The 230,686-nt window shown below is 50.9% G+C and carries 213 protein-coding genes, 3 tRNA genes, 2 pseudogenes, 2 riboswitches and 1 other annotated feature (1 of these 221 cut by a window edge); of the genes and pseudogenes, 134 read left to right on the forward strand and 84 right to left on the reverse strand.

Annotated elements, in window-relative coordinates:
- Positions 1 to 985 (reverse strand): IS1182 family transposase (locus AB1500_03100; protein MEW6182150.1); only part of this gene is annotated, 985 nt, incomplete at its 3' end.
- 924 nt (positions 986 to 1,909) lie between these two features.
- On the opposite strand from AB1500_03100, the gene AB1500_03105 reads away from it, so the two are divergent.
- Complete coding sequence (locus AB1500_03105; GenBank protein MEW6182151.1) at positions 1,910 to 3,235, forward strand: erythromycin esterase family protein; 1,326 nt, start codon at positions 1,910 to 1,912, stop codon at positions 3,233 to 3,235.
- Positions 3,236 to 3,361: 126 nt separating this feature from the next.
- Here the strand turns inward: AB1500_03105 and AB1500_03110 are convergent, their stop codons facing one another.
- The 4 genes from AB1500_03110 to AB1500_03125 are packed head-to-tail and all read right to left on the reverse strand — an operon-like array spanning position 3,362 to position 6,831.
- Entirely contained in the window at positions 3,362 to 3,493 is a 132-nt protein-coding gene (locus tag AB1500_03110; protein ID MEW6182152.1) for a hypothetical protein, read from the reverse strand.
- A 44-nt stretch (positions 3,494 to 3,537) separates the two neighbouring features.
- Positions 3,538 to 3,672 carry a hypothetical protein gene (locus AB1500_03115; protein MEW6182153.1) on the reverse strand — a complete coding sequence of 45 codons (135 nt, stop codon included), beginning with the start codon at positions 3,670 to 3,672 and terminating at the stop codon, positions 3,538 to 3,540.
- Positions 3,673 to 3,719: 47 nt separating this feature from the next.
- Positions 3,720 to 6,068 (reverse strand): FtsX-like permease family protein, encoded by a 2,349-nt coding sequence (locus AB1500_03120; protein MEW6182154.1) that lies wholly within the window; start codon positions 6,066 to 6,068, stop codon positions 3,720 to 3,722.
- Positions 6,069 to 6,108: 40 nt separating this feature from the next.
- A complete protein-coding gene (locus AB1500_03125) occupies positions 6,109 to 6,831 on the reverse strand; it encodes an ABC transporter ATP-binding protein (GenBank protein ID MEW6182155.1) in 723 nt (240 codons plus the stop codon).
- 254 nt (positions 6,832 to 7,085) lie between these two features.
- Between AB1500_03125 and AB1500_03130 the strand changes: the two genes are divergently transcribed.
- From AB1500_03130 to AB1500_03155, 6 genes are all read left to right on the forward strand, one after another.
- Positions 7,086 to 7,721, forward strand: a complete 636-nt coding sequence (locus AB1500_03130) for a TetR/AcrR family transcriptional regulator (protein MEW6182156.1) — start codon at positions 7,086 to 7,088, stop codon at positions 7,719 to 7,721.
- A 164-nt stretch (positions 7,722 to 7,885) separates the two neighbouring features.
- The gene (locus AB1500_03135; protein ID MEW6182157.1) at positions 7,886 to 8,170 is read left to right on the forward strand and encodes a hypothetical protein; all 285 of its coding nucleotides are present in this window, start codon (positions 7,886 to 7,888) and stop codon (positions 8,168 to 8,170) included.
- 258 nt (positions 8,171 to 8,428) lie between these two features.
- Positions 8,429 to 8,632, forward strand: coding sequence for a hypothetical protein (locus AB1500_03140; protein ID MEW6182158.1), 204 nt, complete (start codon positions 8,429 to 8,431; stop codon positions 8,630 to 8,632).
- 9 nt (positions 8,633 to 8,641) lie between these two features.
- The gene (locus AB1500_03145; protein ID MEW6182159.1) at positions 8,642 to 8,962 is read left to right on the forward strand and encodes a YbjQ family protein; all 321 of its coding nucleotides are present in this window, start codon (positions 8,642 to 8,644) and stop codon (positions 8,960 to 8,962) included.
- Between the two features lie 103 nt (positions 8,963 to 9,065).
- The gene (locus AB1500_03150) at positions 9,066 to 9,362 is read left to right on the forward strand and encodes a hypothetical protein (GenBank protein MEW6182160.1); all 297 of its coding nucleotides are present in this window, start codon (positions 9,066 to 9,068) and stop codon (positions 9,360 to 9,362) included.
- 25 nt (positions 9,363 to 9,387) lie between these two features.
- The gene (locus tag AB1500_03155) at positions 9,388 to 9,627 is read left to right on the forward strand and encodes a hypothetical protein (protein ID MEW6182161.1); all 240 of its coding nucleotides are present in this window, start codon (positions 9,388 to 9,390) and stop codon (positions 9,625 to 9,627) included.
- A gap of 84 nt (positions 9,628 to 9,711) precedes the next feature.
- Here AB1500_03155 and AB1500_03160 read toward each other — a convergent pair whose 3' ends face one another.
- Complete coding sequence (locus AB1500_03160; GenBank protein ID MEW6182162.1) at positions 9,712 to 10,398, reverse strand: hypothetical protein; 687 nt, start codon at positions 10,396 to 10,398, stop codon at positions 9,712 to 9,714.
- A gap of 243 nt (positions 10,399 to 10,641) precedes the next feature.
- On the opposite strand from AB1500_03160, the gene AB1500_03165 reads away from it, so the two are divergent.
- Together AB1500_03165 and AB1500_03170 are read left to right on the forward strand one after the other, a co-directional pair.
- Positions 10,642 to 11,046 (forward strand): hypothetical protein, encoded by a 405-nt coding sequence (locus AB1500_03165; protein MEW6182163.1) that lies wholly within the window; start codon positions 10,642 to 10,644, stop codon positions 11,044 to 11,046.
- Positions 11,047 to 11,146: 100 nt separating this feature from the next.
- Positions 11,147 to 11,584, forward strand: a complete 438-nt coding sequence (locus AB1500_03170; protein ID MEW6182164.1) for a hypothetical protein — start codon at positions 11,147 to 11,149, stop codon at positions 11,582 to 11,584.
- 17 nt (positions 11,585 to 11,601) lie between these two features.
- Here the strand turns inward: AB1500_03170 and AB1500_03175 are convergent, their stop codons facing one another.
- On the reverse strand, positions 11,602 to 12,699 hold the full coding sequence (locus AB1500_03175) for a GNAT family N-acetyltransferase (protein MEW6182165.1): 1,098 nt from the start codon (positions 12,697 to 12,699) through the stop codon (positions 11,602 to 11,604).
- A gap of 185 nt (positions 12,700 to 12,884) precedes the next feature.
- Here AB1500_03175 and AB1500_03180 point away from each other — a divergent pair, with 185 nt between their 5' ends.
- The 3 genes from AB1500_03180 to AB1500_03190 all read left to right on the forward strand — a co-directional run bounded on the left by AB1500_03180 (position 12,885) and on the right by AB1500_03190 (position 18,189).
- Positions 12,885 to 13,757 carry an MBL fold metallo-hydrolase gene (locus tag AB1500_03180; GenBank protein ID MEW6182166.1) on the forward strand — a complete coding sequence of 291 codons (873 nt, stop codon included), beginning with the start codon at positions 12,885 to 12,887 and terminating at the stop codon, positions 13,755 to 13,757.
- Positions 13,758 to 14,105: 348 nt separating this feature from the next.
- Positions 14,106 to 16,688 carry an Ig-like domain-containing protein gene (locus tag AB1500_03185; GenBank protein ID MEW6182167.1) on the forward strand — a complete coding sequence of 861 codons (2,583 nt, stop codon included), beginning with the start codon at positions 14,106 to 14,108 and terminating at the stop codon, positions 16,686 to 16,688.
- A 193-nt stretch (positions 16,689 to 16,881) separates the two neighbouring features.
- Positions 16,882 to 18,189: a hypothetical protein gene (locus tag AB1500_03190; GenBank protein MEW6182168.1), complete on the forward strand. Its 1,308-nt coding sequence runs from the start codon at positions 16,882 to 16,884 to the stop codon at positions 18,187 to 18,189.
- A gap of 176 nt (positions 18,190 to 18,365) precedes the next feature.
- Here AB1500_03190 and AB1500_03195 read toward each other — a convergent pair whose 3' ends face one another.
- Positions 18,366 to 18,746 (reverse strand): LysM domain-containing protein, encoded by a 381-nt coding sequence (locus AB1500_03195; GenBank protein MEW6182169.1) that lies wholly within the window; start codon positions 18,744 to 18,746, stop codon positions 18,366 to 18,368.
- Between the two features lie 215 nt (positions 18,747 to 18,961).
- Between AB1500_03195 and AB1500_03200 the strand changes: the two genes are divergently transcribed.
- The 6 genes from AB1500_03200 (at position 18,962) to AB1500_03225 (ending at position 25,597) form a co-directional block, all read left to right on the forward strand.
- The gene (locus AB1500_03200; GenBank protein ID MEW6182170.1) at positions 18,962 to 19,150 is read left to right on the forward strand and encodes a TrmO family methyltransferase; all 189 of its coding nucleotides are present in this window, start codon (positions 18,962 to 18,964) and stop codon (positions 19,148 to 19,150) included.
- Entirely contained in the window at positions 19,128 to 19,676 is a 549-nt protein-coding gene (locus AB1500_03205) for an HDIG domain-containing metalloprotein (protein MEW6182171.1), read from the forward strand. The genes AB1500_03200 and AB1500_03205 overlap by 23 nt, the downstream gene beginning before the upstream one ends.
- Before the next feature lie 346 nt (positions 19,677 to 20,022).
- The gene (locus AB1500_03210; GenBank protein ID MEW6182172.1) at positions 20,023 to 22,368 is read left to right on the forward strand and encodes a hydrogenase iron-sulfur subunit; all 2,346 of its coding nucleotides are present in this window, start codon (positions 20,023 to 20,025) and stop codon (positions 22,366 to 22,368) included.
- A gap of 227 nt (positions 22,369 to 22,595) precedes the next feature.
- On the forward strand, positions 22,596 to 23,570 hold the full coding sequence (locus AB1500_03215; GenBank protein ID MEW6182173.1) for an oxidoreductase: 975 nt from the start codon (positions 22,596 to 22,598) through the stop codon (positions 23,568 to 23,570).
- 4 nt (positions 23,571 to 23,574) lie between these two features.
- On the forward strand, positions 23,575 to 25,026 hold the full coding sequence (locus tag AB1500_03220) for a Ni/Fe hydrogenase subunit alpha (GenBank protein MEW6182174.1): 1,452 nt from the start codon (positions 23,575 to 23,577) through the stop codon (positions 25,024 to 25,026).
- A 241-nt stretch (positions 25,027 to 25,267) separates the two neighbouring features.
- The gene (locus AB1500_03225) at positions 25,268 to 25,597 is read left to right on the forward strand and encodes a hypothetical protein (protein MEW6182175.1); all 330 of its coding nucleotides are present in this window, start codon (positions 25,268 to 25,270) and stop codon (positions 25,595 to 25,597) included.
- A 1-nt stretch (position 25,598) separates the two neighbouring features.
- Here AB1500_03225 and AB1500_03230 read toward each other — a convergent pair whose 3' ends face one another.
- Entirely contained in the window at positions 25,599 to 26,276 is a 678-nt protein-coding gene (locus AB1500_03230; protein ID MEW6182176.1) for a hypothetical protein, read from the reverse strand.
- A 324-nt stretch (positions 26,277 to 26,600) separates the two neighbouring features.
- Between AB1500_03230 and thrC the strand changes: the two genes are divergently transcribed.
- From thrC to AB1500_03245, 3 genes are all read left to right on the forward strand, one after another.
- Entirely contained in the window at positions 26,601 to 28,103 is a 1,503-nt protein-coding gene (thrC, locus tag AB1500_03235) for a threonine synthase (protein MEW6182177.1), read from the forward strand.
- A gap of 36 nt (positions 28,104 to 28,139) precedes the next feature.
- On the forward strand, positions 28,140 to 29,507 hold the full coding sequence (locus AB1500_03240; protein ID MEW6182178.1) for an FAD-dependent oxidoreductase: 1,368 nt from the start codon (positions 28,140 to 28,142) through the stop codon (positions 29,505 to 29,507).
- A 292-nt stretch (positions 29,508 to 29,799) separates the two neighbouring features.
- Positions 29,800 to 30,375 (forward strand): flavin reductase family protein, encoded by a 576-nt coding sequence (locus AB1500_03245; protein MEW6182179.1) that lies wholly within the window; start codon positions 29,800 to 29,802, stop codon positions 30,373 to 30,375.
- 56 nt (positions 30,376 to 30,431) lie between these two features.
- On the opposite strand, the gene AB1500_03250 is transcribed toward AB1500_03245, so the two are convergent.
- From AB1500_03250 to groES, 5 genes are all read right to left on the reverse strand, one after another.
- Complete coding sequence (locus AB1500_03250) at positions 30,432 to 30,746, reverse strand: hypothetical protein (protein ID MEW6182180.1); 315 nt, start codon at positions 30,744 to 30,746, stop codon at positions 30,432 to 30,434.
- 23 nt (positions 30,747 to 30,769) lie between these two features.
- Entirely contained in the window at positions 30,770 to 31,036 is a 267-nt protein-coding gene (locus AB1500_03255; GenBank protein ID MEW6182181.1) for a hypothetical protein, read from the reverse strand.
- Between the two features lie 15 nt (positions 31,037 to 31,051).
- Entirely contained in the window at positions 31,052 to 31,237 is a 186-nt protein-coding gene (locus AB1500_03260) for a hypothetical protein (GenBank protein MEW6182182.1), read from the reverse strand.
- A gap of 159 nt (positions 31,238 to 31,396) precedes the next feature.
- A complete protein-coding gene (gene groL, locus AB1500_03265; protein ID MEW6182183.1) occupies positions 31,397 to 33,028 on the reverse strand; it encodes a chaperonin GroEL in 1,632 nt (543 codons plus the stop codon).
- A gap of 47 nt (positions 33,029 to 33,075) precedes the next feature.
- Positions 33,076 to 33,357, reverse strand: a complete 282-nt coding sequence (gene groES / locus AB1500_03270) for a co-chaperone GroES (GenBank protein MEW6182184.1) — start codon at positions 33,355 to 33,357, stop codon at positions 33,076 to 33,078.
- Positions 33,358 to 33,864: 507 nt separating this feature from the next.
- On the opposite strand from groES, the gene AB1500_03275 reads away from it, so the two are divergent.
- From AB1500_03275 to fdhF, 4 genes are all read left to right on the forward strand, one after another.
- Positions 33,865 to 34,467, forward strand: coding sequence for a 5-formyltetrahydrofolate cyclo-ligase (locus AB1500_03275; GenBank protein ID MEW6182185.1), 603 nt, complete (start codon positions 33,865 to 33,867; stop codon positions 34,465 to 34,467).
- Positions 34,464 to 34,943 (forward strand): NADH-quinone oxidoreductase subunit NuoE, encoded by a 480-nt coding sequence (gene nuoE, locus AB1500_03280; GenBank protein MEW6182186.1) that lies wholly within the window; start codon positions 34,464 to 34,466, stop codon positions 34,941 to 34,943. Before AB1500_03275 ends, nuoE begins: the two co-directional genes overlap by 4 nt.
- Before the next feature lie 127 nt (positions 34,944 to 35,070).
- A complete protein-coding gene (locus AB1500_03285) occupies positions 35,071 to 37,014 on the forward strand; it encodes an NADH-quinone oxidoreductase subunit NuoF (GenBank protein MEW6182187.1) in 1,944 nt (647 codons plus the stop codon).
- A gap of 122 nt (positions 37,015 to 37,136) precedes the next feature.
- Positions 37,137 to 39,824, forward strand: coding sequence for a formate dehydrogenase subunit alpha (gene fdhF, locus AB1500_03290; GenBank protein ID MEW6182188.1), 2,688 nt, complete (start codon positions 37,137 to 37,139; stop codon positions 39,822 to 39,824).
- Positions 39,825 to 39,962: 138 nt separating this feature from the next.
- On the opposite strand, the gene AB1500_03295 is transcribed toward fdhF, so the two are convergent.
- Positions 39,963 to 40,673: a formate dehydrogenase accessory sulfurtransferase FdhD gene (locus AB1500_03295; protein ID MEW6182189.1), complete on the reverse strand. Its 711-nt coding sequence runs from the start codon at positions 40,671 to 40,673 to the stop codon at positions 39,963 to 39,965.
- A 160-nt stretch (positions 40,674 to 40,833) separates the two neighbouring features.
- Between AB1500_03295 and AB1500_03300 the strand changes: the two genes are divergently transcribed.
- From AB1500_03300 to AB1500_03350, 11 genes are all read left to right on the forward strand, one after another.
- Positions 40,834 to 41,028 (forward strand): hypothetical protein, encoded by a 195-nt coding sequence (locus tag AB1500_03300; protein MEW6182190.1) that lies wholly within the window; start codon positions 40,834 to 40,836, stop codon positions 41,026 to 41,028.
- Positions 41,029 to 41,279: 251 nt separating this feature from the next.
- Positions 41,280 to 42,626, forward strand: a complete 1,347-nt coding sequence (locus AB1500_03305) for a GHKL domain-containing protein (GenBank protein ID MEW6182191.1) — start codon at positions 41,280 to 41,282, stop codon at positions 42,624 to 42,626.
- 204 nt (positions 42,627 to 42,830) lie between these two features.
- Positions 42,831 to 43,601: a LytTR family DNA-binding domain-containing protein gene (locus AB1500_03310; protein ID MEW6182192.1), complete on the forward strand. Its 771-nt coding sequence runs from the start codon at positions 42,831 to 42,833 to the stop codon at positions 43,599 to 43,601.
- A 296-nt stretch (positions 43,602 to 43,897) separates the two neighbouring features.
- Positions 43,898 to 44,554, forward strand: a complete 657-nt coding sequence (locus tag AB1500_03315; GenBank protein MEW6182193.1) for an accessory gene regulator B family protein — start codon at positions 43,898 to 43,900, stop codon at positions 44,552 to 44,554.
- 22 nt (positions 44,555 to 44,576) lie between these two features.
- Positions 44,577 to 44,678 (forward strand): cyclic lactone autoinducer peptide, encoded by a 102-nt coding sequence (locus AB1500_03320; GenBank protein ID MEW6182194.1) that lies wholly within the window; start codon positions 44,577 to 44,579, stop codon positions 44,676 to 44,678.
- Positions 44,679 to 44,835: 157 nt separating this feature from the next.
- Positions 44,836 to 46,566, forward strand: a complete 1,731-nt coding sequence (locus tag AB1500_03325; GenBank protein ID MEW6182195.1) for an ABC transporter ATP-binding protein — start codon at positions 44,836 to 44,838, stop codon at positions 46,564 to 46,566.
- Positions 46,560 to 47,633 carry a radical SAM protein gene (locus tag AB1500_03330; protein ID MEW6182196.1) on the forward strand — a complete coding sequence of 358 codons (1,074 nt, stop codon included), beginning with the start codon at positions 46,560 to 46,562 and terminating at the stop codon, positions 47,631 to 47,633. Before AB1500_03325 ends, AB1500_03330 begins: the two co-directional genes overlap by 7 nt.
- A 255-nt stretch (positions 47,634 to 47,888) precedes the next feature.
- Positions 47,889 to 49,181 carry a radical SAM protein gene (locus tag AB1500_03335; GenBank protein ID MEW6182197.1) on the forward strand — a complete coding sequence of 431 codons (1,293 nt, stop codon included), beginning with the start codon at positions 47,889 to 47,891 and terminating at the stop codon, positions 49,179 to 49,181.
- Positions 49,182 to 50,171 carry a S8 family serine peptidase gene (locus tag AB1500_03340; protein MEW6182198.1) on the forward strand — a complete coding sequence of 330 codons (990 nt, stop codon included), beginning with the start codon at positions 49,182 to 49,184 and terminating at the stop codon, positions 50,169 to 50,171.
- Positions 50,161 to 52,662 carry an FtsX-like permease family protein gene (locus AB1500_03345; GenBank protein MEW6182199.1) on the forward strand — a complete coding sequence of 834 codons (2,502 nt, stop codon included), beginning with the start codon at positions 50,161 to 50,163 and terminating at the stop codon, positions 52,660 to 52,662. Before AB1500_03340 ends, AB1500_03345 begins: the two co-directional genes overlap by 11 nt.
- A 15-nt stretch (positions 52,663 to 52,677) precedes the next feature.
- Complete coding sequence (locus AB1500_03350) at positions 52,678 to 53,364, forward strand: ABC transporter ATP-binding protein (GenBank protein MEW6182200.1); 687 nt, start codon at positions 52,678 to 52,680, stop codon at positions 53,362 to 53,364.
- Between the two features lie 173 nt (positions 53,365 to 53,537).
- On the opposite strand, the gene tsaD is transcribed toward AB1500_03350, so the two are convergent.
- The 15 genes from tsaD to AB1500_03425 all read right to left on the reverse strand — a co-directional run bounded on the left by tsaD (position 53,538) and on the right by AB1500_03425 (position 70,849).
- Positions 53,538 to 54,563 carry a tRNA (adenosine(37)-N6)-threonylcarbamoyltransferase complex transferase subunit TsaD gene (gene tsaD, locus AB1500_03355; protein MEW6182201.1) on the reverse strand — a complete coding sequence of 342 codons (1,026 nt, stop codon included), beginning with the start codon at positions 54,561 to 54,563 and terminating at the stop codon, positions 53,538 to 53,540.
- A 183-nt stretch (positions 54,564 to 54,746) separates the two neighbouring features.
- Positions 54,747 to 55,244 carry a ribosomal protein S18-alanine N-acetyltransferase gene (gene rimI, locus AB1500_03360; protein MEW6182202.1) on the reverse strand — a complete coding sequence of 166 codons (498 nt, stop codon included), beginning with the start codon at positions 55,242 to 55,244 and terminating at the stop codon, positions 54,747 to 54,749.
- Positions 55,237 to 55,923, reverse strand: coding sequence for a tRNA (adenosine(37)-N6)-threonylcarbamoyltransferase complex dimerization subunit type 1 TsaB (tsaB, locus tag AB1500_03365; protein MEW6182203.1), 687 nt, complete (start codon positions 55,921 to 55,923; stop codon positions 55,237 to 55,239). The genes rimI and tsaB overlap by 8 nt, the downstream gene beginning before the upstream one ends.
- Positions 55,910 to 56,395, reverse strand: coding sequence for a tRNA (adenosine(37)-N6)-threonylcarbamoyltransferase complex ATPase subunit type 1 TsaE (tsaE, locus tag AB1500_03370; protein ID MEW6182204.1), 486 nt, complete (start codon positions 56,393 to 56,395; stop codon positions 55,910 to 55,912). The genes tsaB and tsaE overlap by 14 nt, the downstream gene beginning before the upstream one ends.
- Positions 56,396 to 56,458: 63 nt before the next feature.
- A complete protein-coding gene (gene thiL / locus AB1500_03375) occupies positions 56,459 to 57,460 on the reverse strand; it encodes a thiamine-phosphate kinase (protein ID MEW6182205.1) in 1,002 nt (333 codons plus the stop codon).
- A gap of 98 nt (positions 57,461 to 57,558) precedes the next feature.
- The gene (gene thiC / locus AB1500_03380) at positions 57,559 to 58,857 is read right to left on the reverse strand and encodes a phosphomethylpyrimidine synthase ThiC (GenBank protein MEW6182206.1); all 1,299 of its coding nucleotides are present in this window, start codon (positions 58,855 to 58,857) and stop codon (positions 57,559 to 57,561) included.
- Positions 58,854 to 59,897, reverse strand: coding sequence for a thiamine phosphate synthase (thiE, locus tag AB1500_03385; GenBank protein MEW6182207.1), 1,044 nt, complete (start codon positions 59,895 to 59,897; stop codon positions 58,854 to 58,856). The genes thiC and thiE overlap by 4 nt, the downstream gene beginning before the upstream one ends.
- A 304-nt stretch (positions 59,898 to 60,201) precedes the next feature.
- Positions 60,202 to 60,389, reverse strand: a riboswitch (TPP riboswitch).
- A 47-nt stretch (positions 60,390 to 60,436) separates the two neighbouring features.
- Positions 60,437 to 60,856: a response regulator gene (locus AB1500_03390; protein ID MEW6182208.1), complete on the reverse strand. Its 420-nt coding sequence runs from the start codon at positions 60,854 to 60,856 to the stop codon at positions 60,437 to 60,439.
- A gap of 237 nt (positions 60,857 to 61,093) precedes the next feature.
- Entirely contained in the window at positions 61,094 to 61,816 is a 723-nt protein-coding gene (locus AB1500_03395; protein ID MEW6182209.1) for a gamma-glutamyl-gamma-aminobutyrate hydrolase family protein, read from the reverse strand.
- A 670-nt stretch (positions 61,817 to 62,486) separates the two neighbouring features.
- The gene (ilvN, locus tag AB1500_03400) at positions 62,487 to 62,978 is read right to left on the reverse strand and encodes an acetolactate synthase small subunit (GenBank protein ID MEW6182210.1); all 492 of its coding nucleotides are present in this window, start codon (positions 62,976 to 62,978) and stop codon (positions 62,487 to 62,489) included.
- Positions 62,979 to 63,309: 331 nt separating this feature from the next.
- Positions 63,310 to 64,650 carry a type I glutamate--ammonia ligase gene (glnA, locus tag AB1500_03405; GenBank protein MEW6182211.1) on the reverse strand — a complete coding sequence of 447 codons (1,341 nt, stop codon included), beginning with the start codon at positions 64,648 to 64,650 and terminating at the stop codon, positions 63,310 to 63,312.
- A gap of 455 nt (positions 64,651 to 65,105) precedes the next feature.
- The gene (gene glnA / locus AB1500_03410) at positions 65,106 to 66,521 is read right to left on the reverse strand and encodes a type I glutamate--ammonia ligase (protein ID MEW6182212.1); all 1,416 of its coding nucleotides are present in this window, start codon (positions 66,519 to 66,521) and stop codon (positions 65,106 to 65,108) included.
- Between the two features lie 353 nt (positions 66,522 to 66,874).
- Positions 66,875 to 68,446, reverse strand: a complete 1,572-nt coding sequence (locus AB1500_03415) for an FMN-binding glutamate synthase family protein (GenBank protein MEW6182213.1) — start codon at positions 68,444 to 68,446, stop codon at positions 66,875 to 66,877.
- A 365-nt stretch (positions 68,447 to 68,811) separates the two neighbouring features.
- Positions 68,812 to 70,095, reverse strand: coding sequence for a glutamine synthetase family protein (locus tag AB1500_03420; protein ID MEW6182214.1), 1,284 nt, complete (start codon positions 70,093 to 70,095; stop codon positions 68,812 to 68,814).
- A 178-nt stretch (positions 70,096 to 70,273) separates the two neighbouring features.
- Positions 70,274 to 70,849 (reverse strand): ANTAR domain-containing protein, encoded by a 576-nt coding sequence (locus AB1500_03425; GenBank protein MEW6182215.1) that lies wholly within the window; start codon positions 70,847 to 70,849, stop codon positions 70,274 to 70,276.
- Positions 70,850 to 71,026: 177 nt separating this feature from the next.
- On the opposite strand from AB1500_03425, the gene lhgO reads away from it, so the two are divergent.
- Entirely contained in the window at positions 71,027 to 72,220 is a 1,194-nt protein-coding gene (gene lhgO, locus AB1500_03430) for an L-2-hydroxyglutarate oxidase (GenBank protein ID MEW6182216.1), read from the forward strand.
- A gap of 48 nt (positions 72,221 to 72,268) precedes the next feature.
- Here lhgO and AB1500_03435 read toward each other — a convergent pair whose 3' ends face one another.
- The 12 genes from AB1500_03435 to AB1500_03490 all read right to left on the reverse strand — a co-directional run bounded on the left by AB1500_03435 (position 72,269) and on the right by AB1500_03490 (position 87,490).
- Positions 72,269 to 74,599: an FAD-dependent oxidoreductase gene (locus AB1500_03435; protein MEW6182217.1), complete on the reverse strand. Its 2,331-nt coding sequence runs from the start codon at positions 74,597 to 74,599 to the stop codon at positions 72,269 to 72,271.
- 203 nt (positions 74,600 to 74,802) lie between these two features.
- Positions 74,803 to 76,467 carry a glutamate synthase-related protein gene (locus tag AB1500_03440; protein MEW6182218.1) on the reverse strand — a complete coding sequence of 555 codons (1,665 nt, stop codon included), beginning with the start codon at positions 76,465 to 76,467 and terminating at the stop codon, positions 74,803 to 74,805.
- A complete protein-coding gene (locus AB1500_03445) occupies positions 76,431 to 77,561 on the reverse strand; it encodes a glutamate synthase (GenBank protein ID MEW6182219.1) in 1,131 nt (376 codons plus the stop codon). Before AB1500_03445 ends, AB1500_03440 begins: the two co-directional genes overlap by 37 nt.
- Positions 77,562 to 77,788: 227 nt before the next feature.
- Positions 77,789 to 78,379, reverse strand: coding sequence for an ANTAR domain-containing protein (locus AB1500_03450; protein ID MEW6182220.1), 591 nt, complete (start codon positions 78,377 to 78,379; stop codon positions 77,789 to 77,791).
- A gap of 274 nt (positions 78,380 to 78,653) precedes the next feature.
- On the reverse strand, positions 78,654 to 80,279 hold the full coding sequence (locus tag AB1500_03455) for an NAD+ synthase (protein ID MEW6182221.1): 1,626 nt from the start codon (positions 80,277 to 80,279) through the stop codon (positions 78,654 to 78,656).
- Between the two features lie 46 nt (positions 80,280 to 80,325).
- Positions 80,326 to 81,654, reverse strand: a complete 1,329-nt coding sequence (locus tag AB1500_03460) for a nitrogenase component 1 (protein MEW6182222.1) — start codon at positions 81,652 to 81,654, stop codon at positions 80,326 to 80,328.
- 556 nt (positions 81,655 to 82,210) lie between these two features.
- Positions 82,211 to 82,549: a P-II family nitrogen regulator gene (locus tag AB1500_03465; protein MEW6182223.1), complete on the reverse strand. Its 339-nt coding sequence runs from the start codon at positions 82,547 to 82,549 to the stop codon at positions 82,211 to 82,213.
- An 84-nt stretch (positions 82,550 to 82,633) separates the two neighbouring features.
- Positions 82,634 to 83,947 carry an ammonium transporter gene (locus AB1500_03470; protein MEW6182224.1) on the reverse strand — a complete coding sequence of 438 codons (1,314 nt, stop codon included), beginning with the start codon at positions 83,945 to 83,947 and terminating at the stop codon, positions 82,634 to 82,636.
- A gap of 289 nt (positions 83,948 to 84,236) precedes the next feature.
- Complete coding sequence (locus AB1500_03475) at positions 84,237 to 85,568, reverse strand: ammonium transporter (GenBank protein MEW6182225.1); 1,332 nt, start codon at positions 85,566 to 85,568, stop codon at positions 84,237 to 84,239.
- 286 nt (positions 85,569 to 85,854) lie between these two features.
- Positions 85,855 to 86,193: a P-II family nitrogen regulator gene (locus tag AB1500_03480; protein ID MEW6182226.1), complete on the reverse strand. Its 339-nt coding sequence runs from the start codon at positions 86,191 to 86,193 to the stop codon at positions 85,855 to 85,857.
- Between the two features lie 211 nt (positions 86,194 to 86,404).
- Positions 86,405 to 86,791: an HIT family protein gene (locus tag AB1500_03485; GenBank protein ID MEW6182227.1), complete on the reverse strand. Its 387-nt coding sequence runs from the start codon at positions 86,789 to 86,791 to the stop codon at positions 86,405 to 86,407.
- 60 nt (positions 86,792 to 86,851) lie between these two features.
- Positions 86,852 to 87,490 (reverse strand): DUF1614 domain-containing protein, encoded by a 639-nt coding sequence (locus AB1500_03490; protein ID MEW6182228.1) that lies wholly within the window; start codon positions 87,488 to 87,490, stop codon positions 86,852 to 86,854.
- Positions 87,491 to 87,923: 433 nt separating this feature from the next.
- Here AB1500_03490 and asnB point away from each other — a divergent pair, with 433 nt between their 5' ends.
- From asnB to AB1500_03510, 4 genes are all read left to right on the forward strand, one after another.
- On the forward strand, positions 87,924 to 89,759 hold the full coding sequence (gene asnB, locus AB1500_03495; protein ID MEW6182229.1) for an asparagine synthase (glutamine-hydrolyzing): 1,836 nt from the start codon (positions 87,924 to 87,926) through the stop codon (positions 89,757 to 89,759).
- Between the two features lie 389 nt (positions 89,760 to 90,148).
- Positions 90,149 to 91,120, forward strand: coding sequence for a hypothetical protein (locus tag AB1500_03500; protein ID MEW6182230.1), 972 nt, complete (start codon positions 90,149 to 90,151; stop codon positions 91,118 to 91,120).
- Positions 91,121 to 91,485: 365 nt separating this feature from the next.
- On the forward strand, positions 91,486 to 92,178 hold the full coding sequence (locus tag AB1500_03505; protein ID MEW6182231.1) for a YjbE family putative metal transport protein: 693 nt from the start codon (positions 91,486 to 91,488) through the stop codon (positions 92,176 to 92,178).
- 93 nt (positions 92,179 to 92,271) lie between these two features.
- A tRNA-Pro gene (locus tag AB1500_03510) sits at positions 92,272 to 92,349 on the forward strand.
- A 119-nt stretch (positions 92,350 to 92,468) separates the two neighbouring features.
- Here the strand turns inward: AB1500_03510 and AB1500_03515 are convergent.
- Together AB1500_03515 and AB1500_03520 are read right to left on the reverse strand one after the other, a co-directional pair.
- Entirely contained in the window at positions 92,469 to 92,816 is a 348-nt protein-coding gene (locus tag AB1500_03515; GenBank protein ID MEW6182232.1) for a LysM peptidoglycan-binding domain-containing protein, read from the reverse strand.
- A gap of 95 nt (positions 92,817 to 92,911) precedes the next feature.
- Positions 92,912 to 93,577: a hypothetical protein gene (locus AB1500_03520; protein MEW6182233.1), complete on the reverse strand. Its 666-nt coding sequence runs from the start codon at positions 93,575 to 93,577 to the stop codon at positions 92,912 to 92,914.
- Between the two features lie 294 nt (positions 93,578 to 93,871).
- Positions 93,872 to 93,932 (forward strand) — a sequence feature (sodium ion sensor (DUF1646 type); this cis-regulatory element may regulate processes involved in with the transportation of sodium ions).
- Between the two features lie 74 nt (positions 93,933 to 94,006).
- On the opposite strand from AB1500_03520, the gene AB1500_03525 reads away from it, so the two are divergent.
- On the forward strand, positions 94,007 to 95,416 hold the full coding sequence (locus AB1500_03525) for an ArsB/NhaD family transporter (GenBank protein ID MEW6182234.1): 1,410 nt from the start codon (positions 94,007 to 94,009) through the stop codon (positions 95,414 to 95,416).
- A gap of 30 nt (positions 95,417 to 95,446) precedes the next feature.
- Here AB1500_03525 and AB1500_03530 read toward each other — a convergent pair whose 3' ends face one another.
- Both AB1500_03530 and AB1500_03535 read right to left on the reverse strand, forming a co-directional pair.
- A complete protein-coding gene (locus tag AB1500_03530) occupies positions 95,447 to 96,202 on the reverse strand; it encodes a copper amine oxidase N-terminal domain-containing protein (protein ID MEW6182235.1) in 756 nt (251 codons plus the stop codon).
- Positions 96,203 to 96,452: 250 nt separating this feature from the next.
- The gene (locus AB1500_03535; protein MEW6182236.1) at positions 96,453 to 97,613 is read right to left on the reverse strand and encodes a putative sulfate/molybdate transporter; all 1,161 of its coding nucleotides are present in this window, start codon (positions 97,611 to 97,613) and stop codon (positions 96,453 to 96,455) included.
- A 290-nt stretch (positions 97,614 to 97,903) separates the two neighbouring features.
- Here AB1500_03535 and AB1500_03540 point away from each other — a divergent pair, with 290 nt between their 5' ends.
- The 3 genes from AB1500_03540 (at position 97,904) to AB1500_03550 (ending at position 99,716) form a co-directional block, all read left to right on the forward strand.
- On the forward strand, positions 97,904 to 98,671 hold the full coding sequence (locus AB1500_03540; GenBank protein MEW6182237.1) for a YkgJ family cysteine cluster protein: 768 nt from the start codon (positions 97,904 to 97,906) through the stop codon (positions 98,669 to 98,671).
- 233 nt (positions 98,672 to 98,904) lie between these two features.
- On the forward strand, positions 98,905 to 99,216 hold the full coding sequence (locus AB1500_03545) for an STAS-like domain-containing protein (protein ID MEW6182238.1): 312 nt from the start codon (positions 98,905 to 98,907) through the stop codon (positions 99,214 to 99,216).
- 155 nt (positions 99,217 to 99,371) lie between these two features.
- A complete protein-coding gene (locus tag AB1500_03550) occupies positions 99,372 to 99,716 on the forward strand; it encodes a hypothetical protein (protein ID MEW6182239.1) in 345 nt (114 codons plus the stop codon).
- Positions 99,717 to 99,879: 163 nt separating this feature from the next.
- Here the strand turns inward: AB1500_03550 and AB1500_03555 are convergent, their stop codons facing one another.
- Positions 99,880 to 100,068 carry a hypothetical protein gene (locus AB1500_03555; GenBank protein ID MEW6182240.1) on the reverse strand — a complete coding sequence of 63 codons (189 nt, stop codon included), beginning with the start codon at positions 100,066 to 100,068 and terminating at the stop codon, positions 99,880 to 99,882.
- Positions 100,069 to 100,698: 630 nt separating this feature from the next.
- Between AB1500_03555 and AB1500_03560 the strand changes: the two are divergent.
- A pseudogene (locus AB1500_03560) lies at positions 100,699 to 100,830 on the forward strand (hypothetical protein).
- 123 nt (positions 100,831 to 100,953) lie between these two features.
- Here the strand turns inward: AB1500_03560 and AB1500_03565 are convergent.
- From AB1500_03565 to AB1500_03585, 5 genes are all read right to left on the reverse strand, one after another.
- On the reverse strand, positions 100,954 to 101,928 hold the full coding sequence (locus tag AB1500_03565; protein MEW6182241.1) for a DUF3231 family protein: 975 nt from the start codon (positions 101,926 to 101,928) through the stop codon (positions 100,954 to 100,956).
- Positions 101,929 to 102,293: 365 nt separating this feature from the next.
- A tRNA-Ala gene (locus AB1500_03570) sits at positions 102,294 to 102,368 on the reverse strand.
- A gap of 128 nt (positions 102,369 to 102,496) precedes the next feature.
- On the reverse strand, positions 102,497 to 102,739 hold the full coding sequence (locus AB1500_03575; GenBank protein ID MEW6182242.1) for a hypothetical protein: 243 nt from the start codon (positions 102,737 to 102,739) through the stop codon (positions 102,497 to 102,499).
- Between the two features lie 165 nt (positions 102,740 to 102,904).
- Positions 102,905 to 103,561, reverse strand: coding sequence for a hypothetical protein (locus tag AB1500_03580; GenBank protein ID MEW6182243.1), 657 nt, complete (start codon positions 103,559 to 103,561; stop codon positions 102,905 to 102,907).
- An 82-nt stretch (positions 103,562 to 103,643) separates the two neighbouring features.
- The gene (locus tag AB1500_03585; protein MEW6182244.1) at positions 103,644 to 105,155 is read right to left on the reverse strand and encodes an ABC transporter substrate-binding protein; all 1,512 of its coding nucleotides are present in this window, start codon (positions 105,153 to 105,155) and stop codon (positions 103,644 to 103,646) included.
- Between the two features lie 174 nt (positions 105,156 to 105,329).
- On the opposite strand from AB1500_03585, the gene AB1500_03590 reads away from it, so the two are divergent.
- The 5 genes from AB1500_03590 to AB1500_03610 all read left to right on the forward strand — a co-directional run bounded on the left by AB1500_03590 (position 105,330) and on the right by AB1500_03610 (position 109,461).
- Positions 105,330 to 105,788 carry an arginine decarboxylase, pyruvoyl-dependent gene (locus AB1500_03590; protein MEW6182245.1) on the forward strand — a complete coding sequence of 153 codons (459 nt, stop codon included), beginning with the start codon at positions 105,330 to 105,332 and terminating at the stop codon, positions 105,786 to 105,788.
- 27 nt (positions 105,789 to 105,815) lie between these two features.
- Positions 105,816 to 106,649 (forward strand): polyamine aminopropyltransferase, encoded by an 834-nt coding sequence (speE, locus tag AB1500_03595; GenBank protein MEW6182246.1) that lies wholly within the window; start codon positions 105,816 to 105,818, stop codon positions 106,647 to 106,649.
- 12 nt (positions 106,650 to 106,661) lie between these two features.
- Complete coding sequence (speB, locus tag AB1500_03600) at positions 106,662 to 107,522, forward strand: agmatinase (GenBank protein MEW6182247.1); 861 nt, start codon at positions 106,662 to 106,664, stop codon at positions 107,520 to 107,522.
- A gap of 100 nt (positions 107,523 to 107,622) precedes the next feature.
- On the forward strand, positions 107,623 to 109,284 hold the full coding sequence (locus AB1500_03605; GenBank protein MEW6182248.1) for a ribonuclease J: 1,662 nt from the start codon (positions 107,623 to 107,625) through the stop codon (positions 109,282 to 109,284).
- A gap of 3 nt (positions 109,285 to 109,287) precedes the next feature.
- Complete coding sequence (locus AB1500_03610) at positions 109,288 to 109,461, forward strand: hypothetical protein (GenBank protein ID MEW6182249.1); 174 nt, start codon at positions 109,288 to 109,290, stop codon at positions 109,459 to 109,461.
- Between the two features lie 96 nt (positions 109,462 to 109,557).
- On the opposite strand, the gene AB1500_03615 is transcribed toward AB1500_03610, so the two are convergent.
- Together AB1500_03615 and AB1500_03620 are read right to left on the reverse strand one after the other, a co-directional pair.
- A complete protein-coding gene (locus AB1500_03615; GenBank protein MEW6182250.1) occupies positions 109,558 to 109,998 on the reverse strand; it encodes an Hsp20/alpha crystallin family protein in 441 nt (146 codons plus the stop codon).
- Positions 109,999 to 110,076: 78 nt separating this feature from the next.
- Positions 110,077 to 110,352 carry a hypothetical protein gene (locus tag AB1500_03620; protein MEW6182251.1) on the reverse strand — a complete coding sequence of 92 codons (276 nt, stop codon included), beginning with the start codon at positions 110,350 to 110,352 and terminating at the stop codon, positions 110,077 to 110,079.
- A gap of 288 nt (positions 110,353 to 110,640) precedes the next feature.
- Between AB1500_03620 and AB1500_03625 the strand changes: the two genes are divergently transcribed.
- The 7 genes from AB1500_03625 to AB1500_03655 all read left to right on the forward strand — a co-directional run bounded on the left by AB1500_03625 (position 110,641) and on the right by AB1500_03655 (position 119,150).
- Positions 110,641 to 111,330 (forward strand): lytic transglycosylase domain-containing protein, encoded by a 690-nt coding sequence (locus AB1500_03625; GenBank protein ID MEW6182252.1) that lies wholly within the window; start codon positions 110,641 to 110,643, stop codon positions 111,328 to 111,330.
- 233 nt (positions 111,331 to 111,563) lie between these two features.
- Positions 111,564 to 113,693, forward strand: a complete 2,130-nt coding sequence (locus AB1500_03630; GenBank protein ID MEW6182253.1) for a tetratricopeptide repeat protein — start codon at positions 111,564 to 111,566, stop codon at positions 113,691 to 113,693.
- Positions 113,694 to 113,923: 230 nt separating this feature from the next.
- Positions 113,924 to 114,505, forward strand: coding sequence for a spore protease YyaC (gene yyaC, locus AB1500_03635; GenBank protein ID MEW6182254.1), 582 nt, complete (start codon positions 113,924 to 113,926; stop codon positions 114,503 to 114,505).
- Positions 114,506 to 114,632: 127 nt separating this feature from the next.
- Positions 114,633 to 116,075 (forward strand): aminodeoxychorismate synthase component I, encoded by a 1,443-nt coding sequence (pabB, locus tag AB1500_03640; protein ID MEW6182255.1) that lies wholly within the window; start codon positions 114,633 to 114,635, stop codon positions 116,073 to 116,075.
- Positions 116,059 to 116,901 carry an aminotransferase class IV gene (locus AB1500_03645; GenBank protein MEW6182256.1) on the forward strand — a complete coding sequence of 281 codons (843 nt, stop codon included), beginning with the start codon at positions 116,059 to 116,061 and terminating at the stop codon, positions 116,899 to 116,901. The genes pabB and AB1500_03645 overlap by 17 nt, the downstream gene beginning before the upstream one ends.
- Positions 116,902 to 117,166: 265 nt before the next feature.
- Complete coding sequence (locus AB1500_03650) at positions 117,167 to 117,601, forward strand: EamA family transporter (protein ID MEW6182257.1); 435 nt, start codon at positions 117,167 to 117,169, stop codon at positions 117,599 to 117,601.
- Positions 117,602 to 117,674: 73 nt separating this feature from the next.
- Positions 117,675 to 119,150, forward strand: a complete 1,476-nt coding sequence (locus tag AB1500_03655; GenBank protein ID MEW6182258.1) for an aminotransferase class I/II-fold pyridoxal phosphate-dependent enzyme — start codon at positions 117,675 to 117,677, stop codon at positions 119,148 to 119,150.
- Between the two features lie 48 nt (positions 119,151 to 119,198).
- Here AB1500_03655 and AB1500_03660 read toward each other — a convergent pair whose 3' ends face one another.
- Entirely contained in the window at positions 119,199 to 120,188 is a 990-nt protein-coding gene (locus AB1500_03660; protein ID MEW6182259.1) for a VanW family protein, read from the reverse strand.
- 958 nt (positions 120,189 to 121,146) lie between these two features.
- On the opposite strand from AB1500_03660, the gene AB1500_03665 reads away from it, so the two are divergent.
- On the forward strand, positions 121,147 to 123,753 hold the full coding sequence (locus AB1500_03665; protein MEW6182260.1) for a phosphodiester glycosidase family protein: 2,607 nt from the start codon (positions 121,147 to 121,149) through the stop codon (positions 123,751 to 123,753).
- Between the two features lie 39 nt (positions 123,754 to 123,792).
- Here AB1500_03665 and AB1500_03670 read toward each other — a convergent pair whose 3' ends face one another.
- The 3 genes from AB1500_03670 to AB1500_03680 all read right to left on the reverse strand — a co-directional run bounded on the left by AB1500_03670 (position 123,793) and on the right by AB1500_03680 (position 125,431).
- Entirely contained in the window at positions 123,793 to 124,272 is a 480-nt protein-coding gene (locus AB1500_03670) for a hypothetical protein (protein ID MEW6182261.1), read from the reverse strand.
- A 106-nt stretch (positions 124,273 to 124,378) separates the two neighbouring features.
- Positions 124,379 to 124,549: a hypothetical protein gene (locus AB1500_03675; GenBank protein ID MEW6182262.1), complete on the reverse strand. Its 171-nt coding sequence runs from the start codon at positions 124,547 to 124,549 to the stop codon at positions 124,379 to 124,381.
- Between the two features lie 30 nt (positions 124,550 to 124,579).
- Positions 124,580 to 125,431, reverse strand: coding sequence for a S1C family serine protease (locus AB1500_03680; GenBank protein ID MEW6182263.1), 852 nt, complete (start codon positions 125,429 to 125,431; stop codon positions 124,580 to 124,582).
- A gap of 83 nt (positions 125,432 to 125,514) precedes the next feature.
- Between AB1500_03680 and AB1500_03685 the strand changes: the two genes are divergently transcribed.
- Positions 125,515 to 125,697, forward strand: a complete 183-nt coding sequence (locus AB1500_03685; GenBank protein MEW6182264.1) for a diguanylate cyclase — start codon at positions 125,515 to 125,517, stop codon at positions 125,695 to 125,697.
- 147 nt (positions 125,698 to 125,844) lie between these two features.
- Positions 125,845 to 126,816, forward strand: coding sequence for a spore coat protein (locus AB1500_03690; GenBank protein ID MEW6182265.1), 972 nt, complete (start codon positions 125,845 to 125,847; stop codon positions 126,814 to 126,816).
- A 30-nt stretch (positions 126,817 to 126,846) separates the two neighbouring features.
- Here AB1500_03690 and AB1500_03695 read toward each other — a convergent pair.
- A pseudogene (locus AB1500_03695) lies at positions 126,847 to 127,011 on the reverse strand (MASE3 domain-containing protein).
- A 267-nt stretch (positions 127,012 to 127,278) separates the two neighbouring features.
- Between AB1500_03695 and AB1500_03700 the strand changes: the two are divergent.
- Entirely contained in the window at positions 127,279 to 128,007 is a 729-nt protein-coding gene (locus tag AB1500_03700) for a M15 family metallopeptidase (protein ID MEW6182266.1), read from the forward strand.
- Between the two features lie 14 nt (positions 128,008 to 128,021).
- On the opposite strand, the gene AB1500_03705 is transcribed toward AB1500_03700, so the two are convergent.
- A complete protein-coding gene (locus AB1500_03705) occupies positions 128,022 to 129,164 on the reverse strand; it encodes an FAD/NAD(P)-binding oxidoreductase (GenBank protein ID MEW6182267.1) in 1,143 nt (380 codons plus the stop codon).
- A 292-nt stretch (positions 129,165 to 129,456) separates the two neighbouring features.
- On the opposite strand from AB1500_03705, the gene AB1500_03710 reads away from it, so the two are divergent.
- Positions 129,457 to 129,909 carry a hypothetical protein gene (locus tag AB1500_03710; GenBank protein MEW6182268.1) on the forward strand — a complete coding sequence of 151 codons (453 nt, stop codon included), beginning with the start codon at positions 129,457 to 129,459 and terminating at the stop codon, positions 129,907 to 129,909.
- Positions 129,910 to 129,982: 73 nt separating this feature from the next.
- Positions 129,983 to 130,067 (forward strand) — tRNA-Leu (locus AB1500_03715).
- Here the strand turns inward: AB1500_03715 and AB1500_03720 are convergent.
- Both AB1500_03720 and AB1500_03725 read right to left on the reverse strand, forming a co-directional pair.
- Positions 130,046 to 131,713, reverse strand: coding sequence for a recombinase family protein (locus AB1500_03720; protein MEW6182269.1), 1,668 nt, complete (start codon positions 131,711 to 131,713; stop codon positions 130,046 to 130,048). The genes AB1500_03715 and AB1500_03720 overlap by 22 nt on opposite strands.
- A 1-nt stretch (position 131,714) precedes the next feature.
- The gene (locus AB1500_03725) at positions 131,715 to 132,458 is read right to left on the reverse strand and encodes a helix-turn-helix transcriptional regulator (GenBank protein ID MEW6182270.1); all 744 of its coding nucleotides are present in this window, start codon (positions 132,456 to 132,458) and stop codon (positions 131,715 to 131,717) included.
- Positions 132,459 to 132,841: 383 nt separating this feature from the next.
- On the opposite strand from AB1500_03725, the gene AB1500_03730 reads away from it, so the two are divergent.
- The 6 genes from AB1500_03730 to AB1500_03755 all read left to right on the forward strand — a co-directional run bounded on the left by AB1500_03730 (position 132,842) and on the right by AB1500_03755 (position 137,935).
- Positions 132,842 to 132,997, forward strand: coding sequence for a hypothetical protein (locus tag AB1500_03730; GenBank protein MEW6182271.1), 156 nt, complete (start codon positions 132,842 to 132,844; stop codon positions 132,995 to 132,997).
- Positions 132,998 to 133,107: 110 nt separating this feature from the next.
- Positions 133,108 to 134,259, forward strand: a complete 1,152-nt coding sequence (locus AB1500_03735) for a replication initiation factor (GenBank protein ID MEW6182272.1) — start codon at positions 133,108 to 133,110, stop codon at positions 134,257 to 134,259.
- A 103-nt stretch (positions 134,260 to 134,362) separates the two neighbouring features.
- On the forward strand, positions 134,363 to 134,896 hold the full coding sequence (locus AB1500_03740) for a hypothetical protein (protein MEW6182273.1): 534 nt from the start codon (positions 134,363 to 134,365) through the stop codon (positions 134,894 to 134,896).
- Positions 134,880 to 135,554: a hypothetical protein gene (locus tag AB1500_03745; GenBank protein ID MEW6182274.1), complete on the forward strand. Its 675-nt coding sequence runs from the start codon at positions 134,880 to 134,882 to the stop codon at positions 135,552 to 135,554. The genes AB1500_03740 and AB1500_03745 overlap by 17 nt, the downstream gene beginning before the upstream one ends.
- 200 nt (positions 135,555 to 135,754) lie before the next feature.
- Positions 135,755 to 136,984, forward strand: a complete 1,230-nt coding sequence (locus AB1500_03750) for a hypothetical protein (protein ID MEW6182275.1) — start codon at positions 135,755 to 135,757, stop codon at positions 136,982 to 136,984.
- Positions 136,985 to 137,668: 684 nt separating this feature from the next.
- A complete protein-coding gene (locus AB1500_03755; GenBank protein ID MEW6182276.1) occupies positions 137,669 to 137,935 on the forward strand; it encodes a hypothetical protein in 267 nt (88 codons plus the stop codon).
- 5 nt (positions 137,936 to 137,940) lie between these two features.
- Here AB1500_03755 and AB1500_03760 read toward each other — a convergent pair whose 3' ends face one another.
- Positions 137,941 to 138,684: an FRG domain-containing protein gene (locus AB1500_03760; GenBank protein MEW6182277.1), complete on the reverse strand. Its 744-nt coding sequence runs from the start codon at positions 138,682 to 138,684 to the stop codon at positions 137,941 to 137,943.
- Between the two features lie 138 nt (positions 138,685 to 138,822).
- On the opposite strand from AB1500_03760, the gene AB1500_03765 reads away from it, so the two are divergent.
- The 4 genes from AB1500_03765 to AB1500_03780 all read left to right on the forward strand — a co-directional run bounded on the left by AB1500_03765 (position 138,823) and on the right by AB1500_03780 (position 142,868).
- Complete coding sequence (locus tag AB1500_03765) at positions 138,823 to 139,815, forward strand: DGQHR domain-containing protein (GenBank protein MEW6182278.1); 993 nt, start codon at positions 138,823 to 138,825, stop codon at positions 139,813 to 139,815.
- Between the two features lie 270 nt (positions 139,816 to 140,085).
- Positions 140,086 to 140,373: a DUF3467 domain-containing protein gene (locus tag AB1500_03770; GenBank protein ID MEW6182279.1), complete on the forward strand. Its 288-nt coding sequence runs from the start codon at positions 140,086 to 140,088 to the stop codon at positions 140,371 to 140,373.
- Positions 140,374 to 140,751: 378 nt separating this feature from the next.
- On the forward strand, positions 140,752 to 142,041 hold the full coding sequence (locus AB1500_03775) for an IMP cyclohydrolase (GenBank protein MEW6182280.1): 1,290 nt from the start codon (positions 140,752 to 140,754) through the stop codon (positions 142,039 to 142,041).
- Positions 142,042 to 142,415: 374 nt separating this feature from the next.
- On the forward strand, positions 142,416 to 142,868 hold the full coding sequence (locus tag AB1500_03780; GenBank protein MEW6182281.1) for a ferritin-like domain-containing protein: 453 nt from the start codon (positions 142,416 to 142,418) through the stop codon (positions 142,866 to 142,868).
- Between the two features lie 69 nt (positions 142,869 to 142,937).
- Here the strand turns inward: AB1500_03780 and AB1500_03785 are convergent, their stop codons facing one another.
- On the reverse strand, positions 142,938 to 143,741 hold the full coding sequence (locus tag AB1500_03785) for an amidohydrolase family protein (protein MEW6182282.1): 804 nt from the start codon (positions 143,739 to 143,741) through the stop codon (positions 142,938 to 142,940).
- 270 nt (positions 143,742 to 144,011) lie between these two features.
- Here AB1500_03785 and AB1500_03790 point away from each other — a divergent pair, with 270 nt between their 5' ends.
- On the forward strand, positions 144,012 to 144,284 hold the full coding sequence (locus tag AB1500_03790; protein MEW6182283.1) for a hypothetical protein: 273 nt from the start codon (positions 144,012 to 144,014) through the stop codon (positions 144,282 to 144,284).
- Positions 144,285 to 144,624: 340 nt separating this feature from the next.
- On the opposite strand, the gene AB1500_03795 is transcribed toward AB1500_03790, so the two are convergent.
- The 4 genes from AB1500_03795 to AB1500_03810 form a co-directional block, all read right to left on the reverse strand.
- Positions 144,625 to 145,392: a UPF0280 family protein gene (locus AB1500_03795; protein MEW6182284.1), complete on the reverse strand. Its 768-nt coding sequence runs from the start codon at positions 145,390 to 145,392 to the stop codon at positions 144,625 to 144,627.
- Positions 145,393 to 145,396: 4 nt separating this feature from the next.
- Complete coding sequence (locus AB1500_03800) at positions 145,397 to 145,798, reverse strand: NIL domain-containing protein (GenBank protein ID MEW6182285.1); 402 nt, start codon at positions 145,796 to 145,798, stop codon at positions 145,397 to 145,399.
- Positions 145,799 to 147,016: a homocysteine biosynthesis protein gene (locus AB1500_03805; protein ID MEW6182286.1), complete on the reverse strand. Its 1,218-nt coding sequence runs from the start codon at positions 147,014 to 147,016 to the stop codon at positions 145,799 to 145,801.
- Positions 147,017 to 147,113: 97 nt separating this feature from the next.
- Positions 147,114 to 147,252, reverse strand: a riboswitch (SAM riboswitch).
- Positions 147,253 to 147,335: 83 nt separating this feature from the next.
- Positions 147,336 to 148,193 carry a DUF2889 domain-containing protein gene (locus AB1500_03810; protein ID MEW6182287.1) on the reverse strand — a complete coding sequence of 286 codons (858 nt, stop codon included), beginning with the start codon at positions 148,191 to 148,193 and terminating at the stop codon, positions 147,336 to 147,338.
- Between the two features lie 195 nt (positions 148,194 to 148,388).
- Between AB1500_03810 and AB1500_03815 the strand changes: the two genes are divergently transcribed.
- The 19 genes from AB1500_03815 (at position 148,389) to AB1500_03905 (ending at position 167,432) form a co-directional block, all read left to right on the forward strand.
- Positions 148,389 to 150,323, forward strand: a complete 1,935-nt coding sequence (locus AB1500_03815) for an aldehyde ferredoxin oxidoreductase family protein (protein ID MEW6182288.1) — start codon at positions 148,389 to 148,391, stop codon at positions 150,321 to 150,323.
- Positions 150,324 to 150,458: 135 nt separating this feature from the next.
- Positions 150,459 to 151,640, forward strand: coding sequence for a hypothetical protein (locus tag AB1500_03820; GenBank protein MEW6182289.1), 1,182 nt, complete (start codon positions 150,459 to 150,461; stop codon positions 151,638 to 151,640).
- Positions 151,641 to 151,667: 27 nt separating this feature from the next.
- On the forward strand, positions 151,668 to 152,912 hold the full coding sequence (locus tag AB1500_03825) for an AAA family ATPase (protein MEW6182290.1): 1,245 nt from the start codon (positions 151,668 to 151,670) through the stop codon (positions 152,910 to 152,912).
- Positions 152,909 to 154,144, forward strand: coding sequence for a VWA-like domain-containing protein (locus tag AB1500_03830; protein MEW6182291.1), 1,236 nt, complete (start codon positions 152,909 to 152,911; stop codon positions 154,142 to 154,144). The genes AB1500_03825 and AB1500_03830 overlap by 4 nt, the downstream gene beginning before the upstream one ends.
- Positions 154,145 to 154,412: 268 nt before the next feature.
- On the forward strand, positions 154,413 to 154,772 hold the full coding sequence (locus tag AB1500_03835; protein MEW6182292.1) for a CGGC domain-containing protein: 360 nt from the start codon (positions 154,413 to 154,415) through the stop codon (positions 154,770 to 154,772).
- 194 nt (positions 154,773 to 154,966) lie between these two features.
- Entirely contained in the window at positions 154,967 to 156,127 is a 1,161-nt protein-coding gene (locus AB1500_03840; protein MEW6182293.1) for a glycosyltransferase, read from the forward strand.
- Positions 156,128 to 156,157: 30 nt separating this feature from the next.
- Positions 156,158 to 157,297 carry a sensor histidine kinase gene (locus AB1500_03845; protein MEW6182294.1) on the forward strand — a complete coding sequence of 380 codons (1,140 nt, stop codon included), beginning with the start codon at positions 156,158 to 156,160 and terminating at the stop codon, positions 157,295 to 157,297.
- Positions 157,298 to 157,433: 136 nt separating this feature from the next.
- The gene (locus tag AB1500_03850) at positions 157,434 to 158,072 is read left to right on the forward strand and encodes a response regulator transcription factor (protein ID MEW6182295.1); all 639 of its coding nucleotides are present in this window, start codon (positions 157,434 to 157,436) and stop codon (positions 158,070 to 158,072) included.
- A 152-nt stretch (positions 158,073 to 158,224) separates the two neighbouring features.
- Entirely contained in the window at positions 158,225 to 158,389 is a 165-nt protein-coding gene (locus tag AB1500_03855; GenBank protein ID MEW6182296.1) for a Flp family type IVb pilin, read from the forward strand.
- A 227-nt stretch (positions 158,390 to 158,616) separates the two neighbouring features.
- Complete coding sequence (locus tag AB1500_03860) at positions 158,617 to 159,108, forward strand: A24 family peptidase (GenBank protein ID MEW6182297.1); 492 nt, start codon at positions 158,617 to 158,619, stop codon at positions 159,106 to 159,108.
- A gap of 5 nt (positions 159,109 to 159,113) precedes the next feature.
- The gene (locus AB1500_03865; GenBank protein MEW6182298.1) at positions 159,114 to 159,500 is read left to right on the forward strand and encodes a TadE/TadG family type IV pilus assembly protein; all 387 of its coding nucleotides are present in this window, start codon (positions 159,114 to 159,116) and stop codon (positions 159,498 to 159,500) included.
- 1 nt (position 159,501) lies between these two features.
- Positions 159,502 to 160,431, forward strand: a complete 930-nt coding sequence (locus AB1500_03870) for a TadE/TadG family type IV pilus assembly protein (protein ID MEW6182299.1) — start codon at positions 159,502 to 159,504, stop codon at positions 160,429 to 160,431.
- Positions 160,432 to 160,566: 135 nt separating this feature from the next.
- Positions 160,567 to 161,466: a pilus assembly protein TadG-related protein gene (locus tag AB1500_03875; GenBank protein ID MEW6182300.1), complete on the forward strand. Its 900-nt coding sequence runs from the start codon at positions 160,567 to 160,569 to the stop codon at positions 161,464 to 161,466.
- A gap of 13 nt (positions 161,467 to 161,479) precedes the next feature.
- On the forward strand, positions 161,480 to 162,283 hold the full coding sequence (gene cpaB, locus AB1500_03880) for a Flp pilus assembly protein CpaB (GenBank protein MEW6182301.1): 804 nt from the start codon (positions 161,480 to 161,482) through the stop codon (positions 162,281 to 162,283).
- Between the two features lie 244 nt (positions 162,284 to 162,527).
- Entirely contained in the window at positions 162,528 to 163,742 is a 1,215-nt protein-coding gene (locus AB1500_03885) for a response regulator (GenBank protein MEW6182302.1), read from the forward strand.
- A gap of 155 nt (positions 163,743 to 163,897) precedes the next feature.
- Positions 163,898 to 165,172, forward strand: coding sequence for a CpaF family protein (locus tag AB1500_03890; protein MEW6182303.1), 1,275 nt, complete (start codon positions 163,898 to 163,900; stop codon positions 165,170 to 165,172).
- A gap of 12 nt (positions 165,173 to 165,184) precedes the next feature.
- Positions 165,185 to 166,135: a type II secretion system F family protein gene (locus AB1500_03895; protein ID MEW6182304.1), complete on the forward strand. Its 951-nt coding sequence runs from the start codon at positions 165,185 to 165,187 to the stop codon at positions 166,133 to 166,135.
- Between the two features lie 9 nt (positions 166,136 to 166,144).
- Entirely contained in the window at positions 166,145 to 167,074 is a 930-nt protein-coding gene (locus AB1500_03900; GenBank protein ID MEW6182305.1) for a type II secretion system F family protein, read from the forward strand.
- A 7-nt stretch (positions 167,075 to 167,081) separates the two neighbouring features.
- The gene (locus tag AB1500_03905) at positions 167,082 to 167,432 is read left to right on the forward strand and encodes a DUF192 domain-containing protein (protein ID MEW6182306.1); all 351 of its coding nucleotides are present in this window, start codon (positions 167,082 to 167,084) and stop codon (positions 167,430 to 167,432) included.
- 161 nt (positions 167,433 to 167,593) lie between these two features.
- On the opposite strand, the gene galE is transcribed toward AB1500_03905, so the two are convergent.
- The 10 genes from galE to AB1500_03955 form a co-directional block, all read right to left on the reverse strand.
- Entirely contained in the window at positions 167,594 to 168,589 is a 996-nt protein-coding gene (gene galE, locus AB1500_03910; GenBank protein ID MEW6182307.1) for a UDP-glucose 4-epimerase GalE, read from the reverse strand.
- A 16-nt stretch (positions 168,590 to 168,605) separates the two neighbouring features.
- The gene (locus tag AB1500_03915; protein MEW6182308.1) at positions 168,606 to 169,481 is read right to left on the reverse strand and encodes a polysialyltransferase family glycosyltransferase; all 876 of its coding nucleotides are present in this window, start codon (positions 169,479 to 169,481) and stop codon (positions 168,606 to 168,608) included.
- A 248-nt stretch (positions 169,482 to 169,729) separates the two neighbouring features.
- A complete protein-coding gene (locus AB1500_03920) occupies positions 169,730 to 170,245 on the reverse strand; it encodes a glycosyltransferase (protein ID MEW6182309.1) in 516 nt (171 codons plus the stop codon).
- Positions 170,242 to 170,709 carry a PssD/Cps14F family polysaccharide biosynthesis glycosyltransferase gene (pssD, locus tag AB1500_03925; GenBank protein MEW6182310.1) on the reverse strand — a complete coding sequence of 156 codons (468 nt, stop codon included), beginning with the start codon at positions 170,707 to 170,709 and terminating at the stop codon, positions 170,242 to 170,244. The genes AB1500_03920 and pssD overlap by 4 nt, the downstream gene beginning before the upstream one ends.
- 70 nt (positions 170,710 to 170,779) lie before the next feature.
- Complete coding sequence (locus AB1500_03930) at positions 170,780 to 172,042, reverse strand: O-antigen ligase family protein (GenBank protein ID MEW6182311.1); 1,263 nt, start codon at positions 172,040 to 172,042, stop codon at positions 170,780 to 170,782.
- 49 nt (positions 172,043 to 172,091) lie between these two features.
- Complete coding sequence (locus AB1500_03935) at positions 172,092 to 173,354, reverse strand: O-antigen ligase family protein (GenBank protein MEW6182312.1); 1,263 nt, start codon at positions 173,352 to 173,354, stop codon at positions 172,092 to 172,094.
- 98 nt (positions 173,355 to 173,452) lie between these two features.
- Entirely contained in the window at positions 173,453 to 174,994 is a 1,542-nt protein-coding gene (gene wbaP / locus AB1500_03940) for an undecaprenyl-phosphate galactose phosphotransferase WbaP (protein ID MEW6182313.1), read from the reverse strand.
- Positions 174,995 to 175,094: 100 nt separating this feature from the next.
- A complete protein-coding gene (locus tag AB1500_03945; protein MEW6182314.1) occupies positions 175,095 to 176,222 on the reverse strand; it encodes a hypothetical protein in 1,128 nt (375 codons plus the stop codon).
- Positions 176,223 to 176,240: 18 nt separating this feature from the next.
- The gene (locus tag AB1500_03950) at positions 176,241 to 177,227 is read right to left on the reverse strand and encodes a glycosyltransferase family 2 protein (GenBank protein ID MEW6182315.1); all 987 of its coding nucleotides are present in this window, start codon (positions 177,225 to 177,227) and stop codon (positions 176,241 to 176,243) included.
- 124 nt (positions 177,228 to 177,351) lie between these two features.
- On the reverse strand, positions 177,352 to 178,800 hold the full coding sequence (locus AB1500_03955) for a hypothetical protein (GenBank protein ID MEW6182316.1): 1,449 nt from the start codon (positions 178,798 to 178,800) through the stop codon (positions 177,352 to 177,354).
- Between the two features lie 226 nt (positions 178,801 to 179,026).
- Between AB1500_03955 and AB1500_03960 the strand changes: the two genes are divergently transcribed.
- Positions 179,027 to 179,551: a nitroreductase family protein gene (locus AB1500_03960; protein ID MEW6182317.1), complete on the forward strand. Its 525-nt coding sequence runs from the start codon at positions 179,027 to 179,029 to the stop codon at positions 179,549 to 179,551.
- 283 nt (positions 179,552 to 179,834) lie between these two features.
- A complete protein-coding gene (locus AB1500_03965) occupies positions 179,835 to 180,983 on the forward strand; it encodes an iron-containing alcohol dehydrogenase (protein MEW6182318.1) in 1,149 nt (382 codons plus the stop codon).
- 55 nt (positions 180,984 to 181,038) lie between these two features.
- On the opposite strand, the gene AB1500_03970 is transcribed toward AB1500_03965, so the two are convergent.
- Positions 181,039 to 182,130 (reverse strand): DUF763 domain-containing protein, encoded by a 1,092-nt coding sequence (locus AB1500_03970; protein MEW6182319.1) that lies wholly within the window; start codon positions 182,128 to 182,130, stop codon positions 181,039 to 181,041.
- A 340-nt stretch (positions 182,131 to 182,470) separates the two neighbouring features.
- Positions 182,471 to 183,364, reverse strand: coding sequence for a carboxypeptidase-like regulatory domain-containing protein (locus tag AB1500_03975; protein MEW6182320.1), 894 nt, complete (start codon positions 183,362 to 183,364; stop codon positions 182,471 to 182,473).
- 276 nt (positions 183,365 to 183,640) lie between these two features.
- On the opposite strand from AB1500_03975, the gene sigI reads away from it, so the two are divergent.
- The 3 genes from sigI (at position 183,641) to AB1500_03990 (ending at position 186,345) form a co-directional block, all read left to right on the forward strand.
- Positions 183,641 to 184,345: an RNA polymerase sigma factor SigI gene (sigI, locus tag AB1500_03980; protein ID MEW6182321.1), complete on the forward strand. Its 705-nt coding sequence runs from the start codon at positions 183,641 to 183,643 to the stop codon at positions 184,343 to 184,345.
- A 48-nt stretch (positions 184,346 to 184,393) separates the two neighbouring features.
- Complete coding sequence (locus AB1500_03985) at positions 184,394 to 185,584, forward strand: hypothetical protein (GenBank protein ID MEW6182322.1); 1,191 nt, start codon at positions 184,394 to 184,396, stop codon at positions 185,582 to 185,584.
- Positions 185,585 to 185,688: 104 nt separating this feature from the next.
- A complete protein-coding gene (locus AB1500_03990; protein ID MEW6182323.1) occupies positions 185,689 to 186,345 on the forward strand; it encodes a rhomboid family intramembrane serine protease in 657 nt (218 codons plus the stop codon).
- Here the strand turns inward: AB1500_03990 and AB1500_03995 are convergent.
- The 3 genes from AB1500_03995 to AB1500_04005 all read right to left on the reverse strand — a co-directional run bounded on the left by AB1500_03995 (position 186,323) and on the right by AB1500_04005 (position 191,069).
- Positions 186,323 to 186,958, reverse strand: a complete 636-nt coding sequence (locus AB1500_03995) for a hypothetical protein (GenBank protein ID MEW6182324.1) — start codon at positions 186,956 to 186,958, stop codon at positions 186,323 to 186,325. The two genes, AB1500_03990 and AB1500_03995, sit on opposite strands and share 23 nt — an antisense overlap.
- A gap of 293 nt (positions 186,959 to 187,251) precedes the next feature.
- Entirely contained in the window at positions 187,252 to 190,497 is a 3,246-nt protein-coding gene (locus tag AB1500_04000) for an S-layer homology domain-containing protein (protein MEW6182325.1), read from the reverse strand.
- 254 nt (positions 190,498 to 190,751) lie between these two features.
- Complete coding sequence (locus tag AB1500_04005) at positions 190,752 to 191,069, reverse strand: carbohydrate-binding protein (protein ID MEW6182326.1); 318 nt, start codon at positions 191,067 to 191,069, stop codon at positions 190,752 to 190,754.
- A 317-nt stretch (positions 191,070 to 191,386) separates the two neighbouring features.
- Between AB1500_04005 and AB1500_04010 the strand changes: the two genes are divergently transcribed.
- The 7 genes from AB1500_04010 to AB1500_04040 all read left to right on the forward strand — a co-directional run bounded on the left by AB1500_04010 (position 191,387) and on the right by AB1500_04040 (position 200,340).
- A complete protein-coding gene (locus AB1500_04010) occupies positions 191,387 to 191,932 on the forward strand; it encodes a hypothetical protein (GenBank protein MEW6182327.1) in 546 nt (181 codons plus the stop codon).
- A gap of 199 nt (positions 191,933 to 192,131) precedes the next feature.
- Entirely contained in the window at positions 192,132 to 193,511 is a 1,380-nt protein-coding gene (locus AB1500_04015; protein ID MEW6182328.1) for a DUF2157 domain-containing protein, read from the forward strand.
- Positions 193,508 to 194,095 (forward strand): GDYXXLXY domain-containing protein, encoded by a 588-nt coding sequence (locus tag AB1500_04020; protein MEW6182329.1) that lies wholly within the window; start codon positions 193,508 to 193,510, stop codon positions 194,093 to 194,095. The genes AB1500_04015 and AB1500_04020 overlap by 4 nt, the downstream gene beginning before the upstream one ends.
- Positions 194,092 to 195,003 (forward strand): hypothetical protein, encoded by a 912-nt coding sequence (locus AB1500_04025; GenBank protein ID MEW6182330.1) that lies wholly within the window; start codon positions 194,092 to 194,094, stop codon positions 195,001 to 195,003. Before AB1500_04020 ends, AB1500_04025 begins: the two co-directional genes overlap by 4 nt.
- Before the next feature lie 193 nt (positions 195,004 to 195,196).
- A complete protein-coding gene (locus AB1500_04030; protein ID MEW6182331.1) occupies positions 195,197 to 195,937 on the forward strand; it encodes a hypothetical protein in 741 nt (246 codons plus the stop codon).
- A gap of 342 nt (positions 195,938 to 196,279) precedes the next feature.
- Positions 196,280 to 199,225 carry a putative Ig domain-containing protein gene (locus AB1500_04035; protein MEW6182332.1) on the forward strand — a complete coding sequence of 982 codons (2,946 nt, stop codon included), beginning with the start codon at positions 196,280 to 196,282 and terminating at the stop codon, positions 199,223 to 199,225.
- 233 nt (positions 199,226 to 199,458) lie between these two features.
- Entirely contained in the window at positions 199,459 to 200,340 is an 882-nt protein-coding gene (locus tag AB1500_04040; protein MEW6182333.1) for a diguanylate cyclase, read from the forward strand.
- Between the two features lie 73 nt (positions 200,341 to 200,413).
- Here the strand turns inward: AB1500_04040 and AB1500_04045 are convergent, their stop codons facing one another.
- Positions 200,414 to 201,628 carry a CapA family protein gene (locus AB1500_04045; protein ID MEW6182334.1) on the reverse strand — a complete coding sequence of 405 codons (1,215 nt, stop codon included), beginning with the start codon at positions 201,626 to 201,628 and terminating at the stop codon, positions 200,414 to 200,416.
- 447 nt (positions 201,629 to 202,075) lie between these two features.
- On the opposite strand from AB1500_04045, the gene AB1500_04050 reads away from it, so the two are divergent.
- From AB1500_04050 to AB1500_04185, 28 genes are all read left to right on the forward strand, one after another.
- Positions 202,076 to 202,228, forward strand: coding sequence for a hypothetical protein (locus tag AB1500_04050; GenBank protein MEW6182335.1), 153 nt, complete (start codon positions 202,076 to 202,078; stop codon positions 202,226 to 202,228).
- Positions 202,229 to 202,251: 23 nt separating this feature from the next.
- Positions 202,252 to 203,106 (forward strand): RHS repeat-associated core domain-containing protein, encoded by an 855-nt coding sequence (locus tag AB1500_04055; protein ID MEW6182336.1) that lies wholly within the window; start codon positions 202,252 to 202,254, stop codon positions 203,104 to 203,106.
- A gap of 205 nt (positions 203,107 to 203,311) precedes the next feature.
- Positions 203,312 to 203,647 carry a hypothetical protein gene (locus AB1500_04060; GenBank protein ID MEW6182337.1) on the forward strand — a complete coding sequence of 112 codons (336 nt, stop codon included), beginning with the start codon at positions 203,312 to 203,314 and terminating at the stop codon, positions 203,645 to 203,647.
- 231 nt (positions 203,648 to 203,878) lie between these two features.
- The gene (locus AB1500_04065; GenBank protein ID MEW6182338.1) at positions 203,879 to 205,477 is read left to right on the forward strand and encodes an Ig-like domain-containing protein; all 1,599 of its coding nucleotides are present in this window, start codon (positions 203,879 to 203,881) and stop codon (positions 205,475 to 205,477) included.
- 498 nt (positions 205,478 to 205,975) lie between these two features.
- On the forward strand, positions 205,976 to 206,836 hold the full coding sequence (locus AB1500_04070; protein ID MEW6182339.1) for an ABC transporter ATP-binding protein: 861 nt from the start codon (positions 205,976 to 205,978) through the stop codon (positions 206,834 to 206,836).
- 318 nt (positions 206,837 to 207,154) lie between these two features.
- Complete coding sequence (locus AB1500_04075) at positions 207,155 to 207,958, forward strand: ABC transporter permease subunit (GenBank protein MEW6182340.1); 804 nt, start codon at positions 207,155 to 207,157, stop codon at positions 207,956 to 207,958.
- Positions 207,959 to 208,195: 237 nt separating this feature from the next.
- Positions 208,196 to 210,043 carry an acetyl-CoA carboxylase biotin carboxyl carrier protein gene (accB, locus tag AB1500_04080; protein MEW6182341.1) on the forward strand — a complete coding sequence of 616 codons (1,848 nt, stop codon included), beginning with the start codon at positions 208,196 to 208,198 and terminating at the stop codon, positions 210,041 to 210,043.
- A gap of 16 nt (positions 210,044 to 210,059) precedes the next feature.
- Positions 210,060 to 211,424, forward strand: a complete 1,365-nt coding sequence (gene accC, locus AB1500_04085) for an acetyl-CoA carboxylase biotin carboxylase subunit (GenBank protein MEW6182342.1) — start codon at positions 210,060 to 210,062, stop codon at positions 211,422 to 211,424.
- A gap of 183 nt (positions 211,425 to 211,607) precedes the next feature.
- Entirely contained in the window at positions 211,608 to 212,030 is a 423-nt protein-coding gene (locus AB1500_04090) for an Asp23/Gls24 family envelope stress response protein (GenBank protein MEW6182343.1), read from the forward strand.
- A gap of 109 nt (positions 212,031 to 212,139) precedes the next feature.
- Entirely contained in the window at positions 212,140 to 212,676 is a 537-nt protein-coding gene (amaP, locus tag AB1500_04095; protein MEW6182344.1) for an alkaline shock response membrane anchor protein AmaP, read from the forward strand.
- A 14-nt stretch (positions 212,677 to 212,690) separates the two neighbouring features.
- Positions 212,691 to 212,900: a DUF2273 domain-containing protein gene (locus AB1500_04100; GenBank protein ID MEW6182345.1), complete on the forward strand. Its 210-nt coding sequence runs from the start codon at positions 212,691 to 212,693 to the stop codon at positions 212,898 to 212,900.
- Positions 212,901 to 213,320 (forward strand): transcription antitermination factor NusB, encoded by a 420-nt coding sequence (gene nusB / locus AB1500_04105; protein ID MEW6182346.1) that lies wholly within the window; start codon positions 212,901 to 212,903, stop codon positions 213,318 to 213,320. It abuts the gene before it with no gap.
- A gap of 112 nt (positions 213,321 to 213,432) precedes the next feature.
- A complete protein-coding gene (gene xseA, locus AB1500_04110) occupies positions 213,433 to 214,632 on the forward strand; it encodes an exodeoxyribonuclease VII large subunit (protein MEW6182347.1) in 1,200 nt (399 codons plus the stop codon).
- Positions 214,633 to 214,744: 112 nt separating this feature from the next.
- Positions 214,745 to 215,587, forward strand: a complete 843-nt coding sequence (locus AB1500_04115) for a bifunctional 5,10-methylenetetrahydrofolate dehydrogenase/5,10-methenyltetrahydrofolate cyclohydrolase (GenBank protein MEW6182348.1) — start codon at positions 214,745 to 214,747, stop codon at positions 215,585 to 215,587.
- Between the two features lie 416 nt (positions 215,588 to 216,003).
- Positions 216,004 to 216,642, forward strand: coding sequence for a cyclodeaminase/cyclohydrolase family protein (locus AB1500_04120; protein MEW6182349.1), 639 nt, complete (start codon positions 216,004 to 216,006; stop codon positions 216,640 to 216,642).
- Positions 216,643 to 216,795: 153 nt separating this feature from the next.
- Entirely contained in the window at positions 216,796 to 217,308 is a 513-nt protein-coding gene (locus tag AB1500_04125; protein MEW6182350.1) for a DUF4416 family protein, read from the forward strand.
- Between the two features lie 223 nt (positions 217,309 to 217,531).
- Positions 217,532 to 217,783, forward strand: coding sequence for an exodeoxyribonuclease VII small subunit (gene xseB / locus AB1500_04130; protein MEW6182351.1), 252 nt, complete (start codon positions 217,532 to 217,534; stop codon positions 217,781 to 217,783).
- Complete coding sequence (locus AB1500_04135; protein ID MEW6182352.1) at positions 217,773 to 218,663, forward strand: polyprenyl synthetase family protein; 891 nt, start codon at positions 217,773 to 217,775, stop codon at positions 218,661 to 218,663. Before xseB ends, AB1500_04135 begins: the two co-directional genes overlap by 11 nt.
- A gap of 1,108 nt (positions 218,664 to 219,771) precedes the next feature.
- On the forward strand, positions 219,772 to 220,239 hold the full coding sequence (locus AB1500_04140; protein MEW6182353.1) for a hypothetical protein: 468 nt from the start codon (positions 219,772 to 219,774) through the stop codon (positions 220,237 to 220,239).
- Positions 220,226 to 222,118, forward strand: coding sequence for a 1-deoxy-D-xylulose-5-phosphate synthase (gene dxs, locus AB1500_04145; protein ID MEW6182354.1), 1,893 nt, complete (start codon positions 220,226 to 220,228; stop codon positions 222,116 to 222,118). The genes AB1500_04140 and dxs overlap by 14 nt, the downstream gene beginning before the upstream one ends.
- Positions 222,115 to 222,936: a TlyA family RNA methyltransferase gene (locus AB1500_04150; GenBank protein ID MEW6182355.1), complete on the forward strand. Its 822-nt coding sequence runs from the start codon at positions 222,115 to 222,117 to the stop codon at positions 222,934 to 222,936. Before dxs ends, AB1500_04150 begins: the two co-directional genes overlap by 4 nt.
- Positions 222,937 to 223,009: 73 nt before the next feature.
- Positions 223,010 to 223,876 carry an NAD(+)/NADH kinase gene (locus tag AB1500_04155; GenBank protein MEW6182356.1) on the forward strand — a complete coding sequence of 289 codons (867 nt, stop codon included), beginning with the start codon at positions 223,010 to 223,012 and terminating at the stop codon, positions 223,874 to 223,876.
- 23 nt (positions 223,877 to 223,899) lie between these two features.
- A complete protein-coding gene (gene argR, locus AB1500_04160; protein ID MEW6182357.1) occupies positions 223,900 to 224,364 on the forward strand; it encodes an arginine repressor in 465 nt (154 codons plus the stop codon).
- The gene (gene recN / locus AB1500_04165; GenBank protein ID MEW6182358.1) at positions 224,351 to 226,036 is read left to right on the forward strand and encodes a DNA repair protein RecN; all 1,686 of its coding nucleotides are present in this window, start codon (positions 224,351 to 224,353) and stop codon (positions 226,034 to 226,036) included. The genes argR and recN overlap by 14 nt, the downstream gene beginning before the upstream one ends.
- A gap of 269 nt (positions 226,037 to 226,305) precedes the next feature.
- Entirely contained in the window at positions 226,306 to 227,628 is a 1,323-nt protein-coding gene (spoIVB, locus tag AB1500_04170; protein ID MEW6182359.1) for a SpoIVB peptidase, read from the forward strand.
- 149 nt (positions 227,629 to 227,777) lie between these two features.
- Positions 227,778 to 228,551 (forward strand): sporulation transcription factor Spo0A, encoded by a 774-nt coding sequence (spo0A, locus tag AB1500_04175; protein MEW6182360.1) that lies wholly within the window; start codon positions 227,778 to 227,780, stop codon positions 228,549 to 228,551.
- Between the two features lie 433 nt (positions 228,552 to 228,984).
- The gene (steA, locus tag AB1500_04180; GenBank protein MEW6182361.1) at positions 228,985 to 230,103 is read left to right on the forward strand and encodes a putative cytokinetic ring protein SteA; all 1,119 of its coding nucleotides are present in this window, start codon (positions 228,985 to 228,987) and stop codon (positions 230,101 to 230,103) included.
- Positions 230,104 to 230,153: 50 nt separating this feature from the next.
- On the forward strand, positions 230,154 to 230,686 hold the 5' portion of the coding sequence (locus AB1500_04185) for a copper transporter (protein ID MEW6182362.1). It continues 349 nt past the right edge of the window; only the first 533 of its 882 coding nucleotides appear in the window; it begins with the start codon at positions 230,154 to 230,156; its stop codon lies beyond the right edge, outside the window.

A 230,686-nucleotide genomic window follows, 5' to 3' on the forward strand; every position in this document is an offset into this window, starting at 1 on the left:
TGTCTCCGGTTCCGTTCGAGTATATTTGCTTGGTGACGTAGGGGGTTATGCCGTTTTCTACGCATGTCTTAAGGTCTTCGGCTTTGTAGTATCCTTTGTCTGCTAATACTTCAAATTCTTTGCCGCCGAAGAGCTTCTTTGCTCTGAGCGCCATGTTGTCAAGTTCGCCCAAGTCGTTCGGTTTTTGGGTGACTTTGAAATCGGCTATTAGTTTATGCTTGGAATCTACTGTTGTTTGGACATTATAGCTTACATCGACGTTATTGTTGTTGTTGCACATGAGCCGGGCATCGGGGTCGGTGGTGGATATTTCGTTTTCGCCGCTTTCTTTAAGCTGTTTTTGGTATTGTTCGTATTTTTTCTTGCGGTCGCGAAGCTCCTGAATCCTTTTCTGTATTTCTGCGGCATCGGGCTTCCGGTCGCAGGCTTCGGCGTCATCTCCCTCGTCGAGTTCCTGCAGGTATTTGTCTATCTTTTGGTCAACGTGTTTTAGGTGCCTGTTGAGTTTTTTAGCGCTGTAGTTGTTTCTTTTTGCATTGCAGGCGCGAAACTTCGAACCGTCGATCGCCACCAGTTCCTTGCCAAATAAACCCCATTCATCGCAAAGCCTGGTGAAGTCCCTGAATACCTTTTTCAGCGCCTTTTTGTTATCTTTTCTGAAATCTGCTATGGTCTTGAAGTCGGGTCTTAGTTTCTTCAGAAGCCAGATGACTTCTATGTTCCTTGATGCTTCGTGTTCAAGCCTTCGGGATGAGCGTGTCCGGTTAAGGTATCCGTACAGGTAAAGCTTCAGCATGTCTTTGGGGTTGTATGGCGGTCTTCCTATTGATGGACAGACGGCTTTGTTGAAACCGAGCTCTTCTATGTCAAGCTGATCCACATACTCATCTATTACTCGGATGGGGCTGTGGTCGCTTATGTAATCATCGATGCTTTCCGGAAAAAGTATTATCTGATTTCGGTCGTGGCCTTCTATATATCCCATAAATCCACTCTTTTCTTCTGTATTTATAGTTAAATTATATCATATTTGTGGATTTATGTTAGGTTAATCAGGGCACTTTTCACGTCTGACGGTTCCGTCGACAACAGTTAAAACAGGAAGCAAGTGGTGCCAGGCACCGAACATATTAAATTAGAAATGTCAAGGGGACAGTTCTTTTGACAACAGCTAAACGCCGGAATCCCATAGCCGCTGCCGATTGTCTGCAAGGAACGCTCTGCGGGAGGGACGCCTACGCTGACACGGTGAAGGTTCGGCTAAGCGAACAGGCGCACGCGTCGTGCCAAAGTTAAGGAATGTGTTTTTAAAGATAGACAGGAGAGTTTTTGTTACCAACCGGGCAGCGGAAAACGGCAAGCGTCAGGCTCTATAAGTGCGCCGTCGTTCGCTCCGAACCAAGCCGATGTCACGTCGTCCCGGAGCACAGCGTCTCCGGCAGTCAACCGGCAGGAAAGGCAATGTTTCTTCTCTTCATTGCCCCATGTTTTTCCCAAGTTTTCTCCCCAAACCACACAAATTAACCATCTCCGCCCTTCAACCCCCTAGCCCTTAACCCCCCAACTGGCAACTAATGTAAGGAAGGCATAATGTTCAAATCTCTCCAAAGAAGAAAGGTTTTTTGTTTCCGGTGCGAGAATATCCAAATGCAAATCTGGGGTATACACCTAACCCGGACAAGCCGGAACCAAAACTTCTCACCAAAGAGTCACAGAGTTCACAGAGAACAGAAATATCAAGATAAAATAAAAAATGAACACCCATTTTCGTGTTTTCCCCTCCGTGTGCTCTGTGTCTCTGTGGTTGTTTTGTCTTGCCATCTTGCGCAGATCTTGGCGTCAAAGGCATTAAGGAATGCGGATTATCTGGAAATTCACTATACTACGGATTACTGGGAGGTCCTGAAAAATGAAAAAAAGGGTGTATACCACCCTCGACGATTGGATTCTGCACGAAGCGATTCCGTTCTCCGTCGATTCGTCCGAAACCTTCAACGCTTCCATCGACAAGGTCATCGCCTCACTTGACGACTCGGTGGAGTTGCTTGGCTTCGGAGAAGCACTCCACGGCGGCGAGGACATTCTTATGCTCCGCAACCGGCTCTTCCAGCGCTTGGTGGAGACGCACGGCTACAGCGCCATTGCCATCGAGAGCAGTTTTCCTCGGGCGCGCGCAGTGAATGAGTACATAGCCGGTCGCGGCCCGGCATCGTATGAGGCCGTGCAGGACACCGGATTCAGCCACGGCTTCGGCCGGCTCGACGCGAATCGAGAACTCGTAGAGTGGATGCGGCGATACAATGCCGATCCTTCCCATCGCGTCAAACTCCGGTTCTACGGCTTCGATAGTCCGACCGAAATGACCGTCAGCGATAGTCCAAGGCAAGTACTGCATTTTGTTCTCGATTACCTTGCCTCGATTGACAGTGCCGGCGGGCAAGAGCATCGCGAACGCATCGACCCGCTTCTTGGCCAAGACTCTGATTGGGAAAATCCTGCTGCAGCGATGGACGCAGCGAAGTCTATAGGCCGCTCACCAGCCGCAACCGCTCTGCGGATTGAGACGGAGGATCTGATTTCAGAACTGCATATACGCCGTCCGGAATTGGTGGCTAAGAGCGACAAAAGCAGCTATTTGGAAGCCATGCAGTATGCTTCCGTGGGCAGGCAGTTACTGAACTATCATGCCGAGTTAGCGCGACAGTCGAGTGAACGGGTTGTCAGACTTCTTGGCATTCGCGACGCGTTGATGGCGGACAATCTGGCATACATGGTGTCCCGTGAGCGCGGCCGGGGGAAAGTGTTGGCTTTTGCTCACAACAGCCATCTGAAGCGCGGGAAGGCACAATGGCAACTCGGCCCTGACTTACTCATATGGTGGCCGGCGGGAGCGCACCTCAATGAGATGTTCAGCCCGCGCTATGCCGTCATTGGTTCGGCGGTGGGCGTTTCCGATGCAAACGGCATCGGCCCGCCCGAAGCCGGCACGCTTGAGGCGCGGCTGACTGCCGTGCCGGGGCCGGCGCGGTTCATTGAAACTCACAAAGGCCAAGGGCTTCCAACCTCGGAAATCGCAGCTCTTCCGACTCGCTCGGGCAGTATGAAGAACCCGACCTACTTCGCACTGACTCCTAAAAGCTTCACCGATTTCGACTGGCTGGCTGTCCTGGATTCAACGGTATACAACCGCGGTGGGCCGCCGCTGCAACAATGGGACGCTAACCCAGAGCAGTAAAACTCTTCGACGTTCCGGCAGCCGTCGGTACGGCGGGACGTTCGGGTAGATGAGAATTTATTTTAAGGATGCCCCAAACCGGTTTTGGCTGTTCGAAATTCGCTCGGCCGTCCGATTTTGTTCCGTTTAATGATAACCACCTTTATGCATCTCTATCATCGCTTTCATCAATCCGGGGGCGACCATGCCGATGAATAGCGCTGCCAGCACGATGACAGCGACCACGGCCGCAACCATAACGATTCGTTTTTTATCCACTTTACTACCTCCTTCCCTTATGACTCTACAGACAGCCTGAAAATTCACTCATAAGCCAGCGCCTCACGTACGGTAAGACGCGCGGCGCTTAAGGCCGGTAATAAACCGGCAATTACGGCGACGATAATAACAATCACCAACCATAAAATAGGCGCCCAGGGAGGGATCACGATATGCAACGGTACGCGTAAGAATATTCTTCCGGCGGCGCCGGCTATGACGGCGGTTATTCGTAAGAAAGCACTTCCCGGACGCTCATTCTTGAGGCCTTGTATGCCGGATAGAGGCTGGACAGCGCTGCAAACAGCATGGCCAGCACCAACCATATGAAAACACCTGTAGGGGATAATGCTATCTTTAAAGGCGTCTCGAAAAATATGGTCCCAAACATATAACTGATAAAAATACTTGCTGGAGTAGCTATTGCGGCCGCAAATACCCAACTCAAAAGGCCGATTAAGACTCCTTCACCGACGATTATACGGAATATTGAGTGTGTGGAGGCCCCGACGGCACGCATTATACCGATTTCACGGGTACGTTCCAGCACATTTATACTCATAGTGGTCGAAAGTCCAAGACCTCCGACTACAACGCCCAGGAACGACATCATAATCAGCATGACGGCAAGGAGCAGAAGGTGTCCGTCAATCTTCCGCCTTATGTCATCCACCTTGACAACGCTTGTGATTTCAAAACCGGCAGAATCAAGATTCTTTTCAACATCTCTTACGGCAAATTCTATATTTTTCGAATCCCTGTTTCCGGTTGTGATAACTACATTCTGACCGAAACCTTCCTGGCCTGTTAGCTGCTGAAAATACTCCTGATTTACATATGCCTTCGGTTCGGACATCATTTCCTGGACAACTCCGACAACTTTCCAGACAGAGTCCTTTCCGTTTATTCTTAATATAATGGTATCTCCAACCTTTGTATCAGGTTCCTTGTTCAACACCCGTTGGTTTAGAACGACAGCATTGGTATCCTCCTGAGCCAGCCATCTGCCTGTGTTCGGTTTGACAGATGTTACTAGTTTTGAGCCTGATGGGATTGCAAGGACTTTGAAGTTGTCGCCGCTCATACCGTCCGCATGTACAGTTACGGCTTGCGAACCTCCCCAGACTTCTACATCCTTTATACCGGGGACTTTTTTTACCGATTCCTCTATATCAGTACTCTTATAAGGGCGGGCAAGGCCTATAGAGGCATCAAAACGGTAAGACTTTATAACCCCTGCCGAACTTGTATTCATGGATGCGGAAACATTCATGGCAGTAATAAACAAAGCTCCTCCAATAGAGAGCACCCCAAGGGTGAATAACAATCTGCCCTTTTTTCGGAAAGTGTTCCTTATAGAGAGAAGAAACGGCCTGGATATTCCTCCGAATCTTGAACTGATGCTATCACGGGTATTCGGATTTTTATTATTCAAAGCAACTCCGTAATCTTGCAGCGCTTCAATTACGGTAATCCGGCTTCCTTTAACAATGAAATAAACGGCTGCCAGTAAAGGCAGCAGGAGGCCGACTGCGATTTGACTCAGGAACGTCCATAGGGGGATTCTATAGCTGAAAATCTGGAAGTTCAACATATTTGCGGCAAAAGAAGAGTATGCCCTACCGGCAAGAACTGCTGCAGGGACGGCAAGGGCAATTGCTGCAATCCCCAGTATTATGACAAAACTCAGATAAATTGCTGCAATCTGGCCGCTCTTTGCGCCGACGGCCTTCATCATTCCTATCTGGCGGATTTGCTGGGATAGAAGTGCCGAGATCACATTAGCTACAATCACGGCGCTTAAAATAAGCGCAATTATTCCAAAGGCTCCCAGCAGGAACAAAAGGGTTTGCATCTGGGTTGCATGAGGATGCTTGCCGGGTTCTGGTATTTCAATCCGCCATACTTTCTTTCCGTTTTGCTCCAGCCAGTCTTTTAATTTATATGTGACTCTTTGTACGTAAGTTTTATCCATCCGGTTTTCTGATACGACGAATTTCAATTCATTAAAGCCATTATCGCCGCCAAGCTGCTGATAGGTTTCCAGAGTTATAAAACTGAATACTTCATCTTCCATCCAGGCAGGGGGAAGAGCGGGAGCATGCACTGTGCCTGCCAGCTTCCACTCGGTGTAAGGGCCTCCCGGCAGCTTGATATCCAATTTGTCGCCTGTTTTTGCGTTTATAACCTGCATTGCGGCTCTTTCGACAAGTATGTCCCCTTTTTCAGGAGGCCGTTTTCCGTCTTCCGGCTCGAATGTACCTATACGCATGTCGCTGAAATTCTCAACAACAAACATGACGATTTTCTTTTCATCGCCATCATCTGACCGTACCCGCCCTGCGATAGTCCTTCCGGCTTCTGCATCCAGGATCCCGGGCATGCTCTTTACTTTCCTGACGGTTTCATCATCAATGCCTTCAACCCATAGAGTCGCAGACGCCGGATTTGTGCGCATATAATTGACATCCATTTCACGGCTGAGGATTGCCCTGGCGTTCAACACCGCCCCGACACCGGTGACGCCTATTATCATCGCAATCATGACGAGGATTGTTCTTGTTTTATCGGACATCAGGTCGCGTATTACTTTTTTCCAACAGAGTCTATGCATTTTACAGCACCTTCCTGTTGTTCCTGCCCGCTTCCTTATTTACCGGAATATCATCAATGATCCTACCGTCAGCCAAAGTTATGCAGCGCTTTACCCTTTTGCCTACATCCCTGTCGTGCGTTATTAATATAACGGTTTTCCCTTCATCCACCAACCCGTCGAAAATCTCAAATACCATTTCGGCTGTCCGGCTGTCAAGGTTCCCGGTGGGCTCGTCGGCTACGATTATTTGCGGGTCGTTTGCCAGAGCCCTGGCTATGGCAACTCTCTGCTGCTCCCCTCCCGATAGGCATGATGGAAACTTATCAGCCTGTTCTTCTACGCCAACCTTGTCCAATAAAAGTGCTGCCCGTCTTTTACGCTCTTTTAAAGGAAAAGTATTGCAGAAGTCCATTGGAAGCATTACATTCTCCAGTACCGTCAACGTAGGAAGGAGTTGAAAGAACTGAAACACCACTCCTATGTTTCTTCCTCTCCAAACAGCCATCTGGCTTTCGGTAAGAGACTGGACCAGCCTGTTGCCGACAATTATTTCACCTGAAGTGGGCCGGTCTATGCCGGAAATCATATTGATCAGGGTAGTTTTCCCGCTGCCGGATTTGCCGACAACGGCGACAAACTCCCCTTTTCGCACCTGCAAATCAATCCCTTTGAGTACGGTGAATATGCCGGCGGAGCCTTCGTAGGTTTTTGTCACCTGACGCAGGTCGATGATGTACATCATTTTCCCCTTTCGCGATTATTGGTAATATGCTTCTTATCCGGAACGGTGCTCCGGATTACCTGAATTGCTCCTTCACAGACGAAAATTCTCGAAAAGGTAGCCAGACCATCTTACTCCGGAACTATTAGTAACTTATTGAACATCTTGTTCAACTATAATATAATAGTCATGCCGAGTTAAAACAACAACCAAAGTCACAAGATCTGTTCGTAAAAGAACAGAATAGCGAAATTGTACGGAAAGAGGTAACAGACGTGACCAAGAACATCAAAGACAGGCGGGTGCAAAAGACCCGCAAACTCTTGCAAGACGCGCTGGTCGATTTAGTCGCGGAAAAAGGTTATGAGTCGATCACCGTTCAGGAGATTCTGGATCGGGCCAACGTCGGACGCTCCACCTTTTACGCTCACTTTCAGTACAAAGATCAACTGCTGCACAGCTGTTTTGACGATATCCATGAACTATTTGAGCAGCTTAATAAACGGGTTTCAGAGGCAAGGAAAAACTCTGAAGGCATCAACGACGTCGATATTACCCTCAGCTTGTTCCGGTTCGCCGGACGAAATCATCGTTTCTTCAAAGCCCTGCTGGGGAAGCGGAGTAACGGTGTATTCAACCAGCATTTCTACGATTATCTGTTTGCTCATATGCACGAGCATCTCAAACTGCCGCTGGCAAGCGAGAAGCATGATTCGCTTCAATCCGAAATCATGGCTCACTACCTTGCAAGCGCCTTTATGGGCATCCTGGTATGGTGGGTTGATAATGATCTGCCTTGTACGGCGGAAGAGATAGATATGTATTTCAAACGGCTGGTGATGCCTGGTTTCAGGAATGTTTCGGGGCTGAATCACGAGACCCGGTTTAAAAGGTTACATGAGACGCTATAGAGCATACCTGTTATTTTTCCCCCAAACCGGAATCTACAATTAAATGTTCCCCGGATTCGCATTTATCCAACTCTGGGTCCCCTGACTTCGGGGTAATCGGTGCAACCGGAGCACCAAAAAAGAATAGGTTCAGGTCTTAAAGTATACGGTAAAGGGGTGAGAACGTGTTTGCGATCGAGGTGCGAAGAAGGGGCGAAAAAGAGGATTTTGCGTTCGAAGACGTGGCAAAAGAGGCCCGCGTCTTACACGAGGATTGCGGCGGCGACAAAGTCAACTGGGACCCCCCGGGGGACTGCGGTTGTCCCTGGATCTTCCGTTGTATAACCTGCGGCGCGCAAACGGAGGCGCCTTCCATCCTGGACACCAAACTGAAGATTGTGGAAACGTCCATGGACGGCAGCGAGAGGGAAATCGGTAAAAGCATCCGGGTAGTCTGCCAAGCGTCGTAAGGCGCTTGACTTATTATTTGGCTTTAAATGATTCATTCAGATTCCCAAGCCGCTGCCGTTTGACTCTAAAGCAACGGAAATCCGAGGCGGATTAGAAGCTTCCGCGCGATAATACTACACAAGAACAGACGGTTTCATTATTAACGGCCGGAGATAATAATCGTTCCGAAGGATGCTGCGCTGTTTTCGGCGTGTTAATTACCGGCCGTGACGTGCGATGCGGTATAATATACACAAAAACATAAGGGAGAAAACGTGATGGAAAACGGCGGATACGTACTGCTCGGAATCGTCGCGCTCTGCTGGTTGGCGGCTATGGTCGCGGGCATGATTGCCGCGTTTCCGGCGGGGATAATAGGCTTGATTGCGATCACCGGGTTCGGTCTTCTGCTTGCGAAGGCGGTAAAGGACCGGCTGGCGAATAAAGAAGACGACTATTACGCAAAGAAGGTCAAGAAATAGGAGGGAATTATGTTAATCACGACGCAAGACGAGTTTGCGGACTACGAAATAACCGAAACGCTTAGTATGGTTAAGGGTAACACGATTAGAGCGAGGCACATCGGCAAGGACATCATGGCGGGAATACGCAACCTGGTCGGCGGGGAGATAACGGACTACACCAAGATGATGGCCGAGTCGCGGGAGCAGTCGCTCGACAGGATGATCGAAGACGCGAAAGAGAAAGGCGCCGACGGCATCGTGGGAGCGCGCTTCGTAACGGCCAGCCTGATGCAGGGAGCGGCCGAACTGCTCGCGTACGGTACCGCCGTGAAACTGAAAAAGAAATAATTGCGGGCGGGGCCTGAATAATCCGATGATTCGATGTACAAATTGCGGAGGCCGCCGGCCCCGCCGCATTGTGGCCTTTACCATACCGGTTGGAGGGCGGAAGATGATCTCATTGGACGATCTAAAGTGGGCCGGTCTGCGGAGCAACTACGGAACGGGTGAACGTGTGGCTCAACTGCTGAGGCGTGTAAAAGCAGGCGAACCTCCGGAAAAGTGGTATGAAGACCTCTTTCAGGAAGTCTGCCATCAGCACACGGTCAGCGAGGCCGCCCATACGGCGCTACCTTGCCTGGCAGCGCTTGCGGAACAGCGCCCGGAACACCAGGGTGGAGCTATTACTTCTCGGTGGTTGGTGTGTAGCCTGCACGCGGCTTTCGGGAACCCCGCCGATACCGGTTGAACTCCAGCAGCCATGGGAGGACGCGATGGCGCGGGCGATCCCCTTGATCGGGCGGGTATTAAGCCGAAAATGTCCGGATGAGGCTGAATTCCGCCACCTGCTTTCCGCCCTTGCGGCTTTTAACGGTCATCATCCGTTGGCGTTCATTCTCGCGGATTTAGATTGCGAGATCGAATGCCCGAAATGCGGAACACCCATTGACCTTATGAATTCCAACCTTAACCCGCTTGCCGAACCCAACGCCGCTGACAATACCACGGAGTAAACGTGAGGATATAAAATGCCCTCATTAGGCCGACGAACGCTGTGAAGACGTAAGCCGCAGTTTATCACTGCGCGTGCCGGAGCATTATGATCCGGGCGAGGATTTTTGGAGAAAGACCAAACTCATCGGCGCAAGCGCCAGCAAGAAAAACACACCGCCTATAAGCGAACCGTGACTGAGCCAGGCAGAACGCATTATGATCCCGGCAAACCCCGCGATACAGGCGGCGCCGTTGAGCGACAGGAGAACACCGGCAAGCCGCAATTTGGATGAAGACTGCAGCATGAGGATGCCGAAGATGATGGAAGGCACTCCCAATACGGCGTAGGCCAGGTTATTGACAACCCAGATGGTCGAACCGGGCCACTGCTGGATAACCTGCCGCAACAAGAATTCAGACTGGGCTTGAAACTCAGGTCCGGCATGCAACTCAAGCAAACGCGGGACCACGGTAATCTGTGAAAAATAGACCGCCAGGTTCATAACCCCGTATATCGGAATAAACACCGCGCCGACGGCCGACCATCCCGGCGCCGCCGGTTTATAGGAAAGATAAAGCAAGGCAAAGAGCGTGATTGCGCATACCGTGACAAGGGCGGCGTTAAGATAGGTGAGGTAGAAGGCCGTGCCCAACCTTGCGGTATGGGCCAGTACCTGGTCAAAGGTCTCCAGCGGCCCGGCGGCCGCCGTTTCCGTAATAAGAAAAACCAGCCAGATTACGGTGAATGTCAAGCAAAGCAGCGAGACAACACCGAGTATCCTGGTCTGCATGGTTGCCGTTCCCTCCTAAACCGGATCACAATACTGACGATGCGGCCCGGGTTATAATGCAATTCTGCGTTGAAGAAAACTTAAAAATACGGTGGAACTGAAGGAAAAGAGGTCAACAGGTTGAAACATAAGTCATACCGGAGCATCGGGATAACTTGACACACAAGCTCGTCACGCGGAAGATCACATCCGGGCCGTAAATGCTAAATGCGGCACGCCCGCACCTTCCGAAAGGAGAATACCATGAACCAGGACGAACAGCAACTGGACCTGCTTTCGATCTTTCATTACATAGTCGGCGGCATAAACGCCCTGTTTTCCTGTTTCCCGTTTATTCACCTGGCGTTGGGTATAGCCATGCTGTGCGGGGGATTCGGGGAGGACGAGCCGCCGGCGTTTCTGGGATGGATATTCACGGTTATCCCGGCCGTGCTTATCCTCAGCGGGTGGGCGTTGTCGGCGCTTATGATCCTGGCGGGCCGGAACCTGAAAAGGCGCGCGGCGTATACGTTCTGTCTCGTGGTTGCCGCGAGCGAGTGCATTCTGATACCGTTCGGGACGGTACTGGGGGTACTTACGCTGATTGTACTTACCAGGGAATCCGTGAAGAAGATATTCGAGGAAAAGAAGGCGCCGGCCGTTTTATAAGAAATGTGCTTTAAGCGAAAAAGAAACAAAGGTTCATCAACAAAACAGGTTATTAATAGTTTTCCTGATTAACAAGTCCGGAAAGGGTGGACTAAAAAATATGCGAAAGGGCTTTTCCGGAACGGAGAGCATACTGATTTCGGTTGTTTTTGACGCGTTCTTCCTGATGGGAGCTTACGCCCTTGTTAAATTGTCTTTAACGGCCGCGCTGGTAAGTTTGATAGTTATCGTTTATCTGTGGTATTACCTCCATAGGCCGAGGATCTGCAACTTTTGCGATCAGAATTGTCCGTTCAAGCCCAAGAGTAAATCCGAGCGGCATACGCGGGCCGGTTTCAGCAGGTTTGAAGCGGCGGTTTTCTACCCGGTGTTCTTGTTGATTCTGGGATTGTACCTTGCGGCGGTTTACAGGCTTAACCTGATTGTCGGTATAATCTTGACCGTATTTCTTGTGTACGCCCTGGTGCTTTACCGTATAAGAGTTTGCCCCAACTGCGATCTTCCTTGCCCTTTTAACAAGCATAAGACGGTTGTATAAATTATATTAGAGAAGCATTAAACTTTTTTGTAGTAACCGGCGTAGTTGGCGGTGACACTTCCGTTGAACGACTCGGCCAGTTTGCGCGAGGGAATGTTGTTGTCGGTTACGGTATGGTAGTAGCATTTAGTAAAGCCGCGCTTTTTCATGGTCAGAAGGATGGCTGCCAGCAGGGCCGAGCCGACGCCCTTACCGGCATAAGCGGGAAGCACCCCCATGCTGAAGACGCTTCCGTCCCTGATGCCCCTTCGCGTCCACAGAAACTTCAAGGCGGCGAAAAGGTCGTTTCTTCCCCCCATTGCCTGGACGGCGGCGTTGAGGTCAAGGAATGATATTATGTATCCTATCGGCCGCCCGCCGGCCTCGGCTATCAGCACGAAATCAGGGACGATAAAAGGCTTCTTTTCCATCCAGAATTCGTAACTGGTGTCGACGTCGTAACCTGCAAAGTACCATATGTTCTTAAACGCCGCGTTCCCTATTCCTATGATTGCGGCGTGGTCCCGCTGAAAGTCGGTTAAGGATACGGGCCGTATATCGACGCCCGGAATTTCGTAACGCGATAACAGATGTGCTTCGGGGATGGATTCGAGGTCGATGGAATAACACAGTTCCCGGTGCTGCTTATTGAAGCCCATGCTTTCGAGATACGCCGCGTAGTAAGGCTGCGCGTATGAATAGGGAAACACGGGCAGCTCGTCGAAACGGTCCGATTTCAAGCCGAAACCGAAGAAAAGATCGCCGTTTACCGGACCCGTTAAAGAAGACACTCCCTTTTCTTTCAACCAGGAGACGGCGGCCCGGAAGAGTTCAACGACGTCGATTTGTTTATCCGGCAGGGCTTCAAAAAGACCGAAGAAGGCGGTATTCCTTTTCCGGTTCTTGATAAACAGGCGGTTTATAAACATACAGACACGCGCCGTAACCTCTCCTTCATGTTCCGCGTAAAAAGCATTTTGTTCGATATAGGAAGAGAAAGGAGTCCGGCCGGTTATCAATCTTGAGGTGTCTTTCGCTATCGCCGGAACCCAGTAAGGGTTGTTGCGATACACGGCCGCCTCCAAATCAATAAACCGTTTTACCTGCGCTTGGGTAGTTACCTGGACAACAGCCATTTGATCTACACCTTTCCGAATTTTATGCCCCGAAGATGCCAATAAAAGGTTTGCCGAATTCATCGACACCCGCGTTTCAATATATTGCGGAAGCAGGATTTCTTGACACTTTTTAATCCGGATGGGTATAATTCCATAAATCCCGAACGTAAAGGGACTAACAATCATGAAACGAGGCTTCGGAGATGAAGGTATCCGAAAATGTTCACGCGCTGAAGGTTCCGTTTAAGATCCCGGTCGGCCCGGGGGTTGAGGTCGCGAGGTTCGTGTACGTGTTTCTGATATACGGTGAGAGCATCTGTCTTATCGACACCGGCGTGAGCGGCTCTGAAGAGGCCGTTTTCGGCTATATACGCAAAAGCGGCAGGCGGCCGGAGGAAATAAGTCTGGTCGTGCTGACACACGCCCACCCGGACCATATCGGCGCGCTGTACGCCGTAAAACGGGCTACCGGCTGCACTGTGGCGGCGCATGAGGGAGACCGACGGTGGGTTGAAGACGTCGAGCTGCAACTGCGGGAGCGGCCGATCCCAGGATTCGGCACCCTGGTGGGCGGGTCGGTGAAAATTGACGGCGTGCTTGAGGACGGGGACATCGTGGAACTGGGCGGTGGACTTTCGCTGGAGGTGTTTCATACGCCGGGACACTCGCAGGGCTCGATATCCGTTTTTCTCAAAGAGGGCGGCGCTCTCTTTTCCGGGGATGCGATTCCGACTGCCGGTGACATCCCCATTTACGACGATGTTACGGCCTCCGTCGATTCCGTCAAGAAACTAAAGGGTGCCGGCGGTGTGAAACTGCTGCTGTCTTCCTGGGACGAACCGCGGAAAGGCGAGCGGGCTTACCGGGCGATGGATGACGGACTGCGCTGCATCCAGCGCGCTCACGACGCGGTGCTGAAGGCGACCGGCGGCGATGCTTATCAGGACCCGATGGAACTGTGCCGGAGGGTTGTCGCCGAAATGGGTCTTCCGGCGGCTGCCGTCAATCCTCTGGCCGCAAGGACCTTCCAGGCGCATCTGAAACTCCGCGACCGTAAGGATTTAACAGGGGATTAACGGTTATGGTACGATAACGCGGTATTCGTTTGCCTCTGAGAATATAATGTGAATCTGTATTTATTTATAGAGAACTTAACGGCTCTTATCGTAGTGCGGGTATTGGCGATTCTGCCGAAGCAAATTCAAATATATGTGAGTATATTTAGGTAAGGGAAGGAATATTTATGGTTTTTGCCGAATTACAGAAATAGAGGAACAGGGAAAGTCCGTATAAGGCTGCATCTTCCATCACAAACAGGGGCTGTTCGAAGGAATGGTTCTACCAATTGACACGATAGATCGATGAAACGCATTGATTACTTCTTTGGAATAGTTATAAAAGAGTGATGAAGAGGAGGCAGTTCCGTGGCTTTCGCATGGACGTCTCTAGAAAAGAAACGCCGCCGCAGGATGCTTCAACAGATCTTGATCGTTGGAGCGATTCTCCTTTTACTCGCCGCAATGCTTCCTTATCAACCGGCAAAAGCGGACTTGACCTGGCAAGCGGAAACGGTGGACGATACGGGTGATGTGGGTAAATACACGTCTTTAGCCCTGGACGGTTCAAACTATCCGCATATCAGCTACTACGACGTCACCAACCATGACCTGAAGCACGCCTACAAAGACGGTTCAGGCTGGCATACCGAAACGGTGGACTCGGACGGCGACGTAGGAATGCATACGTCTTTAGCCCTGGACGGTTCAAACTACCCGCATATCAGCTACTACGACGCCACCAACCTCGACCTGAAGCACGCCTACAAAGACGGTTCAGGCTGGCACACCGAAACAGTAGACTCGGGCGGCGGCGTCGGAATGCATACCTCAATAGTCATGGACGGCTCAAACTACCCGCGTATAAGCTACTATGACGCGACCAACCTGGACCTGAAGTACGCCTATAAGGACGGCTCCGGCTGGCACGCGGAAACGGTCGACGGCGCGGACGATGTAGGCGAATTCACGTCCATGTTCCTGGGCGCTTCTGATTACCCGCATATAAGCTATTACGACGCCACGAACCTTGACCTGAAATACGCTTATAAAGACGGCTCCGGCTGGCACACGGAAACGGTCGACGGCGCGGATAACGTCGGCAAGTACGCGTCTATCGCTCTTGATGCGTCAAACTACCCGCATATCAGTTACGAGAGCGAGACCAACTGCGATTTCAAGTACGCCTACAAAGACGGCTCCGGCTGGCACATAGAAGAATGCGAGGATTTCGGATATTGGTTATACACGTCGATTGCGCTGGATGCGTCCGGTTATCCGCACATCTGCACCGCCAGCGGTCCTTCTTATTATCTCAGCTATAACTGGAAAGACGCGTCGGGGTGGAAAGAGGGAACTCCGGATATCTCGAGCGGCGTGGGATGGTACGATTCGTTAAAGCTGGATGCGTCCGGAGGCGCGCACATAAGCTACTACGACCTGACGAACGGCAGTCTGAAGTACGCCTATCAAGCGCAGACCGCGCCGACGGTGCAAAGCACCGACCCGGTGAACGGCGCAACCAGAGTATACACCGACAAGGTCATTACCGTGACCTGCGACAGGGGTATCGAGGCGGGCCCCAATTTCAACGAGATTAAGGTTAAGGATCAATCCGGAAACGAAATGAGTATTTCGAAAAGCTTTCCTGTATGGGCTACGCTCGCCATCGAGGTTGAAGGCAACATGCGCTGCGGCGTCGCCTATACGGTATACATTACCGCCGGCTCAATCCAGGACGACTCGGGGATAAGCCTGGCGAGCGACTACACCTTCAGCTTTACCACGGAGCATGCCTGGACGCACGGGCAGTTTTCCAACACCACCGATGCCTGCGCCGGGTGTCACGTGGCGCACGCCGCCCAGGCGCCGAACCTTTTGAAAGGCGGGCCGACGCAGACACACTTCTGCTTCCTCTGTCATGGCGACGGCGCCACCAGCGCCCCGTACGATGTCGAAGACGGGTATACCAGTATGACCGTCAGCGGGGATGTGTATCCTTCCACTGCGGGAGGATTCGTTAATCAGTTCGTAGACGAAAACGGAAATCGCACCATCGACGCCGGCGAACTTAAACCGGTTACCTCGCGGCACAACGTATCCGGATTCGTATACGGCGATGAGAGCGGCGCGGTCCAAAACACGGACAACGTTTACCACTGGATTCCGGGCGGCAGCAACCAGCTGACCGGGGAAGGCTTCGTCTGCGCCTCGTGCCACGACCCGCACGCCGGCGGCGCGGCGCCCCAGGTTAGCGACGGGATCGAGCACGTGCTTGGAAGCACCACTAATCCGAACCCAAGGCTGCTGCGAAAGAGCATCACCGTGCAGGATGCGACTTATACCGCACTATACGTCGGGCTCAGCGGCTCATGGGAGGATAGCGGGACGGAAGGTTCGTACGTTGTAACCGGGTACGTTTGCGGTACTTCGGAATGGTGCGGCGCCTGCCACGACAAGTTCCAGAACGACGACGCAAATTGGCAGGCCGGGGGAGGAGAAGCCGTCCAGTACTATGGAATGTGGCGGCATCCCATAGGCGCGCACATCCTGTGGAATTCCGTTACGGACGAAAGCCTCGAAACCGGCACGCCGAGTGTGTACAAAAGGGTAACGGGCTGGGCGGCCAATCAGGTGGGATGTCTCAGCTGCCACCGGGCGCACAGCAGTATGGTCGTAATGGACGATGAGAGCTGGGCGGCGGACTGGGCGCGCGACGCCACAGACCCGGCAACGGATAAAGCGAGGGGGGACACCTCGGCGCTCTTACGTATGGACAACCGTGGTATCTGCTACAACTGCCACGGCGCGGGAAATAAAAACTGCCGGAATGATTCGAATTATTTTTATTCAGGAACGCAAAACCCGTTCTGTTCGCACTGCCACCCGTTCGAGGACGATGTGTTGCCTCACCCCATGGACGTGGTTTGTCTCTGCCACTGGAAGGATTAAAAAGACAAAGCAACCCTCTCGCGGGATGGTTAGGGGTAGTCTCATTGACCGATCAATACCGATGGAAGTTCAATCCCGTAATCTACCGCATACTGCAGACCGCCGTAGAATGCCCGATAACAATATTACAAGTGACAGCCACGAGACGGTTTACGAAGCGAAGGCCTAAGTTAGCTTTTGGGAGGTAGCTTTTTTGCCGAACAGGCTTGTGGTGGCGCTCGGGCTCTTATTATTGACATTGTCCGCAGGGTGCGGCTCAACAGACATTAGTAACAAAAGTGCGGGGTCAGCGTACGAGTCGGAGTTTAAACCGGATATCAAGGGGATCTCAGGCATAATCAACATGAGCAAGGACGGCGTGGTCGGGGAACTCGGGAATAACTATGAGTTCGTTGACGCCGGGCCGGAAGGCGCCCGCGAGGGTTATTACTTCGTAGAATACGGGTTGACGTTTGTCTTTGACGATGACCATAAGATCGTTTCCATTGATTGCGATCAAATGGTCGATATAAACGGGGCAAGGGCAGGGATGGATTTCGCGCAAGTGCAAAAAAAGCTTGGCGGAAAAAAGATTGCAGAGACTTCGTACGGGATTCCTGAAAACAAAGCTTACGAACTAAGCTACTGGATAAATGAATGTAAAGTGGTATTCAGTTCGTTTGAGGAAGACGGAAGAGATTCGTGGGTAACTGTTTATAAAGAAGATAAGGCGGACAATGAGAATGGGGGTTTTAACGGCATCCCGCGTGCCGGCGATGACACCGAAAGAGTGAAAGTACTGGAAGTTACGGCGGACATCGATAAAGACGGCAAGAGTGAAAGGATATTGTTGGACCGCGAGAAGGAAAAAGCCGGGGACTCGTCATTCGTTTATTCGAGGATCCTGGTGTTTGACGAGCGGGACAACCGGGTTTTTAACTCAAAGGATTATATCACGGATTTGCGCGGGGGACGTTCCGACGGTTTTGAAAACGGGCTGGTTAAAGTTGATGACCTTGATGGAGACGGCGCCAAAGAAATATATTTCTGTGAAAGCGGCAGTAAGCCGGTTATTCAAAAGCTGGCTATTGTCGGCAAGTGTAAGGGCAGCTATAGGTTGCTGTTTTTTGAAACGTTGGGCGACTGCGGCTACCGGGATTTTGACAACGACCGGAAATTAGAACTGTACGGCCGCACGCGTAACGCGCAGTTTCTCTGTTGGTCGGGGAGGGATACCGTTTACAGCCGCTCTGAAGACAGATATATTCCGTCATATTCCTGTACCAGGCGGCTGTGGGAGGAAAAATGCAGGCAATCGGAGAAAGTGTTTCAGGATAAACCGGACATGGATTCGTTCGGAGAGCTTATAACGAGCTACGCCGTGTTGGGTTACAAAGACAAGGGGTTGGAGATTATTAATAACAGCAGGGTTTTGGGACGGTACGAATCGAAAGAAGACTGGGCATTAAGGTTCGAGGAGTGCTTGAAGTCCGAGAGCGCATGGTTAAATTCTCTGAAATAGGTAACGGCGACGACTTTCGACCGGCGGGAGAAAGTGGTAAAAACAATCGGGATAATGCCGGTTTTAAAAACAGAAAGGGAATAGAATCCGCATTCTATTCCCTTTTATAATTACCTTCCGGTCGAGTTCAACGAACGCAAGCCGATAGGGCGGAACAAGCGGCGATTGGGTCGGAATCAGTTCGGAACGCATATCATCTGGCCTGCTCTCAGGTTATAACAGTCAATTCCCGGGTTGTAGTATATGAGCATTTCCACGGTGATTCTGCGCCTTCTGCAGATGTCGTAAACCGTCTCTCCCGCTACGACCGTGTAGGATACGCAACCCGCAGGGCAAACCGGCCACTTCGGGGGCATCGGCGGCACGGGAGGGGCGTATGCGTATCCGGGAATGCAGACGACCTGGCCTATTTGGAGATTGTAAGGGTCGGCGCCGGGATTGGCGGCCTGAATCGCTTCCACGGTTGTATTGTAGCACTGGGCAAGTAACCAGAAGGTATCTCCCGACCGTATTACATAAGGAAATGTTCCCGCCGGGCAATGATGATAATAGTGCATATTTATCACCTCCCTGATAAGTCCTTTTTTTACATGATATAGATGTTATAGCTAAAAGGTTCCCCACTTTACGGAAAATAAGGTAATAATAGGCGAGGCGCCGCTTATAATCACAGCATCCGTTTTCAAGGGTGTGCGCTTAAGGCTTGAGGCAATGTGAAACGCCAGGGAGGAAAAAGGCGCCTGTTCGATGAAAGAAATTCCGTAGTAAATGAATTCGGAAGTACCGCGGGCGAAAACGCGGTTATGATAAACGGCCGGTACAACCTGAAACAATCCATACTGAAGATGTCGATATCGTAAACGCTACGCCGCTTCTGGATATAAAACCTTACGTAAACGGCGGCGCAGATTTTCGAAATAGAAGGTGCTGCACACATGATCGACCCGGAAGAGATTATTAAAAAGTACTACGACCCGGAATCGGAATTATACTTTTTTCTTGTTGAACACAGTAAAATGGTTGTTCAAAAGGCGCTTGCGACGGCGGCGAAAATACCCCATCTTAAGCCCGACAACCGGTTTATCTTTGAGGCCGCGATGCTTCATGACATCGGCATATTTCTCACCACACTGCCGGAAATCGGTTGCAACGGCGGCAGACCGTATATCTGCCACGGGCACCTGGGCAGGGAAATCCTCGAAAAAGAAGGGCTGCAAAAACACGCACTCGTTTGCGAAAGACATGTCGGTACCGGAATAACGAAAGAAGATGTGGAGATGCGAAAACTTCCGCTCCCTAAAAGGGACATGTTACCCGTATCTCTGGAAGAAAAAATAATCTGTTTCGCCGATAAATTCTTTTCTAAAGAAGGCAAAAAGACACTACAAAGAGAAAAAACAATTGACGAGATAAGAAAAAGCCTGGTTAAGTTTGGTCCCGATAAGGTTTCGCGGTTCAATGAGTGGGTCGAGCTGTTCAAGGAATAGCACGGACCGGCGAAGCCGCTTGCTGATACGAACACTGGTTGATTATGTATTAAATACGGTATATTATGAGCTTATGAAAAATAACAAAGGTGATAGTTAAGAAGTCAATATTAAGTAAACCACGTTGGTGTTTTGATGGAGCGCGGTTAGAAGCGAGCAAATGGGAAGTGAGAGGTGCGAGGTTGGAAGTAGGATTCTAAGAAGAATTCGCTATGCGAATTTTCCTCAAATTTTCTGACTTCCGACTTCTAACTTCTGACTTCTTAAACAGTCAGGCGCTGCTTATTACTGCGCCCTACGGGGTTCAGTGATTGCTTACGTTAAGAAAAGCGGGGGAGACCAGGGAATGAAGACTAAAGCTCCTGAAAGCCTCCAAATCGGTGCGGTTATTTGCGATTGCGGCGGGCAGATATCCGAAAAAGTAAATATGTCCGTAATTATTCAAAAGACTAAAGAACTGGACAGTGTCGCGCGCGTCCTGCAAACGGGAAACCTGTGCCGTAACGGGGGTCTGTCACGTGTAAAGGAAGAACTGAAGGGCTGCGACAGAATGCTTATCGCCGGATGCTCCGAGCGCTCGTCTCTTACCTTTAATGAAGACCGGATTGCGGCGTTTCTTGCGGAGATGGGCCTTAACAAGGCGATGTTTGAGGTCGCCAACCTGAGGGAGCAGTGTGTCTGGATTCACGACGGCGACGTGACGGACAAGGCAATGGACATGATCAGGATGGCGCACGCCAAACTGATATTAAACGTGCCGGTTCCGGCGCCGGTGAAGGTTTTGAAAAACAGCCTGGTGATAGGCGGCGGTCCCGCCGGCGTTCAGGCGGGCATCGATCTGGCAGCGGCGGGAATCAACGTTACCCTGACGGAAAAGAAGGCATACCTCGGCGGTCACTTCTGTCAGGTTCCGTATCTTATCCAGTGCGAAGGTTATCCGTCGATGTGCGCAAGTGACTGTGTCGCCCCGGTGCAGGCGCGGAAAGCGGTTTTCAGCCCGTTGATGCGGATTCTGACGAACACCGAGGTATTGGATATCCGGAAGGAGAACGGCAACTTTGCGGCATCAATAGCCAAAGGCGCCTCTTTTATCGATCCTGGTCGATGTGTCTCGTGCGGTAAGTGCGCCGCGGTTTGCGCGGTGGAGACGAAGAATGAGTATGAATGCGGCCTGACGAAAAGAAAGGCGATCGACAAGGAATACCGGATGGGGATTCCGGACACCTATGATCTTGTCGACGAAGCATGCACCAGATGCGGCGAGTGTTTGAAGGTGTGTCCGACCGGCGCCATAGACCTTGAAGCGAAAGCGGAGGTCTTCGAAGAAACCTTCGGTACGGTGATTCTGGCTACCGGGTTCAAAGCCTTCGACCTCGGAACCCTCGAAAAATTGAACTATTCCTCTCCCAACGTTCTCTCCTCCATGGAAATGGAGCGCTTGATAGCGGCACGGCTGGAGCGGCCCGACGGGCGGGGTCCGGCGGAACGCGTTGTGTTCATGCTGTGCGGCGGCTCGCGGTCGACGGCGAAACAGTCCTCCGAAGGCGTGCCGTACTGTTCAAAAAACTGCTGCGGTTTTGCCGTCAAACAGGCGAACCGGGTGATGTCGATCAACAACAACGCCGAGGTATCGGTGGTCTATTTCGGCGACATCAGGACGTACGGGCGGGCGTTTGAGCATTTCTACAACGAGGCCGCGGAGTTCGCGGATTTTATAAACGGAGAGGTTACCGGGGTCCAGGACGGGGAGGACGGGCTGACTGTCAGCGTCGAGAGGCCGGACGGTTCCGAGGAAAAGATTGAGGCGGACATACTCGTTTTGTCCGAGGCGCTTCTGCCCGGCGGGACCGGTTTGATTGAAAAACTAAAGCTCAGGACCGACCGTTATAACCATCCGATTGAGATACAGCCGAGAATCCTGCGACCAACGGAATCCATGGTCGACAGAGTGTACGTAGCGGGCGGCGTGAGCGGCCCGAAAATAGTTCAGGAAAGCGTGGAACAGGGAAGCGCGGCGGCGCTGAGGGTGATGCAGAGCATTTCCGGGGGCGAAAAGGAATTACCAAAATTCCTGTCATCTGTCGACAAGGAGCGCTGTTCGCGGTGCAGGATATGTGAGACCGTGTGTCCGCACGGGGCGATAAAGGTGACGGCGGAAGGGGCCGAAGTCGACCAGGCTTTCTGCCAGGGATGCGGGTTGTGCGCTTCCGCCTGTCCGAGCCGCGCGGTGGGGATACGGAACTTCGACAACGAGCAGATATTAAGTCAGGTAGAGGTCGCTTTTTCTGGATTGAAAGAGGGCGAACCGAGGATCATCGGCCTGCTGTGTTATTGGTGCTCGTACGCCTCGGCCGACCTCATGGGGATATACGGCATGAAAATACCCCATAAGAACTTCAGGAGCGTAAGGATACGCTGTTCATCGTCAGTGAACGCCGGGCTGATACTTGAGATCTTTCGAAAGGGCGTCGACGGGATTATCATCGCCGGCTGCCCGCCGAAAAACTGCCACCACGGGGCGGGCAACTACATGACCGCAAAGAGGGTCATGCTGATGAATACGGTCATGCGGCAGCTTGGTATGGATACGATCCGGCTGAAATGGGAGTTCATAGGTGTTCCGATGTGGAGAAGCCTGGCGGAAGCGATAGAAAAAATGAATAAGAACCTGGCTGCGCTTGGATCTACTTAGAAGCTCACAAGGAGTGGAAATCAGGACCCGTAAGCTTGGAACTTAGAAGCAGTATTGTAACTTATGCGGAGCGCAAAAAGAAGTGGTGCAGTGCAAGGAAGAACGTTGGAGACGAACCGGAACGTACATAAAGGTACGTGAGGATTCGGCTCCAACGGGCTGACGCAGCAATGCGTTTCTTATCGTTGCGCCCCCCGAAAGAAGAACCATTTTCTTGGGAGGTCGGTATGAGTAAGATCAGAATGATTTTAAACTGGGGGGCTTCTTGCGGCGGTTGTGACGTGTCAATCCTGGACGTCGGCAGGCCGGTACTCGATCTGCCGAATGACGCGGAGATCCTTTACTGGCCGGTTGCCCTCGATTTCAAGCGCCGTGACCTTGAGACGCTGGCAGACGGGAGCGTGGATATAGGGATTATTAACGGCGCCGTGAGGACTTCCGAGCAGGAAGAGGAAGCAAAAATCTTCCGCGCGAAGTGTAAAAGCGTCGTGGCTTACGGGTCCTGCGCATGCTTCGGCGGCATTCCCGGGCTGGCCAACCAGTTCGTTCGAGAAGACGTGATGGCGCGGGCGTACCGCGAAGCTCCTTCAAACGTAAACGAGGAAGGCGCGGTGCCGCTGACGGAATCGAAAATGAAGGGTTACAGCCTTTTGCTTCCGGAGTTTTCTGAAGAAGTGCGGCCGCTGGAAGACATAATTAAGGTGGACCGTTTTGTTCCGGGATGCCCCCCTTCGACTGAAACCATCATCGAGTTTATCGGCAGTCTGGGCCCCATCGCGCGGGGAGAGGCGGGGAAAAGGATTTTCGCCTCAGACAGGTCGCTTTGCTACGACTGCCCGCGGGAGAAGAACAAAGCGGCCAAAAGGGTCGAGAAGCTGTACCGCCCGCATGAAATAATCGCCGGAAGCGATAGATGCCTTCTCGATCAGGGGATCGTATGCCTGGGCTTCGCCACCAGGGGCGGGTGCGGCGCGCGATGTATCGGGGTGAACATGCCGTGCCGGGGGTGCTACGGCCGACTGCCGTCGATGGTCGATCCCGGAGCCGAAGCGATATCGGCCTTAGCCTCCATAGCCGGGGATTGGGAGGACAACATGCCGCCGGCGAAGATATTCGATGTTTTAGACGCGGTCAAGGACGCTGTCGGCACGTTTTACTCGTTCTCCCTGCCATCCGCGATTATTAACAGGAAAAGAGGATAGGGATATGACCAGAAAGATCTCGATCCTTCCTAACACACGGCTTGAAGGGCACGGCAAGGTGGAAATAATACTTGACGATGACGGTAATGTTATCGACGGGTTCTTCCAGGTCATCGAATTCAGGGGCTTTGAAAAGTTCTGCGAGGGAAGGCACGTAGAGGAACTGCCCAGGATAACGCCTAAGATATGCGGTGTATGCCCCGGGGCGCATCATACAGCGTCCGCCAAGGCCTGTGATGCGGTTTTCAACGCGGACCCTCCCGATACGGCAAAGAAACTGCGGGAGATGTATTACAACGCCCATATGGCCCACAGCCATATCCTTCACTTCTTTGCTCTGGGCGCGCCGGATTTCGTCCTGCTGAAAGAGGATGCCGCAAAACGAAACATATTCGGGCTGGTGGCGGCGGTCGGCAGGGATATCGGCACGGCCGTCGTGGACAACCGCGGTCACGCGCAGCGGATCCAGGAGATCATCGGCGGACATCCTATATATCCGGTGTCCTCTCTTCCCGGCGGGCTGTCGAAACCGCTCGGAGAGGCGGAGAGGGAAGAGATCGAAAAGAATGCGGTTTCTTTGATTGTTTTCAGCAGGCAGAGTCTTGAAATCTTCGAAAACCTCGTGCTGAAGAACCGGGAACTCGTGGAACTGATAGCTTCGGATTTATACCGGCACGAAACGAACTATGCGGGAATGATTGACGGAGAAGGTAAAGTAAATTTCTATGACGGAAGGATAAGGGTTGTCGGCCCCGATGGCGGTGAGGTATGTTCCTTCGAGGGTGCGGATTATCTGGAGCACATAGCGGAACACGTTGAACCGTGGAGCTATTTGAAGGTTCCATACCTGAAAAACGTAGGGTGGAAAGGTTATATAGACGGGCCGGAAAGCGGCGTATACAGGGTTAATTCGCTGGCGAGGCTGAATGTGGCCGACGGCATGGCGACACCGCTCGCACAAAAGGCTTACGAAGAAATATTTAAGTTCTTCGGGGGGAAACCGGTGCACAACACCCTTGCATACCACTGGGCAAGACTGGTGGAACTCATGTACGCGAGTGAGAGGATTCTAGAACTGGCGCGGGATCCAAGGATTACCGATGCCGATGTTCGAAATATTCCTTCGGGGAAGCCGTCCGAAGGTGTAGGGGTGGTTGAGGCGCCGCGGGGAACACTGTACCACCATTATGTTACGGACAGAAAGGGAATCGTACAAAAGGCGAATCTTATCGTCGCTACGGTGCAGAATAACGCGGCCATTAACATGTCCGTAAAGAAAGCCGCGAAAGGGCTTATAAGAAACGGCATGGTAGACGATAAACTGTTGAATATGGTGGAGATGGCCGTCAGGGCTTATGACCCGTGCCTTGCCTGCGCCAGCCACACCCTGCCCGGAGGGGCGTCGTTCGAAATAAATATTTATCGGAGCGGGAAGCTGTATAAACGGCTGCCGTAGACAGTAGACGGTAGAAAGTAGAAAGTAAGCAGTAGGTAGAAGGTAGAAGGTGGTACGGGTCACGGGTCAGGATTCGGGGATTAGGTCTCAGTCGACATGAAGTCCGAAACATGAAGAAATAAGAGTTTCAAGTTCCGGGCACTATATTCCGTATTCTATATTCTGGTTGCTGACTACTAAATGCTACTGAATTTAACTTCGGCATGTATAACCATTAAAAAGAATTGGGTGGGTGGGAATTATGGAACGGCTCCGTGAGTATGTCGGGAAAAAACTTAGCGTTGAAAGGGTCAAAGATTCGGATGCGCTGCTTACCAACGGGATAGTATGCAGGTATCTGCCCGACCCCCCGGAAGATTTTGACGAGTTTGAATTCACCTTTGATTTTGAAGATGAAACGGTTGTGCTGCTGGTTACGGTAGAATTGGGAAATATTAAAAGGCTTTATTTCAGTCTTGCCGACCATGATGACCCGGATGTGACCAGGCCTCTTACGGACGATCAGCTTAAGAGACTTCTGTCTTCAAAGGGCGACCGACTGGTGCGTTTCCTAGACCATATTACTCTGTAGTTCAGGCGTCTTGTTGGCGGGATTGCAGAGTTTTTAAAATGACCCGGCGTTCTGTTGAGCCGGGTTGGATGATTTTGTTCGTTTGGTAGGGTATCTGTCGCCCCGTTTCGGACCCGAAAAGCCAGCGGAAGTCTTCGGCGAACAGCTCTTCCGGGTCGGTGCCCGGTTTGTAATTGCGCAGGCGGAGATAATCATCGAAATCTTTTTGCGTAAAAAAGCGGAAGCGCACAAGATGCCCGATTTCGTGGGAAATGGTTGCCGCCACGGAGCAGGGTATAAGAGGTTCTTCCGGTTTGAGGATAAGCGCCCGGCCACGCGAAGGAACAAGTGCGAAAACCGGGCCCAGCATGCCCCCGCAGGGAGAGTATATGACCGCCTTTCCACGGGCGGGAAAGGAGATTCCCGTTATCATGGAACCGTCTTCCGATCGGCGGCGGGGACCGGAAAGACTTATCCGCCAATTTTCTTGAGCGACTTCCGGCAGTATTCCGGCAAGGTGGCGCATTTCAGAAACCGCAGCCTGTTCCGCTTCCGGAGACACCTGCGATGAGGACCGCAGTTTTATGTTGCCTATTTGTGTCAGAGGAAACTCCCTGGTGTAAGGTAGTATTAAGTATATCGCAAAGAGATAAACAAGAATTATCAAAGGTACAGACATAAGAAAGCAGCGTAATCGCATTGATTGTAACACCACCGTTTGTCAGCGTACGGATGGTAATATAAGTAATATTATCCATCGTTATCACCTTCATCGGTCGCCGAAGGTTTAAACTAAAGTACGTGGATTAATTTTAAGTTTAAAAATATAAGGATTATCTTCGAAAAGACGGTGCGGCCCGGATTCTGAAGGATGGTATAATTTGCAACGGCAATTTATTGATCGTCTTATGGCGGCAGCGGGTTAATGTCCGGGATAAACGTTCCCGGCATGTAGCTTTTGTGTTATACTTTGCGGGGCAAAATCGCCGGAACAGTGATATAACGGGTGTTTTAGGGGGTGAATGTGATTCTTTATGAAAGTACAAGGGGTGAAGCGCCGCGGGTCGGAGCGGCGCAGGCGATCCGTGAGGGGATTGCTCCGGACGGAGGGCTTTATGTGCCCGAAGTTTTACCGTTAATTGACGACAAGGCGATTAATGGTCTGTTGGCGCTGTCCTACCAGGACCGGGCGCAAAGGATTCTGACCCCTTTTCTTTCAGACTTTGAGGCGGAAGAAATAAGGGCCTGTATCGGGGCGGCCTATAATGCGAAGAAGTTTCAAGCCCCCGAAATAGCACCGCTGCGAACGTTAGGCGACCGATCTTATATACTTGAACTGTGGCACGGACCGACCTATGCCTTTAAAGACCTGGCCCTGCAGATTCTGCCCCACCTCCTCACCTTATCGGTTAAAAAAACACGCAGTGACGCAGAAGTGGTCATCCTGGTCGCTACCTCCGGCGATACCGGAAAGGCGGCGCTGGAAGGGTTCAGAGATGTATCTGGAACGAAAATAATAGTTTTCTTCCCGGAGGAGGGGGTAAGCGAGGTCCAAAAACGCCAGATGGTTACACAGGAGGGGCGGAACACCTTTGTAGTGGGGGTAAAGGGCAACTTTGACGACGCCCAAACCGGTGTTAAGGATATTTTCAGCGACGCTGAAATCAAAGAGCGCCTGAGAAGAGAAGGATACGAATTTTCATCCGCCAACTCCATCAACTGGGGCAGGCTTCTTCCCCAGATCGTCTACTACTTTTCGGCGTACGCGACACTGCTCTGGGAAAACGCGGTAAGGCCCGGGGAATTAATCAACTTCGTCGTTCCTACCGGTAATTTCGGTAACATACTTGCCGGGTTCTATGCGCGGGCGATGGGGCTGCCGGTAAAGCGGCTGATCCTTGCCGCTAATTCGAACAATGTACTTACCGAGTTTGTGCGCAGCGGTATCTATGACCGGCGGCGGCCTTTCTATAAAACCATTTCCCCGTCCATGGACATCCTCATATCCAGTAACCTGGAGCGTCTGCTTTACGAGGTTACAGGCAAGGATGACGCCCGGCTTCGCGGTTGGATGCGTGGGTTAAGGGAAACCGGCGCGTATGAAGTGGAGGCCGTCGTGCGCGAGCGGATAGGGGAGGCAATCTGGTCGGACTGGGCGCCGGACGAGACGGCGATAGAGACGATCAGGCGGACGTATTCGGATCATGGGTATGTCCTTGACCCGCACACCGCGGTGGCCCGTTCGGTTTATGAACGATACAAGAGTTACAGCGGGGACGACGCCACGACGGTGGTGCTTTCTACCGCAAGTCCCTTCAAGTTTAACCGGGATGTGACCCGAGCGCTCTTGGGGCCATCGGCCGTGCAGGGGAGGGACGAGTTCCAGCTTCTCGATGTCCTGGCGGAATACACCGGATGGCAGGTGCCGCCGGGGCTTGGAAAAATTGCCGAGAAACCCGTCCTCCACCGGCGAGTCGTCCGGAAGGAGGAAATGAAGAGTGCGGTGCGGGAGATCCTCGGAGTGTAGGAGGAAGACGCAAAACGTTAAGGAAGGCGGTTAAGCATGAACGATGATTTTCCGGTTCCCGAATCAGCGGATATAGTGGTCGTCGGCGGCAGCGTGGGAGGGCTTACCGCGGCTACAATGGCCAAGCGGCATTATCCCGATAAAAGTGTGGCTCTGATACGGCGGGATTCCCCTGTGCCGATCCCCTGCGGTATTCCATACCTGTTCGGTACCATAGGCGCCGTTGAGCGGAACCTTGTTCCCGATGCGGTGCTGGATTATGAAGAGATCGACCTGGTCGAGGACGAGGTCACCGCGATTGACCGGGAAGCAGCCAAGGTAAAACTGAGTGACGGAACGACGGTAGGCTACGGCAAACTGATTCTTGCCACCGGTTCTACACCGATAATACCGCCGATTCCCGGCGCGAATAAGAAAAATGTGTTCACCATCAAAAAGAACCCGGAGGCGCTCGAAGAGTTTCTTGAGGTTTTAAAGGCAGCGCAGGACGTGGTGATAGTCGGCGGCGGTTTTATCGGCGTGGAATTCGCCGAGGAAATACGAAAGTACAGCGATAAAAACGTCACCGTGGTGGAAATACTGCCCCACTGCCTGATGCTTTCTTTTGACGAGGTCTTCTGTGTTGCGGCGGAGAAAGAACTTGCCGGCGCGGGTGTGAATGTTTTGACCGGTCTTAAGGTGGAGGAAATAACGGGCGGGGATAAAGCCGCGGGTGTGCGTCTTTCAAACGGAGAAGAGATTAAGGCGGATGTGGTTCTGGTTTCGGCGGGTGTGCGGCCGAATATAGAACTCGCCCGGCAGGCCGGTCTTAAAGCGGACGGGAACGGCATATGGGTGGACCGCGCCATGCGGACGGAGGATAAAAACATTCTTGCGTGCGGTGACTGCGCCGCTAAAACGTCGTTTTTCAAAGGTAAAACAAGCCTTGTCAGGCTGGCTTCGGTGGCGACGATGGAAGCGCGGATCGCCGTGGTCAATCTGTATTCAGTCCGGCGTGAGAATGTCGGGACCATCGGAGTGGTGTCAACGGTGGTTGGAAAGTGCACGCTCGGCGCCGCGGGGCTTACGGAAGACCTAGCCCGGCGCGAAGGTTACGAAGTTATCGCGGTACAGGCGACCTCGCCCAACCGCCATCCGAAGGTGATGCCCGGAATGGTTGAAACCAAGGTCAAGCTGGTCTTTGAAAAGTTCACGGGAAGGATCCTCGGAGGTCAGGCCATGGGCGGGGAGAGCGTCGGCGAACTGGTGAACGTCATTTCGGCGTGTATACTCAACCGGATGACTTATAACGATATGGCGACCTTCCAGATGGGGACACATCCGCTGCTCACCGCCGCGCCGACGAATTATTACCTGACGGTGGCCGCCGACATGGCGGCGCAGAAGGCTTTCACCAGCCGTTAGACGGAAACCGCACTTATCAGAGGTGTTTTGATTGGGAAGTGGGAACCGTACACCTCGGTTCTCACTTCTATATAGAGAGACCGTAATCCGGGGGTGTTTCCTAATACGTACAAAGCCCACCGGCGCTGGCTCAAGAACAACACCCACATTTTGCGGAGCTGAATACGGCGGACCGGGTTGCGGCGGTCGGCGGACCTGTCGGTTGGGCGGAGACAGCTCGTAAAACTATTAAAATACCGTCCGCCGGAAGATCATAAAAGAAACAAGAGTATTTTCGAAAAGGAGTTTTACTGTGAAAAAGATAACCAGGTCTCCGTCAACCGTTCTCTTCCCGGCGCCGGTGGTGCTGGTGACCTCAGCGGCGCTCGACGGCAGACCGAACGTATTTACCGTCGCCTGGACCGCCACCGTCAACTCCATTCCCCCGATGATATCGATCAGCGCCCGGCCGGCCACGTATTCGCACGGCCTGATCAAGCAGTCCGGAGAATTTGTCGTGAACATACCAAACGTGAAACTTGTTTGGGAGGTTGACTACTGCGGAATGGTTTCCGGCCGCGACGTGGATAAATTCGCGGCCACAGGGCTGACACCGATGCCGGCAAAGCACGTGAGGGCGCCGTTGATCGAAGAGTGCCCCGTAAATATCGAATGCCGGGTTACTCAAACGCTTAAACCGGGCGGTCACGAGATGTTTCTGGGTGAAATACTTGCAGTGCATTTTAACGAGGATGCGGTCGACGAAAAAGGTCAGCCGGATATCGACAGGATAAGTCCTTATGCCTATTGCGCCTCGGGATATCGCTTGATTGGGGAGAAAATAGGTCATTACGGCTTCTCCAAGAAACAGCCGAGAAATGGAACGTGAGAAGCGGAAGGTGGCAGAAGATATAAGACCGCTAAGGCGAGGTTGAATGATTTCGGCTAAATGGGGTTGTTATTATCGAACCCTTGCCTTTCAATACGATCTCCACAACCACCGGGTGAATCTTTGAAGGTTTTGAGGGGCAGTATGCGTTCGCGCCATTCGTTCACAATGCGGTTGATAAAGTATGCAATTGAGATTATCTGCACGCCTCTCGGTTCTTTTTCAAAAAGCGCCCCTATTTTCGGGATCAGTCTGTTGGCGCGCGCGGTAAAATCTTTACGTATTTCTTCGTCCTCTTCGATTATAGATTTCAAATCTTCCGCTATGCATATCAGCGCTTCCAGCCGTGAATTAGGAGTCTGCATTTCCAATTTCCCTCCGGAAAAAAAACGGACTACCCTGCAACGATATTTAAAGGTTTTTTTACGCCCTTATCTTCGAGCAGCTGATCGATGGTCATACCGGTGACGGCTCTGAGGTCCCTTACGGTGAAGTAGGCGTCGTACGCGGCGTGATAGCCGAAGGGCTGATCCGCGCCGACCATTACGTCCTTCCAGTCGGCGTTAAAGTGTTTGCTGAAGGCTGATTGCAGCGCTTCCATAGAGTCTATGTCTTCGGGTAAGTCAAGCCAGAGCTTTCCGAGGCTGCCTACGGCAACCACCCGCCGGGGTACGATTCACCCGGTTTCATAAAAATATACGGGGTAATCCCCGGTCTGTTCCGGCGTGAATCGTTCGGAAAACAGGCGTAGAGCGGCGCCGTGCATTGTACCGTAAGCTACCAGAGGGTGACCTGCCGCTATACCAAGCGCCGACGAACACTGGCCGCAGCCCAGCGCTACCAGCAGAAATCGAGAACCCATTAAATACCTCCCAAGAGAACCGGTTACAAATCGAAGGTCTTTAGTATGGCAATCGTTAAATAATTATAGCGCAATTCTAGGTTGCCTCGAAAGAAGATTTAATAAGGACGAACATATAGAGCCGGATAAAAAAAAAGACCCCCGCAAAGGGGGTCTTTTTTACATCATGTCCGGAGGCATCCCGCCGCCCATCGGCATAGAATTCTTTTCTTTCTCTTTCTTTTCGGCAACCAGACACTCGGTGGTGACGATCATTGACGCGATGCTGGCCGCGTTCTGCAGCGCTGAGCGGGTGACCTTTACCGGGTCGATGATTCCGGCTTCGATCATGTTGCAGTACTTCTCGTTAAGCGCGTCGAAACCTACGCCTGCCGGACTGGCCTTAACCTTCTCGACTACCACGGAACCTTCGTGTCCGGCGTTGTTGGCGATTTGTCTGACCGGTTCCTCAAGCGCGCGGCGAATGATATTGACGCCCGTTTGTACATCAAGTGAATCGTGTTTCAGGGCTTCAACCGCGGGCACGCAGTTAAGCAGCGCGGTTCCGCCTCCCGCAACGATGCCCTCTTCCACCGCGGCACGTGTTGCGTTAAGAGCGTCCTCAATGCGGAGTTTTTTCTCCTTCATTTCGGTTTCGGTGGCGGCTCCCACTTCGATGACAGCCACACCGCCTGCCAATTTAGCCAGTCGTTCCTGAAGTTTTTCCTTGTCGAATTCGGAGGTGCTCTCATCTATCTGTTTCTTGATCTGGGCGATACGTTTGGTGATGTCGTCGGAACTTCCCTGCCCGCCGACAACAATGGTCTCTTCCTTCTTGACACGAACCTGGCGCGCCTTTCCAAGCATATCAAGGGTTGTCTTATCAAGTTTAAGCCCTATCTCCTCGGATACAACCTGGCCGCCGGTAAGGATGGCGAGATCCTGGAGCATGGCCTTGCGCCGGTCGCCGAAGCCGGGCGCTTTAACGCCGCAGACCGCAAGCGTACCGCGGAGTTTGTTGACCACCAGGGTGGCCAACGCTTCGCCTTCGACGTCCTCCGCGATAATCAGCAAAGGCTTGCCCGTCTGCAGAACCTTTTCAAGCAGGGGAAGAATGTCGGTTATGGCAGAAACTTTCTTGTCGGTGATGAGGATGTACGGATCGCTTAGAATGGCTTCCATGCGTTCCGGATCGGTTATCATATACGGCGAAATATAGCCGCGGTCGAAGTTCATGCCTTCCACGACTTCCAGCGAGGTGCCCATTCCTTTGGACTCTTCTACGGTTATGACGCCGTCTTTCCCGACCTTTTCCATGGCTTCGGCGATAAGCTCGCCGATGGTCGAGTCGTTGTTGGCGGCAATCGTAGCAACCTGAGTGATTGCAGATTTTGATTCAACCGGTTTAGCCGACTTCTTGAGTTCATCGACTACCTTTTCAACGGCACTCTCGATGCCGCGTTTGATAAGAATCGGATTTGCGCCCGCAGTCACGTTCCTCATGCCCTCACGTACGATCGCCTGGGCGAGGAGCGCCGCGGTAGTGGTACCGTCTCCGGCGATGTCGTTGGTCTTCGTGGCGACCTCTTTTACCAGCTGCGCGCCCATATTTTCAAGAGGGTCGGGAAGCTCCACCTCACGCGCGATGGTAACGCCGTCGTTTACGATTTGCGGTGAACCGAATTTTTTTTCAAGTACAACGTTCCGGCCGCGCGGCCCCAGGGTAACCTTAACCGCATCGGCCAGGGCGTTTACGCCCCGCTCTATCGCTGTACGGGCGTTCTCGCGGTAAACGATATCTTTACCTGGCAATTACTTTTACCTCCTTCAAAGGCTTTAAAATTTAATTATCAATCGAATTAGATTACGCCAAGGATGTCGCTCTCGCGTAAGATCAGATACTCTTCGCCGTCGAGTTTGATCTCGTTTCCGGCGTATTTGGAGTAGAGCACCTGGTCCCCCACCTTCAGGTCAATGGGTACTCGCTGCCCGTTGTCAAGAAGACGACCAGAACCCACCGCCATGACCTCTCCCTTCTGCGGCTTTTCTTTGGCGGTGTCCGGCAGCACGATGCCGCCCTTGGTCACTTCCTCCATCGGCAGAGGTTTAACCACTACCCGTTCTCCTAAAGGCCTTATCAAAGATAACCCCTCCTTTTAAGTTAAACTGTTAGCACTCGATTTAATTGAGTGCTAACAAATAATATAACGAAATCGTGCATAAAGGTAAACTGTCAAATAGCCTAAATATCAGCTTTCAGGCGGTAGCAATATTTAATTATCCTAAAAAAACGGCCCGTATTCTCTTGTTTCACCAAATTTTAAGCTCATGTGATTTCGGCACAAGATAGTTTTGCTAAATAATCTTACCGTTTCCAAGGAAAATTATTCGTAATCGGTGTATCTGTCACGTAATCAAACTAATAATCATCCTATCGCGTTACTCAAAAGAAACGTCGAAAGAACGCCGGGTTGATTGGCCCTGAAAATAGACTTTCTACGGCGGAATTATGGCTGCTCAAGACAATTATTTTGACACTTCGCGCCCGGCGGGTCTATCCTTAACTGAAACATGAATAAATGTATCAATTTTCATGTTGGCTAAATTGTTAGTTAAGCCTATACTTTCCTTAAAGGAAGGAAAGCGGTATGCAAGACACGCTTCATTGGAGAAAGGAAGAAGCACGGGCGGTCCTTCTGAAGCGGCGCGACGCGCTTATTAAGGAAACGGTTAAGGATTGGGGAGAGACAATTCAGGAGAGCGTTCGTCGGCTGCCGCTTTTCCAGGGCGCGCGGATAATAATGTTTTACGCGCCTTTCCGCAACGAGGTCGAGACAGAGGGTCTTATAAAGGAAGCGCTCGCCGCGGGGAAACGTGTCGTATTTCCCGTGGCTGACAAGGTGAACAGGGAGCTTGTTGCCCGGCAGATAATGCGTTACCCGGATGATCTTACGCCCGGAGCTTACAACATCCTTGAGCCGCTGTCGTCGTGTCCGGTAATAGCGGCGAAAGAAGTTGACCTGATCTTTGTGCCGGGCGCGGCTTTTGACCCCCAAGGCTACCGTTTGGGCTACGGGGGAGGGTATTACGACCGGTTTTTGCCGAGGACAAAAGGTATTTCCATCGGGTTGGCTTATCACTTTCAATTACTGGTCACCGTTTTCCCGGAGGAACACGACTGGCCGGTGAACTTTGTTGTAACCGAGGACGTGACGATCGAAACAAACGCGGAGGCGAGGCGGAGGAAATGAGGTATCTGTGCAGCGCACAATTGGAGGAAGACCCGGAACTTAATGCGATCGTTGACCTTTATCGGAACAGACCTGAGCAGTTAATTGCGGCGCTTCTAGCCGTCCAAAAGCTGTACGGATACCTGCCGGAGGCGGCCATGCGCTCGTTAGCGAAAGAACTAAAGGTGCCTTTCAGCAAAATATATGGTGCGGCGACGTTCTACTCACAGTTCAGGTTAAAACCGCGCGGCCGCCATCTGGCAAGCGTCTGTCTCGGAACGGCCTGCCAGGTTCGCGGCGGCGAACGGATATACCGCAGGGTAAAACGCGAACTGGGAGTGAAATTAGGGGAGACCACTCCTGACGGCCGTTTTACCCTTGAAACGGTTTCATGCGTCGGAGCGTGCGGCATGGCGCCGGTCGTTATCGTCGATGAGCATACCCACGGGAGGCAAACGCCGGAAAAGGCGGTAAAGGTTATCAATTCTTACGATTAAGGTAAAGACAAGGGATATATAACGTCTTCTTTCGTTAAAAAAGAAGTCAGAACATTTTTATTACCCTTAAGCCGTGAATAAGCAAAGAAGTGTGACGTGAGAGGTTGGGTATTCTGTGGGTTCTTTAATGGAAAAATGCTGTAACCAATGCAGGCATTCACCAGCAACTCCCTGTAAAGATTATGTTAATTGCCGGGTGGAAGGGCCGATTTGTCACGACGACCAGAAGTGTAAAGAAAAGCGCCGGGAGTTCCTGAAACATATCGTTACCGAACCGGGGGCCGAACGCAAAAAGGTTGTGCTCTGCGGGGGGCTGAACTGCGGTTCAGCCGGGGCTTTCAGCCTGGCCGATGTTTTTCGCGACGAAATTGAGAAACAGGGGCTCGGTGACTTAACCACGGTGGTGCTTTCAGGATGCAGAGGATTCTGCGAGCAGGGACCGAGCGTAATAATCGAGCCGGACCGGACTTTTTACCGGTGGGTCACCCGGGAGGATATTCCCGAAATTGTAAGTGTGCATCTAAAAGAAGGCGGGGTCGTTGAAAGACTTCTTTACCAGGACCCGCAGACCGGTTTACTCTGCCGAACCTGCGACGATATACCTTTCTATCAGCGGCAGATGAAGGTGGTTCTGAAGCATTGCGGTTTTATAGACCCGGAAGACATCAGCGAGTATATAGCGGTCGGCGGTTATCGGGCTCTCGCACAGGCCGTGAACGACATGAAACCTGACGGCGTACTCGAGGAGATAAAGAAGTCCGGTCTGCGGGGACGCGGAGGCGCCGGTTTTCCCACCGGCAAAAAGTGGGACACGGCGCGCCGGGTGCCTGCCGACAAGCGATACGTTATATGTAACGCCGACGAAGGAGACCCGGGTGCTTTTATGGACCGCGCGGTTCTTGAAGGGAACCCTCATTCCGTTCTTGAAGGGATGCTGCTGTGCGCGTACGTGGTCGGGTCGGATGAAGGATATATTTATGTGCGGGCTGAGTACCCCCTGGCGGTAAGACGCTTGCGTATCGCGATCGAGCAGGCCGAACGGTACGGACTTCTTGGAACCGACATATTGGGTTCGGGAATGAATTTCAACATTAAAATTAATGAGGGCGCAGGGGCTTTCGTGTGCGGTGAATCAACGGCGCTTATGTCTTCGATAGAAGGAAACCGGGGCATTCCGCGGATCAAGGTGCCCCGCTCAACCGAGAAGGGCCTTTTCGGCAAACCGACGGTGCTGAATAACGTTGAGACCTTCGCCAATGTCCCAAAGATAGTAGTAAACGGGGGCGGGTGGTTCGCCTCCGTGGGCACGGAAAGAAGCAAAGGAACAAAGATCTTTGCATTAAGCGGGAAGGTGCAGAACACGGGATTGGTCGAGGTCCCCATGGGAATAACCCTCCGGGATCTGATCTTCGGAATCGGCGGCGGTATTAAGGGCGGCGGTAAGTTTAAGGCCCTGCAGATAGGCGGTCCTTCCGGCGGCAGCCTTCCCGAAGACATGCTTGATCTACCGATAGATTATGAATCACTGACCGGAGCCGGGGCGATGATGGGATCGGGAAGCATCGTGGTTATGGACGATGAAAACTGCATGGTGAACATGGCCCGCTTCTTCCTGAACTTCACAGAACGCGAGTCCTGTGGAAAGTGTACTCCCTGTCGCGAGGGGACCACCAGAATGCTTGAAATATTGGAGCGAATAACCACCGGTAACGGAAATTTGAACGATATTCCGCTTCTCGAATATCTTGGTGGAGTTGTAAAGACAACCGCTTTCTGCGGTTTGGGAACGTCGGCCCCTAATCCGGTTTTAACCACGTTGAGTTATTTCCGGAACGAGTATCTTAGACATATAAGGGATAGACGCTGTCCGGCCGGGGAATGTCTTGCCCTGCGCCAGTTTATCATTATGACCGATAAATGCTCCGGCTGCGGCGCATGCGCGTTTGTGTGTCCGGCAAAGGCAATAAGCGGTGAAAAGAAGAAACCTCACCAAATAGACCTTGACGCGTGTATCAGGTGCGGGCGCTGCTACGAGATATGCAAAAAATATAAGGCCATTAAGCGGCGCTGAATAGAGCCGGGTGTTCTGCCGGGTGCTTGCCCGGGTAGACATCGGGAACTGTTCAAGGCATAGGTTTTCGGATGAAAAACGCGGCTGAATGCCGGGCAGCAGTATCATAGGGGGTAAGCCTTTTGGCAAAAGAAGTGACTCTAATAATAAACGGGCAGGAGATTACCGTCCCGGAGGGGACTACTATCCTCGAAGCGGCACGTGGAGCGGACGTAGACATTCCTACCCTCTGTCATGACCCCGAACTCGCGCTGTGGGGCGGTTGCCGTTTGTGCATAGTTGAGGTCCGCGGTATGAAAAGCATGCCCGCATCTTGTTGCACGCCTGTGCGCAGGGGTATGGTGGTGGAAACGGAAAGTCCTGCGGTACGCCATGCCCGCCGGACCCTGATCGAACTTTTTCTGGCCAACCATCCCGACGACTGTCTCGCCTGCGAAAAAACAGGGGCTTGTAAGCTACAGGACCTTGCCTACCGGTACGGGGTGAGGCAATCAAGTTTTGCAGGAAAAAAGCGGAATTATCCCATCGAAAAAGAGAATCCGTTTATCGTCAGAGATATGAACAAATGTATTCTGTGCGGTCTCTGCGTGAGGGTTTGCAGCGAAATCGCAGGCAGATCCGTAATCGATTTCACGAACCGGGGATTTTTCAGCAAGATTACACCGGCGATGGACCTGCCTCTGGAGAAGTCAGAGTGCGTTTTTTGCGGCAACTGCATCTCAGTATGTCCGGTCGGCGCCATCACAGCTAAACCGATGTGGGGCCAGGGGCGGCGCTGGGAGGTAAAAAAGGTCAGGACGGTGTGCCCTTACTGCGGAACGGGATGTTCATTCGACCTTAACGTAAAAGGAGACAGGGTTATCGGGGTCACTTCAACGCCAGAGGCGCCGGTGAACGGGCGCTGGTTATGCATTAAAGGGCGATTCGGATTCGGCTTTATTCATCACCGGGAACGTCTGCAGATGCCGCTGATCAGGAGCCCATACCTTTTCAGTAAGGTAACCTGGGAAAAGGCGGTAAGTACCGCTGCCGGGCGCCTGAAAGAGATAAAGGCAAAATACGGACCGGAGGCGATCGGGATACTGGCTTCGGCCCGGTGTACGAACGAAGAGAATTACCTGCTCAACAAGTTTGCCCGGGCGGTAGTCGGGACCAACAACATCGATCACTGCGCCCGTCTCTGACACTCTCCCACCGTCGCCGGTCTGGCGGCATCGTTTGGGAGCGGAGCGGCTACAAATACGCTCGCCGAGATACCGGATGCCGAATTCATCCTGGTGCTTGGCAGCAATACCACTGAAACACATCCGGTGGTAGCGATACAGATTCAGAAAGCCCTGAGGCGCGGGGCGGTTCTGGCGGTTGTGGACCCGCGAGCGACAGAGATATCTTCCCGGGCACGTTACCACCTGCAGATCAAACCGGGCACCGATGTGGCGCTCTTAAACGCCATGGCGAACGTTATTATTAAAGAAAAACTTCAGGATAAGGAATTCGTGTCGACGCGAACGGAGGATTTCGAAGCGTTTCATAAGGAAGTGAAACGCTGCCCGCCGGAGATGGCGGCCGAGCTCTGCGGTATTTCGGCAGATGCCGTCAGGGCGGTCGCCAGAGGTTACGCCCGGGCGGGAACAGCCGTTATATTGTACACGATGGGAATCACACAGCACACATGCGGTACCAATAACGTTATGGCCATAGCCAACCTGGCGATGCTCTGCGGGCACGTAGGGAAGGAATCAAGCGGTATATATCCTTTAAGGGGGCAGAACAACGTACAGGGCGCGTGCGACATGGGCGCACTGCCCGACTGCCTGCCTGGTTACCAGCGTTTGGACGACCCGAAGGTACACGCCAAGTTTAAAGCGGCCTGGAACGCCCCGGTACCCAAAAAACCGGGTCTTGCCGCGCCCGAGATGTTTGAGGCGGCGGCCGAGGGACGGATCAAGGCGATGTATATCGCCGGTGAAAACCCGGCGCTCACCGAAGCGGACGGCGGTATGGTAAAAAAGGCGCTGGAAAAGCTGGAGTTACTGGTTGTTCAAGACCTTTTCCTCACGGAAACAGCACGGTTTGCGCATGTGGTCCTGCCGGCCGCAAGTTTTGCCGAAAAAGAGGGTACCTTTACCAACACCGAGCGCCGGATTCAAAGGGTGCACAAAGCGGTATACCCTGTCGGTGAAGCCAAGCCGGATGGTGAAATAATCTGCCTTATGGCCAGGGCCATGGGATATCCGATGTGGTACAGTTCGCCGGCCGAGGTGATGGCGGAAATAGCCAACCTTACTCCGATTTACGGCGGGGTATCATATTCATATCTGGAAAACGACGGCCTTTTTTGGCCTTGTCCGGCGCCGGGACACCCGGGCACCAGGATACTTCACCAGAAACGTTTTATACGCGGGAAAGGACGTTTCCATCCGGTGAGTTTCTCACCCCCTGATGAACAACCGGACGACGAGTTCCCGTTGCTCTTGATCACCGGAAGATACCTTACCCATTATCATTCGGGTACGATGACAAGCCGTACCCCGCTAGGTTTCTACCAGCAGACCTGGGTGGAATTGAGCATGCAGGACGCAGAGCGTCTTGATATCGGCTGCCGGGACCGCGTAACCGTAACCTCCAGGCAGGGAAGGGTGAAAATGGTCGCCACGGTCAATGAAAACCTGCCGGAGGGGGTAATATTTGCGACCTTCCATTCGGCGGAAAGCCCGGTTAACCTTCTTGTGGGCCCGTGGCGCGACCCGATCGCTAAAATTCCGGCTTTTAAAGGGGTCGCCGTTAAGATTGAGAAGGCGGTCAAATAACAGTCACGAGTCACGAGTTGCGGGTTACGAGTCACGAGTTGCGAGTTGCGGGTTACGAGTCACGAGTTGCGGGTCACGAGTCACGAGTCACGAGTCACGAGTCACGAGTCACGAGTCAAAGATACTGACTACTAATTATCACTCCCGGACTATCCTTTCCGGGTGTGTGTAAAGGTTAAAACGCTCGCCACGGGCAAAGCCGATGGCGGTTACGCCTTCGGCGATTGCAGTTTCAATACCCCTGGAGGTCGGGGCGGCGGGGGAAACTACCACCCGGATACCCGAACGCGAAACCCTTTCCATTACCCCGCAGGTAAGACGCCCGCTGAAAAACAGGATTAGACCTGAAGGATTCAGTTTTTTTCTCAATATAAAACCGGTTAGTTTCTCAAGCACGTTGAAGCGGCCTGTGTCTTCAACCATAAAGACGACCTTGTCTGAATCGACGATCAGCCCGCAGTGCACGGCGCCGGTTTTCCGAAAGAGATGGTTCTCAGCGAGATTCTCTGCGTATTTTAAAACTATTTCCGGCGTGATGAAGGGTTCAAGGGGCAGGGAAGGGACCGGCGGGTAATCCGGCTTGCTTCTTGAAGCGCGAAGTATAACATGCGCCTCTTTTTTTGTCGAGTCCATCTCCAGCGTTTCTATATCGGAAAGTTCTGTTATAAAGCGGGATTGAAACAGGTGCCCGATGAGCAGAAGGTCGAGGTCCGCGGGGAGACAGAAAGCGGTATGGATGTGGTGCCCGTCGAGGTATATGAGAAAGACTTCTTCACGGACCACCACGTCAGACGGGTCTTCCCAGTTTCCCCTTGTATAGCGGTGTATCTGCCGTTGTGTAGTGATCAAAGGGTTTATCCTCCTTACGACTTCGTCGGGAGAGGCCGCGAAAATATTCTCCCTGACAGGATTAGGGGGTACTTAGGAACTTGTAAAAAGTACCGGGAAATAAGTGGACGTCCCACCTGGGTTAGAATTATTATAAACTTTCAGGAGGGGGTGTAAAAGGTTGAAGGAAAAAACAATCGGTGAGGTTCCGGAAAAGGTGCTTGATGCGGTGCGTGGCGCCGCTCCGGAAAAGAGAATAACCTGTGCTGCCGCGCATGCGCTTGCCAAAGAGCTTGACGTTCCGCTTAAACTAGTGGGCGCAGCCTGCGATGCGCTGGGCATTAAGATAAAAGAGTGTCAGATGGGATGTTTTTAGTGCTTTCCGAAACACATTATTTTCATAACACATTACATTTCCCAAGTAAAGCTCGAGTTTATAATTTTATGTCGTTGTTTAGTTGGTTATGGAAAACCCCGGAAGGATATAGTGGAATTATATAGAAATACTAACCAGACAGGAAGCAGGCTGATTCGGCAAAATGCTGCAAATCTTCATTAATTATTGTCGTGCAACGCTGAAGTGTTCCAGGGCGGGGGCTTTAAAAAAGGGGACTTTCCGTGGACCGTATGACCTTTATAACCGTGATTCTGATATCTTTCCCCGAAGCGATCCTGGTTGCGATGCTGGGCTTGGTATTGGTCGGGGTCCGGCCTCGGTGGCGGCAACTGGCGGCCATTGGTGCTTTGCAGGCAGGGGCGGCTTACCTGGTACGATTATCCCCGGTGCCCTTTGGCGCACACACCGTCTTCTTGGCAGCCGTTTTTGTGGGCGTAATCCGCCTGGTTGTGCGTATGGACTGGCGGGTAGCGGCGCTGGCCGGCCTGCTGGGTTTGACTATCTATGAGGCTATCGAAACCGTTACTGTACCGTTGTTAATACACCTTACAGGCTATCCCCTCACTCACGTGTTAAAGCATCCATACCTGCGGATTCCCTTTTTTATTCCGGAAGCTGCGCTTCTGGGGCTAATTACCTGGTTATGCCGGCGCTTTGGTTTCAACCTGCTCGGACCACCCCCGGGCTACCAGGTAGACAGCAGCGAATGGCATAGTTTAAATAGGTCTTATTTCTTAGTATACCTGCTCGCTATATTGCCCGTTATACTTCTCGCTATACTGAATACGGCTTTTTTGGCCTCTCGGACCGGTGCGTTTCCAACCCGCTACCTGTCCGTTTTTCTTATCGGCATGGCACTGGCCGTTTTGATTCTTACTGCCCTTACCCCTATAAAAATTCAGGCTGTCAGCCGGGCCGTAGCGGGTGCATACGCGGCCGGGAAAACCGCCGAAAGCCTTATGCATATCGGCGAACTGCTCCGATTGGTTCGCCGTCAGCACCATGACTTTCACCATGAACTCCAGACCGTTTACGGTTTGCTGGAAACCGGTTGTTGCGAAGAGGCACGGCAATACATCCGGAAAACCCACGAAACCATAAGCGCTCCCTTAGAACTAATACGTACGGACAATCTCTACGTTACGGCCCTGCTGTATACTAAGCTGGCGCTGGCTGAGGCCAAACAGATCAGACTGGAACCGGTCACCGAATGCTCGCTGGAAAAGTTACCTTTGAACTTGCTGGAGGTTGCCTCGCTGTTTGGTAACCTCCTGGATAATGCCCTGGAGGCTGTCGAAAATAATCCGTCTGAGGAAAGGATTGTCCACCTGGAGATTAAGCGCGATCAGAAAGGCTGCTTCATTAGCGTGGCCAACCGCGGCCGGCTCGATATAACGCAGCGTACACGGCTTTTTCAGGAGGGCTGTACTACAAAGGAAGGCCATGCGGGATTGGGTCTGGCAAGCGTGAGAAAGATAGTGGAGAAATACGGCGGAACCATTACGGTTACTTGTCATGGTAACGAAACCGTCTTTAGGGTATCGCTTCCCTTGGATGAGCATGCGTCTGCAGTCTAACCCTCCGACGGAGGGTTAAAAACAGCCCCGAATAATACTTGAATTGTAGAAGGAGTAACCCATGCCGCCTTAGGCGGCACAACGAGGAATGAAAATTAGCGTTAGAAATGGCATTTGCCTGTTATATCCGGTATTTATTGTTTTAATTCATGGCGTTCTTGGCGTCTTGGCGGTTGGTCTATTTTCGATAGGAGAATGTAATAAATGCCGGTTACCGTGTTGATTGCCGAAGATGACCCGGAGATGCGGCGGGTGTTGAAAAAAGTCGCCGAAGAAAGCGGCGACGTGCAGGTGGTGGGCGAAGCGGCGGACGGAGCGGAGGCTCTCGCGCTGTTTGAAACCTTGCGGCCCCGGGTGGTTTTCATAGATATCGACCTCCCGGTAAAAGACGGGGCAACGCTGGCCCGGGATATCTTCCATCGCGACCCCTCAACGTACTTTGTGTTCATCACGGCCTACGACCAATACCGGGAAGATGCCTTTGAGGTCTACGCCTGCGATTACCTCGTCAAGCCCTTTAAAATCGAGCGCCTCCGCCAGACTCTGGAACGTTTACGTTTGCATCTCAACGGCCGGGTTGTCGAACAACACGTACCTGCGCTATCCCGTCTATCGGAAGTACCCCCGGAGGATTTGCGCCTGTTTCGCACGGGTTCCAGACTGGTTATGTTACACCTGAAGGATATCATTTTCATTACCAGGGAAGGGCGCCGGACGGTAATTTACCATGTGGATGGCTGGCTGGAAACCAGCGAGAATCTCAACACCCTGGCAGAGGAAATGGGTGGGTATCCATTTTTACACACCCAAAAGGGGTTTATCGTCAACCTGAAAATGGTGCAAGAAATCATCCCGGCCGGTCGAACCTACGAACTTATCATGGCCCACACCGAAAAAAGGGCGCTGATTACTTCGGAAAAGTTCCGGGAACTGAGGGAATTACTGGAAACGAAAAAGCGTGTGAAAAGAGAATGATGGAACGATTCTGCACAGGTACGAACTAATCCTTTTTCAGTCCTGCTACATTGTGTTCACCTCTATGACTTGCTTTAACTTACCCCTGTACCCCTTTATACTTTAGAAAAGTTTTGTGCACGATTTTGTAGCTTTCAGACATGGATATGTAGTTTTCAGACATGAAATTGTAGTATTTGGACAAAGTGGGTGGACAAGGAAGAACATTTCCTCAACAATATATATTGAAGGGAATTTGGCTTAGTACTTGGTCCGGCATATGGCTGAAGCGCCTTCCATATCAGGAGGTAATTTTAATGAACCTGGCTCAGGTTGCGACAAAGTTGGCTCTATACCTTGCCAACCAAGCAGACCTGCCGAATGAACGCGTGGATTCTTTACGCTTCGGATTGGAAATCATCATCGGTACCATGATTAAAGGTGTGCTCCTGTTTGCTGTTGCGTGGGCATTAAATATCGTAGCGGAGGTTGCGGTGGCTTTGTCAGCCGGAAGTGTTTTCCGGCTGCTTGCGGGCGGGGCCCATTGCAGTGGATATGGACGCTGTCTGCTGTTGGGTATCGGCGTTTACCTTGCGATAGGTAAGGTATCTGCAATTTACGGATTTTCACTTTCATCTTGCTGGCTGTTTTATCTGATCATTATTTGTTACTTATTTTGTTGCTTTGTAGCTTTCCGGTGGGCACCGGGGAAGGTGCCGGGTGTGGAACTAACGCCGCCCAAGCAGCGGCTGTTTAAAGTTTTGTCTCTATTTTACCTGCACTTCTTGCTGATGGGTATGTTTTACTTAGTAGTAAACGGTTATAAATCACTTGCATTTGCTATCTTCTTGGCACTGCTGGCGCAAGGTTTAAGTCTTACACCTATAGGTTACAGACTCATTAAAAGATATGATATGTGGATAATTATAAATCGTCAGGGTAAGGAGGTTTACGGTGGTGCTAGTGAGGTTTAGAAAAGTGCTTTTTATTCAAATTGTGAGGTCATTTGTAATAGTTGCATTGTTCGTAGCAGCTATAGGTATCAAGCCGGCAAGTTTTATCTGGTGGTATCAGCCGGAAATACAAAAGGAACATTAGTTGGCGGAAAGCTGCTTCTGCTTTTGAACCAACTTATTTAGAATATCCAAATTAATTCGTGCAACCGATTAAAAGGTGTTACCTTTAATTACCACGGTTTTGTGTCGCTCACTTCGGTTACTTAAGGTAAGTATTTGTTCTACGAGGAGAGTATCGTATGGAGACCCAGATCAAAATAATCGATACACAGCATGCTACACGAGTGCTGTTATGGTTTGCAAAACCATATCTTCTTAGTTACTTTTTCGTTTTAGCCCTCTTCCTTATATTGAGCATTTCAAATGCTGCTTCCCCTTATTTTATGAAGCTAATCGTTGATGAAGCCATAGGCCATAAGGATGTTCGTTTACTCATGCTCCTATTGACTGCTATTTTAATAACCGAGATAGTCAGAGGGGTATCTGACTATCTCAAAGATGTGCAGTATACTTCTCTGAGTCAAAGAATTATCGGCAACATCAGGCATAAGGCTTATGCAAACTTAACCCATAAACAAGCAGAATATCTTACCAAGCAGCAGACTGGTGATACTATAGCTCGCCTTGAAGCTGACGCAGCGTTTCTTGATGCTCCTTTACGAAGTTTAGCTTCGTTGTTAGCGGAAAGTCTTACAGTGATAGTAATCAGTGTCCTTATGGTGGCGATTAATTGGCGCTTATACATAGTATTATTAATATCGTTTCTAGTTCTCTTTGTTGTTCAGCGGTATTTCGGTAAGCAAATTAGTAAGCTGGCACTGACGCTAAGAGAACAAATCGGTAAGATCAGCGCGTTTTTGCAGGAATCCGTAAGTGGCATGGCTGAGCTACAGCTGCTTGGGCAGGAGGTATTTCTTCAGAAAAAGTATCAGAAGCAAGTCTTGAAACAGATTGACTATACGATCAATTTTGCAAAAGTGATGAGCGGGTCCAAATTAAGTACCGGGTTTATTGGCGCCTTTGCGCTAGTGTTCATCTTTGGTTTTGGTAGCTTTTCAATATTTAATAATCAATTAACCATTGGTGGTTTAATGGCATTTAACGTATATTTTTTCCGTCTCTTTTCTTCTGTTAGCGTACTTGCACATGTCAATCTCGATATACAGTCAAGTCGAGCGGTGTTTAGCAGATTAAGCAATCTGCTGGAAGAGCCTGATTGCGAATCGTCTAAAGAAACCAATGGCATTCGGAATAGTAGCTGTGGATTGAAAGGTGAGCTTGAGTTTAACAATGTAAGCTTTAGCTATCCAGGACAGGAACTTCTGATTAAGGATTTGTCGTTTAAGCTTAATCCAGGGGAGTTTGCTGTTGTACAAGGTCCAAATGGTGCTGGCAAGACAACCATTGCAAATCTAGTTGTCAGGAAGCAGGATGTAAGCGTTGGCTCAATTACGCTTGGTGGGAAAGATCTACGCTTACTACCAAAAGATGCTGTAAGAAGGCATGTAAGCATAGTGCCTCAGGAGCCTTTTATCATACATGGTTCAATTTATGAAAATTTATGTCTTGGGAATGATCCTTCACCTGAACTAATTGATAGCGCCCTCAATCTTGTAGGCTTAAGAGAATTTGTTTCAAATTTATCATTGGGCATTAATACCCAAGTTGGCGAGCGAGGTTGTACGCTATCGAGTGGCCAAAGGCAAAGGCTTGCGATAGCAAGGGCGCTTTTACGGAAGCAAGAAATCTTGATCCTTGACGAATCCACGTCAGCTCTCGATTATGCCTCAGAAGAAGCACTGATAAGGCAACTCAAAACTTCTTTGGGAGACCGCATTTTAATCGTTGTAACACACCGCTTAGCGCTTGCAAAGTATGCAGATAAAGTAATAAAAATAGGCGAGTGTTCGTCGATGAAAATGAATGTGGCCGAGTGCTCAAAGACTGATAGGGGGAAAGTGATATGCTAGTAACACTTTACTTGACTGATATGTGCAACTTAGACTGCTCATATTGCTATTTCAAAAACAAAACCAAAAACCGACTTACTCATGATCAGATTGGGCGGGTTATTGATTTCGTATTTGAGCAAATCAAAAAAAGCAATGAAGGGAGTATAGGTATTGTGTTTTCCGGCGGTGAGCCTCTGTTAGAGTTTCCATTGCTAGCTAACACCGTTACCAAAGTAATAAACGAAGCTGCAAGGCTGGACGTCTCATCGAGTTTCGTAATAACAACAAACGGTACCCTGTTGAGCTGTCAAGTTATCGATTTTCTCAAGAATAAGCCGATAAGCCTTGCCATAAGCATCGATGGGCCGGAACACATACACAGTGAACATCGCCCCTTTGTGAACGGGTCACCCACATTTAGTACTGTTGAGTGTTCGCTTAAGACGGCGATATCGGAGGGGCTTTCGCCTGTGGCTCGGATTACTTTTACCCCTGCTACAGTAGGGAATCTTGCAAACAGCGTTAAGTACCTTGCTGAACTTGGATGCTCAGAGATCAAACCCGTGCCGGATTATTTCAATTCGGATTGGGATGAAAAAAGCTTTGCCGTGTGCAAAGCTGAAATAAGGGAGATTGCAAACTGGCTTAGTGAAAACCCGAATGTTACAATACCTGTCCTCACGCAAAAAAGTAAACGACCGATGAAGCCTTGCTATGCCGGTGCCGATCACTCGTATTTTGTCATCGGTCCAGATGCTAATCTTTACCCTTGTTCGTATGTTGTGAATCAGCCGGAATTTAGGATCGGTAACATCCTTGAAGGTTTTGACGACGAGAAAATAATGCGTATTTACAGTGGAGTAAGCTCTGAGGAACGGAAGAACACATGCGGGAAGTGCGCTTATTTTGAATGCTGTGAGAGTGCAAGGTGTGTACTGGTAAATTACCGGCTATCCGGTAACATAAATCTTCCTTCGGGTTTTTACTGCCAATATCAGCAGTTGCTCTTTAGTTTAACCGATAAGTTCTCGGGCAATGCACAGGGAAAGCTGAGAATCAGGGCTAGAAAAAGAGCACAATCTTAAGTGGAAGGAGGTGTTAATATGTCGTTAGAAATCAAACCCTCGTCCGAAGATGTCGAGGTATTTGGTCTTGATGTTGAGCCGTACTTGTGTTGGAGTGATTGTTACAGCTACTATCACTATTCATCTTACTATTACAACGGCGGCTGTGGTTGGCGTTGGGACTGTGCCGGCACTTGCTGGTATTAGAATAATGCAGCCCTGAGACAGCCCTGTGCATGCCCTTTAAAAGATGGGTTATCTTCAGGAGGTGTTTTTATGGATGGTAGAGTTAGGTTATCTAATAAAGTTAGGTTAATAGAGGGCCCTGAGAGAGCGTTACTAGTTAATCTGCAAAACGGTAAGTGGGCACGGCTTCCTAACGATCTAGCAAAGATGATTACTTCTGCGGCTGCATCGGAATGGGTGCATGCGAATGCTCTATCGCATGCATACCAATCATTAGGCATAGACACGTGCTCAATGGAGCGAATGTTTGATAACCTCCTCAGGGCAGGTATTTTATTACGGCAAGGCCAAGATCCCCCACCCGGGCCGCGGGAAGTTTTCGAGGCATATATTATCGTGACCGACCGCTGTAACCTTTCATGCTTGACGTGTTCGTTGTCGTCCAGGCCTATTTTTCCGAACAACGACTTGCCGACTGAAACAGTCCTGAGAATTATAGATACCATTGCACATGATCGGAATGCGGTATTCGTTATAACTGGTGGTGAGCCTTTACTGCGAAATGATATCGAACACATACTAAAACATGCTTTTCTAAAGGGCAGGGGAATTAGCCTACAAACCAATGGCGTTCTCTTAGACGAAAAGACCTGCCAGATGGTTACCAGGTATGTCGACTGGGTTGAGATCAGCCTTGACGGTGCCGACGAGGAATCGAGTGCGCCGGTTCGCGGCAAGGGTGCATTCAGCTCAGTGATAGCTGGCATTAAGCGGCTGAAAGCACTTGGTTTTAACCGGATCTCGACCTCGATGGTCATCAATAGATTTAATGCGCATAAGGTTGAAGATTACATTAAGCTGAATGAGCAACTTGGTATCGAGTATATGCTTCGGCAGTTTCATCCCATTGGAAGGGGCTTTAAAAATAGGGATAAGCTAGAGCTTGTTTCCGATGAAGTAAACAACAGCCTTCGCACTAAGGCGAAGAAAAGGATAGACGAAATAGGACTTGCAGGACACCTACAAAAAGTGCGGAACGAGATGAAGGCGTGTGAAAACTGTGGTGCCGGCATCCGGCGGATTGCGATCTTAGCTAACGGGGATGTGCGGCCATGTGCCAGCGTTCTATCGCAGAAGGCGGCGATGGGAAATATCCTCGATTACGACTCTTTAGATGATTTACTATCGCAAGATTTTAATGAAAAGCTGGTAGCTTCTTTCGGAGTAGATAACAGGGAGGATTGTAAGGAGTGTGATGTTCGCTACTTCTGCGGTTATTGTCTTGCCGATATGCCTCAATTCTCTGATAATATTGGGCCACGTATCATATCTGATTGTAAATCTCACCAATACGATTTGCAGCGAATTATATGGGGGAATTAAATGGACTTTACCAGTCTAACCGGCGAAGGAGTCAAGATCGCTATCATTGATAGTGGCTTAAGTCCTGATGCATCCGATCTTTGGTATAAAAAGGCTGGCGGTGTGTCCATCTCAGCTGCCAATAGAGATATAAGATATGGCACTGCTATTGCTGATAGTTTTGGGCATGGGACAGCATGTGCTGGTATTATCTCGCACATCGCACCCAAGGCGCTCTTGTTTCCAGTTAAGATTTTTATAAATGAGCCAAAAGCGAGCGCCCGAGTTTTATTGGAAGCAATACAATGGTGCATCGAACAGCAGATGCAGGTAGTTAATTTAAGCTTGGGCACAATAAGCGAATCTTCCCGTGAACTATTAGAGGGCGCTTGCGAACAAGCGGCTAAAAACGGTGTTTTGCTTGTTGCCGCACTAAACAGCCAAACGCTAAGCTATCCAGCACAATTTAAGACGGTTATACCGGTTGCGGGGGGTATGATGCTTCACAGGTATTCGTATGGCTTTTGCCCGCCGCGTTTGTTCCTTGGTCGCGGCGAACCGCAGCGCGTGCGATGGCTGGGGGGAGGAAGAATTTTTATGGGAGGAAGCAGCCTTGCCGCAGCACAGATCAGTGCAATTAGCGCTCTACTGATCGAGAAGTTTGACATTACTTGCTTAGATGATATATGTAAAGCACTAATAAATCATAAATCCGAATGCGGTGCAACATGCTTCCGGATTCCTAATTCACAAAATAAGGGATTTGCCGGTAAACCCAATCACGACATTATAAAGAGGGTCTCAGAGATAATAAAACGTTTCGGTATCAATTATAACGAAGGGGAGGCTCTTTTTAACCAACTCAATCCGGTGACTGCTGCACGACTGCTTGATGCTATTGAACTGGAATTTGCGATAGAGATAGATGATTGGTCTTTATCGTTGAAGACACTCGAATCGGTAGATTCTCTCGCTTTATATATTGAGGAGGGGTTGGCGGGTGTTACGTAGAGCGCTGCTGTTTGCCGACATAAAACGGCACCGGGGCCGGTTCTTAACGGCGCTTTTTGCACTGGCCTTGGCGTCGGCTACTCTATACACGGCCTTTTATTTGGAAGTAACACGACACGCGATAAGGCTGCAGGGTTCTAATGATCTTGTCTTTGGGAAAGTCAGATTCGATGTCCAGAAATATATCGCTTGGCAAGACCTGAATTCCAAGCTGAGATCGCTTGGCGTTACGGCGGTTCCGATATTGATTCCTTATACTTATTGGGTGGATAGTAGCCATAGACTTATATATGTCGGGTTAGATACGGGTACCATGCCGGGTAAACTTTTGCATAAGATAAGAGTATCATCAGGTCGTCTTCCAAAATTGAACGAAGAAATCGCGATAAGCAGGGCATTTGCGGCCCAGAATAAGCTATCTGTCGGTAAGAGAATGATCGTGCCCAGATATGATAAAGCTGTTACTAAGCGCATTGTCGGTCTTGTAGAAGATAGCTATTCTGAGGCTAGCCCTGGGTACATAGTATTTACACTTTCTGGGTTACAGCGAGACTTTAATCTAGACGGCTTGGTAAACCGGATTGAGCTAAACGATGTCCCTGATCGACTTGGAGCAATAGAGAGGATAACGGGCGTTAGAGCTAAATTTATTAGTAGCACCCTCATAGCCCCTGAAATGCGCAAGGGTGGCACCATTCCGTTAAGCACCATAACTTATGGCGCTTTTACGCTGTTTATTGCGGCGTTTGTTGTATATAATACTTTTTCATTGACAGTAACGCAGGAGCGACGCGAACTGGGACTTTTACGCCTGCAGGGAGCAACAAGGCGCTGGTTAAAGCGGTTCATGATGATGAAAGCGATCTGTTTTGCCGTGGTCGCATCGTGTGTCGGAATACTGATCGGGATGTTGTTTGTAACTACACTCCATGTACTTGGGCCTTCCTTCTTGCAGCAGAGCCCCATGTCAGCTAACGTGTCGCTATTTTCAGCTACTCCAATTGCAATAACCTTTATGCTGACGTTGGTAACAACGTTACTGGCAATGCTTCGTCCTGCTAGGAAAGCATCATCCGTACAACCCTTGGAGGCAGTCTCATATGTTCCTCAAGGCAGCAGGAGGAGGGTCCGATATAACCTCATCGCTCTTGGAATGCTCGCTATTATTTTCGGGTTCATAAGCTTTCATATGTTTGGAACGAACCCGGAAGGAAAATCGATGGCGGTCTTGGCGTTCTTTGGTATCGGTTTCTACCTTCTCGGGCTTTTGCTTCTCCTTGCGAATGTGGTGCCTATGCTAACCCGCGCATTGATCCGTGTTCAGCGAAGGCGCCCTGCGCTTGCGCTGGCTGCCCCATCATTTGCTACATCGGGAGGGGCTCATATTGGGGCAGCGTTATCGTTTTTAGCTTTTGCTATCGTATTTATCGGTCTAATTACCGGGAGCACCAGCGTATTTGAGAGTAAAGTGTTATCTCATAAACAGGAATTTCCGAGCGAGTATGGCATCGATTCCAGGTCAAAAAACTATTATGCTAGCGGCTTTATAGGGGACCTGCGTCGGGTTATTCAGGAGTTTGCTGATGTAGAGCAAGTCACCGCACTTAGGATCGAGCAGTTTGCGGCAAGGACGAGCGCGACCATGTCCGGTATTACGGTGGTCGCTGTCAATCCGGGCGCCTACTCTAATATTGCCGGCCTACACAGCAAAGACAGACGCATATTAACAGCGTTGGGTGTGCAGGAACTTGCAGTTACCAAGCAAACTGCAAAGAGGCTCGACCTACGTGCCGGAGACGAGCTTGTCTTAAGCGATCTGGCGGGAAATGACTCGTTACCGGTTCGCGTGGCGGGTGTTGTCGGCATTGACCCGGTTCAGGGAAACGATGGGGCGTTCGTTACAGATGAAACAGGTAACCGTCTGGGTATGATCTACGATCGCCGACTTCTCATCAAGGCGAGGCCTTCCTCTAAGCTCGAGAGCGATTTACGGTCATATTTGTCGAGGTTCTACCCCCAACTTCGTTTAATCAGCGATGATGGTCTAAGAAGGGATGTATGGGGAGACGTCTTAACTAACGAAGCGTTACCTCTTATCGGAACAGCAGGAATCTTGTACTTAGTAAGCTTCTTGAGCCTTTCAAATACCATGCTGGCCAGCGTGTGGCATAGAAGGAGAGAGATCGCTATGTTAAGGGCTCTTGGAGCGACTAGACGACAGATAGGCCACTCAGTTGCGCTAGAGGGCATTATCTGCGCTATTACTGGGACGTCGGCAGGTCTGATTGGTGGGATATTCATGGTTTGGGTACTAATTAAAGGGCTCGCATCAGCCGCCCAGCAAGAGGGACATGTTTTTGTGTTTAGCCTGTCCTGGTGGGCGATTGCACTGATTCTTCTGCTTGCCGTAGTTTCCGCGGTAGTTGCATCATTGGTGCCCGCCCGGTTTGTGGGTAGAATGGCTGTGATTCAGGAGGTCAGGAATGAGTAATCGAAGGAGGTCAGGATGAGTAATCGAAAAAAGGTTGTGCTTGATGCACGGCAGATTAGAAAGGTTTTTAAAATCGATGAGAAAGAGATTCCAGCCATAAAAGGCGTGGATATTCAGGTTATGAGCGGAGAATTCTTGATGATTACTGGTCCGAGCGGATCTGGTAAGAGCACACTCCTTTATATGATGGGCGGACTTGATACGCCTTCATCAGGTGAAGTTGTGATAAATGGGCAGAACCTAAATTCAATGAGTGATGAAGAGTTAACACTGTTCCGACGCGGGCATATAGGCTTTGTGTTTCAGCAGTTTCATCTCGTAAGCCCCCTGACGGCGCGAGAGAATATCGCCTTGCCGCTGCTTATTGCGGGCGTCGATATGCGCCAAAAAGAAGAGAAGATCGAAGAGCTCGGTCTGATGCTCGGCATAGAGGAACGCCTCGATCATTATCCCGATCAGCTTTCGGGTGGAGAACAACAAAGGGTTGCCATTGCGCGGGCGCTTGTAATGGACCCGGTCCTGATCATTGCCGATGAGCCGACCGGCAATTTGGATTCAGAGAGCGGAAATCAGGTTATGAAGCTGCTTAAAGACGTTCGCAATATATTTGGGAGTTCGGTCGTGATGGTAACGCATAACCAAGAGCTATTGCGATTCGGCGATCGCCAGGTCTCATTAAAAGACGGTGTTTCTTGTCAATAATAGGGCAATATTAAGCACCACGTAGTAAACGTAATAATTATTTTCTCTAATGCAGCAAAAGGGGCTATACTGGAAGCTTTATACACAGGAAATGAAAACCCATTTTGAATGGTGGTTATTCGGTATTAATATTTTTCTTATCGGCATCTTTTTTGGTTGTTTCGCTCGGAAGTTTAATCAGGCGCACTTTGCCCTAAAGGCAGGTTCGCGTCCGCGTTTAAGGACAGGGGGGCGAAATCGCTCCGCAGGAATTGAAAGTATCCGGCTGCGGCGACCATAGCCGCGTTATCCGTGCAGAGAGAAGGCGGAGGGACGATCAGCCGGATGTTTTGACGGTCTGTTTGTTCGGAAAAACGCATCCGGAGATACCCGTTGGACGACACCCCACCCGCTAAAAGAAGCGCCCTTGCATTGCGGGTTTTGGCTGCCGCACAGGCCTTACCGACCAGGACATCAACGACTGCGGCCTGGAAACTGGCGGTTAGGTCCGGCAGGTCAACCGGCGTGCCTTTTTGACGGCTTTGGTTGACATAATTAACGACGGCGGTTTTGAGACCACTGAAGCTGGTATCGAGGCTACCTTCCTCAAGAATGGCGCGCGGGAAAGGAATAGCGTCCGGTTTCCCATGCAGGGCTGATTGTTCGATTAAGGGACCGCCGGGATATCCGAGACCGAGATACCGGGCAACCTTATCGAACGTTTCACCGGCGGCGTCGTCTCTAGTCTGTCCTAAAAGGTTGAAATCGCTATGGCCGGAGGCGTAAACAATGTCGGTATGGCCGCCGGAAACCACAAGGGCTACGAAAGGGAAAGGAACTTCTAGCTCGTTTAAAAAATTGGCGTAGATATGGGCCTTCACATGGTTGACCGCGATAAGCGGGATATCGAGCGCAAAGGCAAGGCTTTTTGCCGCCATCAATCCCACCAGAAGCGAACCGAGGAGACCGGGGCCGCAGGTTACCGCAACCGCGTCAAGGTCCGGGAAGCCTACGCCGGCATCCGAAAGCGCCGCGGCAATAACCGAATTAAGCGACTCAATGTGACGCCGCGATGCCACTTCCGGGATCACACCACCGTACCGCGCGTGTATATCGACCTGTGACGCCACAATGTTGGAGATGATGGTCCGTCCGTCCGCAACGACCGCCGCCGCGGTTTCATCGCAAGAGGTTTCTATACCGAGAATCAATATGCTCAAAGTATGTCGCTCCCTGTACTGGTTCAAAGTTCAAAGTTCAAGATTAACGAATAGACCTTTTAGGTCTAAGTTGGTGGGCACAGCCCATCCTACAACTTTGCATTCCGACTTCCGACCTCCGACTTCTGAAAAGGTGGGTACAGCCTACTCTACAATTAACGCACTGACAAATAAAATCTGTGTCTATCCGTGTCCATCTGTGGTTCTATCCGCGCGTGACGGTAACTCCGGGAATTCCGTAAGATTATCAAGCCACATTATAATCGCATCCTCGTTATTATCCTGGTAGTAATGCTTACGGACTCCCCTTTGAACAAAACCAAGCTCTTCATAAAGTTTCCGGGCCGGCGAATTGGAGGGACGGACTTCTAGCGTCATCTGCTTTAAGCCGCGTCCGGAGGCACGCCTAATCAATTCCTGAAGGATTCTCCTGCCGATTCCCTTATTGCGATGAAGAGGATGGACGGCGATGTTCGTGACATGCGCCTCATCGAGGACCAGCCACATCCCGCCGTAACCAACCAGGAAGTTGTCGTGTAACGCTACAACATAGTCCGCAAGCTGATTCAGGACTACTTCAAAGAGGAAGGTTTCCCTGCTCCAGGGTTGGGGGAAAGAAACCTTTTCAATATGGAGGATTTGGTCGATGTGCTCCGGTTCCATCCGGACGATTTCAACCATCACGGTACGATCCTCCAGTGATTGCCGGTGGGCGAAAGTATTCGGGAAGTAATTCGGAGTAGCCTGAACCACCGGCGGAGGTGAGTTTTATCAGTCCCAAACCGGCTATTACCGTGCCTTGAGGGTGTGCTGTTTCCGGAGCAAACAACGACCTGCTTCCAAGCGTATCCTCAAAGGTCTTTCGGAAGGTATGGGCGCCTTCGCCGGTAAGGATCACCTTCTGGAAGGATTGAAGCCTGTGGGCGGCATCCGCCGGTGCGGCCGCAAAGGCCGGCACGACCGCAGACGGCACTTCGCCGGCGGCCTGGTATACGCCGGCGTAAACCTCGTCGCGGCGCGAGACGATTAAGGCGCAAACAGGTATTCCCCCTGTAAGAAGGGGCGCTGCCAGGGCCAGCAGCGTTGAAATTCCGACTACCGGAAGGTCTAGGACCTGGGCGAGTGTTCGAGCGGTGACCACCCCAAGCCGGATGCCGGTGAAGGAACCGGGCCCATTGGAAACGGCGATGCCGTCTAAGTCCTTTAAAGTCAATGCAGCATCGGCCAAAACATTTTTGATGAAGGGTATTAGACGCACCGAATGCAGCTTCTTCCCGGAAACGGAGCGCTCTGCAACGAATTTATTGTCCATGACTATACCGACGCTTAAGACGTCGGTAGCGGTTTCAATCCCCAGCATGCAGGGCACGTATTAATTCCTCCACGGCAGCTCGAGCGACCGGTCCGTAACCACGAAAGAGGATAATCCTTGCGTTTTCTTTTCCCGGTATCTCAGAAAGCTCAACCTCGATACGGTCCTCAGGTAAAGCTTCGGCGACACGCTCGGCCCATTCTATGACGCAGACACCCGGTCCGAAGAAGTACTCCTCTCCGCCGAGATCGGTTAATTCTTCCGGACTTCTGAGGCGGTAAGCGTCAAAATGGTAAAGGGGTAAACGACCTCGGTACTCTTTAATCAATACAAAGGTGGGGCTGGTTACCTGTTCTGCGACTTCCAGCCCCCGGGCAACGCCCTGGGTGAAACACGTTTTTCCCGCTCCGAGGTTTCCCAGTAACGCCACAACACCCGCGGGTTTAAGCAACCTCCCGAGAAGTTCTCCCAAAGCGCGCGTGAATTCGGGGGAACCACTTTCTATTTTAAAATCGAACATCTATAATACAATCCTTTTAATCCTCCGCCCCCGAATAATATACATTACCTTTTTCGGCAAATCTTAACCGCCGCTGAAATGCTCATACCCCATCTTCTCGAATTCCGATTCAACGCCATCGGGTGTAATAAGCCTTACACCGGCTCCTGCGGAAACCTTTCCCACAGGACGGCAGGCGGCGCCTGCTTCCGAAAGAGCAGCAAAAACATCGCCCATGGCCCCCGGGGCGGTTGTGAAAAGAAGCTCATAGTCCTCGCCGCCGTACAGCGCCCATTCGATGGGTTCCGTTCCGGTACGGCGCCCCAGGAACTCCGTGGCAGGATCAACCGGAACCGCGGCTTTAAAGATGTCGCAACGGACACCGCTCTCACGGGCGATGTGCTTGACGTCGGAGGCGAGACCGTCGCTGATGTCAATCAAAGAATGCACCTGGCTGATCGATGCCAAAATCAAACCTGCTTCGACTCTCGGCTTGGGACGGCGGTGCTTTCCGATAAGAAAATTCCGCAGTGGTTCCGGACATTCGACATCATTGTTTTCCAGCAGGTAAAGTCCTGCGGCGGCTCCTCCCAAAGAACCCGTCAGGCATATTATATCCCCGGGCTGCGCGCCGTTCCTGTAGCGCGTACGGCCCGGCAAAGCTTCTCCAAGCAAAGCGACGTTTATCAAAAGGACCGGTGAGCTGATGGTATCGCCGCCCACAAGAGATACGCCGAACTCTTGAGCTGCCTCCTTCATCCCCCGGTAAAGGAGAAGGGTGTCTTCTACGAAGAAATCGTCCGGAAGACCGATCGTCACAACCGCGTAAACCGGTGTGCCGCCCATAGCAGCGATATCGCTGACGCTCACCGCCAGGGCTTTATACCCTATGTCTTCGGGAGGACATTGTCCAAGGCGGAAGTGAACACCTTCGACCAGGCCGTCGGTAGTAAACAGCAGCCAGCGCTCACCGAAATCCAGGACCGCGGCATCGTCGCCGATTCCCTTAACGACACCGGTTCCGTAACCGATGTTCGCTGAAAGACGCTCGATTAATCCGAATTCGCCGATTTCCGATAACTTCATATTTGGTTATTAGACCTCCCGAAAAAGATAAGGAAATCATCCGAAGTTGATTTCTGCGAATGTCCTGTATGCGAATCTCCCGCCTCTGGACTCCCAATTCAGCAGCCGGTCTTCTTAACGCCGAGAAAGTCGGCCACCAAACGCATGGCGCAGAATTCACCACACATCGTACACTCCTTGATATCGACGGGGTTGCGCTCCTTTCGAAGCAGGCGCGCCTTTTCGGGGTCGATGGCCAGTGATAGTTGACCGTCCCAATCGAGGTTCTTACGCGCACGCGACATCGCCAGATCCCATTCCCAGGCGCCCGGAACGCCTTTAACGATATCCGCCGCATGACCTGCTATACGGGTGGCGATGACGCCTTCTTTAACATCCTCGGCGGTGGGCAACCCGAGATGTTCCGCCGGGGTCACGTAGCACAGGAAATCGGCTCCCGCCATCGCTGCCAGAGCGCCGCCGATAGCGGAAGTGATATGGTCGTAACCCGGCGCTACATCGGTAACCAGCGGTCCCAGAACGTAAAACGGCGCTTCACGGCAGAGGGACTTTTGGAGAACGATGTTCGCCGCAATCTGATTCAAAGGAACGTGTCCGGGACCTTCCACCATGACCTGCACACCGCGTTCCCTCGCCCGGTCCACCAGTTCGCCCAGTATAATCAGTTCTTCAACCTGGGCCCTGTCGGTCGCGTCAGCAAGACAGCCTGGCCTTAATCCGTCTCCAAGGCTCAAGGTAACGTCGAATTCCAGGCAGATGTCCAAAAGACGTTCGAAATCGGTGTACAGAGGATTTTCCAGATTGTTATGAAGCATCCATCCTGTAATAAAACTTCCGCCGCGGCTGACGATGTCAGTCACACGTCCCTGCGATTGAAGACGCCGCACGCTGTGCAGGGTAACACCGCAGTGTACCGTGATGAAATCCACGCCGTCCATCGCCTGCCGGTATATAACATCAAAAAGCTGTTGCGGATCAAGCTCGACGATACTGTTATTGCGTTTCTGCGCTTCCACCGCTGCCTGGTAAATGGGCACCGTACCCACAGGTACCGGGCACTCGGATATGGTTTGCCGGCGGAGTGCGTCGAGGTCTCCGCCGGTGCTGAGATCCATTACCGCATCCGTGCCCGCGGACAACGCCGTCCGCAGTTTTACGAGCTCCCGTCCGATGTCGGGAAACTGCGTCGACGTACCGATATTGGCGTTTACTTTCGTTTTCAACCCCTTGCCGATACCATGCGGTTTGAGGGTATGATGGTTTCTATTTGCCGGTATCACTATCGTTCCCGCAGCTAACCCTGCACGGATAAAATCCGGGGATAAACCTTCCCGGGCCGCCACACCGGCCATTTCCGGTGTTATAATACCCTTTTTTGCTTCCTGCAACTGAGTCAACACGACCCCCCCAATAAACTAAGTAGAAGCCTTACTCTTGCCGCAACCTCCGGCGATCCCGCAACGGCGTTTATCACAGCAACACGTTTTGCTCCGGCGGCTGTAACCTCGCCGATGTTGTCAGGCGTAATACCGCCGATGGCGACCACCGGCAAACGGACTGTCCGTAATACATCGCGCAGTATTTTCGTGCCGAGAGGCTGCAGATCGGGTTTTGTAGATGTCGCGAAAACAGGGCCGAAGCCGATGTAATCGGCACCGTCTTTTTCGGCGGCAGCGGCTTCGGCAACCGAATGCGCTGAAACGCCTATGATCGCACTCTCTCCGAGCAGCTTACGGGCGAAAATTACCGGGAGGTCGTTCTGGCCGAGGTGTACCCCGTCGGCGCCGACCGCAGCGGCAATATCCACCCGGTCGTTAATAATCAGCGGTATGCCGGCGTCCCGGGTCAGCTCGCGCAGCACCTGAGCCTCTGCCAGGAACGCCTTCGACGACAGGTTCTTCTCCCTTAACTGAACAATTCCCGCCCCGCCCAATATTGCATCACGAGTAACGTCGACAACGGCTTTTGAAACGGTATGCTCCAATCCAACGATCACATAGAGAAGCGGTTTGTGGAGTAAAGAGTTCCTCCAAACGCTTCGCGATTTCTTGGAAATATCCTGTTCGAGCTGGTATGCGGTATACCGCAGTCGCTTAAAATCTTCTACCGAATCGAAGCACAGGTTTCTCGCCGTCTCTTCCAGCACACGGGCCGCTTCCTGAACCCTCCGTGCGTTGGCGATAACGACAGAAACAAGTCCCCTGTGGTGCGGGGCGGGGTATTCACTGCCAAAATCCCTCGAGACGCTTCTTGCCTCGATAATTTGACCGTAGTCGATGCCCGGCGGAGTCCTAAGCACATGTCTGGCGTTTCTTGCGCGTTCGGCAAGATCCGCGTCCTCAAGGACAAAACGCGCGATATCTTCAAGTACTCGTAAACCTTCGCGCGCCCGGTTAAGGTTTGCGTCAAAAACGCGGTTTAATACATCTGCTCGCATACGCCTGCACCCGAATCCCTTTACGATTATTATAGCCCTTACATTTTCTCTGAGACAGGTTAAATTTACGAAGTTCACTGAATACTTAAGGAAAAACGTAACTATTCACCCTGTTGCGTTACACTGACGGAACGCGGTGAGAGGCAAGCAGAGCGCGAAGGACGACGCCGGACGGAGCAGAGCGTACTTAAAACGTACGTGAGCATCCGGCCGGTGGCGCCGACAAAGCTATGCGCAGCCTATCGCCGCGCCCAATGGGGTGGCTGAATAGTTACGGAAAAACAAATACCCCTCGGAAGGGGTGTTATTTCTTTTTCCCATTCCCTCCGCTGGCATTATCCAGTTCAGGTTCATAAGGGTAAACCGACATCCGGTCTGCAAAAAGCGAGACGGGGAGTGTCGAAGTTTTCTCAGCTCAGCACTAGGACACCGTAGTTAAGAAAAAATCCGAACCTACGTTGAATTGAGCGCTGAGCACCCCTATGGGCAAATAAGTTCACTATATAACATTTCACATGATTCCCGGCCGGCCATTGCGGCTAAGCCATCGCTGAGAATTCCTTTTCGTCCGGGGAAGGGGCGGGGTCCTTCTTTTTCAATACTCCTTGCAGTATTGCCTTTACTGCCGCCATATCAAAAGGCTTTCCCAGGAAACCAACCGCACCTTCTTTGAAGGCCCTGGTTATGAAGTCAACCTCAGGGCAGGCGGTCATCATGACAACTTCCACCTCGGGGGTAAGCTGCCTTATTTCCTTTAAGGCGCCAAAACCGTCGAGAACCGGCATCTTAACGTCTAAAAAAACAAGATCCGGTTTGGAGGCAAAGGCTATCTTAATCGCTTCACGCCCATTTTTGGCCTGATTGGTAGAATGCCCTTCCGTTAAAAAAAACATCTCCAAGATTTCACGTATTTCCGACTGGTCATCGACGATTAAAATATTCAACGCTTTTCCCGACATATCATCATTCTCCGACAAAACATGACAACTTATCGAACTATTAGAAATTACGTTAAAAGTTGTCAATAAAGTTAACTATTTTATTTCTATTAAAGGCATTGAAATCCTGCCGCTTATAAATAAATTTTAAGAGGTATATAATGGTACATTATAGTAAATAGAAAAATACCACCTGTTATTAAAATATATCTTAGAAATCGGTTGCCTGAATAAAAAGTTGGCTGGCGATGACTTTTGTCAGGTCGTAGAATTCGAACGTTTTAGTGAACAACTATCTACCAAAGCGGCAAATATATTGCGGAAAATAGAATCTTTTTCCCACATGAGTTCAGGATGGCACTGCACGCCGACAGCAAAAGGCAGACTGCCGGATTCAATCCCTTCCACGACTCCGTCCGGCGACCGCGCGGTGCATTTGAATCCCTCGGCTAACCGATTTATGGACTGGTGGTGAAAGGAATTGACCCTTATCTCCAGCCTGCCGAAAATCACGCCAAGTTTCGACCCAGGTTGGATTCGCACGGTATGTGTAGGGTACCAGCGCGGCGCATCCTGATCATGCTTCAGCGGTTGGGTTGCTCCCTGGGAAAGGTCCTGATGGATACTGCCGCCCGCCGCCACATTTAGTAATTGCATTCCCCTGCAGACCCCCAGGACCGGAAGCCGCCTGAGAACAGCGGTCCGGGCCAGCGTCAATTCAAAAACATCACGCCGTGGGCTGATTTGCCCGGTGCAGGGGAGGGGTTCTTCACCAAAATGAAAAGGATCAAGGTCTCCGCCGCCCGACAGTAATAAACCGTCAATACTGTCGAAAACCGCGTCCGCCGCATCCGGATGGAGCGGCGGGATTACAAGCGGCAGCCCTCCGACAGCCGATACCGCATCAACGTAAAATCGGCTCAGGAATAACCGCTCTTCGTCTTCATTATAAGCGGCGGTAATCCCTATGATCGGTATCAAAGGAACACCTCCGGAGATTCTGAATGCGGAATGCAGATAAGGAAACAATATTAACCACAGAGACACTGAGAACACAGAGAAAGCGAAATGCTTCTATAATTCTTTTATATCTATTCAGGGTCAAAAAGCATCCAGCACTCAACTCGGTCATATTATGACAAAGTCTCCTTCTTGAAGGTAAGGATAGAGCCAACCGATATCCTGCCGAACACCGGATTGATGCTGAATACTATTCAGTAGTCAGAACAAAGAAACTAAGATAGTCTTAGTAGATAGTCTATCATCTACTAACAAGTATCAGGTTTTTCATTCTCGGAAAGGCAGGTCTGGTTTCGTATAATCCGTCTTTTATCGTTAGTATCCAGAGGAGAAAATCGGCTAATAGTAACAATAATTCCGTATAATGACTCACTGAGTGCTGGATGAATTAGGGACCTAAAACTCGTGCCTGAATAGTTACCATTTTTGTTATCTGGTCTTGATATTTCTGTTTTCTGTTAACTCCGTGCCTCCGTGATGACCCGGCACGCAACTTGCTGATCCTATGACGCGGCGTTCTAAGTCGCATTGCGTAACGATGTAAAGCAGTTTTAACGTACAGTTGAGTGCTGGTGGGTCCGGCTTGTCTGGGTCAGTGACAGGACAAACAGCCGAACCTTAATTGGGGAAGTCAGCCGCTCTTTACCAAACGCGCTCCCCGATTTAGGGCGACCTTGCCGGTGCGCACCATCTCGAGAATGCCGTGCTCGTTCAATACCGAGCACAGGGCATCGATTTTTTCGCCGTCGCCGGTCATCTCGACCACCATTGTTTCCTTGCCCACGTCGACTATGTGCGCCCTGAAGATCTCAACGATGTCGACGATATCGGAGCGCCGCGAGGGGTCGGCCTTAACTTTGATCAAGGCCAGTTCGCGGTCGATAAGATCTGTTTCGAGGTGCTCCACTTTCAGGATGTCTATAAGCTTGGAAACCTGTTTTACCACCTGGTCAATAACCCTGTCGTCTCCCTGAACAACAAGCGTTAAACGGGAAACATTAGGTTGCTCCGTGTGGCCGGCGGTAATGCTTTCGATGTTGAACGCCCGGCGGCTCAGAAGCCCTGAGATACGCGCGAGCACCCCTGGTTTGTTAATCGCCAGCACGGCTAAGGTGTGTTTCATAATCCGCCACCCCCTCCCTTGATAATAGTACTTCTTTCTCAGGGCGCGGCGATGAGCAACGCATTACTGCCAACTTCCAACTTCCCACGTCTCAATTCCCGATTGCCCGGTTCGCCTCCCCCAGCACTCAAACTTTCCCTGGCAAAAAACAAGTGGTTTTGACGACATTTAACGTTTTTATGAAATTGCTATTATTTAGTTGAATTGAGTGCTCGGTTCCTTGCACTGCCCAAGCGATCGCCGCGTTCCGTTTATGATACTCTTTTGCATCTAAGTAAACGCATTACCGGTCTACATTTTCATCCTTTGTGAGGCCGCATACGGCGCTCGATTAAAACTTCGTGAGGTATTCCTCCAGTTCCCAAGGATGAATCATCGTCCGATAGCGGTCCCATTCGATAAGTTTTGCGGTTATAAACCGGTCGAAAACGTGTTCGCCTAGGGCGTCCCGTATTACAGGGTCCCGTTGCAACTCTTGGACAGCGGCATACAGGTTTCCGGGAAGAGTATCGATGCCGTGGTCCAGGCGTTCAGCTTCGCTCATTTCGTAAATGTTTTGGTCGCACGGGGGAGGAGGCTCAATCTGCTTTTCGATCCCTTCCAGTCCCGCGTGGAGGCATACAGCGAGAGAAAGGTAAGGATTGCACGAAGGATCTGGGCTTCGCAGCTCTATCCTCGTGGACATCCCGCGCTTGGCCGGAACACGGATTAGCGGACTGCGGTTGCGGCAGGACCATGCGATGTAAACAGGGGCTTCGTACCCCGGAACAAGCCGCTTGTAAGAGTTAACCGTCGGGTTGGCTATAGCGGTAATCGCCTTGATGTGTTTCATTATTCCGCCCATGAAGTGGTATGCCTCAGGGCTCAACTGCAGGGGGCCTTCGGGATCAAAAAAGGCGTTTTCCCCGTCTCTTGCAAGTGAAAGGTTGGTATGCATTCCGGAGCCGTTAATCCCGAAAACCGGTTTGGGCATAAAAGAAGCGTGGAGACCGTGCTTTTGAGCGATCACCCTGACGACGAACTTAAAGGTGACTATTTTATCTGCGGTATCCAAAGCGTCGGAGTATTTAAAGTCGATTTCATGCTGTCCGGGAGCAACCTCGTGGTGCGATGCTTCAATCTCAAAACCCAGTTTTTGCAGAGCTATTATAATGTCACGGCGCGCCTCTTCACCCAGATCAACGGGAGCGAGGTCAAAGTAACCGGCGCGGTCATGGGTGCTTGTGGTCGGTCGGCCGTCGGAATCAATGTGAAAAAGGAAAAATTCCGCTTCCGGTCCAGCGAACATCGAATAGCCCTGCCGACTGGCGCGCTCAACCGCACGGCGCAGTATATAACGCGGGTCGCCCGCGAAGGGTGTGCCGTCAGGGTTGTAGATATCGCAGATTAGCCGGGCCACAGCGCCGTTTTCCGAGGACCTCCAGGGAAAAACGACAAAAGTCTTCGGATCCGGACGGAGGTACATGTCCGATTCTTCGATCCTTACAAACCCTTCAATAGAAGAACCGTCGAACATTAGTTCATTGGCAAGGGCTTTTTCAAGCTGGTCCACGGGAATTGCCACGTTCTTTAAAATACCGAAGATGTCGGTAAATTGAAGGCGTATGAATTTTACGCCCTCATCGCGGGCGGCAAGAAGCACATCTTCCGTTAGAACTCTGTCTGTCACCAAGCATTCACCTTCCTGTGATGAAATAGTAAGCGGATCGTTTCTAAAGGGTTTGTTGTACCACATGATCTTATAATGATACCATGCCGCACGGCCCGGCATACCACGCTGTATGCCGCACCGGAGCAACTTAATGTTAATGCCGCTTGCCGGGGGCATCCCAGATTGCTGCCTGGGATAAAGAGCCGCACAGACAAGGATATGGAGTTCGGCGTTTCAATCGTTTTTGAGGCGAACAGTCGAGAAAAATATAACATGTGATGAAACCACAACACAATAGCTTTCTTGGAAAGGCCCGCAAAAAGTATGCGTTATTCTTGCGCGGTCTCAACTCGTTTTTCGGCACATCCCGGTCCGCAGTTGTAAATAAGGGATTTGCAGCTTCTGCAATAAAGGAAAGTAGAGGTTACAGACCTCTACTTATAAATCGAGACTTATTTTGTTTTAGGGAAAATCGACTAGATATCGAAGTACAAGGCAAATTCGTACGGGTGCGGACGAAGGCGTATCGCGTCCACTTCCCGCTGGCGCTTGTAATCGATCCAGGTTTGGATCAAGTCTTCCGTGAAGACACCGCCCTGAAGCAGGAACCGGTGATCGATCTCGAGAGCATTGAGAGCATCCTCCAAGGAAGCGGGAAGGGCCGGGATGCTGCCGATTTCCTCGGGCGAAAGCTCGTATATATCTTGTTCGAGAGGTTCACCGGGGTGAATTTTGTTCTTTATCCCGTCGATTCCCGCAAGCAGCATCGCGGAAAACGCCAGGTAAGGGTTACAGGATGGATCCGGCGGGCGGTACTCGATCCGCTTCGCCTTAGGGCTGCTGGAATACATGGGAATACGCGCGGCGGCGCTGCGATTGCGTTGCGAGTACGCGAGGTATACCGGCGCTTCGTAGCCTGGCACCAGGCGCTTGAAGGAATTGGTCGTGGGACTGCAGAAAGCGGCCAGCGCCGGGCCGTGCTTCAGAAGGCCGCCGATGTAATAAAGTGCGTCTTCGCTTAATTGCGCGTAGCCTTTGGCATCATAGAAGACCGGGGCGCCGTTCTTCCACAAACTCTGGTGAACATGCATTCCCGAACCGTTGTCCTGAAATATGGGCTTAGGCATGAAGGTAACCGTCTTGCCGTATTTCCGGGCGACGTTTTTGATAATGTACTTGAACATAAGCAGTTGATCGGCCATCTGGGTCAATGGAGCGAAGCGCATGTCGATCTCGGCCTGACCGGCGGTGGCTACCTCGTGGTGATGGCATTCCACATAGATGCCGCATTTAATCATTATCTGCACCATTTCGCTGCGAATGTCCTGAAAGGTGTCAGTGGGGGGTACGGGGAAATACCCCTCTTTGTAGCGGGGCTTGTAGCCTAGATTAGGCTTCTCGTTACGGCCGGCGTTCCAGAAACCTTCGGCCGAGTCCACGTAATAATAGCCGGAATACTGATTCTGGTCGAATCGTACGTCGTCAAGGATGAAGAACTCCGCTTCGGGACCCCAGAAGCTTTGGTCCGCAATGCCGGTTTCCTGAAGAAAAGTTTCCGCCTTTTTAGCGATGAAGCGCGGGTCGCGTTCGTAGTTCTTGCCGGTCAATGGATCGAAAACACTGCAGATAAGACTTAAGGTCGGAGCACTGCAAAAGGGGTCCATGACAGCGGTTGCGGGATCCGGAAGCAGCAGCATGTCGCTCTCGTGAATGTTTTTAAAGCCCCTGATGCTCGAACCGTCAAATCCGAAACCTTCCTTAAAGCCGTCCTCGTTCAACTCGTCGACCGGAACGGTAAAGTGCTGCCATAGACCGGGCAGGTCCATAAATTTCAGGTCAACAAACTCAACCTGATGCTTTTTGGCGAATTCCAAAGCCTCTTTAGAATTCATTATCGTTACCTCCTGAATTATAATCCCAGCTTGTTTACTGTTCATGTTGCGTATACGGCAATCCGTTTGCGAAAGCCTGAACTCTCAAAACCCTTTTTCCGGTGTTACACCTCCTTATAGGCAGGTTGTTCTCAAGAGTGCCTTAGAAATCTTCAATTGATGAAACAAAGAAAAAGCCCCCGCAGTATAAACTGCCAGGGGCATCTTTGCCGCCAGGATAGAGCACCGCTTTGTGCTCCGACATTATGAGCCGTTTTTTAACTCAGCAGGTCTTGCTGTAAAAGTAACTTTTAGAATCCCGCTTCGTTCAAGAACGGTTTATTTAAAATCTATGCCGATTTCTGCTTATGCCCTTAACCAAGGATCGATTCGACTTCTTCCGCGTCGACGTCCATTATGTAACGTATGCCGCTTATTTCCGCCGCTTCTTTGGTCAGCGCGGCGATGTCATCGCGATCAATCAAATCGAGACTGAACTTGCGGGCGCCGCACATAAGCTGCCGCAAGCCCTGAGCCAGACGCTGGAAATAGGTGTATACACCGACGGCGCCTATGGGCAGCCGCTTGATATCTTCGCCCAGAAGCTTTTTCAGTTCGGTGGCGCCGATGAACACCTGCTCCACGGTATCCCCGTATTTCTGATACTCCGATGAAACCTTGCCCTCGCGCAACGCTTCTCCCACGGTCTTGCCGACCATGGCCGCCGCCAGCGGCGCCCGCGCCAATCCGACGGCTTTCATGTACGGCGCGCCGATGGCAATCGCCTTGAAAACGTGATCCTCGAGGCTGAAACCACCGGCCATCGCCACGGGTGGGAGGTACCTGTTCTTTTTCGCGAGCGTGTCCATGTAGTTGGCCAAAAGAGCATGCAGATAAAGCGTGGGCACGCCCCACTCATTCATCATCCTCCAGGGGCTCATTCCCGTGCCGCCGCCGGCGCCGTCAACCGTAAGCAGATCCAGTTTGGCGTCCGACGCATATTTGATCGCCCGCGCCAGGTCAGCCGGACGGTAGGCGCCGGTTTTCAGGAATATGTACTTAGCTCCCGCCTTCCGAAGGTCTTCGACGCGCTGCATGAATGATTCCTGTTCGACCATACCGATGCGGGAATGGCGCTCGAATTCCTTAAACGCGCCCGCCTCGAAAGCCGCCTGGACCGCCGGATCCTCGGGATCGGGGAGTACGATGTAACCGCGGCTCTTGAGCTGCAGCGCACGTTTTAAGGTGTTAAGCTTGACCTCCCCGCCGATATCCTTGGCGCCCTGACCCCATTTGAGTTCGACCGCGGTGACGCCGAATTTCTCAATAACCCATTCCTGAACTCCGAGACGGGTGTCTTCGACGTTTGCCTGAACCGCGATAAAACCTTCTTTCCCGGCCCAATCGGTAAAGGCCTTTATGCGGGTCTCCATGGCCGGTGATTTTACCAACTTACCGTTCTTGATTTCCGCGTTCGGGTCCATAGCGCATACGTTCTCACCTACGATGATACCGCACCCGGAGATGGCCGCTCCGGCGGCAAGGTGCGACCAGTTGTTCGCGGCAACGTTGGTCGACCCCATCGCGGCAACTATAAAAGGCAGGCGCAGTTTCAAGCTCTTATCGGAGGCGACGGCGGTACGCAGATCAACCGCCGGGAAAATGGCTTTATCCGAGTCGGGATCGATACCATGCGCGCCCACCGCTGTTCCCATGATGCTGAAATGAGAGTAATCCACAGGGTATTTCTTTTGGGATGCGGAGGTCGTCTTACCGAACGGCTGCGGATAAAGAACCTCTTTACCGCGTATAGCCGAACGTCCTACTTCACAATGCCCGGGACAACCGTCGAGACAGGTCACGCACATTCCGCTCGAAGAACTCTGAGTCTGAGTACGTAATTTGGTAAGCGTAGCCGCGGAAGCATTCATGCCAGCACTTAACATTTTCTATCATCCTCCAAAACATTAAAAAGATTAAAATAGGTATCCTCTTTCTTTAGTTAACAAAAAAATTAACCAAAAACGTTTTTTATTTCCTCGAAACCCACCTCACTTTTAAGTCAAGATTTTGAACGACTTTTATGATACCGGTGCTGTTTCCGCCTAAGATAGAACGACCTTATTGGTGGCTTGCATCCGGCGGAAGGGTTACTTCGTAATTATCGGATTTCATCAAAACTTCATCCGAAGGTGGGCGAAGCCCACCCTACCGGATTTGCAGGCGGGAAAGTAAGAATGTTAAAAATGGCAATTTCCGTGCAAAATACCTGTAATATTCGCACCTCCAACCTCCCGCCTCTCACCTCTACTTAAGGAAGGTAACGCTCGATCTCCCAGGGGTGAATCTCTTCCAAGAAGTCGTTCCATTCCTTTTCCTTACGCTGTAGATAAAGCTTAAAAGTATATTCGCCCATAGCTTCCCGGACGCATGCATCTGCCTTTAAAGCTTCTAATGCGGCGCCAAGGTGGAGGGGGAGCGTTTCCCCGGTTCCAAGATTGTTACCGGCAAATGCCGGGCGCTCCGCGGTCCCTGATATGCCCTGCATGCCGGTATCGAGAATCGTAGATATAGCCAGATAGGGGTTGCAGGTGGCGTCGGGGATCCAGCATTCAAGAATCGGCTCATCTCCGGAGGGCGCGGTGTTGAGCATCGTTGCATGTGTTTCCATCGACAACCCGGCGAGAACCGGACGGCGCGCATCAGAAGAAAGTCTCTTGTACGACATTACCGAAGGGCAGCATACAGCCGTAAGTGCTCCGGCATGTTCCAAAAGGCCGGCGACAAAACCGTAAGCGGTGTTGCTGAGTCCCAGGGCGTCGCCATCCCCGGAAAAGACATTCCGGCGGTCTTCCATAAGCGCGAGGTAAAGCGACATTCCCGAACCAGGGTATTCCTTAAAGGGTTTCGGGATAAATGACGCATAAAGGCCGTGTCGCTGAGCGACTGCGCCTATTACGAACTTAAAGGTGACAATTTTATCCGCCATCGCCGCCGCGTTGTCTGATTTTAGATAGATACGGTTTTGCCCCGGCGCACCGCCGTGGTGTGAAAAGGCTACTTCAATACCCATTTCATCGAGCGTGTTCACCATGTCGCGACGGGCGTTTTCACCCAAATCCAGCGGCGAAAGGTCGCACAAACCGGCGCAATCCTGCGGCTTGAGCAGAGGTTTGCCCCTTTCGTCGACATGAAAAAGGAAAAAGTCTATCGCCGCCCCTACCGAAAGGCAGGATTCACGGGAATCGCTGTTTGACGTTTTTTCTTCCAAAACTCCACGCGTGCAGCCATCAAAGCGTTCGCCGGACTTTCTGTAACCGTTGCAGATCATTCTGGCGACAGCGCCGTCGCGCGGACGCCAGGGAAACAAGATAAAGGTGTTGCCGTCGGGATGCAAATAAACGGTTTCCTGATTCTCCGTCTGACCCGTAAATACGGAACCTTCAACGGAGACCTGATTGGCGAGAACCCTTTCCAATTCCGTCACAGGTACGGCGATGTTTTTGAAACGTCCGAAGATGTCGGTGAACTGTAACCGAAGAAACCTTACGTGATGTTCCTGTACAAGTTCGCGAATATCGTTACCCTTATACACATATTTCACTCCTAACTACAAAAAAATCCCTTCCAAGCTACAGAAAATCTGTAACCTGAAGGGACGTCATTGCCCCGGACACTATTACTGCTGAAAAAACCTTAATCCACTATCAATATTATAATCGTAAATTCGCCGAAATCAAGTCATCAACCGAAAAACTTTTTCCATATGCGGCCTAATTCTTTCCGAGCAACGATATTATTTCCTTGGCGACCTTCACCATCGGCAGTCTTTTGTTCATGCTCAGGTTCCTTAGGTAATGATAGGCTTCCTGCTCGGTCATGCCTTTTTTCTCTGCGAGCAGACCTCTGGCCTGCTCCACCAAACGACGTTCTTTAAGGTTCTTCTGTAATCTGGAATTCTCCTGCTCGAGTGCCGAAAGACGCTGGAAATTGGCGGCGGCAACCTCAACGGTTACAGCGACAATGACGTCATCCAGCGGCGGCATTAAATAGGCGAGGACCCAACCTTTTTTCGCTTGTTCAATGATTGTTTTTTCTTCACGCGAATAAATAATTACCGCCGCAATTCGATGCTCCTCCAGGATGTTAAGCGCTCCGGCGCCTCCGTGGTCGGGCAGGGCGGGATCATAAACCATGACGTCCGGGTTGACTTCGAACCCGAGCCTCAGTGCGGCGCGTGCTTCTGCGGCAGCGGCTATTACATTGTGTCCGAGCCGCGTAAGAATCTCGCGCAACTGGTTACGGTCAGAGGTCTCCGCAATCGCAAGAAGCACACGGTAACCGTACATCGGCACACACTACCTCTCCGTCATCTATTGTAACATAAAGCTCGAATATGTGACACAGACGCGGCGCGTACCTTTTCAAAGACTGCTCTTTATGTTATTCTCACCTTTATGAGGCTGCATCCCTCGGGGAGGAAGTCCTTTTTTAAAAAAGAAAAGAAGCAGGGGCAGGATCGAGTTATGCGGGATGGCTGCGAAATCCTGATAATAGGCGGAGGCATAGTAGGGCTTTCCATCGCCGGAGAATTACTCCGGCGGGGGGCGGAAGAGGTATTGCTCATCGAGAAGGAAGATGCTCCGGGAAAGCACGCCAGCGGCAGGAACAGCGGGGTGCTGCACGCCGGTGTTTATTACGCGCCTGAAACCTTTAAGGCGAGGTTTTGCGTGGAAGGAAACCGTTTTCTAAAAGAGTATTGCCGGGAGAGGGATTTGCCTTTAATGGAAACGGGGAAGGTTATTGTGGCCGGAAACGAGGCGGAAATAGGTGTTTTGCATGAACTGGAAAGAAGAGCGCGGGCCAACGGCATAAATGTGAGGATGATAAATGCGGCGGAACTCAAGGAAATCGAACCTCACGCGTTTACCTGCGAATGGGCGTTGTATTCTCCCGACACAGCTGTGGTAGACCCCAAGAAGATACTTGAGTCGCTTGAGTACGAGATAGTATCTTCGGGGAAGGCGGCGATTTCGTACAATACGGCGTTCCGCGGTTTATTAAAAGACGGGAGCGTCCTTTCGAGTAAGGGGAGTATTGAGTTCAAGAAGATTATCAACGCTGCGGGAGCCTACAGCGACACGGTGGCGCACGCCTTCGGCCTGGGCCGCGGGTACCGCATCCTTCCTTTTAAGGGCACCTATAGAAAACTTCACCCGGAAGCCGGGCATCTCGTAAAGGGAAGTATTTACCCGGTTCCCGATCTGAGAAATCCCTTTTTAGGAGTACATTTCACCAGGGGGGTTTACGGCGAAGTCGGCATCGGCCCTACGGCCATACCTGCGCTGGGGCGGGAGAATTACGGTATTCTCCGGGGCATGGACCTGGAATCCTTCAATATACTGTATCGCGATGCCGTTCTTTTCTTAACTAATCCTTCCTTTCGCTCCGCGGCGCTCGCGGAAGTCCGAAGGTATTGCGGGAACACATTTTACAGGGAAGCGAAAAGGCTTGTGCCGGAAGTAAAAGAAACGCAAATAATCGCGAGCGGCAAGGTAGGGATAAGACCCCAACTTGTTAACTGGGTAGAAAAAAAGTTGGTGATGGACTTCGTCGTCATCGGAGACGGGGATGCCGTCCATGTCTTGAACGCGATATCGCCCGCGTTTACCTGCTCAATGCCCTTTGCAAAATATGTGGTTGATAAACTGCTGTCGTAAGTATTAAATGAATTGTGACTCGCGACTCGTAAATTTTTTAGTGTTATGCTATTCCAAAGGTTCGTTTTCCACAAGGTTCCAAACGCCGCAGGGACACGCTCCCGCACAAAAACCACACCCGATGCATCTATCGGGATCCGACACCATTTCAAAACCGCCGTCGCTCTTTTCATTCCGGGAGATGGCCGCCTGCGGGCAGACGTTGACACAAATTCCGCAGTCCCGGCATGTTCCGCAGGAAGAGCACTGTGCGGCACACTGTTCAATATCGTTAAAGCTCAATATCCGGGGGTCGAAGTACTCCAGTTTAACCCGGGAGTAGTCTACCCTCTGCTGCGTGGTTCCCTCGGCCACCTTCCCCGTTGCGCTGTCACTAATCGCACGGGCCGCCTTCCGGCCGGCGCCGATGGCATCGGTTATCAGCCCCAGTCTTACGCTGTCACCGACGGCAAAGACCTGAGGATCAGTGGACTGATATATTTCATTCACCTTAATATAGCCGCGCTCCACGGACACGGTTTCCGGCAGAAAGTCAAGGTCCGGCAGGTCGCCGATGGAAATTATGACCGTATCCGCCGGGATTACTTCACCGGTCGTCAACTCAAGGCCTTCTTCCGTAACCGCCTTGCTGAAGCACGGCCAGCGGAATTTAGCTCCCGCGGCCTCGGCGGCTTTTCGCTCTTTTCCGAAAGAAAGAGGCTGCTGAACGTCAATCAGGGTTACAGATTCGGCTCCTAGTCGGTAAGCCTCCGTAGCGGCGTCGCAGCCTACGTTTCCGGCGCCGATAATGACGACACGTTTGCCCACTTTCGCCGTATCTTGCTTGCTTTCCTGAAGGAAGTCAAGAGCGGGGATAAGCCGCTCCTTACCAGGTATGGGTATTATACGCGGTTTGTGGGTTCCAACCGCGACCACGATATAATCATAATCCACCTTCAACCGCTCAAAATCATCGCGGTTCAAACGCTGCCGGAAATATACATGGGGGATCATCTTTTCAATCCTTCCCACTTCGGCGCTTACCACCTCCGAGGGAATGCGCGAACCGGGGATATGGAAAGCTATTTTCCCTCCGAGAGAATCCCGCAAGTCGTAGATGACCGCATCATGGCCCTCCCGGCGAAGCTGCCAGGCAACGCTGATACCCGCGGGGCCGCCGCCGATCACGGCGATACGCTTTCCGTCAAGCGGCGGGAGGTCGGGAAGTTTTGCGTTAATACTCGCCCTACCCAACTGACTGATATCGGGAGCAACCATATCCGCCGCGCGGCGGGTGCAGCCCTGCATACAAAGATTGGGACACAGGTAACCGCATACCGTCGCCGGAAAAGGCGTATATCTCAGCGCAAGGTCGACCGCTTCGTCGATACGGCCCTCGCGGATCAACCGCCACCGTTCGTGCACAGGAATACCGGTGGGGCAGCTGTCCTGGCAGGGAGCCGTGTACTTGCGGTTTTCCCATACGGGTATAAACCGGCGCAAGGCTCCGGTGACGATGACAGGAACCTGATTGCGGTCGCCACTTAAGAGATCGCCGAGAAGACCGCCCCGTCCTAATTCCGTGTCCCAGACCTCCTGGCGGAAGGCCTTCATAGAGCGCCTGGGCTTGCTGCGCTTTTCCTGTGGTGTGCGCGCCAGAAGCATCTGCCATTGTTCCGGGTCGGCGAGCTGTTCGAACAATCCGGCAAAACCGATGGCTTCGAGATATTTCTTCAGGTTATCGGCGAGCCACAGCCAGTCCTCATCGGAGAGGGGCGACAATCTTGCGTCCATATGGCTGTAACCCTTATGAGGACCGCGGAAGTATATCTTTCCGCCAACCATCCCGACACAGGGACGGTACCCGAGGACGTTTTCCGGATTCTGCGCGTTATGACCGCATATAACCGCGATACCACCCGCCATAAATTCAGCGAAGTAGTCTCCCGCCGACCCTAACACCCATAGTTCAGGCGGGTCGAAACGGGGGTTGTGCTTTGTCATGGTCATGCCGCGCGCGCCGATGTTGCCCGACACGTATATCTTTCCCTGGGCCATCGCGTTGGCGGTGCCGTTGGCGGCGTTTCCGTGGACGACAATTTCGGCGCCGGCGTTCAACCAGCCGACATCATCCGAAGCGGGCCCCATGATCTCGATGCGCGTGTTGGAGAAACCCATTGATCCCACACGTTGTCCGGGGGGCCCCTGAATTTTTACGTAAACCGGCTCCCGGCCGGCCTTCCAAAGCCGTCCGCCGATTCCGTGGTGGCCGTAAGCATGAACCTCCAGAAACCTGTGACCGTCGGCCACCGCTTTCTGAATCCTTTCCTCGAGGATTCGCGATTCCAGGCGGTAACCGTTTTCGATTCCCGAAATGCGGTGGAATTGTTCGTTATTCATGGCAAGTCTCCTCGTTTTTAAGTCCTGAGTCCTCAGTCCTAGTCCTCAGTCCTTGGTCCTTGGTCACGAGTCCTGGATTGCGGGTAACAAAGAGCTTTAAACACAGACAGACGAAATATTATAATTTATTTCATTCGCAATTTTTGTTATTCCGTGGTTCTTAACCCGAAACACGAAACTCGTAACACGTGACTCGCGACTTTTTAAACTACATATTGTATTTGAAGCCGCTCCGCCGCGTTGTAATCGTTAATCGCCAGCGCGTCGGACATTCCGATGGGCAGGGAAGTGGACCGTCCAAGCGGGGCCACGATCTTCTTAAGCTCGGTATCGAAGCAGAGGAAAACGTCAACGACGCGTTCCGCCACTTTTTCGGGATCCAGGCGCCGGTAAAGGCGCGGGTCCTGCGAGGTGATGCCTTTCGGGCAGAGACCGATGTTGCAGATGTTGCAGCGGTCGGATTCGGAACCTACGCAACCTGCGGCCGACTGCATTATGTATTTGCCGATCTGGACGCCGCTCGCACCCAGCATGATTAAGGCGGCCGCGTTGGCGGCAAGGTTGCCGTTTTTACCGACGCCGCCGGCGGCAAAGAGAGGAATCTCGTTTTGCTGGCCAAGCTTTACCAGGTTGAGGTAGCAGTCGCGCAGGTTGCTCGCGATGGGATGACCCATGTGGTCCATGGATACGTTATAAGCCGCGCCTGTTCCTCCGTCTTCACCGTCTATCGCCAAACCTGCGGCGTAAGGGTTCCGAGTCAGGTTGTTAAGAACCGCCAGAGCGGTGGAGGTCCCGGATATCTTCGGATAGACCGGAACCCTGAACCCCCATGCCATGTACATGGACTGGATCATCTTGGCCACGGCTTCCTCAATGGAGTACTTGGTCTGATGAGTGGGCGGGCTCGGAAGGCTCACCCCTTGAGGAACGCCGCGAATGGCGGCGATCAGCTTGTTCACCTTGTACCACATCAAAAGGCCGCCGTCGCCGGGCTTGGCCCCCTGACCGTACTTGATTTCCACGGCGCAGGGGTCCTCCTTCATTTCCGGAAGGGCGTGGATTATTTCGTCCCAGCCAAAGTATCCGCTGGCGATTTGCAGGATAACGTACTTTAAAAAGCGGGAACGCAGCAGCCGCGGCGGGCAGCCGCCCTCACCGGTGCAGATGCGGACCGGCATGCCGAGTTCCTCATTAAGGTAAGAGACTCCCATCTGCAACCCCTCCCATATGGTGGGGGACAGGGCGCCGAAGGACATCGAACCGATAATCAGCGGGTAAATCTCCCGCACGGGAGGGATCCATCCTTCTTCGCGGAAGAGCTTCAGATTTTCTTCGGGAGGCAGAATCCTTCCCAAGAGAGTGCGTAGTTCGAACTCATGCCGGCCCGCGTCGAGAGCCGGATCGGTCAGCATCGAAATGCGTACGAACTTAATACGGTCCAGTATGCCGCCCTGTATAGGGTCCGGCGAGTTTCTGCGGCCGCCGCGCCGGCGCGCCTGGCCGCCCGTATTGATGTGGAATTTAAGCTTATTCGCTTCGTCACTGCGCAGGGGAACAATACTGCCGTTCGGGCACACCAGGTTGCACATAGCGCATCCCATGCAGGCATAAGCCGGATCGCTTTTTTGACGGATACCGTAGTAAATCTGGTAAAGGTTCGAATCCGGCGAAGCCTTGGTTAACCCCAACTCTCCCACAGACGGTGTTTGGACAAGCCTTTTCCTGTGGACACCGAGTTCAATGGCCTGGACCGGGCATACGGACGTACAACGGCCGCACAGGGTGCACCTTTCCTTATCCCACTTTATCTGCCAGAGAAGATCCTTTAAGCTTAATGTGTTTGGGGTAATGATTCCATTTGCGAACATATCTTCACCTCCTGACGGTCGGGTCCTACGACGGCGGTGTCCAGATGCATGGGTTGAAAGTCAAGGCTTTTGTCCCGTTCGGGGATGGCGGATTCGAGGCCGCACACCTCAGAAGAGAAGGCGTACATGCCCGGCCTGCCGCCCACCACACCGGGACGCAGCTTTTTACGGTCCTGGACCATGAATAAGGTCTTATCCGGAAGGCATCCCATAACGCAGTTAGGACCGTCGATGATCAACCGGCGGCATGCGTGCTTGAGCTGCTTTAGGAAGGCGCCGTCCGGATGGCCGGCCAGATCCTGGTCCTGAAGCGGGGTGATTATATGTTTGTAGAACTGGATCCCGAGACCCAATCGGTTAATCATAAAATGAAGTATATGCGTGAAGACCTCCGAGTCCGAATTGTAACCGATGTAACCGGAAAACCCCCGCGACATCAAGAATTCCTTAATAGGAACGAACGCCGTGTTTTCGCCGTTCGTCATGGTTGCCACGCCTTGAATAAAGAAAGGATGACAGGCATAAAGATTGATGGCGTAATTGGTATTTTGGCGTCCCTGGGCCAGAATGACACGCGCCCATAGTTCCTCACGGTCAAGACGGAGATAATCCGCGACACTCAGCGGGTTCCCGATCTCTTTGATCATAATCACGTCCGGCCAGAAGCTGTAAACGATCATGTCTTCCTTCTCTTCGCCCATGTGGCGCAACTGAAGGCGAATTTGCAGCAGCCGGAAACGTATCTCGCTTTCAGGCAGCCCTTCCCAGTCGTCGGGATACTCGTAGGCTCGAATCAGGTAAATATCACGTTTGGGCACACCCGGCGGCGGATTTTTAGGCACCTTGATGGAACTGCGGTATTTTGCCGTGAACCCTATGCTCATCATGTAGTGGTCCAGGCGCCGCCATCCCTCGTTGGTGAATATGCCGGAAAGGATGGGCGCTCCCTTCATCTCCTCAAAAGGCCCTGCAAGATCGGTCAAAAACAGCCCTACTCCCGAGCCGTCATGTCCCTCCCGCATAACATCAAGAGCCCGTACGGCAACCATCGGTGACTGGGGTTGGTCGCTGGTCATGCAGAATAATCGGCACATCGCGTTTTCTCCTTCTCGTGGGACCGTGATATATATTCCGGTTAGGCCGGAGGATAACCGCTAATAAATTAGAAAAAATTCTCCTTACTGGGCTTTCCCGGTAAGGAGATAGAGGATGATAACACGCCTCTTTGGCAGAAAAAACGCCGATTTACCCATCATGCAGGCGCCTTTGCCTACCATACCGTCCGGTACAGCCTTTGTACCTAAACCTTATTAAATAAAAACTATTTCTTAAACCTGCCGGTTACACTATGCGAAAGAATGATTGCGTCGGCAACCTCCCTCATCGGCAGGCGCTTATCCATGCTAAGCTTCTGAATCCGCCGGAAAGCTTCGCTCTCCGATATACTAAAGTTCTCCATTAGAAGTCCTTTTGCTTTCTCAATCGCCTTGCGGTTCTCCAGTGAGGTTTTGAGTTTCCATGCCTGTTGCTCTAAAGAAATGATCTCTCGGTAATTGGTTAGTGCAAATGCAGCCGATGGAATCAAGACCGTTTCGTCGAAAGGTTTCACAAGCAGGCCGAAAACGCGAGATTCTTTTGCCTTATAGAGCACATCTTCCCACAGCAGGGAACAGGTCAGGATCACCGGTGCCAGTTTGTCTTCGTGAATAATCGAAGAGATTTCAAGGCCGGTTACCCCCGTTAAATGCGCTGATATAACGGCTAAATCGACCTGACGCATCCGGACGATGTTTAAAGCGGTTGACCCGTCCGCAGCTTCTCCAACAACCTGGTAGCCGAACGTCCCAAGCCATGTAACGATGTTTTTGCGCCATACAGCGTCCTCGTCGGCAACGAACACTCGCTCCTTCACCAAGACAGCCCCCTGATGAACAAAAAACGCCCAGCAGTAATACTGCTCAGGGCGCCTTTGCCACTAACACAGGATACACCATCGTATCCCTTATTTTCAGTTGTGGAACAACTCAGACCTTATGTTTCCAACGGCAGCCTTATTTTCCGGCAAGCGAGGAGACCGTCCTTGGTTCTCTTCGTCCTGAAAGGCATTCAGGCTACCGTGTATTATATTATACTCTACCTGTGTCGAAAATCAATAACCTGACTAAGAAAATACAAAACATACGTTTTTACCATCCGGGGGACCAGGCGATCGGCAATCGGCGACCGGTGCCGAAGGCCTTGGTGGTAACTTTCAGTCCTGGTGCCGCCTGCCGTCGTTTAAACTCCGCTCTGTCGACCTGACGGATAACCTGACGCACAAGTTCAAGACTAAAACCTAGACCGGCAATTTCTTCCGCCGAAAGGTTTTCTTCAATGTATCCGTTGAGAATGGGGTCGAGAACCTTATAAGGCGGCAGGGAGTCCTCGTCGCGTTGTTCGGGGCGAAGCTCGGCGGAAGGTGCTTTTAACAGTATGTTTTCCGGGATGATTTCGTCTTTCCGGTTAATGTGTCGCGCAATATCATAAACCATCGTCTTCGGAACGTCGGCCAATACCGATAGGCCGCCGGACATGTCTCCATACAGCGTGCAGTAGCCCATCGCCATTTCGGATTTGTTCCCGGTGCTCAATAAAAGATGGCCTTCCCGATTTGATATGAACATCAGGATGTTTCCCCGGATGCGGGCCTGAAGGTTTTCTTCGGCTAAATCCAGCAGCGGTTTGCCGTTCGCATTAAGCGTATGCAAATAGGCCGAAAAGGCCTTTTCCACCGCTATCACACGCCAGCTGATGCCGAGATTGCGTGCCAGTGTTTCGGCGTCCCGAATGCTGCCGGGGGATGAATACCGGGAAGGCATTCCTACACCCAGAACATTTTCCGGACCAAGCGCTTCCGCGGCTATTGCGGCAACCACCGAGGAATCCACCCCGCCGCTGAGACCTACCAACGCGCTTTTGAAACCGGTCTTGCGGAGGTAATCGCGGACCCCGAGAACCAAGGCCGCATGAACACAGGATATATCCTCTGTCAGCTCGATCGGCTTTGCCGCATCGGGCGAATCGATATCCACGAGCGCCAGGTCTTCTTCAAAGAGACGTCCTTCCCACAGGACCCCGCCGCAAGCGTCGAGAATCACGCTTGAGCCGTCGAATATGAGTTCGTCATCGGCCCCGACCTGGTTTAAATAAATCAAAGGGAGACGGTGCTTCAGCGCTATATGAACAAGCATGTTTCCGCGAAGGCGCCGTTTTCCGTAATGGTAGGGGGAGGCGGAGATGTTTACTATTACCGATGCGCCTTGAGACGCCAGTTCTTCCACAGGGTCTATGCTGTAAAGCGGACGGCTCCAGTACCCCTTATCGTTCCAAACGTCTTCGCAGACCGTCAGTCCCAAAGAAATTCCGCGGAAGTTGATCGGTCGACGTTCCGATGCGGGTGAGAAATACCGCGTTTCGTCAAAAACGTCGTAACTCGGCAAGAGGGTTTTGTCCTGACGACCCAATAAGGCGCCGTTGTCAAACAACAGTGCTGCATTATAAAGGCGCTCATTTTCCAGTACCGGGGCGCCGAGGAGGATTCCCGTCTTACGGCTTGCCGGTATGAATTGTTCAGTCAGAACCGATTTCGAGGCTTCGACAAGCTCCCGCCGCCAGAGCAAGTCGCGCGGCGGGTAACCGACCAAGGACAGCTCGGGAAAAACGACTAAATGAGCTCCGGCGGCTTCGGCCCGATCTATCGCTTGAAGCATCCGGGTAGCGTTCCCCGAAAGGTCGCCGATTATAGGATTGAACTGAAATAAAGCCAAACGCAACTGTTCCGACACTCCCGTCAGTATAGAAACATAGTCCTTTAAAATTTTATAATTCCACGGTATTCCCGTGGTGAAAAGCCGTACCGTTTTGCGCCAGGGAGTCAAGGATTCGCATCGCACCGCGATAACCCAAAACAGGCCACTGGTGGCAGCTCGGACGGTCGTAGACCGGAAAACCGACCCTGATTAAGGGCACCTCGGCGTCTCTGGCGATCCTGCTTATATAAGAAGGCCCGAAAATCATCTCCACCTTATTTTGAATAACAGCCGTACCAAAACTGGAAAGATCGCCGTCGGAGACAATGCCCTGTGTTTTGCCATACTCCCTGGTGATCTCCTCGACCTCTTTACAGAAGACGGTACTTGGCATGTTACTCATGACCAGAGCCGGTTCCATCCCCAGTTCGCATATGAAACGGGTGAGGGAGGAAACAAGGTCGGGGTCACCGGTCAAGGCAACCCTTTTACCTGAAAGATACGGCCTTGAATCCGTTATTGCGTCGAGAAGCACCCGGCGCTCGCGTTCCAGCGCGGGACGTGTTTTTACGCCGGAAATCCTTTTTACGTTTTCAAGAAACATATCAGTTCCGGATACGCCGATGGGGAGGGGTCCATATAGGGCAGGGATGTTAAATGTGCGCTGGAGGTATTCCGCTCCCGCTCCACCTGCGTGCCGGCAAAGGGCGATTGTTCCGGAGCAATTTGCGGCGTCTGCCAGAAGCTCCAGTGAAGTGCCGCCGGCAGAAACGTCAAATGCGGTTGCCTCCAAAGCGCCGGTCAAACTGCCGGCGACGTTGAAAATCAGATTAAAAGAAACTCCCAGAATGTTTAAAATTCTGTCCAATTCCTGAATATCTCCCGTGTTTAACATACCGGGAATCACGTTCAGCTTGCCATTAGGAAGACCAACAGATTTGACAAGTTGATTCATTACGGCTTCACAGGCGGCATCGTAACCTTTGGCGTAACTGCCGGCGGGCGCCGCCGCATCGATAGGAACGATCCCAATGCCTTCCGGTAGTCTTTCCCGGGATTCGCCGATCAGGCTGTTAATATCACCGGGATAATCGCTGAAGCAGGTTCCGACGACACCGATTAAACGTGGGCTGTTATTCCGTGCCAGGTTGTAAATCGAATCAAGCAGGTTAAGTTCGCTGAAAAAGAATTCCGGGTCGCTTTTAGGAGCTTTCCCGGTCCGCGACGGTTCCCGGAAATGGCGCAGCAAAATATACCGCATATAGCCGCAGCAGCTTTGTGGACCGTGCACCAGTGGGATACCTCCGGTAATGCTCGCCACCAAATAAATCGCGCCGAGCGGCTGGCAAGAATGGCAGACGTTTTTTGCCGCCGTTTTTGTGCCGGAAGTCGGTTCCATAAGGCACCCCCGCTTTCTTAAAATATTATTGACACTTTTATAACGGTCTTGATAGAGTTTTAAAAAAAACAAAAGCCCACCTCATTACGATTCAGTAGGGCTTCGTTGCCCTGCGTAATTCGTTATTATGTGGACTTAAAGCGCTTTAGATTTTTTAGGTTCGAACAGGGTTGCGGCTGGTTGTAAAAAAATAAATGCCCGGAGAAACATAAGTTCCTCCGGGCGTCATCGCCCTGCTTCACAACGTCGTAAAGCGCTTACAACTTTAGATTACCGGAAACTTAAAGCGGTGTCAACAGTCTAACGATATTTTAAAATAACATTCAAAAATATTAATATTAAATCCCTCTTCCTTCAAGGACATAAAAAGGCTGCATGGGAAACGATTCCGCCGGTCATAACCCGCATCACAGAGATACCGGGATTCAATCGCAAGCGGTTCGGTTGCGCACGGGTCCGAAAGACGCTGCGAGCTTATCACGAAATCAAGTCGGAGTTGTTCCGAAATAAAGTTTTACGTACGAAGTCACCCGCCGCGCTGTCTTTGGGAACATTACTAAATGGCTTCATCGTTCGTTTCTCCAGTTCTGACGCGGATAGCGTTTTCGGTTGGATATACAAATATCTTGCCGTCACCAACCTGGCCGGTATGGGCGGCCGTTGCGATAACGTCGACGACCTTCACGGCGTCCTGGTCGCCGAGGACGAGTTCGATCTTGACCTTGGGCAGGAGATTGATGCTATATTCGTGGCCGCGATAAACCTCCGTGCGGCCGCGCTGCAGTCCGCAGCCCATTACCTGGGACACGGTCATGCCGTGAATGCCGAATTTACCGAGGGCCTCCTTTACGGCTTCGAGTTTTTCCGGCCTTATAATCGCCTCGATCTTTTTCATTAAAATCATCTCCTTTATAAAGTTCAACGTTCAACGTTCAACGTTTAAGGTTACTAAGGAAAAAGAATTGATTATTATTAGCCATTACAAAATCAAACCGCGGTAAGCATCCTCACCGTGCTGGGCGACATCGAGGCCTAGCGTCTCTTCCTCTTCGGAAGCTCTCAGAGGAGTGAACAGACCGACGACCTTAAGGATTATAAAGGTGCCGACCGCCGCGAAAACCCATGCCGTCAAAACACCGATCAGTTGCTTGCCCATCTGGCCGGGATTGCCGTAAAAAAGCCCGTTAAATCCGGCGGAATTTACCGCCGTGGAAGCGAAGAGTCCGGTTGCCAGGGCGCCCCAGGTCCCGCCGATCCCGTGCACGCCGAAGGCATCAAGGGCGTCGTCATAACCCAGCCTGGGCTTCAGTACTGCTACCGCAAGATAGCAGAGGATACCGGCGAACAAACCGATAACTATGGAGGGCAGGGGGCCGACGAATCCCGAAGCCGGTGTAACGGCTACCAGTCCCGCTACGCAACCGCTGGCAGCGCCCAGGACGGTCGGCTTACCGTGGTGTATCCATTCCGCGAGAACCCAGGAGAAAGCCGCTGCCGCCGCCGCCGTGTTCGTTACCACGAAGGCGCTTACTGCAAGGCCGTTGGCGGCGAGGGAGCTTCCGGCGTTAAAACCGAACCAGCCGAACCAGAGCAGTCCCGCACCGAGTACCGTTAGTGGAAGGTTGTGCGGCAGCATCGGTTCCGTGCCGTGCCCCCGCCGCCGTCCAAGGACCAGTGCGGCCACGAGACCCGAAACACCGGAACTGATGTGCACCACCGTGCCGCCCGCGAAGTCCAGCGCCCCGAGATTTCTCAACCATCCGCCCACGCCCCAGACCCAGTGACAGAGCGGGTCATAAATCAGCGTCGACCAGAGAAGAGCGAAAACCAGAAAAGCGGGAAAACGCATCCTGCCGACAATAGAACCGGTGATCAACGCGACGGTGATGACTGCGAACATCAACTGAAAAACCATGAATAATTGGTGCGGAATGGTCGCGGCGTAATCCGGATTAGGATCAAGGCCGACACTATGGAGCCCTAACCAGGAAAAGCTTCCTATAAGATGAGCCTTATCCGGTCCGAACGCAACAGAGTAGCCCCATAAAACCCACTGGACCGATACAAGACCCAGGACAATGAAGCTTAGCATTATGGTGTTCAACACGTTCTTCCGCCGCGACATCCCACCGTAAAACAGGGCCAGTCCCGGAGTCATCAGCATCACCAAGGCGCTTGATATCATCAGCCAAGCGGTATCGCCGGTATCAATCATAGCATCAGCTGCCAGGGCGGCGCTCGGGAATAAAAGAAAGGCCAAAAGCACGAAACCTTGCGGGATAAAACGCTTCATAGCAGGCTCCTCCTTCATATTGGAATCAGTTTTATTAAATCACCCCGGCGCAGGTGGCGCCTGAACCGTACCGGAGTGTTGATAAAATAAAAAAGGTGCTTCGAAGCTGAAGCCTTATCAGCTTCACCGAAGCACCTTTGCTCCACAAAAAACTATAACCGCAAAAGACCGCCCTTAGGCTGTTCCGTACCAAAAACAGAAGGACGCCTGAGCTTTGGCTTCGGCGCCCCAAGGATACTGCATTGTTATCCCTGATTCATAAATAACATTTAGCACTGCAATGTAATTATTATACCCTTTCACCTAATCCGTCAAGACTTTTTTGACATAAATTTGTTGTTGCTGCATTTTCGGGGAAAAACGATTCTTCAAACGGTGAGTCGTATATCGATTCGGCAGTAATACCGGTGTATGCGGGAACACCGTGCTCGTTTATATCCAAGCCCTCGATCTCCTGTTGCTCTGATACACGTATCCCGACCGTTCTCTTCAACGCCAGGAATACAAACGCTGTGCATATAAAGCCAAGAAGCGCCACACAAACCACGCCGAGTGCCTGTACGCCCAGAAGGCGCACGCCGCCGCCGTAAAAAAGGCCGCCTTTTTCCGCGAAAAATCCAACGGCGATAATTCCCCACGCGCCGTTAACACCGTGCACCGCGATGGCGCCGACCGGATCGTCGGCATGAATGCGGTCAAAGAATCCGACGGCAAGCACAACAAGTACCCCGGCGATTAGGCCGATAACGACCGCCGCCGCCGGTGCGACGAAGGCACACCCGCCGGTGATTGCGACCAGCCCGGCCAGAGCGCCGTTCATACCCATCGACGGGTCCGGTTTGCCCCATTTGGCGGCGGTAAAAAGCATCCCGGCAGTGCCGCCTGCCGCTGCGGCAAGGTTTGTGGTAAGCGCTATCCGCGCGATATTCATGTCAAGTCCGGAAAGGGAACTGCCCGGGTTAAAACCGAACCAGCCTAACCATAAAATAAAGGTTCCAAGGAAAGCAAGATGCAGATTATGCGCCGGAATTACATTCACCGACCCGTCGGGATTGAATTTGCCGCGACGGGCTCCGAGGATCCAAACGGCGGCCAGGGCGCTGAAACCGCCGAAGGCGTGGACCACCGCCGAGCCGGCGAAGTCCATCATCCCCATTTTAGTCAGCCAGCCGCCGCCCCAAACCCAGTGTCCCACAATAGGATAAAAGATACCCGTTACAAGAGCTGTGAAAAGCATGTAAGGCATGAACTTCATTCGTTCCGCCACCGCTCCGGAGATGATGGAAGCCGCCGCCGCGGCGAAGGCGGCCTGGAAAAGACAGAACGCGTACAGCGGAATGCCGTAATTGAGATGCGACAGGTCTCCCGCCAAAAAGAAGCCGGTAACACCGATAATACCGGCGCGGTCTGCACCATACATAAGAGCGAAACCGCAGATGAAGAAAATCAGAATTCCCACAGTGGAATCGGTAAACACTTTCATTACGATATTAAGCGAGTTTTTTGCACGGATGAATCCGGCCTCAAGGAAGGCGAAACCCGCTTCCATAAAGAAGACCAGCGCAGCGCACAGGAGTACCCATACGGTATTGATCCCCGACGCCATTAAGTTCTCACCCAACGTTTTTCCTCCTTTTTTGATATAATGGTTTTCAACGCTGAGATAATTAAAAAAACGCCCTGTAAGGAGGGATTCACCCTCCCGAGCGTCTTTGCCCTGCGCGTCTTCACTGACCGCCGGTGAGGCCGTTGCGAAACGAATTACATCCGGTCTCCCGTTTCTGACATCCTAACCCTCACCCCTCAATGGCTTCCGGGAACTTCTTCTGGGTTTAATAGCCGAAAGCCGCTACTTTTGTTATTCCAGGGGCTAAGGCTTTGTGCAACACGTTCTTAAGTGCGAAGTATTAAACGGCTGTGGTTCCTGTATCGCCGGTTCGAATGCGAATGGCGTTATCCAGCGGATAAATGAAAATCTTCCCGTCGCCGATTTCCCCGGTCCGCGCGGTTTCCATAATGAGTCGTACGACCTCGTCCACGGAATCATCATGGAGTGCGATTTCAATCTTAACCTTCGGGAGGAGGTTGATGCTGTATTCGTGACCGCGGTAAACCTCGGTCCTGCCGCGCTGCAGTCCGCAGCCCATAACCTGGGAGACGGTCATACCCTGAATGCCGAACTTGTTGAGGGCCTCCTTTACCGCTTCAAGTTTGTCAGACCGGATAACGGCTTCAATCTTTCGCACACGACCACTCCTTGCCGCTAAAGGACAGAAAGGCGCCTACACCTTTCGGCCTCAGCGCCTAGCTAAGAACACACCATTGTGTCCTTTCGCGTCAGAAATATTACCTTTATCATAGATTTTACGGCTTATCATATCATCGCGTCAATGGTTTTTTATCAGTGCTGGCAGGATGTTCGGGTCATTGATCATCATAATGCCGCCTTTTTATCATTTATACCTCCGATTCCCTCTCCCAGGGTGTCGCCGGGTTCTTAACACGCCTCAGTCCTCCCGGACGGGGCGAATCGCCGTTAAAGCGCGGTATGACGTGGAGGTGGACATGCCGGACTACCTGTCCCGCGCATTCCCCTACGTTAATCCCGATGTTGTACCCGTCGGGGCTGTATTTATCGTCCAGAACCTTTTTTATATCGAGCACAAGACTGTGAAGCGCTGACAGCTCCTCTTCTGTAATGTCGAAACAGGAACTGTAGTGACGTCTCGGAAGCACCAGCACGTGTCCGGGGTTTACAGGGTACTTGTCGTAAATCGTAAACGCCAGTTCGTTTTCCGCCATAACGGCTTCTTTAGGAAGTTTGCAAAAGATGCAATCCGTCATGGAATTCACCTCATCTAAATTCAGTCTCTAAAGGCTGCCGGAAAGATTGCGGGACAAGCCTTAAGTGAGAAAAGCCGCTATGATTCCCACCAGAAAAATACCGTCAAAAACTCCGGCGCCCCCGATGCTAAGAAAAAGCGTTCCCATGTCTCTGAAACGAGGCCAGTTTAACAGGTCCGCCCCGATGAGTGTGCCCCATACTCCCGAGATGTAGGCCACCGGGGCGGCGTTTCCGCCGGCAAAAACTATGGCGGCCGCCGCAGCCACCAGCGGGGGGATGAAAGCCGGGAGGGTAATTCCTACACCGGGGACCGGACGCGCGAGCTTTTTCGCCACTAATGAGACCGCTATCACGGCAAGAATCGTGGCGCCAAGGGGCGCTCTTCCGAGAAGGTAAAGACTGAAGAGTCCGGGAAGTATCGCCCCGCCGAGGTTCACCGCGATGGTCCGCGTCTGGACCCGCGGCGCGTTGTAGTAGAAAAAGGGTAAGACGAAAACGGGTCTGCGCTCAAAGGCCGTTTGTTGGCGGGAAACCGGGATGTTTATAACGCCTCCGATGAGGCAGAGGCCGAAGAAAAGCATGGCGCCCTCGGGAGACAGCCCCAGTCTGGTCAGGGAAAAGGCCGCAACGTGAAAGTATAGTAAAAAGAAAAAAAACGGAAGCAGCAAAATAAATATCAGAGGTAAAAAAAGGCCCATTAATCCGTTCCTGCTTTCCGAAGAGGTTAGTTATTATAATATATTCTTCCCCAAACCGATTCTCCCTTTTCAGATTTTTCCTCCCGGCTTCAAGGCCGGACCCGCACACGGCAAATGTCCTGCATCTTAAGCATAAAGTTCGGAGGAAATCTGAGACTATAAACCCGGACTATAGAAAAACTATATTTTCGTTGGGATTTATGCGGCTCGCCCCGTCGAATATTATCTTGCGTCTTGACGGTGATAATCCGGAAGGAGTGTTATCCGGACAAAAGGTTTCCGCATAACATGGATTGACGCGAGGCGGATGGCAAAGGCGCCATGGGAAAGGTCCCGTGGCCTTTTGTCGTTTTTTGAAAGAACGCGCATCTGAGTTCTAATCGCGGCGGCGGTTTATTAAAAGTTCCAAAAAATCAGGGAGGTAGCATAATTAATGTGTGGGATTACCGGATGGGTCGACTGGAACGAAGATCTTACGCGAAAACGCGGGATCGTTAATAACATGAACGAAACCCTGTCAAGGCGCGGACCGGACGCGTCGGGGATATGGCTGTCACCACGGGCCGCCTTAGCTCACCGGCGTTTGGTCGTGGTTGACCCTGAAGGGGGCGCTCAGCCGATGATCCGCCGCCGCAACGGTTATGCGTATGTCCTCACCTACAACGGCGAACTGTATAACACACCGGAATTGCAAAGCGAACTAAAAGCGCGCGGTTATAAGTTCGAAGGACATTCCGATACCGAAGCGCTTCTTTTGGCGTTCATGGAATGGGGACCGGAATGTCTGGAACGCTTCAACGGGATCTTCGCCTTCGCGGTTTGGAACGAAGCCGAACAGAGCCTTTTCATGGCGCGTGACCGCCTGGGGGTGAAGCCTCTCTTTTATGCCGTGAGGGGAGACGCGTTCATCTTCGGCTCCGAGTTGAAGGCGTTGCTTGCCCACCCCGCGGTTGAACCGGAGGTGGATGCGTCAGGCCTGGCGGAGGTCTTTGTCATGGGCCCGGCACGGACGCCCGGGCAGGCAGTTTTTCGGAATGTTTACGAACTTAAGCCGGGATACTCACTGCGGCACGACAGGGAAGGAACCCGCCTCCGGCGGTACTGGTCACTGAAAAGCCTGCCTCATACCGACGATATCGACACCACCGTCGAAACAGTGCACGGGCTCTTAAAGGATACCGTCGAGAGGCAGTTGGTGGCGGACGTCCCCGTGTGCACACTTCTTTCGGGCGGGCTGGACTCCAGTGCCGTCACCGCCTTTGCGGCTGATTTTTTCAGGCGGGAGGGAAGAGGACCGCTGAGAACCTATTCCGTGGATTACGCTGATAACGACCGGTTCTTCCGTCCCAATCAGTTTGAGCCTAACGCCGACGCTCCGTGGGCGCAAAAAATGGCGGATTTTCTCTGCACAAATCATCAAGCGGTAATAATAAACACCCGAGAGTTGGCGGATGCTCTGGACACCGCGGTCCGGGCGCGCGACCTGCCGGGGATGGCCGATGTGGACTCGTCCCTGTATCTTTTGTCCTGCGCCGTTAAGAAGAAGGATACGGTGGGGCTTTCCGGTGAGGCCGCAGACGAGATATTCGGCGGGTACCCCTGGTTCCGCAGAGAAGAAGATATCAATTCAAACACCTTTCCGTGGATACGCATGATAAAGGAACGCTCACGGTTATTTTCACCTGAAATGCTTGCGCTTTTCCGTCCGGATGAGTATCTGTCTGAAAGGTACCGGGAAGCCCTGGCAGAGGTCCCGCAACTGCCGGGCGAGAATCCGCGCTGTGCGCGACTGCGTGAGATATCTTATTTGAGTATATTTCATTTCATGTCCGTACTTCTGGACCGAAAGGACCGGATGAGCATGGCCACCGGCCTTGAGGTGCGCGTGCCTTACTGCGACCACCGTCTGGTTGAATACGTGTGGAATATTCCGTGGGAGATGAAGTTTTGCGATCAAACCGAAAAGGGTATTCTGCGGCGGGCCCTTGCAGGCATCCTGCCCGAAAGCGTTCTAGGGCGGCGTAAAAGCCCTTATCCCAAAACCCACAACCCGGCATACACCGCCGCAGTCAAAAAACGGCTCGTGCGTATCCTGTCTGACCCGGGCTCACCTATACTGCCTTTGATTAACATAGAGGCGGTCCGTTTAATCGCCGAGGGTGAAGGTGGTATTCCCTGGTTCGGGCAACTGATGACCGGGCCGCAGATGATGGCCTATCTTATCCAGGTGGATATGTGGCTGCGTGAGTACAGGGTTAAAGTGTGCTGACAGACGCCGAGGATCCGGACGGCAGGACCCTTAAACATTGGGCGCTTAAATGCGCCTATTCTTTATTTAAAGTGGCATTCGACAGACGGTGGCGGTTTTACGGTATCCCGGTAATTATCAGTTTTAAAAATGCATAGTCTTAAGCGAGAAAGATAGAGAGGCTGCCGGGTACAGGTCGAATCGACCTGGAGAAGTGGGTTATTGAACAATAAGGCTTTAAGGTTATAGAGAAAGGGGCAGGTATATTGGTAAAGGGCAAAGTCAGAAAGATGTTCCCAGGGGGGAACACCCGCCGCGGCTTTCATTCATTGTACGATCATGTTATTGGACCTAATGCCAGGCGTATTTTTGTGCTGAAAGGGGGACCTGGTGTCGGAAAGTCGACATTCATGAGAAAAATAGGCGAGGAAATGGTTTCCCTCGGGCATGAAATAGAGTACATGTGCTGCTCTTCGGATAACGGTTCCTATGACGGGTTGGTGATTCCCGGTATCCGCGTGGCGCTGATCGACGGAACCGCGCCGCATGTGGTGGACCCGAAGAATCCGGGGGCGGTGGATGAAATCGTCAACCTCGGGGAGTGTTGGGACGAAAGTAAAATGCGCGACAGTAAGAAAGAGGTGCTCGAGGCGAACCGCCGGGTGCGCCGGTTGTTCCGGATAGCATACAGCCAGTTGAGGGAAGCCGGAGTGATAAGGGATGAACTCAAAAGCTATATCACCGAAAGCATGGATTTCGCGGGGGTTAACCGACTGTTATGCGAGACGGCGGGTCTCATTTTTCGGGGTGCGCCCGTGCAGCACAACAGGGTTGCCGGAGCGCGGAGACTATTCGCCTCGACGATATCGCCGGAAGGCGTGGTGCATCATCTCGAAACCTTGCTGCAGGATGTGCAACGGATTTTAATCCTTCGGGGCTCGCCGGGGTCGGGGCGCAGCACCTTCATCGCCCGTCTTGCGGAAACGGCGAACATTCGCGGCATTGACACCGAAGTATTCCATTGCGCCTTCGACCCGCGGGAGATGGACTTATTGCTCATACCGGCGCTTAAAACCGCTGTTTTGAAAGAAGTGTCCGAAATCCGGTTCACCGCGCCGGAAGGGTTAAACCAGCAGACAATCAATCTTGACGGCTTAAGCGATCCGATAATACATTCCGCATGCGGCGCTGAAATAGCACACGCCCGCCGGCGGTTCGACGATGCCCTTGGCCGGGGTGCCCGATATATACACGAGGCAAAGCTCATGCACGATTATATGGAGGGCTTCTATATTCCGGCAATGGATTTCCGTGCGGTTGAGCATAAACGGACGGATGTGATGAGCAGAATCCTTAAGTATGCGGAGGAGGCGGACGTCTGAACCACTAAGCATCGTGCACCGGATGCGGAAGGAAATGCCGTCGCAGCATGAGATTGCCCCGAAATTTCGGCTGATTCGGCGTTTGCTTTTTCCGATTGCTCGGAAGAGTTGTCCGAAAGTATACAATCGTCCGGTAAGTTTATCTCCTAATCTTTATTTCCGGTTATTTTCCTTCATAAAAAAACCGGGTGGCCGATAACCCTTTTGGTGAATAGACGCCTTTTTATTTGGTACGCGGCGAAGGGCCTGCTGGTTTATGGGGGTTGTAGGTTCACTTGGCTATGCGGCTAAGCAGGATATTTAGAGTGAACAACTAATACAGAGTATGACCGAGTGATTCAAATCGTTCAGAAAAGGGGCCTGGCATGGAACAGCTTTTCCTGGGAGCTTTGGAGATTGTGCTGATCGACCTGGTGCTGGCGGGTGACAACGCCTGCGTCATAGCCATGGCCGTACGCAGACTTTCGAAGCGGCGGAGGCTTGTGGGGATCACCCTGGGCGCCGGAGCGGCTGTAGCCTTGCGGGTCAGTCTGACCTTCGTCGCTTCTCAGATTATAATGCTCTCGTTTTTAAAGCTGATCGGCGGCGCGCTTGTCATCTGGATCGCCGTAAAACTGCTGAGGGACAATGCGATCGACTGCGAGGCCAACGGCAGAGAGGCCGGAAGTCTGTGGGAAGCCGTCAGGCTGATAATGATCGCCGACGTGGTGATGAGTACGGACAATATCTTGGCTATAGCCGCAGTAGCCAAAGGAAACCTGCTGCTTTTGCTTTTCGGGCTGGGACTGAGCATCCCGTTCGTGGTATTCGGATCGAGCTTCCTTTGTATGATAATGGACCGTTTTCCGGCCACTACTTACCTGGCGGCGGCTGTTCTCGGAAAAATCGGGGGAGAGTTGATGATTACCGATCCATATATACGGCGGTTCTATCATCCCTCGGGTGCGGTTGAGATCGCCGTAGAGATCGGTTGCGCGGTCGGCGTAATTGCGGTCGCCGCGTTGCTGACGCGCCGAAGAGCCAGACGCGTCAAACGCTGGGGCGACGCGTGGCGTTAATTTGAACGGGACGTACGGAGTGAACAGAGGTTACGGCAGGTCAGTTCATGTTGACCCGAAGACCTGTTTTCGGGTATAATTAATGAGCATATACGGGGCGTAGCTCAGCTTGGCTAGAGCGCTACCTTGGGGTGGTAGAGGCCGCTGGTTCAAGTCCAGTCGCTCCGACCAGTTGTTAAAACCCGCGATTTTTTCGCGGGTTTTATTATTTACCAGGAAACTATGCTTGTTTAAGAATATACTTTTGGCGTGCTCGGCGTTTTGGCGGTTAGTTTGTATTATCTATTTTTTCATGACGGCAGGCAAAGGTTGGTCCCTACAGGCATGTTTTCGGGGTCAACGAACGGATTGAGCGCCAGTAAAGTGTCCAGAGGCACCCCGGTGGCCTGGGATACGGCCCAGAACGTTTCGCCGGGCGCCACCGTCCAGTAAATGCCGGATGCGCAGGCGGAATTCTGCCTCACAGGAGCTACGGGAGGCAGGCATATCAACCGGCCCGCCTGAAGGTTGTAAAGGTCTATCCCTGGATTAAACCTCAACAAGGTATCAACCGTCGTTTTATTTTCTCTCGCTATCTTCCATAAGGTATCACCGGGTTTTACCGAGTAATGGCGGGTAAAATCAATCCGCCGGCTCATGGCGTTCACTTCCCGAATTAACGGTATTATATGGTGATATACCTTATGATTGTTTAACGAAAATGGTTAACGGCGGTGTTATGTAAGTTGATCCATTACTCCTGACTTGCCATAATGTCTTCGGCCTCTTTTATAAGGCTTTGCACGTGATTAATGGTGTCCTGGTCCACATTCATCTCCAGCACGCGTTCCCACTGGGCGATGGCTCCCTTGTAGTCTTCTTTTGCGTCAGCCAAGAAGACGCCGTAATTGATACGGGCGTTTGCGTAAGTCGGAGCCTGAGATACAGCCTGTTCAAAACTGCTTTTCGCCAGCGCTTCTCTCCCGGCATAAAAGGCTGCCGTGGCCATGTCTACCCTGGCGGCGATGTTTTCAGGGTCCAGGTCAAGAACCTTCTGATAGCTTTCCACCGCGCGGTTAAACCATTCGGTTCCCTCTTCCTTTTGCTGCAAATCAAAAAGATAGATTGATCCAAGGTCGTACTGGTTATTCGCCAACGTAACAAGCGATTCTTTGTCGGCGGGTTGACTGCTAAGAATCGACTGCAAATCGTTTATCTCCTGCTTTAAATGATTGATCTGCGAGTTTATGCCGCTTGATGAACCGGTTTCCCGACTGTCGCCCGCCACTTCAGGCCGGTGTGTCGATACAGCCAGCCAAATTGCCGCAACAAGAACAACAGCTACCGCTCCGACGGTAACATACAGTTCATACTTACGGCCATGCGCGGGCTGTTCCCGGCTGTTTCCGTATTTACCCAATGCTGACTCCTCCGTTTTTTCGATATACGCAGCATATAATTTGATTACGGAAGCCGTTTTCCCTGCCTGAGAATAGTACTTATTTTGTTGAGCGCGACCATAAGCTCCGATCATCTCTGTCATGGGCAAACCATAAAAAAGCGTGTATTGAAAAATAATTAAAGCATCATCCGTTATATTCGCCGGACGGTTTGTTTGTTGCGGTGCAAGGATGCGGCGCGCAGCGGTGCTGCGGATGTTGACTTTCCTTATGGTTTGTGTTAAGTTTTAGCAGGAAAAATATTTTGCTCTGCGCGTTGGGCGGGTGACATGGTCGGCCCGTTTCAAGGATGTCAGGCTTCTGGGGTGGGAAGTCGTCTACAGGCTTTCCATTTTCATTTTTTTTAAGAAGATCGCAATCGTTTTTGCCGGTAAATAAAGGAGGAGGCTTTGCTGGAACACTATCAGGTAATTACGGCCGTCGCGGTGTTTTTGGTTACATACGCGTTAATAGTCTCGGAAAAGATTCATCGGACGGTGGCAGCCTTTACGGCGGCGGCGTTCCTCGTGCTGATCGGCGTGATGAACGTGCGGAATGCGGTGGAAGCGATAGATTTTAACACGATCGGCCTCCTGGTGGGCATGATGGTTATCGTCGGCGTCACCAGAAAAACCGGAATCTTTCAGTACACGGCGGTGAAAGCGGCAAAGTTATCGCGGGGTAAGCCGTTTATAATCATCGCGGCGCTTGCGTTGGTAACGGCGGTTTTATCGGCCTTCCTCGACAATGTAACCACGGTGCTGTTGATCGTTCCGGCTACGTTTTCCATCGCAAGGCGGCTGGAGCTCAATCCGGTACCGTTTCTCATCAGCGAAATAGTGGCTTCGAATATCGGCGGCGCCGCCACGCTTATCGGCGACCCGCCAAACATAATGATCGGCGGCGCAACCGGTTTGGGATTCATGGATTTCCTTATTAACCTTACCCCGGTTTTGCTGGTGACTTATATCATTACCATTTTCATAATACGGTTGATTTTCCGGCGGGAACTGTCAACACGTCAGGAACTCCAGGAAAGGATAATGGAACTCGACGAAAACCAGGAGATTAAAGACCCCGAACTGCTGCGAAAGTGCCTTATAGTGCTCTTTTTAACGGTGCTCGGGTTCTTCTTGCACCAGTACGTTCATTTGGAGTCGTCGGTTATCGCCCTATCCGGAATGAGTTTGCTGCTGCTTATCACGAGGGAAGACGTGACCGATTCCATAAACGCGGTTGAATGGTCCGTGATATTTTTCTTCATCGGTCTCTTTGTTACGGTTGGAGCTTTAGATAAAGTCGGAGTAATCGAAGCTGTCGCCGGGTGGTCTCTGGAGGTGACGCACGGCAACATGATCGCTTCGGGCATGTTAACCCTGTGGATATCGGCTATCGCCTCCGCTTTCGTGGACAACATACCGTTTGTCGCGACCATGATTCCGCTTATCCAGGACATGGGGCGGCTGGGCGGCATCGCCGACCTTAATTTCCTCTGGTGGGCACTGTCGCTGGGCGCCTGTCTTGGGGGCAATGGAACCATTATCGGGGCATCGGCCAACGTCATCGTAATCGCCATGGCCGAGAAAAGAGGCTACTCCATCAGCTTTATCGGGTTTATGAAGGTGGCATTTCCATTGATGTTAATGTCTATCGTCCTATCGACGGTTTACCTCGTTTTGTGGTTCTACTTTAACAGAACGGTCGTATTAGTTTCTACACTCGGCCTTGGTATCGTTCTCCAAATTGCTTTAAGTGTTTTTTCAAAGTACAGGTCAATGCCCGATGAGAATAAGGCGGCTTCCGACGGCGCGATCGCTTGAGACATTATAGGTCCCAAAGGTCTACTGAAATTATTTTAAAGCCACCCCAAAAGAACTGCAAAAAATGAGATTGCCGCCGTTACCCGCATGGTATTCATAATCCGTACTTCCGTCACTGAGGATTATTTTATAACCCGGCGTTATAACCTGGGCGTACATAAGGCCCGGTTCCGGACAGCCAAGGCTGGTGTCGGGCCATTCAACCTGGGTTATTTCCTTGACACCGATGGTTGATACGGATACTTCTTTGTTGTCGGCAAGGTCGGTTTTGACCTGCTCCACAATCTTTTCGGCCTCATTGGCGGCGGGCTCCGTATCCGCTCCTTCGGGAACGATAGAAACGGAACGTGCCGCAGCGTCCCAGCGGACCATGTATCCGAACGGCTCGGCGACGTATCTTGCCGGAAGGTAAGTGCGTCCGTTTATAATTAACGGCGTGACGTCCATTTCACAGGCTGCGTCGTTGACGTAAAATATATGGCCGCCTACCGCCATTTCCATGGTTACAGTATCTGTTTTCAAGGTAACAGTACGTGCGGATGAGCTCCACAAAATATTGCTTTCCGGAACGCTCAGACAAATGGCGAGATAACGCACCGGAATAAACGTCCGGCTGTTCTCTATAAAGGGTACGGCGTCCATGGTTGTGGTTTCGTCGTTGATGGTGTACGTGTTGTTGCCGACCCGGAAAACAACCTCACCGGACAGGTTGCCCGAAGCACAGGAGGTGGAAGAAATCAAAAATACAAAGGCCAGGACCGCAAGAAGGAAGAGTTTCTTATGCACGGCGGCACCTCCTTTGAATGCTGCAAAGTCGGATTTCTTAAACGCTTGCGAGCTAAACCCAACCTGAACAATCGCTCCCTTAAAGCTTCGCGATGATTCAAACATATAACACTACCGGCACTTTTATTGTAACGGGATATTAGTCCGGTCGCTATAACGGCATTGGATGAAAACGGCAGGGCGGCCTCCGGGCGCGCCCTGAAGAGGGTATCGGAATGCAAAAATGATTTCATTTTAATATTACTTATCCCTACATCTTAACTATGTTTCGCCTCGTCAACTGTTCAAGAATTACGCCGGCCAAAAAACCAGCTCCCATGTTCCAGACGGCAAAACCGGCGGTGACCAGGAAGACGTAGAAATCGTTTTTTTCGCGCGGAACATCACGGGCCGAAACAGCCAGTTCAAGACCAGCGAAAAAGAGGATTACACCAAGGATGTTCTCCGGAAACATTTTAAAAATCAACAGGACGGAATCGCTGAAGAAGAGTGCGGTCATAAGCAAAAGACACCCGAGGATAACGGTGGCCCCGCCGGTGCGCGCGCCGAAACGCACGTGGCCGGCCATGCCGCCGGCGCCGTGACACATCGGAATTCCGCCGCCGATGGGGGAAATCAGGTTCATAATGCCCTGTGAAACGGCGATCTTCTTTTCCGATACCGGGTGGTTGGGGAAGAGGCGGTTGTTCTCGGCGGTGATGGCGATGACAGCGTTGCCAAGGGTAAGCGGAATCTGCGGTATCCCAAGGATAAGCGCTCCTTTAAGGAACTCATTCCAGGTCATGTCGCCAAGAGCGAAGAGCGGCAGTTTGAAACCCACATTAACCGCCGCAAGGCGCGAGAAAAGACCGGGATCTTTATAAAAGGCGACAATTACACCGATCAAAAGAAGGGCGAACATCGCCGGTATTTTTTTGTTCCCAAGCATGAGGAATGTGACCAGCAAGGCAAATAACGCGATAACCCAACCGGTACTCATCATTCTGATGCCGTCGCGTATAAAAAGAAATCCCAGACCCAGGACGATCCCGCGGATTATCGGCTTTGTCGCTACTTTTGACACCAGGTTGATGGTGTTTGTCAGGCCCATGGTCAGCCAGAAAAGGCCCGTGAAAAGTCCCGCGCCGCAAACCATCCCCTGAGTTACCACCCCGGAAGTGATTGCCGCGGCGCCGATGGCCTTCATCGGCTGTACGGGGATGGGTGTTTTGTAGTAAGCGCCGCAGGCGATAAGCAGTATGCCGAACATGAAAAGGATGCCGAGAGGATTGAGATGCATAACGGTAATATATCCGATGACGAACGGAATAAGGGTACCGAGGTCGCCGAAGGCGCCGGCCCACTCGGAGCGATCGAAGCGGTTTCGCAGCGGGAGCGTCGGTTCCTGTGACTGAGGTTTTGCCGGCGTCACGTATTCACCTCCCAACGGCTATATGCACGACGCATATACCCTTCTATAAATTTAGCATAAGCCGGGCTCGAATAAAAGAAAAACTTTCATTACGGAGTTGCGAAATATGAAGAATAATTTCCATAATAGCGGGAGGTAACATGATCGCTTCCGCGCCTGCGCGACGGGTAACGGCGGGAAGACGGAAACCGGGCGAAAGACGAAAAGGCGTTGAGCAGGAGATTGATTGGTTTTCGCGAATAAGAACCGTTATCCATCAAAAAACGTGGAAATCTTAAAAAGACCGCGGAATGGCGGCAGCCGGAGGAGTACTTGGGGAGAGTATACCATCCTACGGCGAGGCGGAAATGGCGCGCAAAACGGAAAGGGACAACTGCATACGGTGCGGCGCCTGCTGCCTGAAGGGCGGTCCGATCCTCCATCACGAAGACAGGGCGATACTTCTCGCCGGACACGCGAGCTACCGGCACTTAATCACCATCAGGAAGGATGAATTGGCGTTCGATCCCACCATCGAGGCAATAAAACCGGTGGAGAAAGAAATGGTCAAGGTGCGCGGAAAAGGGGATGGCTGGTCCTGCTGTCTATACGACGAAAAGAACTCTACCTGTCTAATATACGAAAGCCGATTTCTGGAATGCCGCCTTCTGAAATGCTGGGACACCGCGGAGATAATATCCGTTATCGGTAAGGACACAATTACGCGCGCTGACATTATCGACCATGACGACCCCGTAATGGAGATCATCGAGATACACGAACGGGAGTGTTCCATCGGGGAGATCGAGAGGTTGATTCACGGCTTAAAATCCGGAACAGCCAAACGGGAGTCAACGGAAAAGCTTACCCATTTAATCAGCAGGGACCTGGCTATACGCTTCTTCGCCGCTTCTGAACTGGGACTGCCCGAGGATTTAGAACGCTTTGTTTTCGGGCGTTCATTGATTGAGATCGTAAAATGCCGCGGGATAAGAATTAAACCGTCCTCTTGCTTAGCAAAGGACTGTCCTCCCCAAATGAAATCATACATTACCACCGCCATTAAAGCCCCTGAATAATTCGCAAGATATCTTTGAACAAAAAACCGCCCATCGTTGGAAGGTTGCGTTCGAAAAGGCAACTGCCCGGTGAATTGTAACCGGAGTTGTTGAATACAAAAATAATCGAATCATTACAGTTTTAATGACATATGGTGTTAATATCCAGGACCAAGCTGCCGATAATTTTAAAAGAGCCTGCGTGTTTCACTTCGAACATGCGGTTCCAATGTAATGGTAAAAGGAGGCAGGCAATGAAATTATCGCTCGGTAAGTGGGGGAATCACCTAAACAGCCGGAGACTCGGACAGGAAATAAGGTTTCTACTATCGGATGAGTTGAAGAAAGGTCGCCGCGTGGAAGTGGATTTAAAGGACGTCATGACGGCGTCCCCCGGATTTTGTATCGAAGCCTTTGCTAAACTGAATCTGTATGTTCCGGAAACCGGGTTTAAGTCTTGCGTTAAATTTTCGAACGCTAACGACGAGGTAAGGACCGTCATCCAGCACGCCGTGCATCCACTTCATTACGAAGAAATGGGCAAAAAGACGGGAATTGGCATATAATTCGACTCAGTCGCCATAGTATTTATAAAGGCCGGTATCATATCCGGCTTTTCATTATAAAATACGGCATAAATTGAAATGCCTGAAAAGGTAAAATACGTTATAAGTATTGTTTAAAAAAGCAGAAGGTGGTAAACTATTCCTGGGTGGTGTAAATGCATAGCCAGACAAAAGATGCCATTATGGGGTTTTTACGTGACTACTATACCAAACACGGCCGGCATTATTATAAAGATTTTTACGACCTGCGCAGGGCGTTGCCGGACATGGAACCGCGGATCATGCAGTTCACGCTGAACCACCTTAAAAGGGACGGTCTGGTTAATTTTCTACCCGGGCACGATAAGCCCCTAGGCATAACATTAACCCCTTCCGGCATGGCGTACTTCGAGAAGGAAAAGCGACACCAAAGCACGGTGCCCGCTCAGGAAGATTCCAGGGCGACAGGTTTCGAACGCGGGATGAACGCCTTGCGGGGGTTGTTGAACGGCCGTAAATAATATCTATTTCTTTTAATTAAAGAAAGGACTTTTGTGTGAACTGAAGACAAACCCGCCGGAATCCCAACCGGCGGGATTTTACATCTAGGCCGGAGGGCGCCCCAGTCCCTCGGGCTTTAAAGCTTTGTAACGCGGTGAATTCCTCCGACCTTTTATTGCAGAACTATTCCTCCTTGTCATGCCAGTTCTCATTGCAGCCGTGCGGGCATTTCCAGTAACCACGCGGGTACCTGCCGCCGCTCAACAGATTCGGCGACCATACTGCGCCACAGTGTTTGCACTTGAAATGGCTGCCGTACCTATCGACTGCTTCGACTCCCCGCTTTTCCAATTGCTTATTACTGAAGGACATGGTTTCACCTCCCCTTTTTTAATTATCCCGCTAAGCCATGTAAATAATGCCGGGAATAGCAGGGGGTTTGTCTGAAGTTTGCCTTTTAACGTGAAGGAAACCAGACCCGCGCCGATGTGAGCGCCTTTTTAAGCAGCGAACAAGTACAAACTTAAGAAAAGTACTATAAATCTTCTCTTGACAAATCACCCGGGTGTTTGACAATAAAGGAGCGCATACTCCTCCGTCATCCGGTCACAATCACCCGGTAAACAGAATATTCTAGTTTTAAAGAATTAAGACAGGGGTGAACCCGGTGCAAACCACTCATGAGTTTATTAAGAAAATGGCGCATGCCGCCCAAGATTGTCACAGGCGAACCGGAATATTCGCGAGTTTAATCATCGCTCAGGCAGCGCTGTAATGCGGCTGGGGCAAGACAATTCCGACCGAGAAAAAGACGGGGCGCTGCAGCTGCAACCTGTTTGGGATTAAGGGGGAGGGGCCCGCAGGGTGCATAGAAATTCCTCATCCGGAGTTCGAAAACGGCAAAGAAGTATGGCACATGGCGAAGTTCCGCTGCTATCAAAATTATAAAGAGTCGACAAGGGATTACGAGAAGATGTTGATGCAGGACTTTACAAACCTGTAAGGGAGGCCCGTACCGCCCATGAAGCCGCTCACTGTCTTTATCGCTGCGGTTTTGCCACCGACCCGGAGTATGCAGAGAAACTGATATACATAATCAATAAGTACAACCTTTGTGAATTCGATAATGACTAACCGAGAGATGGCTCGCGCTTTCCCGCTGGAGACAGAGCGTGCCGTGCAAGAACCTGATGGACAACTCATTAAGAGGGTGTTAACATCGGCAGGCCGAGCCTCTCAAGCCTTTTCCCGGAAAGACTACGTCGGCATTACCATTAAAGGCGGCTGGTTAAGCCATCCCTTGGCCTTCCCGTAAAGTACGAATTTATTATGTATTTTTATTTCTTCCAGCAAAAGGTTGATGAAGGTCTCCGCCAGCTTGTCATTTTTCGGTGCGTCGATAACGGGCCGCATATGCATGTCAATAGCCGCTTGAATTCCCTGCAGGATCATCCTGTACAAGAACTTGTCGGTGAGATTTTCGGGGTCTATTCTGGTCTTCATTCCCAACGGGGGCCTTTTGGGCAAAAGAATTTCTTGTTGGGCGGCAAGTCCCTCCAGCAAGGCGATTTGCTTTTGCAGTAATTTTAGGCCTTGCTCCAAGACCAATACAAAGTCGGGATCGTGGCTTAAGGAGAGGAATAACGTGGTCAGCTGCATCTGGTCGTACCTGTGGCTTAAGAAATCCCAGAGTTGGAAGGCTTCGCCCAGGGATATCTCTTCCCGATCAACGGGTTTAGACGTCTTGAAAGACGGCGGCGGATCCTGATAACCTTTCAGTTTGCCGTACTTTTGCAGTTGATTGTGGAAGCCGATCCCCTTGATTGCAAACGCTTCGAAGTTCTCCCGGATGCTGTCGTTGGTGGTACTGGTGCGGATCGAGTATCCGAGCATGATCAGGTCATACTTGGTCAATTGGAAGGCCTGGTTATACACAAGATAATCTGTTATTACATCCATTCGAGACGCGGTCTTTGCTTCCACAGACGGCCTCGCCGGCAACCTGACTACATGTTTTGCGGCTTGGCTTTCCAGGACTATTTTCTGCTCATTAAATAGGTCTACCAAGCTGTTAACCACAATCGCCAGATCCCGGTCGTGGACGAAGTTCCTCATTATTTGGAAGGTCTCAATGTAATAGTACCTTAGGGAGACAATCACCCAAATATTGTACCCTTCGCTAACGTCGATAACGTCACGACCGGAGGAGTTTCGCTTGAAGATTGAAATCATTATATTCCCAACTCCTTTTTATGCTTTTCGCTGGAGGTTATTTATACAAGGACAGCGGATTCACGAAATGACGCAAGGAGCAGTAAATCAGCGTATTAAGGCCCTATTTGAACCAATTATCGCAGTAGTCGTCCGGTGGCTGAAAGCACGGAGTGGGTTCAATAATTATAGGTTAACCGTTTTTTAATCCTTATGAACATCCAATTTTAGGTAAAGATGCTTTTGGCATAAGGAAAAAGGTTTGTAGCAAAGGTCAATATATGTAATAGTGGGTATTTTGGAGTTAGGCTACAGTAGGGAGGGGTGAGGGAGTTGCGGCTACCAAAAGAAAACCCCAGAACACTGATGGTTACTGGGTTTTTATCTGGTGGACCTGGGGGGAATTGAACCCCCGGCCTCTTGAATGCGAGTCAAGCGCTCTCCCCCTGAGCTACAGGCCCACTGGCGAAAACTATTTTAGCACGTGAGACGGCTAAAAGCAAGCATCAAAGAGACATGGCCGCATGAAGCATAAAAAACCCGCGGTCTATACCGCGGGATAATCAAATGGAGGAATAATCAGGCCGGTTTAAGAGATCTTCTGAATGGTGACTTCCTGGCGCTGGCGTCTGGCCAGCGCTTCTTCGGCATAGTCGCTGGCAATTAGATAGAGGTTCACCCATAGCTCATGTTCATTGTTTTTACCTTCAAGCTCTTTGGAGAGTTCCCGGAATTTCTTGAAAATACGGTCCTTGAAGCAGGAGAATTCAGCCAGTATTTCGATGATGTCGCGCTGAGAGTATGTTGCGCCTTCACGAAGGGCTTTCACCATTAAATACCACCCCCTTTACGCCTGATATTACCACCTATGGTTCGTTTTGGGAACGGGTTTGTTTTGTCGAAGGGCGCTTCTTAAGGCGCGCCGTAAAAACATAAATAAAAAGGCCCTTTGAGGGCCCTTTTATGTCTTTATTAAAGACGGTATTCTGATGAAATCTTAGGTATCCTGTCTGAAACCGTAAACTCCTGCGTAAGGTGAGATGCCAATGTTTTGAGCCTGCCCCGGACGATCTGAATCCGGCCACGGACGGTTTGCGTATAATCCACCGTGTACGTTGCTCGCGGTAGCGCCGGGTGTCGTAAAATTCAGGTTGAAGGTGGGAGGCAGTCCCTCCGAGCTTCGTGCAGTCAAGCCGGTGTATGGAGTATTAGCTATGTTCGGAGTGAAAGTGTTGTAAGGCATGCCGGCGCTTGAGCTATAGCCGGTGTAAGGAAGGTTCTGCGAGGTGGAAGCAAAGCCCGTATAAGGTGTGTTCACCCCGGCGGTGTAGCCCGCCGCCCCGAGTTGACCCGCACCGACACCGGTATAACCGGTTGTGGCGAACTGCCCGACACCCGTTCCGAAAGAAGGAATTGCGGCGCCAATCTGCTGAGTTGCCGCGGAAACCGCGCTTACATCGTTTTGCAGGTTCATGCAAATCTGATAAACGCGCTGGAGATTCTGACTGTTCTGGCCCTCTTGCTGGCTGATGCGCGCGAGCTGCGACTGAGTCTGCTGCTCGACCTGCTGGAGCTGCGCGGTCACCTGACAGACATTGTTAAGATCCTGATGCAGACGGTTCAAATGGCTTTGTATCTGCTGAAATCCGTACATCCTTTTACCCCCTTTTTTATCTATTATGAACTCTGGGGTAAAACTTAATTAGTGGGAATTAATTCTTTATAATATGCTAACATCATCTTGCACGTACTAGTTTGTGGAGGTCGTAAGTCCCTATGGAGTAAAGGGACAAACCCTTTAAATCGGAAGAGCAGGCGGCGATGTGTGCGCCGTAGTTGATGCTGATGAAAGGAAGGTCTCTCGCGGTAATTTCCTGAACCTGACGGTAAATCTTTGCTCGCATGTCAGAGTCGGGTATTTGACGGGCGCGGGTCAAAAGGATGTCAAGAACGGGATTGTCATAGCGGGTTGTATTGAACCCGCTTTTGATTTGTGAACGTGCAAGAAGGGAATAAAGAAAATTGTCCGGATCGCCGTTATCGCTTACCCATCCGTAGAGAAAGAAGTCGCCCTCACCGCGCGAAATGGCTGCCTTTAAATCATCCCATTGATAACAACGGATGCCCACTTTAAGACCGGCGGATTGGAGCTGGCGCCGTACTTCTTCGGCAAAGGCGGATCCGCCGGCGGGGTTGTAAGGTCTGGTTCCGGAGTATGACAGAAGGGTGAATTCTCTGCCCGTTAGACCCTGTTTGTTGAATAGAACGGATATCTTTTGTTTGTCCGCCGGCGTTATAGCGTCCCGCGGGCTGTTCCCGAAAACAACCGGCGGGAGCGGTCCTCCCGCATCCGGAAGCAGACCGTTAAAAAGCGTGCGACAGATCAGACGACGGTCGATGGCCATAGATACCAACCGGCGGGCGTCGGGATTGTCAAACGGGCGTTTATCAGTATAAAATCCAAGATAGCCGAGGCTGGCCGCGGTCGATCTGATTATGCGCTCGGGCGCGAGATCGTTGGCGGAAACCGGGCTTATGCCGAGCGCGATAACCCCTTTCCTACTGTGCAGGATCCGAAGCCTTTTTGAAACGTCCGGAACTGAAATGATACGTATGTTTTGGATCTCCGGTAAACGGTCCCAATAAGTTGGGACGGACTTTAGAATGATTTCCCCCGGTTTATTGGAAGCTATTCGATAGGGCCCGGTACCCGACGGAGGATTGCCGGGAAGGATCAACGCTCCCTGCGGAAGGGCCAGGTTGCGCAGAAAAGGCGTATACGGATATCTAAGGCGAAAGGCAACGTGCCGGGAATCGATAACGGTAACCTTCTCGATCATACAAAAAAGAAGATTCGCGTTCGGCGATTTACCTGCTGCGATCATCTTTTCCGAGAAAATGGACCTAACCAGACCGGGGTTAAGGGGAGTTCCGTCGTGGAAGCGGACCCCTGAGCGAAGGGTGAAGGTCCAGGTGCGGCCGTCCTGGGAAAGATCCCAACCGGTTGCAAGGCAGGGCATGACTTCGCAGTTTCCCGGCTTAAAGCGGACGAGCCCCTCGCAGACGTTAGGAAGATAACCGGTTGTTTCCGGGACGGAGTCGTTAATCGGATAGGACGGATCGGCTATTCCGGGTGCGGCGATTAAGACATGTCCGTCGTCCCTGAAGCTGCCGGGGAATACGCTAACCGTTATGGCTATTAACAGGAACGTAAAAAATATGGGCCGGCAGAATGTTCTCTTACGCATAGAACCTCCGGAGTAGAAAGATGATAACATATTCTGGAAGACGGCGGTTCAATCCTCTGACCATTAACGAATTTGCGGAGTATTTTGGAAGTGACGTTTAAAAAGGTTTATTTCTGCGGGTGTATTATGTATAATTATGACCGTTGTAAAGTTCGCAAGAAGTGAGGGGAGACTGTGCTGCCAACACCGAAAAAGTACTTTGTAACCGCTGCCGCAGCCGAGGGTATAACGCGGTTAAACGCCTTTGATAACGCGCTCCTTGCCGCGCGTATAGGCAACGTGAACATCATCCGGGTATCGAGTATACTCCCACCAGGCACGAAATACGATCCCGGCCTGATCCTCCCGCCGGGATCACTTGTTCCTACGGCTTACGGATCGATCACCAGCGAGACGCCGGGAGAGTTGATCGCCGCCGCTGTGGGAGTGGGGATTTCGAGTGAAAGCTTCGGTGTAATAATGGAGTTTTCCGGGAAATGCGACGAGAAGACGGCGCGGGCAAGAGTTGATGAGATGATCAGAGAGGCTTTCGCCCGAAGAGGTATGGAAGTCAAGGAGATTAAAACAGCGGCGGTGCAGCATACCGTCGAGAGGATAGGATGCGTTTTGGCGGCTGTTCCGCTCTGGTATTAGCCGCGTTATTGTAAGGAGGTATTTTCGGTGGAACTCTGGTATACGGAAAACCAAAACAGTAATTTGCGTTTGAGCTGCCTGGTTACAAGAACATTGCACGTTGAGGAAACGTCTTATCAGCACCTGGCGGTGTTGGAGACACCGGGATTCGGACGGGTTCTTTTGCTTGACGGAATCGTGCAGACCACGGTTTGGGACGAATACATCTATCACGAGATGATCGCGCATGTGCCCTTGAACACGCACCGGGACCCGAAAAGGGTTCTGGTCATCGGAGGCGGGGACGGAGGAACGGCGCGGGAAACGGTACGGCACCCGAAAGTGGAAAAAACGGTAATGGTGGAGATTGACGAGCGGGTTGTGGCGGCGTCGCGCGAGTATTTGCCCGAACTGAGCGCCGGCTTCGGTGACCCTAAACTTGAACTGCGTATTGACGACGGGATTAAACACGTTGCGGAATGTAAAGGTGAGTACGATGTGGCCGTCATCGATTCAACGGATCCCATAGGACCGGCCGTGGGGCTGTTCAGCAGGGACTTTTACGAAAAGTTGGCCGGGGCGCTGAAGGACGACGGCCTGTTTGTCGCCCAGACAGAGTCTCCGCTTTTCAACCTGGACTTTATTGAACGCATCTATAATGACCTTAAGGGAATATATCCCATAGTACGCACCTATCTGGCAGTGGTGCCTTCATACCCGGGTGGGCTCTGGAGTTTTACCATGGGATCAAAGAAGTACGATCCGCTTACGGTGGATTTGGATAAAATACCGGGGCTTTCGTACCGATATTATAACCGTGAAATACATAGGGCGTCGTTTGCTCTGCCGCAGTTCTTAAAGGAAAAACTGAGTAAGATGTAGAATGTTTGTGGCATGTTTAAGGAAATCGGACGGGAAGAAGCCTTTTTGGGGGCGACTGCCGGCTACGAGGGGTCCCGGGTTGTGCTTGTCGGCGCCGGGCTTGACGCCACCGTATGTTTTAGACCGGGAACCCGTGAGGGTCCGCGGGCAATTCGCTATTATTCAAGGTGCCTGGAGGAATACAGCCTACGTCAGGACCGGGACCTGCGCGAAGCATCTTTCTGTGACCTCGGTGATGTAAATCTGCCTTTTGGAGACGTTCATAACGCACTTTTAAGGATCGAACAGGCGGCGTCAAAGATTGTATCGGAAGAAAAAATTCCGGTGTTCATCGGCGGAGAACACCTTGTCACGCTTCCTCTGATTAAAGCGGTTTGTCAAAGGTACCGGGATATAGTGGTGCTCCATTTAGACGCGCACGCCGACCTGCGGGACGATTACCTGGGAGTCGGATTGTCACACGCCACTGTCATGCGAAGGGTATGTGAGTTATTAGGCCCGGGACGCGTTTATCAGTTCGGCATCCGTTCGATGGATAAACCCGAGCTTGATTTTGCACGCGCTCACACGAGGCTCTATTTTGACAAAGTAAGCGAACCGCTCGCGGCGATATCTGCGCAAATCAAGGGAAAACCGGTTTACATAACGTTAGATATGGACGTAGTGGATCCGGCTTACGCTCCGGGGGTGGGAACACCGGAACCAGGCGGAATCGGCCCACGGGAACTGATGGATTCCGTTTATCAGTTTGAAGAATTCCAGGTGGTAGGGTTCGACCTGGTTGAAGTAAGCCCCGCCTTCGATCCGGGCGGGCTTGCACCGTTACTGGCTGCGAAAGTCGTCAGAGAATTGGTGCTTCTCCTGGCAGAGTAATGAAAACGCGAAAATGACAAGAAAGACTTCGAAACCCTTGCGGCAAGGGTTTTACTAGGTTAAAAACTAAAATTAAGGCTCACAGATTGGAGGTGAATTTTTGCGCGAAGGTAAGGTACAAATAATACCCCTGGGCGGCCTTGGTGAGATCGGAAAGAATTCAATGGCCATCCGGTACCGCGACGATATCGTTTTAGTGGATTACGGACTGATGTTTCCTGAAGATGAACTTTTGGGCATCGATGTGGTGATCCCCGATGCGAGCTACCTGCTTGAAAGCAAGAAACTCCTTAAGGGAATCGTGCTTACACACGGCCATGAAGACCACATCGGGGCTCTTCCATACATGCTGCACCAGTTGGACGTGCCTGTTTACGGAACACGTTTGACACTCGGTCTTTTACAGGGAAAACTTGAGGAGCACCTGCCTGGGTATCAGGCGGATTTACGTGTGGTGAAGCCCCGGGATATCGTGGAGATCGGCAATTTCAAGGTTGAATTCATACGCGTCTCTCACAGCATCCCGGACGCGGTGGCGGTGGCGGTTCATACCCCGGTGGGGGTGATACTGCATACGGGAGATTTTAAGTTTGACCATACCCCGGTTGACGGCGAAATGATCGATTTTCACCGGTTCGGCCAATTGGGTGAAAAAGGGGTGCTGGTACTTCTGTCGGACAGCACAAACGTGGAGCGTCCGGGCTACACTATGTCCGAAAGGGTTGTCGGCGAGACCTTTGACGATACCTTCCGGCACTCGCGAAACCGGATAATCATCGCCACATTCGCTTCCAACATCCACCGGATCCAGCAGGCGATTCTGGTAGCGCAGCGCTACCGGCGGAAGGTGGCGGTTGCCGGCAGGAGTATTGTGAACGTCGTGAATATAGCGCATAAGCTGGGTTATCTACAAATACCGCAAGGCCTTATGGTGGAGCTTGAAGAAGCCAACCGGCTGCCCAGCCGGGAAGTGGTGATACTCACCACCGGCAGTCAGGGTGAGCCGATGTCGGCATTAACCAGGATGGCAATGGCCGATCATAAACTTGTGGAAATAGTACCGGGAGATACAGTTATTATCTCCGCGGTGCCGATACCCGGAAACGAAAAACTGGTGGCGCGGGTTATAGACCAGCTTTTCAAACGGGGCGCCGAGGTGTTGTACGAAGCGGTCTCCGGTATTCACGTTTCCGGCCATCCCAGCCAGGAAGAACTAAAGCTGATGTTAAACCTTACGCGGCCGAAGTTCTTTATACCCGTGCACGGCGAGTACAGGATGCTGAAACAGCACGCTGAACTGGCGAAGGATATCGGCGTCAAGGCGGAGAATATATTCATTACGGAAAACGGACAGATTGTGGAGTTCACGCCGAAAAGCGGACGCTTCAGCGGGAGGGTGACCGCCGGCCGCGTTCTCGTGGACGGCCTGGGAGTCGGTGACGTAGGTAATATTGTGCTGCGCGACCGGAAGCAGTTGGCGCAGGACGGAATATTAATAGTTGTCCTGGGGCTGAGCCAGGAATCCGGTCAGGTGGTTGCAGGACCGGATATCGTTTCCCGGGGGTTTGTATACATGAGAGAATCCGAGCAGCTTCTTGAGGAAGCAAGGGAACAGGTGATCAACGCCCTGGAGAAATGCTCCGTCAGAGGAACCACCGAATGGGCAAGCATCAAGTCACAGGTAAGGGATGTACTGGGACGTTTTCTATACGATCGGACAAGAAGACGGCCTATGATACTACCGATAATCATGGAGGTTTAAAAGATGGTTCCACAATCAAAAGCCGGGGTTAAAGCACGCCTTAAGCTGCAAGGATGCCTGATGCTTGCAGCCGGCGTTCTCGGTGTGCTTGATTTGCTATTCTGCTGGATACCGAAGGTTATTCCTTACCGCAGGTCCAAACCGCAGGGGAGAATGGTGTTCAGGGTGCGGAGATAAGACTTCTGCGGAGCTGACGACGGACATATTACAGTGCTATAAGAAATGGGGACCTGAGAATGGTCCCCATGTTAGTCGGCTATCGTAGTCCCAATATCACTCCGGCTTGATTTCCGTCTGGTTCCGTCCGGCTGTTTTCATCTTGGGAATCACAACCTCAAGAACACCGTTCTTGAAAGTGGCTTTGGCGCTTTCACGTTCCACGGGTAAAGGAAGCGAAACCGTCCTGGAAAAACTACCGTAGGAGCGTTCACTTCGATAATAATTTTTCCCTTTGACTTCCCTTTCCTCACTTGTCGTTCCCCGAATGGTTATCTCCTGATCCGAGACCAGTACCGTGGTGTTTTCCTTTTCAACTCCCGGCAGATCAGCTTTAACAACGATACTGTCTTCCTGTTCGAGAACATCTACCGCCGGGAGCCACGCGTCCATCTGCCCTTTTTCAAAAAGCTTCGGTAACCGGTTGAATGCCTTTTCCATCGATTCGCGCAATTCACGAAGTTCACGCCAGGGATCTTTGGGCAACATGTTCGGCATAAAAACCACCTCCCTTAGAATCTTCCGGGTGAGTACATTGTACAACAATTCACAATTAAAAGCAAGATCCTTATACCATTATTTAGATAATAGTCCGGCTTCTTTCAACCTTTCGTATGTATAGTCGCGCGCGGCCTTCTGTTCCTTATCGCCGAAGGATTTTAGTATCATAAGTTCCGGTCCCAGACGGGCGAGAAAGATTGCGCTTGATTTTAACTCCACTACAAGGTAAAGGTGGTCTTCGGGCCTTATCTGAAGGGCATAGTCTTCCCGGGGAGTGGCGAAAACGGGGATGCTTTCGCGGTTGGCGGTGAAATGCTCGACTGCTTCTTTGATGGTGATTTTCTTTCTCAACGGATACGGACCTCCTGTAAGTATTCTGAATGCAAGACATGATGTCGATGCTTAAGAGAGTTTTGCAAAACAATTAATCGGCAGAAAGGCTCCCAACGTCTTTCGGCAGTAAAAATTCCGGGGAATGCGAAATACTCTTACTCAATAATTTTAAACGGATGTTTTTTCCTTGTCACCAGGAAATATGAACTTTAGTAAAGAATAATATCTGCGATAATATGAGCAGGTGCTTTTTCCGGTAAAAGCAGCAGTACCCATTATTTTGATTAAGGTACGGGAGGGAAAACGGTGCGGGTATTTTTTAAACCGGAAAACGGAGCGCAGGCGAAGAATCAACCTCAATCAAAAAAAGGGGAATTCGGAGCGGTTCTCGATACAACCGTTTCCGCGGCAAACAGGAGCGGAGGGTTGGAATCGGTGTTCTCGGCGGCAGCGTCGCGTTTCGGGCTGCGTCCTGAACTGCTGAAGGCGGTGGCGCAGGCGGAGTCAAATTTCAATCCAAAGGCGGTATCGAAGGCGGGAGCGCAGGGGATTATGCAGCTCATGCCCGCCACTGCAAGGGGGTTGGGCGTGCGCGATCCTTTCAACCCGGTGGAAAATATCTTTGCCGGTGCGGCATACCTGCGTTCACTTCTGGACCGGTTCGACGGGAACGAGACCCTGGCACTGGCGGCGTATAACGCTGGTCCGGGAGCGGTGGCTCGTTACGGAGGCGTTCCTCCTTACAGGGAAACGCAGGCGTACGTGGCCCGCGTGCTGGGTCTTAGCGACCACCGTACGGGTGTTGCGGTTGCGCCGGCTGGGGGCAGCACTGACAGCGTTCCTGATAATTCCCGGGAATATTCCCTCAGCGCCCTAAACGACCCGAATAACACCGCAGTATCGGAGGATTTAAGCACCGTGGCACTGGTTATGCGTTACGCATTAATGGAGTATGTTCTCCATGCTTCGGAATCCCAGGAGGAAGAACAAACTTAGCGGTATAGTTTTGAATCCACGAAAAGGGCCTCTCCACGCACCATTTGGTGAAAATCCGTCGAAATATTTAAAACGTTACTTTAATGGAACCGCCGGCGCCGGGCTCTTTAACGGACGTCTGTGTTTTTAAGGGTGTAAGATTAATAATAATTGCCTGCACGGCGTATTGAATAGGCGCAGACCGTTGAAATGGTTTATCATAATTATACGAGAATATGCTCGGAGTGTTGTCCATGCGAAACGTATTATACATATTGGCCGTATTTACGTTGTTACTCGGCGGCTGCAAAACCTCTCAGGAACCTCCGGGGGCTTCGACAGCAAAACCTACGGCTCTTGAGCGTAATGCCCTGGAACTGCTCCCCCCCGGAACAGCGATCCTGCGACCGGGCGCTACCGAACCGGGGGTAAAACGGCCTCCGGCGGTGCAGGAGGTTGACCTTGACGGCGACGGCAAACGGGAGTTGGTGGCGGGTTACCGGCTTGCGAACTCTGAAGAGGAAGCGGGCGGGGGCGGCCTGTCTTCAGGCACGGCAGGTGTCATGATCGCGTACCGCGAAGGAAACGCGTATAAAAAGGCCTGGCGGCAGGAACTCGGTTACAGATTGACTGATATCCGGTGCCGGGACATGGACGGTGACGGGGTCCCCGAAGTCGTGGCGGGAGGTTCGAAAGGAGCGTCGGCGGCCAAACTGCTTCAGGTATTGAAGGTTTACCCTAACGAAAAGGGTGCGGTGGACGTGTACCCGTTGTGGCGAAGCGGGTATCATCGCGTGGATATCGGCGACTTCGACCGGGACGGACGCGAGGAGATGGCGCTTTGGGCGAAAGATGCAGGTAACGCATTCATTGTGGAGGTCTACAGTTGCGCCGTGCCGTATGCCCCGGTATTCCAGTCGGTGGAAAGCGCTTATCAATCTTATTTCCCCTGCGTTGTCGCTTACTATAAGGACCAGATCAAGACAACTAAAAACACGCGCTTGCTCTGGTACTACCTGGCAGACGCGCAGATAAAGGCAGGACAGACGGAAGATGCGTTGTCGTCCATCGATCGGGGAAGGCGGTCAGCGGGTTACCCGCCCGAACAATCGTTTAACGTCCTTAAAGGTGAAGCCTTGACGGCTCTAAAACGTTATTCCGAGGCGTTGAATTATTTTGCCGAAGTAACCAAACGGGACGGCACCTCCACTACGGGAAAGAGTTCGGGACAAGAAACAGCCAAGGCGGACGCTAACGGCACTGCAACACTCGTCCGGGCTTATTACAGCGCGGGAAAAGCATATGAAGCCCTCGAACGTTTCAAAGAAGCGGAACAGGCGTACAAGCGGGCAAAAGAACTTCGCCCTGACTGGCCGCTGCCGGAAAGAAGGCTTCAAAGACTGGAGCTGTATCCGTCGGTTAAGGAGGTTGTCCGTTATCTGGATGCGGGAAACTCCGGGATAGCGGATCATGGCACCGGAGGATTGGAAAGATGGGGTTCGCAGCACGGGCTGGTGATTCGAGCCGTCGAAGCCTCTCCTGCCCCCGGAGCCAACAGTTCAAACAGTTCGAGACCTTTGTTGCTGGACATAAGAAAAGAACAGGATTTAAACGCATCGGCCCATCTCATATACCGGCGGGATGCGGAGCGCCCGGAAGGGAAAGAGTCATTCCGTTCCCAGATCTTTTACAGCGCGGACTTCCCGGAGCACGGTATAAATTCCGGGTTTGCGACGAGCGACGCACGAGTGTATGTAGACAAGGATGGAAGGCCGGAAATGGGAGTGGTTTACGATAGCTGCGCCGGGGGAAGCGGCTCACCGATCCCGACTTACTATCTGTACCGATTTAAGGATGACCGATGGCGGATATCCTGGCGCGCCCCCGTGATCGGGACGGTCTGGCGCGCATTTCACGGAAAGATTGAATTTACGGGGCAAGGTCTGGAGACACTTGGGCTCTCGGGAGAAATATGGACCTCCGACGGGAAGGGCAGCCTTTTCCACGAAGCCAATGCCGGACCGCATCGAAATTTTTACGACGTTTGGAGACGCGACGGAAACGGGTACGGGCGCGTGAAAGCGGAAATCCTTCCGTCGGCTTACGGCACCTTGATCGATTTTGTATGGGCTCTTTCAAACGGGAAAGAGGATGAGGCAGGACTGTTGGTGGTTGATAAAAACCTCATACTAAAAGCCAAGGACGCCGGGATGGTGCAGTCACCCCTTGGTCAGGGATGGCTGATCGATTTCGGCGGTCCCTCGCAGCTCGAAAAGGGACCGATACGTATAGACTCCGGTTCTTGTTCCGGCACGCGCCTTACCTTTAAAAAGGACGGCGACAGATGGCTTATCGCTTCCATTACCAAGGACGCGGAGAATTAATGATACCGTAACTGCAAAGACTGGGATTTCGGGAGCTGTTGTTTATGAGCGACGAATAACTACCGGCGAGAGACGTTTGGAGCGGCGTCATATAAATCCATGTTGCAGTTCAGCTATAAGTGACATTATGTTACAAAATCAACCCCTTGACACGACCTCTTACTAAAAATAGTATGACCTTAATAACTTTGCCATAAATTTAGTTAAATTGCGGCGGCGGGGGTTCACAGATGGAGCCGGTGGAACGCCTCATGTCATCTATTCGGAAGCGCATCGGACTTTGCCGGCGGGCCACAGACCGGCCATGGGTGTTGTTGTGCGTCGGCACCGACCGCTTGACCGGCGACGCGCTCGGGCCCCTTGTAGGAACAATGGTTTCCGAGTCATACGACAATCCGTTTCACGTTTACGGAACTCTTGCGGATCCAGTCCACGCACTGAACCTTCACGAAAAAATCGAAGAGATAGAAAACCGGCACCAACGATACTTTATGATTGCCGTAGACGCGTGTCTGGGTCACTCGAAGAATATCGGCGTAATCAACGTGGGAATCGGCCCCATCCATCCCGGTACGGGAGTGAAGAAATCGCTGCCGCCTGTCGGGCACATATACGTCACCGGTGTGGTTAACGCTGCCGGTCCCATGGAAAAGGAACGTCTTCAAAACACCCGACTTCACCTCGTGGTAAGGCAGGCCACGGTAATATCCAGCGCTTTGCTGCAAGTCGCCCGCGAAGAAAGAACCCATCGTGTTATTCCGCTTCCTGTAGTGAACCGTCATTTCATCCAGCGCTTTTGTTCGGTAACATAGTTGTTGTTCATTATATAGAAAGACGCGATTGAGCTCGCGGAAACGGGCTTAGTTGTGTTTTTACACCTATTGCCGATTGCCGGAGACAAGGCTAAAATATAGAAAAAAATAAAGGATCGTTGACTTGTTGACATTCTCGCTCCCTCTTGAAGAACCTGTCGCACGGGTAATCTCCCGTTTCAGATCGGCAAAAGGTCTTGCCGTGTTGACCAGCGGCGGCGTCGAACCGTGTTTCAATCCACGATTTCCGCTGGCCAGGTGGTCTTTTATCGCCACAGATCCCTTTATGGTTCTTTCTTTCCGTCCGGGGAGCCTTTTTATTGAACCTCACAGCGCAGGTCTGGACATCCCGAAAGAACCTTTCCAGGCCATAGAGAGCATACTCGGTGCACATAACTTTTCCGGGGATGCCCCAACCCCGTTTCCCGCAGGGGGGATAGGTTATTTCTCGTACGAACTAAGGACGTTTTTCGAAAAAGTACCGGTGTCGGTCGTAGACGATTTGCGTTTACCGCAAATGTGGTTTTGTTTCTACGACGCTGTGGTAAGCATCGACCATTACGAGAAAAGAATATGGATAACCTCTACGGGAATGCCCGAGGAAGGGGCCGCCGGGGAAAGACGTCAACAGGAGCGTTTTGAAGAAATCTTGGCGACGTTACGCCGGGATCCGGGAGAAAACCCGGAATATACGCCTGACGACGACAGGAGGACGTTGTTCTCTTCCTTTTCGCATGCGGGGTATGTAAACGCGGTAAAAAGAGTCAAGGAATACATCGCCGCGGGCGACGTTTATCAGGTTAACATTGCTCAGCGGTACAGCGTACCTTCCAAAGCAGACGGATTTTCACTTTTTCAGAAGCTGCTGCGCACAAATCCTTCTCCGTTCGCCGCCTACCTTGAAGGCGAAGGATTCTCGGTGGCAAGCTGCTCACCGGAGCGTTTCATTCATTACGACAAGGCAACGGGTACTATTCACACCCGACCGATTAAAGGCACGAGGCCGCGCGGCAGGAACCCGGAGGAGGATAAGCGGCTGGCGGAGGAGCTTCTTGCCAGTAGTAAAGACCGCGCCGAGCACGTGATGATAGTGGACCTCGAAAGGAACGATCTCGGTCGTCTGGCCCAGACCGGCTCGGTCCGGGTTTCTGAGTTTTGTGTGCTGGAGCCGTTTCCCACCGTTTTTCACCTTACCTCGACGGTGGAGGCTAAATTGAGGCAGGGGACGGGGATTGCCGGAATCCTGCGGGCCACTTTTCCGGGAGGATCCATTACGGGCGCTCCAAAAGTGCGCGCGATGGAGATTATAGACGAAATCGAGCCCGTGGCGCGAGGCATCTACACCGGGGCGATCGGATATCTGAGTTTTAACGGCCGCATGGATCTTAACATCGTTATCAGGACACTGGTCCTGACCGGCGGATATATACATTTCCACGTCGGAGGCGGTATCGTCGCCGATTCGGACCCGGAAGGCGAATATCAGGAAACACTGGACAAGGGGCGGGCCTTTTCACAGGTTCTTGGAATTGACCTGCGCGAGGTGAAGGAGCTTGAAGATATACGTTAACGGCGGCTATGTGAATGCGTCCGAAGCAAAGATCTCTGTTTACAACCTGGGATTTCTGGTCGGCTGCGGGGCTTTTGAAACAATGCGGGCTTACAAAGGCAAGGTCTTTCGCGCCGCAGCCCACCTGAGACGTTTGAACGACACCTGCGCCTTTATGAGCATCCCGTTCAAAGGAGAAAAAGAGTGGATGGATGAGGTTTTGGACGGTATCTTAAGCATTAACGGGATTTCTGCGGCGCGTGTTCGTCTGACCGTCACTCCCGGGGCGGATTACACACCATCAACCGCCCCCGACGTGGTGCTCACCGCCGTTCCGATTGACGACCTTCCATCGGACTTGGGCTGGCGCGCCTGTCTTTCAAAGACGGTAGTAAGTTCGCGGGACCCTCTCCTGCGGCATAAAACCACCTCGTACGCGGGAAGACTGCTGGAACGGAAGAGGGCACGCGGGAACGGATTTGACGAGGCCCTGTTTCTTAACGAAAAGGGTTGCCTGACCGAAGGGTCGGCGACCAACATATTTTGCGTGTCGGACGGCGTAATCCGTACCCCGCCTTCTTCGGAAGGACTGTTGCCCGGGGTCACACGGGCGGTGGTAAGAGAAATCGCCGCCGAATCGGGGATCCCTCTCGAAGAAAAGCCGCTTTCTCTGGAAGACCTCCGGCTAAGCGGCGAAACGTTCCTGACCAACTCCGTTATCGAGATAATGCCGCTCGTGGTTTTTGAGGGAAATCCCATAAGCAACGGCAGGCCGGGCCCTCTGACCATCCGGATTCGAGAAGCCTACCGAAGTCTGGTTAATAAGGAACTGGCCGTCGGCTCATAGAAATCTTTACGCACCGCCACGGATGGAAGACGGCGACGGCGAAATCGTTCTAACCTGAAGCTTCCGCCCATAGGGTTACTTGGGAGGCGACTATTCCCCTTGTCATCCGGCGCGACGATATGCTGCACACGGCTTTCGCGCTCTGCTTGCATCTCGCCGCCCAGCACTCAAAAACGACGGCCTATGTCTAAGACTTGGTGCATATTTGAGTGCCGGGTCAGCGAAACACTAAAAGGCTGAATAGTTACCTTGGGAGGCGGGTAGCTTGGGCGCGGTCCTTGCGTTGTTCGCAATGCTCTGCTGGGGGCTGGCTCCTCTGTTCGGCAAGCTGGGCCTGGTTTATATGCATTCCATTACGGCGTTGAGCATACGCACTCTAATTGCCGCAACGCTTATTCTGGGTTGGCAGACCGCTTTCGGGCAGCCACGATATTTTCACGCCATTCCGTTAAAAAGCTTAATCTTTATTGGTATTGAAGCGCTACTGGCGACTCTTCTGGGCGATCTGGCGTACTTCATGGCCTTAAAACGCGGGAATATAAATCAGGTAACACTTATCATGGCCTGCTCTCCTCTGGTGACGATGCTGTCGGCTTACGCCTTCCTGGGAGAACGGGCCACCGGCCTGCAAATAATGGGCGCCGTGTTAATCGTCGGCGGATTGATTCTCGTGGGACTCCAGCCCTTCAGTAGACAGTAGACCCTTTCACCATTTGATGCTCCGGTACGTATAACAATGGATAGTACCAGAGATTAAAACGGTAAAGGGTGATATGATGCCTGAAGAAATGCCGCTTGTTGAAGCGGTACGGGAATACGTTAATCAAAAAGTCGTTCGTTTTCATATGCCGGGACATAAGGGCGGGAGGGGAGCAGGGTCGGCAATAAAGGAATTTCTGGGGATGTCCGCTTTCTTAGCGGATGTGACGAACGTCCCCGGGATGGACGACCTGCACCAGCCATCCGGCGCCATTCATAAAGCTGAAGAGCTGGCGGCGAAGTTGTTCAACGCCGACAATTCCTACTTTTTAATAAACGGTTCCTCCTGCGGGGTGATGGCGCTGATTATGGCGGTCTGCAACCCCGGCGAAAAGATTCTGGTTCCAAGAAACATGCATCGTTCGATTTTGAGCGGGATCATTATTTGCGGCGCCCATCCGGTGTTCTTCCGTCCGGTTTATGACATCGACCTGTTTCTGCCCCTCGCGGTAAAACCGGAGACCATTCGCGATGCCCTAAAAGAACATCCTGATGCCCGGGCAGTTTTTTTGATAAGTCCGACTTATAACGGCATTACTTCCGATATAACAGAGATCGCCCATATCGTTCACGGGCATGGGATTCCGCTGGTCGTCGATGAGGCGCACGGGCCGCATCTCGGGTTCAACGAGTTGCTGCCCGATTCGGCGTTGCATGAGGGCGCCGATGCCGTGGTCCACGGGACCCATAAGATCTTGACCTCGTTCACGCAGGCCTCGATGCTTCATGTAAAGGGAGGTAGAGTGGACCGGGCACGTCTGGAGCAAAGCCTCAGGGTTATTCAGAGCACCAGCCCGTCGTATTTATTGATGGCCTCTCTGGATGCCGCCCGCGCCGATATGGCTTCGCGTGGACGGGATATGCTCGAAAGAGCGATATCGACGGCCGAAAACCTCCGCCGGCGTTGTAACGAGATTCCCGGACTGTTTTCTTTTGATCAAAAGTGGGCGGTAAACAAAGGAGCGGCGGGGCTCGACTCTACCAAGGTGACCGTTACCGTGAAAAACCTTGGGGTTACCGGTTTGTGGACCGAAAAATGGCTGCGGGATAATTACCGGGTTCAGGTTGAAATGTCCGATCCTCTGAACATCCTTGCCATGATTACGTCGGGGAATACGTCGGAAGATGTCGACCAGTTAATAAACGGCCTGAAGAACATCCCGGTGCTGAAGCGAAATTTTATGGAAACGGGGCCGCTTCTCCTAAGGATGACGCCGAACGCCGGCCAGCCTCCGGAAGCCCCTATGGTTGTCTCGCCCCGGGAAGCATTTTTCGCGCCTTCAATTCCGGTTTTACTTGAGGATGCAAAAGGCAGGGTGTCGGCGGAGACGGTGGCGGTTTATCCGCCCGGAATTCCCGCAATCTGTCCCGGAGAGGAGATAACCGCTGAGATAATAGATTACCTTGTGGTTGCGCGACGCATGGGAATGCATTTTCAGGGACCTAAAGACCCTAAGCTGGATTTCATACGGGTTCTCCGGGATCATTAAAAGAAAAATGATGAATGCGGAATGATGAATGATCCCTAAACTTAGAACTTAGAACTGTGAACTTTGAACTTTTTTCGGTCCGATCTCAATAACTCTGGGGCAGGGGTGATAAAAATCCGTTCCGAGATCTTGTTTCGATTTAATCCCGTCGGCGGTTTCGGTGATCAACCACGAATGAACAACCACCCCTTCCTGGCCGGGTAGAACAACTTTAACCGTTCCCGGAGTCAGAAGAGGATTGTGTCTGGTTTCAGTCCAGAAGGGAGACCGGCTGAGGGTTTTATGCTCCCAGGTAACCGGTAAAGGGTGCTTTTGACCGTAAAAGGCGATGTAAAGGGTATCCCCGACCATTTTGGCCCATATAAGAATCGGTCCGTTGTTAGTGTTCTGAAAGCGAAAATCAAACACCCCGTAGGACACCGTTGCGTCCTGGCCCGGGGGGACGTAGGGGACGGTCATGGAATGCGGGTGACGTTCGATTATCCGAAGATTTGAAAGGACCGAAACGTTGTAAAGAAGCGAGGCTATCTTGCATACACCGCCTCCAACCGATGATATTATCCGGCTGCCGGCATACATGGGGCCTTCTTTGAAACCTCGTTCCTTGGTATAAGGTCCTATCCGGTTATTCTGGGAAAACACCTCTCCCGGCATGACGATCATCCCGGCGAGCATGTCCGCGGCAAGGCTGATGTTGAACCTTTCAGCCAGAATGGGCTCAGGAAGGCTGGCGCGGTAGGCGGCGATAAGAACGGGTGTATTGTACATCCTTTTTAGTTCATTAACCCTGGTGTCCCGCGCCCAGGGGAGAGGTTCTCCGACAGGTCCGTTAGGAGGACTTTTAACGCTGGCCGGTGTCGTCTTGGACGCGGCATCTTTTCTCGAAAGATCGTTATTAATAAAATGCTTCCGAGCCTCTCCATCACCTGTCCAGGAGTGTGAGAAAAAAGGCTTCCACTGCCTGCTTCCACCATATGCCGCGAACGATATCAACAGAACGACGGCTAAACCAGCTGCCAAGGACCATTTTTTTAACAATGTTTAATGCTCCTCTCAATTCAGCACCGGCATGTATCTAAAGAATCCACACGACGAATATAAATTTCCCTTTCACGGTGTCAAAGATGCGCCGCCGCCCATTACGTAAACGTGGGAAAAAGCGGCGAAATGCGTTGTCACAAAAAACCTTCCGGCGGGTTTTACGAATCGAATACGGTATAAATCTTTTCAACTCGAAATAGAAGGGAGTCCTACATGTCGCGTTAAGCGGCGACACGAAGGATGGGAATATATACCCTTGAGAGTAGAGCAAGGAAGATTGGCAAGGAAGGGCCGGACAATTGGGAAGTGAGAAGTGGGAAGTTGGAAGTGGATTCTCGAAGGAATTCGCTCACAAGATCTAACCTCTCATCTCCCACCTCTCAAATGCCAAGCTGACACAGCTATGCGAAGATGATCGCGGCGCCCGGCAAGAAAAGTACTATTTTCGAGGGAGTTCCTCACGACGATCCAACGTCGCCACCGGGAATGAAAATAAATTGCTTGTGTTTCAGTTTTCGATAAGCGTTGAACTTTGAACGTTGAACGGACCCCATAAAGTATGTCAACATAAGGTTGAGCGTCTATTTTCAGAGGAGGAAAACCGTTCCTATAGCGATCAGGAGGTTTTTAAAAAATATGCGTCGAATTAATATCACATTTGTAAGTTATTATAAGTAATGCAAGTAAATATCATCCAAATAATTTAAAAACCCTGCCAGAATATAATAAAAAATTGGCCGGACAGGATTAGACAAACCAGACCTGGCACGCAGCGTATTTGTTCATCGCAAAGGCGTTTCGCGCCGGTGAGAGGTTGATCGCCGCCGCCCGACGACCCAAACGCTTGAATTGGTACGTTTCATAAAGGGGTGTGCGCTCAGATGACCGCTGGATAAAAAAACAGAAGGCTTATTTGCGGTGAATTACATGTTCTAATTCCGGTGGGAGGTTTAACATGCGTTTAATACTACGTGCGTTTATAATGTTTATTCTGGTCTTCGAAGTCTTTGTGCAGTATCCGGGCGCCGCATTTGCCGTTTCAGCAACAGGGGAAACGCTGACGGAGGAACAGGTGACCTCCGGAGTGACATTAAAAACGTTTACACAACAAAACACAGACGGACCGCTTAAGATCTACGTCTTGACGGTAGACCTCCGCAACCCTTATGTGCAATTGAAAACGTTGCTGGGGGGCTACAACGAAAGTTTTTCCGGAATTACGACGGTGCGCCAGATGGCGGAACGCGCAGGCGCGGTGGCGGCGATTAACGGCGATTTCTTTAATATGAGCGAAGGAAAGCCTCTGGGGACTCTTGTAAGGGATGGGACAGTGCTAAGCAGTCCCATGCTGCGCGCCGATCACTATTCGTTCGCGATGCTTCGGGACGGCGGTGCGCTGGTGGACCTGCTGCGCTTCTCGGGTACTGTTTCCGCCCCGGAAGGACTGTCGTTTTATTCACTCTCCGGAATCAATAAACCGTCTTACTGGGCGGTGGTTGACGGTCAATCGGTAAACTCGGATGTTTACGCGCTTCACATGTACACACCCGCCTGGGGATCAGTCAGCCGCGGCGCCACGGCGGCACAGGGCGATATCGTTGAGTTGGTCGTAGCCGGCGGGCTGGTCCGGGAAATACGCCAGGGAATGCCCGGCGTATCCATTCCCAAAGACGGTTACGTATTGCGGGGGCACGGGATAGCGGCGGCTTTTCTCCTTGACAATTTCCACGTCGGAGACCCGGTAACGGTCAACTACCGGATTGAACCCGGAAATAGCAACATCCTGTCCGCGGTAGGGGGACAGGCTTTGCTGGTGGACAACGGAAAGCGGGTAGAACCTTTCAGTCAGAACATAAAGGGCAAGGCCGCGCGATCAGCGGTCGGCTATACCAGGGACGGTGGGAGGCTGTGCCTCGTTGCCGTGGAACAGAGCGCGGGCAGTCGCGGTATGACACAGGAAGAGTTGGCTGATTTTCTGGCGGGGCGTCTCGGTTTATGGCGGGCATTGAATTTGGACGGAGGCGGATCGACAAGTCTTGCGGTAAGGCCATTGGGCGATTTTAAACCGGCGTTGTCAAACACCCCGGCCAAGGGAACCGAAAGAAAGGTGCCGGACGGGATCGGCATTTTCAGCACGGCGCCTCCCGGAACTCTGTCCGGACTGGTGGTGAGGGGGCCGGCGGAGGTGATAGCAGGCTTACCCTACAAGTACAGGGCGGGGGCGTACGACAATTACTTTAACCCATATGCCGTCGACGCCGGCGACATAACATGGAAGGTGGAAAAAGGGAAGGGAGAATTTTCGGGAGATGTCCTGACTGCGGGCTCGGGAGGCACTATTACCGTCACCGCCTCAACGGGCGGGATTACAGACAGTATGGATGTGAAGGCTCTCGGAATGGATGAGATAGAGGGGCTCGTTGTGTCGCCGGACCACATCGCAGTACCTCCAGGAGGACAGGAACAGGTCAAAGTTCAACTGCGCGGCAAAGACGGACGTGTCTGGACGGTTCCCGCACAGTGCGTAACGTGGTCGGGTCTCGACGGCATAGCGGAAGGTGTATTCAACGCCGGACAGGAAACAACGGCCGGCATAATAACAGCGCGGTTCGGCGGGTTTGAGGTTTCGATTCCCGTGGAGGTGGCCAATCCGGGCCAGGAGTTCCTGTGGCTGTCACCGGAGGGGAACGCCTTTAAACAGGGCGATTTCGATATTAAGGTTCCTCACGGGATGATTTCAACGAGTACGCCGGTCAGGGTGGAGGCTTATCTCTCGCCCGACGACCTGCCGGAAGGGTATACGCTTATCAACAGTTTTGCGCTGCTGCCGGTTGAATCGACCGCTGTGTCGGTATATTTCTTTACCAGGTTTACACCGACAGGCGTGGAAAGCGGACGCGTGGTCTTTTTCCGCAGGGGAACTAACGGCAAGTGGATCGCACAGCCGACGGTCGGCAGCGCCGCCGAATCGGTGGTAAGCCGGGTTTACGGCTTGGGTGAGATTGCTGCCGCCGTCCGTGAAGCGGAGGTCGTCGAACCGCCGGACATCGTCAATCACTGGTCAAGACCGGCGGTCAACACCCTTATGACGCGTGACATGGTGCACGGTTTCCCGGACGGAACGTACAGACCCGAAGAGGCGGTTACGCGCGCCCAGTTCGCGTCGATGCTGGCCAATGCCTTGGGTTGGGAGGAACCCGCTCAGGTCAGCCTCGGTTTTCGCGACGCGATACCCGAATGGGCGGCACCCGGAATCAAGGCCGCAGTGGCGCATGGAGTGGTATCGGGTTATCCGGACGGGCGGTTTATACCCGGCAAACGCATAAGCAGGGCGGAGATGGCCGCAATGATCGACCGGGCAATGCGACTTCAAGACGCGGAAGCAACGGTCTTCAGCGACCGGAGGTCCATCCCGGAATGGTCTGCTCAGGCCGTGAACCGCGCGGCCGCAGCGGGCCTGATGGTAGGCGACCGGGGGGTCTTCCGCCCGCTGTCCACGGCAACACGGGGGGAAACCGCCGCCCTTATGACAAAGGCGCTGGAATACTACACGCGGTGGTAGGAAGAAATTTAGTAGACAGAAAATAGAATCGGCGGCAATTTAATGCTTTTGCCGCGATCCTTCCGTGTACAGGATTCCTTTGCCCCAGTGGATTGCCAGAAAAGCGGTTATAATCCCGAATAACACGTTTTCTAATATAAGGGAAAAATTCGTGCCCAAGTGATGGGAGTGCAAATGCCCGGCGCCTATGTGAAAGAGAAATCCGAAAACCAGAATATAAATTAAGGCGATAGGAATGATAATCCCTTTTAACCACCAATAGTCCTTTCCCGTAAAATTAATGAAGTAGACTATTAAGATGCCGAAAAACGCCGCGGCAGACTCCCAGACCACGCCGCCTAAAAACATTCCACTCGGGGTTTCAGTCATTATTTTTGTAATAAACACGCCGGCGGAAAGCTGGAAAGAGTAGTATTCCACAAGGCCAAGCTTAACGAAACCCCAGTTCAATATTAACGGGGGAACAGTGGCGGCGATCCCGGAAACCGTCCCCAATGCCACCCTGTCTTTTAGAGCCATCTCAATCCTCTTCCTTACCGGGTCTAAAATAATCGATTAAGGTACGCCAGATTCCTTCTATACAAGTTTTTCATAGGGTTGACCAACCCAAAAGGTCGTAAACGATTCAATAACCGGATGCCGCTTCGATAAACTGCGAAAGGGCGACGACAACCGACGCCGCGGCTAAGCCGCCGGTGGCCGTTTTCGTATAGACCGTGCCCAGAAGCAAGAACCCAATTGACGTTCTGATTAACCGGTCGCGGTTACTCAGATTTTTCTCCCAATCAAGGTTCAACGTTTAAACCTCCGGAATCCATTTGAAAGACTAAGGCGTTTTTATAGTATTGCCCACATAATCCATAATATAATCGATGGGCACCGCAAGGCCGCGGTGTTCTTCACTGTCACGGACACTGCCGAAGACCACGGCAATCACCCTGCCGGATGCGTCGATAACCGGGCTGCCGCTGTTTCCGGGATGAACGGGGGTAAGGAGTTCCAGGACAGGCGCGGCGAAACCCGAAAGATGCAGCGTCCGGCCCAGAGTGCCGCTTATGGCGATATCTTTTATGCCCAGGGGGTTGCCGATCACGAATATGTTGTCGCCGGCATGCGCCTGCTTTGCGCTTCCCAAGACGGCCGCCGGAAGACCGGAGGCGTCGTTCAGGTAGATAACGGCCAGATCGTATTCCGGCTTACAGGCGTAACCTCTAACCTTGTAAACCCTGCCGTCTGGAAAGGAAACGACGATCCGAACGGCATCCTTAATCACGTGATTATTGGTAACGATCACCCCCATGGGGTCCGTATTAAACCCGGTGCCTTGCTTCTGCGACAAACCGGAGACGGCGGAACTTCCATTAGTCCTGTACAGGACCGTAAGCTGAACAACAGCCGGTCGAATCCCGCTGACCCTACTGTCCCGCGCGAGCTTTATCGAATCGAAGATGAATCCCGGCGGAGGGAAATATGATTTAGGCCAAGTGGTGGCGATAATGCCCCCGAGGAAAACGATGACCAGGAAGAGCGCGGTAAGCCGCCTGTTTCTGGTTGTTCTTTCCCTGTTACTCAATAGACGGCGTCTGCTCCGGATATGGAATATCCTCTTTTCCGGCCCAACTTTTCCATCCCGGGAAGGAAGTGCGGCGGAGCGCCGCTTGAATGCGACATGTTTCACGGTTGCGTCTCCTTGCGACTGGTTGATGGTTGTACGCCTTCTTAGCAGATTATATAACACCGGATTCTATAATAAGGAGGTTTATGATGCTCGCCGAACATGAAATGGAAATGACCCGGAAAACGAACGAACCTCTTTGTCTTGTCTTCTGCGACGTTGACGGGTTGAAGTCGATAAACGACAACTTCGGCCATAATGAAGGCGACGCCGCTTTGAAATACCTGGCGACAGGCAGAACAATAAATTCAAATCGAAGGGTTAAATAGAGGCGGACAGGTAAAAGGCCGGTCTTATCCGGTGAGGTGTTCGGATTATATTTTTGCATCCTATTAAAGTCGACGACTCTGATTCTACATTATCTCGCTGAGAATGAGCAAACTAAGCGTGAAGCATTTGATCCGGGGTGATTAAGGTTGGTCCTTCCGATCGGCAAAAAAACGCAGGATCAGAACGAAGTTTTAAGCGCTCAGGAAGCTTTTTCGCTGTGGGATATCCTGAAATCAAAGTACCTGCAGGTAGACCACCTGCAGATCTGGGAGAACTTTGCGCACGACAGGGATTTTAAGGTCATTCTGCGGCAAATAGTCAAGACGTACCGCCATAATGTCGGCATCCTGGAGAAAGAACTTAAAAGATACTCTATTATGGGCCCCGACCAGGCCCGGAGCGCAATTAACTCCCCCAGCAACCCCGAGATAGTTACCGATGAGCATATCGCTGAGGATATGTTTTTTTATCTCCAGGAGCACATAGAAAACCTTATGCGCGCAATCCGGACATCGACGACCAACGACCATGTCCGGTCGGTGCTGCGCGACATGTTGGAAAGAACCATAGCCCAAGAGGACGCTTTTTTGAAGTACATAAGGGTAAAAGGATGGATAGATCAACCGCCGCTTTATAAAAACTCCGCAGGTAATACAAACGAAAGAATATCCGGGGCCGAAGCATATCATCTGTGGGAACATCTGACCTTCAGGTATGACAATATACTTCAAACCCGGGTGCTGTCGTTGTTTATTCAGGACGGCGATTTTAAGATGGTTATCGAAACGGGCGTAAACGAATTAAAGAAACAGATTGATATCCTGGAAAAAGAGCTGAATCAATTCGGGATGCAACTGCCGAAGAAACCGACGGATAACCTGACATTCGTGAGAACGGAAGAACTGTGCAAGGACGATCACATATACCGGACCATTTTAATAGGGCTGCAGGGGGCGTTGACGGTACACGTCGCGGCTATCAAACAGTCGACATTAAACGACCGGGTAAGGGGCATCTTTAAAAACCTATTATTTCAGGAAATGGAATATGTGGACCGGTTTATCAAATACGGAAAGGCAAAGGGTTGGCTTAATCCCGAGCCCCTTTACCGTCCTTGAAATTCTTATTACACATGGGAAAAGCCTCAACTACCCTCGGATCGAAGTGTTTCCCCGATTGCTAACGAACAAAAAGACTTTACCCAGAAAAAGCAAAAATTCGTTTTTCGTGTGCTTGTACGTATTGACGACCAGGGTATAGAAGACCATAATCGCCACCGAAATAGCGAATGTCCCGGCAGCTGTGTGGAATAAAAGTGCTTGTTCTTGGCAGGGGTGTACAAAGCCATCAAGGTCAGCAGGTCCGGAATTAAAAAACCGGCGATTAGATTTTCAGGGAAAACAAAGGTTTTTATTTTGATTGAATCTGTCCAAAAAGCTTACGAAGTTCGGCGGGAACGCCGTGAGGAAGGTTTTAACCGGAAAAGCATTGAATAAGAAGCATTGAGTGAGGGATTATTAGAGGGTTGGAATACCGGCGAATAGATTTTAAAGCGTCATTATAATACGGAGGGTGCAGACTTGCGGAGAGTTATGTTTGCGGTAGTCATCGCCCTGATAATAATCATCGGGACGGGAGTCTATCTGAAAGGGTATGATTTACGCTCACCCGCACAGTCCAAAAAGAAACCGACGGGTCAAGAACAAGCCCCCCAAAAACCGCCGCCGGAAAAAATAATCGAACCTCCGAATGACTTTGTGATTATACAGGAATACATTCCCTCCGTAAGGGTCGAGCTCATTTACTTCACAGAGAACAATTTCACAGGGAAAAGGCTGTACGACAGCCCAGTGGCTTACTTGCGCAGGGGAACCGCCGATAATCTGAAGAATGCGGCGGACGAAGTCGCCGCACGCGGTTACCGGCTGAAAGTCTGGGACGCCTACCGGCCGCCGAGGATACAGTTCAAAATGTGGGAGTTCGTTCCCGACGCACGCTTCGTGGCCGATCCCCACGGGGGGTATTCCTATCATTCGCGGGGATGCGCTGTGGACTTGACACTGATAGATCAGGACGGGAAGGAGCTTGATATGCCCACCGGATTTGACGACTTTACGCCCAAGGCGGACCGTGACTACAGCGATGTCAGTGCCGTGCAGGGCGCCAACGCCGGGTACCTCGAGAAAGTCATGGTTAGGAACGGTTTTACATCAATCCGGACCGAATGGTGGCATTTTGTCGACCGCGAGAAAGAAATATACGGCGTCGCCGAGGACGTTTACCTGGAAGACACGGTTCCGCGATATTGAATCGGCAGGAGAGTTTAACCGTGATATCTTAACCATTGGCGCTCGGTCAGCCATTTAACCGCAAGCCAGCCCCGGCTTGACGGAAACATTATAAAGTTGGGCTTACGTCGATAGATGTCGCCTGCCATTGCGAACGCCGTATCCCCTGCGTCAATAACACAGCCGGATTTCCCGCCGAAAAGACGTTTAGGCTCATGGCCTAAGAGCCGGGCCGCAATGTTATCCGCCGCCACCAGCCCTTGGAAGTGGGCGACCGCTCCGGCCTTATAAAGGGTGTGACCCGAAGGAAGTCGCACTTGGTTAACATCCCCGATGGCGTATATATCGGGAAAGCCGGTACGCAGGGTGAGAGGGTCCGCCGCTACCCAACCGGATTCGTCCGTCATGCCGCTTTTCCGTACAAATTCCGGACAATGATGGCGCGGGATGTAGAAAAGCAGGTCGAAGTTCGCTGTTTGGCCGTCCGAAAACCTTAAAAGTTTCCTTTTTACGTCGACGGATTCTAAATGCCGGTCGCAGTGAAGCTGTATTCCGCGCTCGGAAAGAGCTCGCATGATGTAACGGGACGGACGTATCCCGGTATTTTCAGAAGGCGTCGTCTCGGGGCTGTATACGGTGATGCTTATATTACCCCATCGCCCCCGGCGTGTAAAAAAGGAGCGAAGAATGAGGGCGGCTTCGTAAAGCGCCGGAGGACACTTAAAAGGAAGGGCTGCCGCCACCAAAACAACTTCACCCGACTCAAGTTTTTCGACGGCTTCCCATATCTTGAGCGCTCCGTCCGGCGTATAAAGGTTGAAACCGGACTTTCCCAGTTCAGGAGGGTCGGGAATACTTGCATCTGCGCCTGCCGCGAGAACCAGTACGTCGTACGAAAGCTTATCCTTTTCCAGACGGATCTGCCGGCGATCGGCATCAACCGCAGACAAGCGGTCGATGACCACATCCACCCCGGCTCCGCGCAGATTGGCGATCGACCGGGAGAGATCACTAATCTGCCTGCGTCCGACCATCAACTGAAGGAATGAAGGTTGGTAAAAAACCTCCGCTTCCTTTTCCACCAGGGTTACTTTATGTTTTCCGGAAAGCCTTGCAGCCAGACTTCGCGCTGCCGCCGCGCCGCCGGTGCCGCCGCCGACCACTACGACATTCGCCATATTTCATGTCCTTTATTATGGAGTTTATTTATATTCTTACCTTTCAGCGGAAAACCACACCGAAAGACGAAAAAATAAGCGCTTATTTTTCTTTGTGGGAGTATTGAGTAGGATAAATAACCATAATGAAGCTTATTATTTATTATTAGTGATATAACATGTAATATCGTCTTAATACGTAGTGATGCCAAGTAGTAAGCGGGTATTATATCAGTTGTGAAGATATGGGGTTGACTGTTATAATTATCTGCCGGGTAAAAATGGCAACATATACCGGGAGAAGGGGAATCGAATGGAAGGTAGTGCGCCGTTGGCGGTATGTTTTGATTTCAGCGGTGTGATTGTGGACCACAAAGACAAAAAATTCATTCCGGGGGTGGAGGCTCTTATCAAGAAACTCCATTCGAAGATGCGGCTTATGGCGATTATCAGCAGGTTCCCGCCGCGGGTCGTGGAAGGTGAATTGTCCGGACTGAAACGCTGCTTCAAGGAGGTTTACCACGCCTTGAAAAGGTCCAAACTGGACTGCGTGCGGGAGTTTGCGATGGTTTACGGGATCACCGACCTCTCGAAAGTGGCGTTTGTCGACGACAAGCCGGAAAATCTGAGGGCCGTGGCGGCATCGCCGGTTCGCACAATCGGTTTCCGCGGGAGCGGCAAGTATGATACGGCCGCTGCCTGTAAGGATATCGGCATACCGTACGCGGAAAACGTACATGAGCTGAGCAGGCTGCTCGGGTTGTAGCGGTTTATAACCGGCGATTCAAACGCTTGCATCGCGGTTGAGAAACCATTATAATAATTGTTGCGGACAGCGGGTCGGAGTGGCGGAACTGGCAGACGCGTACGTTTGAGGGGCGTATGGTTAACACCGTGGGGGTTCAAGTCCCCCCTCCGACACCAGTAGAAATGTGCAGCGAGGAATTGTCTCCTCGCTTTAGTTTTTCCTGGAGGTAAAGCGGGTAGAGTGTAACATTTACTATGCCAGTATCAGAGTCCAATTCCATATGGCGTATATAAGTTTTAAAGAGGGTTCTCTTTTGCTCGTTAGTGCCGGATTCAAATACCTTTCTAGTGTTCGAGAAGAATTCACGAGCTTTTTCGGGATCAATAGTCAAAGGGACAGGGCGTTTTTGATTTAAGCTTTCCAACTTGTCAAACAGCTGAATTCGTTGGGCTTTCAACCTTTCAATCCGTTCATTACAGATTTGGGCATCAAGGCCGCCGTAAAGGGCTTCAAAGGTGAAATCAATTTTCTTTTCAATTGATCGAAGTTCGTTTTCTATACTGGCAATTGATTTATGGTATATTTCGATATTACTTTGAATTCGGGAATTAAGCTTTTTAAAAAGGTTCTCAACAGACTCAGGAGTACCGAAGGTGTTTTCGATTATAGAAATCAGCTTACTTTCCAGTGAATGGCTGTTGACGCGGGCGGCATTATTACAGCCGATGCTGCCTTTGTAGTGATGATTGCCGCAGCAGTATTTACCTGCGTGATGAATGGAACGAGAAACACCTATCATATTTCCTGAACAACGCTTACAAGTGAAGAAAGGTTTGCCTTCTAAGTTTAGTCCAGTTAAAAGCCAACGGCTGTCATAACTACGCGCGGCCGGTGTACGCGGTTGTCTGGTCAACGAAACAGCAAGAGCTGCTTTAACTTCCTCTATGGAAAGAATGGGAGGGTGTGCATTAGAAACTTCAACCCACTCACTTTTATCTTTATAGCGCTTACCCTTGGTATTATGATCTTCTTTATTCCAGTAGTAGATGCCGGTATACTGCATAAGCCTATTCTCACGAATCATTTCAACGAGGGTGGAGGTTCCCCAGGGCTTGCCTTCAGGACCGGGGATATTAAGAGAATTAAGCCTATCCCTAATTCGTTTATAAGAAAGACCTTCACCAACTCGCCAGTCAACAACAATTTGACGAAGTATCGGAGCAGTTTTAGGATTAACTTCCCATAGGCACTTATAACAGTCCTTACCTCTACGATCTTTTCCGACGTGAACGCGCTTCAACTTATAACCGAATGGAGCTCGACCGCCGTTTTTATAGCAGTAACCAGTTTCGGGATCGCGTTTCGAGGCGTTTTCAGACATGCCTTTTCGAACATGAAAAGCGGTTACCATTGAGGAAGTCATGGCCATAGATTCGTCGATAGCTTCCCGCCAAATACCATCAACGGTCTGGGTGTCGTAAGGGTTAGTAACGGAGGTTACAGTTACCCCGTATTTTGAAAGCTCATATTTAACGGTGTACGATTTGTATTTATTCCTAAAAAAACGGGAAGTGTCATGTACCAATATTTTAGACACTTCAGAGGCAGAAATCGCGTGTTGAATTAAAGCTTTAAAGCCAAAGCGCTTACCTTCGTCGTGATAAGCTGATACTCCTTCATCAACGTATTCCTTAACGATAACCATTCCGTTATTTTCAGCGTAAGCCCGTATTGCCTTGAGTTGTGCCGGTATTGAAAGATCGGCTTCTGCCTGTTCAGGCGTGGAAACCCGGGCGTAAGACAACGCTTTAATAAGAGACATTCTATTTCACCAGCCTTTCCAGCTTTGAGATTACAATTGCTCGGATATTGATCGTAAAAGATTCAGTTTTATCAAAGGTTTTAGACGGAGATACGTTTTTAAACTGGACCAATTCCAACATTTCTGTATCACCACGTTCTGCTATAACCCAATCTTCAGGTTTTGGGGGCGTAAGATTCTGAGACGTTTTACGCCAAAGAAGGGGTATAACTCTGATAACCGTTTCAGGTTTATACCACTTGCAAACGTAATAATTAAGAGTACCTTCGGATTCGTTAAATTCCCGTATGGCAAAATGATGGTCCTTGCCTATATCTACCGGAACAGGTATAAGAGAGAATAATTCTTCAATCGGAGAAACATTTCCGTCTTTGATTTCGTAAAGCACTTCAATAAAAAAAGCATCCGAAAACCTCTCAATAGCGGTTTTTAGCGTAGCTTGGATTAATGACGGGTCCTCAACGCCAGGGCCTAAGAAGTAATGGAGTGGCTTGCCTAAAACCCTTGCGAATTCTTGAAGGATGTGAACAGGTATTTGCCTTATGCCTGATTCGTAATTGGAAACAGCCGAGGAAGTTAAACCTATTCCCTTTGCAAGATTCGCCAAAGTACAACCGGATTGCTCGCGGGCGTTTCTCAACCTTTCGCCGATAAATTTGTAATATCGATCAAGAGCTTCTTTGTCCTCCGGCATTTTGGGTCTTACCTCAAAATCATCAGTTTCATTATAGAATTCCTCAGCCATTATAAATACCCCCGACTCGTATAGTAATGTGTACTATTTGACACGTAACGTTAATTTCCTTCTTGGCAGAAAGAAAATTTTGGAGCAAAATAAATGTTAATATAACTTCACATTATGTTAAGGTGCGAAATGATTAAACAAAAAGGGAAAGCGGTTATAGTTTGCCGGATAAGCGAATGCGAAAATGGAATTTTGAAAACTATTAATTCCATTCGAAGGAATACGCTTGTCGAAATCGCTTTTAGAACTCTGAGCGGACGAATAAACGACAAATTGAAATCTGAGGAGAAAAGCGGTTAATTGCCGGCAGATAACGCGGCAGGGGTCCTGGGGGTACCCTCCGCGTTGCTGCCGGCGTCAAACGATATTACGGAGGGTAGAGCATGTCGGATAATTGGCGGGATGAGAGGCGTAAAGTCTGGGGTATGTTGCTGGATCTGAAACGTCAGATTAAAGAGCTTGAAAGATACCTTGGAGTTGATCAAAAAAGAAAAAGTGTGAGAATACCGGAGCAACCCGCTAAGCGGGCCGGAGCGTAGCGAAGGGCCTTTACATGGGGAAGGCCCTCTGATACCGTCCACCAGGCGGCCCCGGGGGGCGCAGCCAACCGGGGAGGTAGGGCCTGGGGGACAGGGGGCCAGGGGTCCCCGTGTCAAGGCTTGCGAAGGTTCGGAAAATCGGCGCCCAGCAAACATATAACATGCTGGGCGCAAATTACATTCAAGAAGGGGTGAAAGCCTTGTTAATACGGGGAATAGACACATTAATTTTCGGATTGGATATTGAAAACTACAAAGGGGAATTGGGGTACATACTTAAAAAGTTCGATGCACTAAAGGAAGAAGCGCAAAAAACAGGGAAGGAAATAATTATAGAATTGAATGGAGTAACCCTTACTGTGGAACCGAGCGGAATGCCTTTTTACCGTTACAGACTAACCTGTAACGATTGGATTATTGGTTTTAGTGAAAAGCCGGTAAATATAAATCCAGACATTAAAGTTAGGTTAATATCGGGGTTTTTATGGTCTTACGGTTATCAGGGTGCATATGAGAAGTTTCTTGATTGGTTTGACTTTTTCGGCGTAAAAATTCTTAAATCTAAAATAACAAGGCTGGACATTTGCGCCGACACCGATAAAGTTCGGTTTGTAGAATCAGATAGAGAAGGTTTTGTAACGAGGGCAAAGTCGCATTGCAGACACCATGTTACCGAAGAACATTTTGAAGGAAGTACATTTACTGGTTTTTCGATAGGTAGCGGCAAGCCACTACTGGTAAGGATTTATGATAAAAGCAAGGAAATAAGAAAATCAGGTAAGGAATGGTTTAAGGATATTTGGAAGGATAAAGGTTGGGATGGTGAAAAAACAGTATGGAGAGTTGAGTTTCAGTTAAAGAGAGAAGTTCTTAAGGAACTAGGCATTAGCAGTGTTGAAGATGTCTGGGGGAAAGAAGATGCCTTATGGTCATATTTGACTACGAAATGGCTTCAGCTAAAAAAAGGTTCGGGGAAAAACGTTTCACGATTGCCGGATAAAAGCAAATGGAAAGTAATTCAAAAGGCTGAAATAATAAAAGAAGTTTCTCCGTTGGTTAGAGAAAAAGTTCTAGAAGGAGACTTGAAGCGTTTACTGGACCAAGGAGGCGGGATTTTGTTATCCATAGGTGCACTTACAAAATCAAATTGTATAGAAGAAGCTTTAGAAAAATTAAAAGCGTGGCAAGAAGGTAAGTTAATTGCCGAGGGTGCGAATTTTAGAGGGAAGGTAGAGTTGAGAAGAACTAAATTTATAAGGTAAAGGATTGGAATTAATTACTTATTAGAAGGAATTAGAAAAAAAGTGTCGTAGATTCATACTCAGTGAGAAGCTAGACCAAGAGTTTAAAATAATGAGGGGAAATATGATTGAGATAGAGTTAAAAAAGATAGAACAAATATTGACGCTAAAAATTAAATCAGCCCCTGATGAAGTGAAGAAGTCATTTCCCAAAGTCCTTCAAAAAAATCCTCTTTATTGGATAGCTTTTAGCAGCGATTCATTTTTTTCTTTAATATTCTTAAACGATATTTACAAAAATATAACTCTGGATAGGATGAGTAAGAGACTCGATTCTTTTCCGGGTTTGATTTTAGATTCCGAGAAAAAAGCGCCTGCGGCAATTAAGATTGATAATTCTAAATCTATGTGGGTAGGTAATTGTACTGTTAAAAACATGTACTCATTTGATCTTGGTAAAGATTCAACGGTTATTTTAGAAAACCATTTGCAATACGTAAAGTTTAATAATTCGGAGGATTATGAATATAAAATTGACTTAGCTTATATAATTTCTTTTGGGAATGAAATTAACGTAAGTAACTTGCCACAGTATTTTGAAGAATTATTGACTTATTCTATAATGAAATGGAGGCAAGAACATGCCTCCAAGTCTTGAATTGTACAATGAATTAAAAAATATGATAGAAGATACCATAAAAAGGGAAAAGGAATGTGGAGAATATCTTAAACATATTCCAGAATTCTTATTCAATGAAACATTTAAAAGGGTTGTTTATAGTGATATAGAATATAGGGGTAACACAGGCAATGCTGATTTTGTTATATCCGCAGAAGTAATCACTTCTTCGGGAATATCAACGGTTAAAGCATACGTATATGAACTTAAGGCACCGCAATGCTATATTTTTGAAAGAGATAATAATGAGCGTTTAAAACCTTCGAAAGATTTGATAAGCGCTGAAAACCAATTAATTAATTATCATGATGAAATGAGGTCGAGCGATCAATTCAGAGATAAATATAAAGTCATGCACCCAGATAATGTTTGTATAGGAGGAATTATAATTGGTTGCAGTCGATTCCATGTAAAAGGAAATTATCCTGAAAGCAAGAAAGAGGTACTTTATGAAGGCGCATGTCGAATCAGAGATCACTATTTTTATAGAAGTTGCCCCATGAAGTTGATAACGTGGGATATGATATTGCGACAATTCATCCCCAGGAAAGAAATTGTGTCAGAGACAATAATTGTTCGACCTGTAGAATTAAAATGGTCTGTTACAGGACCAACTATTATTACAGGGTCTACTTGATCTAATAAGATAACTAAAAGCCGACACCATAGCGACAGCACAGTGTCAGGGAGATAAACCCTGGTTTTTTTATTTTTGCGATTAAGTACGGATACGGGCCGTAAGGTATCAAAAGTATTTAGTAATTTCCGGCATTATGAAGGATATTTGATATTAACGTAGTAATCTATGGCTTAATTTAAAATATTTGAGGTGTTTAGATGGCTAATAATTCTTTTGATGCAGAAATATTTGATTTTTCTAAAAGAGTAAAAGCACTTAAGGAGTCATTGCCATTTGTTAAAGTATTTATGCAATTTTATGCTGAGCAAACAAAGAAAGCATATAAGGCTTTTCTTATGAAACATAATATAGAAGAAGGTGAAATTATAAATAGTATTATTAAATTAAAACACGAAGAAATTAATATATTTAGAGAAATAATAAAAGCGTTAAATAATGCAAATATAACAAATAGTGTATTGCCACGTAGTTTTATAGTATCACTCGTTAGTGTTTTTGATGCTTATATAGGGAGATTAATCAATGTAATGTTTTGCGAAAAATCCGAGCTATTCAAAACACTGGAAAAAACTATAAGTTGTTCGCAAATACATGAATTCTCAAGTATAAATCAAATAAAAGAATACATAATAGAAAACGAAATTGAGAACGTTTTAAGGGAAAGTCATGATAAACAGATTGGTTGGCTAGAAAGGAAATTAAATTGTCCTTTAAGAAACTTAGACGCGTGGAAATATTTTATTGAAGTGACAGAAAGAAGAAACTTATTTGTTCATTGTGACGGAATTGTTTCTTCGCAATATATTTCAGTTTGCAAAAAGCATGGAGTAGGCATTGGGAAGGATGTCAAGGTTGGGAAAACATTACTTGTTTCTCAAGAATACTTTACAAAAGCATGCGAATACATGCTTGAAATGGGTGTTAAACTAGGTCATGTAATATGGAGAAGATTACTGCCCAATAGTTTAAAAGATGCAGATAGTAACCTTAATAATATTTGTTATGAAATGATTAGAGATGAAGAGTATGGAATGGCAATAACACTACTTGAATTTGCAACCTCCGTAATAAAGGAATGGTATTCTCAAGAATCTAAATTAATGTTTATTATAAACAAGGCCCAGGCTTATAAATGGCTTGGAAATCAGAAAAAAAGCAAGGAAATATTACATGAAGTAGACTGGAGTGCATGTGCAGATAAATTTAAGTTGGCTAATTATGTGATAACGGATGACTATGAAAATGCGAAAGTAATAATGGAAAGAATAAATTTGTCCGGGGAAGTCACCGAAGAGAATTATAAAGAGTGGCCATTATTTAAAGAATTTGTTAAAACAGAAATATTTAATAAAACATACAAAAAAATATATGGTGAAGAATTCCATGAAGAAATAGAAGAAGTTGCTGCTACTAAAAATGATGGCTAATTATGTATTTAGTGTTGGATCAGAGAAGCCGATTATAACGAAATTTCAACGTTCATCTCAGCCCAGTTCGCTCCTCCGACACCATAGTGATTACCACAAAGTCAGGGAGAAAAGACCTGGCTTTTTTGTTTTTGCTACCGGGGCATGGTGCAAGGAGAATGAGAAAGGAAAGATACTTCAGAGTTGATTTGGAGAAAAAGGAACAGGAATTCCGAGAAAAACTCGCTTGTCGTTGTCCCGCCGGATAGCTGTGCTCCGAGCCGACGGCGACATCGGCTAGCCTCGGAGCGAACGACGGCCCGCGTATAGAGCCTGATATTAATGACTAATTTTTATCTGGTTGATAATAGAAATAAGTCTTCCTATCTTCCGTAATTCCTTTCTTACATACGGCACGATGTGCGCGCCTGTTCGCTTAGCCGAGTCTTCGCCGTGTCGCGTAAGCGGCCCTCCGGCAAAGCTATCCTTGCGGGACAAACGCCAGCCAATAACTTAAAACTGAAATGTTAATAAGTTAGGTGCCTGGCACCACCTCCCTTACATTAGTAGGAAGATGTCTGGGGAAAAGAGGACGCATTATCGCATTATGGTCCTATTTGAACACGAAATGGCTTCAGGCTTCAGATAAAAACAGGTTCGGGAAAAAATGTTTCACGATTGCCGGATAAAAGGAAATGGAAACTAATGCAAAAAGCTGAAATATTACAAGAAGTTTCCCCGTTGGTTAGAGAGAAAGTTTTAGAAGGAGACTTGAAGCGTTTACTGGATCAAGGAGGCGGCATTTTGTTATCTATAGGTGCCCTCACAAAATCGAATTCTATAGAAGAGGCTTTAGAAAAGTTGAAGGGGCACGAGGAAAAAAAGTTGGCCATTGAACGTGTGGATTTTATCAGTAAAATAAGGTCCAGAAAACTAAGATTTCTTAAAACAGAAATTAAACCTAAGTGTTAGATACTTCATATCCATGAAGGTTTTATTAGATGCTTATTTAAATACTGTGATAATCCATCAAGGTCTGGAAATAAAGAAAACCTGTTGATACGATTTATTCTTAAAAATTGCAGTGCGTCTTCTCGAACGGATATATCAAAATCAATAGGCTTAAGATAACCGGTATTAACCAGTTCACCATTAAACTCATCTTCTAGATTATTGCAAGCATTACCTTGAATTACAAAAACACTTTGCTGTACTATGATGCGAGTATTGGTTTTAATGGGGTAAATTGCCATAGATGTGTTGTCTGATGAGGTTAGAAAAATGTCAGGATACGCGAAAGTTTGAGAAGAAGGCAAAATAATCTCCTCCCTCTTAATGGACAGAAGGTTCAGCTTAGGAGCATCTAACATCCATATTCGAGATGTACCATTTGTCCATTTATCGGTAGCAAAAAACAAAGCAACGATGAAACTTTCAGTCCAATCAAGTAATCGAGTCGTTAAACCGTGATGTTGCATTGAATAAAGCAAATTCCACCCAGACTCATTACCGTGAAGTAAATTGCCGTGAATTTTGTAATATCGATATAATTGTTCTTCAAGCTGAAGATAGTCCTTTAAATTATCAAGACGTAATCGAAAAAGGCCGGAAGTTAATTTGTAGGACGAATTTGATAAACCCCGAAACCATACTGTTCCGGAAGATTTACGAACAAAATCATCAACAGAGTTCAGAACATTAGCCCAATCATTGGTAAACACTTATTTCACCTCTTTTATAAAATAGCACGAAAAGTATTAAATGTTAAGAATATTAAGGCATTGTGAATATTAAGGCATTGGATATATAACTCTTACTGCAATACTCTTTGTATGTTAATATTATTTCGAGGTGGTATTATGACGGGGGAGAAAATTCGATTATCCGCAATATTAGTCCTTCAAGGAAAATTTAGGTTTTACGTTGTGTCCATGCCTTCAGATGTTTTGAGAGATACGTGTTTTACGATAACTCGCGAAGATGATCCAATCGAGGGATTCCAACGAAGATTAGATCCAAACCGCGCAAATGATATAGCCAATTATATCGACAAGGGTGTCGGTTCTATACCTACCGCAATAATTGTGTCGGCACAAGAACAGACTGATTTAAAATACAATTCAAAGACAAAAACAATATCATTTAAGAACCAAAAGAAAGCATTTATAATTATTGATGGACAACACAGAGTATGGGGTTTTACATTAGCAAAGAATTCTATTAGAGTGCCGGTAGTTATATATGAAGGACTTACGCGGGTAGAAGAAGCACAGTTATTTATCGATATTAATGTTAATCAAAAACAAGTTCCAGATTCTTTGCTTTTAGACGTAAAAAGGCTATTGCAAAGAGAGACAGACGAGGAAAAGCGATATAGCGAATTATTTGACATGTTTTACGCTGACCCAAATAGTGTTTTAAGAGGTCATTTGGTAAGAGGTGAGAATAGACCTGGAAAATTATCAAGAATTATGTTTAATAAGGCTATTGCTGATTTGCTAAGAAGTGAATTATTGAAAGTGCCAAATAAAAAATGTTTTGATATCATAAATAATTACCTTAAGGCTGTCCAGCAAATTATTCATGAAATTGAACCAAAGGCAAGAGGCATAACAAAAGCAGTAACATTCCAGGGAATGATGGCAGTATCACGATACGTAATTGAGAAGACGGTTAACAAACACGAGAAATTAACTCAAGATGCATTTTATGATATTTTAAAAGAACTAAAAAACAATATATCGAAAGAAGTAATTTTAAGGCCAGGAAATTCATATAGAAAGTTTTCAGATAAAGTATTAGAAGCACTTTCAAGACTTTATATAGAACCGACTATTATTACAGAGGAATAGAAATCATAAAGAAATTTTAATATTCATCTCAGCCCAATTCCCCCCTCCGACACCATAGTGATATCAAAAAGTCAGGGAGAAAAGCCCTGGCTTTTTTGTTTTCAATAAAATATAGTCTACTTTTAGCGTTCTTGGCGTCTTGGCGGTTAGGTCGTAGTATGGTGAGTTTTGACAGCTGTGCTCCGGGGCGCGCGGAGAAGGAGGAGAATTATTAATAAAGTGGAAAACTGATTATGTGTTTAATTACTTTTGAAGGGAGTTCTTAATTTTATGACTGAAAAGGATAGTCCGAACGACCAAATATCCGTTTCGTTTCCGGAGGAAAGCAAAGGCGGAAACTATGCGAATAATATGATTGTACAGCATACGCAGGAAGAATTCATTTTGGATTTTTTAATGATCGCGCACCCGGCAGGCAAGGTAGTGTCGAGGATAATCCTGAGCCCCGGCCATATAAAAAGAGTCGTGGAGGCTTTAAGAATCAATATCGAGAAATACGAAAGCAAGTTCGGCGCGATAAAGGCGGCGGAGGAACCAACCGGTAATTATCAAATGTAGATATTCCGCCCGCACGGCGCCGCAGCGATGCAACGGGCCAGGGAAACAGAAACCCCGGCTTTTCATTTTGATTTACAACCGTCCGCCTGTTTTTGGTTGACAAGTTTTGAACAGTTCTGTTATTGTTTTTGCGGCTGCTCGGGTTTTGAAAGAAGAATGTAAATAAGGACCCGTAAGCCTGTAGCTTAGAAGCAGAAGCATACCATAAACGGAGCGCAACGAGAAGTGATGCAGTGCAAGGAAGCGCTCCGACGGGCGGGCCGGAGCGTACTGAAAGCGTACGTGAGGACACGGACGGCGGAGACTGACGAAGCAATGCGTTGCTTATCGTTGCGCCCCTCGAAAAAGAACTACATTATTAAGATAGGAGTGAGGATGATGGACGACCTGAAGAAGATGTACCGGACGGTTATGGCGGACCATTTCCCGGATGACATGACGATTAGTTTCGGGGACCAGAAACTGGTCTATCGGAAAAGGACCTGGAAGATACCGGACAGCTCCGGCGTTCTTGTGGAGACCGGGCTGCGTTACGGTGAGAATCCCGGTCAGGAAGCGGCGCTTTACGAGCTGACAGGTGGAAACCTGATCTTGGGCGAATGCCGTTTTATCGAGCCGGGTAAGGGGCTGGTCAGCGCGATAACGGAAGAGGATATGGTTCAGGCCGGAAAGCATCCCGGTAAGACCAACCTGACGGATGCCGACAACTCGCTCAATATTCTCAAGTTCCTGACCCGCAGGCCCGCCGTGGTCATCGTCAAGCACAACAACCCCTGCGGCGTGGCTTATGGGGACACCTTACTGGAGGCGTACCTGCGGGCGGACCGCGCCGACCGTATCGCCGCGTTCGGCGGCTGCGCTGCGTTTAACCGGACCATGGACAAGCAGACGGCGGAAGAGGTGGCCAAACATTACCTGGAGGTGGTGGTGGCGCCCGATTACGACGGCGAGGCCGTGGAAATCCTTAAGAAACGCAAAAATCTCAGGATTATCCGTATCAACCGCATGGACCGTCTTGAGGAGTATTGGAAAATGCGTTTCGTTGAGTTCAAGAGCCTTACGGACGGAGGCGTAATCGTCCAGCAGTCCGCCGTCAACACGATCCGGACCAAAGAGGACCTGCAACCGGCACAAGCCGTGTACAAGGGACAGGAATACCGGATAAAGCGCCGGCCGACGGAACGGGAGTATGACGATATGTTGTTCGGCTGGGCCGTGGAACAGGGCGTGACCTCCAATTCGGTGCTGTACGTCAAGGACGGGGTGACCGTGGGCATCGGCACCGGGGAACAGGACCGGGTCGGGGTGGCTGAGATCGCGGTATTTAAGGCTTATACCAAATATGCCGACGCGCTTTGCTTCGAAAGACTCGGGATACCTTACAAGACCCTCGAACTTGAAATCACCTCAGGAAACAGAAAGGCTTCGGAAAAGGAAGAGATCGACCGGCAGACTACAGAGGACCATGCGGGTCTTATCGGCGCGGTCATGGTTTCGGACGCCTTCTTCCCGTTCCGCGACGGAGTGGATGTAGGAATAAAGGAAGGCGTTTCGGCGATTGTTCATCCCGGCGGCTCGGACCGGGATTATGAATCCATCCAGGCCTGCAACGAGGCCGACCCGCCGGTGGCCATGGCTTTCACCGGCCAGCGCGCCTTTAAACATTAGAATAAACTCGTTTTATTCGGTCGGACACCGAAAAAGTCAGGGAATCCAGCCCTGGCTTTTTAATTTAAGCGCTTTGGACTATTGACAGGGGTCATTGCGGAGGTGAGAAGGCTCAGAATCAGTCGAAATGGCTTGTAGGCCATCAGAAAGGCCATTATCGCTAAATGAACTCGCCGTACTATGGAAACCTTGCCATTGATTTATTGGGGGCTTGGAGGCGATTCTGGAAGGCGGGTCCTCGCCCGTGACCGGGCGCAGGCTCAGATAACGCGCAATTCTTTCGGTTTTAAAAAAGAATTAAGGTTACTCTATACAGTAAAAACAGATTTAAACCAAACCAGGCGAGAGCCGTTTAAATTGAAAGGAAGACCGTTATGCAGCAAGATAAACTGGTCTATAAGCTTAAAGAGTTTATGGCTCTGGAATCATTTCAGGTGGACCTTTACAAATCACAGCTAAGCTCACTTGAGGACTCTCATATTAAACACGTGTACGAAAGATTTACGGTCAGGGAACAAGAGCATACGGAATACCTCAAGGACCGGCTTGATCGGTACGGTGAAGGTGTTGGCGTGACGGTTCCGGCTTTCAAACTGGCGGGCATGGTAACCGGGAAAGCTCTCGACCTGCTGAGCCTGAAAGACCGTTATAAATTAGGGATTGCGGTCGAACACAAGGCCGTGCAAAAGTATCATGAATTCATTGAAATGACACGGCACGATCCCGAACTTAAAGATTTAAACAAGTACCTTTCATATTTTATGGTAGACGAGGAACTGCATGAATTCTGGTTTAAGGAACACCTGTACAGGCTGGAAAACACATAAGGATGGCATTGAAACGTCATTCCTCAACAACTTCAGTCAGTTATCGGGCGATACCCATTATATGAACGGTTACATCCCCGTAGCGGCCAAAAGGCGCAGGGCGTTGCGAAAGACGACGGCCTCGAGTTCGTCGTTTTTTAAACCGAGTCCTTTAAGACGTCCCACTTCCCAACCGGGGTCGCGGAACGGGTAATCGCTGCCCATTACAATCCTGTGGGTCCCGTGTTCCCTTGCCATGAGCACAAACTTCTCATCCGGCAAAAAGTCAAGGGAACTTGAGGTGTCGAGAAACACTTTCCTGCCGACAAGCGCGTTCATCGCCCGGTCCCACATCCGGTATCCGCCCATGTGCGCCGCAATAACCGTCAGTCCCGGGAACAGGTCAAGGACCCGTGCAAGCTTTTCGGGAGTGGCGTAATTGAACTTGTCCGGAGTTTCGTCGTCGCCCACGTGCAACAATAAAACAAAGTCCCCGGCTAATCTTTCGTATAAGAAAAGAGCGCGATCCTCATCCAGGTTGAAGTATTGAAAATCAGGGTGGAGCTTGACCCCCTTGATGCCTGCCGCCCTCAGCCGAGCCAGCTCGGCGTCGATCTCAGCGACTTCGCCGTGCGGGTGCAGCGTGCCGAAAGGAACGAAAAACCGGTCCCTGTTTTCCAGCGCCCAGTCGTTCGCCGCCTTCACCTGGTCGGGCCTGGTAGCGGCCGTGCTGAAGACCGCGGTCTGCACGCCGGCCTTGCGCCCCAGTTCCAGATATTCGTCCTTGACGCCCCGGTAATTCACCGGAATGCCGTAGTGCGCGGCAAGGAAACCAACAACCTTGTCGGCGATGCTTTCAGGAAAGAAATGCACATGGAAGTCTACCGGTTGCATAATCCACCTCAACCAACAAAATGGTTAAAACCCGATTTCTATCTTAACTTTTAGGAGGTAACAAGGTCAACCACCTGATTCTTTTCGCTTCTAAATAAATATTGGACAAAATAATCCGGCGTCACAGGCGAATTTGATATGGTACATACGGTAATGCCGGCTGACGCTTCTGGCGAAAAAGCTTTTTGGAATCAATAACCAGTGGGTATTGCGGTACATATATTGAATGAGATGATAACAGTCTTTCTTTTGAAGCGGAGTGATAACCTGATGAAAGCAGAAAACATAATAGTTTTCCCGGAGGTTTTAAGGACAAAGCTCGGCGACGAGGCCGCCAAGCAATTGGTGGATATAGTAAACGCCACTGCGGAAAAGACAAAAAATGATGTTTTTGAATTTTTGATTGAACGTTTTGAGAGTCGGCTGGCCAAAAGCGAGTCCTCTTTAATAAGGTGGATGTTCCTTTTCTGGGTCGGTCAGTTAGCGGTGACGACCGGAATAGTGTTTACTTTCCTGGGCTCTATTATCAGGGCCTTAACATGAATCTTAGAAAATCAACGCTGGCGGAATGTCAAGGAAAAGAGATCCGAAAATAACCGACATGCCGGACGAGCGGGGAACGCGAACTTAATTTCAGGCGACGTTTGTTCGCGCGGACGTATAATGAAAGGTATGTTCTGTTCACGAAGAGTCTTTTGGGGCGCTCCCCGGATCAGGCCGAAATTGAGCGCCTTTCCATAATAACCCATACACCAATAGTCGGTGACAGAGGAGATAAAGATATTGGAACCGGTCAAGGGAAAGGTGCTTTAAGGAACTAAAGAGATGCAGGAATAAGCTTCTTACCAGAGAGCGGGCTTGTCCGTGGCGGTTTGATTACCGTTTATTCTTTTGGGTGTTGTGCTTCTCGATAATACGGAATGAGTTTAACCTGCCCGCAGGCGCCGATGTGCTCCCCCAGGATTATAACCGCGCCGGTGACTCTGTCAATATCGTTTGCGAAGGCCAGGGCTTCTTCGATGTCCGCGGGTGTCCGCACCAGATTACCGGCAGCGGTGGCAACAGCATCGGCAAGGGTCGCGGAAGCGGCAAGTATCACGCAGGCGTCCGCCCGTCCAAAGCTTTTCGAATGGCCGACCGTACCAGATGAGGTGCATATCCCGAGCGGGCTCTGATCGGACGGGATTTCCACCGCAACCTTGTCGGAAAGCGGGGAAGGCCCGGCGAAGATCCCCACGGTTCTTTTCCGTGTGGACTTAAGATAGATATCTCCGCCGTTTTCAACCACTACATCGCGGGAGTATCGGGCAAGTAAACGGCCCGCCATATCCGAGAAAGCTCCCGCAACCGCTGCCATGGGGCCGACGCCGGCTTCGGTTGCGGCTTCAGCCATACTGACGGCAATTTGCGGAGCATCCGGCAGAACGCGGTGCGGCTCAAAGGTCTTAAGAAACACCGGGTCTTTTTCGATGTAAGCCTCGAGCCGCGCCCGCTCTTCTTTAACCGTTTTTTCAACGAGCCAGATAAGTTCCGTAGCAAAACGTTCGGAGCGCACGCCCACGCACAGGTCGGTTTCCTTAACTTTAACCTGAAAAAAGGTCAGATCGTTTTCGCTAAAGATCGACCGGTATGCGCGTTTAGCGTAATTCATGGCGTTAGAAGCGTACCTCCATCGCCCGCATCGGACATGCCCTGACGCAGAGCTGGCAGACGACGCAGGCCTCACTGTCGAAGCGGACCAGCATGGACGGGCGTTCCAAATACAGCGCCCCGCTCGGGCAGATTGCGGTGCAGGCGCCACAGTGGGAACAGCGTTCCTCATTCCATACGATCTCCTCGGTCAGCGGTTGAACGACGATGCCCTGATCCCTCAGGAAAGACAGTCCCTGATCGGCCTTTTCGCCGTGGAACTCCAAAATCATCGTCCCTTCTTTATGCGGGTTGATGTTAGCCTTAAGGATATTCACCATAAGGTCATAGTCTTTAACAAGATGATAGATTATCGGCGTATCGGCGATTGACGCCGGAAAGCGCAGAACGACCTTGCTGGGCGCCATTTAACCGTTCCTCCTTTCTGAGCCGCGAATCTCGAGACTTTTGGCCTTAATCCCGGCATCCGGCCCGGGAAGGAGCTGAACCGGTTCACCGAGCAGGAAACCGCCTTCCAAGATCCATTGTTTTAAAGCCGCGCTGATTTCCTGCGCTTTATGATAACTGGATAACGGCGCGGTCGATACCTTCTTCCCGTTGACGGTAATCTGCCCTGATTTGAGTTCGGCATAGCTTACGACGCCCAGGTTGCCGGGTTCCCTGCCGGGGTATGCGCCGGAATAGTCGACTACCGGCGCGTAAAGATCGCTGTCCGGGCGGGAAGCGTAGTAGCAGACCTCCTCGTTCAAGATGGGAATGGGTATGCCTATTCCTACCGACAGGGTGGCGCCGTAGCCAAGCATGCTTGTTCCTCTGAGCCAATTCGGGCTCATCTGTTTCAAATCTCCCAGGACGGCAAGCGTGCCCCCGGAAGGAACCGGCGGCGCTCCCTCAGGAAGCCCGGAAATTCCGGGGAAGTGCTGGGTTCCGTTCCAGACCACGTAACCGGTGCCGCCGCCGAGAAAGATGCGTGTGCCGACGCCGATAGTCCGGAAGTACGGGTCCTTTAAAAGCGGGCTAAGCTGCCCGGATGTCGAGAAATGAGCGTTGCTCAAATTCGGCTTCAGCACCCCGAGATAAGTGTAAATCGTCTTCGGTCCGAGGTTAACCGCGCAGTTGTAATTCTGATAAGCGTTGCGCGGGTTGAATAGCACCGCTTCGTTAATATCGTCGAGAGTTACCGTGGTTTCGATCGACCGGCGCGGATAACAATCGGTCCCGTACCCGAGGGCTTTCAAGCGCACGGGTTTACGGGATACGAAGTCCTCGATCACATGGCCGCCTCCGTAACGGAACTCGCCCGGATGGCTTGAATTCAGGGGGTCGTCTTCGGGGAGCGCCGTCGCCCCAATGAACGCGTCGACCGCCGCCAGACCGGCGTACGCCGGTACTTCGTTCAGCCAGACACGGTTGAACTTTATCCGCGGGGCGCTGTGACCGAAGTTGAAGTATGCCCCCGAGGAACACATGGGCGCAAAAGTCCCGGTGGTAACAACGTCAACTTCTTTAGCCGCACGGCTTACGCCTTTCTCGCCAACCAACCGAACGAGTTCGTCGGCGGTCACTACTACCGCCTTTCCGGCTTGGATCTTCGCATTGATTTCCGAAAAAGTTCTGTCTACCATTTTCTACCTCCCATTTCTTGAAACCACCCTTAGGCTCTAAGCTCTAAATACAATGACCCCTTCCAACAAAGAAGAGGCCGCCACTTTATCCGCAGCACCCTTATCTGTCAGAAGAAACGCCGCTCGGCTTTTCTGTCTGCAGGATTTGGCACCTTGTCGGACAGCGTTCTACGCAAACGCCGCCTACCGGTTGCCGGGCTTCATCGGGCCAGTCCCTCCGCCACTCTGGATAAGAGCCAGGGTATATTCAATTTGATAACTAACTTATCAGCTTTGTATAAGGCTGTCAAGAAGTTTTAATGTTAACGCGTCAGGGTTCTTAAACCTCCGGAGCGCGATCGTTAAAAGAACCCCGGCGGAAACCGCCTTCTGAGTCGTTCAGCAGCTCGACGGCCTCCCATGCGAGTTCGATTAAGTGAACGCAGCCCTGTCCTTCCCCGAGAATCTTCGAAATCTTGTCGCGGAGGGCCCCATGCGGCTTAAAACCGTTCAGCCGCCCGATAAAAGCTGCCGCTCCGGGGCATACCTGGTCGGGGGCGCGAACTATGTCGCCCAAGGCGTCGCAGATGGTTTCTCCCGCGGGGTCAAACCTGAAGGACAAAGCCATTTCGTGAAACGAATCGGACAATGAGGCGCGAAACAACAAACCGTTATCGCAGTCATCAATCGCGATGGTTTTAATACGGTTAAAAAGGTTAGTGCCTGGCCGTCGCGCGCTGACATATTCCTCCCAGCTTCGCTGCACCTCGTCGAGATGACTGTAATAGCGGCAGCTTCCGGCGTAAAACTGTTTCCAGTAGTCTACGTACGCATCCATTGATGGGTGGCCGCGCTCGCTTACCAGGAATGTTTCCGCCTGGATTAAGGCGCCGACGTTCCCAAGAAACAGTTCCGCGGCTACGGGAGGGTATTCAACCAGCGCCTTGCGGAAAGCCCTGCCGCAGCCGAAATAGGCCACGCAGCCTTTAAGCGACGGAACCTCTTCGCTCACTGTCGACAGTCCTTCGCCGGCACGAAGCACTTCCCATCGGGCATGGACGGTTTGGAACGATTTGGGGTCAACCCATAGTTGGGCGATGATCTCGCTGCCGGTGGACAGCAGAATTGTTTGAACGAGTACGGTCTGCCCGAGGTTGTGCACGCTCGTGACCCGTTTTTGGTGAAATACAGGACGCATTACGATCCTCCGGGTTGCGTTCTTTGGTTAATAAGCCATATTTTATCAGGCTTTAACCCGTCGATACAAGGGTGAGGACCATATAATTCTTCCTCTGTGCAAAGGAATTAGGAAGAGACGGAAGAACAATAATCATCAAACACATTAAGAACAGGTTTTATCGGGCCGCAATCCTTGAAGACAGGAGGGGTATCTATGTATGGCTGGCGGGGAAACATCCTCAGAGTCGACCTCAGCACCGATGAGATAACCTCGGAACCGCTTAAGGAAGAAATTGCCCGCGGTTTCATCGGCGGACGCGGTTTCAATTCCATGACTTTGTTCAAAGAAATCAAGCCGGGAATTGATCCGTTGGGTCCGGAAAACGTTATTTGTTTCGCCCCGGGACCGCTTACGGGCACAAGTTTGAGCCTTTCAAGCCGGGTCGAGGTGAGCACCCTTTCGCCGCAGAGTTATATCCTCGGGGACGGCAGCGCAGGGGGATCTTTCGCCGCATATTTGAAAAGGGCGGGTTACGACCAGGTTGTTATCACCGGCAAGACTGCCGGACCTAAATACCTCTGGATAGACGACCATAAAGCCGAGTTGAGGGACGCTTCGCAACTGATGGGGTTGTCGACGTGGGAAACCACGGACACCCTGAAAGAGTTCCTCGGGAAGGACATAAGCGTGGCCTGTATAGGTCAGGCGGGTGAAAACCTGGTCAGGTTCGCCACAACGATAATCGATAAATACAGTTCCGCTGCCCGTGGAAGCGGGGCGGTACTGGGTTCGAAAAACCTCAAGGCGATAGCGGTCAGGGGAAGCGGAAAGGTCAAGATAGCTCGGAACGAGGAGTTTTCGCGGCTTGCGCGGGAAGACAGGGAGTTTTTCTTAAAGGATAAATTCCACCGCGAGGTCGTTTCGGTATATGGGACGCATATAGGAGTTTTAAACTGGTATCCGGGTTTTCGATATTTTGAAAGGTACCTGTCGCCGGAGGAAATACCGGAGAACCTGAAGCCGCAGGAGTTTAAAAAATATGAGGTTAGAAGGTCGGCCTGCCACGGATGCGTGGTCGGCTGCAAAAACATTTTCAGGATTCCATCGGGCCCGCGCGCGGGCGAGCAGGGCGGGGCACTGGAATACGAAGGAATCCACTGCCTCGGTATAAACTGCGGAATTCTGGACCCGGTACCGATCATGGAAATGGAAAACCTTGCGGATCAATACGGGATGTGCGTCATCGGGCTGGGCAACGTGCTGGCATATGCCAAGGAGCTTTATAACCGCGGCATAATTTCCAGGGAGGATACCGGGGGGTTAACGCTCGATTGGAAAGACGACGCCTCTCAGATAGAGCTGATTCACCGGATAGCGCTGCGGGAAGGATTCGGTAATCCGGCGGCCGAAGGGATCCACGGTCTTGCGAGGACACTGGGCGGAAAAGCGGCGGACTATTGCTACCACGTCAAAGGGCTCAGCCGGGGGCCGCACCCGGCAGGGATCTTCGGACTTGCGCATGCGACCTCAACCAGGGGAGCGGATCACCTCAGGGGCAGGAGCTGGGCGTTCGGGGAAAACGATCCGGAACTCTTTCCCCGGTTAATTGAAAAGGGTTTTATTCCGAAGGATCCGGTAGGAGCTTTGATCGTTTCCGAAAGAGCGGCCACGCTTGCGGATTTAATAGGTCGGTGTAAAGGCGCCGTAAACAGTTGGGCATGCACCGCGCCGCTTGTTTTCAAATACCCTCTGTTCGAAGGAGCGGCGCGGCTGTTGAGAGCCGCAACAGGTTTTGATTTTAGCGAAGAACAGGTCGAGAAGGTTCTCGACAGGGTTTACGCGCTGGAGATGGCCTTCAATAACAGGCAGGGAATTACGCGCCGGCAGGATTCGCTGCCGCAGAAGCCGGAAAGAAAAGGCTCCCCTGAGGGGCACAGAGATCTGGAGGAACACGGGAAGATGTTGACGGAGTATTACAAGGCTCGCGGGTGCGACCCCGAGACGGGCATCCCAACACGGGAAACCCTGGAGCATCTGGGGCTGGGGGATGTGGCTTCAGAAATGGAAGCATACGCCGGCTACCCGGAATGGCAGGGACCCCCGTTATGGCCTTTGAGAAAATATCCTCAAGGCGGGCGACGGTCGTGATTCCGCTTGAGACGTCATCTTTAACGGAATATTTCATGCAAGGCATCTCTTAAAAAGCATCAAAAGGTCGTTTTACTAATATCAGGCGTATACGACGCAACGCCCCGGTGCAAGGTATAACACGGGGTGTTTTTTTTGCCGCGCGCAGGCTCGCACATTCCGGAGGTTCTTAAATCATTCGCAACCTGCAACTTGATCTGGCTGCACCATTTCGTACTGCGCCATCACGGATGCCCGGAGGAAACATTGGAGCGTTTCGCCGTTGGCGCGGATTACCGTTCACGCTTACTTGCGCTGGAGCACCCGGCGTGCCCTCCGGAGACACTGAAGGCTTCTGCGAACGCGGCGGACGCAATGGTGCGGGAAACGGTTGCCGCTAATGAGAGTTGTCCGCCCGAAATACTGAGGCTCCTCGCCGGGGACGTCGATGAGAAGGTACGGGGCGCCGTAGCGCGAAACAGAGCCACCCCTTACACGGTACTGCAGGATCTCGCGAGTGACCGCAACCTCTTGGTACTCCGCCGGCTCGCCTCAAATCCGTACCTGCCGAAAAGTGTTTTCCTGGAGTTGGAAGCAGCCGGTGAAACGGTGTTGTTTGAGGAAATGGCCTCCAATCCGGGCTTACCGGCTTACTCCCTCCTCTGGATGAGCGCCTTGAAAATAAAGTCGATTGCCGAAGCAATTCTTTTAAATCCGCGGACAACCCCGGTGGCAATCGCCCGCCTGGCTTCCCGTTTTAAAAACAACTCTCGCATTTTAGCGCGGGCCGCCCGACACAACAACTGTCCGGAGCGTCTACTGGCGGGACTTGCCGCCGATCCCGCAAGTACCGTGCGGTCGTCCGCTGCGTCGAACCCGGTATGCAAGCAAACTCTGCTGTTCGAGCTCGCAAAGGACGAAAGCACTGAAGTACGTGAGGCTGTCGCCGGAAACCCAAAGGCTCCTTTCAGTATGTTGTGCATGCTTGCCTGTGACAGCCGGGATTCGGTTAGGGCGCAGGTTGCGTCCAATCCGGCAACGCCCCCGCAAATGCTTGCTTCTTTAACCGGCGATTCCAATTATCGTTTGCGGTCCAGGCTCGCGAAAAATCCGGGATGTCCGCCCGGAGCGATAAAACCCCTGCTGACGGAAGGGTACAGAACAACGAGATTCAGAGCGCTGGTCCACCCGAATTGTAATGCGGGCGTTGTGGAGAGCACGGCAAAAGAGATATGTTTTTCTCAAATAACCTTCGACCCGACAGCGTTGTCCGACCTTGCCCATCACCCGGGCTTTCCGCCATTTTTAAGGACGATGCTGTATGTACGCTGCGGTTGAATCCGAATCGGGAGGGCGTTACTATCAGTGAGTGAAAGAAGCACCCTGACACCTGACGCCGTCAAGGAACTTTTGAAGTTTCTTTACCATTCCAAGGGCAGACAGAGCGTGCTGCTCCTGGGACCTCCCGGGATAGGCAAAAGCGCTCTTGTCCGTGAAGCGGCGATGGAGGTTGCGCTTAAAACAGGTCGCATATTCCTGGAATACAACGACCGCAACCTTGACGCCGCAACCCTTGAAGAGGTGTACCGGCGCCCGGAAAGGTATTTCGCCCTCGTCGACCTTCGTCTGACAGAAACAGAGCCTGTAGACCTTATGGGACGCCCTGTGCCGGTAAAGGTGGCGAATCTGCCTCAACTGGTCTACCAACCGCCGCAGTGGGCGGTTTTGCTTTCCGTGGTTTCCGGTTTTCTTTTCCTAGACGAGATTACGAATGTCTACCGGCCCGACGTAGTCGCCGCCTCCTATAAGCTGGTCCAGGACCGCGCATCCGGTTTTATGCCGTTCAGTCCCGGTGTACAGGTGGTTGCCGCGGGCAACCGACCCGAGGACAGTTCGATCGCAAACTCACTTCCGGCGCCGCTGTTAAACCGCGTGTACCGAATAGAAGTAAGCCCGCCGCGCCTTAAGGAATGGGTCGCATGGATGAACGTGTATCAACCCGGCTACGAAGAAAAGGTGTTTGCTTACCTGTGCCGTTTTCCGGAGGACTTCTGCCGCGCGCCCGCCGAGGTTGATCTCCTGGACGGTTACCCCACACCGCGAAGCCATGCCTTCCTGGCGCGTGACCTGGCCGCAGCGGCGAGTGCGGGGCTCGGGACAGAGGCTGTGCGCGCGCTGTGCGCAGCGGCACTCGGAGCGGAAACGGGCGAGAAGTTTTTCGCGTTTTACAGGCATCCGGTTCCGACATTCGACGAGTTGCTGAAATCACCGACGATGTTTGAACGTCTTGGTATGGATGAGCGTTATATCGCCGTGGTGGTAATCGGGCAGGGTATTTCAGAGGAAGTGTTCGATTGTAAAACGGAATCTCGTACGATAAGTCTCTGCGAGGCGCGCATCACGGTAACTCCGGTGGTATGCCGCAGCGCGCCGCTGCTGGAGGCGGTGGCGGGGGTCAGCAGAGAATACCTGGGGTTGCTATGGTTTGTATTGGCAAATCGTATCCATCCACCATGGCGGGAAGCACTTTACCTGGAGATTTGCGAACACTCAAATACATTGGGCAGGGCGTATTCCGATATCGGCAACCTTCTGAGGTCACTCGCGTGAAAGACACAGCCGGCGTGATCCGGCGGGAGATCGAAGAGGTTAATACGCTGCTATTTATGCGCACACCGTTTCTGGCAGTTTTACTGCGGCGGGCGCGCATAATCTTAAGTGGCGACGTGCAAACCGCTTGTGTAACCACAGCCGGTGAACTGTTGTTGAACCCCTTTTTCTGGCAGACACTTAGTGATGTTGAGGTAAAAACATTCGTATTGTTACACGAGGCGCTGCACCTCGGATTCCGTCACCCCTGGCTCAGTCTGGGCCGGAACACCGAACTTTATAATACCGCCGCCGATATGGTGGTCAACGAAATGCTTTTGCGGCACGGCTTTAAACCACCCCGGTGGAAACTTGTTACGGCGGTTACGGTATATGAGTCTTTGAACCGAAGCAGCCGGAATAGTACCAGCCGGGATGAGTTGAAAAGGTCATCCGCCGAAGAGGTTTACCGTTTGTTAAACCTGCCCGGAAGACCCGTAAAAATTCCGGAGGAGCGCGCAGAAAGCCTTATGGACCTTTCGGATAAGCAAAAGCAGGACGGTATAATCGTTCAGGAAGGAACGTGCAACGAAGAAGAACCGGAAGAACGCTGGCGGATGATAATGTCCGAAGCGCTTGTCATAGGCAGGAATGCCGGTATGCTGCCGGGGAATATCGCTCGTCAGGTAAGCTCTTCGATGAAGCCGCGGATCGACTGGCGCAGCATACTGCGGGTCAGTCTGTTGGAGGGAACCGGCCGGTTGGTGGTAAATACCTGGCAGTACCCCTCCCGGCGCAACCCTTTTCTTCCCGGGATAAAACGTCTCGGCCTGCAAACGATAAGGGTTCTTATAGATTGTTCCGGTTCCATTAGTGAAGAAACACTCAAGGGTTTTGTTTCGGAGATTCAATCGATCGCTGCGACACTTCGCTGCGGGTTGAATGTCACCCCGTGGGACGCGGGAGTCTATCCGTCCGTCAGAACGTCCGGCTTTAGATTCGAAGACCACGCGATGCGCTGTCTGCCCGGCGGCGGCGGTACGGTGCTGCAACCGGCCCTTAAACAATTGTATAAGGAAACACAGAATCAGGACATTGCGCTGATCCTTTCCGACGGCTACATCGCCGACATTAACGCGAAGGACACCCTGGACCTTTATCGAAAGGTGGCCCGCCGGGCGGCTATGATGATTTTCGTCACCACCGGCAGTAAACCTCGCCTTCCATGCACAAAGATCATTGCCCTGGAATAACTGCTTTGTCAGCCGGCCAGGGGCAGTTGCTCACGTAATTCTGCGTACGCTCCGCGCTACCCCAGACCTGCTTTAGCGCTCTGCTTGCATCTTGCCGCGTTCCGTCACTGTGACGTGGGAGGCTGAATAGTTACGCTCTGGAATAGAGAGTTCCGGATAAAGGAACCCGTTGCCAAGCTAAATATGAAGTCACAAGAGATGGTTGATGCCGTTCAACCGATTAGTTATAATAAACATATGTAAAATAACCATATGGGAGGGAATATAATTGGCCCGTATTATCATTGTTTCCTGTAAGAGAATTAGGGACGTCCTTTGTGTTTCTTGTTTGAAATGCTTTAAGGCCGCGCAGGAACGGGTAGGGGAATTTGAGCGTTATAGAAACGAACCGCTCGATATCGTGGCCCTTGGAGATTGCGGTGATTGTCCCGGTCTGGTAATGCCCAAGCTGACTCTCGTCGATTCTGTTGCAGAATCGATGAAGCGTGAATATGATGTGGTACATCTTGCAACTTGCATTGTAAAGGCGACGACCACCGCCGCGTGTCCGATCGATACGGTTAAATTGGCGAAAAAAATCGAAAAGATTTTTAATAAAAAAGTGGTGATCGGCACACATCCCTGGTAGGGTGGAATACAGTTCTGCCGGGTGGTACTGTCCTCCCGGTTTTTTTATTTTTCAACGAATCGTATATGGCATATATCTTGTTGAATATTATGTAATTCTGTAACGAATTTCAACATTTTTCCCCATTGAACAGGGGATAAAGCCGATATAGCGAATACCAAAAAAGGATATCGGATATTAATCATCTGAGAAACATGCGAAATGGAGGGATACGGCCTCTGAGGATCGGTGTTTTTAGTGACAGCTACCGGCCTTACACAAGTGGTGTTGTCCGTTCGATAGAGACTTTCAGGCAAGAGTTGGAAGCGAAAGATGCTCTTTATTATATCTTTGCGCCATGGTACCGGGGATGTAAAGCGGAAGAGCGTGTATACCGATTTATTTCGGTCCCGGCGTTTACAAACCCCGGATTTAGATTGGCGCTGCCTTTTTCCGTGAGAATGGGTTCCACACTTAAGGAACTGAAACTTGATTTAATCCACGTTCATTCACCGTTTTTACTCGGCGGACTGGGAGCGCGATGGGCCGTACGCCTGGATTTGCCGCTGGTTTTTACCTATCATACGCTTTATGAAGAGTATGTCCACTACTTCCCGTTCTTCAAGAATCAAACTCGTCTTTTGACGCGACGATACACTACAGCTTTCTGCAACCGTTGCGATATGGTGCTTGCCCCCACCGGTGTGATCGGCAGTTATTTGGCGGAAGCGGGTGTCCGCACGAAGGTGCGAACGATGCCGACCGGAATTAACTTGAAAACTTTTCGCGGTGGAGACCGTGAAGGTTTCCGGAAGCGTTTCGGTATTGAAGCCGACGAACAGGTTATGGTTTACGTGGGACGTCTGGCGAAGGAAAAAAACATCGGCTTCCTGCTCAGGACCGTCGGTCTCATGGCAACGAGGATTCCCCGTATCAGGTTGCTGCTGGTAGGCGGTGGTCCGGCGCGGGAGGAGCTTCTGAAAGAAGCAAAGGAAAGGAAGATCGAGCGAAATGTGGTGTTTACGGGTCCGGTTCACCCGGACTCTGTAAGGGACTGTTACGCTGCCGGAGACGTTTTTGTAATTTCTTCGCTTACAGAAACCCAGGGTCTTGTCGTCGGGGAGGCGAAGGCGGCGGGATTGCCCGCAGTGGCTGTCCGGGCTAAAGGTTTGTCAGAAATGGTCGACGAAGGGGTTGATGGGTTTTTAGTCCCTTTAGATGACCAAGTTTTTGCAGAACGGCTGTGCCGGCTTTTTGAAGACCGGGAGCTGTATCGGCGTTTCCAGGATAATGCCCTGAAAAAGGCCGAAGAGATGTCAGCGCCTCGGGCTGCCGATATGCTTTTAAATTATTACCGGGAGGCTGTAAAGGGTTAAGAACTCTCTTAGGGCTTGGGGGTAGATATAGTGCTGGAGATTAAAACTCTGGATGAAATCATTAAAGATACGATAGATTTAATCGAAAAAAGTAAAGAGGAGATTTATAACATTGCGGAAGCCGCGGAAGCTGAAACTGAACGAATGCGGCAAGAAGTTGAATCGATCCGGGAAGAGACTCAGGATATTATCGCTAAAGTAGACTCTTTGCAGGCCGCGGAAAGAAAGGCCCGCATACGGTTGATGGAGGTAAGTTCAGATTTTAAGAATTTTTCGGAGAGCGACATTAAAGAAGCTTATGAAACTGCGCAGCAGTTGCAGATTGAGCTGATTACTCTCCGGTCGCAGGAAAATGTGCTCCGTATCCGGCGTGACGAACTGGAACGCGGCCTGAAAAGACAACTCGTTACCAAGAAGAGAGCGGAACGCCTTGCTTCACAGGTTGGTGTCATTCTTCAGTATTTACAAAGCGACCTTCAGGATGCCGCGGATCGTATAGGTGAAATGCACCAGTGGCAGGAAATGGCTTTGCGGATCCTCGAAGCCCAGGAAGAAGAGCGACGCCGGGTGGCCAGGGAGATACACGACGGACCTGCGCAGTCCATGGCGAACGTGGTAATGCGGGCGGAGTTTTGCTTGAGGCTTTTGGAAAAAGACCCGTCGAAACTTCAGGAAGAACTTCAGGCGCTTCAGGTAATTGTGCGCGACAGCCTGCAGGACACCAGAAAGATAATATTCGACCTCCGGCCGATGGCGCTTGACGATATAGGCCTTCCGGCGGCTTTAAAGAAGTTTGTATCGAATTATAAGGAACAATATGGACTGCCGGTGGAATTCCATTATTACGGCCCGCAAAAGAGACTTCCGGCAGCGGTTGAGGTTGCTTTATTCCGGATAGTACAGGAGGGCCTTAACAATATATACAAACATGCCGACGCCACCAACGTTCAGGTCAAACTCGAGGTTACGCCCGATAAGGTAAACCTGGTGGTGCGCGACAACGGTAAAGGGTTTAATGCACAAAAGATCCTTAAAGATATGCGCAGGAAAGGATACGGTTTGATAGGCGTTAAAGAACGGGTGCAGCTGTTAAAAGGAGAGATGAACATCGATTCCTCGCCCGGTAGCGGGACAACCCTTGTTGTCCGGTTCGATATCACTGAGAATTAACAGTTCAGTCAGTAGAATGATGAACCAAAGGTGGACGGTTAAACAATCCAAGGGCACGAATCGACACCGGACAATAAACTTGCAGAACGATACGATACTCGATCAACGGTTTATTTGATCGGTATGGGGGGATGAGATGGTGGTCAAGGTTCTTATAACGGATGACCATGTTTTGGTCAGAGAAGGACTCAGGAAGATACTTTCTGTTGAACCGATGATTCAGGTTGTGGGTGAAGCCGCTAACGGGCAAGAGGCTGTAGATTTGATAAGGAAAGAAACCGTCGATGTTATTCTACTAGATGTTAACATGCCGGTGATGAACGGTATTGATGCCTGTAAGGAGATTAAAAGGATTAAGCCCGAGGTCTCCGTCGTTGCCCTTACCATTCACGATCAGGACGAGTATTTGTTCGAAATGATCAGGGCCGGGGTTTCCGGATATGTTTTAAAGGATATTTCTTCGGACAAGCTGGTTGAAACGATCGAAGGCGTAGCAAAGGGGGAGTCTTTTATTCCGCCGCAACTTATGGCCAGGGTATTCCACGAATTCAACAGACTGTCGGTGAAAGGCAATCCTGATGGTCTTACCGAACGCGAAGTAGAGGTTTTACGGTTGGTCGCTGAAGGCGCGAGCAACCGGGATATCGCCGGAAAACTGTATATAAGCGAAAAGACGGTAAAGAACCATCTGTCAAACATCTTCCAGAAGATACAGGTAACCGACCGGACGCAGGCCGCTCTATATGCGCTGAAGCAGCGTCTCGTAGAGTTGTAGGGTTGCTTTAGGTTTTTTAATAAAAATAGGACTTTAGTCCTATGAATTTAACAAGAATATCCTGGTAAAATTGAGCCTTTTGTTTGATGGTAAAGCCCAAGCGGGTTTGTTACCATAGAAACAGTAAAATAGTTGTAAAGGAGGGAGAAACGATGATCAAAGCAATGAAGCGGTTATGGAGAGAAGAGGAAGGTCAGGGCATGGCCGAGTATGGACTGATTCTGGCGCTGGTAGCCGTAGTTGTAATCGCGGCGTTAACCCTTTTGGGCGGCGGCGTGCGCGATCAGATGCAGTGTGTGGCTAACGAACTGGATTAAATGCTTATTAAGAGTATATCACAAATGCTTGCTAATGTTTTTTGAACAAAGTTATGGCACTCACTAATTACGAATTTTGTTCCCTGTGCAGTTAGTATTTAGGTACCTCCTACCCCTGCATAGACCCTACCCGACCACAAGGCCGGGTAGGGTCACCTTTGAAACTCTAATTAAGCCTGAGAAAGAAGATTATTGCCGGATATTGGCCATAGAATAGGGTGGTTTTCATGTCGCTTCTGGATGCAGTCATTATCATGGTATCGCTCATTTCCATAGCAACAGACCTTTACAGGCGGCGGATTTATAACGTAGTTCTTCTTCCCGCCGTCGTTTTGGCTATTGTTTACCGCGTTTTAAACGGGGGATGGGCCGGCGCCATTGATGGCTTGACCGGATTGGTGGTTGGGATGGCTTTCTTGATAATACCGTATTTCGCCGGCGGTGTCGGCGCGGGAGATGTTAAATTGCTGGGGACGATAGGAGCATGCGGCGGGCCGATGTTCGTCCTGTACACATTTCTGGCTGGAGCGGTGATGGGGGGAGTCGCTTCCTGTTACCTTTTAATTAAGGGTGGCAGGTTGTGGCCGGCTTTTAAGGGGGCATGTTTAAGCATAGTACTGCCGGGCAGTGCACGATTGTTCTTAGGGGAAAGTGGAATGAGATTCCCGTACGGTGTGATGTTTTGTCTGGGGGTATTTGTGGCCTTCTGGCTGAGGTGATACTCATGAGCATTAAAAATAATCGCGGCCAGGCTACGGTAGAACTTGCGCTTATACTGCCGATACTACTGCTTATCCTTTTCTGTATTATGGAATTAGGCAGGATTTTTTCGGCCTACCTGATAATAACCAACGCGGCCAGGGAAGGGGCGCGGCAGGCATCAATCGGAGCAACCGACACGGTGATCGAAACCTCCGTTGATAATGCGGCTTCCACCTTGGAAACTTCCAGACTGACGGTGAGTATTTCTCCTGCCCAGGTCGACCGCATAACCGGCGTAACGTCGACGGTAACCGTCAACTATTCTGTTTATCTTGTGATCCCGATGGTCAGTGACATCATCCAAAATCCTTTCCCGCTTCAGGCGACATCTGTGATGCGGGTGGAATGAGGTGAGCAGAGAGATGAAGTCTTTACGAGATGAGCGCGGTTCGGCATTTGTTATTGTAGTAGCTGCAATGGTGGCACTGCTCGGATTTGTCGCCTTGACGGTCGATGTGGGGATGCTGTTTCTTAACCGGGAGCGTCTGAATAACGCGACGGATGCCGCGGTTCTTGCCGGTGTGCAGATCCTGGCCTCAGACCCTGCGCAAACATTCGAAGCCGAAGACATAGCCTTGGATTTTGCCGTTTATAACGGCCTTGACCCCGGGGAGGTATCCGTAACGGTCTACAGCAGCGAAAAAAGACTCAGGGTTACGGCTGAAAGACAGGTAAGGTTCTTCTTTGCTCCGGTGCTCGGCTTGAACAGCAGACAGGTATCGGCGCATTCCGAGGCGCAGGTCGGCGGGGTGGAGGCGGTTTACGGTGTGGTTCCCATCGGGGTTGTCGACCAGACGCTTACTTACGGAACACTATACACCCTTAAATACGGTCAGGGTATGGCGGATCACGGAAACTTCGGAGCGCTGGCCGTGGGCGAGAATAAGGGAGCATCCGATTACGAAGAAAGTCTTGGCGAAGGATACCACGGGTGGGTGAGGATCGGGGATACTATTTTGACCGAACCGGGCAACAAGGCTGGTCCGACAAGAGACGGGGTAGCCGACCGGATAAGCGGTCATGAGAGCTGCACCTCTACAAATCACGAGCCGGACTGCCCGCGACTTGTTACATGTCCTATCTATGATTATGTCGGCGACAATCACGGGCGGTGTGAGGTTCAGGTGCTTGGGTTCGCGGCGTTTTTCCTCGATGGGGCTACGGGGGATGAAAACAACTGCACGATAACCGGTTATTTTATTAAAAAGTTAACCTGTCAGGATGTTCAGGGAATAAGCGGGGCTGACTACGGACTGCAGACCGCAAAAATCATTGAATGAAAGGAGCTGCAATTAGAAGATCAATAATTCCTGAAAGAAGAAATTGAATTTCTTGTGCCTGCAGGGCTGTGTGAGGTAAAAAAGAGGCATCAAAACCGGATTTCCACCCCATGACGTTCGTGTGAGGTGTGACCCATGTTAAAGCTTAAAAGCGACCGGGGTTCGGCGATAGTTCTGGTAGTAGCATCAATGGTAGTCCTGCTGGGATTTACGGCTTTATCTACCGATGTCGGGTTGTTGTATCTTAATCGCGAGCGCCTTGTAAACGCGTCCGACGCTGCGGCTCTGGCAGGAGCTCAGTTCCTGCCGTCGAATCCCGCGCAGGCATCGTTAACAGCGCTGGATTTCGGCGTGAGGAACGGTATTCAGCCGCTTGAGGCGACCATCAACGTTGAAGGCGACGGGAAGACCATCAGGGTACGTGCGCGGCGGCAGGTCAGCCTGTATTTTGCACCCGTTCTTGGTATAGACAGCATGCCGGTTACCGCACAGGCCAGGGCGCGGGTGGGCGGGGTAGAAAGGGTCACGGGCGTGGTTCCCTTAGGGGTTCCGGACCAGGTGCTCGAATATGGAAGAATCTATTCGCTCAAGGTGGCCGGAGGCGACGCGGAAATCGGAAACTTCGGATGTTTGGCCCTCGGCGGTCTCGGCGCCGGTAATTACGAGGAAAGATTTATGTACGGTTACCAGGAATGGCTTGAAACCGGCGACTTTCTCGATACCGAACCGGGTAACATGTCCGGTTCCACGGAAAGGGCGGTAAGTTACCGTGTAACGGGACATGAAAGTTGCACTTACACGAACCACTGTGAGAGCTGCCCCCGTTTGGTTTTTGTTCCGATTTACCGGGACGATCCATTGTCCGGAAGGGATACGGTACAAATTGTCGGCTTTGGTGCTTTTTTTCTTGAGGGTACTACGGGGTCCGGTAATGAATGCTACGTAAATGGTTATTTTGTCCGTGAATTCAACGGCTTTGCTGAAGGACTCAACGGGCCGGACTACGGACTTCGGACCGTTAAACTGGTCGAATAAGGGGAGATAACCGGTGCGGGGTAGATTATTTATAATCCTGGCAGTCATTTTTGCAGCAGGTGCGGCAGTGAGCGCCTACATGTACCTTGACTCATTAAAGCAGGCTTACAGGGAGTCCGGGGGATATGTTACAGTGATAACCGCCGGGCAGAATATACCGGCCAAGACCTCGGTGGTCACAACAATGCTTAAATATAAGGAGATTCCGGAAAAATTCGTGCATCCCGACGCATCGCGATCCGCCCAGGATGTCATCGGAAAAATTACTTTATCGGACATCGCCGCTGGGGAGCAGATACTGAAAAGCAAACTTGCTTCGGGAGAAGGAACAGGCACGGGTCTTGCTTACAGGGTAAAACCGGGCGAACGGGCGCTTACCGTTAAGGTGGACGAGCTTTCAAGCTTGTCGGGAATGCTCCTTCCGGGCGACCACGTCGATATTTTAGTAACCTTGAGCCCCGAGTCGGGCGCCGCAACAAAGTCGAGCGTTATCACCGCCACGATGTTGAGCGATATACCGGTCATGGCCACCGGGCAGGTTCTCGAATCCAGCAAGGACGGGAAAACAGTAACCGGGTATCAAACGGCCACCCTGGCGGTAACACCGGTTCAAGCGCAGTTGTTGGTGCTTGCCTATCAGAGAGGAAACGTACAGTTAAGCCTCAGGTCTCCGGTGGATAAAGGAGTTACAAAACTGCCTCCGACGGCTACGCCGGATATATACTCAGGGACTGCAACGGCGCAAAACAGTGCAACTAACAATGAGGCTAAAACGCCGGTAAATCCGGCACAAGGAACGGCGAAAAAAAGCAGATAGGAATGTTGACTTATGATTAAAGAGGCATCAAGATAGGGGGAGAACCGTTTTGTTACGATTCTCCCGCTAACTACCTTTTTAAATAGCCGATGATGAGCAGCCGTCGGTAGGAAGGCTTTAGCGCAGAATGGTTGGTTCGGAGCGGGCTCAGCGTAAATTAACTTTTCATCTATAAAAAGCACGTTCCAGCCGTGTTAAAAGCCATTTTTGGATTATAGCAGTTGGGGACCGAGGAGGTTTATCCGTGGATCCAATTACTGTAATCGTCGCAGACGATAGCGCAAACACAAGGGAAGACGTCAAAAGACTGTTGTCTTTTGAAGATGACGTAACGGTCATCGGCGAGGCCGGTGACGGGGAAGAAGCCGTGCGGATAGCGCGGGAGCTTTCACCGGATGTAGTGTTAATGGATATCAATATGCCTGATCTCGATGGAATCAGCGCCACCGAGATGATCAGCGAGCAGTTGCCGCAGACGGCGGTCGTGATTATTTCGATTCAAGGTGAGCAGGAATATCTTCGTAAGGCGATGGCTGCCGGCGCCAGCGATTATCTTACCAAGCCCTTCAGTTCTCAAGAACTGGTTGATGCAATCCGAAGGGCGAACAAAAAAACCAAAAAGCGGCATGATACTTTCACAAAGCTTCAGGAAGGACCGGAAGCTATCATTTCCGGAAACATCGTGGTCGTTTTCGGTTCGAAGGGAGGCGCCGGCCGCAGCACACTTACCTGTAATCTTGCGGTGGTGCTGTCCCAGGAGTTCAACCAGCGGGTTACAGTGGTGGACCTTGATTCGACCGGGGGAGACATAGCCGTTCTTTTGAATCTGAACCTGCCCGGCAGCGTTTCCGATCTTGCCCGTGAACCCGAAATAAACAGGGAAGTAGTTGACGGGTATTTAGCTGTTCACTCCTCCGGGGTTAAGGTTCTTGGCGCGATTGCCTCGAGAGAAGAGGATGTTTTGGACCTTGCGACACGTGTTCCGGATATTTTGGGTTCGGTGAGACTTGGGTGCAATTACGTGCTTGTCGACACTCCAGCCAATTTAAATGCTGCGGTGGCGCACGCGTTGGATATGGCGGATGAAATCATTCTGGTCGGGCAATCTGACTTGCCTGCTTTACGACGCTTAAAAGCAGACATAGATTTTCTGAACGACCACAAACTCGGAGAGAAGTTGTATGTGGTTCTGAACAACGCCTTTCTCGAAGGCGGACTTCGACCGGCAGATCTTGAAAAGACTCTTGGGGTTAATTTCGCAGCCGTTGTGACATCAGATATTAAGACGGTGCAAGCAGCGGCGAATAAGGGTATTCCTTTCTGCATGGGCAGTAAAGGGAGCAGAGTATCCCAGGATATCGTTAAGCTTGTGGAAAAGCTTATTGGGAAGGAAAAGGAATCCGAAAAAGAAAGACAGCAGGAAGCAAAACGCTCGTTTTTAGGTAAACTTCGCTTTTAGTTATAATTTGGGACTTAGGATAATAAGCAAGCTGCTATGAAAAATTCAAAACGGCGGCAATTTCTATAGAGATAAAGGCGAGAAGGTGATATCGAGTGGCGGTATTTACTAAGTTTGAAAAAGGCGAAAAACCAAAAGGCGCTGCGGAAAGAACATTGCGGCGCGACCCCCACCAGGAGTTGAAAATTAACCTCCATAAGTTGCTGGTTGCTGAATTGGGGGATATCCTGCGGGCCGGTGGGAAAACAGAGATAGACGCTCACAAGGTGGAAAGCGTTGCATGGGAGCTTCTTGAAAAGCAGGCTACCCCCATGCCCCGGCTCGAAAAACAACGAATAGTTGCGGAACTTGTGGCTGAGGCTTTGGGCTTTGGGCCGATCACCCCTTTGCTTGAAGACGATGAGATAAGCGAGGTTATGGTTAACGGACCCCACCAGGTTTATGCCGAACGCCGTGGGAAACTTGAACTAACAGAAGTGACCTTCCGTGATAACGACCACGTTATGCACGTCATTGAAAAGATAGTGGCGCCTTTAGGCCGCCGGGTGGACGAGAGCAGCCCGATGGTTGACGCCCGCCTGCCGGACGGCTCGCGGGTTAACGCCATAATCCCGCCGCTGGCGCTGGAGGGGCCCACGATTACTATCCGGAAGTTTTTTCGTGACCCGCTAAAGATCGACGACCTCATACGTTTTGGCAGTTTAACTCAGGAGTTGGCAAAATTCCTTGAAGCTTGCGTTAAGGCCAGACTAAATATTGTGGTTTCCGGCGGTACAGGCAGCGGCAAGACAACACTATTAAATATTCTTTCGTTATTTATACCATCGGATGAGCGGATTATAACGGTCGAAGATTCGGCGGAATTGCAGCTCCGCCAGGACCATGTGGTTAGACTGGAATCACGTCCTCCTAACATCGAGGGTAAAGGGGCGATTTCCATAAGGGATCTTGTACGGAACACCCTGCGGATGCGTCCCGAGCGGATAGTTGTAGGAGAGGTAAGAGGCGGCGAAGCGCTGGACATGCTCCAGGCCATGAATACGGGACACGACGGAAGCCTGACCACCGGCCACGCAAATTCACCGCGCGATATGCTGTCCCGCCTTGAAACCATGGTCTTGATGGCCGGAATGGAGCTGCCCGTTAAGGCCATTAGGGAGCAGATATCTGCCGCAATCGACCTAATCGTTCAGGCAAACAGGTTTAAAGACGGTTCAAGAAAGGTAACCCAAATCACCGAGGTTCAGGGGATGGAGGGAGAGGTTATCGTTTTGCAGGATCTGTTTGTCTTTCAGCAAACAGGGATTGACGAGGAAGGCAGAGTCAGGGGGCAGTTCATTAGTACCGGCATCAGGCCCAAGTTTATGGACCGTATGGAATCAAGCGGCATTCACCTTGACCCAAGGATTTTCGCGCCGACTACCTGGTAAGGGGGCGAGACGATGGCTGCCTTTTTAACTTTCTTAATGGTTATATTTATCTTTCTCGGTGTTAGGGAACTGCTTACAGCAAAGCAACGTTTATTGGAAGGAAGGCTGAAGCAGGTCACTGTGAAGGTTCAAAAGACTGTTTCGGAAGAAACCGTCCGAAAACGGCGTGGTTTTGAATGGCTCCGGAATATCATCACCGGATTTAAACCGGCGCAAGCCCCGGTTAAGCGTCTTGAAGAACAGTTGGCACAAGCGGATATACTACTGCGCGCCGAAGAGTTCCTGGCGATAGTTTTTTGTATTATGCTCCTTGCGGCAGCTTTCGGTTTTTCTGTAACTCATAGTATTACCGGCGGGCTCGGCGGGCTGTTTTTCGGCTTTTTTATTCCAAACATGGTGTTGCGGATGTCCAAGGGAAGACGCTTGAAAACTTTTAATTCCCAGCTTGCCGATGCGCTGGCTCTAATGGCGAATACTTTAAGGGCGGGCTTTGGTTTTCTTCAGGCGATGGATGTCATCCGGAAAGAAATGGCGCCGCCTATAAGCAAAGAGTTCGGTAGAGCGCTGACCGAAATGAACCTAGGCATCGCCAGTGAGGAAGCGCTTACCAATCTTGTTAACAGGGTGAAAAGCGAAGACCTGGATCTTGTAATAACTGCCGTAATAATTCAGCGCCAAGTTGGTGGCAATCTGGCGTCGATGCTCGATTCAATCGCGGAAACGATCAGGGAAAGGGTCAGGCTGCAAGGTGAGGTTAAATCCCTTACCGCCCAGGGAAGGATCTCAGGCATGGTTATCGGATTTATGCCTATAGCCCTGGCAGGGATGCTTTTGCTGATCAACCGTGATTACCTGTATACCATGTTTACAAACAAAATCGGTATTACGATGTTGTGCGTGGCCGGTATCGGAGAACTTATCGGAATGCTTGCGATAAAGAAAATCGTCGATATTAAAATATAGGAGGACAATATGATTGCGCTGGCGGTAATCTTCATATTTGCTGCTGTCATCACAATTGTTTTGCCGCTATACCTGCGCTTTGAAAAAACAAGCGCGGAAATGTCTACACGCGTAGCAACCGTTCTCGGCGGTGAAGGCCACGCCTCACTACGGGAAGAGGAACTACGACAGCCGCTTTATTATCGCTTTGTCAGGCCGTTACTCAGCCGCCTCGGTTCAGCCGGGAAACACTATATGCCGGCGGGCAGGAACAAAGCCTTAGAGACAAAACTGCTTGTTGCAGGAAACCCCGGAGGGCTTAACGCCGTAGAATTCACCATGGTAAAGTATCTGGCGGGCGCTTTTGGAGGAGCAATCGGGCTGTTACTCGGCTGGGCGGCGAAAATGTCATCGTTAAATATATTGCTCATCTTTTCGTTTTTAGGAATACTTGGGTTAATGTTACCGGATTTTTATGTAAAACAGCGGGTGCAGGCACGTCAGAAATCGGTGCGTGATGCGTTGCCGGACACGCTCGATCTACTGACGGTTAGTATAGAAGCCGGATTGGGATTGGACGGGGCCATTCTCAAAGTTGTAGAAAAAACGAAGGGAGTCCTTTCCGACGAGTTCAGGAGAGTTCTACAAGAAGTAAAAGTGGGAAAGCCGCGGCGCGAAGCCTTGCGCGCAATGGCAATAAGACTCGATTTAGATGACCTGTCTACCTTTATCGGTGCGGTGCTCATGGCGGAGCAAATGGGAGTGCAGCTTTCTAACGTCATGAAACTACAATCGCAAGAAATGCGCACCAGGCGCCGGCAAAGGGCGCAAGAAGCCGCTATGAAGGCGCCTGTAAAAATGCTTTTCCCTCTGGTGATGTTTATCTTTCCGGCAACCTTTATTATTCTTCTTGGGCCTGCAGTCATTAAACTGGCCAAAGTATTTGGCGGAGGTGGATGACGTCTAAATGATCAGGTTAACTAATGTGACTCGAGGTGTGGTTTTGGCTGAAGAGGTAAAACCCGCCTTTTCTTTTTGCAAACGCTTAAAGGGTCTTCTAGGCCGTTCCACGCTTTCCGAAAAGGAAGGTTTGCTTATCGAGCCCTGTAAAAGCGTCCATACCTTTTTTATGAAATTTACGATAGATGTTATCTTTTATGATCACTCAATGAAAGTTGTAGCTATCTACCCGAACTTAGTTCCATTTCGAGTAACGCCGGTTATTAAATCTTCTATTGGAGTTGCGGAGTTGCCCGCGGGAAGCATCTCCCGCAGCGGCACTGCGGTGGAAGATCTTCTCCGCATCGATAAGGTTTGAATAATTCTTATCTATTAAATGGTCTTTTTCCTGTAGGTAGTTCTGCAAAGCATCGTCCTAGGGAAATATTCGCAACCATTCTGCTTTTCATTAATTATCAATAATATTTTCTTACATCTTCCTCACAGAATTACGATTATCCATCTACATTATTTTTGTCCCTATTCGCTATACCCGTCGGGATGGTTCCGGTGCCACTCCCAGGCTGTACTGATTATGGTTTCGATGTCTCCGTAACGTGGATGCCAGCCCAGTTCCTCTTTAATTCTACTGGACGAAGCGACAAGAACCGCCGGGTCGCCGGAACGACGGGGTCCTTCAACAACCGGAAAATTCTTTCCGGTGATGCGCTTTATCGAATTAATAATCTCCCAAACAGAAATTCCTCTTTCATTTCCAAGGTTGTATACACAAGAAGGATGCCCGGATGCCATTGCCTGCAGTGAAAGAACATGCGCCGCAGCTAAATCCGTCACATGAACATAATCACGGAGGCAAGTGCCGTCGGGAGTCTGATAGTCGGTGCCGAAAACGGTTACCGCCCTTTGTCGTCCGAGAGCCGTCTGTAGCGCAATTGGTATAAGATGTGTTTCAGGCCGGTGGTCTTCGCCGATATCACCCGCCGGATCAGCGCCGGCGGCATTGAAATATCGCAGCGATATATATTTTATGTCATAAGCTGCGCTATACCAGCGAAGCGCTTCCTCAAAAGCCAGCTTGGTAGCGCCGTATGGGTTGGTAGGTACAAGTTGATGATTTTCTTCAATGGGTAAACGTACCGGTTCGCCGTATACTGCGGCTGTCGATGAGAACACAAAATACGGGACGCCGGCCAGCCTTACGGTCTCCAGGAGCGTTAGGCCTTTGACCACATTATTACGGTAGTAAAGCGCCGGGTCGGCGCAAGACTGTCCGACAATACTCAATGCCGCAAAATGAAGAACCGCTTCGATCCCGTGTGAACGTACTATCTCCGAAATCAGCTTGATTTCTGAAATGTTGCCCCATATAAACTCAGCGTCCTTTAGAATCCTGGCAACAGCCATATGTCCGCTGGACAGATTATCAAGCACGGTTACCCGGAAACCCGCTGCTAAGAGATCTCGAACTGTATGGCTTCCTATATAACCGGCCCCGCCGGTAACAAGCACGTTCATACAACACCTCGTAAAACTAATCTGCGTCCTTAGTAATCCAGTTGTCTTTTCGCATGATTTGGAGAACCTCGTCCATTCCGTAACATATCTTGGTCTTTTTGTATATGGGAACCCTGTTTGATATCTTAATTAGGTCTATCGTTAATATACGGTCTGGAGGAAATCCAACATCGAGCATATCCATTATAGTAGAAGATCCGAAATTAACAATAAGATCATAATCCCAATAGTTAAGTTCTTCTGCCAGGGTTTCTCGTTCTAGCAAAGTAAAATCCAAATTATCATGGAGGTCGCTAAATTTTTTTTCATTGTCTCTAGGGTGAGGTTTAACTGCCACATGGAAACCTTGTGACAGGATATCTTTGATGAGTCGATAAAATACCGTCATTTCTTCGTGCTCCGGTAAAATTCGGTCCTCAGCAAGGGGGGCACTAAGTATAAGAACTTGAGGCACTGTGGGCTTATGTTTAACCAATAAACTAGATTTAGCAAGCTCGATCTTAAGATATTCCACGTTGGGACGGCGAAACTGTAGTAAATCCGGCCATCTAACCCAAACCTTTTGAACTGATCTCCATGAACCAATTACATCAATATAATCATAAGTAATTCCAAGAAATAATCTTGAAAAAGTCCAATATCCTATTTGTTTAAAAAGTCGCCAGTGATCTGGTTTTTCATAATTGCTGTTACCTTGATCCACCGCGATTAAACAATCGAGGTGTTTTTGCTCCTTTAAGCATCGTGCCATTATTTGGACGTATACATTTTTATCTGAGCCGAAATACAATACTACGTTAGACTCTGTTTTCGCAATAATATTATTTATTAAGCACTTGAATTCACCGATTATGCTTCTATATCGACCTATTGTCTTAAATGGCTGACGCAACAAGTCCCGCTGTCGGAATGAATTTGGCGGCAGTATTATATTAAATGCGTTTGGAAAAGTTTTTTCAATATCAGAAAGTGTTATTTCAGGTATGAATAAAACGACTGAGATATCGTTACACGGAGCAATGTTCTTAACGTACTTAAGCATTAAGTGGTTGGTCACGATTACCCAATTAGTAGGTTTTCGCTCTGTAGGAATAAATATAATAAATCACCTTTATTATTACAAAGTATGCTCTAAACATGCTAATTCCTATTACGAAACAACTCATCTATAATACCATCGAGTTCTAAAGCAAATGAACTTGTTTTGTTCGTTTTGGTTTTATCTGTTTGATAATTGTAATCCTTTATAATTTCACTATACTTAACAATTGCTTCTAATAAACTTCCCAGTTCATAAATTGCAATAACTTTCTTTTCTTTTTCCAGTCTTTTCACGAACAAGACCTGGTGATCATCAACGTGCTCATTAAAGCGTTTTTGACGGGGCACAACTATCGGTATTTTTGCGAAACTTAAAGTCTGAATAATAAGCCCTGGGCCCCCGTGCGTTATTACTATTTCCGCGTCACGAATCAGTCCGATCATCTCGTCAAACGGCATGATACGTTTATACTCGCAGTAAGCAGGTTCAACGGTTGAGTGACCTGTTTGCATAACCACTTTTTCTTTTATATATCCTGATCCTACTGCAGAATCAATAAATTTTACGAGTCTGTCAAAAGGATGCTCGTCGGTGCCGACCGCTACAAAAATCATATTATTTGCCCCATAACAATGCCTTTGTGATAAGACTTCTTTTGTTCCTCCCACTGGAGCAGGAATTTATCGACAATTGGATATACCAATTTCCCTGTCAAAGTCGGTAATTCTACCCTATCATAAACCTCTATATATATAAGTTTAATGCCCAAGAGCTTTCCTAACCAGAAAAACGGCACTGCAACACCTGCCCCGTTAGATATAAGTATGTCGGGTCGTTCTGCACGTAAGACCTTCCAGGCCAGCACTATATTCTTTAATAGATTTTTTATGTTCCTTGTGGTAGGAAATGCTGCCCAATACACTTTTTCCGCATGAAGCAGGGATAAGGCATCCGGCTTTTTGAAGGTCACCCAAAACCTATTGTATTTTCCCCAGCATTCTTCCAATAACGTAAGTTGCCATAGATGACCACCAGATGAACATATTAACCCCAATTTCTTGTCCGAAGCTTCTTTCATAATTGATCTCTCCGATTATCATAATAAAAAGTCTTAAGGCAGATGCATAAATACCATTAGTTGATAAACACTAATTATTGCTGGCAATCTCTGAAGATGTATTACAGGTCCGGCTATTTAAGCTTAAAATTGTTGCTGTAGTCATAGTCCAGAAAATATTATTAATACTAAGTAACTCGCTTTCTCCGAAGTTAATTATGACAATATAAGTCAGGTAAATGAGCGGCCACATATGTTCGATGCTGCTGCCGGACCGGAATCGTTGTATAGCTCGATAAAATGAACTGATTATGATTATAAGAAATAATATGAGACCCAGCATACCTAAGTCGACCCAAAGGTCAAGAAAACCGTTATGACCGTTTGTAGCATTAATCTGAGAACTGGGAAAGAGCCATTTCGAGGAATCGTCATAATAGGGCCAGAAACCTTTAAAACCATACCCAATCCAAGAATGATCAACCGTTAGTTTAATTGCTTCGGTCCAAATACCAGTCCTCCCGGTAAAAGTACTGTCTCGTCCCAAAAGACTCATCAATGTATTAAAATTAAAAATACAAATAAAGGCGGTTCCGGCGCATATGAGGAGAATACCGGTAGTAACGATCTTTCGCGATAAAAGAAATTCCTTATGAAGCAATTCGTTTAAAGGCTGCAGCAACAATGCTGTCATGAAGGCTACCTCAGCTAGACGCGAACCGGAAAAAATACCTAAAAGGAGCATCAACCCTAATGCAAAATAAGCAGTTTTACTCAAATATATGCCACTTTTGATGCTGACTATTAATCCAAGGCATCCCATAAAAACGTAACGTCCGAGGACATTCTTTTGAATATAAATTCCCTGCCAGCAGCCCTCATGGGGAGGTCCGGATATACCGTACAATGGGAATATTAACACCAAAAGATAACTCAACAAAGCGGCTGTTCCTAATGCCGCTAGTAGAAGCCGAAGCTGTTCAACGACAGTATAACGTACGGCAAGGTAAAGACCAAAAGAGGTTGTCAGCACTAAAAGCAGACTTAGCGTCAACGACTGGTACGGCAGGATCGACCATGAAGAAGAGACTACCACTAGCAGTATAAAGAGCCAAAAAAGCTTGTATTGTACTATAATAAAAAATGCTTTCCTTCGATGTAATGCAAGCAAAACTACCGTGAAACAGTAGATAATGAACATTAGTGACATTGAAAGAATATATACTTTTGGAAGATGCAGCCCGAAATGTTTCTGCAGAAGCGGAACAATGGGACCAAAAAGTGGCCCGGTAATAATAAATAGAGCAATAACTGTGAAGAGTTTTTCGCCTTTTTGGGGAATGGATTCATTCATAGTATCTCATCACTCTTTACCTTAAAATATCCCAATTAGTTAATAAAAATTAATTATTGCTGGCAGTTGCTGAAGATGTATCACAGGTATGGCTATTCAAGCTTAAAATGGTTGCTGTAGTCATGGTCCAGAAAATGTTGTTGATACAAAGGAACTCGGTTTCCCCGAGGTTGATGACAACCAAAAACGTAAGGTAAATAAGCGGCCATAGATTTTCGGGGCCGCTGCCGGACCGGAATCGTTCTATCGCTCGGTTAAAAGCTAAGATTAATACGACAAGGAATATTATCAGGCCTAAGAACCCGAGGTCGATCCAGATGTCAAGAAAACCGTTGTGACCGTTTATAGCATTAATCTTTGAACCAAGAAAAAGTAATTTCGAGGAATCGTCAAAATAAGGCCAGAAACCTCCAAAACCATGCCCTATCCACGAATGATTAACCGTCAGTTTAATTGCTTCGGCCCAAATACCAGTCCTTCCTGTGAGAGTAATGTCTCGTCCCAGAAGACTCGTCAGGGTGCCAAACTTAAAAATAAATAGAAAGACGGTTCCGGCGCATACAAGAAGAATACCGGTTATAACGGTCTTTCGTAAGAAGCGAAATCCTTTTTGAAGCAATTGATGTAAAGGCTGCAGCAATAGCGCTGCCATGAAGGCTACCTCCGCTAAACGCGAACCGGAAAAAATTCCGATGAGGAGCATAAACCCTAACGCAAAATAGGCTGTTTTACCACAATATAAACCAGATTTGATACTGACTACAAGTGCAAGGCATCCCATGAAAATGTAGCGTCCAAGAACATTCTTATGAATATAAATTCCCCGCCAGCAGCCCTCATGGGGAGGTCCGGATATACCGTACAGCGGGAATATTACCACCAAAAGAAAACTCAACAAAGCGGCTATTCCCAGAGCTGCTATGAGAAGCCGGAGTTGCTCGGCGACAGAATATCGTACGGCAAGGTAAAGGCCAAATAACGCTGTAAGCAATAGAGCCAAACTTAGCGTCAACGACTGGTACGGCATGATCGACCATGAAGAAGAGACTACCGCCAGCAGTACAAAGAGCCAGAAAAACTTGTTTTGCGCTATAACAGAAAGTGCTTTCCTTCGGTGTAATGAAAGCAGAACTATTGTGAAAAAATAAATAATTAATATTAAGGACATTGAAAGGATGTGCCCTTTTGGAAGATGTAGTCCGAAATGTCTCTGCATAAGGGGAATAAGGGGACCGGAAAGTGCCCCGGTAATAATGAGCAGGGCAATAACTGCAAAGACTTTTTCACCTTTTGGAGGAGTGGATTCATTCACGACGTCTCATCACTCTTTCTTTTAATAAAACCAGTTATTAAAAGAGTCAGCTTTCGGATTGATCCGGATTATTACCGAGCACATTAAATCCTGGCGATCTAATAAGCTCCTCGTCGGGCCAATACCGCGCCGAAGGTCCTGAGAAGCAATGTAATATCCATCCACAGCGACCAATTGTGGACGTACCAGGATTCAAGCTGTACGCGATCCTCAAAGGTGAGTTCATTCCGTCCGGTGACCTGCCAAAGACCCGTTATTCCGGGGCGAGCAATGAGGATGTTTTCCGCCAGGTAGCCGATATCATCACGTTCACGTGGAAGGTACGGCCGCGGACCGGTTAGGCTCATATCACCCCGGAGAACGTTAAGAAGCTGCGGGAACTCATCAAGACTGAAGTGCCGCAGAAACCGTCCTACACGAGTTACACGAGGGTCATAACCTTTGAGTTTGGCGTATAGATGCCACTCTTCGGCGGCGTCGGGGTTACACGCAAGGTGTTTTCGAAGGATTTCTCCGTTATTCAGGTGCATTGTTCGAAATTTGAAGCAAGTAAAGTTTTTACCCCGGCGGCCTATACGGAAATCGCGGAAAACAACCGGCCCCGGTGAATCCAATTTTATGGCTGTAGCCAGGACGATTAGAGCCGGCGTGAGGAGGACGAAGATAACGCCGCCAATAACAAGGTCAAAGATACGTTTGACGAAGCAGTTGAATGGGTTTGCAAGGTTGTTCTTTACCCGAAAGACGAGCGTTTTTTCCTGATAAAGATAATCGGCCTCCGCGCCGACCACCGGAATACCGAAAAGGTCAGGCACAACCACTACCGAGGGCGTCCGGAGGTGCAGTTTGTTTACGAGGTTGACAAGTTCGTTAGCCGGCATCTTAGGAGCGGCAACGACGAGGTTGTAGACTCTTGCACAAGATATCGCCTTGTCGCTGTCGCAGAAGCCGCCGAAAACCGGAAGGTTTATACCGTCTATAAGCACGGCTGTCTTTTGCTTTAAGGGATCGTCGTCGAGAAAACCACATACAGTATAGCCGCGGTACCGATCGTTAATCAGCGCTTTGGCTATGATCCGCCCCGTTTTTCCCGCACCGAATATAAGCACACGTCGCTGCCACATCTTAAAACGGTATAACACAGGCTTGCTCAGATAGCGAACGAAAGGTACAAGAACTACCGCGATTGTATAAGATATTAGGAGAGTGGCCCGGGATACCTCGCTGCTGAATTTCCCCAATGATATAATTGCAAGGATCAAAACAATTCCCAATGTCAATGCCCTGCAGACAGCGCCGCATTCCCGCCAAAATGGAAGACGCCGGTTGTACAACCCTTCATAGGCCAGTGCCCCGATAGAAAGGACAGCCAGCCACCAATAGTGCTTAGAGAATCCCGGCGGAGTGGCGACAAGCTGCAATACCAAAGGCATTAACTGCAGCCTTATTTCTAGCGCGATGTAGAAGCTGAGACTAAGTGAGAGCAGATCGGCAAAGATCAGACAGAATACCTCAGTCATCAATTGAATGTAATAAGAAAACGGCACCGCGACAACAGATGGCGTTATGGAATTATTATCATAAGCTACTTCTATCTTATCGGATAGCAAAGGAGGTATTGTTTTAGATACCGGCGCCATAATACCCCACCTTTCGATTGCTTATGAATTATATCGGTAATATCGGCGATTAAATAAGGTTTCTTTTTTATTCTTGATTATTTATCGTCATGAACCGGTTTTATCCTAAGAAAATTATTTTTTGCCCAAACCAAAAAGAATAAACGGCGCTAATCATTAAATAAACAATGACCAATAAATACTTAGTCAGTTTAAGTCTGCAATTATTAAAAACTATGGCAAGTATTTGATTGAAGGGAAATAAAACAAGAGCGTATCTTACGGCTCCAATGGTATGGGGTTCAGTTAATCTTGGATTTAATAGATGCATTGTGATAACACCTACGATAAATAAAAGATAGGATAGCCTAAATAACTTAATAAATTTAATCGAATAATAAAAAACTGATAGAACGGTAAGTAAGTTCAATAGGGTCTGCAAACCACCCCTGCCGGTTATCAAGTAAAGAGCATCATGAAAAACTGCCTCCCATGGCCATGCGGGAGTGCGGTAAAAAAACTTTTGACTTGTGACGCTCAGAAGTGGATCGCCAAAAGAGCTGTATAGATATAAATGAAAGCCTAAGAAACCTGCCATAACAAGAGATAACCATAAAATTACTTGAAGCTTAATTTTACTGAAATTGTATTTGATAGAGTGTAAATATTCAATAAATAAACAAGTAAACACTAAGGGGGCGGGGTTTCGGGTAAATCCGGCAAGCCCGCCGGTAACTCCGGCAACAGCCCAATTGTTTTGTCGGACTGCATAAAAGGCAATAGTAATCAAAAGAAGGAATAATGATTCGGTATAAACTGCTCCGTAAAAAACGGCAGTTGGGAAAAAAGTTGTTATCCATATAACAGTTTTTGCGGTTTCCTCTGAAAAATCTAATCTGGTCAACCGATAAAGAACATAAAGCGCAAAAATAAAAGCTAAATTTGAAATAATCACGCCGGCAAGTGCTCGAGATGTTTCTGAATATCCGCAGACTTTCAGTAGTAACGGGTAGAGGGGGAAAAATGTAGCAGTGACTTCTCTGTAACCTTTAGTGGCTATTTCGATGTACCATTGGCTATCGTAAGTTGTCCATGGATTTAGTAGCCAATTGTCTACGCCTTCCCAACCCCCGGTCGGTGCAGGACCTCTTACCGCATGTCCCCAATAAACAAAGACAAATTGGTATATTTTAGAGATAATGAAAATAGATAGTATTTCAAGCCATTCCCTTTTAATATAGCGGAACATATTTCCTTCCATCCCTGTCTAGTTATTCTTGGAAGGATAATCTACCTGATTATTACATCCCTTTTCGGAAAAACCGTAGCTATTCCTTATTAAATACAAAGGCCGTTGCTTTACTTCGTTGTATATACGTCCGATGTATTCACCGACGACTCCTATAGCAAAAAGCTGCACACCGCCAAGAAAAAGAACGACGGTAATCAAAGAAGGATAACCTGCGACGTCCCTGCCGTAGAACAACGTTCGGATTATAATAAACAAGGCATAAACAAAGGAAAAGAAAGCCACAGTAAGGCCAAAATAGGTCGCGAATTGCAACGGAATGTAGCTGAATGAAGTGATACCTTCCAGGGCAAAATTCCACAGCTTCCAGTAATTCCATTTGGTCTTACCCGCGTTGCGCGGATTTCTTTTATAAGGAACCGAAGTCTGCCGGAAACCGACCCAACTGAACAAGCCTTTCATGAAACGGTTGCGCTCGCGGAGTTCTTTAAGCGCCTGCGCAACAGGTCTGCTCATTAGCCGGAAATCGCCGGTGTCTTGAGGTATACTTACTGAAGTCATCCTTTTAATAACTCTGTAAAACAGATGTGACGTCCAGCGCTTAAACCAGCTTTCGCCTTCTCTTTCGGTTCGTGTAGCATAAACTACATCGTAACCCTCACGCCACTTTGCTATAAGTTCGGGGATAAGCTCGGGCGGATCCTGAAGATCCGCGTCAATCGGAATCACAACCTCTCCAGATGCGAAATCAAGGCCGGCGGTTAAAGCAATTTCTTTTCCAAAGTTACGAGAAAGGTCTATAATCTTAATCCTTGTGTCTTTTTCGGCGTAATGAAGCAATCGGTCAAGTGTATCGTCTTTACTGCCATCATTGACACATACTATCTCATACGACAAATTTAATTTTCCCATTATTACTACTAACCTTGAGAAGAAAAGCTCGATATTAGGTGATTCGTTATACATTGGAACTACTATTGAAATTAGAGAATTTGTTCGTGTCATGAAATAACCGCCTTTAAATTATATCCTGATAAAGAAATCCACATGGATATTCGCGTTAAGCTGAAGGCTGATTTCTTAGAGGATTGACCTGCAAATGTCTTTGTTGTTCCAAGTAAAAAGTATATTAGTTTTTTACCATAATTTTTACTGTATCATCCTTATAAACTGCCTTCCAATGGGGGGAAAACTGCAGCGCCACTATAAGCGGCGCATCAACGGGCATTAATACATAGTCAATCCTGTATTTTTCCAGCAGTGATGCCGCCTCCGGTTTAAGCCGAGTAATATCTATGTAATCGTCAAAAACTTTCTTCAGATAAACGTCGGCACGACCGTCAATAAAAACCTTCTCCTCCGGACGGTTCCAGATAAGGTAACCGCCCCAGCCGAAGTCATTAAACATTTTTCCCTTTATCGGGTGAGTCTTTAGGTAATCCAAAGCCGCAACGGGGTACTCCGCATCCTTCGGCGTAAAATTATGGTTTATCACATTCTGTGAGGGAAATCTCACAGTAAGGACAAAGATATAGAAAAATACAACTAGCGGCAAAAGAACAGTTTTCAACCTGGATAAGTCTGTATTATATACAAGTTGCGGTTGAAAATACCTCGGCCATAGAAGACCGCTTACGAGTATGGCGTAGGCAATAAATCTCACATAGAAAAAGGCTGCAGTCCCAAAAATTAAGAAAAGCAGCAAATCGGTTACGAAAATCTTCTTCTTGCTTAGCACGAAGGTTAAAAATGTTGACAGATAATAGACAAGAAAAACTTGAAAATATAAATCGTGAAAATTTGGCGATAACCATTCTTTAATTGTATTTGTCATCTGGCTACTACCAGTAGTAATAAAAGGATAAGCAAGAAGTTTAATTCCGTTCGGGTTTAATGTGGCGGCAATAATACACAAAACAGAGTAAAATAACAATTTAATAATCTGGTGTTTATTCAGGTGGATATTTATAATTCTTGCTTCATTTATCCTTGGCATACCGCAGAAGATATACAGAACGACTACTAAGGGACCGACGAGAAAAGACCCGTGAATGTTTGCCCATAAAACACTGATCAAAGGCAAGACGAAAAGATAGTCTTTTTTCTTATTCACAAACAGATATAGAACATAAAGAAATATTATAAAGAAAAAATAGGAAAATATCTGAGGCCTGATTTGAAGGAAGGGTGTGAGCATTAGTCCGACTGCGAGTAGGGTTAATGCGGCAATTAGGTAGGAATCCTTCGGCATGGAAATTAGCCTGAAGTAAAATGTCAACGCCAAGCCCGCGACTATGAGAATAATACTCAGAACACCCCAGAACCCTCCCGCGAGATATCCAAGATAGAAGAGGACTTCCGCAAGCCATTCGTGCGTTATCCATTCCTGTCCGGAGACAGTCCAGGAGAAGACGTCCTGATGGGGAACGGCATGATGACTGACCATATACTTACCGGCAGCCAAGTGCCACCAGGTGTCGGGATCGGAAATCCCGTTCTCAAAAGATACAATAACCTTCACGAGGATTCCGACAATAATTAAGGTTGTGAGAGCCTTTCGGAAACTGTTCTGTGTCATTTTGCTGCTTCTTCCTGTATATTCTACATAATAACTCATATATCGACTATTCGATAATCTTATTCAATTGAATGTCCCGGACTTCCTTCTTTTTCTGGCGATATTTTCAATTTCCTGCAAGACTTTTTGTTATTACCGAGAAATCAGACATTTCACGATTTTAAGGAATGGAAGGAATGGGGAAGATGAGCGTAAAATAAATCATTAAATTGGGGGTGTCGGAATAATGCCGGCTAAGATAATAAGCGTAATGGCACAGAGGTGCTCCATACGCAAATTTACCAAAGAACCCGTGGCCCGCGAGGTTGTCGAAATCCTCTTGGAGGCGGCACGCTGGGCGCCGTCGGGGGGTAACCTGCAGCCGTGGTTTTTCTATGTGGTAACTGATGAAAAACAGCGGCAGTGTCTCGCGGCGGCGGCCTTGAACCAGGGTTTTGTTGCGAATGCTCCGGTGGTAATCGTAGTCTGCGCCGAACCGTCGCGCTCGGCCAAGCTGTACGGTGAACGGGGCCGGCACCTTTATTGTCTTCAAGACACGGCGGCAGCGGCCCAGAACATACTGCTTGCGGCAACCGCGTACGGTCTGGGGAGTTGTTGGGTCGGCGCCTTCGATGAAACACAGGTCAGATTGTGCATGGGAATTCCGGCGGAGTACAGACCGGTCGCGCTGGTTCTTATCGGATATTCGGCTTTCCATCCGGAAAAACGGACGGGACGGCGGAGCCTCGATGAAATAAGAAAGTACTTATAAAAACACACCTGCGGCTCTGGTATAATACTTCGGAGGGGGTAGAATCAGGTAAACTATTGAGGCAAGGGTTTCAGGTCCGGATTCAGAAGTCAGTAGCCAGAATCCAGAATCCAGAATAGAGAAGGGTCTGCCGGAATGTAAACTGCCCTAGTTCGGGATAAATGCCGAATAGACTATCTTGCAAGTCGTTCCTGAGTTTGTTTTTTATTCTGACTACTGAATACCGGATTCTGAATTCTGACCCTGAATAAATCGAATCAGGATGCAGAAAGGAGCTGTTCTGTTGCTTTTTGATCTTTATTTGCCGACACGGGTTCTTTTCGGCCCTGGAAGCACCTACCGTCTGGGCGAGGAGGCCCAGTCTTACGGCAAGAAGATACTTCTTGTCTCGGGCAGAAACAGCCTAAAGATCAGCGGCAACTTCGAGCGGGTGACCGCTCCCTTTGCTATTAAGAAATTTGAGTTAGTCTATTTTGACAGGGTAGAGCCGGAACCGTCTCTTGAGTGCGTGGAATCATTGCGGCAGTACGCGCGGGAAGAAAATTGCGACCTGATGGTGGCGGTGGGCGGCGGCAGTGTTCTTGACGCCGTCAAAGCCGCTGCCGGACTTTTTAACGAAGACGGTTCGGTAAAAGACTATTTTTACGGCAGGGAGGTAACCCGGCCGAAGCTTCCCTGGTTTGCCGTGCCGACGACCGCCGGTACCGGTTCTGAAGCCACTGCCAACGCGGTGCTCGTCGACCGCGAAGCTGGGAAAAAGCAAAGCCTGCGGCACGCCTTCTGGCTCCCGGACGTGGCGGTGGTGGATCCGATCCTGACGATGTCGCTGTCGAGGGAGTTGACCGCGTCCACCGGGCTCGATGCTCTTACCCACGCCGTCGAAGCGTACACCAACCGCTTTCCAAACCCGCTCAGCAACGCCGTCAGTATCGAAGCCGTGAGACTCATCGTTCAAAACATTCATACCGCCTACTCAGTTTCCCGAAACCGCGACGCGCGCGAACGTATGATGCAGGCCAGTTTTCTCGCCGGAATGGCCATCCAAAACGCCGGTGTGGGGGCGGTTCATGCCCTGGCGCATACCGTCGGGGTACGTTATGCCGTGCCCCACGGTTTAGCCTGCGGTTCGCTCCTGCCGTTTGTCATGGCCTACAACCTGCCGTTGGTGGAAGAAAAATACGGCGCTTTGGCGATTGCTGCCGGAATTGTCCCGGGAGGCACGGACTCGGGCGCCGCCGCGGCGCGCTTTCTTGAATACGTGCGTCGTCTGGTTGACAAACTGGGCTTGCCTTCACGTTTGGGAGACCTGGGGATCAGGGAGGCCGATATTGAAAGTCTGGCTGACGCCGCATTAACGGCAGGTTCCCTTAAGGTAAACCCGCGCCGTGCGACCCGGGAGGAGTTGCAGGAGATCCTGCGCCAGGCGTTGTAGGCAGAATATAGAATGTAGAATATAGAATATGGAATTCAGGATGCAGAATTAGGATCTACTCTTTGCATTGAAAAATACGTTCGAGGCGCGCAAGCGCCGCTTTTTTATCGCTCTCACCGATACGAGCCCGGTCCACGGCCTTTTTGAGAAACTTAATGCTGTGGTCATATGTTACGCGGTCGACGGGAAAGGGAGTGCCGTCTTTACCGCCGTGGGCGAAGGCAAACCTGGCCGGATCACGATAGCTCGGAGCGGTACCGTATACAAGCTCGGCTATAAGACTGAGCGCCCGGACCCCGCGAGCTCCGACGCCGGGTGTTTCCAGAAGACTGATAAAATCTTCGGGCTGCCGTAGATAGCTTTTTTCAAAAACCGTTTTCAATCGCGCCGGGTTCAGGTCGGCAATAAGGAGACGGTGGCGCTCCGGCAGGTCGAGCACCCGGTCCTGTATACTCTTCAGTTCCCCGACCAGCAATTCCGGGCGCTCACCCGAAATAGCGGGCAGGTTTTTGCGTGACCCGTCACTTTCCCTGGCGACGAGATTGAGCGTCGGACCGGAAGTATCGCAGCAAACCGCCGTATGCGGCTCCACCACAAAGTCGCCGCAAGCGTTCGACAGCCAGTGATATCGCCGGGCGCGGCGGGCTTCCGGATTCATGCCTTGCTGAACCACCGTCCAGGTTCCCTTTACCGAAAAAATAAAGGAATGGTGGTAAAGGTCGTACCCGTCCTGAAGCGCGGCCTGATCCACCTTTGCCGTTAGACGCGAAGCTCTCACCAGTTCCTCGGGGTTGGCGCCAAGCGGGTACCGGTCCGCAATCCTTATAATCTCCTCCGGGGTTTTTAAAGCGGTGGCGCCCTTCCCGCCGCAGACGAAAATTCCCAGATCCCTCTGCCCCTCACGCAGGGCCTCTTTCAGCGCGCCGCAGACAGTGGTGGTGAGTCCCGACGAGTGCCAGTCGAAACCAAGCACGCATCCCAGAGCCTGGAACCAGAAGGGATCGCTCAAGCGGTTCAGTACCCCGTCCGGGCCGTCCTCCATGACCATCAATTCCACAAGAACCCGCGCCAGTTCAACCATTTTCTCAAAGAGCCAGCGCGGACACTTTCCCGAGTGCAGCGGGAGGTTGGCGATACCGGTTCGCAAGACGATTCTCCTTCCGAGAATAGTAAAACCGCCAAGGCGCCAAGAAAATACATGACAAGAAAAAGAATATTTGATAACAGTTAAATAGCCATTATCACGTCAATTCTCATGTTTCGTCATGCCGTTGGATGCGCAATATGGAACTCCTCCAAGCAGTAGCTTACCGCTTATTCGGCAGAGTGGCAATAGCCCGCCCTAACCGCCAAGACGCCAAGAACGCCAAAAGTATAATTATATTTTTCTAAACAAGTCAGACTCATTTGCCACAAGAAAAAAACCAGGTGAAACCTGATTCACCCGGTTCTTTCTTTAATAAAGAAACCTAATACTGCAGTTTAATTCAATGTTTGTTCCCGTAACCGTACCCATTCGCTTTTTGAGCTTTACTCTTCTGCGGCTCAACCTTTTTCGGCGCCGGTTGAGGCAATCCGGTCATCCCTACATCCATACGGGTAAGCTTCTTTGCGGCAACGGTTACCACTTTATGCACAGGTTTGTAACCAGGCCGTACCGCCAGGAATTGGTAGGTGCCGGGCGGCGCGTTCAGCACAAAAACTCCGGTTTCGTCGGTGCGGGCGATCCTGAGCATACGTGATTCAATTTGCACGTCAAGCTCTTCTTCCTCAAAATCCTTTGTTATGTCCATTTTCCAATTTTTCATCTTAAGTTGATTTCCTTGCAACAGCGGTCCCGGTTGGTTCGAGTAAGTGAACAAGACTACCGTGGCCCGGTTAAGCGGTTTATTATTGTAAACGTCATAAACCACTCCGCCGACGGAGCCGAACTCCCCGCGAAGGTACACATTCTGGGTTACGGTGGATCCGGGCGCCACTCGAACTGTGGCCCTCCACGGAAGATACCAGGGAGCGCTTACAGATATAACGTATGTTCCGCCCGGAAGGTTGCTGAGCGTGTATGCTCCGCCACCGTCGGTCGTGGTCCAAGTAAGCGGATCATTTTTAGCAAATCGTTTGGCGATACCCGGAGGCAGGTCCTTTTTATCCCATACTCCCCAGGCCGGCGGCACGCTCGCGCCGATCCGCCATGCGGTAACCAGGGCTCCATCCACGTAAGTGCCCGTTCCGACCGTTACCTTTCCTTGAATATCACCTGTGAAAGGCAGATTTCCCGAGTATACTCCCACCACTGTTTGATCCGCAAGTGCCGGAAGCGCAGCTCCGAGAAGCAAACACAGCGTTAAGGCCGCCAATATGGATATCAGTTTTGAACGCATTATTTTACCTCCATTATTATTCTCAAAGGAACTTTCAAATGAACTCACATACCTCCCCCCGGCGATTCGTGCTGTTAATCTAACATACGCGGGGTGTGGAAGCCTTTTGGACGGTACCCTCTAAAAAAAGAGTCTTTTAACGAATATATTTTCAGAACGGATAACTGAAACCAATCGGTTTCATTTCTGACTCTGACGAAGGGGAGGAGTTCGTGAGATTTCTGCAGAAAGAATACGCATAAGCTATCTTTTTCGCGGAGACTGGGGTGCAATCTGTTGGACGACCCGGCGATCAGAGAAGAGTTCTTGTCACGGGCAAAGCGCGGTGACCGAAAAGCAAGAGAGGAACTCATTGAACACCACCGGCATTTTGTGCTCCGCACGGCGCGTGCCTGTTGCAGACAAAACGTGGGCTGGAGCGATGACGTTGCGAGTATGGCGTTGATTGCTTTTGACGAAGCCATTGATGCTTATGACAGCGGTCGGGGCGTTCCCTTTCCGGCGTTCGCGCGAATAGTGATAAGAAGCCGTATCACCGACCATCTTCGCAAGGAGGCGCGCGAAACAAACGGCTTCAGCATTGACGAACTTGACCACGTAAACGGGTCTTCCTCCATAAAGATAGCACACGTACGTTTTTCTGAAGATGAAGTAATAAGGGAACGCCGTGAAGAGATAGAACGCTATGCGAAATTACTGTCCGAATTCGGTTTAAGTTTTAGAGAACTGACGAAGGCGGCGCCGAAGCACCGTGACACGAGATTAAATTTACTGATTGTGGCCAGGGAAATGTCGAAGAATGATACGCTGTTCAAGGTGTTCGTTGAGAAAAAAAGACTGCCGATAAACGAGTTGACCCTTGCTACCGGCGTGCCAAGAAAAACTCTCGAGCGAGGCAGGCGTTATATCGTTGCGCTAAGTCTTATTTTAGGGTATCCTGAGGATTTTACTTATCTATACTCTCATCTTAAATACTGTTGACAAATGTCTTGGGATGAATATCGGCGAACAATTAATGAGGGAAGAGAAATGAAAGAGCAGGAAAAGGGTATTCTTTTAGAAAAAAACGGTGCGGAAATAGTCTTTACCACAGAGGGAAATTTTTGCTTCGTTCAAGCCTCCGCTGCACAAGTCGGGTCCGAAGTTCCGGTTAAACCTCGTTTAATCCACTGGTGGCAGACACTCGCCGCGGCTGCCGCGGTAGCCTTCTTCTTCATCGGCTTCGGACTTTACCGTTTCCTGGTTCCCTCTCCTTGCGCTTACGTTGCGCTCGATATTAATCCCAGCCTGGAATTGGGGATCGACCGTCAGGCCAGGGTATTGAATACAAACCTCCTGAATGAAGATGCCCGCAGACTGGTATCAGGTCTTAAACTTCGCGGCATACCGGTGACAAAGGCCATCGACTTACTCCTGGATAGAGCGGAAGAGCTGCATTATTTAACCCGAGGGCAGTCAGGCGTGGTTATGGTAACCGTAGTCCCGGTTGAAAGGGGAGTCCCTGTACCGAAAACGAGTGAATTGGCTGAAGTTGCCGCAAGTCACATTCATAAGGCGGATCTTCCTGTAAAGGTCGTAGCTTCCTCGTCGGCGTCGGGCATTCGCGGGGAAGCCCGCCGGGAAGGGCTTTCATCCGGCAGATACGCGTTAAAAATTGGAGGGGAGAATTCCGGACGGACGGTAACGATACAAGAATTAAAACGGGAAGGTCTGGCACAGTTTGAAGAAAACAAGAAGGTATCAGTGGAACAGTTGCTCAAAGCCGGAAACCAGAAAGGTATTGTCGTTAAACCCGTAGAGATAAAATACCTGCATAGGTCTAAGGATAACGGTTCCGGTGCGATAAAACCGAAGCAGGACGGCTCTGATCCGGGACGGAAGCCCACTCCGCCGGGAAAGCCGAAAACAACGGTAAAACCCAGGTCTGAAGGGCAATACCGAAACAGCGCGGGGCAAACAGGGGAATCAAGCGGTTCGAGGAACAGATTCGGGAAAGAAAAAGATGAAACCGGAGTTTCGGAACCCGCAGACGGAGGAAATCCTCCTGCGGTTCAATCGAACGACTTGTTGCCGCAGGAAAACGTCGTAAACCCAGGGGTTTACGACCCTGCGGAAACTGGGCAGCATATCTTTACGGGCGGTGAGGACATTATAAAGGAAATGAATAGTAGCGGTTACGGACAAGTTTACGGTGGCATGGATTACACTCCGGAACGTTAGGGGACAGACCGGTAAAGGTTCTTCATTCGCCTCTTCCTTAAATTTTCTGGAACACCCTTGCCGGAGGGTGTATTATTTTTTTAAGATATATTTTGGAGGTCAAGATGATTCCACTCAGAGATACTATCCGTTCCAGAACCTTTCCCATCTTTACAGTAAGCTTAATTATTATAAACATCGTTATATTCCTGTACGAAGCATCGCTTCCCCAGACCGGGCTTGCAGAGCTGGCTAAAGGTCTGGGGGTGGTTCCGGCAAGGGACTTACCCGCGCTTTTCCAAAGCCCTTTAAGTCTCTCGACAATTGTACCCTTTTTCACCGCAATGTTTCTTCACGGCGGCTGGTTCCACGTCCTTGGGAATATGCTCTACTTATGGGTGTTCGGTGATAACGTTGAGGATTCTGTGGGGCGCGGGCGGTTTCTGGTTTTTTACCTTTTGACCGGGATAATCGGGAGTGTGGCCCATGTTCTGGCCAATCCCGGGTCGGCCATGCCTACGATAGGGGCCAGCGGGGCGATTGCCGGCGTTTTAGGGGCTTACCTGGTAAGCTTCCCGCGTTCAAGGGTGTTGACGCTCGTCCCCTTGTTATTTGTGTTCCTGGTTGAAATCCCCGCGACCTTTTTTATCGTTCTGTGGTTCGGGATGCAGCTTCTAAACGGGGTTGCTTCCATCGCGGTACCGGGCGAGACCGTCGCCTGGTGGGCGCACATAGGAGGTTTTGTCTCGGGCGCAGTGCTTATTCGATTCTTCCGGCGGTAAACTCCGCATCGATGGTTTGTCCTTCGAAGGATGTATCGCCCTTCTGGTAGTACCGCAATAACCTTGCGCCGATGGCCCGCGCGAAGAAATAATTAATAGCGCCGGCGGCGAGCACCCCGATCAGGGGCAGAAGCCGCGGGATTAATTGACGCTGGCTGGCGCGCAACCCCAGGTTGATAAGGATCCTTTCCAGGATTTCGTTGGTCAGCTGCTTTGAGAACTGTGCCGCGACCAGCGTGGTGAGCCGCTTGTTGATACCATGAATGCCCACGGCGAGGGTAAAGGCCAGAAGAGCCTCACGTTGCGCGGCGGGACTCCGGGTGTCACGCCCATAGAGGGTTGCCAGTTCAAGGACCAATCGGGTAATCGCCATGCCTAGGACGCTTATATCTATCGCGGCGCCGCCTAAAATCGCTATTAACGTTCCCAAACCAGGCATTATAGCGGGGATCGCGGTAAAACACCCTGCCAGAGCGCACAACAAGCATTTTTCCTTTATTACCATCCATGCCAGTTCTTCTCTGTCCAGTTCGGGATACTCTTTCCTAATGTTTGAGATCTTGCGCCGGGCGGCATCCACACCCGCTTTACCGAACGGATTAAAGCCGAACATTTGTTTTCCCTCCGTGAAAGTTATTATACCATGAGCGGGTACCCTCCCCAATAAACAGAACCAACATAACGGGGTTATCTTTCCGGAGTCCGCTTCGCCAAAGAACTAAAGGTGGGCAAAACCCACCTTACTATAACCTGGCCGCCAAGACGCCAGGAATGCCAAAAGTATTTTCCCATTTTCTAAACAGAGTCAGAACCTAATTTATCAACAACAAGCAAAAGGCATAATTTCATATATAGGAAAAGGGCGAGCGTTTTTCACGCCCGCCCCTCTTACACGTTTACGCTTGTTTAATTAACGGTACCTGTCGCTTTAAGTATTCGCTCGGCCATTACCGCCGAAACGGCGCGTGTGGTATCGGTCCGCGGTGCAAAGCTGCCGTCCGTATTACCGGCGATAATTCCGGCTTTCACCGCCGACGCGACGCTGGTCTGCGCCCACAAAGCGATCTGGTCGTTGTCGGAGAACTGCGCCAGCAGTTGTGCGGTTTCGCCGTCGGCAAGGGCTACGGAGGCGTTTGTTTTTTCAAGTACACGCAACACTATCGCCGCCATCTCTTCACGGGTGATGGTACGTTCCGGCGCAAATTCACCTTCGCCGATGCCTTTGACCAGACCCGCCTCATAAGCGGCTTCGACCGCGCCGTAATACCATTTGTCGGCGGATGCATCGGTAAAGGTTGGTGTTTCAGGTCTGCTTTCCATGATACCGAGAGTGCGCAGCATAAGCGCCGCAAACTCGGCGCGGGTCACCGCACGCTCCGGCTGGAAACTGGTGTTTGAAACACCCTTTACCACGCCGCGGGCGTTCATGAAAGTGATGCTGCGTTTTGCCCAGTGGACGCCGATGTCCGAAAAGCCGCTGTTATACGCCAACACTGCGTACTTGCTTAGATGGCTGAGGTCCACCGAAGCCTTTCCGTCTTCGGCGGTTCCTCCTACGCAGGTGAGCGTGCCGTCGTCATTGATCCGGTAGACGAAGAGGCTGTTCTGGTCGGTCCCGGCGGAAGCGTTGTAGGCGATGATGAGGGTCACGGACTTGTGCAGCGTCGCGTTGCCGGAGCCGCTGGTGATCTCGATGCTTACTGCGCCGCCGACGGCCGAAAGGTTGGAAGGCAGGTTCGGCGGCGCGGAAACGGGCTCGACGCTTACCGTCACATTCTGCCCGGAAGGTAAAGTCCCGGCGGGGATTGTAAGGTCGGCCCACCTGGTGTCGATTGTAAGACTGGCACCCCCGCTCGCCATAGCATCCACCGACGTTCCCGACAGGCTGACGTTGACCGGGGTTTCCACCGTGCTTACATCTACGGTAAGCGCTGTTTGTCCATCGTCGAGCTGCTCCTGCACTGCAGCGTCCGATACCGCGGCGTCGGTCTCGCCATCCGGTGTTGTGCTCAATGTCGGTGCAACTTCTCCCGTGGATGTCGTCGGTGTCGGTTGGGTTTGCGGTGTCGTACTCGATCCGCCGCCGCCGTCCGCCGAAGCCCTGGTTACGGTCAGCGTGTAGGTTTTAGTGGAACTCCCTTGACCTGTCACGACCACAGTGATGGTGTTGCTGCCGACATTCAGGCTGACTCCCTGTGCCGAACCGCTTGCTACAGCGTTGCCGTTTATCGTAATAGCCAGATTCCCTGCCGCCGCAGTCGGCGTGACGTTGAGGGTGCTTACACTGTTGGCGACCGCAGCGGTATAACTCGTAACGTCCGAGTCGAAAGCCGGGGTTAAAGTGCCGGAACTGATAGTCAGATTGCTCAGGGAAACGTCGGGTTCGATCTCGTACTTGGTGAAGTGCGCGACCGGAAGGGTCAGGGTACCGTTGTTTTCGCCGTATACGAAGGTGGCCGTTCCCCAGTCGACCAGGTTCGGGGCCGCAGTAGCGCCGTCATCGTAAACAGAAGTCACGTTAAGTATCGCTTCATTGAGGGTTATAGGCCCCGCCAGCTGAGCGTCACTGAAGTTGGCCGCCCAGTCGGCGAATTTTTCTTTAATGTTAAACAACCTGATCGTTGCTTCCTTATCGTTGAGGTAGTCTTGCGCCTCCGCCTGGAGAGCCGGATCGGTATAAACGTGAACATCCACCGAAGGTTCTCCGGAAGCGAAGGTCATGCCCATGGCCTTGAAAACACTGCAGATTTTCGGCGGGCTGCTCGGGCCGGCACCTTCCAGGAAATCTATGTAGTCCTGAACACCTGCTTCATACTGGGCGAACTCGATCTCTCCCGTGGCCCGATAACCTCCCGGCATTGGGTCGCCTTCCGGCGTAAGGTCGGGTTGATAAATGATAAACGCTACCGGCGCGCCGGCGTTCATCTGTTTCATATTGAGGCCCGGCGAGTCAAATGTCGGGCGCGATTTTACCGGAGGCCCCGACAGGAACGGCCACCCTCCGGGGAACAACACCTTTTCCGCATCGGGCGGTTCAAGGTCCATGTTTACCAGAACGATGTCCAAATCGCCCGAACCGCTGACAAGAGGGAATGACTGTCCATAGGTTACGCCCGGGGGTCCTCCGCTGTCCTCGTAAACCTGTACGGCTACCGGGCTGGGGCCGCCTCCCGCACGGTTTTGGTCGTTATTAATAATGGGTGTGGTAAATGCGACGCCGCTGCCGCTCGGGGCTCCGGCAAGCCGCCAGTTATTGGTTTGGCAGCCGTAGACAACGTCACTTATAGTGAAACTGCCGAAATCCTCCCTGCCGAAAGCCACGCTGTAGTTTCCGGCCGGGAGTCCGTACACTGTAAATGAGAAGGTATCCGGCGTCCCCGGCGTCTCCCGATAGTAATAGATGTGGTCGGCGTCGGTGTCCCCGTTGCCGCCAAGCGTTACACTCAAGACGGTTATGGTCAGATTGGAATCCACGTAGTTCCCTGCAGCATCGTAAACCGTCACCGTCACGGGGTATGTTCCGGGATCTATCACGCTCGTATCAATCGTCCAGATCTTACCCTTCAGGTTACCGTCCGTCACCACGGTCGAGGATGAAGCGCTGATTCCGCTAAGGACGAAATCGTCGTCCTCAATGGGGCTTAATACATCGCCGGCGTAAACCTCCACCGTTACATTGTTGTCGGGCGGGGCGTTTTTAACCTTTATGTTCGGGTTTACCTGGCATGAGTGTATTTCAGGCGGGGTTGTGTCGTAAACGAAGGTGCTGGTCGAACTGCCCACCGGCGGCCCGGGGAAAGCATCGAAAGCTGAAAGATTCAACAAGTAAACGCTGTTCCCTACAGAGGTGCCGGAGAAATCCAGGTTCCAACTGTAAACAGAACCAACCGCGCTCAGGGCGTTATCCCATTTAGAATCGGATACGGCGGTTCCTCCTTCGTAAACGGTGCCGTAAACAACAGAAACGGAGGAGCCGCTGGAATCGAAATTACCGGTTACACTGCTTAAATTCTTTGAATAAGTAACTCCTCCTACTGTTGTGCCGGAAGTGATTGTCCACGTAGCCAGCGCGACCCCGGGAGCCGCCAGGCACGCCATAGATAAAAGAAAGATCACCAGCGGCTTCAGGGCGCCGCTTTTTACTTTAAACATCCGCAGGACACCCTCCTTTCAAAATGATGGTCCATTTTATACTCACCAACATTCCGCCCCTTCCACCCCCCAGCAGGTTGGCTGTTTAGATAATTAATGATTTAGAGAGGCCGTCTCTACGCAACATCAAAACCTGAGAATCACAAATATATTTATCGGAATAAACTGGTCACACTTAACAGTTAAACACAGCGTAAACTCGAAAAAAAGGAGACACACGCCTTGGCGTGTGTCTCTTCGCGCTAAATTGACTGTTAGTACCTGATGTCGGTAAGCCAGTTCCAACCTGCGTTATTGTCCCAGTTAGCCGCGCTGTCTTTGAAACAGAAGTTCATTTCCGCGTTGCCGTGTGCGGGCAAGGAAATCGCGAAGCTGCCGTCGTGTTCGCGCCTCATCTCAGCGGTACTGGTATTTGTCCAGCCGTCGTATCCATAGTAGCAGAATACGCGGTCGGCGCCGCTGTTCTTGAGCAGGCCTTCGTAACGGATAAAGACGTCTCTACCCTTGATTGCCGGCGACGGCGAAACGTCGACGCGCTGGTCCAGTACATGTTTACCGTTGGCAATAAACATATATTAACCTCCTTTTAGCGAAATTTTTAAACTCTATTTCTATGTTGCGCCGCCTAGTGACAAAAATACTTGGCAAATATTACGGCAAATTCTTGTGTTCAATATCACTTAGCTATATCGAGAAGCTCTTTACGAATCGTCGTAAACTCTGAATTGTGATATGGATGTGTTTCAGGTGCGTGTAACGCACAGCATCGGGGAAGCCGCCTGTCTTGGTCGGATTTCAACTAATTTGATCGTCCGGGTGCAATTTACCCGCCGGGCTGAATATATTTTTTCATATGGTTGTCCTATTTCGAAAGGGGAGGTAGACAAAAATGGACTCGGCGAAACTGAGCATCTGGGTTTCGGGCATCGACGACCCGTGCGGCGTCGACAACAAAAGGTGGTATATCACGATCTATGATTGCAACGGAAACGTTCTGCAGTGGGGGAACAGAAAGTACGTTGTTCTCCCGGCCCAGTACGGGCACCTTGAGGTGGACGTGCCTCCGGGTTGTTACTACGTGAAAGGTGTATGGGGTTTTACCGTCGTGGTACCGGGGTTTGAGTATATGGCCAACCACTTTACAGACGCGGCGATAGTACAGGCTCGCTGCGGCGAAACGGTTTGTGCGAAGCTGTTCAACCCGTCGGCCCACCGCTGCGGCAGCATCATCGTCCGCGCGATAATGGACCTGGTGCAGCAGAAGGCGATCAAGTCGGAGACCGCGCGTAAAGTCGTGCAGGCGATGGAAGAACTCCTGGCCGAGCTTCCCGTGCCTGCTAAAGAGTTTGAACTTGGACATCAAAGCGAAATAGAAAAACTCGTCTGCGAGCTCGAATGCGGGGGGAAGGCTCAGTGCAGGAAACCTGACGTGTAGAGACGGAACGCCGCCGGTTCTCAAATCCGGGAAGCACCTTAAAGGGCGGTGTTTGGGTTTGCGCAACAGCCGCCTTTCTTTTTGAGCTTGACTCGTGTTAGAGACTGTAGAGGTATCTTTTTATTTGGGAAGGAAAGGTGAGACCGTTTTTATGTAGAACATTATTATTTCAGAAACGACTTTGTTGAGCGGCCTTTTGATGAAGTTAAACCTGCGTTTCAGCCTCAGGGAGCAGCGTGTGGGTATGGATACAAAGCATGTAAAATGGCTTATCAGCGAATTGCCTGTATTAATCGAAAAAAATATCATCCCGCAGGAAAGCGCTGAAAAACTGCGCAATTATTACGGCGACGCCGAAGTCGGTGACGGGCGGCGAATCGCCTTAATTGTCTGCAGCATCCTGGGCGCCGTTTTGATCGGCGGCGGCGTCATACTTATTCTGGCTCATAACTGGGATTACCTCACACGTCCGTTCAGGACTTTTCTGTCACTCGCCCCGCTTGTTCTTGCTCAACTCCTTGCCGGATGGGTAACCTGGCGCCGCATGGAGTCCGCCGCTTTAAGAGAAGGGGCGGCCACCTTCCTGATGCTTGCCGTCGGGGCATCCATCGCCTTGATCAGCCAGACCTATCATATATCGGGACTCGGGGATAACTTTCTGCCGATATGGATGCTGCTGAGCGTGCCGTTGGTCTATCTGATGCGCGCCAACCTTCCGGCGGTTTTTTATATCGCGGGCATAACCGTCTGGAGTGCCGGGGCCGGGGAGGGACATTCATATTACTACTGGCCGCTGGCGGGGCTTATAATCCCTCATTTCTGGATTCTCGCAAGAGAATACCTCTTCTCGAACCGGCTTGTCGTTCTTTCATGGGTACTTGCTCCTTCACTTTGTGTGGCTGTAAACGTTACCTTGCCACAGTTAGTTGAGTCTTTCGGCGTAGCCTTAATCTCCGGTGTTTTCGCAATCTATTATCTCGGCGGAAGTCTTTTCTACATGGAGAGACGTGAATGGTGGCGGCAGCCTTTTGAAAGCCTGGGGGCGGCGGGAATTATCGTAATTTCGTTTTCGCTGACCAACCAGGGAATATGGGAGAATTTCGTCTGGCTTGCAAATCGGCCCGGCGGCGCCGGTACATTTAACCCGCTGCTCGTATTCGGCCTTCCGATTAGTCTTGTTACGTTGTGCCTTCTTGCCGTTTGCGTGCGCCGGGGCCGAAAGGGAAAAGAGGCGCTCGGGATTGCGCCGTTGATAGTTACTCTGGGCTATGCGTTTTTGGGACATCCGGTATCAGCTGTCAGCGAAACCGGCATTCATGACAGTGTTGTTATACCCGCCGTGTTATTCAACCTGTACTTCTTTATTATCGCCACTGCCACCATTATTTCCGGAATCCGGAACGGGCGCCTTGTTACCGTTAACGTTGGGATGCTATTGCTGGCGGCGCTGATCCTTGCGCGCTTCTTCGACAGCGACATCGGATTTGCGGTTCGCGGCGTTGTCTTCATTGTCGTCGGCATAGGTTTTCTGGCGGCCAACCTCGTGCTTTTACGCCGCGTCAAAGGGGGTGCGGCATGAAAAGTAAACACTTGATACCGGCGCTTTTCATACTTCTGGCGATCATCCAGGTCGCCGTACCCGTTAAGATGATTTTTGACCGGGAAATAACCTTAAAAACCGGACAGCGGTTTAAATTCCACACCGCTCCCGTCGACCCTTACGACGCCTTCAGGGGCCGGTATGTGGCAGTCGGCATCGAGAGCAGTGCCGTCCCCGCCGTCGGCGTCATTGGATTAAAACGCGGCCAAAAGGTCTACGCCCATATCGCCGTTGACGAGCAGGGTTTTGCCGCCTTCAGCAAAGTTACCGCGCGACCGCCTGAAGGCAACGCCTACGTCAAGACCAGGGTGAATTTCGTTATAGATGAACCTTCCGGAACAAAGGTGTATTTCAAGGCGCCGTTCGACCGTTACTACATGGAAGAAAAGGACGCGCCCGCCGCCGAAGACGCCTACCGCACGTACGGCATAAACCCGGAGCGTCCCCGGGCTTACGTAACGGTGCGCGTCAAAAACGGGCTCGCCGTGCTTGAGGAGCTATACATAGACGGAAAACCGATACGTCAGTTTCTTCGCGAAAACGGGCGGAACCCGGGATTATGAATAAGGCGCAATATCGGTTTTCCTCGGAAATGAAAGACTTCCTTTCCAGGCTGTGCATGTCGCGCTCCGCCGCACCCGGAAGCTGGTCGGTCGTCTGGGATCCAGCCGGTGCCGGGGATGATGTATTTTCAACCTGGGTCTATCCAGTAACCCGTCAGGCTATTATCGAAAAGAGTAAAAGTCTTCAATTCTTGAATATCGGAGACTTAGGCGTGAGCGCGGTCTGCCTCCGGCGCGGTCACGGCATTGTCGTCGAAGAACGGCCGGTTGACCTGAAAACACATCTCCGGGGCGAAAAAAAGGTTTTCTACGGGTTTAAAATGGGCAAAAACGTGCTCTATTATTGTGTCACTACGTGGCCGCGCGAAGGATTGCCCGGTGTTCTAAAAGCGCGCGCCTTATTGGATCAACTTGCGAAAGGCGACCTGAAATCCGACTATCGGCCGTATTTGCCGGAAAGCCGGGTCGTCGAGCTTATTGCGTCAGGGTTCGGTCTCAGGTGGGTTCACTGCCGGCACAAGGAATACTACTATCGTGACCGCAGGTTCAGGTATATCAGCGTCGAAGGACACCTATTGGAACCCTCGTTGAACGTTCAAATATTCATTTTTGATAAGGAAGACTCCCTCCAGTGGCTTATGGCCAAGGCGAAGCCCGTCCCGGAATACGAGCGGATGCCGTCGAGACATATCGCGCACCGCGTCCACGGTCAGAGTGTGTTGGTGTTGACGGAGGATTTATGCGACACTGGGAAGACCGGGTTAGAAACGGACCTGCATCTAACCCTGCAACGACTCGCAGCAGGTCTGGAAGGGGGTGTTTTTAACCTTTCTGCTGTTGATATATCCACGATTCACACCGTTGACCCGGAGTTTCAGTGGAAGAACATGCTCGGACGGTATGGATAAAGCTATACGCGGCTTATCGCCGCGCCCTACGAAAGAGCGCTTATTTCCGAGAGAGTTCGCCATGCGGGCCTTTAGCTCGCACCAAGGGAAATCCGAAAATGACGCTGTAAACAGCTATTTTACTTTTGATAAATATTCATTTCCTGATTCTTGGCGTCTTGGCGGTTGATCAATTTTAAGGAGGTGCAGGGAAATGTCGGAGAAAACCATCATCGACTCCGAGGGAACAGAAAAATATATAGAAAAGTTTCTGGCGCCGGTTACTGATGCCGCAAACGCCGCGGAAATGCTGCGCGGACGTCTGGGCACGTACCCGTTTTACGCGCTGTTTCTTTACAGTGAAGTAGACGAAGATATCGCGGAATTTGTCAGGGTAAAGGGCTCCTGGCTGCACAGTCTGACCGGCAGCGACTGCCTGGTTGGCGTATTGGAAAACCCGGGGGAGTGGGGAGAAGGATGGGAGCGTCACTGGCGGCAAAGGCTGGGAGAGGACTACGACAAGGTTTCTGCGGAATGGCTGAAACTGAAACCGTTCGACCGCAACACCGCTTTTTCGCTGGCGGAACTTCTCGAGGTGGAAAAGAACACCCTTCCGTGTATCGTTTTTATGGAATCCTTTGAGGATAATAAGATCCTGTGCATCCCCTTGGTAGCAGATAAAGCAGGTTATCCAAAGTATTTTATGGACGTCTTCGCCGCTATCGGGCACGCCGTTGATGCCCCGCCCGGAGAAAGGCTTCAAGCCTTGCGTTCCGAGTGGCGAAAGGTTTGGGCCAAGTGGATACTGCCGGAAAAGATTAAACACTTGACGAAGGTACTTCAGGAATGGGGATCTATCCTAAAAGAAACAAAAGAAGCCCTGATTAACGCCGTTGAACCGTTGACGCCGCTGTTGCGCAACGTAAAAAACGCCTTGGTCCCCGGCGAAAAATAACGATTCTGAGAAGAAACATATAATTTACATCAGGTAATGCAAAAGTGAACGCCCCCGAAATGTTTACCAGCGGGGGTTTTTTATTGGACTTTTATTGTCCCGGTTTTCTAAATGAAAACGGATAAAGAGATACTGCAGATTTTGTAGTTATTTTTTGGTATTTTATCTCGCGGTTTTGGAAGGAAAATGTTAGTATTTGTGTGTATATAGCGTTAAACCGTGTTTTTGCTTTTAGGAGACGGCTGCAAAACTGCGCCCGGCTGTTTCAGAAGTCGGATGCAGGATGTCAGAAGTCAGAGTGCCAGAGGGATGTGAAACACTCTGTTTAGGAGGTTGTCCCTAATGGGAAGAAGAATTTTGCTTGTATTATCCGTATTTCTCGCTGTTTCGGTATTGTTAGGCTGCGGTTCGTTTCCTGCGCATGCGGCGGGCGAAGTATCTTTCAGCCTGATACCCTCCACCCGGGAGGTGTGCGCCGGCGATATCTTCGCGGTGGAGGTAAGGATTGATGCAACCTCCCAAGCGATTTATAACACCGAAGCATATATAGACTTCGATCCCGGTTGCCTTCGGGTTGTAAACGACAGCGGGGGAGAGGTTTCACAGATCGAAGCCGGAAGCGTTCTGCCGCAGGTCGGCGAAAACACCGTAAACAACACAAACGGACAGATAAACTACGCCGCGGGAACAACAGGGAGTGCTGTCAACAGCTCGTTCGTCCTCGCCGGGATCCGGTTTAAGGCTTTAACACCGGCATCGATAACGACAATAGCCTTCAGTACGACCGCCTCAAGAAAGACCACCGCTTTTTCCGCCGACGATAACAGCGATGTCACCGGAAGCCTCAGCCCCACCGAAGTCAGCATTAAGATATGCATAACCTCGCCGGACGTCTTACCGGAAGCCGCGGTGGGCGTCCCGTACAGCTACATTCTGGCGGCCGCCGGCGCTACGTCCTGGTCCATTACCAACGGCTCCTTGCCCGGCGGGCTGAACCTGGAAGGCGCAACCGGGCAGATTTTCGGCAATCCTTCCGCAAGCGGCTCGTTCAACTTCACCGTGCAGGCCAGCGGCAGCGGCTCGATCGACCATAAAACATTCACTCTTACGGTCGTGCCCGCACTGGAGATAAACACGACATTGCTTCCGGACGGAAACGTCGGACAGCCCTATTCGGTTGAGCTCGAGGCCTGCGGCGGGACCATGCCGTACGCCTGGTCCGCAACGTCGGCGCTGCCTCAGGGACTCGCTATATACAGCGGATCCAACAATAAGGGACTGCTGAACGGCACCCCGGGACAGGCGGGAACCTATATTTTCACCGTAAAGGTTACCGACATCGCAAGCAGATTTGCGGAAAAGAGTTTTACGATGACCGTCAGAGTCCAGCTGTCCATTTCCCCGGCTACTTTGCCCATTGCCACTAAAGGCGCCGCCTATTCTACAACCCTCAGCACAAGCGGGGGCACGGCTCCCTATACCTGGTCCGTTTCAAGCGGAGCATTGCCTGCCGGACTGAACCTTAATGCAAGCACGACCGCTTCCTGTTCGATCTCCGGTACACCTACCGGTATCAGCGATGCCACGTTCACCATCCGCGTGTCCGACAGCACCGGCAAGACCGGCGTTAAGGAATACACGATAAGCGTTACGGACCGGATGGCCATAAATCCGACCAGCCTGCCGCCCGCAAGCAAGGGTCAATATTACAGCGACACACTTACAGTCAGCGGGGGTAAATCGCCATTTACGTGGACGCTGAAAAGCGGCAGTCTGCCCGATGGGCTAAGCTTAAACGGCGTTACGACAAGCGCATGCATAATCTACGGAACACCGACCGGAACCAGCGATAAGACCTTCACCATCAAGGTAACGGATAGTGACGGCCGGTATGTTGAAAGAAGTTACACCATAAGCGTGGCCGAAAAAATGACCGTGACCACCGGTACCCTGCCGTCTGCGACCAAAGGTACAAGCTATTCGGTTACACTCGCGGCAAGCGGGGGCAAAACCCCTTATAACTGGAAAATCCAATCGGGCACACTACCGGCCGGAATCACGCTTACAAGCAGCACCGGCAAAATCTCAGGCACACCGACGGGGAACAGCGACACCACCTTTACCGTCCGGGTCACCGATAAGGACGGAAGATACGCCGAAAAAAGCTTTACTATAGAGTTTTCAGGTTCGCAGCCGACAATAACGACAACCACCCTGCCACCGGCAACAAAAGGATCGTTTTACAATACTACGATTGCGGCAAGCGGCGGCGCGACGCCCTACACCTGGTCGCTGAAGAGCGGCAGTCTGCCGGGAGGACTCACGCTTAACACAGGCACGGGCAAGATTTCGGGTACGCCGGCCGGGAACGGCGATTACACCTTTGCCGTCCAGGTGAAAGACAATGCCGAAAGGAAGGCGGAGAAGAGTTTCACCATGAAGGTGGCGGCTTCGCCGCTTACCATTAAAACCGCTTCTTTGCCGGCGGCTGCCTCAGGAATTTCGTACGCCGAAGTAATCACGGCCGAAGGAGGGATACCCCCGTATACCTGGTCTCTGGCAAAAGGCAGCCTGCCTCCGGGGCTAAAACTGAAGACCGACGCCGGAGCGGTCTACGGGACGCCCTCCCGAAGCGGCAGCTTTACCTTTACCGTACGGGTCACCGACAGCGGGGGAAGAAGCGCGGACAAAGGCTATACTATTACGGTCTCGTCCGGTGTGCAGCCGGCGCCGGTCGTTTTCGCAGACGTAAGGGACTCCTGGATGGTCGAAGCCGTAAGCAGACTATCCGAAGACGGTATCATCTCCGGTTACCCGGACGGCACCTTCAGGCCGAATAACACGATAACCAGGGCGGAAGTGGCGTCGATCCTCTCCAGAGCTTTAAATCTGGCGCACGGAGAAACCCGGGAGTTGAATTTCAGCGATAACCCACGGATACCGGAGTGGGTGAAAGGAGCCGTTGCGGCGGCGGTCAAGGAAGGTCTGATCGCGGGATATCCAAACGCCGACGGCACGGTCGCCTTCGAAGCGGGAAGGACCGTCAGCAGGACGGAAATGGCTGTTCTGACGGCAAGGATCCTGGAGAAGAAGCTCGGTAGTATTAATCCCGCGCAGCTGAACTTTACCGACGCCGGCACTATTCCTTCATGGGCGCGAAACATGGTTGGAAAGGCGGTAGCGAAAAACGTCGTGGGAGGATATCCCGACAACACCTTCCGGGGCGGCCGAAGTGTGACTAGGGCGGAAGCCGCTTCGATGATCGTCCGCCTTTTGGACCTTATCTGAGCCCAGCGCCGATAACCCTTTTGACGCTTAAGAACGCGCGAATTATCGATTCCCCGGCGGGAGCAGTCCCGCCGGGGATTTTAGTTACTCTTACTCATTTAAGCACAAAACCCTCTGTGATGATTTAAGCGGGTGAAATGTTCTCCGAAATCATATAAGGAGGAAATTCGTTGGACAGCGTTGTATAATATCTATTTAATTGTATAGCAGGTTTCTGTGAAAGGATGTTTTCCATGCGTTCATCAACGGTAAAACGCCTTGATGGAAGAAACCGAATAATTCTTATTATTACAGCATTCCTGCTGGTCGTATTAATAGGTTATCTTCGTTACGTTTCAGGGCCGGATTATGCGTTTTCTCTTTTTTATCTGTTTCCAATTTGTCTTGTAGGATGGTTCATCGGAAGGTGGGCCGGGATACTTTTTTCGGTCATAAGCGTGATAACCTGGCTCGCCGCCGATTTGGCGATGACGGGTTCTTATAAAAATCCTTCGGTACCCATTATAAACGAGTCACTGCGGTTTGTCGTCTTCCTAATCCTGACGGTCGTTTTAACGGAACTGAAGATGTCCCTGGACCGGGAAAAACTGATCGCCAGAACGGATTCCCTGACGCGGATTGCCAACAGGCGCGCTTTTTACGAAAACGCGGCCGTGGAAATAAAACGGGCCCGCAGGTATAAATACCCGCTTACCATCGTATCCATGGACGTTGACAATTTTAAGATCATCAACGACAATCTCGGGCATCAGGCCGGCGACACCTTGCTGATGACGGTAGCGAACACCATTAAAAAAGATATAAGGGCCTCCGATATGGTTGCGCGTCTCGGCGGCGACGAGTTCGCCATCCTTCTGCCGGAAACCGATCCTGCACTGGCCGGGCAGGTAATCGGAAGGCTCCGCGATGAACTTCTGGAGGTCATGAACAGAAACGGATGGCCGGTGACGTTCAGCATCGGCATCGTGACGTTCGAAGGCGGGGTAGGCTCCATAGACGAAATGGTCCAAAAGGCGGATAACCTCATGTATACCGTAAAACAGGAAGGCAAGAACATGATCCGGCATGAGGTGATAGCCTGGGAAAGCTATCCCTCCAAAGAATGCCAGGCATGAACCCGACTCGCGACTCGCAACTCGTGACTCTCGACTAATTTTCCTTCATCCTTCCGCCTTCATCCTTCATCCTTTAAAATGTGGCGGCTTTTGAAGCGTAATACAGATACGGCAGAATTCCTTGTTCCGGCTTCTCCAGGTGGGCCTTGAGCTCCTCCCAAACCTGCGCCATGCGCGCGTTGTCTTCCGGGGTCAGCGGGATGTCCGTATTTGCGGGCAGGGCGGGATGCACCGGCAGCACCCTGAACCGCTCGTGCCCGTTTTTCTTCGACAACTCCATCCAGACCGGCAGGTACCTGACGTCGCGAATAACGGCGCCCGAAGTGTCCTTCTCGATGTACAGGTAAAGTATTATCCCGCTGTCCGAATAGCGCCAGTCCTGGGCAGAGACGAAGTTCCCCAGAGAATGCGCCGCGACGCAATCGCGCTTTACGCCGCCGCGCTCCACGGAAACCTTCTCAATCGGCTGCACGACGTGCGGGTGCGAGTTTATCACCACATCCACCCCGTACACGCAAAGGCCCGTGGTCAGCTCCCGCTGCGACTCTTCCGGGAACCGCCGGTATTCGACCCCCATGTGAATGATCGCCACCACCAGGTCCGCGCCCGCTTTGCGCGCGGCCTGCGCCTCGGTAATAACCTTCTCCCGGTCGAGCAGATTAACCGCGTAATCCCTGCCCGCGGGCAGCGGCAGGCCGTTGGTGATCGCCGTGTGGTTCAGGAAAGCGAGCTTTACGCCCTTGACGTCAACGATGAAAGGCTTGGCTCTTTCAGCTTCGTTCCTGTAAGTCCCGACGTGCGCCAGACCCGCCGCGTCGAGATTATCAAGGGTTGTGACGATCCCGTCCCAGCCCATGTCGAGGCTGTGGTTATTGGCGGTGCTCAGCAGGTCCACGCCGATCTTCTTCATATGCCACGCCAGTCCCGCCGGGGTGTTGAAGAGGGGGTAGCCGTGGTAGCCGCGTTCCGGCCCGGCCAGTCGCGTTTCAAGGTTTGCTACCGTATAGTCCGCCGAATTCAGGTAGGGCTCAATGGGAGCGAAAACGGGCCCGAAATCGAAGCTTTTCTTTTCCGCGTCGTAGTCCGAATAGACCACCGGCAGGTGCATCAGCAGGTCGCCCGCCGCCGCCAGCGTGATTTCCGTTTTCTTCTTCTCCGGAGGCGGCGCGGGCGCAACCGGCGCCTTGCTTTCCAGCCAAGCGGGAATGGCTCGCGAAAGCGCCATAATACCCGCCGCAACCGCGCAAAACAACAGGAACCTATAAAAACGCCTTCTATTTCTTCGCATTCAACCGTCCAACCTTTTAATGGGTTGGTAACTAATTTATGCTTGTGGTCCTTGAAATCCTTTTTTATAGGAGGGTGAAGGAGAGAAATTGAGTGGCGGGCAGCCAGATATTTCTTTTGTACTATTAAATCCTTTTCAAGTACTTAATGTGACAATTAATCTCAATATTATACTCTTGACACATTGCAACTCCAGCATTACCATTATGTCAGAAATAATGCGACATAATTTACCATATACAACAGTAAAGCGTCAAACAAAACGTTATTGCTTTTAATGAATAACTAACCGTTGCTTAGCTCCGGTGTCAGGCACTTAACTTGTTAAATACGACCTGGTTCCGGCGTGAAGAAGACAGTTTAATTTTTCGTTCCATGTTCTTTGAAAACCGACAACACGACCGCGACCTTCAACGGCCAACCGCTTGATTACGACGCCGACGGGAACATGACCCACGGCCCCCTGGCCGGAGCGATGGCCGATTTCACCTTCGACGCCCGCGGCAGGCTCACCGCCGCCGGCGGCACCAGCTACACCTACGACGCCGAAGGAAACCGGATCTCTGTCACCGAAGGCGGCTCGCAACCGGTTACGTTGTAAACCCCAACGCGGCCCTGAGCCAGGTGTTGACAGAGACGGACCCCTCCGGCAACAACACCTATTACATCTACGGCCTGGGATTAATCGGTCAGGAAGAAAACGGGTCATACATGAGCTATCATTACGACCTCAGAGGCAGCACCGTCGCGCTGACGGACATAAACGGCAACGTGACCGACCGCTTCCAGTACTCCGCCTATGGCGAGCTGGTTCACCACACCGGCTCGACGGAAACGCCGTTTATGTTCAACGGCCTTGACGGCGTAATAACCGATGCCAACGGCCTCATATACATGCGCGCCAGGTACTACAACCCCGAACTGAGACGGTTCTTGAGCAAGGACCCGCTAATGGGCAGCATAACCGAACCGCAGTCGCTGGACGCGTATGGGTATTGTGAGAACGATCCGGTGAACAGGATTGATCCCAGCGGAGAAGCATTTATAGACGATTTCAAGAGAAACTTTCAGGCCAGTTGGAACGCGGCTCCTGAAATGTGGCGGGCAAGCTGTGCAGCAGCGCCGGAAATGTGGTCGCAAAGTTGTGCTGCACTTCCCGGGAATTTTCGCGAAGCTCTTAGGCAATATGTAGGACCTGGGGATTGGGATAAACTGAAGAACGGTCAGTGGTCATTCAGAAAGAATGGACCAGCCCTCTTTTGGGTAACCGTCAGTTTTATTCCAGCAGGTAGGGGAGCCAAGGAAGTCAAGGAACTGACATTTGCAGTCAAGGAAGGGCGTGTTATTAAGCAGGAGTTAAGGGCGGCAGAGGGAGGTATTGGGGCACAAAAACGGCTGATTTATGAACCTTCACCAAAGCATGGACCTGCAGCTCGGGCTCGGTTAGTGCTTCACCACGTCATGGCCAAGAAGCGCTAGATTTATCAGTCCGGGTCAAGTCAACCTCGCCTCGCCGGGTGGGTATTGATTACGAGACAAGAGAGTTCATAGTTTTTGACCAAACTACACCGGGAGTATTTCATGGACATGTGAGGCCTTGGGGCGAGCTTACTCCCGAAATGCAACGTGCTTTACGACAGACAAGTATGGTGGATGCTCGTGGGCACATCGTGGTGGGCAAATAATGCGATACGAAGAAGTTCTTCCGATAACCCCCAAAGAGGCAGAAGAAGCCTTTAAATCGAAGAATCCTGCAGAAGTATGTGATGCACTGATCAGGGTTACCTATTATGACCCTGATTGGCGTTGGGTACAAGCGCAGTGTCTACGTTTTGCTAGGCATCGCAACACGGATATTCGGGGGTTAGCTGCGACATGTATTGGTCACTTGGCGCGTATACATGGTGTTCTTAATATAGAGTTGGTTCTTCCGGTCTTGCAGCATCTATTAAAGGATCCAGAAGTTTATGGTCGTGCTCAAGACGCGTTAGACGATATTAAAACCTACCTGGGGATGTAAACTATGGAAGCTCCGGTGCCTATCACTTGAACTTTCGGCGTCTGTGGCAAGATGCGGAAAGCTTACGGTTTAACACGAAACGTAAGATTAACAGGTTATTTTATATGTTAAAGCCTATCATAAGGAGGGGGTTGCTCTGAAACCAAAAGGCTTATTAAGAATCGTACTTATTCTTATGATTTTGCTTTCCTGAGTCTGCCGGCGTATGGCATCACTTACGAGTACGACGAATTGGGCCGCTTGAAATCGGTCACCTATGATTTCGGCGGAACGGTCAATTACGGTTACGATCCCGGGGGCAACCCCACCTCCGTTACGGTCCCGCCTTATGTTTACGGTACAGACCCGGTAAACGGCGCGGTTTACGTCCCGGTGGACCAGAACGTGTACATCACGTTCAGCAAAAACGTCCAGCCGGGAGATAACTACGCCGGCATAGTCATGAAAACCGGCGGCACGGTGGTAACGACCGCTTACAGCTTAAGCAGCTCCCTCCTTACAATTAATCCGGTGGACAACCTCGATAGCAGCACTACTTATGCGGTATACATACCCGCGGGCGCCGTGAAAGACCTTTCCGGTAACAATTCAGTTAGCGAATATACTTTAACGTTCACCACTCAATCCATATTGTCCGTAGTGTACACTGACCCGGTTGACGGCGCCGCGGACGTTCCGGTGGACAAAACGGTATACCTTGCTTTTAATAAAGATATCCAGCCTGGGCCGAGCTCCGGCGGCATAGCGGTCAAGGCCGGTGAAACGGTAGTATCGACGGCTTACAGCGTGTACGGCTCCCTCCTCACCATCGACCCCGTAGAGAATCTCAACTACAGCACCGCCTACGCAGTATATGTTCCCGCGGATGCGGTTCAGGATCTGGCGGGCAACAATCTGGTTAATGAATATTCTTTCGGTTTTACCACGAGCGGTGAACCGGATGCAACGCCTCCGACGGTAACCGTAAGCCCGCCGGGCGGCCTGTACAACGCCGCACAGTCGGTGACGCTTACGGCCTCCGAGCCTGCGGCTATTTACTATACCACCGACGGTACAGACCCGACGACGGGCAGCGCCCAGTACGCCGCACCGTTCGCGATAGCGGCCGACACGACGCTGAAGTTCATGGCGGTCGACCAGTCGGAAAACCAGTCGGTCATTTATACCGAAACCTACACCATTGACACGGCGGCGCCGACGGTGAGCAACACCGACCCGGCGGACGGCGCAACCGGCGTTTCGGTTAGTAAAATTATATATGTTCAATTTGGTGAGGATATCCAGCCAGGACCAAACTACGGTTCCATAATGATGAAAACCGGCGAAGCGGTAGCTGCAATAATGTATAACACATCTGGTAATGTTCTTTCCATCGACCCATTAGAAAACCTCTATTACAGTACTACCTACGCTGTTTATCTACCAACGGGGTCTGCAAAAGACGCGGCGGAAAATGTCACAAGCCAATACATTCTGACTTTTAGCACGGCGCAATGTATTATTCACATAGACGATATTCAGGTACGAGGGTCTAGAGATCCAGAAAGAGAAGGTTGGAATTATGCTACTGCGCTGATAAAGATCGTTAACCAAGACGGCACCCCAGTCGCGGGAGCAACGGTATCCGGTAAATGGAGCGATTTAGCTCACGACAAAGACATCGGCGTAACAGACACTCTGGGTCAAGTAACAGTTACATCGGACAGTGTAAAGAAAAACGATGGTTGCTTTACCTTTACAGTAGATAATGTGGTAAAATCGGGGTGTATTTATGATTTGGGATCTAACAATGAAACAAGTAGTAAAGACTGTTCTGTTCATATTCCCTAAACGAGTAAGTGATTATAGATAGCAATATAACCCTTTCACTTGCTTTCAGGCGTAACGGGTTATTCTTTTTAGCACTTTCGTTACAAGGTGTCAAGTATACGGCTCGAAACAAGCAGCTTTTGCCGGAGAAAAAGAAGCGGCGATGATTTAGGAAGGTTTAGCCCCATTTATTAATACATAAAAAAGAGTGATAACGAGAACACTCCCGCCGACCTTTTGAGAAATCTGGAAAATCTGCACAAATACGCTGGAGCACGGCGTAAAACCCGTGCTTTTTCATTCGACTGATATTTGGAATCCACCCTGCACACAGATTCAGAACCTGAGATTTTATTTCTCGCGGTCTGGTCAAAATAAGATAAGGGTTTCCGGGGCTTTAAATCCTCCGGAGATCAGACCCGTATGAACAAATAAAACAGACTTCGAACGAAGGGCGATACCATCAAAACCATCATCCGGCTTGACGACGTTACGAAATACTACGGCAGACGGAGGGGCGTGCTTCACATCAATTTGACCGTTAACACCGGGGAGGTGTTCGGTTACCTCGGTCCAAACGGCGCAGGAAAGACCACGACGATCCGGCTGATAATGGGGTTTATCCGCCCTACGCGCGGTTCCTTGAAGATTTTTGACATTGACGCCGCGCGCCGCGCCAAGGATATCCTGGGGCGCGTCGGTTATCTTCCGGGAGAACCGTCCTTATATGAAAACCTGACCGGAGCAGAGTTTTTGCGTTACTTCGGCCGTCTGCGCGGAGGCGTCGACTGGGATTACGTGAAAGAACTGGCGGAGCGTCTCCGGTGCAGCCTGGGACAGAGAATCGGCTCGCTTTCTCACGGCGGAAAGCAGAAAATCGGGTTGATCCAGGCCTTCATGCACAAACCGGAATTAATCATTCTCGACGAACCGAGCAACGGCCTTGATCCCTTAATGCAGTTGGAACTCCACCGGACGGTTCTCGAGGCCAAGCTGGAAGGACGGACGGTGTTCTTTTCGTCGCACGTCCTTTCTGAGGTCCAGAAGGTATGCGACCGGGTGGGGATAATACGCAGCGGTAAACTGGCCGGTGTCGAAGATGTCGAGGCCTTGAAAACGCGCGCTTTGCGCCACTTGACGGTTCGCTTCGCCACATCAGTACCGCTGGAAGCGTTCGCGGGCCTGCCGGGTGTCGAAGAGGCGTTCGTGGAGGACCATTCGCTTCGCTGCACCCTGAACGGCAAGCCGGACGCCCTGATAAAAGCCGCCGCAAGGTTCGAGGTTACGGAGGTTATAAGCCGGGAACCGAGTCTCGAGGATGTGTTCTTTTCCTATTATAAAGACAGCACCCTCGAACGCGGCGTTACGGGAAAAAATTAAGCCTTTTTCGGATCCTTTACCCGCGACTCACGGCTCGTGACCCGTGGCTCGCAACTCATGACTTTAAGCAGGCAGAACCAACTTGCTTCTGATCTAGACTTAAACGTAACTATCCAGGCACGGGTTTAAGGTCTTCAAATTCAGAAGTTGGTAGCCAGGATCCAGCATATAATCGGCTTAACATAAAAAATATGCATGTTTTATGTACATGGATTCTTTTTTCCAAAAACCATATCCATATATTCTGACTTCTGGCTACTGAATTCTTACTTGAACGGACTTCACTGTTAACTCGCAGCTAACGGAGGCCGCACCACCATGTTTTTAAACAACATTTTCCTCAAAACCCTGAGAGACTACCGTTACGCGTTACTCTGGTGGGGCGCCGGTCTTTTTCTGATCTGTCTCTGGATCGTCCTTCTGTACCCGAGCGTGCGCGATATGCACGAGCTTAACAGGCTTCTTGAGGGCGCGCCGTCGACGCTCATAAAGGCTTTCACCGGCGACATTTCGGATATGACGTCACCGACGGGCTATCTTAACAGCCAGTTGTTCTTCTTCATGTTGCCCCTACTTTTCATCATTTTTTGCATCGGGTTCGGGGGCTACGCGGTTGCCGGGGAGGAGGAGCGCGGGACGATGGAACTGCTTCTGTCCAATCCCGTGCCTCGCCGGCGGGTGGTTATTGAAAAATACGCCGCAATGGTGCTGTGCGCGGTTATCCTTTCGTTTCTAACCGTCGTGGGGATAGCTTCGGGTAAAAACACGGCCGAACTTAATTTAGCCATTGGACAAATCGCGGCGGCAACCGTCGCCTGCGCATTGCTCGGTTTGTTCTTCGGCGCGCTGGCACTGGGCGTAGGCTGCATCCGCGGCAGTCACAGCTTGAGCATCGGTATCGCAAGCGCCGCGGCCGTCGCGTCTTATTTTCTTAACGCTCTGGCGCCTTTGGTTCAATACTTAAAGCCGTACCGGAAGCTGTCACCGTTCTACTATTATACCGGCGGCGACCCGCTGGCAAACGGTCTTTCCCCGGGCAATACAATGGTTCTGATAGTTCTTGCCGCCGCATTAGTCTTTGTTTCTATCTTTTTTCTCGAAAGACGTGATTTACAATCCTAAACATTTATGATTTTGTAGAACATGGAAGAACAAGGCTGAAAACGGCCTAATTTTGTTTTTAACAAGTTTATTGTATACTTGCGCCCGTTCTATTTCCAAAAGTCTGTCTCCCAGGTTATAATTATCTGCGTATTGTCTCCTCTGAACCATCCACTACTTTTCAGGTAACACAAATCTGCGAGTGTTTTTAAATACTTATTTTGGCTTAATATCAAGGGATTCAAGGGGGTTTATAATATGTGTGCCGTGAGGATCACCGACACCACCCTGCGCGACGCTCACCAGAGCCTGTGGGCCACCCGGATGCATACGAAAGACATGCTTCCCATCGTGGAGAGCCTGGACCGCATCGGTTTCCACTCCTTGGAGATGTGGGGAGGCGCCACCTTCGACGTATGCCTGCGGTATCTTTACGAAGACCCGTGGGAACGCATCAGGGAGATAAAGAAGCGTGCGAAAAATACACCGCTGCAGATGCTCCTTCGCGGGCAGTCCCTTGTCGGTTACGGTCACTACCCCGACGATGTGGCGGAAGCTTTTGTAAAAAAGGCGGCAGAGAACGGTATCGATATAATTCGAATCTTTGACGCGCTTAACGATATCCGCAACCTCGAATTCACCATGAAGGTCGCCAAAGCCGCCGGCGCTCACGTCCAGGCGACGGTCGTCTACACCCTGAGCCCGGTACACACCACCGATCACTACCTGGAAGCGGGCAAGAAGCTGGTGGAAATGGGGGCCGATTCTATCTGCATCAAGGACATGGCCGGAATGATGGCCCCTTATCACGCCTACGAACTAATCAGTCTGTTCAAGAAGCACTTTTCGATACCGGTGCAGCTTCACTGCCACTACATCGGCGGTATGGCCGTCGGCGCTTATCTTAAGGCGGCCGAGGCCAACGTCGACGTCATAGACACCGCTTCGGTGCCGCTGGCTTTCGGCGCCTCGCAGCCCCCCGTGGAAACCGTCGTCAGATCGTTAAGGGGAACCCCGTACGACACCGGGCTTAGAATCAGGGACCTTTTCGAGATCGCGCAGTATTTTGAGGAACTGCGCAAGAAACGGGGTTTTGAACGCGGTGTCACCCGTATCCACGACATGCGCGTGTTCGACCATCAGGTACCGGGCGGTATGATCTCCAATCTGGTGACCCAGCTTCAAGAACAGAAGGCTATTCACCGTCTCCAGGAGGTTCTGGATGAGATTCCGCAGGTGAGGGCGGAATTGGGTTATCCGCCGCTGGTGACACCAACCAGCCAGATAGTGGGCACGCAGGCGGTGCTGAACGTTCTGACCGGCGAGCGTTACAAGCTGATCCCGGAAGAGGTGCGCCGTTACCTTCAGGGCTACTACGGACGCCCGCCGGCGCCGATTGATCCGGAGATTCAGAGGAAGGCCGTCGGCGATCGTGAGCTGATAACCTGCCGCCCCGCTGATTTACTTGAGCCTTCCCTGGAAAAACTAAGGGGAGAAATCAAGGATATGGCAACCTCGGAAGAAGACGTTATCGCCTACGCGCTTTTCCCACAGGTTGCCAGGCGGTTCTTCGAGGCCCGCCAAAAAGGAGAAATCGATATCATGCGCGAAAGAAATGGAAAAGAAAAGCAGGCGGCCAGCGCCAAAAAGGAGGCGGTAGAACTGAACATAAAAGAAATTCGTGAACTGCTTAAACTTCTTGAGGAAAGCGACGTATCCGAGTTTGCCCTTGAAAGCGCGGGAATGAAGCTGACCATTCGCAAAGGCGGTTTCCAGGCGCAGACGAAAGAGAACCCGGTAAAGGAACAGGTCCCCCGGGAAGCAGCGCCGGAAACCCCAAAGGCTACGGTCGCCAGGGAAGACCTTTATTCGGTCAAGTCGCCCATGGTGGGCACGTTTTACAGGGCGCCGGCGCCTGACGCGCCCCCTTACGTGCAGATTGGGGAAACGGTCGCCAAGGGACAGGTGCTCTGCATAATAGAAGCCATGAAGCTGATGAACGAAATCGAGTGTGAAACAACCGGGGAAATCGTAGAGATACTTGTTGAAAACGGTCACCCGGTGGAGTACGGACAACCGCTTTTTTTGATAAGAGAAAAAGCTTAGTTTGCGAGGTCGGGGAATGTTTAATAAGATTTTAATCGCCAACCGGGGAGAGATCGCCCTCAGGATAATCCGGGCATGCAAGGAATTAGGAGTAAAAACGGTTATGGTATATTCCGAGGCGGACCGGGAGAGCCTTCCGGTGCGTCTTGCGGACGAGGCTTTCTGCATCGGTCCTGCGCCTGCCGCAAAGAGTTACCTTAATTTCACCAATATCATCAGCGTCGCCGAGGTCGCCGGCGCGGAAGCGATTCATCCGGGTTACGGCTTCCTGGCGGAAAACGCCAACTTCGCCGAAATATGCGCGAGTTGCGGGATGGTCTTTATCGGCCCGCCGGTGGAGGCCCTGGAAAAGATGGGAGACAAAGCCGTGGCGCGTAAAACCGTTGCCTCGGTGGGGGTGCCGGTGGTTCCGGGTTCGGAAGAGGTGCTTGCGAATCCGGCAGATGCCGTGGGGCTGGCGGAAGAAATCGGTTACCCGGTTATGATTAAGGCTTCCGCCGGCGGAGGCGGGCGCGGGATGCGCGTGGTTCACACCCGCGCGGAAATGGAGCGGTCTCTTCAATCGGCCAAAGCCGAAGCTGAAGCGGCTTTCGGCAGTCCTGCGGTCTATCTCGAAAAGTACGTCGAGGAGCCGCGGCACATCGAGTTTCAGATTTTAGGCGACACAACAGGCAATATCGTATATCTGGGCGAGAGAGACTGCTCGATCCAGCGGCGCAACCAGAAACTGCTTGAAGAATCTCCTTCGTCGGCAATCGGTCCCGCTTTTCGTAAAAGGATGGGGGAAGCTGCGGTAAAGGCCGCCGCCGCCGCAGGCTATTACAATGCCGGAACGGTGGAATTCTTACTAGACAAGTACAACAACTTTTACTTTATTGAGATGAACACCAGGATTCAGGTGGAACACCCGGTTACCGAAATGGTTACCGGCCGCGACCTGGTGAAGGAACAAATCAGGATCGCCGCCGGTGAGCCCCTAAGCTTCAAGCAGGGGGACGTTAAGATAGACGGCTGGGCGATTGAATGCCGGATCAACGCTGAGGACCCCTTCAGGAATTTCACCCCGTGCCCCGGAAGGGTTACATCCTTCCTGCCGCCGGGCGGGCCGGGAGTGAGGGTGGACACAGCCGTGTATCCCGGTTACTTCGTTCAGCAGTACTACGATTCGCTGATCGCCAAACTCATTACATGGGGACGGAACCGGGAAGAGGCTATAGCGCGGATGGAGCGGGCGCTGGAGGAATTCGAAATCGAAGGCGTGGCCACAACAATTCCCTTCCACCAGCGGGTGTTGCGTAACGCTTTCTACAGGCGGGGAGAAGTTTATACTAATTTTATTCAGCGTCGCATCTTGGCTGAGGAAGTTGTCACTTCGTTCTAAACGACCCCCGCCACGGCTGGATCTGCCGGCACCCGGTCAACGACACAAGCTTGACCTGTTGCCTTGTGTTTCCGTGGAGGGTTCTTGGGCGGGTGCGCCACGGAAATACGGTTAAATGTGGAACCTGAAAAGTTCTTGAGAAGGAATTAAAGTTGCTTTGATGGAAATAATTTAGTATTATGAATGAAAGCTTGGGAGGTGTTCATATTGGCGGAAGAACATTCCGGACAGGAGCTTAAAAGCGAACTCGGAGCGGTGCGGATCGCAAATGAAGTGGTTGGGGTCATCGCGGGTCTTGCGGCAGTTGAAGTTCCGGGCGTCGCGGGCATGAGCGGCGGAATAGTCGGCGGTATCGCCGAAATGCTGGGACGTAAGAACCTTTCTAAGGGAGTAAAAGTGGAAGTCGGCGAACGTGAAGCGGCCATCGACCTTTACGCCGTAGTAAATTTCGGGGTAAGGATAGCGGATGTGGCTACACAGGTTCAATCCAACGTCAAGAGAGCGGTGGAGGAAATGACAGGACTTGCGGTCGTCGAAGTGAATGTGCATGTGCAGGGAGTAATCTTTCCGGAAGAACCGAGAGAGGAAGAAAGAAGGCTGCGTTAAACAGATTTAGACGGAGGAACGATCGCACTGAATTACTTTACGAAGGTACGATGCTCATTTATAAAAGCAGTTTGCGGTATTTCGAGTTATTGTAAAGGGAGTGATCCCATTGGGACCGTTTGATCGCGGTCTCTTATTGCTTTACAGCTTGATATTCTCGTTCTTCCTGGTGCTGATGTTTTTGGTCTATGCAAGATGGCAGCCGTCTGTATATTTGATGGGGCAGATCTTAGCGCCGGAGCAGCGTTCATGGCTTTTGGGCGTTGCCGCCGCCCTTTTTATCGCCGGTTTAAGATTGATATATGCCAGCCTTAAACCCCGGAGGCGACCGGATAAACTTGCTTTGGTGGAGGACAACCCTCTCGGCCAGGTAAGGATCGCGGTAACCGCGGTGGAAAACCTGGTCTCAAAAGTGGTCGCCGCCTTTCCGGGGGTTAAAGAGGTCCACCCGAAGGTTGTTCCGGAACCGGAAGGAATAGCCATCAAGGTGAAGCTGACCACCTCGCCCAGCTTGAACATCCCCGAGGTTTCGCAGGAGATTCAAAAGCAGGTCAAAGACAAGGTGCTCGAGGTAACCGGCATCTCCGTTAACAGCATTAAAGTGATGGTAGAAAACATTATAACCACAAAGCCAAGGGTTGAATAGGACGGTGGATACACGTGAATTACTCTGATTTTTTAGAACGCCACCGGGGGAAAATAATCGGTGTGGCCATTGGGCTGGCCTTCGGCTGGGTTGCCATCGCGTACGGCTTCTGGAAGGCTGTTTTCGTTCTTATATGCGTCGGGGCCGGTTACTACGCAGGGAAAAGGGTAGACGAGCAAGTCGATCTCGGTCGTCTGTGGGACAGGCTTTTCAGGGAAAGATAAGTGAGCCGGAGGCGGGCAAGGGAAGCGGCCCTTATCGTACTTTTTCAAATCGATGTAGGACATGCCGAACCCGAGGAAGCCCTCGGCCGTACGGTGGAAGACTGGCGAATACCGGACCCGGAGTGCGAGTATATTAAGGATGTTATTTTCGGAACGCTCGCAAAACTGGAACGGATTGACGACATCATCCGCCGTTTGAGCCGCGACTGGAAAATCGAACGGATGAACAGCGTGGACCGGAACCTGATGAGACTGACGCTGTTCGAGCTGCTTTACCGGGAAGATATCCCGCCAAACGTTTCCATCAATGAGGCGATCGAACTCTCTAAAAGGTACGGCGGCGAGGAGTCGCCTCGATTCATCAACGGCATCCTCGGAAAAGTGGCCGAAAAACTCGAAGAATACCGAAAAGGGCAGTAGCGGCCCTTTATTTATTATTACGGTTTAAACATCGAATGCGGTAAGTCTGGCTGACTGCCGGATTCCGTGCCGTAATGGAACTGAACTTATCGATGTTGGAGGAAGGATTAAGATGCCGGTATTTACCGTTACCGACGTTACGCGGCGCATCCAGGAACTTCTTGACGGCGACCCGGTTCTCGGAACCCTGTGGGTGCGGGGCGAAATCTCCAACTTGAGCATCGCAGCATCAGGGCATCTGTATTTCACTCTTAAAGACCAGGCGTCGCAACTGCGCGCCGTTATGTTCCGCTCACGGGCGCAGACCCTTGCGTTTCCCGTGGAAAACGGACTGATGGTTATTGTGCGCGGGCGGGTTTCGCTTTACGAGCGTGACGGGAAGGTCCAACTGTATGCCAACGAGATGGAGCCCGACGGCATCGGTATACAAAGCATCCTGCTCCGCGAATTGAGGACGCGTCTTGAGAAGGAAGGACTTTTCGATCCCGGCAGGAAACGCGCCTTACCCCGTTTTCCGCGCCGTATCGGGGTTGCCACCTCCTCCGAGGGAGCGGCGGTCCGCGACATTTCTGAAACCCTCCGAAGGCGCTGGCCGCTGGCTGAGGTGGTTGTCGCCCCGTGCACCGTGCAGGGAACAGAAGCGCCGCTTACGATTACCGCGGCGCTCGAGCGTTTAAACCGTGACGCCGGTGTCGACGTGATCATCGTGGGGCGGGGCGGCGGCTCGCAGGAAGAGCTCTTCGCCTTCAACACGGAAGTGGTGGTGCGCGGTATATTCGGTTCACGCGTTCCCGTGGTCTCCGCCGTAGGACACGAACGGGACGTTACGCTTGCCGACCTTGCGGCGGACGCCCGCGCGGCCACACCTTCAGCCGCCGCCGCACTGGCGGCGCCCAACCGGGCGGAAATCTCGGAACACATAAACCATCTTGCCGAAAGGCTCCGTACAGGCGTACTCCGCCGTTACGAGTTGCTGCAATTCCGTTTTAACCGGGCATGTCAGAGCCGCGTTTTCAGTCGTCCCTGGGAGACTATTTACGGCGAGGCGGCACAGACGGTTGACGGCCTTGCCGCCCGTCTTGAATACAGGATGCGCAGCGCTCTTGATAAAACGGAAAAGCACCTGGCCGTTTTGCAGGCAAGGATGGAAGCTCTTAATCCCAGCGGGACCTTGTCGCGGGGGTACAGCATCTGCCTGCGGGCAACAAACGGTGAGGTGATCACGGATTCGAATCAGGTCTCCCCGGGAGAAATCGTGGAGGTGCTGCTCCGTCAGGGCCGGCTTTCCTGCAAGGTGGAAGGCTGCAGTTAACCGGTTCATGCTGCCTTTTGGTATGGCTTTTGTTCCATTAACCTTCGGGGCGTTTACAAACCCCGTCGATTCCGGCTAAACTTTTCGAAATAGTCTCGAGGGAGGTATGGAGATGGCGGTTATTCTTGACGGCAAGACCCTGGCGGCTCAAATCAAGGAAGAGATAAAGGCAGAGGTCGACAAGCTCGCCGCAAAAGGGGTTAAGCCGAAACTCACGGCTGTTCTGGTGGGAGATGATCCCGGTTCCGTTGTGTATGCGCGTTCTAAAGGAAAGGCTTGCGCGGGCGTGAACATGGATTACGAGCTTCATCATCTTCCGGCAAGCACCTCGGAAGCCGAGGTTATCGACCTGCTTGGAAAGCTGAACAATGATCGGTCTGTTCACGGCGTCCTTGTGGAATTCCCGTTGCCGAAGCATATCAACAAGTGGCGTGTCCTCGACGCCCTTTCCCCTCTAAAAGACGTGGACGGCATGACCGCCGTTAACCGCGGCAGGCTTCTCGCGGGGGAGGAGGGACTCTTTCCGGCCACGCCTCAAAGCTGCATCGAAATCATGGAGCGTCACGGTATCGAAATAGCCGGCAAACATGCGGTCCTCGTAGGTCGCGGCGAAACGGTGGGACGTCCGCTTATCCTGATGCTGCTGAGGCGCAACGCGACGATTACGATCTGCCATACCCGGACAAAAGACGTGGCGCATCACACGCGCCAGGCCGATATCCTGGTGGCTGCCGCAGGCCGTGCGCGGCTGATCACCGCCGATATGATTAAACCCGGCGCCGTGGTGGTGGATGCGGGTATCAATCCGGCGGAAAAGGGTATCTGCGGCGACGTGGATTTTGAAAAAGCACAGGAAGTCGCCGGTCATATCTCTCCTGTTCCGGGCGGTGTCGGCAGCATAACGACGACGATTATAATGAAAAACGTGTTAAAGGCGGTAGCGCTGCAAGGTTAATAGTCACGAGTCGCGGGTCACGATTGACGAGTGACAAGTTGCGAGTTGCGGGTCGGGGGTTAAGTCCTTAGTCGAAAGTCCTCAGTCCTCTTTTTTGGATCAGGGGACGGGAAAACCTTGGCTGTGGGCTGCAAGTTATGGGTTAAATATTATTAGCGGAGTGGAGCTGGCCCTATGGGCGGGGGCGCACCGACAGAAGAGTGAAAATGAAGACCCGTGAACTTGTTGTTTAGAAATACTGGTATTACATAAACGGAGCGCGGCGAGAAGTAATGCAGTGCAAGGAAGAACGTTGGAGACGAACCGGAGCGTACATAGAGGTACGTGAGGATTCGGCTCCAGCGGGCTGACGCAGCAATGCGTTGTTTATCGTTGCGCCCCTCAACAGAACGCTTATTTTTGAAGGAGAGGGTTATATGGCTCAGATTTTTGACTGGAGTATTAAACAGTTCCTTAAAGAGGCTTCATCCAGCGCCCCAACCCCCGGAGGGGGAAGCGTTGCGGCTCTTTGCGGATCTCTCGCAGCATCCATGGCATCAATGGTGGCGAGTCTTACCGTCGGCAAGGAAAAGTACCGGGACGTGGAGGCGGAGATGACTACGATACTGGAGAAAACCACCGCCCTCATTAATGGTTTTGAGGAACTGGTCGCCGACGATATCGCAGCATTCAGCGGTTTTATGGCTGTTTTTAAACTCCCCAAAGACACCGAGGATCAAAAGGCCGAACGGGCCCGCCGGATGCAGGAAGCATTGAAAAACGCGACCGACACACCGCTGGCGATAGCGAGTGCATGTCTCGAGGTATTGGAACTGGCCGAACAGGCCGCTTTAAAGGGCAACAAGGGAGCGGTCAGCGACGCCGGGGTTGCCGCGTTTCTTTCCGAGGCGGCGCTCAATGCCGCCCTTTTGAATGTCGATATAAATGTTCCCTCTATTAAGGACGCCGACTATGTCGGAAAGGCGCAGGCCGAACGCACCAACCTCGGCGCAAAAGCAGCAGCGATTAAGGGACGCACAGCGGCCGCGGTTGCGAACCGCCTTTCGGAGAAATAAACGCTTTTATGTCACGATCGGATCTACCCAAAATGTCAAATAAAATTGACCACAGAGACACAGAGAACACGGAGGAAAGAATGTAAATATGGGTACTCATTTTTGTTATTTACTTATGTCATTTGTATTCTCTGTGAACTCGGTGCCTCTGTGGTGAGATATATTCCGGTTAAACCGGTAATCAGCGTCTTTACAGGTATCGATTCCTTGTTCGGTATGGTCGAAGAAGCGCTGGCCGGCCATCTCGGCAGTCCGGATTACGCCAGTCAGCTTTTTGGTTTTCATCAGACGGCATATTACGAAAAGGAAATGGGCGCCGGTCTGGTGCGGCGCATCTATTCCTTTCCCCGGCTCATAGAGCAGTCGGAACTGGCGCCGTTGAAGCGTTTTTCAATAGAAATAGAAGACCGCTGGCGCATTGAAGGACGGAGACAGGTAAATATCGATCCCGGATATATCAGCCTGGCAAAACTGGTGCTGGCTACGACGAAAGACAACGTCCACCGTCTTTGCATCGGTGACGGCATCTTTGCGGAGGTCACCCTCTACTTTCAAAAGGGGCGTTTTCACCCCTGGCCATGGACATATCCGGACTACGCAAGCGAGGTTTACAGGGCCGTCTTTGAGGATATCCGGTCGATTTACCGTAGACAGCTTCGCGGTTGACCGACCCTTATATTTTAAGAGAAGAAGCATTAAGGTATTAGTCTTATGCGCTTACTTTCAAACATTGATGTAAGTCGGGGCTAATACCTTTACATTGAAAGGCGTTATGCTATACTTTTGGTAAGCCTCTCACGGGATTTAGAGAAATCACCGTGACCTGCATATGTTATTATTCAGCAACCCGGGTTTATTCCAATTCCATAGTTGCCAAGGGGTGCGTAAAGTGTCGACTAACGACTCGGTTTCCTTCGAGCAAAGCCTTGAACGTCTTGAAACGATAGTAAAAGAAATTGAAAGCGGCAGCCTGAACCTGGATAATGCCATGGCGCGGTTCGCCGAAGGCATGGAATTGGTTAAACGCTGCCGGACGCTTCTCTCCGAAGCGGAACAGAAACTGTACGTATTAATTGAAGACAACACCGGGGCAACCCAGACGGACCCTTCTCCCAAAAGGGAAGCGAAAAATGGACTTTAAAGCAGCGCTTACCGCGAAAGCACGTCTTGTTGACCAGCATCTCGACCGTTATCTACCCCCCGAACTGACACCTCCGGGTGTCATTCACCAAGCGATGCGGTACAGTGTGCTTTCCGGCGGCAAGCGTCTGCGCCCGGCGCTGGTTATCGGCGCCGCGGAGGCCTCCGGCGGCTGCGCCAACGACGTAATCCTGGCCGCATGCGGCATAGAACTCATCCATTGTTATTCGCTCGTTCACGATGATCTGCCGGCAATGGATAACGACGATCTAAGGCGGGGAAGGCCGACGAACCATAAGGTTTTTGGTGAAGCTATCGCCATTCTCGTCGGGGATGCGCTTCTGACGCTTGGGTTCGAACTATTAGCCCGCGCAGGAACCGCGGGAAAGGTTTCCCCCGCCGAAGGGATCCACGTAATTATTGAGGTTGCTGAGGCCATCGGCACCAACGGTATGGTAGGGGGGCAGGTGCTTGATGTATCCACGCCCGGTACCGGCTTAGCGCCCCAACTCGTTGAAGATATTCACCGGCGCAAGACAGGAGCGCTTTTTGTGGCATCGGTACGCGCCGGAGCCATCCTTTCCGGTGCTTCAAGGGAACAACTTACCTGTTTAACCCGTTATGCGAACGAAATCGGTCTTGCTTTCCAAATCACGGACGATATCCTCGATGTCGTCGGGGAAACAGCCAAAACCGGTAAGGGTGTCGGCGGTGACGCACAAAAGAAGAAGTTGACCTATCCCGGCGTTTTCGGTCTTCCCGCAGCGCTTAAACGCGTTAAGGAATCCGCGCAGGCGGCTATAGATGCGTTAGACGATTTTGACAACTCTGCCGATTTCTTACGAGAAGCCGCACAATTTATCATATCGCGCGAATATTAAAAACAATAACCCCGAAATCCTTTTCAGGCTGACGGATCAGACAATTTACGGTAATCAGGCGGGATTTGTTCTTAAGGTCGCGGTATGATATGATGATATGTGACTGTTGTTTGAAAACAACCGTTCAGTTTACAATGACGGAACACGGCGAGAAGTGATGCAGTGCAAGGAGGACCGGCGAAGACGAGCCGGAGCGTACTTGGTGCGTACGTGAGGATTTGGCTTTGCCGGAATGACGCAGCAATGCATTGCTTATCGTCGCGTCCTTCGAAGTATCTGAACAGTTACTTGTGAAAAACATGGGTGAGTGACGCAGTATCCTAGTCAGGACATCTCTTTCGAGGACGGGCCTAAAAATCCGTTAAGGGCACATCGATGAAGTTCCTGGTGCTGGCTGCCGGCGCCCAGCCGGGGGTTGGTACTGGGAGTTAAGGCGGGAGGGCGAGCCGCAAAGGCATGCGGGCGTTGACCCTGCCGCCGCGGAGACCCAAGTACGTGGGCTAAGCATTAGCCTATGGCTTGGGATAGAACCTGTACGTGGTGAAAATTGCGTGCAGCGTAGCCTGCCTTGAGTGGGCAGGGTGGATGCTGAACAATGTGGATTCCGGGAACGGGCCCGTGCTTGGAATACCGCTAGCCTGAAACCCTGGCTGCAAAAGAGGCTAGGGAGAGAATGATCTTGTCGGGGAAAACCCCTAGGCTGTCCGGGTTTACCGGGGTACAGCAAGGATTAAAGTGTGGACTTAGTGGTAATCCAGTCTCGGCTGCGGTGACGCGCCGGGAACGCCCTTAAAGGGAAACCGCCGGTACGGCGACGACCGGTGGGTTGTTCGGGAAACCCTACTGGACCTAAGTCACAGCGTTTACTTGCAGTGCTGTCACTTACCCATAATAATTCATTTTAATGTTTTGGCGTTTCGGTTTTTTGTAACATAGATTCAAAAGGGCTTGGGGTGAGATTTGTTTGCCATATCGCCAACCCCGGCACTCGCATATCCGCCACGTGCTGAAAGTTCTGATATTGACGTTTACCGCTACCGTATTCTTTGCCTTTATATCCGAAACCTTTGTGCGTCAATTTCAGATCTTGTGGGTAGCAGTCGGTTTCTTGTTTTTCATAGTCACGGTTAATGTTGTCTTCGATATAGTCGGCACCGCCGCAACCGCTGCTTCGGAAGCTCCGTTTAACGCTATGGCGGCGCGCAAGGTGACCGGCGCGCAGGAAGGCCTGGCGTTAATTAAAAACGCCGATAAGGTGGCCAATTTTGCGAATGACGTCGTCGGCGATATTAGCGGTACCATCGCCGGAGCGCTCGGTATTTCCATTATGGCGCGGATGTTGCTGGTATTCCCAAAGTCCAGCGAGTTGTGGGGGAACATCCTGGTGACTGCAGTAATTGCCGCTGTTACCGTAGCCGGCAAGGCTATGGGTAAACGTGTGGCGATAACGCGCGCCAACCAGGTTGTTTTTTTGACGGGACGATTAATCGCGGGTTACAACCGTGTGATGTCTGCCTTATTCCGACGGAAGAACAAAACTTCTGACAAGAAGGTGCGAAAGCTTGGGCGTTCTTGAACAGGTCGAGAAACCTGAAGACTTGCGAAATCTTGAACTCGATGATCTGGCAGCGCTTGCTGAGGAACTTCGATGTCTGATTATCAACACCGTTTCTAAAAACGGAGGTCATCTTGCGCCCAACCTCGGGGTTGTTGAACTCACTCTGGCGCTCCACTATGTTTTCCACGCTCCAAGGGATAAGATAGTTTGGGACGTTGGGCACCAGTGTTACGTTCACAAAATACTCACCGGTCGGCGTGAAAGATTCTCAACTCTCCGCCAGACGGGCGGGATAAGCGGTTTCCCTTCCCGCGATGAAAGCGAATACGATATCTTCGGCACCGGTCATGCAAGCACCTCGATTTCAGCGGCTCTGGGTCTGGCCAAGGCCCGGGATCTTAACCGGGATAATCATCAGGTGATCGCGGTAATAGGCGACGGCGCTTTAACCGGGGGAATTGCCCTGGAAGCGCTGAACCACGCCGGACATATCAAGGCGAACCTTATAGTGGTGCTCAATGACAACGAGATGTCCATCGCCAAGAATGTCGGGGCTCTCTCCGGTTATCTGACGCGCCTCAGGACGGACAGGATGTACCACCGCTCCCGCGAAGAGGTCGAGGGTCTTATCCAGAGGATTCCGGCAATAGGTCCCAAGATGCTTCGCATACTGGACCGTCTGAAGGATAGCGTGAAATATCTCGTGGTACCGGGTATGTTTTTTGAGGAACTGGGCTACACATACCTCGGCCCGGTAAAGGGTCATAAGTTACCGGTATTGATAGACACCTTCGAGAAAGCCAAGTCCTTGAAGGGTCCTGTACTGGTGCACGTCGCGACCCACAAGGGAAAGGGATACGCCCCTGCGGAGGCGGACCCTGACCTTTTTCACGGCGTTGGTCCTTTTGACGTGGGAACAGGCAATGTCAAACGTTCCGACCGTTTGTCCTACATGGACGTATTCGGGCAAACCCTTCAAAAAATGGCCGAAGATGACCCGCGAATCGTTGCGATTACGGCTGCGATGCCGACGGGCACGGGGCTCAAGTCCTTTGCCAAACGTTTTCCGCTCCGGTTTTTTGACGTCGGTATCGCCGAACAGCACGCGGTAACGATGGCCGCCGGTTTGGCGGTCGGAGGCTGGCGCCCGGTGGTGGCCATTTATTCAACCTTCATCCAGCGGGCGTACGACCAGATAATTCACGACGTCTGTCTCCAGAGGTTGCCCGTTCTGTTCGCCCTTGACCGCGGCGGGCTTGTGGGAGAAGACGGGGTCACGCACCAGGGCATACTTGACCTGGCCTTCCTCCGGTCGATACCCAACATGACGATAATGGCCCCACAGGACGAAAACGAATTGCGGCACATGTTGAAGACAGCGCTCGCATGCTGCGGTCCCTGCGCCATACGCTACCCCCGCGGCAGCGGCACCGGGTGTCTTCTGGACCAGGAACTGCAGATACTTCCGTATGGACAGTCCCTGGTCATAAGGGACGGCAAGGATGTAAGCCTCTTCGCGGTCGGAAACATGGTCGGGACCGCCGTTGAAGCGGCTGAAAAACTGGCGCAGCAGGGAATAGACGCCGCGGTTATCAATGTGCGTTTCGTGAAACCCCTCGATACCGCATTACTGCTGCGATTCGCACGGCAGACTCAGCGCGTTGTGACGATAGAAGAAGGGATCCTGGCGGGCGGTTTCGGCAGTGCGGTAGCGGAACTCTTATTGGATAACGGACTGTGCAATGTTGAACTGACCCGTCTCGGGATTAATGATTCATTCGTTGAGCACGGCGCTCCGAAAATATTGAGAGAAAAACACAACCTTACACCGGAAGGGATCATAACGGCGGTAACACAACCCCGGCGCCGGTTGAAGGTAGCTGTCAAGAGCACATGACGGCATCCAGGAACCGACTTGATCTGTTCCTGGTGCAAAACGGGTATTTCTCTACCCGTGAACGTGCGCAGGCGGCGATAATCGCCGGTTCGGTCACGGTCAACGGACGCATGGTATTAAAACCGGGGTATGTGGTAAACGCCGGCGATGCGATCGAGCTTCGCGTCAAGGATCACCCTTACGTTTCCCGTGGCGGGGTCAAACTGTCTCACGCGCTGAAGTTCTTTCAGCCCGACCTGACCGGCTTGACTGCGGTTGACGTGGGTGCTTCCACCGGAGGCTTTACAGATTGTCTTTTAGAAGCAGGGATCCGGCGCGTCTACGCGATAGACGTAGGCTACGGACAACTGGCCTGGAAAATCCGGAACGATCCGCGCGTTGTGGTTATGGAAAGAACCAACATCCGCCACCTGGAGCCGTCGCTACTTGGCGAGCGGGCGGATTTTGCAACGATAGACGTCAGTTTTATCTCCCTGAAAAAGGTCCTGCCGACTGTAGACCGGTTATTAACGCCGGCGGGAATGGGACTGGTTCTAATAAAACCGCAGTTTGAAGCGGGACGGCAAAAAGTCGGCAAGAAAGGCGTTGTAAAGGATCCTTCAACTCAGCTATCGGTTTGTAATGAAATCATCGGTTTTATTCGCGACCTTGGTTGGGAGGTTCTCGGCCTGACCTTTTCGCCGCTCCGCGGACCGGAAGGAAACATTGAATTCTTCGTGTTCTTCAGCAAAATCCCCGGTCAGGCATGGCATGGAAGCGTCGAAGAAGTGGTTACCCAGGCCTGGAATCACTTTAAGAACGACCGAGGGAGTCGGTAACATCCGAATCGGGTAAGTGTTCAGCAAACCACGTAATGTTTTGACAGATAATTATGCAGCGGGTGACATCGCGATGGAGATTAAGACAGTCGGCCTTTTAATCAACCCCACGCTGGGTGAAAGTGTCGCGGTTGTGGCCGGGGAAATATTGGACTACCTCACCAGTCAAGGGATTGACGTTCTGGTCCTGAATGAACATGTCCCGCTGGTAGGCGGAAAGGGCGTCAGCAGGGATGAGCTTCGCCGGCGCGCAGATTGTCTGTTCTGTCTCGGCGGGGACGGCACACTCCTTTCTACGGTACAGTTGGCCGCCCTCCGCAATATACCTGTTTTGGGCATCAATCTCGGCGGACTCGGCTTCTTAACAGAGCTGAGTACGGAGGAATTGTATCCCGGTCTGGCGAAGATTCTCAGCGGAAATTACCGGGTTGAGGACCGCCTTCTTCTTGGCGCCGGGGTAGAACGATCCGGGGCAATCGTCAAAAGGGTCGTCTGTCTTAACGACTGCGTAGTCGGCCGGGGAGCATTGAGCAGACCGTGCCGTCTTGAGGTGCGTGTCGACGACCACCGCGTAATGAAGTTTAAGGGTGACGGAATTATCGTTTCAACGCCCACAGGATCAACGGCCTATTCTTTTTCCGCCGGCGGGCCGGTCATAGAACCGGTGATCGGGGCTATCATACTTACCCCCATCTGCCCTCATTCATTTATTGTGCGCCCCATGGTAATCAACGCCGGCGCCGTCGTTCAGGTTATTCTTGAAAAAAGCGTGGCCGGATTAAACCTGACCGTGGACGGACACGAAAGCTTTCCGCTCTTGGCGTCGGACGTGGTCGTGATTAAGCGCTATTTTCGCCAGTTGAAGCTTATCCGCGTCTCCGAGCGTAGCTTTTACTCCGTACTGCGAAAAAAACTTCAGTTGGAAGGCTTGGAGGATTAGCGTCGCAGGGAGAGACTAGGCAGATGAAACTCACAAGGCACAACCTGATCCTGCAAATAATCAAAGAGCGCCCTGTAGACAGCCAGAGGGCGCTTGTCAAGGCGCTTTCTGAAGCCGGGTTCAAGGTCACCCAGGCTACCGTTTCACGCGACGTGCGGGAACTCGGTCTGATCAAGGTCGCGTCCGGGAACGTAATCCGTTACGTTACACCGGAATCCCGCGTCCGGAACGTCAGGGAAGAGGAACGGCTTCGCCGCTTGATACGCGATGCGGTTGTCTACGTAGACAGCAGTGATAACCTGGTGGTTGTAAAAACTCTCCCCGGCGCAGCCCAGGGGGTGGCATCGGCCGTGGACCATGCCGGTTGGCAGGGCGTAATGGGGACGGTTGCGGGAGATGATACCCTTCTGGTAATCGTCAAATCGCGCAGTAAGGCCTCCTCTATACGCCAAAGGCTGAAATCCCTGGTTGCCGGTGATAAGGAATAAGATGCTGCATACGCTTACGATAAAAAACATCGCCCTGATTGAAGACCTGACCATTGAGTTCACACGCGGTTTGAATGTTATCACCGGTGAAACGGGCGCCGGGAAATCCGTGATTCTCGAAGCACTCGAACTGGTGCTGGGTAAAAGAGCAAACTCCGATTATATCCGCACCGGCGCCAGTCAAGCTTCGATTGAAGCGGTTTTCATGATAGACAGGTTTCCGGATTGCCTTATCCCGCTCGGTATTGAACAGGAAGAAGGCTGCCTTGTTTTCAGGCGTGAGCTCTACCGTCAGGGAAAAAGTTTAAGCCGTATCAACGGACAGGCCGTTCCACTCGCTCTATGCCGGGAGGCCGCCGGCGAGCTTATCGATTTTCTTATTCAGCACGAACAACAGGAGATTTACCTCCCCTTAAAGCAAGAGAATTTGCTTGACACCTTTTCCGGCCTTGTGCCCCTTGGCCAGGAATTGGCGCAGGTTTACCGGCTCTGGCGGGAAGTAAAGGAAAATGCCGAAGCGGAATTTATTGCGGGCCGTGAGCGGTTGAGACGGGCGGATAACCTTCGATATCAGGTCGAGGAAATCGCTAAGGCCGGCCTTCGAATCGGCGAGTCGGAAGAGCTTCTCGAGGAACGGGAATGGCTGAGCAACGCCGCGCGTCTGAAGGAACTTGCGTTTCGCGGCCAGATGCTGCTGAGCGGCGACGACCGTTCTGCGGTGGAGACGGTGGGGGAAGCCGCCGCTATAACGGCGGAAATCGCCGTCTACAGGCGACAACTCGCCACGTATGCCAGCAGTCTTAAAGAAACAACACATCTTCTTGTGGAAGCGGCACGGGAGTTGGAACACCTTGTCGATCAAGCGGAATACGATCCGCATCGGATCGATGCCGTTGAATCCCGGCTTGACCTGATCGACAGACTCCGGCGTAAATACGGTGATAATGTCGCCGAAGTTTTGTCTTACCGGGAAAAAGCGTCTCAAGAGTTGGAGGATTTGGAACGTAAGTCCGAAGAGGCATCCAACCTGCAGTCGGAATCGGAGCGTTTGGAGCAGGAATGGACAAACACAGCCCTGCGGCTGCAGACCTTGAGGGACGAATCCGCCCGGCGTCTCGAAAACGAGATGATTTTGGAACTGGGGAAGCTGGCTATGGGAGAAACGCTTTTTAAAGTCGTATTTTCCCCCGCGGCGCAAACCCCCAACCCGAGGGGCCTGCAGGAGGTTGAGATTCACATCTCTCCGAACCCGGGTGAACCGTTAAAACCACTTGCCCGTATCGCCTCCGGCGGTGAAGCCGCGCGTGTTATTTTCGCGCTGAAGGTACTTACGGCCGCCAATGAGCAGGTTGGGACATTGTTCCTGGACGAGGTTGATACCGGAGTCAGCGGGCAGGCGCTGGAAGCCGTCGCCGCCAGGCTGGACTATCTTTCAGGACACCGACAGGTGCTCTGCATTACCCACCAGGCTCTTGTGGCCGCAAAAGGAAGCGCGCATCACTTGATACAAAAGCAGGTCATAAACAATCGCGCAAACATCAGGGTCATCCCACTTAAAGGAGAAGAGAGGATTAAGGAACTGGCCCGACTGGTGGGAGGAGCGCCCGAAACCGCACGCGAACACGCAGTCATGCTTTTAGACAAGCGGGTAGGATGGAATGTTACAATATAGAATATAGAATATAGGAAACCGGTTTTACCTTTCCTGAATCCCGGCTCTCCCGAATTCCACCTTACGACCTCCTGCATCGTCCTCTGCAAATTACTCATTGTATTTTCGGTGTCGCCTATACCTACTTACGGCACAACTAAGGACGCAGACGCGGCGAGAAGTGACGCAGCAATGCGTTGTTTTCACCGCGCCCAACGAAAGAAACACTGTTTTCAATAGGGCATAAAGGTCAACCACTTCGGGTATCTTAAATGCCCGGAGGGGTAGCGTTGTCACCGAAAACACGTCGCCTGTTATTACTGTCCTTTTTCGTCTTCTTCATTGTTTCCACATATATAACAGCCGCCTTCTTTCCGGTAAGACAAAGTCTCACTGTCGGTGAGCTTTATAGTTTCACCGATGCCTTCCCCGGTTTTCTCAGGAAGCATCTGGTACTCGTCCCTCAGCACCATAATCCCTCAAATGACGGGATTTCTTCGTTTTATCAAAAACTGCAAGCCGCCGTGCCGGGAAGGTTCCAGGCCCACGTATCGTATCACGGTTTCCTGCCGTTAAGAACGGTAGTGGTGGATATACAGCCCGAGGTACGGGTTTATCCGGGCGGACAGGCAGTAGGGGTATTACTGCATACCCAGGGAGTCATAGTCGTCAGTCTAACAGAGTTCACAAACGAAGAAGGGTTAAAAATTAATCCTGCGGCCGAGGCCGGCTTAATGCCGGGTGATATCATAACGCATATCGATGGTAGTATCATAACAAGCGACCATTCTGTTAAAGACGCGGTATCCCGTGCAGGAAAGGAACGACGCAAGGTTCGTCTTGAGGTTAAAAGAAAAGGTAAAACCCTGCGCTTTGTACTGAAGCCGGCTTTTTGCAGCGCAACAAAGTGTTACAGAATGGGCTTGCTGATCAGGGATTCAACGGCCGGAGTCGGAACGCTTACTTTTTACGACCCGGAAACAGGAATATACGGCGCTCTGGGGCATATTGTCACCAATAACGGCGCCTCACATCCAGTCGAACTGGCGGACGGGTGTATAATTGAAGCCTTCATTCAGGGAATTCGCCCGGGAAAGCGCGGCAAACCCGGAGAAAAAATCGGGTTTTTTACCCAAACTTCGTCTTTGTCGGGTACAATTAAGCAGAACACCCGATATGGTATATTCGGTCTTTTGGACCGGATTCCGGAACACCCGATATGTAAATCAACCATTCCGGTGGCCCTCGTTCATCAGGTACATCCGGGCAAGGCCACTATGCTTACAGTGGTGAGCGGGAACCGGTTGGAGAGTTTTCAGATCGAGATCAGCCAGGTTAATATGGCAAATCGTTCCGGGAAAAAGGATATTATTATCAAGGTTACCGATCCGCGATTAATACGTGTCGCCGGCGGCATCGTCCAGGGGATGAGCGGCAGTCCCATCATTCAGGACGGTCGACTGATCGGAGCCGTCACGCACGTGTTTATTAGCAACCCGGAAAGGGGTTATGGTATATTTGCGGAGCGGATGATCCGCGAAAGCGGAATTCTCCCGCAAAGGGTTGGCAGGCAACGGTTTGACAATGTATTATATGGTTCGTTTCAGACCTGATTTTAAGCTGGTATTTGGTCGTGACCTGGCATTTATTTGCAGTTGCCGGGGAAAAGTTTTTTGGCCGTCGGGGGAGGATATTTTTTCCGAATGGCGAATTCTTACTTTAACTGGCTAACGCTAAAGCTTATGAAAGGGAGGTTTTTAATTTGATAGGCAAGACCGTACGAGTTGTTCTTGCTGATGACAACAGGGAGTTCTGTGAACTCCTGAAAGATTTCCTAAATCAACAACCCGACTTTGAACTGGTGGGGGTTGCGTATAACGGCTTGGAGGCCGTCGAGGTTATCGAGGACACCCACCCGGATGTGGTGATCCTTGATATTATTATGCCGCACCTCGATGGAATAGGCGTGCTGGAAAAGTTCGTCGGCAGCGCGCTCCCTTACCGTCCGAAGATCATCGTCCTTACAGCGCTGGGGCAGGAGGCCATAACCCAGCGCGCGGTCGAACTTGGCGCAGACTATTATATCGTGAAGCCCTTCAACTTTTCGGTACTCGCCAGCAGGATCAGGCAGTTGGGAGACGGCGTGTCGTCCAAGACTCCTTTCATTGTGCCGTCCAAGCCGCGAAACCTCGATATGGCCGTTACAAATATCATTCACGAAATAGGTGTTCCGGCGCATATTAAGGGATACCATTACCTGCGGGACGCAATATTGATGGTGGTGGACGAAATCAACCTCCTGGGCGGGATCACCAAAGAACTGTACCCGATGATCGCCCAGAAGTACAACACTACACCCAGCAGGGTGGAACGGGCCATAAGGCATGCCATTGAGCTGGCGTGGGACAGAGGAAACGTCGAAGCCATATCCAAGTTTTTCGGTTATACCGTTAATATGGCTAAAGGAAAACCGACCAATTCTGAATTCATAGCCATGATTGCCGATAAACTTCGTCTCGAATCCAGGGTTAGCTGATAGGCTTGCCGTTTTGCTGACTGACAACAGCAACCAAAGGGAAGGTGTTCAGAACCCTAATCTTATCATTTAAAATCGGTAGAAAAAGGGCCGTAAAAAACAAGCATGACATGTCGGTAACGGGACGCCGGGAGTCGGACGTATTTTTTCTTGCCATACAGATCCAAAGTACTTATTAGCTTTATAATCCGTGACTCTCGGTCCCCAACATCAAAACGGCGCGTAATCAACCGTCACTGTATCCTGTTTATGGAGTATAATTAACGGGTTAAGGGATTGTGTTGAGCGGGGGTCCGTGAGCCGGGTGTTGTTTGAGCTCTGTTTGAACGGCCCTGCAACTTTTAAATAGTATGTTTTGACACTCCTCTGGTTCTTGATTAAAATGGGAACAGTAATATATGGTCTGTTTATTAGCAAATAAGGTGGCGAACCGATGGCGATCAGGGGTCGGGTACGGGCTGACCGTCGTACTAAGAATCTAATTCAAAGGCTTCAACCAAACGAGATCGCGATCATTAGTCATAACGGAATCGACAAGCTTGCAGCGCAGGGGCTCATAGAGGCACGCTGCAAGTTTGTGCTTAACGCCGATACCTCGCTCTCAACCGATTACCCGAATGAAGGGCCGTTAATGCTGGTGGAAGCCGGGATCCCGATCATTGACAACATCGGTGAAGAAATATTATCTATACCGGAAGGAACAGAAGTAATAATTAAAGAAGATACCGTTTACGTTAACGACCACCTCGCATTAACCGGTGATTATCTGGATGACGAAAAGATCAAAGCGTCGATGGGGACGACAAAGAATCAACTGGGTGAGGTGCTCAGGTCTTTTGTTGACAACACACTGTCGTACGCCCGGGACGAGATTGAACTTGTAACTCAGAAGATTGAGATGCCGCCTCTGAAAACGAGCTTCCAGGGAAAACACGTTTTGATCGTGGTTCGAGGCTATAACTACAAGGAAGACCTGCGTGCGATAAGTTCCTATATTCATGAGCTGCACCCGGTTTTGGTAGGCGTCGACGGCGGGGCGGACGCCCTTATGGAGTTCGGCTACCGACCGGACATAGTAATCGGTGATATGGACAGCGTAAGTGATGCCGCCCTTAGTCAGGCAAAGGAAATTGTGGTTCACGCTTACGCCGACGGTAAAGCTCCCGGGCTTGAACGGGTAAACAAAATGGGTTTAAACGCGTTTGTACTGCCTATGGCGGGGACAAGCGAGGATGTTGCAATGCTGCTGGCTTATGAAAAAGACGCGAGCCTTATCGTTGCTGTCGGCACGCATTCCAACGTCCTGGATTTCCTGGAAAAGGGTAGACGGGGGATGGGGAGCACCTTTCTTGTGAGGCTGAAGGTCGGCTCGATACTGATTGACGCCAAAGGGGTTTCAAGGCTGTACCGGAGCAGGGTCAAAGTGCGCTACTTGGCGCAGGTAATCGCCGCCGCCCTCATACCTTTTACGGCCGTTGTGGTGATTTCTCCTCCCATACGTCAGCTTATGAAACTTGTTATCATCCAATTCCGTATGCTCTTGGGTATATAAATCAAATGGGGAGCGCTGAAACCGCGCGGGCTCCAAGGAGAGAATAGTGCATGATTATCGACTTCCGCTACCATATCATTACGCTGGTTGCGGTTTTCTTAATGTTGGGCCTCGGAATTCTTATCGGAACAACGATGGTCGGCAGTGAGGCCATCGTCAAGCAGCAGGTACAGCTTGGAGACCGGCTTGAAAAACAACTGAACAGCCTTAGAATGGAAAATATGAAGGTCCAACAACGTGTCGACCGGGTGGAAGCGGAAAACAAGATGCTTGATCTTTTCGCGGGTCAAATAGTGCCCTTTGTCACCGCCGGACGCCTGGAAGGTCTCCGGGTCGCGGTTTTTGAAATTGGGAACGCGGCTTCGCAAGAGATGCTGGACAATTTAAAGACGGCCGGCGCCGTTGTGGAACCGGTCATAACCCTCACAAACGGGCTAAACGTAACCAACTATCAGGAAAAGCTCAGGCAGGATTTTAGCTGGACCGAAAAAAAACCTGAAGATTTAACGGCCAAACTTGCACGTGAACTTGGCCGGGCGATTGCTACAGGTCAGAACGCCGCTTTAATCGATTATTTAGGGTC

Source organism: Bacillota bacterium, from assembly GCA_040755295.1.
Classification (GTDB): domain Bacteria; phylum Bacillota; class Desulfotomaculia; order Desulfotomaculales; family Ammonificaceae; genus SURF-55.

Coding starts and splice junctions, on each gene's coding strand:
- AB1500_03565 (MEW6182241.1), bottom strand. CDS start 101,928: ATGATTTCAATCTTCAAGCGAAACTCCTCCGGTCGTGACGTTATCGAC.
- AB1500_04010 (MEW6182327.1), top strand. CDS start 191,387: ATGGACTCGGCGAAACTGAGCATCTGGGTTTCGGGCATCGACGACCCG.
- yyaC (MEW6182254.1), top strand. CDS start 113,924: ATGGAGCCGGTGGAACGCCTCATGTCATCTATTCGGAAGCGCATCGGA.
- AB1500_03670 (MEW6182261.1), bottom strand. CDS start 124,272: ATGGCTCTAAAAGACAGGGTGGCATTGGGGACGGTTTCCGGGATCGCC.
- AB1500_03995 (MEW6182324.1), bottom strand. CDS start 186,958: ATGTTCGGCTTTAATCCGTTCGGTAAAGCGGGTGTGGATGCCGCCCGG.
- AB1500_03585 (MEW6182244.1), bottom strand. CDS start 105,155: ATGCGTAAGAGAACATTCTGCCGGCCCATATTTTTTACGTTCCTGTTA.
- AB1500_03120 (MEW6182154.1), bottom strand. CDS start 6,068: ATGTCCGATAAAACAAGAACAATCCTCGTCATGATTGCGATGATAATA.
- AB1500_03390 (MEW6182208.1), bottom strand. CDS start 60,856: ATGTCGGGAAAAGCGTTGAATATTTTAATCGTCGATGACCAGTCGGAA.
- AB1500_03810 (MEW6182287.1), bottom strand. CDS start 148,193: ATGCGTCCTGTATTTCACCAAAAACGGGTCACGAGCGTGCACAACCTC.
- AB1500_03900 (MEW6182305.1), top strand. CDS start 166,145: ATGATTGCGCTGGCGGTAATCTTCATATTTGCTGCTGTCATCACAATT.
- AB1500_04120 (MEW6182349.1), top strand. CDS start 216,004: ATGGCTCAGATTTTTGACTGGAGTATTAAACAGTTCCTTAAAGAGGCT.
- AB1500_03750 (MEW6182275.1), top strand. CDS start 135,755: ATGGCTAATAATTCTTTTGATGCAGAAATATTTGATTTTTCTAAAAGA.
- AB1500_03445 (MEW6182219.1), bottom strand. CDS start 77,561: ATGTGCCGATTATTCTGCATGACCAGCGACCAACCCCAGTCACCGATG.
- AB1500_03440 (MEW6182218.1), bottom strand. CDS start 76,467: ATGTTCGCAAATGGAATCATTACCCCAAACACATTAAGCTTAAAGGAT.
- AB1500_03705 (MEW6182267.1), bottom strand. CDS start 129,164: ATGGCGAATGTCGTAGTGGTCGGCGGCGGCACCGGCGGCGCGGCGGCA.
- xseA (MEW6182347.1), top strand. CDS start 213,433: ATGCCGGTATTTACCGTTACCGACGTTACGCGGCGCATCCAGGAACTT.
- AB1500_03155 (MEW6182161.1), top strand. CDS start 9,388: ATGGCGCGGGCGATCCCCTTGATCGGGCGGGTATTAAGCCGAAAATGT.
- AB1500_03435 (MEW6182217.1), bottom strand. CDS start 74,599: ATGAATAACGAACAATTCCACCGCATTTCGGGAATCGAAAACGGTTAC.
- AB1500_03840 (MEW6182293.1), top strand. CDS start 154,967: ATGCGAAATGGAGGGATACGGCCTCTGAGGATCGGTGTTTTTAGTGAC.
- lhgO (MEW6182216.1), top strand. CDS start 71,027: ATGCGGGATGGCTGCGAAATCCTGATAATAGGCGGAGGCATAGTAGGG.
- speB (MEW6182247.1), top strand. CDS start 106,662: ATGTTTAAGGAAATCGGACGGGAAGAAGCCTTTTTGGGGGCGACTGCC.
- AB1500_03105 (MEW6182151.1), top strand. CDS start 1,910: ATGAAAAAAAGGGTGTATACCACCCTCGACGATTGGATTCTGCACGAA.
- AB1500_03165 (MEW6182163.1), top strand. CDS start 10,642: ATGAACCAGGACGAACAGCAACTGGACCTGCTTTCGATCTTTCATTAC.
- AB1500_03180 (MEW6182166.1), top strand. CDS start 12,885: ATGAAGGTATCCGAAAATGTTCACGCGCTGAAGGTTCCGTTTAAGATC.
- AB1500_03860 (MEW6182297.1), top strand. CDS start 158,617: ATGTCGCTTCTGGATGCAGTCATTATCATGGTATCGCTCATTTCCATA.
- AB1500_03710 (MEW6182268.1), top strand. CDS start 129,457: ATGGAAGGTAGTGCGCCGTTGGCGGTATGTTTTGATTTCAGCGGTGTG.
- AB1500_03225 (MEW6182175.1), top strand. CDS start 25,268: ATGGAACGGCTCCGTGAGTATGTCGGGAAAAAACTTAGCGTTGAAAGG.
- AB1500_03795 (MEW6182284.1), bottom strand. CDS start 145,392: ATGAATTACGCTAAACGCGCATACCGGTCGATCTTTAGCGAAAACGAT.
- AB1500_03340 (MEW6182198.1), top strand. CDS start 49,182: ATGGACTTTACCAGTCTAACCGGCGAAGGAGTCAAGATCGCTATCATT.
- AB1500_03220 (MEW6182174.1), top strand. CDS start 23,575: ATGACCAGAAAGATCTCGATCCTTCCTAACACACGGCTTGAAGGGCAC.
- AB1500_03335 (MEW6182197.1), top strand. CDS start 47,889: ATGGATGGTAGAGTTAGGTTATCTAATAAAGTTAGGTTAATAGAGGGC.
- AB1500_03490 (MEW6182228.1), bottom strand. CDS start 87,490: ATGGGCCTTTTTTTACCTCTGATATTTATTTTGCTGCTTCCGTTTTTT.
- AB1500_03790 (MEW6182283.1), top strand. CDS start 144,012: ATGAAAGCAGAAAACATAATAGTTTTCCCGGAGGTTTTAAGGACAAAG.
- AB1500_03140 (MEW6182158.1), top strand. CDS start 8,429: ATGGAAAACGGCGGATACGTACTGCTCGGAATCGTCGCGCTCTGCTGG.
- AB1500_03330 (MEW6182196.1), top strand. CDS start 46,560: ATGCTAGTAACACTTTACTTGACTGATATGTGCAACTTAGACTGCTCA.
- AB1500_03905 (MEW6182306.1), top strand. CDS start 167,082: ATGATCAGGTTAACTAATGTGACTCGAGGTGTGGTTTTGGCTGAAGAG.
- steA (MEW6182361.1), top strand. CDS start 228,985: ATGGCGATCAGGGGTCGGGTACGGGCTGACCGTCGTACTAAGAATCTA.
- AB1500_03665 (MEW6182260.1), top strand. CDS start 121,147: ATGCGTTTAATACTACGTGCGTTTATAATGTTTATTCTGGTCTTCGAA.
- ilvN (MEW6182210.1), bottom strand. CDS start 62,978: ATGAAACACACCTTAGCCGTGCTGGCGATTAACAAACCAGGGGTGCTC.
- AB1500_03485 (MEW6182227.1), bottom strand. CDS start 86,791: ATGACGGATTGCATCTTTTGCAAACTTCCTAAAGAAGCCGTTATGGCG.
- AB1500_03945 (MEW6182314.1), bottom strand. CDS start 176,222: ATGTTCCGCTATATTAAAAGGGAATGGCTTGAAATACTATCTATTTTC.
- AB1500_04005 (MEW6182326.1), bottom strand. CDS start 191,069: ATGTTTATTGCCAACGGTAAACATGTACTGGACCAGCGCGTCGACGTT.
- AB1500_03275 (MEW6182185.1), top strand. CDS start 33,865: ATGCAAGACACGCTTCATTGGAGAAAGGAAGAAGCACGGGCGGTCCTT.
- AB1500_03230 (MEW6182176.1), bottom strand. CDS start 26,276: ATGCGATTACGCTGCTTTCTTATGTCTGTACCTTTGATAATTCTTGTT.
- asnB (MEW6182229.1), top strand. CDS start 87,924: ATGTGTGGGATTACCGGATGGGTCGACTGGAACGAAGATCTTACGCGA.
- AB1500_03545 (MEW6182238.1), top strand. CDS start 98,905: ATGAAATTATCGCTCGGTAAGTGGGGGAATCACCTAAACAGCCGGAGA.
- AB1500_03325 (MEW6182195.1), top strand. CDS start 44,836: ATGGAGACCCAGATCAAAATAATCGATACACAGCATGCTACACGAGTG.
- AB1500_03875 (MEW6182300.1), top strand. CDS start 160,567: ATGTTAAAGCTTAAAAGCGACCGGGGTTCGGCGATAGTTCTGGTAGTA.
- AB1500_03975 (MEW6182320.1), bottom strand. CDS start 183,364: ATGCGTTCAAAACTGATATCCATATTGGCGGCCTTAACGCTGTGTTTG.
- AB1500_03730 (MEW6182271.1), top strand. CDS start 132,842: ATGTCGGATAATTGGCGGGATGAGAGGCGTAAAGTCTGGGGTATGTTG.
- accC (MEW6182342.1), top strand. CDS start 210,060: ATGTTTAATAAGATTTTAATCGCCAACCGGGGAGAGATCGCCCTCAGG.
- AB1500_04155 (MEW6182356.1), top strand. CDS start 223,010: ATGGAGATTAAGACAGTCGGCCTTTTAATCAACCCCACGCTGGGTGAA.
- AB1500_03540 (MEW6182237.1), top strand. CDS start 97,904: ATGGCGGCAGCCGGAGGAGTACTTGGGGAGAGTATACCATCCTACGGC.
- AB1500_04090 (MEW6182343.1), top strand. CDS start 211,608: ATGAAAGCTTGGGAGGTGTTCATATTGGCGGAAGAACATTCCGGACAG.
- rimI (MEW6182202.1), bottom strand. CDS start 55,244: ATGGTTGAAATCGTCCGGATGGAACCGGAGCACATCGACCAAATCCTC.
- AB1500_03655 (MEW6182258.1), top strand. CDS start 117,675: ATGATGCCTGAAGAAATGCCGCTTGTTGAAGCGGTACGGGAATACGTT.
- AB1500_03855 (MEW6182296.1), top strand. CDS start 158,225: ATGATCAAAGCAATGAAGCGGTTATGGAGAGAAGAGGAAGGTCAGGGC.
- AB1500_03990 (MEW6182323.1), top strand. CDS start 185,689: ATGATTCCACTCAGAGATACTATCCGTTCCAGAACCTTTCCCATCTTT.
- AB1500_03210 (MEW6182172.1), top strand. CDS start 20,023: ATGAAGACTAAAGCTCCTGAAAGCCTCCAAATCGGTGCGGTTATTTGC.
- AB1500_03615 (MEW6182250.1), bottom strand. CDS start 109,998: ATGCCGAACATGTTGCCCAAAGATCCCTGGCGTGAACTTCGTGAATTG.
- AB1500_04035 (MEW6182332.1), top strand. CDS start 196,280: ATGGGAAGAAGAATTTTGCTTGTATTATCCGTATTTCTCGCTGTTTCG.
- AB1500_03315 (MEW6182193.1), top strand. CDS start 43,898: ATGAACCTGGCTCAGGTTGCGACAAAGTTGGCTCTATACCTTGCCAAC.
- AB1500_03500 (MEW6182230.1), top strand. CDS start 90,149: ATGAGAAAAATAGGCGAGGAAATGGTTTCCCTCGGGCATGAAATAGAG.
- AB1500_04150 (MEW6182355.1), top strand. CDS start 222,115: ATGACGGCATCCAGGAACCGACTTGATCTGTTCCTGGTGCAAAACGGG.
- AB1500_04050 (MEW6182335.1), top strand. CDS start 202,076: ATGACCCACGGCCCCCTGGCCGGAGCGATGGCCGATTTCACCTTCGAC.
- tsaB (MEW6182203.1), bottom strand. CDS start 55,923: ATGCTGGGGATTGAAACCGCTACCGACGTCTTAAGCGTCGGTATAGTC.
- AB1500_03800 (MEW6182285.1), bottom strand. CDS start 145,798: ATGGCGCCCAGCAAGGTCGTTCTGCGCTTTCCGGCGTCAATCGCCGAT.
- AB1500_04000 (MEW6182325.1), bottom strand. CDS start 190,497: ATGTTTAAAGTAAAAAGCGGCGCCCTGAAGCCGCTGGTGATCTTTCTT.
- AB1500_04025 (MEW6182330.1), top strand. CDS start 194,092: ATGAATAAGGCGCAATATCGGTTTTCCTCGGAAATGAAAGACTTCCTT.
- AB1500_03260 (MEW6182182.1), bottom strand. CDS start 31,237: ATGGGTTCTCGATTTCTGCTGGTAGCGCTGGGCTGCGGCCAGTGTTCG.
- AB1500_04020 (MEW6182329.1), top strand. CDS start 193,508: ATGAAAAGTAAACACTTGATACCGGCGCTTTTCATACTTCTGGCGATC.
- AB1500_03755 (MEW6182276.1), top strand. CDS start 137,669: ATGCAAAAAGCTGAAATATTACAAGAAGTTTCCCCGTTGGTTAGAGAG.
- nuoE (MEW6182186.1), top strand. CDS start 34,464: ATGAGGTATCTGTGCAGCGCACAATTGGAGGAAGACCCGGAACTTAAT.
- AB1500_03555 (MEW6182240.1), bottom strand. CDS start 100,068: ATGTCCTTCAGTAATAAGCAATTGGAAAAGCGGGGAGTCGAAGCAGTC.
- thiL (MEW6182205.1), bottom strand. CDS start 57,460: ATGAAGTTATCGGAAATCGGCGAATTCGGATTAATCGAGCGTCTTTCA.
- AB1500_03960 (MEW6182317.1), top strand. CDS start 179,027: ATGCCGGCTAAGATAATAAGCGTAATGGCACAGAGGTGCTCCATACGC.
- AB1500_03775 (MEW6182280.1), top strand. CDS start 140,752: ATGGACGACCTGAAGAAGATGTACCGGACGGTTATGGCGGACCATTTC.
- thiE (MEW6182207.1), bottom strand. CDS start 59,897: ATGCGAGCAGATGTATTAAACCGCGTTTTTGACGCAAACCTTAACCGG.
- AB1500_03850 (MEW6182295.1), top strand. CDS start 157,434: ATGGTGGTCAAGGTTCTTATAACGGATGACCATGTTTTGGTCAGAGAA.
- AB1500_04060 (MEW6182337.1), top strand. CDS start 203,312: ATGCGATACGAAGAAGTTCTTCCGATAACCCCCAAAGAGGCAGAAGAA.
- AB1500_03145 (MEW6182159.1), top strand. CDS start 8,642: ATGTTAATCACGACGCAAGACGAGTTTGCGGACTACGAAATAACCGAA.
- tsaE (MEW6182204.1), bottom strand. CDS start 56,395: ATGTTCGATTTTAAAATAGAAAGTGGTTCCCCCGAATTCACGCGCGCT.
- pssD (MEW6182310.1), bottom strand. CDS start 170,709: ATGAAAGAAGCTTCGGACAAGAAATTGGGGTTAATATGTTCATCTGGT.
- accB (MEW6182341.1), top strand. CDS start 208,196: ATGTGTGCCGTGAGGATCACCGACACCACCCTGCGCGACGCTCACCAG.
- AB1500_03815 (MEW6182288.1), top strand. CDS start 148,389: ATGTATGGCTGGCGGGGAAACATCCTCAGAGTCGACCTCAGCACCGAT.
- AB1500_03460 (MEW6182222.1), bottom strand. CDS start 81,654: ATGGAACCGACTTCCGGCACAAAAACGGCGGCAAAAAACGTCTGCCAT.
- AB1500_03720 (MEW6182269.1), bottom strand. CDS start 131,713: ATGTCTCTTATTAAAGCGTTGTCTTACGCCCGGGTTTCCACGCCTGAA.
- glnA (MEW6182212.1), bottom strand. CDS start 66,521: ATGAATTCTAAAGAGGCTTTGGAATTCGCCAAAAAGCATCAGGTTGAG.
- galE (MEW6182307.1), bottom strand. CDS start 168,589: ATGAACGTGCTTGTTACCGGCGGGGCCGGTTATATAGGAAGCCATACA.
- AB1500_03955 (MEW6182316.1), bottom strand. CDS start 178,800: ATGACACAGAACAGTTTCCGAAAGGCTCTCACAACCTTAATTATTGTC.
- AB1500_03985 (MEW6182322.1), top strand. CDS start 184,394: ATGAAAGAGCAGGAAAAGGGTATTCTTTTAGAAAAAAACGGTGCGGAA.
- AB1500_03505 (MEW6182231.1), top strand. CDS start 91,486: ATGGAACAGCTTTTCCTGGGAGCTTTGGAGATTGTGCTGATCGACCTG.
- AB1500_03150 (MEW6182160.1), top strand. CDS start 9,066: ATGATCTCATTGGACGATCTAAAGTGGGCCGGTCTGCGGAGCAACTAC.
- AB1500_03740 (MEW6182273.1), top strand. CDS start 134,363: ATGATTGAGATAGAGTTAAAAAAGATAGAACAAATATTGACGCTAAAA.
- AB1500_04075 (MEW6182340.1), top strand. CDS start 207,155: ATGTTTTTAAACAACATTTTCCTCAAAACCCTGAGAGACTACCGTTAC.
- AB1500_03195 (MEW6182169.1), bottom strand. CDS start 18,746: ATGCACTATTATCATCATTGCCCGGCGGGAACATTTCCTTATGTAATA.
- AB1500_03920 (MEW6182309.1), bottom strand. CDS start 170,245: ATGATTTTTGTAGCGGTCGGCACCGACGAGCATCCTTTTGACAGACTC.
- AB1500_03685 (MEW6182264.1), top strand. CDS start 125,515: ATGATGCTCGCCGAACATGAAATGGAAATGACCCGGAAAACGAACGAA.
- AB1500_03610 (MEW6182249.1), top strand. CDS start 109,288: ATGGTTCCACAATCAAAAGCCGGGGTTAAAGCACGCCTTAAGCTGCAA.
- AB1500_03465 (MEW6182223.1), bottom strand. CDS start 82,549: ATGAAAAAGATCGAGGCGATTATAAGGCCGGAAAAACTCGAAGCCGTA.
- AB1500_03765 (MEW6182278.1), top strand. CDS start 138,823: ATGACGGGGGAGAAAATTCGATTATCCGCAATATTAGTCCTTCAAGGA.
- argR (MEW6182357.1), top strand. CDS start 223,900: ATGAAACTCACAAGGCACAACCTGATCCTGCAAATAATCAAAGAGCGC.
- AB1500_03310 (MEW6182192.1), top strand. CDS start 42,831: ATGCCGGTTACCGTGTTGATTGCCGAAGATGACCCGGAGATGCGGCGG.
- AB1500_03170 (MEW6182164.1), top strand. CDS start 11,147: ATGCGAAAGGGCTTTTCCGGAACGGAGAGCATACTGATTTCGGTTGTT.
- AB1500_03745 (MEW6182274.1), top strand. CDS start 134,880: ATGCCTCCAAGTCTTGAATTGTACAATGAATTAAAAAATATGATAGAA.
- wbaP (MEW6182313.1), bottom strand. CDS start 174,994: ATGGCGCCGGTATCTAAAACAATACCTCCTTTGCTATCCGATAAGATA.
- AB1500_03630 (MEW6182253.1), top strand. CDS start 111,564: ATGCGAAACGTATTATACATATTGGCCGTATTTACGTTGTTACTCGGC.
- AB1500_03175 (MEW6182165.1), bottom strand. CDS start 12,699: ATGGCTGTTGTCCAGGTAACTACCCAAGCGCAGGTAAAACGGTTTATT.
- AB1500_04040 (MEW6182333.1), top strand. CDS start 199,459: ATGCGTTCATCAACGGTAAAACGCCTTGATGGAAGAAACCGAATAATT.
- AB1500_03425 (MEW6182215.1), bottom strand. CDS start 70,849: ATGTACGGTTACCGTGTGCTTCTTGCGATTGCGGAGACCTCTGACCGT.
- AB1500_03550 (MEW6182239.1), top strand. CDS start 99,372: ATGCATAGCCAGACAAAAGATGCCATTATGGGGTTTTTACGTGACTAC.
- AB1500_03785 (MEW6182282.1), bottom strand. CDS start 143,741: ATGCAACCGGTAGACTTCCATGTGCATTTCTTTCCTGAAAGCATCGCC.
- AB1500_03865 (MEW6182298.1), top strand. CDS start 159,114: ATGAGCATTAAAAATAATCGCGGCCAGGCTACGGTAGAACTTGCGCTT.
- AB1500_03125 (MEW6182155.1), bottom strand. CDS start 6,831: ATGATGTACATCATCGACCTGCGTCAGGTGACAAAAACCTACGAAGGC.
- AB1500_03805 (MEW6182286.1), bottom strand. CDS start 147,016: ATGGTAGACAGAACTTTTTCGGAAATCAATGCGAAGATCCAAGCCGGA.
- AB1500_03950 (MEW6182315.1), bottom strand. CDS start 177,227: ATGACACGAACAAATTCTCTAATTTCAATAGTAGTTCCAATGTATAAC.
- AB1500_04115 (MEW6182348.1), top strand. CDS start 214,745: ATGGCGGTTATTCTTGACGGCAAGACCCTGGCGGCTCAAATCAAGGAA.
- AB1500_03160 (MEW6182162.1), bottom strand. CDS start 10,398: ATGCAGACCAGGATACTCGGTGTTGTCTCGCTGCTTTGCTTGACATTC.
- AB1500_03895 (MEW6182304.1), top strand. CDS start 165,185: ATGGCTGCCTTTTTAACTTTCTTAATGGTTATATTTATCTTTCTCGGT.
- AB1500_03415 (MEW6182213.1), bottom strand. CDS start 68,446: ATGTTAAGTGCTGGCATGAATGCTTCCGCGGCTACGCTTACCAAATTA.
- AB1500_03930 (MEW6182311.1), bottom strand. CDS start 172,042: ATGAATGAATCCATTCCCCAAAAAGGCGAAAAACTCTTCACAGTTATT.
- AB1500_03580 (MEW6182243.1), bottom strand. CDS start 103,561: ATGTACGGATTTCAGCAGATACAAAGCCATTTGAACCGTCTGCATCAG.
- AB1500_03780 (MEW6182281.1), top strand. CDS start 142,416: ATGCAGCAAGATAAACTGGTCTATAAGCTTAAAGAGTTTATGGCTCTG.
- AB1500_04135 (MEW6182352.1), top strand. CDS start 217,773: ATGGACTTTAAAGCAGCGCTTACCGCGAAAGCACGTCTTGTTGACCAG.
- AB1500_04015 (MEW6182328.1), top strand. CDS start 192,132: ATGAAGTTAAACCTGCGTTTCAGCCTCAGGGAGCAGCGTGTGGGTATG.
- AB1500_04030 (MEW6182331.1), top strand. CDS start 195,197: ATGTCGGAGAAAACCATCATCGACTCCGAGGGAACAGAAAAATATATA.
- AB1500_03515 (MEW6182232.1), bottom strand. CDS start 92,816: ATGAGCCGGCGGATTGATTTTACCCGCCATTACTCGGTAAAACCCGGT.
- AB1500_03470 (MEW6182224.1), bottom strand. CDS start 83,947: ATGAAGCGTTTTATCCCGCAAGGTTTCGTGCTTTTGGCCTTTCTTTTA.
- AB1500_03725 (MEW6182270.1), bottom strand. CDS start 132,458: ATGGCTGAGGAATTCTATAATGAAACTGATGATTTTGAGGTAAGACCC.
- AB1500_03285 (MEW6182187.1), top strand. CDS start 35,071: ATGGAAAAATGCTGTAACCAATGCAGGCATTCACCAGCAACTCCCTGT.
- AB1500_03575 (MEW6182242.1), bottom strand. CDS start 102,739: ATGGTGAAAGCCCTTCGTGAAGGCGCAACATACTCTCAGCGCGACATC.
- AB1500_03305 (MEW6182191.1), top strand. CDS start 41,280: ATGACCTTTATAACCGTGATTCTGATATCTTTCCCCGAAGCGATCCTG.
- AB1500_03240 (MEW6182178.1), top strand. CDS start 28,140: ATGAACGATGATTTTCCGGTTCCCGAATCAGCGGATATAGTGGTCGTC.
- AB1500_03770 (MEW6182279.1), top strand. CDS start 140,086: ATGACTGAAAAGGATAGTCCGAACGACCAAATATCCGTTTCGTTTCCG.
- AB1500_03215 (MEW6182173.1), top strand. CDS start 22,596: ATGAGTAAGATCAGAATGATTTTAAACTGGGGGGCTTCTTGCGGCGGT.
- AB1500_03350 (MEW6182200.1), top strand. CDS start 52,678: ATGAGTAATCGAAAAAAGGTTGTGCTTGATGCACGGCAGATTAGAAAG.
- AB1500_04045 (MEW6182334.1), bottom strand. CDS start 201,628: ATGCGAAGAAATAGAAGGCGTTTTTATAGGTTCCTGTTGTTTTGCGCG.